This is a genomic window from Elstera cyanobacteriorum (assembly GCF_002251735.1).
GTDB classification, from domain to species: domain Bacteria; phylum Pseudomonadota; class Alphaproteobacteria; order Elsterales; family Elsteraceae; genus Elstera; species Elstera cyanobacteriorum.
On the sequence record NZ_NOXS01000031.1, the window covers coordinates 1 to 225106 of the forward strand.

At 61.9% G+C, this 225106-nt stretch carries 211 protein-coding genes, 1 tRNA gene, 10 pseudogenes and 2 riboswitches (1 of these 224 cut by a window edge); of the genes and pseudogenes, 107 read left to right on the forward strand and 115 right to left on the reverse strand.

Features of this window, described 5'->3' with window-relative positions; translation table 11 throughout:
- Positions 1 to 348: 348 nt before the first annotated feature.
- Both CHR90_RS19915 and CHR90_RS19920 read left to right on the forward strand, forming a co-directional pair.
- Positions 349 to 570, forward strand: a pseudogene (locus tag CHR90_RS19915) (transposase); the annotation flags it as partial.
- A gap of 6 nt (positions 571 to 576) precedes the next feature.
- Positions 577 to 852 (forward strand): annotated as a pseudogene (locus tag CHR90_RS19920) (integrase core domain-containing protein); the annotation flags it as partial.
- On the opposite strand, the pseudogene CHR90_RS07350 reads toward CHR90_RS19920, so the two are convergent.
- Positions 849 to 2069 (reverse strand): annotated as a pseudogene (locus tag CHR90_RS07350) (IS256 family transposase). The pseudogenes CHR90_RS19920 and CHR90_RS07350 sit on opposite strands and share 4 nt — an antisense overlap.
- Positions 2070 to 2122: 53 nt before the next feature.
- On the opposite strand from CHR90_RS07350, the pseudogene CHR90_RS07355 reads away from it, so the two are divergent.
- Together CHR90_RS07355 and CHR90_RS19870 are read left to right on the forward strand one after the other, a co-directional pair.
- A pseudogene (locus tag CHR90_RS07355) lies at positions 2123 to 2892 on the forward strand (IS481 family transposase); the annotation flags it as partial.
- A 103-nt stretch (positions 2893 to 2995) separates the two neighbouring features.
- A complete protein-coding gene (locus tag CHR90_RS19870) occupies positions 2996 to 3349 on the forward strand; it encodes a Y-family DNA polymerase (protein WP_308421770.1) in 354 nt (117 codons plus the stop codon).
- Positions 3350 to 3395: 46 nt separating this feature from the next.
- Here the strand turns inward: CHR90_RS19870 and CHR90_RS07365 are convergent, their stop codons facing one another.
- From CHR90_RS07365 to CHR90_RS19175, 5 genes are all read right to left on the reverse strand, one after another.
- Entirely contained in the window at positions 3396 to 5117 is a 1722-nt protein-coding gene (locus CHR90_RS07365; protein ID WP_094408357.1) for a bifunctional protein-serine/threonine kinase/phosphatase, read from the reverse strand.
- 76 nt (positions 5118 to 5193) lie between these two features.
- Positions 5194 to 6006, reverse strand: a complete 813-nt coding sequence (locus tag CHR90_RS07370; protein WP_094408358.1) for a formate/nitrite transporter family protein — start codon at positions 6004 to 6006, stop codon at positions 5194 to 5196.
- A 46-nt stretch (positions 6007 to 6052) separates the two neighbouring features.
- Positions 6053 to 6391: a nitrite reductase small subunit NirD gene (nirD, locus tag CHR90_RS07375; protein WP_094408359.1), complete on the reverse strand. Its 339-nt coding sequence runs from the start codon at positions 6389 to 6391 to the stop codon at positions 6053 to 6055.
- A gap of 4 nt (positions 6392 to 6395) precedes the next feature.
- Positions 6396 to 8876, reverse strand: coding sequence for a nitrite reductase large subunit NirB (nirB, locus tag CHR90_RS07380; RefSeq protein ID WP_094408360.1), 2481 nt, complete (start codon positions 8874 to 8876; stop codon positions 6396 to 6398).
- 117 nt (positions 8877 to 8993) lie between these two features.
- Complete coding sequence (locus CHR90_RS19175; RefSeq protein ID WP_141210902.1) at positions 8994 to 9230, reverse strand: hypothetical protein; 237 nt, start codon at positions 9228 to 9230, stop codon at positions 8994 to 8996.
- Positions 9231 to 9316: 86 nt separating this feature from the next.
- Here CHR90_RS19175 and CHR90_RS07385 point away from each other — a divergent pair, with 86 nt between their 5' ends.
- Together CHR90_RS07385 and CHR90_RS07390 are read left to right on the forward strand one after the other, a co-directional pair.
- Complete coding sequence (locus CHR90_RS07385) at positions 9317 to 11257, forward strand: ribonucleoside triphosphate reductase (RefSeq protein WP_094408361.1); 1941 nt, start codon at positions 9317 to 9319, stop codon at positions 11255 to 11257.
- 3 nt (positions 11258 to 11260) lie between these two features.
- A complete protein-coding gene (locus tag CHR90_RS07390) occupies positions 11261 to 11980 on the forward strand; it encodes an anaerobic ribonucleoside-triphosphate reductase activating protein (RefSeq protein ID WP_094408362.1) in 720 nt (239 codons plus the stop codon).
- Here the strand turns inward: CHR90_RS07390 and moaA are convergent.
- Both moaA and CHR90_RS07400 read right to left on the reverse strand, forming a co-directional pair.
- On the reverse strand, positions 11977 to 12963 hold the full coding sequence (gene moaA, locus CHR90_RS07395; RefSeq protein ID WP_212668641.1) for a GTP 3',8-cyclase MoaA: 987 nt from the start codon (positions 12961 to 12963) through the stop codon (positions 11977 to 11979). The genes CHR90_RS07390 and moaA overlap by 4 nt on opposite strands.
- Positions 12954 to 13077, reverse strand: a riboswitch (molybdenum cofactor riboswitch). It overlaps the preceding gene by 10 nt.
- A gap of 104 nt (positions 13078 to 13181) precedes the next feature.
- Positions 13182 to 13880 (reverse strand): cyclic nucleotide-binding domain-containing protein, encoded by a 699-nt coding sequence (locus CHR90_RS07400; protein WP_170941331.1) that lies wholly within the window; start codon positions 13878 to 13880, stop codon positions 13182 to 13184.
- Between the two features lie 241 nt (positions 13881 to 14121).
- Between CHR90_RS07400 and CHR90_RS07405 the strand changes: the two genes are divergently transcribed.
- The 15 genes from CHR90_RS07405 (at position 14122) to CHR90_RS07475 (ending at position 31378) form a co-directional block, all read left to right on the forward strand.
- On the forward strand, positions 14122 to 16860 hold the full coding sequence (locus tag CHR90_RS07405; protein WP_094408364.1) for a nitrate/nitrite transporter: 2739 nt from the start codon (positions 14122 to 14124) through the stop codon (positions 16858 to 16860).
- Between the two features lie 46 nt (positions 16861 to 16906).
- The gene (locus tag CHR90_RS07410) at positions 16907 to 20653 is read left to right on the forward strand and encodes a nitrate reductase subunit alpha (protein WP_094408365.1); all 3747 of its coding nucleotides are present in this window, start codon (positions 16907 to 16909) and stop codon (positions 20651 to 20653) included.
- A gap of 14 nt (positions 20654 to 20667) precedes the next feature.
- Positions 20668 to 22197, forward strand: coding sequence for a nitrate reductase subunit beta (narH, locus tag CHR90_RS07415; protein ID WP_094408366.1), 1530 nt, complete (start codon positions 20668 to 20670; stop codon positions 22195 to 22197).
- Complete coding sequence (gene narJ / locus CHR90_RS07420) at positions 22194 to 22907, forward strand: nitrate reductase molybdenum cofactor assembly chaperone (protein ID WP_094408367.1); 714 nt, start codon at positions 22194 to 22196, stop codon at positions 22905 to 22907. The genes narH and narJ overlap by 4 nt, the downstream gene beginning before the upstream one ends.
- Before the next feature lie 3 nt (positions 22908 to 22910).
- The gene (gene narI / locus CHR90_RS07425; protein ID WP_094408368.1) at positions 22911 to 23633 is read left to right on the forward strand and encodes a respiratory nitrate reductase subunit gamma; all 723 of its coding nucleotides are present in this window, start codon (positions 22911 to 22913) and stop codon (positions 23631 to 23633) included.
- Positions 23630 to 24481 carry a peptidylprolyl isomerase gene (locus CHR90_RS07430; RefSeq protein ID WP_094408369.1) on the forward strand — a complete coding sequence of 284 codons (852 nt, stop codon included), beginning with the start codon at positions 23630 to 23632 and terminating at the stop codon, positions 24479 to 24481. The genes narI and CHR90_RS07430 overlap by 4 nt, the downstream gene beginning before the upstream one ends.
- Positions 24482 to 24490: 9 nt before the next feature.
- Complete coding sequence (locus tag CHR90_RS07435) at positions 24491 to 24823, forward strand: hypothetical protein (protein WP_094408370.1); 333 nt, start codon at positions 24491 to 24493, stop codon at positions 24821 to 24823.
- On the forward strand, positions 24810 to 25376 hold the full coding sequence (locus CHR90_RS07440; protein WP_094408371.1) for a hemerythrin domain-containing protein: 567 nt from the start codon (positions 24810 to 24812) through the stop codon (positions 25374 to 25376). Before CHR90_RS07435 ends, CHR90_RS07440 begins: the two co-directional genes overlap by 14 nt.
- Positions 25373 to 26140 (forward strand): carbonic anhydrase, encoded by a 768-nt coding sequence (locus tag CHR90_RS07445; protein WP_094408372.1) that lies wholly within the window; start codon positions 25373 to 25375, stop codon positions 26138 to 26140. The genes CHR90_RS07440 and CHR90_RS07445 overlap by 4 nt, the downstream gene beginning before the upstream one ends.
- A 2-nt stretch (positions 26141 to 26142) precedes the next feature.
- A complete protein-coding gene (mog, locus tag CHR90_RS07450) occupies positions 26143 to 26673 on the forward strand; it encodes a molybdopterin adenylyltransferase (RefSeq protein WP_094408373.1) in 531 nt (176 codons plus the stop codon).
- A gap of 10 nt (positions 26674 to 26683) precedes the next feature.
- Positions 26684 to 27241 carry a DUF2478 domain-containing protein gene (locus CHR90_RS07455; protein ID WP_094408374.1) on the forward strand — a complete coding sequence of 186 codons (558 nt, stop codon included), beginning with the start codon at positions 26684 to 26686 and terminating at the stop codon, positions 27239 to 27241.
- A gap of 301 nt (positions 27242 to 27542) precedes the next feature.
- Complete coding sequence (locus CHR90_RS07460; RefSeq protein ID WP_229671537.1) at positions 27543 to 28547, forward strand: ABC transporter substrate-binding protein; 1005 nt, start codon at positions 27543 to 27545, stop codon at positions 28545 to 28547.
- Positions 28528 to 29364: an ABC transporter permease gene (locus CHR90_RS07465; protein ID WP_094408375.1), complete on the forward strand. Its 837-nt coding sequence runs from the start codon at positions 28528 to 28530 to the stop codon at positions 29362 to 29364. The genes CHR90_RS07460 and CHR90_RS07465 overlap by 20 nt, the downstream gene beginning before the upstream one ends.
- On the forward strand, positions 29361 to 30110 hold the full coding sequence (locus CHR90_RS07470; protein ID WP_094408376.1) for an ABC transporter ATP-binding protein: 750 nt from the start codon (positions 29361 to 29363) through the stop codon (positions 30108 to 30110). The genes CHR90_RS07465 and CHR90_RS07470 overlap by 4 nt, the downstream gene beginning before the upstream one ends.
- Positions 30107 to 31378: an NnrS family protein gene (locus CHR90_RS07475; protein ID WP_094408377.1), complete on the forward strand. Its 1272-nt coding sequence runs from the start codon at positions 30107 to 30109 to the stop codon at positions 31376 to 31378. Before CHR90_RS07470 ends, CHR90_RS07475 begins: the two co-directional genes overlap by 4 nt.
- On the opposite strand, the pseudogene CHR90_RS19630 reads toward CHR90_RS07475, so the two are convergent.
- Together CHR90_RS19630 and CHR90_RS07485 are read right to left on the reverse strand one after the other, a co-directional pair.
- A pseudogene (locus tag CHR90_RS19630) lies at positions 31336 to 31830 on the reverse strand (UbiX family flavin prenyltransferase); the annotation flags it as partial. The gene CHR90_RS07475 and the pseudogene CHR90_RS19630 overlap by 43 nt on opposite strands.
- Entirely contained in the window at positions 31827 to 33323 is a 1497-nt protein-coding gene (locus CHR90_RS07485) for a UbiD family decarboxylase (RefSeq protein WP_094408378.1), read from the reverse strand. The gene CHR90_RS07485 and the pseudogene CHR90_RS19630, both read right to left, overlap by 4 nt.
- Positions 33324 to 33461: 138 nt before the next feature.
- Here CHR90_RS07485 and ubiT point away from each other — a divergent pair, with 138 nt between their 5' ends.
- From ubiT to ubiV, 3 genes are read left to right on the forward strand one after another with little or no spacing between them, the layout of a single operon-like run.
- Positions 33462 to 34013, forward strand: coding sequence for a ubiquinone anaerobic biosynthesis accessory factor UbiT (ubiT, locus tag CHR90_RS07490; protein WP_094408379.1), 552 nt, complete (start codon positions 33462 to 33464; stop codon positions 34011 to 34013).
- On the forward strand, positions 34013 to 34990 hold the full coding sequence (gene ubiU, locus CHR90_RS07495) for a ubiquinone anaerobic biosynthesis protein UbiU (protein ID WP_094408380.1): 978 nt from the start codon (positions 34013 to 34015) through the stop codon (positions 34988 to 34990). Before ubiT ends, ubiU begins: the two co-directional genes overlap by 1 nt.
- Positions 34991 to 34992: 2 nt before the next feature.
- Positions 34993 to 35883: a ubiquinone anaerobic biosynthesis protein UbiV gene (gene ubiV / locus CHR90_RS07500; protein WP_094408381.1), complete on the forward strand. Its 891-nt coding sequence runs from the start codon at positions 34993 to 34995 to the stop codon at positions 35881 to 35883.
- Here ubiV and CHR90_RS07505 read toward each other — a convergent pair.
- The 3 genes from CHR90_RS07505 to CHR90_RS07515 all read right to left on the reverse strand — a co-directional run bounded on the left by CHR90_RS07505 (position 35842) and on the right by CHR90_RS07515 (position 38177).
- Positions 35842 to 36993, reverse strand: a complete 1152-nt coding sequence (locus tag CHR90_RS07505; protein WP_170941332.1) for an NnrS family protein — start codon at positions 36991 to 36993, stop codon at positions 35842 to 35844. The two genes, ubiV and CHR90_RS07505, sit on opposite strands and share 42 nt — an antisense overlap.
- Before the next feature lie 68 nt (positions 36994 to 37061).
- Positions 37062 to 37379 (reverse strand): DUF2249 domain-containing protein, encoded by a 318-nt coding sequence (locus CHR90_RS07510; protein ID WP_094408383.1) that lies wholly within the window; start codon positions 37377 to 37379, stop codon positions 37062 to 37064.
- Positions 37380 to 37472: 93 nt separating this feature from the next.
- Entirely contained in the window at positions 37473 to 38177 is a 705-nt protein-coding gene (locus tag CHR90_RS07515; protein WP_094408384.1) for a Crp/Fnr family transcriptional regulator, read from the reverse strand.
- A gap of 168 nt (positions 38178 to 38345) precedes the next feature.
- Between CHR90_RS07515 and CHR90_RS07520 the strand changes: the two genes are divergently transcribed.
- The 3 genes and pseudogenes from CHR90_RS07520 to CHR90_RS07530 all read left to right on the forward strand — a co-directional run bounded on the left by CHR90_RS07520 (position 38346) and on the right by CHR90_RS07530 (position 41397).
- Entirely contained in the window at positions 38346 to 39488 is a 1143-nt protein-coding gene (locus tag CHR90_RS07520) for an NnrS family protein (protein ID WP_094408385.1), read from the forward strand.
- A gap of 306 nt (positions 39489 to 39794) precedes the next feature.
- Positions 39795 to 40421, forward strand: a complete 627-nt coding sequence (gene mobA / locus CHR90_RS07525; RefSeq protein ID WP_094408386.1) for a molybdenum cofactor guanylyltransferase — start codon at positions 39795 to 39797, stop codon at positions 40419 to 40421.
- A gap of 218 nt (positions 40422 to 40639) precedes the next feature.
- Positions 40640 to 41397, forward strand: a pseudogene (locus tag CHR90_RS07530) (IS5 family transposase).
- A 70-nt stretch (positions 41398 to 41467) separates the two neighbouring features.
- Here CHR90_RS07530 and CHR90_RS07535 read toward each other — a convergent pair.
- A pseudogene (locus CHR90_RS07535) lies at positions 41468 to 41668 on the reverse strand (transposase domain-containing protein); the annotation flags it as partial.
- 170 nt (positions 41669 to 41838) lie between these two features.
- Between CHR90_RS07535 and CHR90_RS07540 the strand changes: the two are divergent.
- From CHR90_RS07540 to CHR90_RS07550, 3 genes are read left to right on the forward strand one after another with little or no spacing between them, the layout of a single operon-like run.
- Complete coding sequence (locus tag CHR90_RS07540) at positions 41839 to 43080, forward strand: tyrosine-type recombinase/integrase (protein WP_094408388.1); 1242 nt, start codon at positions 41839 to 41841, stop codon at positions 43078 to 43080.
- The gene (locus tag CHR90_RS07545; protein ID WP_212668642.1) at positions 43080 to 44036 is read left to right on the forward strand and encodes a tyrosine-type recombinase/integrase; all 957 of its coding nucleotides are present in this window, start codon (positions 43080 to 43082) and stop codon (positions 44034 to 44036) included. Before CHR90_RS07540 ends, CHR90_RS07545 begins: the two co-directional genes overlap by 1 nt.
- Positions 44029 to 45036 carry a site-specific integrase gene (locus tag CHR90_RS07550; RefSeq protein WP_094408389.1) on the forward strand — a complete coding sequence of 336 codons (1008 nt, stop codon included), beginning with the start codon at positions 44029 to 44031 and terminating at the stop codon, positions 45034 to 45036. Before CHR90_RS07545 ends, CHR90_RS07550 begins: the two co-directional genes overlap by 8 nt.
- Positions 45037 to 45112: 76 nt before the next feature.
- Here CHR90_RS07550 and tnpC read toward each other — a convergent pair.
- The 3 genes and pseudogenes from tnpC to tnpA form a co-directional block, all read right to left on the reverse strand.
- Positions 45113 to 46459: pseudogene (tnpC, locus tag CHR90_RS07555) on the reverse strand (IS66 family transposase); the annotation flags it as partial.
- Positions 46460 to 46523: 64 nt separating this feature from the next.
- Positions 46524 to 46877 carry an IS66 family insertion sequence element accessory protein TnpB gene (tnpB, locus tag CHR90_RS07560; protein ID WP_094408390.1) on the reverse strand — a complete coding sequence of 118 codons (354 nt, stop codon included), beginning with the start codon at positions 46875 to 46877 and terminating at the stop codon, positions 46524 to 46526.
- Positions 46874 to 47278 (reverse strand): IS66-like element accessory protein TnpA, encoded by a 405-nt coding sequence (gene tnpA, locus CHR90_RS07565; protein ID WP_094408391.1) that lies wholly within the window; start codon positions 47276 to 47278, stop codon positions 46874 to 46876. The genes tnpB and tnpA overlap by 4 nt, the downstream gene beginning before the upstream one ends.
- Before the next feature lie 38 nt (positions 47279 to 47316).
- On the opposite strand from tnpA, the gene CHR90_RS19180 reads away from it, so the two are divergent.
- The 4 genes from CHR90_RS19180 (at position 47317) to CHR90_RS07580 (ending at position 49084) form a co-directional block, all read left to right on the forward strand.
- On the forward strand, positions 47317 to 47523 hold the full coding sequence (locus CHR90_RS19180; RefSeq protein WP_141210903.1) for a hypothetical protein: 207 nt from the start codon (positions 47317 to 47319) through the stop codon (positions 47521 to 47523).
- 313 nt (positions 47524 to 47836) lie between these two features.
- On the forward strand, positions 47837 to 48010 hold the full coding sequence (locus tag CHR90_RS19420) for a hypothetical protein (RefSeq protein WP_170941333.1): 174 nt from the start codon (positions 47837 to 47839) through the stop codon (positions 48008 to 48010).
- Between the two features lie 302 nt (positions 48011 to 48312).
- On the forward strand, positions 48313 to 48753 hold the full coding sequence (locus CHR90_RS07575) for a nucleotidyltransferase substrate binding protein (RefSeq protein ID WP_094408393.1): 441 nt from the start codon (positions 48313 to 48315) through the stop codon (positions 48751 to 48753).
- Complete coding sequence (locus tag CHR90_RS07580; RefSeq protein WP_212668643.1) at positions 48746 to 49084, forward strand: nucleotidyltransferase domain-containing protein; 339 nt, start codon at positions 48746 to 48748, stop codon at positions 49082 to 49084. The genes CHR90_RS07575 and CHR90_RS07580 overlap by 8 nt, the downstream gene beginning before the upstream one ends.
- Before the next feature lie 48 nt (positions 49085 to 49132).
- On the opposite strand, the gene CHR90_RS07585 is transcribed toward CHR90_RS07580, so the two are convergent.
- The 7 genes from CHR90_RS07585 to CHR90_RS19185 all read right to left on the reverse strand — a co-directional run bounded on the left by CHR90_RS07585 (position 49133) and on the right by CHR90_RS19185 (position 57102).
- Positions 49133 to 49750, reverse strand: a complete 618-nt coding sequence (locus tag CHR90_RS07585) for a YagK/YfjJ domain-containing protein (protein WP_170941334.1) — start codon at positions 49748 to 49750, stop codon at positions 49133 to 49135.
- A gap of 267 nt (positions 49751 to 50017) precedes the next feature.
- On the reverse strand, positions 50018 to 50308 hold the full coding sequence (locus CHR90_RS07590) for a hypothetical protein (protein ID WP_094408395.1): 291 nt from the start codon (positions 50306 to 50308) through the stop codon (positions 50018 to 50020).
- Between the two features lies 1 nt (position 50309).
- Positions 50310 to 51797 (reverse strand): cobaltochelatase CobT-related protein, encoded by a 1488-nt coding sequence (locus tag CHR90_RS07595; RefSeq protein ID WP_094408396.1) that lies wholly within the window; start codon positions 51795 to 51797, stop codon positions 50310 to 50312.
- Between the two features lie 11 nt (positions 51798 to 51808).
- Complete coding sequence (locus CHR90_RS07600; RefSeq protein ID WP_094408397.1) at positions 51809 to 52774, reverse strand: DUF3150 domain-containing protein; 966 nt, start codon at positions 52772 to 52774, stop codon at positions 51809 to 51811.
- A gap of 213 nt (positions 52775 to 52987) precedes the next feature.
- Positions 52988 to 53974 carry an AAA family ATPase gene (locus CHR90_RS07605; RefSeq protein WP_094408398.1) on the reverse strand — a complete coding sequence of 329 codons (987 nt, stop codon included), beginning with the start codon at positions 53972 to 53974 and terminating at the stop codon, positions 52988 to 52990.
- A 190-nt stretch (positions 53975 to 54164) separates the two neighbouring features.
- Positions 54165 to 55850, reverse strand: a complete 1686-nt coding sequence (locus CHR90_RS07610; RefSeq protein WP_094408399.1) for a DUF3987 domain-containing protein — start codon at positions 55848 to 55850, stop codon at positions 54165 to 54167.
- A 73-nt stretch (positions 55851 to 55923) separates the two neighbouring features.
- A complete protein-coding gene (locus tag CHR90_RS19185; RefSeq protein WP_141210904.1) occupies positions 55924 to 57102 on the reverse strand; it encodes a hypothetical protein in 1179 nt (392 codons plus the stop codon).
- A 275-nt stretch (positions 57103 to 57377) separates the two neighbouring features.
- Between CHR90_RS19185 and CHR90_RS19525 the strand changes: the two genes are divergently transcribed.
- Both CHR90_RS19525 and CHR90_RS07615 read left to right on the forward strand, forming a co-directional pair.
- A complete protein-coding gene (locus CHR90_RS19525; protein WP_212668644.1) occupies positions 57378 to 57653 on the forward strand; it encodes a transposase in 276 nt (91 codons plus the stop codon).
- Complete coding sequence (locus tag CHR90_RS07615; protein ID WP_212668645.1) at positions 57647 to 58159, forward strand: IS5 family transposase; 513 nt, start codon at positions 57647 to 57649, stop codon at positions 58157 to 58159. Before CHR90_RS19525 ends, CHR90_RS07615 begins: the two co-directional genes overlap by 7 nt.
- Before the next feature lie 11 nt (positions 58160 to 58170).
- Here the strand turns inward: CHR90_RS07615 and CHR90_RS19635 are convergent.
- Positions 58171 to 58652 (reverse strand): annotated as a pseudogene (locus CHR90_RS19635) (IS5 family transposase); the annotation flags it as partial.
- Positions 58653 to 58711: 59 nt separating this feature from the next.
- Positions 58712 to 59872: pseudogene (locus CHR90_RS19875) on the reverse strand (tyrosine-type recombinase/integrase); the annotation flags it as partial.
- Positions 59873 to 60241: 369 nt separating this feature from the next.
- Here CHR90_RS19875 and CHR90_RS07630 point away from each other — a divergent pair.
- Positions 60242 to 61927 (forward strand): thiamine pyrophosphate-binding protein, encoded by a 1686-nt coding sequence (locus tag CHR90_RS07630; protein ID WP_094408658.1) that lies wholly within the window; start codon positions 60242 to 60244, stop codon positions 61925 to 61927.
- Positions 61928 to 62067: 140 nt separating this feature from the next.
- On the opposite strand, the gene CHR90_RS07635 is transcribed toward CHR90_RS07630, so the two are convergent.
- The 6 genes from CHR90_RS07635 to CHR90_RS07660 all read right to left on the reverse strand — a co-directional run bounded on the left by CHR90_RS07635 (position 62068) and on the right by CHR90_RS07660 (position 65748).
- Positions 62068 to 62577 (reverse strand): DUF4405 domain-containing protein, encoded by a 510-nt coding sequence (locus tag CHR90_RS07635; protein WP_170941336.1) that lies wholly within the window; start codon positions 62575 to 62577, stop codon positions 62068 to 62070.
- Positions 62578 to 62679: 102 nt separating this feature from the next.
- Positions 62680 to 63468 carry an SDR family oxidoreductase gene (locus CHR90_RS07640; RefSeq protein ID WP_094408403.1) on the reverse strand — a complete coding sequence of 263 codons (789 nt, stop codon included), beginning with the start codon at positions 63466 to 63468 and terminating at the stop codon, positions 62680 to 62682.
- Positions 63465 to 63875: a dihydroneopterin aldolase gene (locus tag CHR90_RS07645; RefSeq protein WP_094408404.1), complete on the reverse strand. Its 411-nt coding sequence runs from the start codon at positions 63873 to 63875 to the stop codon at positions 63465 to 63467. Before CHR90_RS07645 ends, CHR90_RS07640 begins: the two co-directional genes overlap by 4 nt.
- 38 nt (positions 63876 to 63913) lie before the next feature.
- Positions 63914 to 64594: an alpha/beta hydrolase gene (locus CHR90_RS07650; protein ID WP_170941337.1), complete on the reverse strand. Its 681-nt coding sequence runs from the start codon at positions 64592 to 64594 to the stop codon at positions 63914 to 63916.
- 61 nt (positions 64595 to 64655) lie between these two features.
- The gene (locus tag CHR90_RS07655) at positions 64656 to 65189 is read right to left on the reverse strand and encodes a hypothetical protein (RefSeq protein ID WP_141210905.1); all 534 of its coding nucleotides are present in this window, start codon (positions 65187 to 65189) and stop codon (positions 64656 to 64658) included.
- Between the two features lie 22 nt (positions 65190 to 65211).
- Positions 65212 to 65748 carry a hypothetical protein gene (locus CHR90_RS07660; RefSeq protein ID WP_094408406.1) on the reverse strand — a complete coding sequence of 179 codons (537 nt, stop codon included), beginning with the start codon at positions 65746 to 65748 and terminating at the stop codon, positions 65212 to 65214.
- 187 nt (positions 65749 to 65935) lie between these two features.
- On the opposite strand from CHR90_RS07660, the gene CHR90_RS07665 reads away from it, so the two are divergent.
- On the forward strand, positions 65936 to 67378 hold the full coding sequence (locus CHR90_RS07665; RefSeq protein WP_094408407.1) for a catalase: 1443 nt from the start codon (positions 65936 to 65938) through the stop codon (positions 67376 to 67378).
- Positions 67379 to 67404: 26 nt separating this feature from the next.
- Here the strand turns inward: CHR90_RS07665 and CHR90_RS07670 are convergent, their stop codons facing one another.
- From CHR90_RS07670 to CHR90_RS07680, 3 genes are all read right to left on the reverse strand, one after another.
- Entirely contained in the window at positions 67405 to 68526 is a 1122-nt protein-coding gene (locus CHR90_RS07670) for a glutathionylspermidine synthase family protein (protein ID WP_094408408.1), read from the reverse strand.
- On the reverse strand, positions 68526 to 69254 hold the full coding sequence (locus CHR90_RS07675; RefSeq protein ID WP_094408409.1) for a DUF1190 domain-containing protein: 729 nt from the start codon (positions 69252 to 69254) through the stop codon (positions 68526 to 68528). Before CHR90_RS07675 ends, CHR90_RS07670 begins: the two co-directional genes overlap by 1 nt.
- 67 nt (positions 69255 to 69321) lie before the next feature.
- Positions 69322 to 69984 (reverse strand): DNA-3-methyladenine glycosylase family protein, encoded by a 663-nt coding sequence (locus tag CHR90_RS07680; RefSeq protein ID WP_094408410.1) that lies wholly within the window; start codon positions 69982 to 69984, stop codon positions 69322 to 69324.
- Between the two features lie 163 nt (positions 69985 to 70147).
- On the opposite strand from CHR90_RS07680, the gene CHR90_RS07685 reads away from it, so the two are divergent.
- Complete coding sequence (locus CHR90_RS07685; protein ID WP_094408411.1) at positions 70148 to 70543, forward strand: DUF4170 domain-containing protein; 396 nt, start codon at positions 70148 to 70150, stop codon at positions 70541 to 70543.
- 184 nt (positions 70544 to 70727) lie between these two features.
- On the opposite strand, the gene CHR90_RS07690 is transcribed toward CHR90_RS07685, so the two are convergent.
- Together CHR90_RS07690 and CHR90_RS07695 are read right to left on the reverse strand one after the other, a co-directional pair.
- The gene (locus tag CHR90_RS07690; protein ID WP_094408412.1) at positions 70728 to 72530 is read right to left on the reverse strand and encodes a monovalent cation:proton antiporter-2 (CPA2) family protein; all 1803 of its coding nucleotides are present in this window, start codon (positions 72528 to 72530) and stop codon (positions 70728 to 70730) included.
- Positions 72530 to 73300, reverse strand: a complete 771-nt coding sequence (locus CHR90_RS07695; protein WP_094408413.1) for a class I SAM-dependent methyltransferase — start codon at positions 73298 to 73300, stop codon at positions 72530 to 72532. The genes CHR90_RS07690 and CHR90_RS07695 overlap by 1 nt, the downstream gene beginning before the upstream one ends.
- 214 nt (positions 73301 to 73514) lie before the next feature.
- Here CHR90_RS07695 and CHR90_RS07700 point away from each other — a divergent pair, with 214 nt between their 5' ends.
- Positions 73515 to 74072 (forward strand): HNH endonuclease, encoded by a 558-nt coding sequence (locus CHR90_RS07700; RefSeq protein ID WP_094408414.1) that lies wholly within the window; start codon positions 73515 to 73517, stop codon positions 74070 to 74072.
- Here CHR90_RS07700 and CHR90_RS07705 read toward each other — a convergent pair.
- The 7 genes from CHR90_RS07705 to CHR90_RS07735 form a co-directional block, all read right to left on the reverse strand.
- A complete protein-coding gene (locus CHR90_RS07705) occupies positions 74069 to 75082 on the reverse strand; it encodes a serine hydrolase domain-containing protein (RefSeq protein ID WP_212668646.1) in 1014 nt (337 codons plus the stop codon). The genes CHR90_RS07700 and CHR90_RS07705 overlap by 4 nt on opposite strands.
- A gap of 8 nt (positions 75083 to 75090) precedes the next feature.
- Positions 75091 to 76161, reverse strand: a complete 1071-nt coding sequence (locus CHR90_RS07710) for an anhydro-N-acetylmuramic acid kinase (protein ID WP_094408660.1) — start codon at positions 76159 to 76161, stop codon at positions 75091 to 75093.
- Positions 76162 to 76231: 70 nt separating this feature from the next.
- Positions 76232 to 77338 carry a branched-chain amino acid ABC transporter substrate-binding protein gene (locus CHR90_RS07715; RefSeq protein ID WP_308421773.1) on the reverse strand — a complete coding sequence of 369 codons (1107 nt, stop codon included), beginning with the start codon at positions 77336 to 77338 and terminating at the stop codon, positions 76232 to 76234.
- A 175-nt stretch (positions 77339 to 77513) separates the two neighbouring features.
- Positions 77514 to 77786, reverse strand: a complete 273-nt coding sequence (locus CHR90_RS07720) for a DUF2798 domain-containing protein (RefSeq protein ID WP_094408416.1) — start codon at positions 77784 to 77786, stop codon at positions 77514 to 77516.
- 36 nt (positions 77787 to 77822) lie between these two features.
- Positions 77823 to 79391, reverse strand: coding sequence for a DUF3369 domain-containing protein (locus CHR90_RS07725; protein ID WP_094408417.1), 1569 nt, complete (start codon positions 79389 to 79391; stop codon positions 77823 to 77825).
- A complete protein-coding gene (locus tag CHR90_RS07730) occupies positions 79391 to 80710 on the reverse strand; it encodes an ATP-binding protein (protein ID WP_094408418.1) in 1320 nt (439 codons plus the stop codon). The genes CHR90_RS07725 and CHR90_RS07730 overlap by 1 nt, the downstream gene beginning before the upstream one ends.
- 100 nt (positions 80711 to 80810) lie before the next feature.
- Positions 80811 to 81629 (reverse strand): universal stress protein, encoded by an 819-nt coding sequence (locus CHR90_RS07735; protein ID WP_094408419.1) that lies wholly within the window; start codon positions 81627 to 81629, stop codon positions 80811 to 80813.
- Positions 81630 to 81941: 312 nt separating this feature from the next.
- Here CHR90_RS07735 and CHR90_RS07740 point away from each other — a divergent pair, with 312 nt between their 5' ends.
- From CHR90_RS07740 to CHR90_RS07770, 7 genes are all read left to right on the forward strand, one after another.
- Positions 81942 to 82982, forward strand: coding sequence for a rod shape-determining protein (locus tag CHR90_RS07740; protein ID WP_094408420.1), 1041 nt, complete (start codon positions 81942 to 81944; stop codon positions 82980 to 82982).
- A gap of 127 nt (positions 82983 to 83109) precedes the next feature.
- Positions 83110 to 84000, forward strand: a complete 891-nt coding sequence (mreC, locus tag CHR90_RS07745) for a rod shape-determining protein MreC (protein WP_094408421.1) — start codon at positions 83110 to 83112, stop codon at positions 83998 to 84000.
- Between the two features lie 56 nt (positions 84001 to 84056).
- The gene (gene mreD / locus CHR90_RS07750) at positions 84057 to 84512 is read left to right on the forward strand and encodes a rod shape-determining protein MreD (RefSeq protein WP_170941338.1); all 456 of its coding nucleotides are present in this window, start codon (positions 84057 to 84059) and stop codon (positions 84510 to 84512) included.
- Position 84513: 1 nt separating this feature from the next.
- A complete protein-coding gene (gene mrdA / locus CHR90_RS07755) occupies positions 84514 to 86403 on the forward strand; it encodes a penicillin-binding protein 2 (protein ID WP_094408423.1) in 1890 nt (629 codons plus the stop codon).
- Positions 86400 to 87545, forward strand: coding sequence for a rod shape-determining protein RodA (gene rodA, locus CHR90_RS07760; RefSeq protein WP_094408424.1), 1146 nt, complete (start codon positions 86400 to 86402; stop codon positions 87543 to 87545). The genes mrdA and rodA overlap by 4 nt, the downstream gene beginning before the upstream one ends.
- 82 nt (positions 87546 to 87627) lie before the next feature.
- A tRNA-Lys gene (locus CHR90_RS07765) sits at positions 87628 to 87703 on the forward strand.
- Between the two features lie 65 nt (positions 87704 to 87768).
- On the forward strand, positions 87769 to 88113 hold the full coding sequence (locus CHR90_RS07770; protein WP_094408425.1) for a zinc ribbon domain-containing protein YjdM: 345 nt from the start codon (positions 87769 to 87771) through the stop codon (positions 88111 to 88113).
- Here CHR90_RS07770 and CHR90_RS07775 read toward each other — a convergent pair.
- On the reverse strand, positions 88110 to 88667 hold the full coding sequence (locus tag CHR90_RS07775) for a DUF2239 family protein (RefSeq protein ID WP_094408426.1): 558 nt from the start codon (positions 88665 to 88667) through the stop codon (positions 88110 to 88112). The two genes, CHR90_RS07770 and CHR90_RS07775, sit on opposite strands and share 4 nt — an antisense overlap.
- A gap of 89 nt (positions 88668 to 88756) precedes the next feature.
- On the opposite strand from CHR90_RS07775, the gene CHR90_RS07780 reads away from it, so the two are divergent.
- Positions 88757 to 89086, forward strand: a complete 330-nt coding sequence (locus tag CHR90_RS07780) for a GIY-YIG nuclease family protein (RefSeq protein WP_094408662.1) — start codon at positions 88757 to 88759, stop codon at positions 89084 to 89086.
- 4 nt (positions 89087 to 89090) lie between these two features.
- Here CHR90_RS07780 and CHR90_RS07785 read toward each other — a convergent pair whose 3' ends face one another.
- Together CHR90_RS07785 and CHR90_RS07790 are read right to left on the reverse strand one after the other, a co-directional pair.
- Complete coding sequence (locus CHR90_RS07785) at positions 89091 to 89624, reverse strand: thiamine phosphate synthase (protein WP_094408663.1); 534 nt, start codon at positions 89622 to 89624, stop codon at positions 89091 to 89093.
- Between the two features lie 101 nt (positions 89625 to 89725).
- A complete protein-coding gene (locus tag CHR90_RS07790) occupies positions 89726 to 90655 on the reverse strand; it encodes a class I fructose-bisphosphate aldolase (protein ID WP_094408427.1) in 930 nt (309 codons plus the stop codon).
- 215 nt (positions 90656 to 90870) lie between these two features.
- Between CHR90_RS07790 and CHR90_RS07795 the strand changes: the two genes are divergently transcribed.
- Positions 90871 to 92682: a transglycosylase domain-containing protein gene (locus CHR90_RS07795; protein ID WP_170941339.1), complete on the forward strand. Its 1812-nt coding sequence runs from the start codon at positions 90871 to 90873 to the stop codon at positions 92680 to 92682.
- Between the two features lie 31 nt (positions 92683 to 92713).
- Here the strand turns inward: CHR90_RS07795 and CHR90_RS07800 are convergent, their stop codons facing one another.
- The gene (locus CHR90_RS07800) at positions 92714 to 93997 is read right to left on the reverse strand and encodes a cystathionine gamma-synthase family protein (RefSeq protein WP_094408429.1); all 1284 of its coding nucleotides are present in this window, start codon (positions 93995 to 93997) and stop codon (positions 92714 to 92716) included.
- A gap of 132 nt (positions 93998 to 94129) precedes the next feature.
- Between CHR90_RS07800 and CHR90_RS07805 the strand changes: the two genes are divergently transcribed.
- Complete coding sequence (locus CHR90_RS07805; protein ID WP_094408430.1) at positions 94130 to 94594, forward strand: Lrp/AsnC family transcriptional regulator; 465 nt, start codon at positions 94130 to 94132, stop codon at positions 94592 to 94594.
- Here CHR90_RS07805 and CHR90_RS07810 read toward each other — a convergent pair.
- Genes CHR90_RS07810 through CHR90_RS07830 form a run of 5 tightly spaced genes read right to left on the reverse strand, consistent with a single transcriptional unit; the run spans position 94585 to position 97682 of the window.
- Positions 94585 to 95088 (reverse strand): GNAT family N-acetyltransferase, encoded by a 504-nt coding sequence (locus CHR90_RS07810; protein ID WP_094408431.1) that lies wholly within the window; start codon positions 95086 to 95088, stop codon positions 94585 to 94587. The two genes, CHR90_RS07805 and CHR90_RS07810, sit on opposite strands and share 10 nt — an antisense overlap.
- Positions 95085 to 96251, reverse strand: coding sequence for a CCA tRNA nucleotidyltransferase (locus CHR90_RS07815; RefSeq protein WP_094408432.1), 1167 nt, complete (start codon positions 96249 to 96251; stop codon positions 95085 to 95087). The genes CHR90_RS07810 and CHR90_RS07815 overlap by 4 nt, the downstream gene beginning before the upstream one ends.
- A complete protein-coding gene (locus CHR90_RS07820; protein ID WP_094408433.1) occupies positions 96248 to 96523 on the reverse strand; it encodes a DUF6111 family protein in 276 nt (91 codons plus the stop codon). Before CHR90_RS07820 ends, CHR90_RS07815 begins: the two co-directional genes overlap by 4 nt.
- A complete protein-coding gene (locus CHR90_RS07825; protein ID WP_094408664.1) occupies positions 96520 to 97137 on the reverse strand; it encodes a CoA pyrophosphatase in 618 nt (205 codons plus the stop codon). The genes CHR90_RS07820 and CHR90_RS07825 overlap by 4 nt, the downstream gene beginning before the upstream one ends.
- Entirely contained in the window at positions 97134 to 97682 is a 549-nt protein-coding gene (locus CHR90_RS07830; RefSeq protein ID WP_094408434.1) for a DUF1285 domain-containing protein, read from the reverse strand. Before CHR90_RS07830 ends, CHR90_RS07825 begins: the two co-directional genes overlap by 4 nt.
- An 85-nt stretch (positions 97683 to 97767) precedes the next feature.
- On the opposite strand from CHR90_RS07830, the gene CHR90_RS07835 reads away from it, so the two are divergent.
- From CHR90_RS07835 to CHR90_RS07850, 4 genes are read left to right on the forward strand one after another with little or no spacing between them, the layout of a single operon-like run.
- A complete protein-coding gene (locus CHR90_RS07835; protein ID WP_094408435.1) occupies positions 97768 to 98772 on the forward strand; it encodes an AAA family ATPase in 1005 nt (334 codons plus the stop codon).
- 8 nt (positions 98773 to 98780) lie between these two features.
- Complete coding sequence (locus CHR90_RS07840; protein WP_094408436.1) at positions 98781 to 99683, forward strand: DUF58 domain-containing protein; 903 nt, start codon at positions 98781 to 98783, stop codon at positions 99681 to 99683.
- Positions 99680 to 102478, forward strand: coding sequence for a DUF4159 domain-containing protein (locus CHR90_RS07845; protein WP_094408437.1), 2799 nt, complete (start codon positions 99680 to 99682; stop codon positions 102476 to 102478). The genes CHR90_RS07840 and CHR90_RS07845 overlap by 4 nt, the downstream gene beginning before the upstream one ends.
- Positions 102475 to 104559, forward strand: coding sequence for a hypothetical protein (locus CHR90_RS07850; protein ID WP_094408438.1), 2085 nt, complete (start codon positions 102475 to 102477; stop codon positions 104557 to 104559). The genes CHR90_RS07845 and CHR90_RS07850 overlap by 4 nt, the downstream gene beginning before the upstream one ends.
- Here the strand turns inward: CHR90_RS07850 and CHR90_RS07855 are convergent, their stop codons facing one another.
- Entirely contained in the window at positions 104560 to 105504 is a 945-nt protein-coding gene (locus tag CHR90_RS07855) for a LysR family transcriptional regulator (protein WP_094408439.1), read from the reverse strand. It lies immediately after the preceding gene.
- A 135-nt stretch (positions 105505 to 105639) separates the two neighbouring features.
- Here CHR90_RS07855 and wrbA point away from each other — a divergent pair, with 135 nt between their 5' ends.
- The 9 genes from wrbA to CHR90_RS07900 all read left to right on the forward strand — a co-directional run bounded on the left by wrbA (position 105640) and on the right by CHR90_RS07900 (position 111248).
- Complete coding sequence (gene wrbA / locus CHR90_RS07860; protein WP_094408440.1) at positions 105640 to 106239, forward strand: NAD(P)H:quinone oxidoreductase; 600 nt, start codon at positions 105640 to 105642, stop codon at positions 106237 to 106239.
- A gap of 135 nt (positions 106240 to 106374) precedes the next feature.
- Positions 106375 to 107073 (forward strand): pirin family protein, encoded by a 699-nt coding sequence (locus CHR90_RS07865; RefSeq protein ID WP_094408441.1) that lies wholly within the window; start codon positions 106375 to 106377, stop codon positions 107071 to 107073.
- A gap of 51 nt (positions 107074 to 107124) precedes the next feature.
- Positions 107125 to 108192, forward strand: coding sequence for a lysine-2,3-aminomutase-like protein (locus CHR90_RS07870; RefSeq protein ID WP_094408442.1), 1068 nt, complete (start codon positions 107125 to 107127; stop codon positions 108190 to 108192).
- Between the two features lie 44 nt (positions 108193 to 108236).
- Positions 108237 to 108515 carry a SemiSWEET family sugar transporter gene (locus CHR90_RS07875; protein ID WP_229671541.1) on the forward strand — a complete coding sequence of 93 codons (279 nt, stop codon included), beginning with the start codon at positions 108237 to 108239 and terminating at the stop codon, positions 108513 to 108515.
- Between the two features lie 19 nt (positions 108516 to 108534).
- Entirely contained in the window at positions 108535 to 109161 is a 627-nt protein-coding gene (locus tag CHR90_RS07880) for an exopolysaccharide biosynthesis protein (protein WP_094408443.1), read from the forward strand.
- Between the two features lie 30 nt (positions 109162 to 109191).
- The gene (locus CHR90_RS07885) at positions 109192 to 109863 is read left to right on the forward strand and encodes a TerC family protein (RefSeq protein ID WP_308421775.1); all 672 of its coding nucleotides are present in this window, start codon (positions 109192 to 109194) and stop codon (positions 109861 to 109863) included.
- Between the two features lie 22 nt (positions 109864 to 109885).
- Complete coding sequence (locus CHR90_RS07890; RefSeq protein WP_094408445.1) at positions 109886 to 110518, forward strand: MarC family protein; 633 nt, start codon at positions 109886 to 109888, stop codon at positions 110516 to 110518.
- Between the two features lie 99 nt (positions 110519 to 110617).
- Entirely contained in the window at positions 110618 to 110875 is a 258-nt protein-coding gene (locus tag CHR90_RS07895; RefSeq protein WP_094408446.1) for a twin-arginine translocase TatA/TatE family subunit, read from the forward strand.
- Positions 110876 to 110882: 7 nt separating this feature from the next.
- A complete protein-coding gene (locus tag CHR90_RS07900; RefSeq protein WP_094408447.1) occupies positions 110883 to 111248 on the forward strand; it encodes a DUF423 domain-containing protein in 366 nt (121 codons plus the stop codon).
- Here the strand turns inward: CHR90_RS07900 and CHR90_RS07905 are convergent.
- On the reverse strand, positions 111228 to 113105 hold the full coding sequence (locus CHR90_RS07905; RefSeq protein ID WP_094408448.1) for a putative bifunctional diguanylate cyclase/phosphodiesterase: 1878 nt from the start codon (positions 113103 to 113105) through the stop codon (positions 111228 to 111230). The genes CHR90_RS07900 and CHR90_RS07905 overlap by 21 nt on opposite strands.
- Positions 113106 to 113320: 215 nt before the next feature.
- On the opposite strand from CHR90_RS07905, the gene CHR90_RS07910 reads away from it, so the two are divergent.
- The 6 genes from CHR90_RS07910 (at position 113321) to CHR90_RS07935 (ending at position 118475) form a co-directional block, all read left to right on the forward strand.
- A complete protein-coding gene (locus CHR90_RS07910) occupies positions 113321 to 113584 on the forward strand; it encodes a sulfurtransferase TusA family protein (RefSeq protein ID WP_094408449.1) in 264 nt (87 codons plus the stop codon).
- 85 nt (positions 113585 to 113669) lie between these two features.
- On the forward strand, positions 113670 to 114626 hold the full coding sequence (locus tag CHR90_RS07915; protein WP_094408450.1) for a histone deacetylase family protein: 957 nt from the start codon (positions 113670 to 113672) through the stop codon (positions 114624 to 114626).
- 16 nt (positions 114627 to 114642) lie between these two features.
- On the forward strand, positions 114643 to 114879 hold the full coding sequence (locus CHR90_RS07920) for an exodeoxyribonuclease VII small subunit (RefSeq protein WP_094408451.1): 237 nt from the start codon (positions 114643 to 114645) through the stop codon (positions 114877 to 114879).
- Positions 114872 to 115792: a polyprenyl synthetase family protein gene (locus CHR90_RS07925; RefSeq protein WP_094408452.1), complete on the forward strand. Its 921-nt coding sequence runs from the start codon at positions 114872 to 114874 to the stop codon at positions 115790 to 115792. Before CHR90_RS07920 ends, CHR90_RS07925 begins: the two co-directional genes overlap by 8 nt.
- A 28-nt stretch (positions 115793 to 115820) precedes the next feature.
- Complete coding sequence (dxs, locus tag CHR90_RS07930; protein WP_094408453.1) at positions 115821 to 117731, forward strand: 1-deoxy-D-xylulose-5-phosphate synthase; 1911 nt, start codon at positions 115821 to 115823, stop codon at positions 117729 to 117731.
- A 6-nt stretch (positions 117732 to 117737) separates the two neighbouring features.
- Positions 117738 to 118475, forward strand: a complete 738-nt coding sequence (locus CHR90_RS07935) for a TlyA family RNA methyltransferase (protein ID WP_094408454.1) — start codon at positions 117738 to 117740, stop codon at positions 118473 to 118475.
- Between the two features lie 28 nt (positions 118476 to 118503).
- Here CHR90_RS07935 and CHR90_RS07940 read toward each other — a convergent pair whose 3' ends face one another.
- The 4 genes from CHR90_RS07940 to CHR90_RS07955 are packed head-to-tail and all read right to left on the reverse strand — an operon-like array spanning position 118504 to position 122519.
- Complete coding sequence (locus CHR90_RS07940) at positions 118504 to 119685, reverse strand: fumarylacetoacetate hydrolase family protein (RefSeq protein ID WP_094408455.1); 1182 nt, start codon at positions 119683 to 119685, stop codon at positions 118504 to 118506.
- Between the two features lie 10 nt (positions 119686 to 119695).
- Positions 119696 to 121228 carry a UxaA family hydrolase gene (locus tag CHR90_RS07945; protein ID WP_094408456.1) on the reverse strand — a complete coding sequence of 511 codons (1533 nt, stop codon included), beginning with the start codon at positions 121226 to 121228 and terminating at the stop codon, positions 119696 to 119698.
- A complete protein-coding gene (locus CHR90_RS07950; protein ID WP_094408457.1) occupies positions 121225 to 121680 on the reverse strand; it encodes an RbsD/FucU family protein in 456 nt (151 codons plus the stop codon). Before CHR90_RS07950 ends, CHR90_RS07945 begins: the two co-directional genes overlap by 4 nt.
- Before the next feature lie 2 nt (positions 121681 to 121682).
- Positions 121683 to 122519 (reverse strand): amidohydrolase family protein, encoded by an 837-nt coding sequence (locus CHR90_RS07955; protein WP_094408458.1) that lies wholly within the window; start codon positions 122517 to 122519, stop codon positions 121683 to 121685.
- Positions 122520 to 122923: 404 nt separating this feature from the next.
- On the opposite strand from CHR90_RS07955, the gene CHR90_RS07960 reads away from it, so the two are divergent.
- Positions 122924 to 123619, forward strand: coding sequence for a GntR family transcriptional regulator (locus CHR90_RS07960; RefSeq protein WP_170941340.1), 696 nt, complete (start codon positions 122924 to 122926; stop codon positions 123617 to 123619).
- 49 nt (positions 123620 to 123668) lie between these two features.
- On the forward strand, positions 123669 to 124439 hold the full coding sequence (locus CHR90_RS07965) for a sulfite exporter TauE/SafE family protein (RefSeq protein WP_094408459.1): 771 nt from the start codon (positions 123669 to 123671) through the stop codon (positions 124437 to 124439).
- Here the strand turns inward: CHR90_RS07965 and glpK are convergent.
- The 11 genes from glpK to CHR90_RS08020 all read right to left on the reverse strand — a co-directional run bounded on the left by glpK (position 124436) and on the right by CHR90_RS08020 (position 137910).
- Complete coding sequence (glpK, locus tag CHR90_RS07970) at positions 124436 to 125938, reverse strand: glycerol kinase GlpK (RefSeq protein ID WP_094408460.1); 1503 nt, start codon at positions 125936 to 125938, stop codon at positions 124436 to 124438. The two genes, CHR90_RS07965 and glpK, sit on opposite strands and share 4 nt — an antisense overlap.
- A gap of 53 nt (positions 125939 to 125991) precedes the next feature.
- On the reverse strand, positions 125992 to 127452 hold the full coding sequence (locus CHR90_RS07975; RefSeq protein WP_170941341.1) for an NAD-dependent succinate-semialdehyde dehydrogenase: 1461 nt from the start codon (positions 127450 to 127452) through the stop codon (positions 125992 to 125994).
- Entirely contained in the window at positions 127449 to 128222 is a 774-nt protein-coding gene (locus CHR90_RS07980) for a sulfite exporter TauE/SafE family protein (RefSeq protein ID WP_094408461.1), read from the reverse strand. Before CHR90_RS07980 ends, CHR90_RS07975 begins: the two co-directional genes overlap by 4 nt.
- Complete coding sequence (locus CHR90_RS07985) at positions 128219 to 130237, reverse strand: alpha-glucosidase (RefSeq protein WP_094408462.1); 2019 nt, start codon at positions 130235 to 130237, stop codon at positions 128219 to 128221. Before CHR90_RS07985 ends, CHR90_RS07980 begins: the two co-directional genes overlap by 4 nt.
- A 12-nt stretch (positions 130238 to 130249) precedes the next feature.
- Positions 130250 to 131008: an SDR family NAD(P)-dependent oxidoreductase gene (locus CHR90_RS07990; protein WP_094408463.1), complete on the reverse strand. Its 759-nt coding sequence runs from the start codon at positions 131006 to 131008 to the stop codon at positions 130250 to 130252.
- A gap of 9 nt (positions 131009 to 131017) precedes the next feature.
- The gene (locus tag CHR90_RS07995; protein WP_094408464.1) at positions 131018 to 131830 is read right to left on the reverse strand and encodes an HpcH/HpaI aldolase family protein; all 813 of its coding nucleotides are present in this window, start codon (positions 131828 to 131830) and stop codon (positions 131018 to 131020) included.
- 9 nt (positions 131831 to 131839) lie between these two features.
- Positions 131840 to 133573, reverse strand: a complete 1734-nt coding sequence (gene araD / locus CHR90_RS08000; RefSeq protein ID WP_094408465.1) for an L-arabinonate dehydratase — start codon at positions 133571 to 133573, stop codon at positions 131840 to 131842.
- A gap of 5 nt (positions 133574 to 133578) precedes the next feature.
- Positions 133579 to 134433, reverse strand: a complete 855-nt coding sequence (locus CHR90_RS08005) for a carbohydrate ABC transporter permease (RefSeq protein WP_094408466.1) — start codon at positions 134431 to 134433, stop codon at positions 133579 to 133581.
- Positions 134434 to 134450: 17 nt separating this feature from the next.
- Positions 134451 to 135368, reverse strand: coding sequence for a carbohydrate ABC transporter permease (locus tag CHR90_RS08010; protein WP_094408467.1), 918 nt, complete (start codon positions 135366 to 135368; stop codon positions 134451 to 134453).
- A 107-nt stretch (positions 135369 to 135475) separates the two neighbouring features.
- A complete protein-coding gene (locus CHR90_RS08015) occupies positions 135476 to 136747 on the reverse strand; it encodes an ABC transporter substrate-binding protein (RefSeq protein WP_094408468.1) in 1272 nt (423 codons plus the stop codon).
- A gap of 50 nt (positions 136748 to 136797) precedes the next feature.
- On the reverse strand, positions 136798 to 137910 hold the full coding sequence (locus CHR90_RS08020) for an ABC transporter ATP-binding protein (RefSeq protein WP_094408469.1): 1113 nt from the start codon (positions 137908 to 137910) through the stop codon (positions 136798 to 136800).
- Positions 137911 to 138123: 213 nt separating this feature from the next.
- On the opposite strand from CHR90_RS08020, the gene CHR90_RS08025 reads away from it, so the two are divergent.
- The gene (locus tag CHR90_RS08025) at positions 138124 to 139218 is read left to right on the forward strand and encodes a LacI family DNA-binding transcriptional regulator (protein ID WP_212668648.1); all 1095 of its coding nucleotides are present in this window, start codon (positions 138124 to 138126) and stop codon (positions 139216 to 139218) included.
- 99 nt (positions 139219 to 139317) lie between these two features.
- Here the strand turns inward: CHR90_RS08025 and CHR90_RS19925 are convergent, their stop codons facing one another.
- Both CHR90_RS19925 and CHR90_RS08035 read right to left on the reverse strand, forming a co-directional pair.
- On the reverse strand, positions 139318 to 139536 hold the full coding sequence (locus CHR90_RS19925; RefSeq protein ID WP_094408669.1) for a short-chain fatty acyl-CoA regulator family protein: 219 nt from the start codon (positions 139534 to 139536) through the stop codon (positions 139318 to 139320).
- Positions 139502 to 140914: a helix-turn-helix domain-containing protein gene (locus tag CHR90_RS08035; RefSeq protein ID WP_094408470.1), complete on the reverse strand. Its 1413-nt coding sequence runs from the start codon at positions 140912 to 140914 to the stop codon at positions 139502 to 139504. The genes CHR90_RS19925 and CHR90_RS08035 overlap by 35 nt, the downstream gene beginning before the upstream one ends.
- A 148-nt stretch (positions 140915 to 141062) precedes the next feature.
- On the opposite strand from CHR90_RS08035, the gene CHR90_RS08040 reads away from it, so the two are divergent.
- The 6 genes from CHR90_RS08040 to fumC all read left to right on the forward strand — a co-directional run bounded on the left by CHR90_RS08040 (position 141063) and on the right by fumC (position 150914).
- On the forward strand, positions 141063 to 142595 hold the full coding sequence (locus CHR90_RS08040; RefSeq protein ID WP_094408471.1) for an acyl-CoA carboxylase subunit beta: 1533 nt from the start codon (positions 141063 to 141065) through the stop codon (positions 142593 to 142595).
- Positions 142596 to 142726: 131 nt separating this feature from the next.
- Positions 142727 to 144733: an acetyl-CoA carboxylase biotin carboxylase subunit gene (locus CHR90_RS08045; RefSeq protein WP_094408472.1), complete on the forward strand. Its 2007-nt coding sequence runs from the start codon at positions 142727 to 142729 to the stop codon at positions 144731 to 144733.
- Between the two features lie 20 nt (positions 144734 to 144753).
- Positions 144754 to 146895 carry a methylmalonyl-CoA mutase gene (gene scpA / locus CHR90_RS08050; protein WP_094408473.1) on the forward strand — a complete coding sequence of 714 codons (2142 nt, stop codon included), beginning with the start codon at positions 144754 to 144756 and terminating at the stop codon, positions 146893 to 146895.
- A 138-nt stretch (positions 146896 to 147033) separates the two neighbouring features.
- Entirely contained in the window at positions 147034 to 149052 is a 2019-nt protein-coding gene (locus tag CHR90_RS08055; protein WP_094408474.1) for a methyl-accepting chemotaxis protein, read from the forward strand.
- 125 nt (positions 149053 to 149177) lie between these two features.
- Positions 149178 to 149378: a hypothetical protein gene (locus CHR90_RS08060; protein WP_094408475.1), complete on the forward strand. Its 201-nt coding sequence runs from the start codon at positions 149178 to 149180 to the stop codon at positions 149376 to 149378.
- A gap of 141 nt (positions 149379 to 149519) precedes the next feature.
- Complete coding sequence (gene fumC, locus CHR90_RS08065; RefSeq protein WP_094408476.1) at positions 149520 to 150914, forward strand: class II fumarate hydratase; 1395 nt, start codon at positions 149520 to 149522, stop codon at positions 150912 to 150914.
- On the opposite strand, the gene CHR90_RS08070 is transcribed toward fumC, so the two are convergent.
- On the reverse strand, positions 150911 to 151762 hold the full coding sequence (locus CHR90_RS08070; protein ID WP_094408477.1) for an EamA family transporter: 852 nt from the start codon (positions 151760 to 151762) through the stop codon (positions 150911 to 150913). The two genes, fumC and CHR90_RS08070, sit on opposite strands and share 4 nt — an antisense overlap.
- 78 nt (positions 151763 to 151840) lie before the next feature.
- Here CHR90_RS08070 and CHR90_RS08075 point away from each other — a divergent pair, with 78 nt between their 5' ends.
- On the forward strand, positions 151841 to 152332 hold the full coding sequence (locus CHR90_RS08075) for a MarR family winged helix-turn-helix transcriptional regulator (protein WP_094408478.1): 492 nt from the start codon (positions 151841 to 151843) through the stop codon (positions 152330 to 152332).
- Positions 152333 to 152378: 46 nt separating this feature from the next.
- Here the strand turns inward: CHR90_RS08075 and CHR90_RS08080 are convergent, their stop codons facing one another.
- From CHR90_RS08080 to CHR90_RS19645, 9 genes are all read right to left on the reverse strand, one after another.
- Complete coding sequence (locus tag CHR90_RS08080) at positions 152379 to 152807, reverse strand: hypothetical protein (protein ID WP_141210907.1); 429 nt, start codon at positions 152805 to 152807, stop codon at positions 152379 to 152381.
- Between the two features lie 72 nt (positions 152808 to 152879).
- Entirely contained in the window at positions 152880 to 154952 is a 2073-nt protein-coding gene (locus tag CHR90_RS08085; protein WP_094408480.1) for a protein kinase family protein, read from the reverse strand.
- A 220-nt stretch (positions 154953 to 155172) separates the two neighbouring features.
- Positions 155173 to 156465, reverse strand: coding sequence for an adenylosuccinate synthase (locus CHR90_RS08090; protein ID WP_094408481.1), 1293 nt, complete (start codon positions 156463 to 156465; stop codon positions 155173 to 155175).
- On the reverse strand, positions 156462 to 157649 hold the full coding sequence (locus CHR90_RS08095; protein ID WP_094408482.1) for an ATP phosphoribosyltransferase regulatory subunit: 1188 nt from the start codon (positions 157647 to 157649) through the stop codon (positions 156462 to 156464). The genes CHR90_RS08090 and CHR90_RS08095 overlap by 4 nt, the downstream gene beginning before the upstream one ends.
- 200 nt (positions 157650 to 157849) lie before the next feature.
- Entirely contained in the window at positions 157850 to 158218 is a 369-nt protein-coding gene (locus tag CHR90_RS08100) for a DUF1636 family protein (RefSeq protein ID WP_170941343.1), read from the reverse strand.
- Positions 158208 to 159008: an ABC transporter ATP-binding protein gene (locus CHR90_RS08105; protein WP_094408484.1), complete on the reverse strand. Its 801-nt coding sequence runs from the start codon at positions 159006 to 159008 to the stop codon at positions 158208 to 158210. The genes CHR90_RS08100 and CHR90_RS08105 overlap by 11 nt, the downstream gene beginning before the upstream one ends.
- Positions 159005 to 159976 carry a FecCD family ABC transporter permease gene (locus CHR90_RS08110; protein WP_094408485.1) on the reverse strand — a complete coding sequence of 324 codons (972 nt, stop codon included), beginning with the start codon at positions 159974 to 159976 and terminating at the stop codon, positions 159005 to 159007. Before CHR90_RS08110 ends, CHR90_RS08105 begins: the two co-directional genes overlap by 4 nt.
- A 46-nt stretch (positions 159977 to 160022) precedes the next feature.
- Positions 160023 to 161879: a TonB-dependent receptor plug domain-containing protein gene (locus CHR90_RS08115; protein WP_170941344.1), complete on the reverse strand. Its 1857-nt coding sequence runs from the start codon at positions 161877 to 161879 to the stop codon at positions 160023 to 160025.
- Positions 161880 to 161989: 110 nt separating this feature from the next.
- A riboswitch (cobalamin riboswitch) is annotated at positions 161990 to 162200 on the reverse strand.
- A 27-nt stretch (positions 162201 to 162227) separates the two neighbouring features.
- Complete coding sequence (locus CHR90_RS19645; RefSeq protein ID WP_233428423.1) at positions 162228 to 162521, reverse strand: hypothetical protein; 294 nt, start codon at positions 162519 to 162521, stop codon at positions 162228 to 162230.
- On the opposite strand from CHR90_RS19645, the gene CHR90_RS19190 reads away from it, so the two are divergent.
- Both CHR90_RS19190 and CHR90_RS08125 read left to right on the forward strand, forming a co-directional pair.
- Positions 162456 to 164597, forward strand: a complete 2142-nt coding sequence (locus CHR90_RS19190) for a CHASE2 domain-containing protein (protein ID WP_233428422.1) — start codon at positions 162456 to 162458, stop codon at positions 164595 to 164597. The genes CHR90_RS19645 and CHR90_RS19190 overlap by 66 nt on opposite strands.
- A 91-nt stretch (positions 164598 to 164688) precedes the next feature.
- On the forward strand, positions 164689 to 165153 hold the full coding sequence (locus tag CHR90_RS08125) for a RidA family protein (protein WP_094408487.1): 465 nt from the start codon (positions 164689 to 164691) through the stop codon (positions 165151 to 165153).
- Between the two features lie 28 nt (positions 165154 to 165181).
- Here the strand turns inward: CHR90_RS08125 and CHR90_RS08130 are convergent, their stop codons facing one another.
- On the reverse strand, positions 165182 to 165934 hold the full coding sequence (locus tag CHR90_RS08130) for a YoaK family protein (protein ID WP_094408488.1): 753 nt from the start codon (positions 165932 to 165934) through the stop codon (positions 165182 to 165184).
- A gap of 168 nt (positions 165935 to 166102) precedes the next feature.
- Here CHR90_RS08130 and aptA point away from each other — a divergent pair, with 168 nt between their 5' ends.
- The 4 genes from aptA to CHR90_RS08150 all read left to right on the forward strand — a co-directional run bounded on the left by aptA (position 166103) and on the right by CHR90_RS08150 (position 168753).
- A complete protein-coding gene (gene aptA, locus CHR90_RS08135) occupies positions 166103 to 167431 on the forward strand; it encodes an omega-aminotransferase AptA (protein ID WP_094408671.1) in 1329 nt (442 codons plus the stop codon).
- Between the two features lie 77 nt (positions 167432 to 167508).
- Positions 167509 to 167811, forward strand: a complete 303-nt coding sequence (locus CHR90_RS08140) for a hypothetical protein (protein ID WP_094408489.1) — start codon at positions 167509 to 167511, stop codon at positions 167809 to 167811.
- 8 nt (positions 167812 to 167819) lie between these two features.
- On the forward strand, positions 167820 to 168494 hold the full coding sequence (locus CHR90_RS08145; protein WP_094408490.1) for a helix-turn-helix transcriptional regulator: 675 nt from the start codon (positions 167820 to 167822) through the stop codon (positions 168492 to 168494).
- The gene (locus tag CHR90_RS08150; protein ID WP_094408491.1) at positions 168487 to 168753 is read left to right on the forward strand and encodes a TfoX/Sxy family DNA transformation protein; all 267 of its coding nucleotides are present in this window, start codon (positions 168487 to 168489) and stop codon (positions 168751 to 168753) included. Before CHR90_RS08145 ends, CHR90_RS08150 begins: the two co-directional genes overlap by 8 nt.
- Here the strand turns inward: CHR90_RS08150 and CHR90_RS19820 are convergent.
- A complete protein-coding gene (locus CHR90_RS19820) occupies positions 168746 to 170113 on the reverse strand; it encodes a globin-coupled sensor protein (protein ID WP_094408492.1) in 1368 nt (455 codons plus the stop codon). The genes CHR90_RS08150 and CHR90_RS19820 overlap by 8 nt on opposite strands.
- A gap of 197 nt (positions 170114 to 170310) precedes the next feature.
- On the opposite strand from CHR90_RS19820, the gene rlmN reads away from it, so the two are divergent.
- The 3 genes from rlmN to CHR90_RS08170 all read left to right on the forward strand — a co-directional run bounded on the left by rlmN (position 170311) and on the right by CHR90_RS08170 (position 172034).
- Complete coding sequence (rlmN, locus tag CHR90_RS08160; RefSeq protein WP_094408493.1) at positions 170311 to 171492, forward strand: dual-specificity RNA methyltransferase RlmN; 1182 nt, start codon at positions 170311 to 170313, stop codon at positions 171490 to 171492.
- Between the two features lie 66 nt (positions 171493 to 171558).
- Entirely contained in the window at positions 171559 to 171759 is a 201-nt protein-coding gene (locus CHR90_RS08165) for a hypothetical protein (RefSeq protein ID WP_094408494.1), read from the forward strand.
- Positions 171756 to 172034 carry a hypothetical protein gene (locus CHR90_RS08170; protein WP_212668660.1) on the forward strand — a complete coding sequence of 93 codons (279 nt, stop codon included), beginning with the start codon at positions 171756 to 171758 and terminating at the stop codon, positions 172032 to 172034. The genes CHR90_RS08165 and CHR90_RS08170 overlap by 4 nt, the downstream gene beginning before the upstream one ends.
- Here CHR90_RS08170 and CHR90_RS08175 read toward each other — a convergent pair.
- The 3 genes from CHR90_RS08175 to CHR90_RS08185 all read right to left on the reverse strand — a co-directional run bounded on the left by CHR90_RS08175 (position 171976) and on the right by CHR90_RS08185 (position 174289).
- Positions 171976 to 172578: a hypothetical protein gene (locus tag CHR90_RS08175; RefSeq protein ID WP_094408495.1), complete on the reverse strand. Its 603-nt coding sequence runs from the start codon at positions 172576 to 172578 to the stop codon at positions 171976 to 171978. The two genes, CHR90_RS08170 and CHR90_RS08175, sit on opposite strands and share 59 nt — an antisense overlap.
- Positions 172575 to 173330: a ribonuclease T2 family protein gene (locus tag CHR90_RS08180; protein WP_094408496.1), complete on the reverse strand. Its 756-nt coding sequence runs from the start codon at positions 173328 to 173330 to the stop codon at positions 172575 to 172577. Before CHR90_RS08180 ends, CHR90_RS08175 begins: the two co-directional genes overlap by 4 nt.
- A 95-nt stretch (positions 173331 to 173425) precedes the next feature.
- A complete protein-coding gene (locus CHR90_RS08185) occupies positions 173426 to 174289 on the reverse strand; it encodes a LytTR family DNA-binding domain-containing protein (RefSeq protein WP_094408497.1) in 864 nt (287 codons plus the stop codon).
- Here CHR90_RS08185 and CHR90_RS08190 point away from each other — a divergent pair.
- Complete coding sequence (locus CHR90_RS08190) at positions 174288 to 174773, forward strand: DUF2306 domain-containing protein (RefSeq protein ID WP_094408498.1); 486 nt, start codon at positions 174288 to 174290, stop codon at positions 174771 to 174773. The genes CHR90_RS08185 and CHR90_RS08190 overlap by 2 nt on opposite strands.
- Here the strand turns inward: CHR90_RS08190 and CHR90_RS08195 are convergent.
- The 10 genes from CHR90_RS08195 to CHR90_RS08240 form a co-directional block, all read right to left on the reverse strand.
- Positions 174770 to 175102 (reverse strand): hypothetical protein, encoded by a 333-nt coding sequence (locus tag CHR90_RS08195; RefSeq protein WP_094408499.1) that lies wholly within the window; start codon positions 175100 to 175102, stop codon positions 174770 to 174772. The genes CHR90_RS08190 and CHR90_RS08195 overlap by 4 nt on opposite strands.
- 27 nt (positions 175103 to 175129) lie before the next feature.
- Positions 175130 to 175750, reverse strand: coding sequence for a polyhydroxyalkanoate synthesis repressor PhaR (gene phaR, locus CHR90_RS08200; protein WP_094408500.1), 621 nt, complete (start codon positions 175748 to 175750; stop codon positions 175130 to 175132).
- Between the two features lie 95 nt (positions 175751 to 175845).
- Complete coding sequence (locus tag CHR90_RS08205) at positions 175846 to 176370, reverse strand: GNAT family N-acetyltransferase (RefSeq protein ID WP_094408501.1); 525 nt, start codon at positions 176368 to 176370, stop codon at positions 175846 to 175848.
- A complete protein-coding gene (locus tag CHR90_RS08210) occupies positions 176370 to 176927 on the reverse strand; it encodes a peptidylprolyl isomerase (protein WP_170941346.1) in 558 nt (185 codons plus the stop codon). Before CHR90_RS08210 ends, CHR90_RS08205 begins: the two co-directional genes overlap by 1 nt.
- Entirely contained in the window at positions 176914 to 177402 is a 489-nt protein-coding gene (locus tag CHR90_RS08215) for a peptidylprolyl isomerase (RefSeq protein ID WP_094408502.1), read from the reverse strand. The genes CHR90_RS08210 and CHR90_RS08215 overlap by 14 nt, the downstream gene beginning before the upstream one ends.
- 20 nt (positions 177403 to 177422) lie before the next feature.
- Positions 177423 to 180227 carry a DNA polymerase I gene (gene polA, locus CHR90_RS08220; RefSeq protein ID WP_212668649.1) on the reverse strand — a complete coding sequence of 935 codons (2805 nt, stop codon included), beginning with the start codon at positions 180225 to 180227 and terminating at the stop codon, positions 177423 to 177425.
- Positions 180228 to 180231: 4 nt separating this feature from the next.
- The gene (locus CHR90_RS08225) at positions 180232 to 180423 is read right to left on the reverse strand and encodes a zinc-finger domain-containing protein (RefSeq protein WP_094408504.1); all 192 of its coding nucleotides are present in this window, start codon (positions 180421 to 180423) and stop codon (positions 180232 to 180234) included.
- A gap of 114 nt (positions 180424 to 180537) precedes the next feature.
- Positions 180538 to 180915 carry a c-type cytochrome gene (locus tag CHR90_RS08230; protein ID WP_094408505.1) on the reverse strand — a complete coding sequence of 126 codons (378 nt, stop codon included), beginning with the start codon at positions 180913 to 180915 and terminating at the stop codon, positions 180538 to 180540.
- 75 nt (positions 180916 to 180990) lie between these two features.
- Positions 180991 to 182022 (reverse strand): hypothetical protein, encoded by a 1032-nt coding sequence (locus CHR90_RS08235; protein WP_094408506.1) that lies wholly within the window; start codon positions 182020 to 182022, stop codon positions 180991 to 180993.
- A gap of 4 nt (positions 182023 to 182026) precedes the next feature.
- On the reverse strand, positions 182027 to 182590 hold the full coding sequence (locus CHR90_RS08240) for a cysteine hydrolase family protein (RefSeq protein ID WP_094408507.1): 564 nt from the start codon (positions 182588 to 182590) through the stop codon (positions 182027 to 182029).
- Between the two features lie 219 nt (positions 182591 to 182809).
- Here CHR90_RS08240 and ilvD point away from each other — a divergent pair, with 219 nt between their 5' ends.
- On the forward strand, positions 182810 to 184642 hold the full coding sequence (gene ilvD, locus CHR90_RS08245) for a dihydroxy-acid dehydratase (RefSeq protein ID WP_094408508.1): 1833 nt from the start codon (positions 182810 to 182812) through the stop codon (positions 184640 to 184642).
- Positions 184643 to 184682: 40 nt separating this feature from the next.
- On the opposite strand, the gene CHR90_RS08250 is transcribed toward ilvD, so the two are convergent.
- Positions 184683 to 186080, reverse strand: coding sequence for an aminotransferase-like domain-containing protein (locus CHR90_RS08250; protein WP_195826167.1), 1398 nt, complete (start codon positions 186078 to 186080; stop codon positions 184683 to 184685).
- A 112-nt stretch (positions 186081 to 186192) separates the two neighbouring features.
- On the opposite strand from CHR90_RS08250, the gene CHR90_RS08255 reads away from it, so the two are divergent.
- The gene (locus CHR90_RS08255; protein ID WP_094408509.1) at positions 186193 to 187056 is read left to right on the forward strand and encodes a DMT family transporter; all 864 of its coding nucleotides are present in this window, start codon (positions 186193 to 186195) and stop codon (positions 187054 to 187056) included.
- Here the strand turns inward: CHR90_RS08255 and CHR90_RS08260 are convergent.
- Together CHR90_RS08260 and CHR90_RS08265 are read right to left on the reverse strand one after the other, a co-directional pair.
- A complete protein-coding gene (locus CHR90_RS08260) occupies positions 187053 to 189977 on the reverse strand; it encodes a leucine-rich repeat domain-containing protein (protein ID WP_094408510.1) in 2925 nt (974 codons plus the stop codon). The two genes, CHR90_RS08255 and CHR90_RS08260, sit on opposite strands and share 4 nt — an antisense overlap.
- 83 nt (positions 189978 to 190060) lie before the next feature.
- The gene (locus CHR90_RS08265; protein WP_094408511.1) at positions 190061 to 190897 is read right to left on the reverse strand and encodes an IclR family transcriptional regulator; all 837 of its coding nucleotides are present in this window, start codon (positions 190895 to 190897) and stop codon (positions 190061 to 190063) included.
- 152 nt (positions 190898 to 191049) lie between these two features.
- Between CHR90_RS08265 and CHR90_RS08270 the strand changes: the two genes are divergently transcribed.
- The 7 genes from CHR90_RS08270 to CHR90_RS08300 are packed head-to-tail and all read left to right on the forward strand — an operon-like array spanning position 191050 to position 197643.
- Positions 191050 to 192096, forward strand: a complete 1047-nt coding sequence (locus CHR90_RS08270) for an ABC transporter ATP-binding protein (RefSeq protein ID WP_094408512.1) — start codon at positions 191050 to 191052, stop codon at positions 192094 to 192096.
- Positions 192093 to 192944, forward strand: coding sequence for an ABC transporter permease (locus CHR90_RS08275; protein ID WP_094408513.1), 852 nt, complete (start codon positions 192093 to 192095; stop codon positions 192942 to 192944). The genes CHR90_RS08270 and CHR90_RS08275 overlap by 4 nt, the downstream gene beginning before the upstream one ends.
- A 5-nt stretch (positions 192945 to 192949) precedes the next feature.
- Positions 192950 to 193744, forward strand: coding sequence for an ABC transporter permease (locus CHR90_RS08280; protein ID WP_094408514.1), 795 nt, complete (start codon positions 192950 to 192952; stop codon positions 193742 to 193744).
- Positions 193745 to 193752: 8 nt separating this feature from the next.
- Positions 193753 to 194043, forward strand: coding sequence for a (2Fe-2S)-binding protein (locus tag CHR90_RS08285; protein ID WP_094408675.1), 291 nt, complete (start codon positions 193753 to 193755; stop codon positions 194041 to 194043).
- Positions 194040 to 195398, forward strand: coding sequence for an FAD/NAD(P)-dependent oxidoreductase (locus tag CHR90_RS08290; RefSeq protein WP_094408515.1), 1359 nt, complete (start codon positions 194040 to 194042; stop codon positions 195396 to 195398). Before CHR90_RS08285 ends, CHR90_RS08290 begins: the two co-directional genes overlap by 4 nt.
- On the forward strand, positions 195395 to 196597 hold the full coding sequence (locus CHR90_RS08295) for an NAD(P)/FAD-dependent oxidoreductase (RefSeq protein ID WP_094408516.1): 1203 nt from the start codon (positions 195395 to 195397) through the stop codon (positions 196595 to 196597). Before CHR90_RS08290 ends, CHR90_RS08295 begins: the two co-directional genes overlap by 4 nt.
- A complete protein-coding gene (locus CHR90_RS08300) occupies positions 196594 to 197643 on the forward strand; it encodes an ABC transporter substrate-binding protein (RefSeq protein ID WP_094408517.1) in 1050 nt (349 codons plus the stop codon). The genes CHR90_RS08295 and CHR90_RS08300 overlap by 4 nt, the downstream gene beginning before the upstream one ends.
- 43 nt (positions 197644 to 197686) lie before the next feature.
- Here the strand turns inward: CHR90_RS08300 and CHR90_RS08305 are convergent, their stop codons facing one another.
- The 13 genes from CHR90_RS08305 to rdgB all read right to left on the reverse strand — a co-directional run bounded on the left by CHR90_RS08305 (position 197687) and on the right by rdgB (position 210695).
- Entirely contained in the window at positions 197687 to 198625 is a 939-nt protein-coding gene (locus CHR90_RS08305) for a carbohydrate kinase family protein (RefSeq protein WP_094408518.1), read from the reverse strand.
- A gap of 1 nt (position 198626) precedes the next feature.
- On the reverse strand, positions 198627 to 200255 hold the full coding sequence (locus CHR90_RS08310) for an FGGY-family carbohydrate kinase (RefSeq protein ID WP_094408519.1): 1629 nt from the start codon (positions 200253 to 200255) through the stop codon (positions 198627 to 198629).
- A gap of 37 nt (positions 200256 to 200292) precedes the next feature.
- Complete coding sequence (locus CHR90_RS08315) at positions 200293 to 201066, reverse strand: SDR family NAD(P)-dependent oxidoreductase (RefSeq protein ID WP_094408520.1); 774 nt, start codon at positions 201064 to 201066, stop codon at positions 200293 to 200295.
- 46 nt (positions 201067 to 201112) lie between these two features.
- Positions 201113 to 201883: an L-iditol 2-dehydrogenase gene (locus tag CHR90_RS08320; RefSeq protein WP_094408521.1), complete on the reverse strand. Its 771-nt coding sequence runs from the start codon at positions 201881 to 201883 to the stop codon at positions 201113 to 201115.
- Between the two features lie 2 nt (positions 201884 to 201885).
- Positions 201886 to 202884, reverse strand: a complete 999-nt coding sequence (locus tag CHR90_RS08325) for an ABC transporter ATP-binding protein (protein ID WP_094408522.1) — start codon at positions 202882 to 202884, stop codon at positions 201886 to 201888.
- Positions 202885 to 202903: 19 nt separating this feature from the next.
- A complete protein-coding gene (locus CHR90_RS08330; RefSeq protein WP_094408523.1) occupies positions 202904 to 203734 on the reverse strand; it encodes a carbohydrate ABC transporter permease in 831 nt (276 codons plus the stop codon).
- 1 nt (position 203735) lies between these two features.
- On the reverse strand, positions 203736 to 204608 hold the full coding sequence (locus tag CHR90_RS08335) for a carbohydrate ABC transporter permease (RefSeq protein WP_094408524.1): 873 nt from the start codon (positions 204606 to 204608) through the stop codon (positions 203736 to 203738).
- Between the two features lie 75 nt (positions 204609 to 204683).
- Positions 204684 to 205988, reverse strand: coding sequence for an ABC transporter substrate-binding protein (locus CHR90_RS08340; RefSeq protein ID WP_170941347.1), 1305 nt, complete (start codon positions 205986 to 205988; stop codon positions 204684 to 204686).
- Positions 205989 to 206154: 166 nt separating this feature from the next.
- Positions 206155 to 207105 carry a sugar-binding transcriptional regulator gene (locus tag CHR90_RS08345; RefSeq protein WP_094408526.1) on the reverse strand — a complete coding sequence of 317 codons (951 nt, stop codon included), beginning with the start codon at positions 207103 to 207105 and terminating at the stop codon, positions 206155 to 206157.
- Positions 207068 to 207775 (reverse strand): HAD family hydrolase, encoded by a 708-nt coding sequence (locus CHR90_RS08350; RefSeq protein WP_094408527.1) that lies wholly within the window; start codon positions 207773 to 207775, stop codon positions 207068 to 207070. Before CHR90_RS08350 ends, CHR90_RS08345 begins: the two co-directional genes overlap by 38 nt.
- Before the next feature lie 69 nt (positions 207776 to 207844).
- Positions 207845 to 208897, reverse strand: coding sequence for a quinone-dependent dihydroorotate dehydrogenase (locus CHR90_RS08355; protein WP_094408528.1), 1053 nt, complete (start codon positions 208895 to 208897; stop codon positions 207845 to 207847).
- Positions 208894 to 210102: a radical SAM family heme chaperone HemW gene (gene hemW, locus CHR90_RS08360; RefSeq protein ID WP_229671542.1), complete on the reverse strand. Its 1209-nt coding sequence runs from the start codon at positions 210100 to 210102 to the stop codon at positions 208894 to 208896. The genes CHR90_RS08355 and hemW overlap by 4 nt, the downstream gene beginning before the upstream one ends.
- Positions 210099 to 210695: an RdgB/HAM1 family non-canonical purine NTP pyrophosphatase gene (rdgB, locus tag CHR90_RS08365; protein ID WP_094408529.1), complete on the reverse strand. Its 597-nt coding sequence runs from the start codon at positions 210693 to 210695 to the stop codon at positions 210099 to 210101. Before rdgB ends, hemW begins: the two co-directional genes overlap by 4 nt.
- Before the next feature lie 119 nt (positions 210696 to 210814).
- Between rdgB and CHR90_RS08370 the strand changes: the two genes are divergently transcribed.
- Positions 210815 to 211972 (forward strand): MFS transporter, encoded by a 1158-nt coding sequence (locus CHR90_RS08370; protein WP_170941348.1) that lies wholly within the window; start codon positions 210815 to 210817, stop codon positions 211970 to 211972.
- Here the strand turns inward: CHR90_RS08370 and CHR90_RS08375 are convergent.
- Positions 211957 to 212604 (reverse strand): extensin-like domain-containing protein, encoded by a 648-nt coding sequence (locus tag CHR90_RS08375; protein ID WP_170941349.1) that lies wholly within the window; start codon positions 212602 to 212604, stop codon positions 211957 to 211959. The genes CHR90_RS08370 and CHR90_RS08375 overlap by 16 nt on opposite strands.
- Before the next feature lie 326 nt (positions 212605 to 212930).
- On the opposite strand from CHR90_RS08375, the gene CHR90_RS08380 reads away from it, so the two are divergent.
- The 8 genes from CHR90_RS08380 (at position 212931) to CHR90_RS08415 (ending at position 224565) form a co-directional block, all read left to right on the forward strand.
- Positions 212931 to 214571, forward strand: coding sequence for a methyl-accepting chemotaxis protein (locus tag CHR90_RS08380; protein ID WP_094408532.1), 1641 nt, complete (start codon positions 212931 to 212933; stop codon positions 214569 to 214571).
- A 213-nt stretch (positions 214572 to 214784) separates the two neighbouring features.
- Complete coding sequence (locus CHR90_RS08385; RefSeq protein ID WP_094408533.1) at positions 214785 to 216662, forward strand: M23 family metallopeptidase; 1878 nt, start codon at positions 214785 to 214787, stop codon at positions 216660 to 216662.
- 310 nt (positions 216663 to 216972) lie between these two features.
- Positions 216973 to 217311: a P-II family nitrogen regulator gene (gene glnK / locus CHR90_RS08390; protein WP_094408534.1), complete on the forward strand. Its 339-nt coding sequence runs from the start codon at positions 216973 to 216975 to the stop codon at positions 217309 to 217311.
- Positions 217312 to 217358: 47 nt separating this feature from the next.
- Positions 217359 to 218678 carry an ammonium transporter gene (locus CHR90_RS08395; protein ID WP_094408535.1) on the forward strand — a complete coding sequence of 440 codons (1320 nt, stop codon included), beginning with the start codon at positions 217359 to 217361 and terminating at the stop codon, positions 218676 to 218678.
- Between the two features lie 374 nt (positions 218679 to 219052).
- Positions 219053 to 220264 carry an aminotransferase class I/II-fold pyridoxal phosphate-dependent enzyme gene (locus CHR90_RS08400; protein WP_094408536.1) on the forward strand — a complete coding sequence of 404 codons (1212 nt, stop codon included), beginning with the start codon at positions 219053 to 219055 and terminating at the stop codon, positions 220262 to 220264.
- Complete coding sequence (locus CHR90_RS08405; protein ID WP_094408537.1) at positions 220261 to 222792, forward strand: DNA translocase FtsK; 2532 nt, start codon at positions 220261 to 220263, stop codon at positions 222790 to 222792. The genes CHR90_RS08400 and CHR90_RS08405 overlap by 4 nt, the downstream gene beginning before the upstream one ends.
- A 121-nt stretch (positions 222793 to 222913) precedes the next feature.
- Entirely contained in the window at positions 222914 to 224332 is a 1419-nt protein-coding gene (gene pyk, locus CHR90_RS08410; protein WP_094408538.1) for a pyruvate kinase, read from the forward strand.
- Between the two features lie 35 nt (positions 224333 to 224367).
- On the forward strand, positions 224368 to 224565 hold the full coding sequence (locus CHR90_RS08415; RefSeq protein WP_094408539.1) for a hypothetical protein: 198 nt from the start codon (positions 224368 to 224370) through the stop codon (positions 224563 to 224565).
- A gap of 54 nt (positions 224566 to 224619) precedes the next feature.
- Here the strand turns inward: CHR90_RS08415 and argE are convergent, their stop codons facing one another.
- Positions 224620 to 225106, reverse strand: partial view of an acetylornithine deacetylase gene (gene argE / locus CHR90_RS08420; protein WP_212668650.1) — the final stretch only. Its footprint extends 707 nt past the window's final position; 487 of the gene's 1194 nt are visible here — the last part of the coding sequence; the start codon falls outside the window, past its right edge — the gene reads right to left on this strand; it ends in the stop codon at positions 224620 to 224622.

Consider the following 225106-nt stretch of genomic DNA (forward strand, 5'->3'; position numbering starts at 1 on the left):
GCTCATAACCTGAAGGCCGCAGGTTCAAATCCTGCCCCCGCAACCAACCTTTAAATCATTGATATAAAACAGATAATCTCAGTTTCTGCGCTGTAGAGCGAGACCTGACCAAAAGCCAAAAACAGTTAAACGGTCCATCCCCTATCCATCAAACAAAAAATCTCTGCGGCCAAACTCGCCTAGCCTTTCCCAGCCTTTCTGGTAATGACGTGATGTCGTGGACGGCCCCTTCAGCAGCTTAGGTGTGCAATGATGTGGCCGTTGAGCCACGTCTAGGAGTCGATTGATCTGCCTTGCGCAATTTCCTCCAATTTGAAGTAGAGTCCGGTCCCTTAAGAGGACGGGCTTATGAAGCGCAGCAGGTTCAGCGAAGAGCAGATTATCGGCATTCTGAAGGAACAGGAGGCCGGGGCGGTTACGGCGGATGTGTGCCGCCGTCATGGGATATCGAACGCGACTTTTTACAAATGGAAAGCCAAGTATGGCAGCCTTGAGGTTTCGGAGGCGCGTCGGCTGAAGGCGCTTGAGGACGAAAACGCCCGTCTGAAGAATCTTTTGGCGGAATCGATGCAGAATGGGTACAGCGAGAGTTTGGCTTACGCCGACCTGCGGCTCAACGGCCGAATGCGGGACGAGTTGCTCAATGAAACTCTGTTCACCAGCATACCTCAAGCGCGGGCCGTCATTGCCGCCTGGGTTGCTGATGATAACATCGTCCAACCACATTCGGCATTGGGATACCAGACACCAGCAGCGCACGCGGCCAAACTCAAAGCAATAGGGCCAGTCTCTCCGCCCCTTCCGGGACTGTCAGGAACTCCGTGTATGGGCGTGCGGTTTACCCTCGCTTAGGCCCCTGCGGCCTGGAAGCGATCCGCGAAGAGAATGGCGAACTGGCTTTTGGCCATTCCCCACTCCCGCGCGGGCATTTTCCACTCCTTTTCGGATCGGTTCAAGACCAGAAACAGCAACTTTAGCGCGGCCTCGTCCGTCGGGAAGTGGCCCCTGGCGCGAACCGCCCGGCGCAATTTGGAATTCAAAGTCTCAATGGCATTCGTCGTGTAGATGATCCGCCGGACATCCTTGGGGAAGGCAAAGAACGGAATGACCTCAGCCCAGGCGCGCCGCCAGATCTGACTGATCGCCGGGTATTTCCGGCCCCATGGGCTGGCCTCGAAGGCCGTCAGTGCCGCGTCGGCCGCCGTGTCGTCCAGCGCCGCATAGATCGCCTTCAACGCACGGGCGAGGTCCTTGCGGTCCTTCCAGGACGCAAAATCCAGCGAATTACGCATCAGATGGACGATGCAGGTTTGCACAAACGCCTCTGGAAAGACGGCGTTGATCGCGTCCGGAAAGCCCTTCAGGCCGTCGACAACGGCGATCAGGATATCCTCGACCCCGCGGTTCTTGAGGTCGTTCATGATGCGGAGCCAGAATTGGGCTCCCTCGTTGGTCTCGATCCAGAGCCCGAGGATTTCCTTGGTTCCGTCGCCACGGACCCCGAGCGCCACATGCACCACCTTGTTGCGGACATGGCCTTCATCGCGAATTTTGACGCGAAGAGCATCAAAGAAAACAAGAGGATAGACCGGCTCCAGCGGCCGTGCCTGCCATGCCGCGATCTCGTCCAGCACCGCATCCGTCATCGCCGAAATTAGGTCCGGCGATACATCGACGCCGTATGATTCCTGCACGTGGCCGACGATCTCGCGGGTGCTCATGCCCCGCGCGTACATCGAGATGATCTTGTCGTCGAAGCCGGGGAGCCGCCGCTGATATTTGGCCAGAAGCTGAGGATCGAAGCGCGATTCCCGGTCACGGGGAATGGCCAGTTCCATCGAGCCGCTGTCGGTCAACACCGTCTTCTTGCCTTAGCCATTGCGGCTGTTGCCAGCGCCGCCATCACCCGCCAGACGATGGTCCATCTCCGCGTTCAGCGCCCGCTCGGCCAGCGCTTTCTTCAACTGGTCAAGCAAGCCGTTGCTGTCAAACGCTGATTTCGCATCCGTGCCTGCAAGCAATTGATCCAAAACTGCGTCCGGGATAACCGGGTCTTTCCGTCGTGCCATGGGTGCTCTCCTTAATACCCACTATGCACGCCCGTACACGAAATTCCTGACAGTCCCCGTTGCTGAGCATCGAGGACGAGGCGATCATTGTTGCCTTCCGCCAGCACACCCTGCTGCCGCTCGACGACTTTCTCTACGCCCTACAGGCGACGATCCCCCACCTGACACGCTCGTCCCTGCATCGTTGCCTGCAACGGCATGGGATCAGCCGACTACCGGAGGTGGCTGGAGACAAGGAGCCGAAGCGCAAGTTCAAGACCTACCCGATTGGCTACTTTTTTATCGACATCGCCGAGGTGCAGACCGCCGAGGCAAGCTACGGCTGTTCGTGGCGATCGACCGAACCAGCAAGTTCGCTTTTGTCGAACTACACCTGAAGGCTGGCAAGATGATCGCCGCCCAGTTCCTGCGCAACCTGATCGCTGCCGTGCCTTATGCCATCCACACCGTGCTCACCGATAATGGCATCCGGTTCACCAACTTGGCGCACCACCAATACGCCTTCCACCATATCTTCGACCGGGTCTGCGATGAGCACGACATCGAACACCGGCTCACCAAGATTAAGCATCCCTAGACCAACAGTCAGGTCGAGCGCATGAACCACATGATCAAGGAGGCCATCGTTAAGCGCTTTCATTATTACAGCCATGCCCAGCTGACAGCGCACCTTCATACCTTCGTCGACGCCTATAATTATGGTCGCCGACTGAAGACCCTGCGCGGCCTAACGCCCTACGAGTACATCTGTAGAATCTGGGAAACTGAACCAGAACGGTTTAAACTCAATCCGCACCATCAAATGCCGGGACTAAACACCTAGTCTCTATCCGGTACGGGTCATCTGCAACGAGCTTCGGGCGCGCGGCATCTATCACGGCGACATTCTCATCGCCAATGCAGCTGATGAGCCGGTGCTTGGGAGGGTGTGCGTTGCCTTCTTGCAGGGCGAAGTCATTCTCGCCACGCTTATTCGAGACGACGAGACTTGGTGGCTGAAGCCCGCATCGCGCGCCGGTCCACGTCACCGACGACGTGGAAATCTGGGCCATGATCAACAGCTTGGTGCGGCTTTCGCCTTGATCGACGGCAATAGCTTTTATTGCTCCTGCGAGCGGGCGTTTGACCCGAGGCTGCGGACGGTCCCGGTTGTGGTCCTCTCGAACAGCAACGGTTGCGTTATTGCCCAAGAAATTCTTAAGCGTATTCTGGAGTGGATCGAAATAAATTCATTTTCGAGATTGTATTTTCTTTTAATAATTTCAGTATTTTTTCATTAATATTTGGAGATTCCTATTATAAGGTCGTTCTGAGAATAATATATAGTTATTTATAAAATAAAATTATTATAAATGCAATTGCTAAAATTAAACTTGTCATTTTCCAGAAAAACTCGGGATTTCTATTAAGGAGCGGATCAAAGCGAGTCTCTGACCAATCCGGGTTAGGAAAGCGCAGAGCATGAATAAACTCGGATATATCGTCAAACCGTTGAGCAGGGTTTATCGAAACGGCTTTTGCCAGGGTTGTATCGATCCAGGGTGGAAGACTGCTTCGGTCTTTCAGGAGAGACCGATACGCAAGACGCCTTTGCTGTCGGTGGTTTCGTGCACCGGAAACTTGAGTACCATAAGGTAAACGACCACAGAGCATTTGGTAGGTGATTACCCCTAAAGAGTAAATATCAGAGCGTTCTGTTCCGGCGTAACCCAAAAAATACTCGGGCGCAGCATATTGTAGCGTTCCTAATACTTGCTCCGTTGCGGTGGTAGAATATTCTTCTATGCCAAAAATATGTGCCGCGCCGAAATCAATAATCTTTGCTGTGCCGCTTGCATCGATAATGATATTTTCCGGCCTCAGATCTTGGTGAAGCATTTCTTTCCGGTGAAAAGCGCGCAGCCCTTTACCGATCTGTTCGACTAGTCCGCGTACGGTCTCAAGATCGGGCGCAGGATGGTCGATCATCCATTGCGCTAGCGTTTGACCGTCAATAAATTCGGTCACCGTATATAGAAAGGCTCGTGCGCGATTGGCGGGGTCGGCTTGCAGAACATGTGGGCTGTTAAGGCGGCGGGCGATCCATTCCTCCATCGCAAACCGCTGAAGATAGGCCGTATCGCCGCGCTGATCGATCGAGGGGATTTTCAGCGCTACCCGTGCCCCGCTCTCAATATCCGTCGCCAAATAAAGATGGCTACGGCTCGAGGCATAGATTTGTCGTTCGATCCGGTAGCCATCGAAAATTTGCCGCGCTTCCAGCAGAGGCGGTAAAGGGAGGTCGGTCGCTTTCAGGACCGCCTCCTCGCGCTGCGGGTCGGGCAAAGCGTCGATCCGCACAATCTGAAGCGTCAAATTATCCTGGCTGCCGTTCGCCAATGCAGTTGCGACGATTGAACGCGCGGCGGTATCGAGATCATCGGGGCTGGCATCCAGATGGACGGCGATCTCCTTGCCCGTCACATGCTCATAGACCCCATCGGTGGCGAGAAAAAAAAGATCGCCCACGGCCAGGGGCACGGCACGATAATCGATTTCGACATCCCGGCCCCCACCTAAGGCGCGCGCCAAGTAAGATTGGTCGGCGGACACCCGCAATCGATGATCTTCGGTCAATTGTTCGAGCGTCGATCCCGCGACCCGGTAGATGCGGCTATCGCCCACATGGAAAAGGTGGGCCGTTGTCGATTTGAGGATCATGGCCGAAAAGGTGCAGACATAGCCCTTGTCCCGATCAAACCGCGCGTCACTGCGCCGGGTTTCGGCGTAAAGCCAAGCATTCGTGGCGGCAATGACCTTTGAGGCGGAGGTTTTAACCGACCAAGTATCGGCGGTGCAGTAATAGTCGGTCAAAAAACTTTTTACGGCGGTTTCACTGGCAATCTGACTGACCGCGCTGGAACTGATCCCGTCGGCGATAGCTAATGCCGTTCCCTTGCGAAGGGTCGCTGGGTCGCCGGGGAGAATCGCCCCGTGGAAATCCTGATTGATCGGCTTTACCCCGGCCTCCGACCATTGCCCGATTGAGATGCGCAGTTTGCCTGTCATAGCTGGCTCGGCGATCGGCAGCCCCGTGCGAACACGGGGCCGTCTGGGTAGTGAACGAGATAGGGCGCGGAGGCGCTTACCCGATCCGGCGTTTCGGGGCGGTTTTCACATGGGTGGAATAGAGTGTTAGCCCGACAAAGGTTATCCCCCCGACCAAATTCCCAACGACTGTGGGGATTTCGTTCCAGATCATATAGTCGTAGAGCGAGAAATTCCCGCCCAGCATTAGGCCCGACGGGAACAGATACATGTTCACGATCGAATGCTCGAACCCCATATAGAAGAACAGCATGATCGGCATCCACATCGCCAAGATCTTGCCCGTGACGGAGGTGGACATGATTGCTGCTACCACGCCGGTCGAAACCATCCAGTTGCACAGAACACCCCGAATGAATAGGGTCAGCATCCCCTGCGCGCCATGATCGGCATAACCTACCGTGCGACCTTCGCCGATATGACCGATTGCCTTGCCGACCGCGTTCGGTTCGGTTGTGAAACCATACGTGAAGACAATCGCCATCATCGCGGCGACGGTAAGGGCACCGGCAAAATTGCCGAAAAAGACAATCGTCCAATTGCGCAGCATGCCGCCGACGGTGCAGCCGGCCCTTTTATCGATCACCGCCAGCGGCACCAAGGTGAAAACGCCGGTCAAGAGATCAAAGCCGAGTAGATACAAAAGGCAGAAGCCAACCGGAAACAGGATCGCCCCCGCTAAGGGCTGACCGGTTTGTACGTTGATCGTAACCGCAAAGCAGGCCGCCAGAGCCAGAATCGCTCCCGCCATATAGGCGCGGATGAACGTATCGCGGGTGGACATAAAGATTTTTGATTCGCCCGCGTCAACCATTTTGGTGACGAATTCGGACGGTGCGAGATATGCCATTGCTGCCTCAAGTCAGTCAGGGTTGGAAAGCGGGGGACGGCACCGGTCACGGGGCCGCCGCAACCCCCATGTCGATGAAAACGCGGTCGTTTTCGACCTTGATCGGAAAACTGCGCGCGCAGCCTTGGTCCGCGCCGGTGGCCGCACCGCTCTCAAGATCGATGATCCAATTGTGCAGCGGGCAGGCCACTTTTCGACCGTGCACGATCCCGTCCGACAAAGGCCCCCCCTTGTGCGGGCAGCGGTTTTCGAGTGCGAAAACCTCGTCGTTGGCGGTACGGAAAACGGCGATTTCACGGCGCGGCAGGCTAACGGTGCGCGCCCCGCGTTTGGGAATCGCCTGGATTGGCCCCAGGTCGAACCAATAATCGGTTTCGTGCGTCATGATCTTAATCCTGAAGGGCGGGCAGCGGGACGGCGTTTAACTTCAGCAGCGGGGTAAATTCGTGCAGTTCCTGCCCCGCCACACGCTCGGCCCAAGGGTCTTTACGCACGGCGCGTTGCGAGGTCAGGAAACGGTCGTAGAGGGCTCTACGCTCGCCGAGATCGTCCATGATGGTTTTGCGGACCGTCTCTAGCCCTACTGTCTCGACCCACTTATAAAGGCGATCAAGGTAGACGGCCTGTTCACGATAGGCTTGCAGAACGGCTGCACAGACCTCCAGCGCTTCTTCTTCGGTGTCGACATGCCCTAGCAAATCGGTTGCCCGCACATGGAGGCCGGCGGCCCCAGCGATGTGAATATCGTAACCAGAATCGACGCAGATCACGCCAATGTCCTTCACGGTTGCTTCCGCGCAGTTGCGAGGACAGCCAGACACCGCTAGTTTCACCTTCGCAGGCGTCCAAGACCCGCACATCAACCGCTCCAGCTTTACGCCCAGGCCAGTGCTATCCTGAGTGCCGAAACGACACCATTCCTTCCCGACGCAGGTTTTTACGGTGCGCAGTCCCTTGGCATAGGCTTGGCCCGACACCATTCCGGCGGCATTCAACTGCGCCCAAACGGCGGGCAGATCTTCCTTGCGCACTCCCAGCAGATCGATGCGCTGGCCCCCGGTTACTTTGACCACGGGGATTTTGAAGCGGTCAGCGACATCGGCGATGGCGCGCAATTCGTCTGGAGTGGTTAGCCCGCCCCACATGCGCGGCACGACGGAAAAAGTTCCGTCCTTCTGAATATTGGCGTGAACCCGTTCGTTAATGTAGCGCGATTGCGGATCGTCCCGATAGTCGCCCGGCCAGGCGGCCAACAGGTAGTAGTTTAAGGCGGGTCGGCAGGACGGACAGCCGCAGGAGGTTTTCCAGCCCAATTCCTGCATTACCGCCGGAACAGACTTGAGGCCCTTGGTCCCGATGAAACCCCGCACTTCGTCGTGCGTCAGGTCGGTGCATTTACACATCGGCTTACGACCGCCACCGGGGTAACCTGCCCCTAAGGTGGCCGCCAAAAGTGCTTCCACCTTGCCGGTACATTGTCCGCAGGAAGCCGAGGCCTTGGTCACGCTGCGCACCGAATCCAGCGTCGTCAACCCCTGCGCGGTAATAGCTTCGACAATCCGGCCTTTGCGGACGCCATTGCAGCCGCAAATTTCCGCATCATCGGACAAGGCGGCGACGGCGGCGACCGGATCAAGCGTAGCGCCGCCTTGAAACGCCTGACCGAAGATCAGCGTTTCGCGCATCTCAGCTACGTCGGCTTGGCTGCGGATCAGATCGAAGTACCAAGGCCCGTCGCCGGTATCGCCGTAAAGTACCGCCCCGACGATCTGGCCGCTCCGCAGAATAACACGTTTGTAAATGCCGCGCGCAGGGTCGCGCAGGACAACTTCATCATTCTCGTCACCTTCTGAAAAATCACCGGCGGAGAACAGGTCGACGCCGGTGACTTTCAGCTTGGTTGCCGTGACAGAGCCGCTGTAACCTAGCGTTGATTCATTAGCCAAGGTCGCTGCCAGAACTTTAGCCATTTCGTACAGCGGGGCGACTAACCCGTAACACTGACCGCGGTGTTCAACGCATTCGCCGACGGCATAAATGTCTGGATCGTCGGTGCGCAACATGTCGTCGACGATAACCCCGCGCTTCACAGCAAGCCCTGCAGAGCGTGCTAGGGTGGCATTGGGGCGGATCCCAACGGCCATGACGACCAGATCGGCGTCCAGCACCCGGCCATCGGCTAATTGCACCCCGGTGACGCCGGATTCGCCCAGAATTGCGCTGGTATTGGCGCTGGTTAAGACTTGGATGCCCCGGCGCTCGATGGCTTTTTGCAGTAGATAGGCGGCGTTTTGATCCAACTGCCGTTCCATCAAGATTGGCATCAGATGCACAACAGTGGTTTCCATCCCGCGCAAAGCGAGGCCAGCCGCTGCCTCCAGCCCCAGTAGACCACCACCGATGACCACGGCCTTGCCGCCGCGTTCTGCCGCTAAGAGCATTTTCTCGACATCATCAAGGTCACGGTAGGTGACAACGCCCGGCAGATCATTGCCTGGCACGGGAATGACGAAGGGGTCGGAGCCCGTGGCCAAGACCAGCGTGTCGTAAATTAGCTGCGCGCCAGAACTGGCGGTGACGGTTTTTGCGGTGCGGTCGATGGCGATAATCTTATCGCCCCGGCGCAGATCAATACGGTGGCGCATATACCATGCGTCGTCATGAATTATAATGTCGGTGTAGGCTTTTTCGCCGGATAGCACCGGCGACAGCATGATGCGGTCGTAATTGACACGCGGCTCTGCCCCAAAAATCGTGACGTCGAACCCATCCGGCACGCGCGCAAACAGCTCTTCCAGCATCCGCCCTGCCGCCATACCGTTACCGACGACGATCAGTTTGCGCCGGATTGGCGAATTACCCTGCGACATTCTTCCTCCCAAAGCCCGGTGTGGTGCCGGTAGCGTGGCGGAAGGCGTGCCCAATCAGGGGGATCGAAACGAAACCCGCACTACGCACCGCTGTCGCGGCGCATAAGAGCACTGCCTTCATCCCCAATCGTCGTTGATCGAGCTACTGGCAAACGGTCTTCGTTGACCCGAGCCGCCTAGCAGCAGTTTTCGTGCCAATGGTGAAGAGGAGCGCAAACCGCCTAATTCTGCGGCGGAGATGCCTGTTTCTGCGGCGACACTTTGTCTTTTGCCCTGATAATGAGCTTCAGCAGCAAAAAAAATAGCCATTTCCGTTTGGGAGCGGAAAAAGACTAATTCTTTGCGTTGGCGCAAAGGGAGCTCGATTTAGCTACATATAGTGTTTTTACGGAGAACATGGTCTACCCCTAGAAACGCCATTCCCCTCGGAGGAGGCTGTAATGCCTGATGGAACCCCGCCTTTGAATGGGCGCTTTGCGCCGCGGTCTTTATGGATTGATGCCCGGCAAACGGTCGAAGAATATATTCTGGGGCAGGATTGGCGTATCAACGCCAATGCCAATACCTGCTACAGCAATGCCGGGCTGATTAATAATGCGGCAGGCAAGATCATCGCGACCTATTGGCTCGAGACGGTCTATGCGCCGGAGGAAAGCCGCGCCCATCGACAGGCAGATTTCCATATCCATGATCTCGATTGCCTGACCGGCTATTGCGCGGGCTGGAGCTTGCGGGCGCTGCTGGACGAAGGGTTCAACGGTGTCCCCGGCAAGGTGGCCAGCCGCCCGCCCCGGCATTTCCGCGAAGCTCTGGGGCAGATGGCCAATTTCCTCGGTATCCTTCAGTCGGAATGGGCGGGGGCGCAGGCGTTCAGTTCTTTCGATACCTATCTGGCTCCTTATGTCTTCAAGGACCGATTGCCGGTTGCCGAGATCAAGAAGGCAATCCGCAGTTTCGTCTATAACCTCAACGTTCCGGCGCGCTGGGGGCAAAGCCCCTTTACGAACATTACGCTGGATCTAACCGTCCCGCCCGATTTGCGCGACAATTTTCCGACCGCTGCGGGCCGCCCATTGTTCGAGGGGGTGGTGGACGCCGGTCTATTGTGCGAAGCCCAGGCGCGCGGCGCGGCGAGCTTGGTCGACCTCACCTACCGGCATTTCGCCCCGGAAATGCAGCAGATTGCAATTGCTTATTACGAGGTGATGACTGAGGGCGATGCCCACGGCCAGCCCTTCACCTTTCCGATCCCAACGGTGAATATTTTGGAGGATTTCGACTGGGACAGCCCGGTGGCCGACGCGATTTTCAAGAATACCGCGAAAATAGGGTCCTCCTACTTCCAGAATTTCGTTGGCAGCCAGTATCTGAGCGGTGAAGACGGTGCGCGGGTGCGCAACCCCGATGCGTATGAACCCCATGCTGTGCGTAGCATGTGCTGCCGCTTGCAACTCGATTTGCGCGAACTCCTCAAGCGTGGCAACGGCTTGTTTGGCTCGGCAGAAATGACCGGCTCGATCGGTGTCGTCACGCTCAATATGGCCCGGCTGGGCTATCGCTTTCCCGGCGACGAAGCCGGGCTGACCGCCGAAATGCTGCGGTTGATGGATCTGGCCCGCGATACGCTGGAAAAGAAACGCGCCTTCGTGACCGAGATGTTCGGGCGCGGCCTCTATCCTTATACCAAGCGCTATCTGCGTGATTTTCGGAACCACTTCAGCACGATCGGCGTCAACGGCATGAACGAGATGGTGCGGAATTTCACTGCCGACGCTCATGATATTGCCGATCCGCGCGGTGTTGCGCTCTGTCTGCGGCTGCTGGACGCAATGCGCGAGCGGTTAAAACGCTATCAGACCGAAACCGGAAATCTCTACAATCTCGAAGCTACCCCGGCGGAAGGCACCACCTATCGTTTTGCCAAGGAAGACGCGAAATATTGTCCGGGCATTCTGCAAGCCGGGGAGGGGGAAAACATCTACTACACCAACTCCAGCCAACTGCCGGTTGGCTATACCGACGATCCCTTTGAAGCCCTGGCGCATCAGGATGATTTGCAGGGTAAATATACCGGCGGCACGGTGCTGCATCTTTATATGGATGAACGGCTGTCGTCTGGGGTGGCGTGTAAGCGGTTGGTACGCCGGGTGCTCGAAACTCACCGCTTGCCGTATATCACCGTCACGCCGGTTTTCTCGGTCTGTGAAACCCACGGGTACCTACGCGGCGAACAGCCCGAGTGCCCGCACTGTGGGGCGGAAACCTTGGTTTGGACGCGGGTGATGGGCTATCACCGTCCAGTGTCCAGTTTCAATCTGGGCAAAAAGGGTGAACACCGTGGCCGCCAGCATTTCCGCGAAGCGCGGGCGGTGCTGGTCTGACCGATGTTGCGCCTGCCGGTTGCAGCCTTACAGCCCTTTACCGCGCTCGATTTTCCGGGACGTCTGGCCTGCATTCTGTTTTTCGCGGGTTGCCCACTGCGTTGCGGCTATTGCCATAATCCCGATATCGTTACCGGGCGCGGGCGGCTGAGTGTTGCGGTGATCGAAGCCTTTCTGGAAAAACGCCGGGGATTGATCGATGGCCTAGTGTTGTCGGGTGGCGAGGCGGCGCTATGGCCGGAAGCAGAAACGCTGGCGGCTGCAGCCCAGGCGCGGGGTTATGCTGTGAAGCTCGATACGGCGGGCACTCGACCGGATAGGCTGGCGCGGCTGTTGGCCGACGGGCGTCTTCAAGCCCTCGCACTCGATGCCAAAGCGCCGGAGGTGCGGTTTGCGGCGGTAACGGGGCGGGCGGCCTGGGGACGGTTTTGCGACAGCCTCGCCCTGACCGTCGCGGCAGAATCCCTTGCCTATCGGGAGATCCGCACGACGATCCACCCGGCGCTATTGTCGGCAGGCGACCTTAAGGCCTTGCGCGATACCCTTGCCGCCGCCGGGTGGGGTGGGCCGTGGTACTTGCAGGAAGCGCGCACGGAGGGACCGATGTTGGTCCCGTTGCCCAGTTTTGTGGACTTCCCGGATTTGGATCGGGTCGCAGTCGGCGCACCGTTTCCGATTATCTTGCGCCAGCGCGACGGGCGGGAGCGGGCTTTAACAGGTTAACCGCCCGTTGCGGCCAGCGAGGGGAGCGTGCCGAAATCGCCCTCCGCCTGATAATGCCGGTCGCGCTTCAGGGTAAGCAGATTCGTTAGGGTGGTTTGCAGCGCACCGATTTGAGTATCGTCCTGCAAGAGCGGGCGCAGGTCATGCCCGCCGCTACCGAATAGACAGAGATGTAGAAGGCCGCGCGCCGAGACGCGCAACCGATTGCAGCTAGCGCAAAAATCTTTGGCATAGGGGGCGATGATGCCGATCCGGCCCCGGCTATCGGGATGCATGAATTCCTGCGCCGGTCCGGCCCCCTCCACCCGCGGCAGCGGATGCCAGCCCCGCGCCGTCAGCCGGTCGATCACCCGATGCGCCGGAAGATGCTGGTCGGCAAAATAATCGGCATTGTCACGGGTGCGCATCAGCTCGATGAAGCGTAACGACAGGTCCCTGTCGGCGACGAAATCGATAAAGTCATCCACCGCATCGCCGTTCAGGCCGCGCAGCAACACCGTATTGATCTTCACGGCGCTAAAGCCTAAGCGGCGGCAAGCTTCTACCCCTGCCAGCACCTCGACCAGCCGGTCATGGCCTGTGATGAGGCGGAACCGCGCCCGATCCAACGAATCGATACTGACATTGATCGCCTGTAACCCGGCGTCGAACCAGGATTCGGCGCGCTCCGCCAAACGATAGCCGTTGGTGGTCAGTGCAATGCGGCGAATACCCGGGACGGCGGCGGTTGTCCGGATAATTTCTGTCAGGTCACGGCGCACACTGGGCTCGCCACCCGTCAGGCGGATTTTCCAGGTGCCCAGCCCGGCGAAGGCGCGCACGAGGCGCAGGATTTCCGCCCCGGTCAAAAACCGTTCAGTTCCCGTGGGCTGCCACCCGTTCGGTAGGCAGTAGGAGCAGCGGAAATTACACACATCGGTTACGGATAAGCGCAGATAGGGGAAAGTTCGACCGAAACGGTCAGCCAGCGGCGGCAGGATCACAGGGGAAACTCCTTTCCAAGCGCGGGAGGCCAGGGCGTTTCCACCCCCGGCCCTGGCCGGAAGGCCCTAGGACATGGTCCCTTAGGCGGTTCCAGCTCGGAGCGATAGGGAAGCTACAATAAGGAGTGTCTAGAGGGTGTCTTTGATCGAGGTCAATTTATCCTGATCTTTGGATCAGGCCCTAAGCAGGCTGCTCAGCCCATGGTCGTAAGCCCTCCCTAAATCGTCGGATCGTCGATGGTGGACGTTGGTTTGGCCAAGGTGCGTAGGGCCGCAAGATCTCCGATCTCAATCTCCGGCCCCTTCACCCGCACCTGATAGGGCAGAAGCGCAGCAAAACTGCGCGACAGAATTTCTGGGGCCATACCAAGACGTGATGCCAGCACCTTCTTATCGAAAGGTAGGGTGATACGGGATGCCCCGCCGCTTTCTGCCTGATGAGCGATCAGCCAATTCGCTAGACGTTCAAGATTTGAGCGTAGCTTCTGATTTTTCAATTCGCGCACAACGCCGCGATAGGCCAAAGCTAGTTCGACGGCTAAGGAGCGGGCGAAGATAGCGTCTTCCGCGAAGTAACGTCGCACCAGTTCTGCCGGGATCATTAGAACGCGGGCGGCGGACAGGGCACGTGCCGATTTCAGATAAACCCTGTCTAGCAGCACGGCGGCAACGATGAAACTTTGCCCCGGCTCCAGCACTGCCACAGTGGTTTCCCGGTCACGATAGGCAGAAAACACCTCCACTTGACCCGAGACAACGACATGTAAAAAATCCGGGGGGTCACCTTCCCGCACAAGCTCCACATGGGCGGGAAAGCGCTGTAAAAACGATGCCCGTAGCATGATGTCTACATGCTCGTCGGGGACATTCTTGAACAGCGCCAGTAGGCGCATTTCATCGATCTCTTCAGCGCGCATCATTCCCTCCAATTGTCAAAAGATAGCTCCGTACTGCAATTTAATCCTTGATAGAAGTCAAATTATAAATTGCCTTTGTCGAGTGCGAAGCTGCAGTGCGCTTAGATGGAGTTGATCTTTATCGAAAATGGTCTTGAAAGCATAAGTTGAAACCCGGGATTGATTTAGCTCAAGGGAGGGTGAGGCGGAGAAGCAGATATCTGGGCTGTCTTTAGTACCACCTTTTTCAAAGGGGGCGAGTATGTCCGGTCCCGCTATCCGCCGATCCGACCAAAACCTAGCACTCTGGTTATCCACTTTTGCCTTTACCATTTGCTTCGCCGTCTGGACGATTTTTGCCATTATCGGCATTCAAATCAAAAAAGACCTTGGGCTGACCGAAACCCAGTTTGGGCTGTTGGTCGGCACGCCGATCCTGACCGGCTCGCTCATCCGCCTTATTCTCGGCATCTGGGCCGATCAATACGGCGGACGGATGGTGTTGACGATCACCATGCTAGCTGCGGCCGTCATGACGGCGCTGTTGTCGCAAGCTTATGATTATCCAACTTTTCTGCTAGCAGCGCTCGGTGTCGGGCTTGCAGGCGGATCGTTTTCCATCGGCGTTGCCTATGTGGCGAAATGGTTCCCGAAGGAAAAACAGGGCATGGCCCTGGGGATCTTCGGCGCGGGCAACGTCGGTTCCGCTGTTACCAAATTCTTAGCGCCGACGGTGATGCTGGCTTACGGCTGGCAGATGGTTGCTTATGTATGGGCTGCGGCGTTGGCGGCGGTGGCAGTGATCTTCTTCCTGCTGACCAAAGATGATCCCGATCTGGCCCAGCGCCGCACGACCGGGGCCAAACCGGAGCCGCTATCGGCGATGCTGGAGCCGTTGAAGAACGTTCAAGTCTGGCGCTTCTCGCTCTATTACTTCTTCGTTTTCGGCGCTTTCGTTGCCCTTGCTCTTTGGTTGCCACGTTATCTGATCGGCGTTTACGGTCTCGATATTCGGGCAGCGGGGATGATTGCGGCGGCCTACTCCATCCCGGCCTCGATCTTCCGGGCCTATGGTGGCCATTTGTCCGATAAGTTCGGCGCACGGACGGTGATGTACTTCACCTTCGGCGTTTCAGTGGTCTGCACTTTCATCCTGTCCTATCCGCCGACCCATTACATTGTCGAGGGGATTGGCGGGCGGCATGAATTTTCCATGCAGATGGGGCTGTACGGTTTTATTGCTATCGCCTTTGTATTGGGGTTTTTCATGAGCCTCGGCAAGGCCGCCGTCTATAAGCATATCCCTGTCTACTATCCCAGCCGCGTCGGTGCGGTGGGTGGGGTTGTCGGTCTTGTCGGTGGTCTTGGCGGTTTCGTTCTGCCCATCGTCTTCGGGATGCTGAACGAACTGACCGGCGTTTGGCAAAGCTGTTTCTGGCTGCTGTTCGCCATTGTTACTCTAGCCTTGGTTTGGATGCACGTCTCCGTGCGGCAGATGGAAAAGGCTGCCCTGCGCGCCGGGGTTCCAGCGGGTAAATTGCCGGAACTACCGGAAATGCAGCCGATCCACAGTGTGGCCCAGGAAGGAGCTCTGAGTGCCAAAGGGGCTATTGAAGATTGGCGTCCAGAGGATGCGATATTCTGGGCGGCGACGGGCCACAAGGTCGCGCAGCGTAACTTGTGGATTTCAATCCCCTGTCTACTGCTATCCTTTGCAGTCTGGATGGTCTGGTCGGTCGTTGTGGCCAAGTTACCGTCCGTTGGTTTTGCTTTCAGTAACGAACAACTATTCTGGCTCGCCTCCCTGCCGGGCCTATCGGGTGCCACTCTGCGCATCTTCTACAGCTTCATGCCGGCTATTTTTGGCGGGCGTCTCTGGACGACCCTAGCCACTTGGTCCTTGATGCTACCCGCTGCCGGAATGGGCTTTGCCGTACAAAATCCTGATACGCCCTACTGGATATTTCTGCTGCTAGCGCTGCTCTGTGGCTTTGGTGGCGGTAATTTCGCATCCTCTATGGCGAATATCTCTTTCTTCTTCCCAAAGGCAGAGAAGGGTAACGCCCTTGCCCTAAATGCGGGCCTCGGTAATCTCGGGGTGTCGGTGGTGCAATTCGTCGTGCCGTTAGTGATCACGGCGGGCGTCTTTGGCAGCGTTGGCGGAGCACCTCAGACGGCGACCGTGGCGGGTGTAACTTCCACTCTTTGGGTACAGAACGCTGGTTTCGTATTTGTGCCGTTCATTGCCTTATCGGCAATGTCTGCGTGGTTTGGCATGAACGATCTCGCGGCGATGAAAGCTAGTTTTGCCGATCAAGCGGTGATCTTCCGTCGGAGCCATAATTGGGTGATGTGCTGGCTTTACACGGGCACGTTTGGTTCCTTCATTGGCTTCTCGGCGGCTTTTCCACTTCTCTCGAGGATCCTGTTTCCCGATGTGAACGCTCTGAAATATGCCTTCCTGGGACCGCTGGTTGGCGCTGTGGCGCGCGCAGCGGCGGGCAAACCGTGTGACCGTATCGGCGGCGGGCGTATCACCTTCTGGGTCTTCGTCGCCATGAGTCTTGGGGTGATCGGGGTCCTCTACGCCATTGGGCTTAAGGGTACGTCTGATGGTTTCCCGATCTTCTTGGCGAGCTTCCTGTTTCTTTTTGCCGCCACTGGGGTAGGCAATGCTTCCACGTTCCAAATGATCCCGGCGATCATGCGCAAAGAGGTTGCCCGGTTGGAGCCTGGGCTCTCGGCCGCTGACCGGCTGCGCCAGGCGGAAAAGGAGGGTGCGGCGATCATCGGTTTCACCTCCGCGGTGGCTGCCTACGGTGCCTTCTTCATCCCTAAGAGCTTCGGCACCTCTATTGCTGCCACAGGCGGGGCAGAAGCCGCACTCTACGGCTTTTTGGGTTTCTACGTCAGTTGTCTGCTTATCACTTGGTGGTTCTACACCCGCCGCGGCGGCCTGTTGTTCGACGTTGAACACCGGCTGGCCGCTGCGGCTCGCTGATCCCATCACCTCTCTTCGTACCCAGGTTCTATCCGAGGGAAACGCCATGTCTCATTTTCTCGACCGCCTTACCTTTTTCCAAAAGGCTACGGAGCCTTTCGCCGAGGGTCACGGCATCACCACCGGCGAAGATCGTCGCTGGGAGGACGGCTACCGCAAGCGCTGGCAGCACGATAAAATTGTGCGATCAACTCATGGCGCTAATTGCACCGGCTCCTGTTCTTGGAAAATCTATGTCAAGGGCGGGATCGTTACCTGGGAAACCCAGCAGACCGATTACCCACGCACCCGGCCCGATCTGCCCAACCACGAGCCGCGTGGCTGTTCGCGTGGTGCGAGCTATAGCTGGTACCTTTATTCTGGTAACCGGGTGAAATACCCAATGATCCGTGCCCGGCTGTTGCGCCATTGGCGCGAGGCGCGCAAGACCCAGCTTCCTGTCGCAGCCTGGAAAAGCATTGTGGAGAATCCGCAGAAGCGCGCGGATTACACTCAGGTGCGCGGTCACGGCGGCTTCGTTAGGGTTCCGTGGGACGAGGCGACAGAAATCATCGCTGCCGCTAATGCCTATACTGCCAAAACCTATGGTCCAGACCGAGTGATCGGTTTTTCGCCGATCCCGGCGATGTCGATGGTTTCCTATGCCGCCGGATCACGCTATCTGTCGCTGCTGGGCGGCGTCTGCATGTCCTTCTATGATTGGTACTGCGATTTGCCGCCGTCCTCGCCGCAGGTTTGGGGCGAGCAGACCGACGTGCCCGAAAGTGCCGATTGGTACAATGCTGGTTTTATCATCCTTTGGGGATCGAACGTACCGCAGACGCGGACACCCGATGCCCATTTCTATACCGAAGTTCGCTATCGCGGGACCAAAAGCGCGGTGATTTGCCCTGATTATTCAGAGGCGTCAAAATTCGGCGATATCTGGCTGTCGGTAAAGCAGGGGACGGACGCGGCATTGGCCATGGCTATGGGCCACGTCATCCTTACCGAATATCACGTTAATCGGCAGGCAGCTTATTTCCGCGACTATGTGCGGCAGTATACCGATATGCCGATGCTAGTACGTCTCGTGCCGCAGAATGGTTCGCTTGTGCCAGACCGGTTTGTACGCGCTTCTGACTTCGCCGGGCATCTGGAGGAAATCAATAATCCCGACTGGAAGACGGTCGCTTACGATGATGCCAGCGGTGCGCTGACCGTACCCAACGGCTCCATTGGTTTTCGTTGGGGCGAAACTGGCAAGTGGAACATTGAGGAGAAGGATAGCCAGGGGCGCGCCACAACACTGCGTCTGTCGTTGAAAGGCGTCGAGGATGGGTATGCTGAAGTTGCCTTCCCCTATTTCGGTAATATCGAGCACGCCCATTTTACCCACTCCAACCACGCCAGTGTGCTGACACGGCGTATTCCAGTGAAAAAACTTGCCCTGGTGGAGGGCGAAGCGCTGGTTGCGACAGTCCATGACCTGTTTATTGCGAATTACGGTGTCGATCAGGGCTTCGGTGGCGGCAATGTCGCCGCGAGTTTTGACGAAGACGCGCCTTACACCCCGGCTTGGGCCGAGAAGATCACCGGCGTTTCCCGCGACAAGATTATCCAAGTGGCACGCGAGTTCGCCACTAATGCGGAAAAGACACATGGCCGCTCGATGGTTATTATCGGCGCTGCGATGAACCATTGGTTCCACTGCGATATGAACTATCGCGGCGTTATCAATATGCTGGTGATGTGCGGCTGTATTGGTCAATCGGGCGGCGGCTGGTCCCATTATGTTGGGCAAGAGAAGCTGCGCCCGCAGGCGGGCTGGGCCCCGCTTGCTTTTGCCCTCGATTGGGGACGTCCTTCCCGGCAGCAGAATTCCACGTCCTTCTTTTATCTGCACGCCGGACAATGGCGTTACGAAACGATGCAGACCCAAGATATTCTATCGCCGACAGCCCCATCCGGCCCGTGGGATGGCGCAATCATCGACTATAACATGCGGGCTATCCGGATGGGTTGGCTACCTGCCTATCCGACCTTGACTCAGAACCCGCTAGAGATTGCCGGAAAGGCCGCTGCCGCCGGGCTGGAAGTGAGAGATTATGTCGCGCAGGGGCTGAAGTCCGGTGCGCTGTCGTTTGCCTGGGAAGACCCAGATGCGGAGCCGAACTTTCCACGAAATATGTTTGTGTGGCGTTCCAATCTGCTCGGTTCCTCAGGCAAGGGGCACGAATATTTTTTGAAGTATCTCCTCGGCACATCGCACGGGGTTTTGGGGAAGGACCTTGGCGTAGAGGGCCGGGCGAAACCACAAGAGGTGGTTTGGCGCGACGCCCCGGAGCAGGGGAAGCTCGACCTGCTGGTGACACTGGATTTCCGCATGTCAACCACCTGCGTTTATTCGGACATCGTGCTTCCAACCGCCACTTGGTATGAAAAGAACGATCTCAATACTTCCGATATGCATCCGTTTATCCACCCGCTAACCAGTGCGGTGGACCCAGTTTGGGAAGCAAAATCCGACTGGGAGATCTATAAGGCCATTGCTAAGGCATTCTCGGCGGTGGCGGGGGAAGTGTTGGGCGTTGAGAAAGACGTCGTGCTGACCCCAATCCAGCATGATAGCCCCGGCGAACTGGGACAGGCGTTCGAGCCGAAGGATTGGAAGAAGGGCGAGTGCACGCCGGTCCCAGGCAAAACCATGCCTGCCGTGACCGTGGTAGAGCGGGATTATCCCAATCTCTACAAACGTTTCACAGCCCTCGGTCCACTGATGGACACAATAGGAAATGGTACTAAGGGTATCGCCTGGAAAACTGAGCACGAGGTTGAACATCTGCGTCACTTGAATGGCATTGTGACGGACGAGGGGCCGACAAAGGGAATGCCGCGCATCCTGACCGACATCGATGCCGCGGAGGTGCTACTGATGTTAGCCCCGGAAACCAATGGCGAAGTGGCCGTCAGGTCCTGGGCGTCGCTGTCCAAGACCACTGGGCGCGACCATACCCATCTAGCGCTTCCGAAGGAGGACGAGAAAATCCGCTTCCGCGATGTGGTGGCCCAACCGCGTAAGATCATCTCCGCCCCCACCTGGTCGGGACTGGAGAGTGAGAAGGTTTGCTACAATGCTGGCTACACGAACGTCCACGAGTTAATCCCCTGGCGCACCCTAACCGGGCGGCAGCAGCTGTATCAGGACCATCTGTGGATGCGCGCCTTTGGGGAAGGTTTCTGCGTCTATCGCCCACCGGTCGATTTGCGCGCGATCGCTCCGGTCAAGGGGATCAAGCCAAACGGCGAGAAGGAGGTAGTGCTAAACTTCATCACGCCCCACCAGAAATGGGGCATCCATTCGACCTATACCGATAATCTTCTAATGCTCACGCTGTCGCGCGGCGGGCCAATCGTTTGGATCAGTGAGAATGATGCACGTGCCGCAGGCATCGTCGATAACGATTGGATCGAAGCCTATAACGCCAATGGGGCGCTGGTAGCGCGTGCGGTCGTTTCCCAGCGGGTCAAGGACGGCATGGTGATGATGTATCATGCCCAGGAAAAAATCGTGAATGTGCCGGGATCGGAAATGACCGGCCAACGGGGCGGTATCCATAATTCGGTGACCCGCGTGGTGCTGAAGCCGACACATATGATCGGTGGTTATGCCCAACTCGCCTATGGGTTCAACTATTACGGAACCATCGGCACTAACCGCGACGAGTTCGTCGTGGTCCGCAAGCTCAAAACCGTCGATTGGCTGGAAGGTCCTTATGCCGGTCGCGGTTCGCCCGCTCAGGCCGCCGAATAGGAGGAGGCACCATCATGAAAATCCGTGCGCAAATAGCAATGGTGCTGAACCTCGATAAGTGTATCGGGTGCCACACCTGCTCTGTTACCTGCAAGAACGTTTGGACCAACCGCGAGGGGCTGGAGTATGCTTGGTTCAACAACGTCGAAACCAAACCGGGGATCGGTTATCCCAAAGATTGGGAAAACCAGACGCGCTGGAAGGGCGGCTGGAAGCGTAAATCCAACGGTAAGATCGAGCCGCGCATCGGCGGTAAATGGCGGGTTCTGGCGAATATCTTCGCTAATCCTGATCTGCCCGAGATCGACGATTACTATGAACCCTTCACCTTCGATTACGAACATTTGCAGAAGGCACCGGAAAGCCAAGCCTTTCCCACCGCTCGCCCGCGCTCGCTAATCACCGGTAATCGGATGGAGAAGATCGAGTGGGGGCCGAATTGGGAGGAAATCTTAGGTGGCGAATTCGCCAAACGCTCCCAAGATGTGAACTTCGAAGGGGTTCAGAAGGAAATCTACGGGCAGTTCGAAAATACCTTCATGATGTACCTGCCCCGCTTGTGTGAGCATTGCCTTAATCCGGCCTGCGCGGCGGCCTGCCCCTCCGGGGCGATCTATAAGCGTGAAGAAGACGGCATCGTTCTGATCGACCAGGACAAATGTCGGGGCTGGCGGATGTGCGTTTCCGGCTGCCCCTATAAGAAGATTTATTTCAACTGGTCGTCGGGTAAGTCGGAGAAATGTATCCTCTGCTATCCGCGTATCGAAGTGGGGCAGCCGACCGTCTGTTCGGAAACCTGTGTCGGGCGCATTCGCTACCTTGGCGTCGTGTTGTACGACGCCGATAAGATCGAAGCGGCTGCCAGCGTTTATGACGAAAAGGCCCTGTACGAAGCGCAACTGAGCGTCTTCCTTAATCCGAAAGACCCGTCGGTGATTGCCCAGGCGCGCGCCGATGGCGTGCCGGAAAACTGGATCGAGGCGGCGAAAGTTTCCCCCATCTGGAAAATGGCGATGGAGTGGAAGATCGCTTTCCCGCTGCATCCCGAATATCGCACCCTGCCGATGGTCTGGTACGTGCCGCCCCTATCGCCGATCACGGCGGCGGCGGAAGCCGGGAAGATGGGGACGGATGGGGCGATGCCCGACGTGCGCTCCCTCCGTATCCCTCTGCGCTACCTCGCCAATCTGCTCACCGCCGGGGACGAGGCCCCCGTCGCTTTGGGTCTCGAACGGATGCTGGCGATGCGCGCGTATATGCGGGCGAAGACGATCGACGGCGTGATCGATGAGGGGATCGCGGCCAAGGTCGGCCTGACCGGGGCGCAGATCGAAGACATGTACCGCATTATGGCGATTGCGAATTACGAAGACCGGTTTGTTATCCCGACCAGTCATCGCGAAGTGACGGAAGACGCCTATGAACTGCGGGGCAACTGCGGGTTTACCTTCGGGGATGGCTGTTTGCCCAGCGACCAACAGGTCAATCTGTTCGGTGGCGTTAAGCGCAAGAACGCAAAAAGCAAGGAAGGAGCTGGGGCATGAAAACCCTCAAAGTCCTATCGGCCCTGCTGACTTATCCGACCGAGGCCTTAACGGGAGCGGTGCCCGAAATTCGGCAGGTGCTTGCGGTGGAAGCCTTGGTGCCGCCTCGGCATCGGGTGGCGCTTGATGGGCTGTTGAACGATCTGGCGGTCAAGGACCTCTATGATTTGCAGGAACGCTATATTCTGTTGTTTGATCGCACCCGATCGTTGTCGCTGCATCTCTTCGAGCACGTCCATGGCGAAAGCCGCGACCGTGGCCAAGCGATGGTCGATCTGCTGAAACTCTACGAGGAGGGAGGTTACTCGCCGACCCCCTCAGAGCTGCCGGATTTCCTGCCGCTGTTCTTGGAATATGCCTCTACCCTACCACCTCAGGCAGCGCTCGATCTGATCGCCGAGCCTAGTCACGTCTTTGCCGCCCTGCGCGAACGGCTGGCCAAACGCCGCACGCCTTATGAGGCGGTGTTTGCCGTGCTGGTCGATCTTGCCGATGGGCAGTTGGATGCGGCGGCCCTAGCCGCCCTGCGCGCCGAACCCGACCCGGAGCCGGACGATCTCGATGCGCTCGACGCCGCTTGGGAGGAAGTGGAAGTCACCTTCGGCCCCGGCGCGGCCGATGCCTGCGGCAAGGACAGTCTGATCGCCAAAATCCGCCAGGCGCGGCGACCGGCCCCCGGTCTTGAAACCGCCGTCAGCGCAAGGAGCTAAATCATGCGCGATATGCTCTATCACATTCTTTTCGCCTGGTATCCCTACCTGTGCCTGACAGTGTTTCTAGTTGGTAGCCTGATCCGCTTTGACCGCGAGCAATACTCCTGGAAGGCTAGTTCCAGTCAGTTACTGCGCAAGCGCCAACTCCGTTGGGGGTCGAACTTGTTTCACTTTGGTATTCTGTTTCTGCTGATGGGCCACACGGTCGGGTTGTTAACGCCAACCTCGGTCTATACGCTGGTTATGACCGTACCGCAGAAGCAGATGATCGCTATCGTCGCTGGTGGGATCGCTGGAACGGCTTGTTTCATCGGCCTGACGATGCTGCTGCACCGACGCCTGGTTGATCCGCGCATTCGGCAAACCTCTACCCGCATGGATATTGTCATTCTGTCGATCCTCTGGGTGCAGTTAACCCTGGGGTTGATCACCATTCCTTTTTCGCTAGACCATAGCGACGGGTCGGTGATGTTGATCCTCTCCCATTGGGCGCAGGCGGTGCTGACGCTGCAGCCAGTGCATGTCGATGACATGCAGGCGCTGGCTTGGCCTTACGTGCTGCATCTCGTGCTGGGGATGACGATTTTCCTTCTCTTTCCGTTCTCGCGCCTTGTCCACATCTGGTCGGCCCCTGTCTGGTATCTCGGGCGGCGCGGCTATCAGGTGGTGCGAAGCCGCCGTTTAGCCGATGCGGTTCGCCCGTCGGCGGGGGGGCGGCGATGAGCGGCCTACAGCCTGCGGGCGATTGCGCCGCTAAGCCCGCTCTGGCGACGCAGCCCAAGACAATCAGCGTCAACGGGGTAGTCATCTCCCGTGCAGCTATCGCCCAGGAAACTCAGAACCATCCGGCAACCAAACCGCTTGATGCCATGCAGGCCGCCGCCAGAGCCCTGGTCGTACGCGAACTGCTGCTACAGGAAGCCCGTCGCTTGGGGTTAATCCCTGCCCCAATCGCTGATGACGCCGGGCGGCGGGAAACGGACGACGAAGCCTTGATCCGTCAGGCTATTGAGCAAGAGGTGGTTGTCCCGGTGGCGGATCGCGACGCCTGCCAGCGCTACTATGTTGCCAATCGCGCTCGGTTCCGCACCCCCGATCTTTATGAAGTTCGGCACATTCTGCTCGCGGCCGCACCAAATGAGAATTCAGGGCGCGCCCAAGCATCTGCGCGGGCTGAAGCCTTGCTGGAGGAACTGGCGCGTAATCCGGCTGCCTTTGCCGCCTTGGCTGAAACCGCTTCCGCCTGCCCGTCCGGCAAGACCGGCGGCAGTCTGGGGCAGATCGGGCCGGGCCAGACCGTGCCGGAGTTTGAAGCCGCGCTATCCGGCCTCCCAGTTGGGGCCATCGCCCCAACCCCGGTGGAAACCCGATACGGGCTACATATCGTTGCTGTGGACCGGCGGATTGACGGGCGCGACCTGCCCTTTGATATGGTCGCTGCGACCATCGCCGAGTTCCTGACCGACCGCGTACAGCGTACGGCGACCCGGCAGTATCTATCGATCTTGGCGGGTCGCGCTGACATTCGCGGCATCAGCCTCGACGCCACTCTGCAACCACTCGTGCAATAGGGGGAGGCGATGCATTTCGGCACCTTGATCACCAGTCTGGAAGGAGCCGCCGATGGCGCACTGGACCGGTTGGCCGATGCGGCCTTATTGGCCGAAACGGCGGTCGTGGCGGCGCGGTTCAACGAAAGCCCGCCGGATTATCTGCGTGGGGCGGCGCATCGCTTCGCTGCTCAGGCCAGTTCTGAAGAATGGATGGTGCTGATGACCGCCCTGGAGCGAGGGGAAGACACGGCCCGTGCCGCTGTAACGGCTATCCTGCATTGGAGTCTTGCCCGTGACCAGGCTGATCCATCCCTGACCAGCGGTTGTGGTTGCGGTGGAGGCTGCCATGGCGGCGGCTAGACTGCGCACCGGCGATCCCCCGCCTGCCGTTAGGCCGCTTGATCCGCCGTTGCCCGACGACTTCGGCGACCCTATTGCTGTTATTGCGAATGCGCACGCCCGACAGCGAGCATTGGGGGGGCGTTTGAAACAGGCGGCCGGTGTGGGGGAGATCGGGCGGGCGGACGCCGATCCGCTGATCGCGTGTCTTGGTTACGAACTGCCGCAGCATCACGATGATCTTGACTGCGATCTCTTTCCGCTGTTACGGCGTCGCATCCTACCGGAAGATGCCTTGGTACCAGTGCTCGCCCGACTGGCGGAAGATCACCGCCGCACCGAACGACAGGCGCAGGCGATTGTCGATCTTTTAGCCGCAGACCCGGCCTCCGATCCGATACGCTTGACCGACCCGGCGCGGGATCTCTTCCTAGCGCAGGCGGCCCTGACCAAGCGGCTGGTGTCACTTGAAAGCGGCATTGTTCTCGCAATTGCCCGGGTGCGGTTGACGCGCGCTGATCTTAAGGCTTTGGCCTGCTCTTTCCGGGCGCGGCGGGGAATGGAGGCGTCATGACCCAAACGTTGGACCATCTGCTCGACCGAAATATTGCCTGGGCGCACGGCAAAACCCGCAGTGACCCAGGGTTCTTTCGCCGCATGGCTGAACAGCAGGCACCGCGCTATCTATGGATCGGCTGTTCCGACAGCCGCGTAACGGCGAACGATGTCCTGGGTTTAGACCCCGGTGAGGTTTTCGTGCATCGCAATATCGCCAATTTTGTCCATACTAGCGACCTTAACCTCCTGTCGGTGCTGGAATATGCCGTCGATTATCTCGCTGTCGAGCATATCATCGTTTGCGGACATTACGGCTGCGGCGGGGTTGCGCGGGTGCTGGATACCGCGCGCGGAGCCTTGCTGGACCATTGGCTGCAACCGCTGTCGATGCTGCTGCACAAGCATCGGGCGGTCTTCGAGGCCCTTTCTGGGGCGCAGGCGCGGCTCAACCGGCTATGCGAGGTGAATGTCGAGATGCAGGTTCGGCGCGTGGCGGCCACGCCCATTGTCGAAAACGCCTGGCAACGCGGGCAGCCTGTGCATTTGCACGGCTGGATTTACGCCATTGAGGACGGTCTGTTGCGTGATCTTGGGCCACATCTGTCATCAAGCGCCGAGCGGGACGCGCTGCCGTCCATCGACCATCGCGTTACCCATCCGGCAATCCCGGTCAGCCGCCGTCAGCGCCACGCCGAAGAGGCTTTTCAGCCGCTGGCGTTGAGCGATATGGCTTCGCCGCCCTGCTGCCTGCCGACGATCAACGGCGATCAGGAGGTTTGAGTATGCAGCCGATTGCTATCGGTGTCCTTGTTAGTTCTGACCGCGCCGCAGCAGGGGTCTACCCGGATCGCGGCGGCCCGGCCATCGAAGCCTATCTAACCGAAGTGCTGACGAGCCCGTGGCACCCGGTACTAAGGCTGGTGCCGGACGAACAGGCGCTGATCGAAACTACCCTGATCGAGCTTGTCGATATGGTCGGCTGTCCTCTGATCCTAACCACCGGCGGCACCGGCCCGGCCCTGCGCGACGTGACGCCGGAAGCAACGGCAGCCATCTGCGGGCGGATGATGCCAGGGTTCGGCGAGGCGATGCGCACCGCCAGTCTCGCCGACGTGCCGACCGCGATTCTCTCCCGCCAAACGGCGGGGGTCCGTGGGAGCAGCCTGATTATTAATCTGCCCGGCAAACCGGCGGCGATCCGCACCTGTCTTACCGCAGTCTTTGCCGCCATTCCCTATTGCATTGATCTGATTGGCGGACCGCGCCTTGAGACCAACCCCGCCGTTTGCCGGGCCTTCCGCCCCGCTCTCTGAGGAAATCAACATGCCCCGTCTAACCGCCGACCATTCTTTGGTTGGTCTTGTATACTCCGATAGCGCCCGTGCCGAAGCGACGCTGGCCGCCCTCGCCGATTATCTGCAAGCGCATGATCTGGCGCTTGCCGGGCTTATTCAGCGTGCGCTGGATCGCCCGGCTTCGGCGCGTTGTGATATGGAGTTGGAGGATCTTGCCACCGGCGCACGCACGGCAATTGCCGACGACCGCGGGTCGGGCGCTGTGGGGTGTGCCCTAGATACCGATGCTCTGCTGGGGGCCTTAGTCCGGGCGCAGGCAACGCTGGAGGCGCCGACCGATCTGCTGCTGGTGAATAAATTCGGCAAGATGGAAGCGGAGGGTAGCGGTTTTCTTCCCCTGATCGTCGCAGCGCTGGAGCGAGGAATTCCCACCATCGTTGCCGTCCCTGCCCGCAATCTGGCGGCCTGGGAGGCGTTTGCCGCCGATTTGGCGATGACTGTGCCCCTTAACGATATGCCGCTGAGGCCGCCGGAGGTGCTGGAGCGGTTAGGTCTGCACCTTCAACAGTCCACTACGACCGTTTAGAGCAAATCCCGAGCGGGTGGAACACCCGCGACTAGCCTTTGCGTTAAGCAACAAAAATTAGAGCGTTTACAGTGAGCCAATGCAAACGAAAAGCGCTCTAAATCTTCTGCATTACATGCGAATAGGTCTTAATCGCAAAAAATGAAACGAACTTGCGGTAGCGCAAAATCTGACCTCCTAGCGCAGCTAGATTAGGCACAGGACCGCCGCCGCAGGCGGGTTGAACCGACCTGCCGCCGCCCGTCGCCGTCTCAATCCTCTCGGTCCGCGTCGGGACGGTCTATTGGATCAAGGGGATAGGATGACCATGATGACGAAGCGCATTTCCGCTGTGTCGCGGCGCGGCTTCATTGCCGGGGCGGCGGGCCTTCTAACGTTGCCCGGTCTTAGCCGGGCGGCAGCGGCCCGGTTAGATGAATTGGTTTTGTTTGGGCCACCAGCTGGCCCATCGATCGTTCTGGCCGCAGCGCTCGCCCAAGGGCACCTTGCCCCGCTTGCCCGGAGTGTCCGGCTGAAAATCTGGACCAATCCCGATGAGATGCGTGCGGGCCTCGTGTCCGGCACGATGCCTCTTGCTGTGATGCCGACCACGGCGGCGGCGGCGCTTTACAACCGGGGCTTTCCGATCCGTTTACTCAATACGATGACCGATGGGTTGCTTTATATCGTCAGCGCCGATCCAGCCCTGCAGGCTGTACCCGACCTCAAGGGCAAGGTGCTTGCCATTCCCTTCGGGAATGATTTGCCGAATTTCATCCTATCGCGGGTTCTGACGCATCACGGGCTGGATGAGGCGCGAGATCTGAGCATCATGATCACCGGAACACCGACCGAAGCCATTCAACTGCTCCTGACGGGGCACGTCGCCGCCGCCCTAGTACCCGACCCGTCAGCGGCTGCCGCAGAAATCAAAAGTAAGGCCCTTGGAAAGGTTGTCGAGCGGCGGATCGATCTTCAGGTCGAATGGGGCAAGATCACGGGCCTGGGGTCGTTCTTGCCGCAAGCCGGGGTTGGGGTGACGGAGGCGTTTTTAAGCCAGTATCCGGAAACCGTTGCCGCACTCTCGACGCTGCTGATCGCCGCGGCGGACGCGGTTCGGGCCGATCCGGCGACCGCGGCGGCTGCCGCCGCACCAACCCTGGATCTGCCGGTGCCGGTGCTGACGGCGGCGATTCCCCATTGCAATTTGGTTACCCGCCCCGCGCACAGCGCGCGTTCAGCCCTGGACGCAAGTTTCCGGGCCATCCTGGCGGTCAATCCTGGCGGGATTGGAGGAAAACTGCCCGATGATCGCTTCTATTTGTAAGCGCAGCGCAGCCGCTGGGCTCGACCGTCTGGGGCGCAGTTTGGGCTTTCTATGGGGTGGGTGGGCCGGTCTTGCAGCGGTCTTTTTGCTGGCAGCGGTTTGGCAGGCAGGACATGAGGCTTATGGGGCCTTCGTTCTGCCCCGCCCGGAAGAAACCTTGCGGGCGGCCTGGGCAATCCTCCAGCGGCCCGACTATCGCGCGATTGTCGCCCTTAGCCTTCTGCGGGCTTTGGAAGGGTTTGCGATGGCAAGTATTCTGGGGGTGCTCTTAGGATTGGCGTCGGGCTATTCGCCCGCCAGTCTAAGGCTGGCGCGACCGCTTCTGACCTTGATGCTCGGTGTTCCGCCGATTGCTTGGATTGTTTTGGCGATGATCTGGTTCGGGATTGGTCAAGGAACGATCCTAGCGACCATTGTGATTGCCGTTGCACCGGTTCTCTTTGTCGGCGCGGTCGAAGGGGTTGCCCAGCGTGATCGGGGGCTGGATATTCTCTGCCAAGCGTTTGGAGCTGGGCCGTTCCGGCGCTTTTGGGCCTCCGCCTGTCCTCAGGCGATGCAGCAGATTTTTCCGGCATTGGCCTTGGGGCTGGGAGTGGCGGTTAAAGTCGCTGTGATGGCCGAACTTCTAACCCATACGGTGGGAATCGGTCGTCTGCTGGCAACGGCCCGTGCCAATCTTGACATTACAGAAGCGCTGGCCTGGGTGCTCATCGCTGTTGGCGGACTAATTCTGCTGGAATATGGGGTGCTGCATCCGTTACGGGCGGAGGCGGAACGCTGGCGAGATGCCAGCCGGGCCTGGGGGGTTCGGCGGTGACCATATTGTCTCTCTCCGGCCTAAACCACGCGTATCTGGGACGCACGGTGATCGACCAAGTTTCATTATCGGTTGAGGCCGGAGAGATTATTGCCTTGGTTGGCCCATCCGGCTGCGGCAAAAGCACGTTGGTGCACCTTGCGGCTGGTTTGATCGAAGCGCGGGCTGGTCGGATCGAACGGGGCTACCAGCGGCATGGAATGGTCTTTCAAGACCCCCGGCTCATGCCCTGGCTGACGGCACGCGACAATATTGCCCTACCTTTGAAGTTGATAGGAATCAACCGCCGAACCCGGCACGAACGGGCGGAAGCACAGGCTTGCGCTGTAGCCTTCGATCCGGTTGATCTTGATAAATTTCCGGCCGAACTGTCGGGTGGAATGCGGCAGCGCGTGGCGATTGCCCGCGCCTTGATCGCTAGGCCGGATTTTATCTATTTCGACGAACCTTTCACTGCGCTTGACGTGGCGCTGAAGCGCCGGATGCAGGATCTGGTTATCACCGCCGCCCGCGACTGTCGGTTTGCGGGGTTATTCGTGACCCATGATCTGATGGAGGCAACGCGCATTGCCCATCGGATTCTCGTGCTGGATCGGCACGGTCGGGGCGTGCGCGGTGCCCGCTTTTTGGAGGGTAAACCCGGCGACCGGGACGATGCCGCTCTTTTCGCGCTGGTCCAGCATTTGACGCACGACGATCCGCTGTTTCAACAGATCAACGATTTTGACGAACGGAGGATCGCATGAGGCGCTTTTCGGCCCTGGCCGATACGTTGGGGGACGAGGGACTACGGCTATTTTTTCCGCTGGCGGCCCTTCATGCTGCCATTTGGCCAGCGCTGTGGGCGATAGGCCAGGGGTTTGATCTGGTTTTTACCCGAACCACCAGTCCCTTTGTATGGCATGGGTATGAATTGCTGATAGGAGCCTATGGGGCCGCCTTGATTGGCTTTATTACCACAGCTGTTCCAGAATGGACCGGCACGCCCCGGCCCCAGGGAGGGCTGCTCTTTGGGCTAGCGCTGTTGTGGGGGATTGGGCGTTTGGTTGGGCTGGGGGGCGCCGACCGTTTTGGGGTGGTTGCGGCGCTTGCCGACCTCGGATGGTTAGCGGCTCTGGTTGGCTTTGTTGCACTGGTGTCCCTCCGCCGACGGACCGACCGACTGCTGGGGTTTTTGCTCTGGCTATCGGCCCTCGCCGCCGCTGCCGCAATGGTACGCTGGGGGATGATCTGCGCCGATATGGCCCTTGCCGAGAGGGGGGTGTTGATGGTGGCGCTGGCATTTTTGGGGCTGCTGGGGTTGGCCCTGGCGCGGATCGGTCCGCCGATCCTCAATCAGATTTTGGACCCAACCGAGGCAAGCTTCCCGTTTCGGCCCCATCCAGGCCGCTTAAACCTTGCACCCGGCCTCGTGGCGGTCGCGGTGATCGGTCAAGGGGTGGGGGGGGCGGAGCCGGTTTTCGCCTATCTGCTGATGGCTGCCGGGGCGGCGTTCTTAGACCGAACCGGCGAGACTTTTGTCGGGCGAGAGTTTTTCCGGGCGGAAGTGTTGGCCCTGGCCGGATCATCGCTGCTGGCGGGGGCGGGGTTAATGGCCTGGGGCGCGAGCTTGCTTTGGGCAACGACCACCCCGCTCTTCGGGCTGCATCTCGCGGTGATGGGCGGGCTGGGGTTGGGGGTGCTCGCCGTTTTCAGCATTGCCGGGCTGTTGCATACGGGGCGTCCGCTGGGACTGCGGCGGAAGACCCGGTTTGCGCTTCTCTTGATCCTGCTTGCTCTTGGCGTGCGCGTTCTACCGGAATTTGGTTTGGGGGGCTTGAATGCTTACCGATGGGCCGCGTTGCTTTGGGCAGCCTCCTTCCTCTTGTGGTTCTGGGACTATTGGCCGTGGCTCAAAAGTGCCCCAGGGGGGCCGGACCACGCCTCGGCTTGTGGGGGCGTAAGTTTCAGCAGATCGACGGCGCGGGCCGCAATTTGCCCAACCAGAGCATCCACCGATATAGGGCGCAAGTAGAAGGCCGGCACTGGCGGCAACAGAATCCCGCCCATTTCGGTCACGGCGGTCATATTCCTTAGATGCGCCAGAGTCAGCGGCGCTTCCCGCGCCAGCAGCACCAGCGGGCGGCGTTCCTTGAGGTGGACGCTGGCACAGCGGGTTAACAACGTATCGTCCAACCCATGGGCGATGGCGGCAAGGCTGCGCATTGAGCAAGGGGCGACAATCATTCCGGCGCTGGGATAGGAGCCCGAGGCGGGTGGCGCGGCAAAATCGCCGATAGCAAAGCGGGTTCGGGCTAGCGCCAATAGCGCCGTTAGCGTATCCGGGGCTTCAAGGGCGAAGGTCTTTTCCGCCCCTTGGCTGACGACCAGATCGAACGGCAGCCCACGCCGCGCCAATTCTTGCCCGCAAGCACCGGCTAGAACGGCACCCGACGCTCCAGAAACCCCGAGAATAACCGAGATCATGCGAATCCCTCCCGCGCTAAAATTGCCATTGCCGCCGCTTCGGCGGTGGGGGAATGGCGCATCACCGTGCCGAAGGGGCGTTTAGTTTCCGCCCCAATCTTTGTGGTTGCATCTAGCCCGATCTTACCCGCGAGACCTTCGAGCGGGCTGGCGAAATCGAGATAATCCATCGGTGTCCGGTCCAGAATTACACTATCCCGTGCCGGATCGAAGCGGGTGGCCAGGGCCCAGGCCACATCGTTCCAATCACGGGGGTTAATATCATCGTCCACCACAAGGATCATCTTCGTGTAGGTGAATTGTGGCAGCATTCCCCACAGGGCCAGCATCGCCCGTCGGGCCTGGCCTGGGTAACGTTTTTCGATGCTAACGATGGCAATGCGGTAGGAACAGGCTGCAGGCGGGAGCCAAAGATCGCGCACTTCCGGGATCTGCTGACGGATGACCGGCAGGGCGAGATCGTTGAACACTGCGCCGATGACTGACGGTTCGTCGGGCGGGCGTCCCGTATAGGTCGAAAGATACAGCGGGTCGCGTCGATGGGTAATAGCGCTGATCCGCATGACGGGGAAAGGTTCGACCGCATTGTAATAGCCGGTATGGTCGCCGAAAGGCCCTTCCGGCGCGGTTTCGTTCGGGGCGATCCAGCCCTCGAGGATGATTTCAGCATCGGCGGGGACGTGCAGGGGAACGGTTCGGGCGGCGGTTAAACGGGTGCGGCTGCCACGCAATACGCCGGAAAAGCCAAGCTCGGAGACCGTTTCGGGCAAGGGTAGAGCTGCCGCCAGCAACAAAGCAGGATCGGCCCCCAGTATAATGGCCACCGGCATCCTTGCACCGGCCTGCGCCCAGCTTCGATGATGCGCCGCCCCGCCGCGATGGGCGAGCCAACGTAGAATCAGCCGGTCCGGGCCGAGAGGCTGGGCGCGATAGACCCCGGCGTTATATTGCCCGCTGTCGGCAGGGTCTGAACCTGCGGGACGGGTGAGCACTACCGGCCACGTTATCAGCGGACCGGCATCCCCTGGCCAACAGACCGGCACCGGAAGGCGGGTCAGATCGGGCGGAGTGTGCATGCATTCCTGAACCGGGGCGCGGTCGAGCCGCCGGTCGCGGCTGGCGAGCAGCGCTTTAAGCTGCGGTAACCGTCGAACCGCATCGCGGACGCCATCGGGGGGCGCAGGGGTGCGCAGCGCTGCCAAGAAGGCCCCTAGCGCCGGAATTTCCGCCCGTGTGACGCCCAAACCGGCGGCCACCCGATCCTCGGTCCCGAACAGGTTCGTTATTACGGACATTTCAGCGGCTTGCCCGTCGGGCCGGATAGGCTGATCGAAGCGCAGGACCGGCCCACCGCGGGCCAGAACCCCGGCGTGAACGGCGGTCATCTCCTCCTGAAGTGCGACCGGAGCGGCAATCCCATGCAGGGTTCCCGCCTTCTTGCACCAGTCCAAAAACGCCCGCAGATCGGGAAAAGGGGGCAGTGTCCGCCGCATCACCTATTATCCTTTCAGCTAGGGGGGGCGGCAGGGGCATATCAGGCAGCGGCGGGACATGATTTGAGATACCTCAATAAATTGGTTCGACGAACCTTCTATGGTGCGGGCGCTCTCCTCCTTTTCAGCCGGTGCCCAATGTTTGCCGCCAACGTCTCTCTACCCAACCGTCAGGCAATCCCGCTCGTTCCACCGATTTTAGCCGCAGGCCTTCGCAGTGTGCCGCCGAGTTTGGTTTCCGCGACGGTGACCCGCTTCACCCGCTGCTTGCTGAAACGGCATCCGGCTGTATTGGATCGTTTGGGCGAATTTCGGCGCTGCTGTTTTGCGGTTGTCGCAACCGACATCCCACTCTGTTTTCTAATTGATCTGCGCGGGGGCGGGCGGGTCGCGCTCGCGCCCGCCGACACCCCCGCAGATGCGCGGATTTCCGGGCCATTGGCCGCTTTGATCGGCATGGTGCAGGGCGTTTGGGACGGCGATGCGCTGTTTTTTTCACGAGATCTAACCGTGGAGGGTGACACGGCGGCGGTTCTGGCGTTGCGCAATGCGATTGATGCAACCGAGGTGGACTTTGGGGCCGAAGTCGCAGCCCTGTGCGGGCCATTGAACCCGCTGGCGGTCGTAGCCCTTCGGCAGGCTGCGCGGCTGACCGGCGTGCCGTTCTTCCGTCCACGGGAGGGCCGGTGATGGAACTCGTCTGCCCAGCCGGAACCCCTGCCGCGTTGCGTGCTGCCGTTGATGCCGGTGCCGATGCGGTCTATTGCGGCTTTGCCGACGAAACCAATGCCCGCAATTTCCCTGGACTGAATTTCTCGCGCCCGGAGTTGGCCGAAGCGGTGCGATACGCCCATCGCAAAGGGACCAAGCTGCTCGTGGCGATCAATACTTTCCCCCGCGCGGGCGATGAGGCGATTTGGCATCGGGCCGTTGTGGACGCGGCGCAAGCCGGGGCTGATGCCGTCATTTTGGCCGATTTGGGGCTGATAGCCTATACCGCCGACCATCACCCGGACCTGCGCCGTCACCTGTCAGTTCAGGCGGCGGCGGCCAATCCTGATGTGATTAACTTCTATGCCGAAACCTTCGGTATTCGGCGCGTGGTGCTGCCGCGCGTTTTGAGTGTCGAGGAAATCGCCGCGATCAATACCGCCGTTGACGTTGAAACCGAAGCCTTTGTATTCGGCGGCCTCTGCGTTATGGCGGAGGGGCGCTGCGCACTCTCGTCTTACATCACGGGCCAGTCGCCGAATATGAACGGCGTCTGTTCACCCGCAAGCCATGTCAGTTATGCCCAGGAGGACGGGGTGCTGGCGGCGCGTTTAGGAGGCTATACCATCCACCGCGCGCCAGCGACGCAGGCCGCCCCCTATCCGACATTGTGCAAAGGCTGTTTCAAAGTGGGGGCGCGCGAAGGCTATGTGTTCGAGGAACCGGCCAGTCTCGATGCCTCGATGATTTTGCCCGCCTTGGCACGCGCCGGGGTCTCGGCTTTCAAAATCGAGGGGCGTCAGCGCTCGCGCGCTTATGTTACTGCGGTGGTGCGCAGTTTTCGGGGGGTTCTCGCGGCGATGGCAGAAGGGCAAGCGATTCCCGCCGGGGCGCTGGCATCCTTGGCGGAAGGGCAGAGCGCCACCGTTGGAGCCTATCGAAAAATCTGGAGATAAGCATGGAGTTTACCGTCGGCCCCATTCAGGGTTTCTGGTCCGCCGATGCCTGGCACGACTTTTACGTCCGTCTCGCCGATACCCCCGGTGTTGACCGAGTGGTCATGGGGGAATTGATCTGCTCGAAGCGTCTGCCCTTTTATCAAGACCGGCTGCCCGATGCGATCGAACGTCTCCAGGCGTCCGGCAAGCAGGTGGCGATAACGAGCCTCGCCCTGGTTACCCTGCCGCGTGAACAGCGGATGACCGCCGACCTGTGGAGCCTTGGGGTGGAGGTTGAGATCAATGACCTCACGGCCTTAAACTCCCTCGTCGACGGGGCCCCTTTCTCGGTTGGGCCACTGGTGAACGTTTATAACGAAAGCAGCCTGCGCTGGTTGGCGCGGCGGGGGGCGCAGCGGGTCTCTCTGCCGCCCGAACTACCCCTCACTGCGGTGGCCGCGCTAACGGCAGCAAGTCCGGTGCCGGTAGAGGTTTGGGGGTGGGGACGCCTACCCTTAGCTTTGTCGGGCCGCTGTTATCATGCCCGCTACCATGACCGTCCGAAGGATCAATGCCTATTCGCATGCGCCGACGATCCCGATGGTCTGGCGGTGACAACGCTCGACGATCAAGCCTTTCTGGCGATCAATGGTATTCAGACGCTATCGACCGCCTGCGCTAATCTGGCGGCACATCTGCCCGGCCTGCGCGCGGCCGGGGTGGCGAGCCTGCGCTTATCGCCGCAGACAATTGGTTTTTTTGAGATTGTCGGGCTGTTTCGGGCGTTACGTGCGGGGGAAATCGACGCGGCGACGCTGGCGGACCGGGCTTTGCCCTTAGCACTCGGTGGCGCTTTCTGCGATGGGTTTCTAAAGGGGCCGAGCGGTATCGCTTGGTCGGGGGCGGGATAACCAGCCCTGGGCCAAGGCGCGCGCACTGCAGGCCCATCCCAGGCTCCAGGCGATTGCGGCAAACCATAGCAGCGGTGAGGGCGTCGGTCCGGCAGTGAGGCGCAGGGGCGTCGCCAGCAGAATTAGGGCTAGGGCAGAGCGACACCAGCGGAGATCGGCACGCGGCAGGGGCCCTAGGGTGGTGGCGAGGCGTACCATCACCGCCAAGCTCATCGTGCCTAAGGCGCCAACCGCCGCAGCGTGGCGTGCGGTATCGCCGGAGGTCCAGCCGCACGCTGCCACGGCCGCCAGTAGAACCGATAGGCTCGCCCAGGCATAGCCAAAATGCAGGGCGCGCACCTTCAATGGCAACGGTAACCACCCCCGCCAGCGGGCCAAGCGCGCCAAATGCAGCCCGCCTACCACGGCCAGGACCAGCGCTACGGCAGGAGACTGTAAATCGGCCACGATGAGGCCCAGCGCGGGCAAAGTGACTGCCATGATCCATCGGTCGAAGCCGTTTGGGGCGGCAATGGCCATCCGGCACTTCCGGTCGAGGCAGGCGCTTCGGGTTAGACTCGGTGTCAGCCGCCCGCCAACGAGGAAAATCAACCACAACGCCAAGGTCAAGGCCGCCCGCAGTGTCCCAGGCCAAAGCTGCCAGAACTGGGGGTAGGTTTCGAGCAAGAAGAGCGCTCGGCTGGCCCCACATCCGACAGTCAGTACCGCGACTGCACCGATTTCCGGCCAATGGGGCCAGGGTCCGGGGAAGCGAGCCTCACGCAGTAGAGCACCCAGGACAGCCGCTGGGAAGGCGGCATCTATGATGACCAATATTCCCGGCGTCATGAGCGGGGCAGGGAGGGGCAGGCGGGCTAAGAGCCAGAGGAAAACCAGCCCCGCCAGCGGCACGCCATGGCGCGGCAGGCGGCGGGATCGGTTCGGCATGACGGAGAGAAGATAGCCCGCGACCACGGCAGGCAAGAAACCAAACAGCATTTCTCGCGTATGCCAGAGGCGCGGTGGCAGGCCCGCCAGGTCAGACACCCCCATCGCCTGGGCCGCAAGCCACAGGGGAACGCTTAGGCTTGCCAGCAGCGCCGCCCCCAAAAACAAGGGGCGGTGCGGCACGGCGAACCCCCAGCGACCCCTTGCGACCAGACGGTCCCTTAGGGAAGACGGTTCGGGGTGGCGCTGGATCAGCCGCATCCCCCGGCACCGTTCGAGCCGCACCCGCACTGGGCCTTGGCGGCGGGGGCCTCGGTATGAACAGCGGTCTTACCGACGACGACGCGCCAATCCTGCGGCCCGCTCTCACTATACGCCCAGGTGAAATAGCCGGGCACATGTTGATCGAACTGGTGGCGCAGCCCCAGCGGGTCATGATCGTTAATAAGTTCGACGGCCTCGCCGGGTTGCAGAGCGGCGAACTGCACGAAAACCAACCGATGCCGTTCGGGGTGGGGCAGTGTGCGGAGGTCGAGGGTAGCGACGGTTTGAGGAAGGGCAGCCAACATGGGGTTTCTCGCAAGGATCGATGAGTGAGGACCGCGAGCCTGCCCGTTTCTGGCTACCCCCGTCTTTGCGGTGCAGCAAACCGGCCGGTGATTTTACTCCGCCACGCGCTCTGCAATTGCCGTTAGGGCGAATGTATCCCGCACCAATAGATTTTTCCGTTTGGAATCGATTAGACCCTGGGTATCCCAAGCGGCCATGATGCGGCTCGCGGTATGCAGCGTCGTGCCGGTCATTTCGGCGATATCTTGGCGGGTAATCGGAAAATCTAACAGCACCCCACCCTCGGCAGGTCGCCCAGATCGTTCGGCGAGATGCAAGACGGCGTGGGCAATGCGGCGCTCAACTTCTTCTGTAGTTAGCTCTTGGATGCGGGTATGCGCTTCCTGCAAGCGCTGCCCAACGGCATGCAAGGCATTCTGGGCAAAGGCGGGGCTGAGGGAGAGGAAGGACGACCAGAGCGCTGCGTTCCAAAACAACATTCGGCTATCGGTCAAGGCGATGGCCGTTGCCGGATAATCCGGGCGGGCCAGCGCTTGAGCAATGCCGAATAGATCGCCAGGGTTCACATGTCGTACGATAACCTGATGTCCATCGCGTGTTGTCTGCACTACCTTCAGGCGCCCAAATAGCAGGACGTAGAAACTATCCGCCATCGCCCCTTGCGTGAATACACTGCTGCCGGGGGAAACCTGCCGGGGACTGGCGTGGTTCAGCATCGTGCCGAGATCCGCTGCCGGAGTATTCTGAAAAATGGGGAAACTGCGGACCAGCGCCTGATCCAATTTCTCTGTGACCATACCCGCCTCGTGCCAAGTCAGTGTTACGGCGCACGCATTTCAGACTCGCCGAAACCGTGCCAAACTAGCGTCAAGCTTGCTCTGGCACAAGGCTACCGCAAGTGCGAGGCGGTATCAGTTCCCCGCCTGGCTGACTTTAGGGCAGGCCTGTTTCGAGCGAGACCGCCCATGCGCACACCTTTTTGGCTTTCTTCCGGCTTTCGACCATTTTTCCCGCTGGGGGCGCTCTGTATCGCTGTGTCGATCCTGATATGGGTGCCGCTCTATCTGGGGCTGGTTGTTCTGCCAACGGCCTTTTCCCCGCGCGACTGGCATATTCATATGCTGCTCTTCGGTGGGATTGGGGCCATTATTGCCGGCTTTCTGCTGACGGCCGTCGCCAATTGGACGAGCCGCCCGTCCATCGGGGGTTGGCGGTTGGCCGCGGTAGTGGTGGTTTGGGCGGCAGGACGCGCGGCAATCAGTGTTTCGGCGGGTCTCAATCCTTGGATGGTCGCTGCAATCGACCTGGCTTTCTATGCGCTTCTCGCCGCCTTAATCTTGGCTGAATTATTGGCCGCAAAGAATAACCGCAATATAAAGATTGTTGCGATTTTGATTCTGCTGTTGCTGGCCGATGCGGCGTTTCATGTGGAGATCGCCTATCACGGTAGTGCGCAGGTAGCTTGGCGGGCGGGGCTCGGGTTAGTCATTTTGCTCAATCTTATAATTGGCGGACGGATCATTCCGACCTTTACCCGCAACTGGCTGACCGCACGGTGGGACACTCGATTGCCGGCGCTGTTCAATCGGCTTGATGCGGCGGTATTGGTGCTCAGCGCGGTTGCCCTGATCGCCTGGGCTGCTGCGCCGGATGCGTCCTTAACAGCTGTGCCCTTGGCGCTGGCTGGCGGGGGTAATTTTCTTCGCATGGCCCGCTGGCGTGGACTGGCCACTTGGTCAGAGCCACTGCTGCTTGTTCTGCACTTGGCCTGGGGTGCCTTTGCTGCTGGGTTCTGGATGACCGCCGCGGCCAGTCTGGGTTGGGTCGATCTGGCGGCATCACCGCACCTATGGACCGCAGGAGCTATTGGTCTGATGACCATAGCCGTGATGATTCGCGCTACAAAAGGCCATTCTGGCCTGCCCCTAAAGGCCGATTGGGGTGATATCGCAATTTGCACCCTGATTACTATCGGAACGCTCGCGCGATTGCTGATGCCGATATTGCCGGAGAGGATAGCAACAGTGATGGGGTTCGCGGCACTGTCTTGGGCGGGTGGTTATATTATTTATTTTTTTAAGTATAATCGTCTTTTGCTTAGAAAGTAATAAATATTTTGATAATAAAAAATAGAGGCTGGCCTAAATAAGGTTTGATGTTTATGCTTTGGCCCATTGTCTGAGGGTTTTCAACAGGTTGCTAGGCTCTGTTGACAAAGGTGATTCCCAAATTTGGCCGGGCGTGATTCAACACTGGTCTTTGGGGAGACCGGTGGCATGCGTGGCGGTCTGACGGACGAGGAATGGGGGATCATCGGGGCGTGACTGTGTTCCGAAAATGCGTCCAGTCGACAGGAGAGTTCGGGCGCTTCTGACCGTGTCCCGAAAGCCCCGAATAGTAACAGGAGTTCTAATATGTCGAGTTTTATGTCTGTAATGACCCCGCAATCTAGGTGGGGAGTTGCCATTTTGGCAGGCGGGCAGGGGGTGCGTATGGGAGGCCGAAAGCCCGAGTGCATAGATGCCGGTCAACGCTTGATTGACAGGGCGCTCGGTCAAGCTCACCGCTGGGCTCCAAATATCTGCTTGTCGTTGCGATCACCAGATCAGATTCCAGAACTGCCCGGTGATATTACTGTAGTACTCGATCCGCCCGGAGACGTAGGACCGGCAGCTGGTCTGATTGCGGCACTGACTTGGGCTCAGTCTCAGAACCTCGCCGGTTTACTAACGATTCCCTGTGATATGCCGGATCTGCATTATGGAATTTGGGAGCGGCTGCTTACCGAAGTGGAGATTGCGTCTATTTCCGGAAATACAGCTCTATGCTTCATGCCGGTGGATACGAGGGGCTTCTGTCCTATCCTCACGCTCTGGCGAACCGAAGCTTTGCCCGGTATCAGGGAAGCTGTCGCGGGCGGGCGTCACGCCCTAAAGCATGTGATTTCCGAGCTTGGCGGACGTCGGGTGTCCGTTCCTGACGGATGGTTCGGGCGCAATATCAACACACCGGATGATTTACGCTCTAGCCTAGCGATTTAGATAGCTACCGTAAAAACGGTACTCTGAAGTCGTGTCTGATTGTGAAGCGCCGGAAGTCTGTGAGGCGGCCTTTAGAGGGCTGATCACAGCCCGAGCGAAAAATGAGCGCTTGCGGGTCGACGTTGGAACCACAGACCACAGCCTTAGGTTCCGGACCCATAAACTCTCTTTTCAAGCCAATGTAGTTATGATTCAAAGCCTCGTGCTGGAGGCTTTGAATGAGCGACGCACCTTTCTGGCTGAGCGACGAGCAGTTTTCACGGCTTGAACCGCATCTTCCGCAGGATACGCGCGGGAAGGCGCGGGTGGACGACCGGCGGGTTATCAGCGGCATCATTCATGTGCTGAAATCGGGGTGCCGTTGGGTGGATGCGCCCTCGATCTACGGGCCGCGCAAGACGCTCTATAATCGCTTCGTCCGCTGGGGCGACAAAGGCATCTGGCAGGGGATTTTCAAGGCGCTTGCCGCTGCAGGCGGGCCTCCAGCAGAGGTGTTGATCGACAGTTCCGCTGTGAAAGCGCACCGCTGTGCTGCGGGCGGAAAAGGGGGGAACGGGCGCAGGCGATTGGTCGCTCGCGGGGTGGTCGGACAACGAAAATCCATGCGCTGACCGATGCCTTTTGCCGCCCCATCGCGTTTCTGCTGACCGGCGGACAGGTGGCGGATTGCAAAGCCGCCGATGCACTGCTCGACGCGCTGCCGAAAACCGCACTTCTGCATGGCGACAAGGGCTATGACAGCAATGCCGTCCGCCGAAAAATCGAGAGCAAAGGGACCGCCCCCAACATCCCGCCAAAGGCTAACCGCCGATGGAAAAACTGTTTCTCACCAGCCCTTTACCGCAAGCGAAACGCCATTGAGCGCATGTTTTGCCGCCTCAAAGACTTCCGCCGTATCGCAACTCGATACGACCGAAGGGCAACTGTCTTTATGGCCGCCATCTGCATCGCCGCGACCGTCAGCTATTGGTTATGAGTCTGGAGCCTAGTGAACATGGTGTGGATTACAGTACGTATTCGCCGTAGAATCGTAAGCGGTGTTCCGCTCACACGTTGGAGTGGTAGTTCCACGGGAGCAGGTCGTCGATCTGGCTCTGCTTATGGCCTTTGACGATGGCGGTGAGGGTTGCAGTCAACCAAGCCTGTGGGTCGATACCGTTCATTTTGCAGGTCTCGATCAACGAGGCGATGACGGCCCAGTTTTCGGCTCCGGTGTCATGGCCTGCGAAGAGGGCGTTTTTTCGGTTATGCATAGATTTCCATAACCGAAATTATGCGGAGCGCCGGATTATGCGCAGGTGCGTGTTTTCAGATGGGGCCAACACGCGGTCTTTTGCTCTCTGCCGCACGGCGTGACTGATTTCATCTACACATAATACCGTTCCTCTCCACCCAACGAATTGGAGAGGAAGTTTTCATGAAGGCAGATCTTTTGCAGCCCGATCCACGCCAGTGGATATCGAGCAGCGTCATCGCATCAGTCGAAGATGAGTATGTCGCCCAGCTTCGAGCAGGCGGATATCATTCCAACACCGTGCGCGTGTATTTGGCCTGTGTCGCCCACTTCGCGAAGTGGGTTACCGAAGCGGGCTTGGGCCTCATGCTGATCAATGAAGCTGCGCAGCAGCAGTTTCTCGACCAGCATTTGCCGTCTTGCACGTGCCGCCCGCCAGTTCGCAAACTGCGTCACGAGTTGCGCGTCGCCATTCGTCATCTCTTGGGTGTACTTCGCGCTCAGGGCCAGATTCCGCTTGCGGAGCAGAAGGATCACGTCAGCTGTGAGCTGGCATATTTCGATCGGCACATGCGCGATGTCGGCGGTCTGGCGGACACGACACGGCAGCAGCGGATCCAGATCGTTCGCCGATTGCTTATTGAGCAGTTTGGCGACGGCGAGATTGTCCCTGAGAAGCTCGATCCCGACCACATTCGACACTTTGTCCTGGGCCAAGGCCGCGGTTGGAGCGCCGGGGCTGTGCGCGTCGCTGGTGGAACCGTTGGCTGCTATTTGAAGTTCCGCAATATGTTGGGTGACGATGTCGGCAAGCTCCTGCGGGCAATCCCGCGCGCGGCGCATTGGCGCTTGGCTGCTTTACCTGATGTTTTATCATCGGCTCAGATTGACGCCGTTCTCGCCTCATTCGACGATCGGCTGCCGTCCCGACGACGCGCTTACGCCATGGTGAGGTGCGTCGCGGATCTTGGGCTCAGGTGCTCTGAAGTCGTCAAACTGCGGATCGAGGATATCGACTGGCGGAACGGGATCATTCGCATTGCCAGAACCAAGACGCATTTCACCGATAGTCTTCCATTGCCGACCGCCACCGGCACCGCGATTGCAGATTATCTGCGTCACGAACGGCCCCAGACCAAGAGTCGCGCGATCTTCGTGCGCCATGTCGCGCCGTACGACGTTCCCATCAAGGAAGGAGTTGCGAAGCATGCGGTGATCGCCGCCTTTGCTCGATGTGGGTGGCATCGAACCGATCCGCACGTGCTTCGCCACAGCGTCGCAAGTCGGCTGCTCCGCGATGGTACCCCCATGAAGCATATTGCCGATATCCTGCGGCACCGCAGCCTCGATACGTCGAAGATCTACACCAAGATCGATCTCCGTCGGCTGTCTGCCGTGGCGATGCCCTGGCCAGGGAGGGCGTGATGACAGGCGCGATCATGGTAGCACACGTCGAGGCGTTCCTTGTTGAACGTCAGGCCTTGGGATTTCGCACGAATGGGCCGAACGCGAGCCAATTGCGGTCCTTTGCCCGATTCTATGACGGCTCTGGTCATACCGGTTCCCTGACAACGAACCTCGTGATCGAGTGGGCCAAAGGACACGCTCGTACCGATGGACCACGCGCATGGGCGCGGCGGCTCGATAGCCTTCGGCCGTTCGCCACCTATCTGTTGCGTGAAGATCCAGCCACGGAGTTCCCGCAGAACCAGATTTTCGGCAAATCTCACCGCCGGGTCACACCACATATCTACACCGAGGAAGAGGTGGTGACGTTGCTGGCAGCGGCACGGCATCTCGAACCCATGGGCGGCCTGCGACCCGCCGCATACGAGGCCTTCTACGGTTTGATCGCCGCGACCGGCTTGCGCGTTTCCGAGGCGATCAAATTGCGCTGCGCCGATGTAGACCTTGGTAGCCGATGTTTGACGGTTCGGATGACCAAGTTCCGAAAGTCGAGGCACGTGCCGTTTCATTCGACCGTCGCCAGCGCTCTCACCGACTATCTGGCCGTTCGGGACCGCTTCCTCCCGCGCGCAGCCGACGAACCATTCTTCGTTTCGACACCTGGGCGATCGCTAAAATCACGTGCCGTGCATTGGACCTTTCAGAGGCTTCGCAGCAAAGCCGGAATCGTCGCGCGCGGTGCTCATCCTGAAGTCCGCATCCACGATTTCCGCCACACATTTATCTGTCGACGTATCCAGAGGTGGCAGGCCGATGGCGCCGATATCGATAATGCAATCGCCGCGCTCTCCACCTACGTCGGCCATGCGAAGATATCGGATACCTATTGGTATTTGACCGGCATTCCGGACCTGATGGCTATCGCCGGGAATCGTTTCGAAGAATTTGTATGCAGGGAAATCGGCAATGGCTGAACCCGCTCCTCCCACCTTCCCAACGCTCGTGCAACGCTTCTTCATGGATCATCTCCGGGAGCAACGCGCGGTCAGTAGCCAGACCATCGCGGCCTATCGGGATACCTTGCGCCTGCTTCTCACCTATGTTGCTGCAGCACTGCGCCGAACGCCCGGCGCAATCACATTGCCTGATCTCGACGCGCCAATGCTGCTGGCCTTCCTTGACCACCTGGAGAAGGAGCGTGGCAACAGCGTGCGCAGTCGCAACGCACGCTTGGCCGCGATCAGGACGTTCCTGAAGTTTGCGTCGCACCATGACCTTTCCGCCCTGGCCACGATTGAACGGGCGTTGGCGATTCCGCTCAAGCGGTTCGATCGGCCAATGGTCGGCTTTCTGTCTCGTCTCGAGATCGGCGCCATCATCGAAGCCCCTGATCAGACCAGTTGGGCCGGACAACGCGACCGGGCATTTTTCAGCATGATGTATAATACCGGCGCCCGGGTTTCCGAGATGACTGGCATCCGGTGTCGAGATGTTGTGCTTGAAGGCCAACCCGCCGTTCATCTAAGCGGCAAGGGTCGCAAAGAACGAAGTGTGCCGCTCTGGCGAGCGACCGCCGCACTCATCAAGTCCTGGCGCCGCCGGATCGGAGATCCGACAGGCGATGCCATTCTTTTCCCAAATCGCAGTGGTGGACGAATGTCCCGCTCCAACGTCACGCAGCGGCTAGACCTTGCGGTAGCCATTGCTGGCCTCAAAAACCCGGGCCTCCTTGAGCGCCCGATCACCCCCCATACCGTGCGGCACACGACAGCCATGCACCTGTTGCAATCAGGCGTCGACATTACCGTGATTGCCCTGTGGCTCGGGCACGAGGACACCGCAACGACGCATATGTACGTGGAAGCCGATATCGCGATGAAGGAGCAGGCACTGATGAAGCTCCAACCAAGCACCGCCGCGCCCGGAAGGTTTAGGGCCTCCGACACCTTGCTGAGCTTCTTGCAGTCCCTGTGATTATGTGGAGTGCTTGGTGGCGGCCCCGGCGCAATTTCGGGGACCGCCGCCAGCACCTGCGCATAATCCGGCGCTCCGCATAATTTCGGTTGAGGGCGATGGGGCGGATGCTGCGTTCGACGGCGTTATTGTCGATCTCGACGCGGCCATCGGTTAGGAAGCGACCGAGGCCGTCGCGGTATTTGGCGATATAGGCCAGTGCCTCCCCCAGGGGTGCTTTTGCCGAGGCGCGGGGGCGATGGTGCTGCAGCCACGCGTCGAGGCGGGCGAGGATCGGGGCGGCGCGCTCCTGCCGGGCTGCCAGCCGGGCGGCGGGGTCGCAGCCGCGGATGTCGGCTTCGATGGCATAAAGGGCGCGGATGAGGACGAGGCCTTCCTCGGCAATCGGCGCGGGGCCGGTGCGGGTGATCTCGATCAGCTTGCGGCGGGCATGGGCCCAGCAATAGACCAGTTGGATGCCAGGACCTGTGCGGTCGGGCGCGATCAGGCGGTTATATCCGGCATAGCCGTCCACCTGCAGAATGCCGCCGAAGCCGGACAGGATGCGGTCGGCGTGCTGCCCGCCCCGTCCCGGAGCATAGGTGAAGGCGACGCCCGGCGGCTCTGTGCCGCCCCAGGCGCGGTCATCGCGGGCCAAGGCCCAGAAGTATCCGGTTTTGGTTTTCCTTGCCCCTGGATCAAGGACCGGGGCGCGGGTCTCGTCCATGAATAGTTTGGTGGAACGCTTCAGAGTGACCAGCAGGGCCGCATGGAGAGGGCGGAGTTCAAGGGCCGCCCGGCCCACCCAATCGGCCAAGGTCGAGCGGTCGAGATCGACCCCCTGGCGGCTGTAAATCTGGGCTTGGCGATAGAGCGGCAGGTGGTCGGCATATTTGCTGACCAGTACCTGCGCCACCATCGCTTCGGTCGGGATGCCGCCGGGGATCAGCCGCGCTGGGGCAGGCGCCTGGGTGACACCGTCGGTGCAGGCGCGGCAGGCGTATTTGGGGCGGCGGGTCACGCGGACGCGAAGCTGGGCCGGGACGATATCGAGACGTTCCGAGACGTCTTCCCCGATGCACTGCAAGCCGCCGCCACAGGCGCAGACCAGGCTTGCGGGCTCGAGAACCTCTTCGAGACGCGGTAGATGTTTCGGTAATGATCCGCGATTGGTGGCCCGTGCTTTGCCGGCCTGTGCTTTAAGGGGGCGCTTCGCCGCCCGATCTTCGGCATCCTCTTCGGCGTGGAGGGTGGCGATGCCGCTCTCGATATCCTCTAGCGCGAGGTCGAACTGGTCTGGGTCCAGCCGCTCGGACTTCCGCCCGAAGAGCGCCTGTTTGAAAGCGGCAACCAAGGCTTCAAGACGCAAGTTCCGGGCTTCGACGGAAAGGATCCGCGCCTTCAAGACATCGATATCGTCGGGCAGATCGGCAGCGGTTATCATAGGAAAATAATAGCAAAAACAGCCGATTAGCTCACGCTAAATCCTGCCTGCAGCCCCCAGAAAATCACGCAATCGCCTGCGGGGGACGCACGCTCACGGCGCGGACTTTCTGCCAGTCGAGCCCGGCAAATAGGGCTTCGAACTGGGCCGGGTTCAGCGCCAACGTGCCGCTCTGCAGCTTGGGCCAAACAAAGCGTTGCGCCTCCAACCGCTTATAGGTCAGCACCAAACCACTGCCGTCCCAATAGAGCAGCTTCAGCCGGTCGGCGCGGCGCGACCGGAAGACGAAAACCGTGCCGGTATAGGGATCGCGCTGCAATTCGCTTTTTACCAGGGCGGTTAGCCCATCCAGCCCCTTGCGGAAATCGACCGGCTTTGCCGCAATCAAAATCCGCACCCGGTTCGATGGGAAGATCATGCACGCCGCCTTAGGGCCGCGACCAGCGCGGCAACCCGTTCCACGGATGCCGTGTTCTCGACCCGAACCGTGACGTCGCCCACGACAATCTCAATCGATGCTCCGCTTGCAGCGGGTTCCGGCACCTCCGGCGGCGGGGTCATCACCACCGGTACAAAAGCAGCCCCGCTCAACTCCGGCACCGCCAGCAAACCCCGCCGAGCCCGCGCCCGCCATTCCGAAATATGGTTCGGCTTCAGCCCATACCGCGCCGCCACCTCCCGCACCAAAACCCCCGGAACCAGCGTCTCCGCAACAATCCGCCCCTTCACATCATCCGGCCAACGCCGATGACCCGACCCACGTCTTAAAACCTCACCCAGCAAAGCTGACTCGGTTCGGACCTCCAAAGGGACTCCCATACCAACCTCCCATCAAACTCAGAGGCAGCGTCCCTCGCATGAAACGAGAAAGCGGGATAGGTGGGGACAGGACAGCGCTTACGGAGAATCGTGAAACGGTATTTCGGGTCGTTAAATTCGCGCAGCTCATTAAGGCGATGATTGATACGCCTATTTTCAATAAGGATGGTGATTTGGTGCTTTCGACAGAAAAACGGGTGCGCGATTTAGAGGATGCGGCCAAAGGCATCCCTCTCCCTGCGTGATGCACCTGATTTTCCCGGGTGCAGTCGCTTTTTGAGCGAACTTCATATGAAAATATGGGATTGGCAAACCAGCCTAACGTTCGGGCCGCGTCAATTGGATATCGATGAGCATCTGATTGCAAAAAGGGGGAGATGCTGGCCATCAACCCCCTGCGCGGTGGTCCATATCCCGTACTATACCCTCCATGAAAGTATAGAACCGAGAGTGAAGCTCGTCCGTTTGAACGAAGAAGCCTCTTGGCCCCAATATATGTCAAAATCTGGAGGGAGGGGACCTTACTCTATGAGGGTAGCACCTTCACGGAGAAAAACCATGTATCGCGCAATCGGCTTTCTGGTGGTGGCAGGCTTTGCCTTGTTCGGGGCTTCCAAGTTTATCGAGGATCACGTCGTCCTTGAGAAGGCAGACCCGGACGACCTGGAGGGTGAGGCAGACGAGAGGGATATCAACCCTTCGCGTGTTGGCACCGACCCACAACTCGCTTGATATCAACTCAGGGACCCGGCGGTGACGCCGGGCCCCATGCCACCACGAAGGCCCGGCGGATCGCTGCCTCGCCACTGCCTGCGGCCAATTCTCCCCGGCGGGCTTGCTCAAGACCTATGGTCAATCGATAGCGCAGGTGCTGGAGGCTGGCATCGTCACGATCAACGAGCGCCGCTTGGTTTTTGGTCGGGATAGGGTTTCGGATAACCATCTTTGTCTCCAGAACGGTCCTTGGTCCGATAGGTTCGCGCGGCGAGGGGTGCTATACTCCTGCTTGTGCCTTTTCCTCTATCGAGCGTGCGATGACAACCCCGGAAAAACCCCGTTGGCTTTACCGTCTTGAGAACTTTGGGCGGGCTTTCAGCTTGTTGCGGGAAGCTATGGAGATCATGGACAGTCGCCCGCTCACCCAACTCGAAAAAGAAGGCGTGATCCAGCGGTTCGAGTTCACCTGGGAACTGGCTTGGAAGCTGCTGAAAGATTACCTCGAAGCCAGCGGCGTCGCGCTCGAGACGATTACCCCGGCGGCCGTTATCCGGGCCGGGTTCGCAGCGAAGATCATTCAGGAAGGCGATATCTGGATGCAGGCGCTCGATGCGCGTAACAAAATGTCCCATACCTATAATTTTAAAATCTTCGAGAAAATCATTGAGGATATCCGCGCGCAGTATTTTGCGCGGCTGGAAGAGCTTTATACGGTCATGATCGAACGGGCCGTAACGGAGGGAGGCCAGTATGATTAATCACGGTTTGACCCCATCCCATATCACGATCATTGCCGACGTCCTGGCTCCTTTCGCGCTCCAGATTGAAAGGGTCGGGCTGTTCGGTTCCCGCGCGACCGGCACGCAAAAGCCGGGATCGGATATCGATCTGGTGCTTTATGGTCCGCTGACCGAAGCAATGGTTGATCGGCTATGGACGCGCTTTACCGAAAGCCTGCTACCGGTCTCGGTCGATGTCGTTGCCTATGCGTTGATCCAATGGCCAGCGCTGCAGCGGCATATCGATAGCACCATGCTGCCGTTACTTTCTCAGCAAGATTTGATCCGTTTGGGTCAAAAGGCCGCTTAAGGGCCGGACTGGGGAAGCGCACAAGAAGCGCCCTTCCCCCTCCCTTGATCAGACAGCGGTTTGCGCCCCTGGATAAAGTGTCGGGATCACCATAGGCACGGGGGTTTCCACCCGCAAAAGCGAGGTTCCAAAATCCCGAACGCGGTAGGGGGCCAAATCCTTACTATAGGTCTTGGCGAGATAGGCGAGGCGTTCGAAGACGGCTTGAACCTGAAATCCAAACGCAGCCTGTTCGGCACCCTTGGACTGGGCCGAGGGGCGGCACAGCATAATCCAGGCCCGACCGCCATCGAGATCGCAGTAATGGACCAGACCTTGTGGCCAGGGGTAGTTCAGAATCACCGACCAAGCCTGTGATGCCGACTGAAGCAAACCGGTTCCCGTCTGGCAGCGGTTTCCGTTGATCAGGAAGGCCACGTGATAATGCGGCGTCTCGCTGAGGTTCTGCTCCCGAACCCACAGGTAATGGGCTTCAATGCTGTTCAGGGAGAACCAGTCTTTCAGATGTTTCATCAGCGCGGAGATGGCGTCGTTCCGCTGGGGAAGCGGGGCATTCTCCGGAAAGCGGACATCAAAGCGAACCACCAGCACTTTTGAGTGGTGCTGGATCATATGAATTAGCCGCTCCTGGATCTTGGCCAGGATATCGGTGCGATACTCGTACATGATGAAGTCCTCGGTAAGTTTCACCATACTATGAAGGTTGATTGAAGTGTTCTGAGTATATATTACCATATACCGATTTATAGAAACTGCGCCCTGTCGAGATTATTCAGGAACATATTGCCGCTATTTCGGTGTTATAATTTTCAGATCAGTCTGAAAGTTAAGTTTGATTTAAAAAAGAAAGCCCGGTTTCCCGGGCTCCCTGATGAGAGAGTTGGTCTTTTGACAAAGGCTCGTCGCGAGTGTTTCTACCCGCGCGGAATTTTATTAGTCCTCAAAATGGCAACCGCAATTGTGGCATTGGTATTTGCGCAACGGGGCGGCGTCATCCTCTGTGTCGTCAGTTGCCCAGGCGGCAACGCCCAGGAGGAAGCCGACGATGGAAAGAGGGAGAAGCGGCCCCTGCAGAACAACGCGGGCAAGCGTTAAGGCGGCAGCGCCTGCCGCCCCTGCGGCCAGCATGTCGCCAAGCTCGCTGACCATTTCCGGTTCGGTATGATAGGAGCCGCAGGCCGGGCAACGGGGATTGGGGGATAGCAGAACGATATCGTTGGGCATGTCATTTTCTCCGGATGAGCGCCCGCTGAAGCATCTGGAACAAGGCTTCCGGCAGGGCGTCGAGGGTGTCGATGTTCTGGGAGGTGATCGGCAGTAGGCTGGTGATGCTGGGGGCCTTGATGCCGAGGGCATAAACCTCGATCCCCAGGCGCGCGGCGGTGGTGAGGACGTCTTTGGCGGTTTCCGGATCGTCCGGTTCGCCGTCGGTGAGCAGCAGCAGGATCTGGCGCGGCTCGGGGCGGCGGCTGATCTGTTGCAGCACGGCCCAGAGCACCTGGGTTAGGGGTGTATCGCCGCTCGCGTCGGGCAGGAAGCGGGCGTGCGGTCGGTCGCCATAGTCCAGTAGCGGCACATAGGTGGCGGTGCCGAGCTGGGGGCGGCCGGGGAAGGCGGTAACGGCGAGCGGCAGGCCGACGCCGTACAGGGCCTCGGCGACGGCATGGGCGAGATGCCCGGCCAAGCTGATCCGCTCCCGCATCGAACCCGAGGTATCGAGCAGCAGATGCACCGCCGTGTTCAGCCCCGGCTTCGGCTGCCCCTGTCGGAAGATGCGGGGCGAGCCGGTAGCGAGGCTGGCGAGCAGCTTGGGGTCGAGCTTTCCCCGGCGGCTGCGTGCCACCCGCTTCAGAATGCTCGCCTGCAGCAGCCCTGTTAGCCGGGCTTTTAAACCGCTGGTTAGGCGGCGGCTGTCGGCAAGCTGCTGGTCGGTGAGCGATTGCACCGGTTTGTCGCCCATCACCGCCACACTGGTCCGGCTTTTGATCGGCTCTTTCGAGGAGGCCCGCAAGCAGCGGCGCAGGATGGCGGCGATATCCTCGGGCAGATCCGCCTCATCGCTGCCGCGTAAGGGCTGGGGGTCGGCGTTAGGATCGTCGGGCGGGGTGTTCATCCACAGGGCGATGATCTCCCGCGCATAGGCTAGACAGGCGGCACTGTCGGGGCAGTGCTGGCGCATCCGCTCCAAGATCGGGGTAACGCGATCAAGAAGGCCGGGGATCACCCGTTCGACCTCCCCGGCCCGCCGCCGGACGCGCCCGGCCAGGGCCGGAAGGCGCCACGATCGGACTGTGAGCAACAGCCAGTCGAGGAACCATTGGGTTTTCGGCAGCTTCGGGCGCGGCGCGTCCAGGAAGAGTTCCTGGATCAAGGCCCGGAAGTTCTCGCCGCAGCCCGGATAGAGTTTGGCGAGCCGATCCTCGATCCGCCAATCTTCGAGGATATTCCAGACGTATTTTTCCAGCACGTCCGGCTGTTCTCGGCGGAGGAGGTCGAAGTCGGTGAAGCGGATATGGGCGGCCTCATGGTCGATATAACCGCGCACCAGCCCGAGGAAGCGCGGGTCGCCCGAGGTTGGTAAATCCGGCAGGCGGATCACCCGCCCATCGGTATAGGCGCGCGGCCCGCCGATCTCGACTGTCACGCCGTGGCGATGGCCGAGGCTGGCGGCGAGTAGGGGCAGGCAGGAGAGAAGAGCCGGGGAGGGAACCATCGCAACCTCCCTCACCACAGGCCGAGACTGTCGAGCGCTTGCCCGCCCGCATCCGGGCTTTCCGGCGTGTCCGGTGTCTCCTCCGGCAGCAGCAGCGGCTGCACCGGCGGCGGGGGCAAAGCGACCAGCGCCTGCAAGGCCGCGTCCAGCCCCATGCCGTCGAGGATCTTCTGTCCGTGCTCGCGCATCGCCGCCGGATCGCGCAGCAGGCAGACGAGGCCTTGCAGTCCCAGCAGGCTACCGCCGGTTAACGGACCTTTCTCCGGCAAAGCGGCAAGCCCGGTATCGATCAGATCGACCAGCGGCGTCACCCTTGGCTCCAGACACGACAGTCCCGCAAGCTTCTGCCGCAGGCCTTTCAATGGCCAGGCTGCCTTCAGCGAGACCTCGGTTTTACCGAGAAAACTCTTCTGCCACGCCTCTTCGGCGACTTTCGCCACTTCACCGAACAGGGTGCCGCCCAACTCTTCGACCGCCTCGGTCAGCGGCTTACTCGCCTCCCGCCCCTTCGGCGGCTGCAGTCGGAACATCTGCCACGCAAACCCCAACCGCGACCGCACCACATCGGCGCTGACAGCCGCATTGGCCAGCAGCGCCTCCCAGCCTGGATTATCGCGAATCCAATCCGCCACGGCCGCATCATAGCGGGCGAGAAACTCCGCCTTCGCCTGCACAAACTCGGCCCCGATGGCGTCGAGCCCAGCATTCACCGGATCAATCGCCCGCTCCGGCAGGGCCCAGCCACCGAGAAATCGCACGCCATGCCGGTCGAGCAAAGCCACCGCCCGACTCTTTAACGCCCCGAACACCCGCAGGTCTTCGGGATTACAAACCTTCTTACTGCCGAGCGACGCCACCGTCTCCGGCGGTAAATTCGGCGCACAGAGATCGGCGGCGGTCAGCTTGCGCCGCGCCGACCAGATCGTGACCTCCAGCCGCAGGGCCGTGAGGTGTTTGAGAACGGTAATGTCCGTCATTCGTCGTCTCCTATGGAATTGCGCTGCGCGCAGAAGGGGGCGCTGCCCCCAAACCCCCGGCCAAGGGCCGACGGGCCCTTGGCAATCCCGGGGATGGAAAAAGCAGTTCATCCGACCAAAGCCGGAGCGCGTCAGATCAGGAAAAAGGGGATTATCAAGGGCCCAAGGCCCTTGATCGGAGCCCGAGGCAGCGCCTCGGATCGCGTCAGCGCCTTAGGCCGAAACGGCAAACAGCCGCTGCGCCAACTCCTGCAACAAAGCCCGCGTCGGCGGCGTGGCGCGATAGCCGAGGGCGCGGTCGAGGGCGTAGGTGACGGGCTGGATGCCGGTTCGGGCGAGGGGTTGGAAGCGCTGGGTGAGGTCGGCCCAGCGCAGCAGGGTGCGGGTGGAGAAGGTGACTTCGATGCGTTCGGCGAGGCTGCCTGCCGTGGGATCGCCGAGGAAGAGGCGGCGGACTTGGTGGGCGTAATCGACCATGGTGCTGCGCAGACTTTCGGGCAGGGCAGGGGCTCGGCGGTCGAGCAGGCTGCGCTCGGTCTCGGGTGAGGGGTAGCCGATCTCGCAGAGGGTAAAGCGGTCCATAAAGGCGAGGTTCTGGCGCAAGGTACCCTGGTAGAGGCCGGTCTCGTCGGCGGCGCCATTGGTATTGGCGGTGGCGACGAAGCGGAACAGCGGGTGCGGCGCGATGATCTCGCCGCCGTTTTCCGGCAGGCAGAGCGGCGCGCCGTCGAGGACGCCGTTGAGGCCGACGGCGACAGCCGGATCGAGCAGGTCGATCTCGTTGAGGAGAAACAGGCCGCCATAGCGCATGGCCAGCGCCAGCGGCCCGTGCTGGAAGCGCATGCTGCCCTGATCGAGGCTGAGGTGCCCGGCGAGATCGGCGAACTCCAGGCGGCCGTGGGCGGTGATCTCGAAGACCGGATAGTTCAGCTTGGCGGCCACCTGGCGGATCAGACTGCTCTTGCCGCTGCCGGTCGGCCCGAAGACATAGAGCGGATCGGCGGGGGCCATTAGCCAGACCACGAGTTCGCGCATGGCTTCGGGGAAGACGTAGAAGGGATCGGGGCTTGGGGTATAGGCGCAGGGGGCGGTAAAGCCCCGGATCAGGCGGCCGGAGGCTTGGCCGCTGAAGATCAGGCCTGCATCTAGATCGGCGGGGGCAAGCCCGGCTAGGATTGTCTCGGCATCAGTCTCGGACATGGAACTCTCCTCTGAAGACAAACAAAAACCCCCGCGCCAGGACGGCGCGGGGGAGGGTCACAGAGGTGATGTATGTCTGAGTTGGGATGAACGACATGGTCGTATCGCTGAAAATTATATTGACAACGTTGACAGTCAACGTTGTCAACGCTCATTTTGGAGTGAAAAATCGTTATGAGCAAGTTTCAATTTATGAATAATCGATGCCCGACGATCCGATGTTAGGGTTTGGAGAAATAAGATTTGTTTGCGTGATTAAATTTGGGTTCACGACAAATTTTAGGTTTTTCAAGTGTAACCGTCCTAAGTATAGATTTGTTTCTAAAATATCTATACCTGATCTTATCTCTTCGATTGTGCAGCGACCAACTCCTCTCTGGGCGTCTCTTTCTTCAAATGAGCTTTTTTTATGCCTGTATATCCAATTTAATATCTTATTAGCTACGTTTAGAGATTTTTGATATTGATTGTCAAATGCCGATTGCGCGTAAACATCAAAAAATTTTAAGAGTATATCCGCAGATTTTATTGTCTTTGCTGATATTTCGTTGTCGATAAATTGATCGTTTTCAAGAATGTGTAATATACCTGCCAATCTAATCAAATGGCTTGGCTTTCTATTTTTAAAGGCTCTATGAGCATAGTTTTTTCCACTAACGAAAGCTTCGACATCATTTCTCCCTCTGAAATAGGAGAAATACTCTTTAGCTTCGGTGGATAAAATTATTTCATTGAATATTTTTTCGCTATTATCCGATCTGGGCCTCTCGACTGACATGATGGATCGTATTTTCTTTTGGAGCCATTCCTGTATTTCTTCCGAAATATCTTCGGATAAATTCTTTTCTATAAAGCTTTGTCCAAGAAATATAGGTAGGAATCTGGATGATATGTCGCTCCTCATAATGTTCTCATCTTGATAGAAATCTTGATATATTTCCGGGTTTGTGAGTAAGCACATTGATGTGATTGGTGAATTAAGATCTACATTCAATTTTATATCGGAACCACCTAAATACGATTCTGCATCGTATGATTTAATTATTATATTTTGGATATTTTCATGCTTGATTTTTTCCAAAAATCTTCCTTCTACGTCAAATATGCATATAAATTCATCTTGAGTATTCAGTGCTCGAATAAGAGACGTTGCAGTAGGTGTATCAATAATAAGTTTAATTTGATGTGCGCAAGAGGATGTTTTTTCAATTAATTCTATTGCGTTCTTTTGTTTCAGTATTTCTGCGACAATATCGCAATCTTGAGATATATTTTTCTCTATTTCATTTTCTATCATTTTTTTTCTTTTACTTGACATGCGTTTTATAATTTCACGAAAAGTATTTGAGTTAAGAATCTTTTTATCAGGAACCATGCTTTCATGTGCTTTTAGAAGTGTATTTCGAAAGAAATGTGCAGTATTATCTTTCCTGCTGTCCGATGGTGCTGATATCAAAAAATATTCTGTTAATACTTCTTTATGAAGTGACGATAATCTGACTGAAACCCGACCTCTGGTTGCAGTGCAGACTGTAGAAAGCATGCAAACAGTAGCTATTTCGATGGGGACAGCTAAGGTAGTAGATAAGTTTTTTAGAAAATCACTAGTATTTTTTGAAAAAATATCATCTATTAATAAAGGTGAGCGTGGGTAGTCAATACTCGGAATATACTGTGTTGGAATTGATCTTAAGTAATTTTGAATTGATAATTCATCATGTAATGATTTTATTTCCTCTTGGTGTTTGATATATCGTTTCTGAGCATCGAAAAAATTGTTATGAATATTAATGGATTGAGTTTTATTTTTAATGTCATTTTCATGGGTTGAATAGTGGTTTGGTTGATTTGAAGAGGGAAAAGGATAAGAAACCATATCAGTCTCCTGGGGGCTGGTGAATGCTCAAGTAAGTATTTTTATTTACCGTTAAAAATAGAAACGGATACCGCTATGGTTTTCTCCAGCTTCTATACCAGTCAATAAAATCACTTTTTTTATAATGAACTCTACCACTCAAGATGGTTTTTGGTGGACCGTTGCCTGTCATGTCTAGTTTTTCTAACGTACTTTTTCCGATTAGAGATGTTCCAAAGGATTCTTGAAAAATTTTAGGTAACTTGGCGCGCGGCAATAGATCGGGCAATTTTTCGGCCATTAAACAGTATATATCTCCGGGATTTTCCTTCAAATCCTGTTTCCGAAGATGATTCACATTCTCCTCATGATAACTTGGGGCAATCTCTTCTGAAGATGGAGGCGAAATAGTCCCAATATCATTTATGGTCATCGGGGTTGCGAGATTCTCAAGATTATCAATAATTTTAGTAACATCAGATTTTTTCCAAACGGCTGCAGAAAGGCGCATTGTGAAAATCTGCTGTATTTCCCGTGATAAAGCAGAAATTCTACTCCCTGCTTCAAACACGTTGGAAACCGAATCCGGGGAGCCTTTTATAAATAGGCTCGAGAAAAAAGAAGCCAAGCTATGTTTCCAGACCAAACCCTCATCGCCAAAAATCTGCGAAGAGACGAGAGAACCGGCACGGACGGTTGCTTCCACCAGATCCCAAATGTCGCGGGAATAGCCATGTTGCTTACGGCCTTGGCATTCAGTGGATACGATTAGACCAAAACGTCGATTGTGTTCAATCGTAATAAGAAGCGGGAAATGGCTTTCTTCGCCAGTAGCCTCATTTTTTAACATAAGCGGTATGATTAAAATGACAGGTCGACCGGGAATAATACGGCGAAGAGCCGGAAGGTTGGAGGCTTGGAGTTGAAAAGACCAGTGCCCTGTGGGGGCAATTGTAAGCCAACCATAGTAGGTTAATCGCGCAGGGGCCTTTTCTAAGAGTAGACGAGCCCCCATTTCCGCTCCAATCACGTGACCGCTAACGAAGTCCCAAGAAATTTTGGGGGAGTAAGGCGATCGAGGCAGTAAGATAGGAAGCGTGGTTGAGGCATCAAAAGCCTGTATTTTACCTCGAACCCATTCTTGCAGCAGCCATATGATTTGATCCTCACTATGTAGATCTACCAACTGCGGTAATGTTATTGATTCTTCATAGCTAGGAAACCCACGCGATTGGCGAACTTGTTGGAGCATTTCCTCGAATGGCGAAGGCAATTGACGCTCCCAAAAAATGCAGTATCAATCGATATTAATCTTAGCCTATTTGGTTACCGAGTGAAGATAAAAATTGGGTTAACCCCCTCCCCCCGCCTCTTGGACAGATTTCCTTCTGATTTAAGCTACTCCCTGTGCCTACCGATCAGTCTCGATGCTGTTCTAAAAGATCACGGCGGGCGGCTATCCACCATGTTCAGCTAGGCCCTGTTGACAAAATTAATTCCCAAAGGCGCTGATCTGTGATTCAACACTGCTCTTTGCGGAGAGCGGCGATGGCACGTGGTGATGTGACGGACGAGGAATGGGGCGTTATCGAGGTGCTTTTGCCCTCGGAGCGGGGGCGTAAGTCCCGACCTGCTCATGATAATCGGCGCTTTCTCAACGGCATGCTTCATGTGCTGCGGGTTGGGTGCCCCTGGCGGGATATGCATGAGCGGTACGGGAAGTGGAACTCGGTCTATGTCCGGTTTCGCCGCTGGGCTGAGCAAGGTGTCTGGGATGCGATCCTAGCCACGCTGGTCGAGTTCGGCCTAACCGACGATTGGTAGCACATGATCGACAGCACCACGGTTCGCGGCCATGTCTCGGCAGCGGGCGCAAAAGGGGGACGTATAAGGAAGCTTTTGGTCGATCACGCGGCGGCTTTACGTGCAAGGTCCACGCCCGGTGCGACAATCAAGGACGCCCTCTTGGCTTCATCCTGACTGGCGGCGAGGCTTCGGATTATGCGGCGGTCGATGACCTCATGGCCTTGCCGGTCGCTAAGCCGAAGGCCCTGTTGGCTGACAAGGGCTATGATGGGGATACCGTGCGGGCCAACCTGCTGATGCGCGGCATTTTGCCAATTATTCCGCCCAAGGCCAATCGGCGCGACCCCATCGCCTGCGACTTCAAACGCTACCGCGACCGAAACCGTATCGAGCGCATGTTAGGTCATCTCAAGCATCAGCGGCGTATCGCTACGCGATACGATAAAACCGCACTCTCCTTCGAAAGCTTCCTCAATCTCGCCGCCATCCGCAGATGGTTACCTTACTTTGTCAACAGGACCTAGATCGTAGCTCATTACAGAGTGCACAAGATTCGCAGAGCAACGAGTTTGACAACTGCGAGGAGGTTTTGCGGATCTTTGTTGTGCCAGGTGGCTATGCCCCGGAAGTCTTTGATCTTACCGAAGAAGCGCTCGACCAGATTGCGTTGGCGATAAACCCAGATGGAGAAGGGGAATGTGCCCTTCCGGTTGGGCTTGGGTGGGATGTTTGCCCAAGTATCGTGATTCTCGATCAAGACACGGATAGCGTTACTATCATAGCCCTTATCAGTCAGCAGGGTTGCGCGGCCGCTCAAAGCTCCGTCCGAGCAAGACCATGGCCTCTATGCTGTCGTGGAACTGTCCTGCGGTCAGACGCAGGGGGTGGAGCGGCCTTCCGCATTGGCGAGTGCGTGGATTTTACGGGTGAATCCCTCATGGGAACGTCTCATGCCGCTATCGTCTTTAGCCCCCTTTTTCCCCTAGCCCCGTGCTGGTGAACGCGGACACAGGTGCTGCAGCAATCGTCTGCTCAAACTCCCGCATAGCAGCCCGTAGCCCCTCTGGAGCTAGATGAGAGTAGCGTTCCGTCATGGTCAGGCTGGCATGTCCCATCAGTTTTGCCACGGTGTAAAGGGGCGTTCCTTGTTGGACGTGCCAACTTGCGAACGTATGGCGCAACGTGTGGAAGACGACCTTCAAACGCGGATCGGCTTGTCCTTGATTCCAACCGAGTTCCTCGACGATCCGCTCGAAGGTGCGGCTGACCTCGCGCAAAGGGCTTCCATCGGCCTGCTGAAAGAGGGGGGGAGAACTGGCTTCGTCTTTGCGATGGATGAGCATCGTGCGGGTGGCTTGGGTGAGGTAAGCATAGCGATTTTTGCCGCTTTTAGGATCTCGAACAAGCAGGGTGCCGGTCTCAAAATTCACATCTTCCCAGCGCAGTTTGAAAATCTCTCCGGCTCGCAACCCTGTATGTAGACTGAGCAAACAAATATCATGTAGTTGCGGGCTTCGACGTGCTGTAAGAGCGAGGAGCTCCCGGGCTTCCTGGTGCGAAAGATGGCGCTGGCGGCGATTATCCTGGCGCGGCAGTGTCATCTGAGTAACTGGGTTCACCTCAATAAGCCCGTGCCGAGCGGCGAGATTGAAGACCTGTCGGCAGGTCGCCAGCACTGCATGTTGGGTCTTTGCGGCCCGTTTTTTTTCAATGAGATGCTTATTAATCCGCTCCAACGCAAAGGTCGTGACCGAGCGGAGAGGCGTTTCGCCGATCACTGGTGCAATCCAGTTGGTGAAATGGCCTTGCTCATTGTGCCATGTCTGGGATTTCTTCGAGGCAGAAGCAGAGGGGGCATAAAACTCGACCCAGAACTGCGCAAAACTGATATTGGCCAGGGCTTCGCGCTGACGGCGAGCGGCCTCTTCCTGCCGTTGAAGCGCCGCGAGTTCGGCTTGTTCCCGCAAAGTTTGGGGCCGTTTTCCTGTGCGCTGATTTTCTTTGAGCTCGGCCAGAAGGGCGTTCACCTTCCCTTCGGTCCACCCTGCGCTTTCCCAACCAACGCCTTCCTCAATTCGCTTTCCATCAAGCCGATAGTAGATCGCAAAATAGCGATCCCTGCGGGTCCCAATGCTGCGACTTTCATGCAGTCGGTAGCGTATGCCGGGATATTTAGAAGCACTCCAAGGACGGGCCATCGTGTCGCTCTCAGAAATTGTCCATTGCTGGTCCATCATTTTGGGGGAAAGAGGCTGAGTGTCAAGGAAAGGTCAGGAGAGGATAGGTTTCAAGAAATCAGGCGATTTCAATCGTCTCACGCCGCTCGGGAAAAACGCAGAGACGTGGGGCAAGATTTGGAAATAGTCTCATAACCTGAAGGCCGCAGGTTCAAATCCTGCCCCCGCAACCAATCCTGAGAAACGCCCCTAGATCAAAACAGCTAGGGGCTTCTTGGTTTTCTAGGTCTGATTTACCTCAAAGACCACACCCGCCTATACGCTATCCTCCCGACAGGAACCGATGATCGAATCGGGACCCAACCAGTGGCGCAAAAACCAACTTTCTTGGAAGATGCGTGGATCGGGACGAAGAAGGCGAAAAAAATCATGGGGGAAACGCGCAATACCCGGACTGGCGGCCAAATTCTGGTCGATGCGCTTCGGGTTCATGGGGTTGACCGGGCCTTCTGCGTTCCGGGCGAAAGCTATCTTGCCGTGTTGGATGCGTTGCACGACGCGGCGGATGCCATCGAGCTGATTGTCTGCCGTCAGGAGGGGGGAGCGGCCTATATGGCCGAGGCCTATGGCAAGCTAACCGGCACGCCGGGTATCTGTTTCGTCACCCGCGGCCCTGGGGCGACGAATGCGTCGATTGGCGTGCATACCGCCTTTCAGGATTCGACGCCGATGATCCTGTTCGTCGGCCAAGTGGCGCGCGATCAGGTCGAGCGGGAGGCGTTTCAAGAGATCGACTATCGCCGCATGTTCGGCCCCATGGCGAAATGGGTCGTGGAAATCGACGATGCCGCCCGCCTGCCGGAGTTGATCAGCCAGGCGTTTCACCGCGCGGTCAACGGTCGCCCCGGACCGGTTGTCGTCGCGCTGCCCGAGGATATGTTGACCGACCGCGTGGCCGTGGCCGATGCGCCAGCCTATGTGCGGGCCGACGCCTATGCCGGGGCGCCGCAGCTCGCGGCCCTGCAAGCCTTACTGGCCGACGCCCGGCGCCCGATGGTCATTGCGGGTGGCGGCGGCTGGTCGGCGGCGACGGTGGCGGCGCTGCAGACCTTTTCCGAAGCCTTCTGCCTGCCGGTCGCAGCTTCCTTCCGCTGTCAGGATCTCTTCGACAATACTCATCCCCATTATGCTGGGGATTTTGGCCCTGCGGCCTCGCCCAAGCTGATCCAGCGGGTGAAAGATAGTGATCTCCTGATCACCATTGGCGCCCGCCTGGGGGAGATGACCACCGGCGCCTATACGATGATCGATATTCCGGTGCCGCGGCAAAAGCTGGTGCATATCTACCCGAGCGGCGAGGAGTTGGGCCGCGTCTATCATCCGACGCTTCCGATCCAGGCCACCGTTCGCGGCTTCCTGACCCCGGCGGCGGCGCTGACACCCCTGGGAGGGATTGCTTGGCGGGCATGGACGGCGGCGGCCCATGCCGATTACCGCGATCATCTTCAGCATCCGCTGATCCCTGGAGCGGTGCAGATGGGCGAGATTATGGCTTGGCTGCGCGACCACCTGCCCCCCGACGCGATTTTGACCAATGGGGCAGGGAATTATACCGCTTGGCCGCAACGGTTTTATCAGTATCGCCGGTTTCGTACCCAGTTAGGGCCGACGAATGGCTCGATGGGCTATGGCGTTCCGGCGGCGATTTCGGCAAAGCTCGCCCATCGCGACCGGACGGTGGTGGCGTTTGCGGGTGATGGCTGTTTTCTGATGACCGGGCAGGAACTGGCGACGGCGGCGCAGTATGACGCGCGGGTGATCGTGCTGGTCGTGAATAACGGCATGTATGGCACGATCCGCATGCATCAGGAACGCACCTATCCCGCCCGTGTTTCGGGCACTGGGCTTACCAACCCGGATTTCGCCGCACTGGCCCGTGCTTATGGGCTGCACGGCGAAACCGTTACGGAAACGGCGGCCTTTGCCGCCGCGTTCGAGCGCTGCGAGCGGGCGGGAACGGCGGCGCTGATCGAGTTGCGCATCGATCCCGAAGCCCTAACGCCAAAGCTCAGCCTGTCCCAGATCCGCGCGCAGGCGCAGGCGCGCGGAGCGTAAGCTTGGCGGGCTAGGGCGCTTTCCGTTCGCTTTGGCTCACGACAAGCGCTCTAGCCTCTTATTTTAGAAGCAAATGCGTCGTCGCGGGTGCCTGTGCGTTTGACGCGCACAGCGCATCGGGCACCCGCTCGGGATTTGCGCTAGGGTGTAGGGGCGGTCAGCTTCGCCATGACCGTCATCGGCGAGACCTTATGCTGGGCGGCAATCCCGGCAATTGTTTCGGTCCCGCGAGCGGCGGTAAACCCGGCCTGCTGCAAGCGCGTTACCGCGCCGCTTTCATCGAGGCCGAGGATGGGGGCGAGTTGGTGAAGCGGGGCTTTCTGGGCCGCGCCCATCAGGGCTATTGCGGGGTTACCGCCGTTCGGCTTGCTCCATCCGCCATAGGCATAGGCGCCCGCCGCGATCAGGGAGAGGCCGAGGCTGATCGGCATGGCTGCCCGGCGGAAGTAATTTTTAAAGCCCGGCCAGTTGCGCCATAGATGAAGAATGACGGGAACCAGCAGGACCAGCGATAGAATCTCGTGCATCTCGCGGAACAGGTTGGTGCCGAGATGAAAGAACAGTGCCACGCCCGAGACGGTGGAGACGAGAAACAGGCCCACGGTCAGCGGTGTACCATAGCGGAAGAGGGCGGCTTTTAAGCGCTTCACGAAAAATCCCCTTGTTAGATCACCAGAGTGTCTAACGGGGATAGGCCGCGCCCCCTGGGATCATCCCCGGGGGCGGGGTGCGGCAGACTGTCCCTACGAGAATTAGCGCTGGTCTTCGGGGAGATCGGCCAGCCGCCCGCCGAGATCGAAGAACACGTCGCGCGCCCGGCCCATCAGGCTTTCGCCGCCGTCAACGGTAATGGTCTGACCGGTGAAACTCTCGGTCTCCAGAATGAAGCGGCAGGCGCGGGCGAGGTCTGCGACCGTGCTGCCGCGCCCCAGCGGCGTCGCTTGATGGGCGGTCGCAAAACTATCTTCCGTCTGCCGCCCGGAAATCAGCGTCAAGCCGGGGGAGACGGCGCCGACGCGGATGCGCGGGGCAAGCTGCATCGCCAGCATGCGCATCAGCCCCTTCAACCCAACTTTGCCTAAAGTATAGCTGAGAAAATCCGGGTTAAGATTATCGACCTTCTGGTCGAGGATCGCGATGATCACGCCGCTGTCGATATCTGGCTGGCGGGCGAAATCGCGCGATAGAAACGCCGGGGCGGCCAGGTTGACGGTCAGATGCGCGTCGAATAGCGGCCAATCCAGCGAATTCAGATGGTCGAATTCAAAGAGGGAGGCGTTATGGATCAACCCATCGACCGGCCCCGCTAAGGCACGGGCGCGCGGCAGCAGGGCTTCGATCCCGTCCCGCGTCGCAAGGTCGGCTTGCACGGCCCAAGCGGTGCCGCCCGCCGCGTCAATCTCCGCCACCACCCCAGCGGCTTCGGTTGCCGAGGCATTATAATGCACCAGGATACGATGCCCGGCGGCGGCTAAATCCTTCGCCAATCCAGCGCCGACGCGCTTAGCCGCGCCGGTGATGAGGATCGTCCGCGCCGTCATGCTAAAGGCTCTGGGCGGCGGCGGTAGAGTTCGACGCCGACCGCGTCGATCTCGTTAAAAATCGCGGTTTTCTGAACCGAAACCCGGCAGGCTTCGACGCGCGGCAGGCTGAAACAGAGGGCGACCAATTCTTCGGCCAGGGTTTCCAGCAGGTCGGTATGCGGGCGGGTCGGCCAGGCTTTTAGGGCGGCGCGCAGCGGGTCATAATCCATAAACACCGCGTCGGTCTCCGGGCGCGGCGAATGGGCGAACAGCTCGATCCGCACCCGCAGGGGATTAGGATGCTCGGCGAATTTTTCCCACGGGTGCAGACCGACGCGGGCTTCCGTGCGGATATTATCCAGCAGGATGCGCACGTAATCGCGGCTGGCGTCCCATAGCCCGGTGGGGGAGGATGCTTCTGTCATGGGGGAGAGCCTAGGCCGTCACGCGCGCCTGTCCAGCCCTAGGACGAGAGGCAGTGCTGAAGAAAGCGCTGGCCAGCTTCCAACCCGGCATCGTCGATGGAATGGCCGAGGCGCGGGCAGGTTAGGGTTTCCACCGGCACCCCGGCGGCGGCGAGCGTGGTTTCCGCCTTGGCGAGGCTGGCGTAGGGCACCACCGGGTCAGCGTCGCCATGCACCAGCAGCACCGGCGGCTTAGCGGTCAGGTCGGTCGCGAGGCTGGGCGGGTCGATCAGCATGCCGGAAAACCCAAGCACGCCCGCCAGCGGCACCGGGCGGCGCAGGGCGACGTGCAGGGCCATCATCGTGCCTTGGGAGAAGCCGACCAGGGCCAGTTTGTTGGCTGGCAGATCGAAGCGCGCCAGAATATCGTCGATCAGCTCGTTCAACACGGGGGCCACGGCATCAGCCCCGGTGCGGCGCAGCCCATCGGCCAGGGGCGCACCCGCCATAATCTCGCGTAGGGAGAACCATTGATAGCCCAGCGGCGACATTTCGCAGACGAAGGGCGCATCCGGCCCGATGAAGGCGGCGTGCGGCAGCGCTTCGGCCCAATAGGGCGCAAGCCCCAGCAGATCGGCCCCGTTCGACCCATAGCCGTGCAATAGCAGAACCGCTTGCTCCGGTTGGCCCCCGGCTTTCGGGCCGATCATCTGGATATTGGTAAAACGCCCGTCGGTCATGGCTGCGGTCCTTTGCACAGAATGCGGCGACGATACCGGCGGGCGCCGCCTAGGCCAAGGGTTAAGAGGCGGGGGTGCGCAGGGGCTTCAGGCCATCGATCAACCCGCTTGCCAAGCGTTCGCTGGCTGTTTTGAGGGCAATTTTTGTATCAAACCCGTTGGCGATTAAATGAAGCACTTCAGCCGCCTCAGCAGAATATAAAGTTTTTCCGGCACTGTTCGAGACAGTGGCCTTTAGAACCGTCGATCCGCCTGTAAGGGGATTCCATTTACGAACGGTAACATCAATGCGTGCTTTAAGAGGTGCGTCAGCGTTTTCGGCAACAACTTCAAGTTTTTCTTGTGAAAGCTTCCCGTTCAGTGCAGTTATGGCAATATTTTGATAAGCTTCAAGGTCAGCGGCAGGCGTTTTTGCGGTCACATCCTCAAAAGTTTCGATGACCTCAATTTTTAGGCTCGTTGCAAACTTGGAGGCGCCAGTCGGCACATCTGCGGCCGTCACCCCTTCCGGACGTGAGACGGAAGCGCAAGCAGCCAAAGCTAAAATGCCAACACTGATTACACCGAACTGTAGTGTTTTTGCGAAAGATCGCATCCCGATTTTCCTTCTTAGGGTGTTAAGAGGATTTACTAGCTCTAAGCTGGGCTAAAATCGCATCCGCGACCTGCTCGCTGCTTTTGCGCAGGGCGATGGTGGTGTTTCGGGTGGTCTTTGCCATGTAAAGCTCATCCGAGCCTTTGGCCGTCAGCAGCACGTCACCGGCGAGATTCAGAAGCTTTGCTTCTGCCGAGGCGCTAAGGCCGCCGACAATGGGGTCGTTTATCCGAACCTGAAGACGCAGACGCATCCGCAACGAGGCTTCAGCCGGCGCTGAGATGAGGTCCAGCTTTTCCGTCGCCAGTTTCTCTACCAGAGGGGCCATGGCGGCATTTACGTAACCGTCCAGTTCTTCTCGGTTGGTTTGCTGAGTAACGTCCTTCAGCGTGTGGATCATCTCAATCGTAATCTCCACAACCACGCGCGACGCGCCGGGCGGTAGAACCACCGGGGCGGCGACCGGACGGGGCGCGGCGGTCGTTGTGCAGCCCGCCAGGATCAGCCCTCCGAAAGCAAGAAGACCGCGTCGCGTCATACCAGTTGAATACGTCTGCATGGAGAGAGGTTCCTACAGCCGAAAGCTGTGGCATGCTTAACGGAGCAAGCGTCAAATCGCAAACATTTTAACAAAGTGTTAGTGATTGAGATTTGCTCAAAATCATAATTATAATAATTCTAATTGACTGAATGGACTGTCTCCGGCAGGCTGATCGGCAAGCAACCCACCCGTGGAGGAAGGCCCTATGTCCGATAAACCCGTGATGACCACCAGCGCCGGGGCGCCGGTATCCGATAATCAGAACAGCCTGACGGCGGGGCCGCGCGGCCCGGTGCTGATGCAGGATTATCAGTTGATCGAAAAACTTGCCCATCAGAACCGCGAACGCATCCCGGAACGGGTCGTTCATGCCAAGGGCTGGGGGGCGTTCGGCACCTTTACCGTCACGCAGGATATCACCCGCTATAGCCGGGCCAAGATTTTCGGCGCGGTCGGCAAGCAAACGCCAATGCTGGCGCGCTTTTCCACCGTTGCGGGCGAACAGGGCGCCGCGGATGCCGAGCGCGACGTGCGCGGCTTCGCCCTGAAATTCTATACGGAGGAGGGGAATTGGGATCTGGTCGGCAATAACACGCCGGTCTTCTTTATCCGCGACCCGCTGAAGTTCCCCGATTTCATCCATACCCAGAAGCGGCATCCGCGCACCAATCTACGCTCCAATACCGCCGCCTGGGATTTCTGGTCCTTAAGCCCGGAAAGCCTGCATCAGGTAACGATCCTGATGTCGGATCGCGGCCTGCCGGTCAGCCCGCGCTTCATGAATGGCTATGGCAGCCATACCTATAGTTTCTGGAACACGGACGGTGAACGGTTCTGGGTGAAGTTCCACTTCAAGACCCAGCAGGGCCATAAGACCCTGACCAATGCCGAAGCGGAGGCCGTGGTCGGCAAGAGCCGCGAAACCTATCAAGAAGACCTCTTCGGCAGTATCGAAGCGGGGGATTTCCCGCGCTGGACGGTCTATGTGCAGGTGATGCCGGAGTTGGAGGCGGAGAAAACCCCCTATAATCCCTTCGATCTTACGAAAGTTTGGCCGCATGGCGATTATCCACTGATCGAAGTGGGGGTGATCGAGCTGAACCGCAACGCCGATAATTACTTCGCCGACATCGAGCAGGCGGCCTTCTCCCCGTCCAATATCGTGCCCGGCATCGGCTTCTCGCCCGATAAAATGCTGCAAGCGCGCATCTTCGCCTATGCCGACGCGCATCGCTATCGCCTGGGCACCCATTACGAAGCGTTGCCGGTGAATGCGCCAAAATGCCCCGTGCATCACTATTATAAGGACGGGTCGATGCGCTTTTTCCGCAACGATGCGGGCAATCCCGATCTTTACTACGAGCCGAACTCCTTCGGCGGGCCGACGCAAGACCCGTCGGTGGCCGAACCGCCGCTGCGCATCTCCGGCGACGCTGCGCGCTATAACCACCGCGACGGCAACGACGATTACACGCAAGCGGGCAACCTCTTCCGCCTGTTGCCGGAGGGTGAAAAAGCCCGGCTGTTCCAGAATATTGCCGGGTCGATGCAGGGCGTTCCCCAAGCGATCATCGACCGGCAATTGGCCCATTTCGACAAGGCCGACCCGGCCTATGGCGCCGGGGTACGGGCGGCGTTGGGGCGGTAAACCGGCGGGGGAGCTTTTTGCTCCCCCTATCCCTCCATATAATGCGGCACAAACCGGCTGCTATTGCCAGTGATCGGCATCACATCCTCGCGGATGCCAAGGCCGCAGGCCTCGCTATCGACCATCCAGACGCCGAGAACCGGATAAGTGCCGTCAAAGCACGGCAGGCTGCTGCGGCTCTGCCAGACCATCGGGCCGTTTTCGAAGGGACCGCCAAGGGCGAGGTCCGCCGCGCCCGGACGGTCGAGGCGGACATTAGCCCCCTCGCGCCCCCAGATCGGCTTGCGCACGCGCGGGCTGGGTACAGCGTCCGGGTTAAACCCCGCCGGCAGCAGATTGGGATGCCCCGGGGCAAGTTCCCAGAGGGCGACCAGCAAGCCCTTACCCGTTAGCAGCAGCTTCCAAGCGGGTTCGATCCAGTGGGTTCCTGCATTGGCGATGTGGGCGGCGAAAGGTTCCGCCACAAGCCATTCCCACGGGTAGAGTTTGAACAGCGTCTCAATCGGTCGGTTTGCGGTATCGAGGAAGCGGTGGCCGTCCCAGCCGATTTGCTGGATGGGCAGGAAGTCGGCCTGCCGCCCGGCTTGCAGGGCGGTTTCCATCAGATAGGCTAGGGTCGTGCGGTCTTCTTCATCCTGAACGCTGGTGAAAACCGTCCGCCCGTTCGGGGCCGGTTGAGTGCCCCAGGCCTCGATGAGTGCTTCATGAATCCAGTTGAACTGGTCGTAGGCCGGGTGGACCGTCTCTTTCCAATCCCATTGGATAACGGCGGCTTCGAGCAGGCTGGTTGGCGTATCGGCGTTGTATTCCAGCAGTTTCGGCGGGCCGGACCCATCGAAATGAAAATCGAACCGGCCGTAGAGATCGCGCGCATCAGCCTCCCAACTGGCTTCGATCAGCGGAACTGCCGCCTCGGGGATCCCAAAACGGTCGTAATCGCCGCGCGTTACGATTCCGTCGGCAGCGGCGAGGGCGAGCGCGTGTAGTTCATTGGCCGCGCGTTCTAGGGTTTCGATCTCGGTGCCGGTGAAGGCATAGGCGACGCTTTCATCCCAATAGGGGATCCCGCCGATGCTATGGAACGTCAGGCCGAGGGCTTCGACAAGCCCAGGCCAGCCGGGGCGCGGGGTTTGCGGGACGCGGCGCATTAGCTTTTCGAACTAAGGGCAAATTGGCCCGCCGATTGCCCGAAGCCGCCGCGCTTCACATAGGCCACGGTTTTGGGCGCGAGCGCCTTGGCACCGGTCAGCCGTTGGGCGCTGGGAATATTACCGCTGGGGCGGTCGTATCGGATGACGTCGGCGATCGTGTCGATCATCACGCGGGCCGCATCGCTGCCGCAAAGCCCCAGGAACCCAGCGGGTGTTCCGTCAGTGCAGCGCAATCCGCCGCCATTGGGTGTCACCGAGCCGGGATAACTGGCGAAACGGGCGGTGCCGACATAAAAATTGCCCGCCCGGTCGAACCAGACCGGTAGACTGCGGGTGCCCGATCCCCGGGTCAGCAGCAGCACGCCATTCATGATCGGCGTGAAGGCTACAGGGGTTCGCGGCGGGTCGGTTTCGATGCAATTCGCGGCATCGGTTTCGCAGGCAGCCTGACCGGCGAAGGTCGGGGCGATGGTTTCATGCAGGGCGCGCGTATCGGCCAATAGGTCATCGCAGGTCGACAGGTCGAACCCCGCCACCGTGCAGGTGAACCGATTGTGGATCGGCAAATACTCCACCTGAAGATCACTGCCGCCGCTGGGGATCACCTGAAGAATGGCATAGGCCAGCGAGGCCATGAACACCGGACCCAGAATTGCGATCTGGACGATTCGCTTTTCGCGGGCGGCAAGATCGGCGGCGGGCGGAGTAAGGGACGGTTCGGTCACGGAAGTATGGGTGTTAGGAAAACTTTAACGAGTATAGCGGCCTACCGCGCGTCTTGAAAGGTGAGACTTAGCCCGCCTGTTCCTCGATCACCACCGCATCCCGATCCGTGCGATTGCGGTAGAGATGCCAGAGGAAATGCGCCGCCGCGCCGCGCATCGGGGCCAGCGGTTCGCCTGCCACACGGCGGGCTTTGCCAGTTGGGCGTTCCGGCAGGCCGCGCAGGTGACGGAAGGCTTCCATGACGGCAATATCGTCGGCGGGCCACAGGTCGGGGCGGCCGTGGGCGAACAGCAGATAGACCTCCGCCGTCCAGGCGCCGATGCCTTTGACGGCGGTGAGATGGGCGAGGGCGGCGTCATCGTCCATCCCATCGAGATCGTCCAGGCGCACGCGGCCTTCCGCAATCTCGGTGGCGAGGATCTTCGCATAGCGGATTTTTGCCGCCGAGAGGCCGCAGGCCCTTAGGGCGTCATCGTCGGTCGCTAGAACCTTGTCCGGTACCATCTCCCCCACCAGTGTCTTCATGCGGTCGCGGATCGTGCGGGCGGCGGTGACGGAAAGCTGCTGGCCGAGGATAATATCGAGCAGCGTCTCAAACCCCGGCTGCCAGCGCCGCAGGGTTGGCGCGCCGATGCGGGCATATTCGCGGGCTATATCGGCATCGCGCCCGGCGAGATAGTCGAGCGCGGCGACAAGATCGGCATCGGTTTTCAAACGGTCGGGCAGCATCGGGCGTTTCCTTCTTGTTCTTGTTTTTAGCAGAAGAAACGCCCGCTGTCCCCCCGTTTCTTGCGGCCATGCGCGGGCTGCGACCCTGGCGGCCTTGCCCCGGGCAGGCGGCGTGATTAGGGTAGCGCCAGTTTTCGCCGCATTGCACCAGGGAGCAGCACCTATGCCCAGCCGCTATTGGGTTGTCGGGGGTCAGTATACCGATACCGCCTTCACTGCCGTTGTCGCCGGAACCGAAGAAGAGCATATCGGCCCCTTTGCCTCCTACGATGAAGCCAAAGCCGCCTGGCAGGCGCGCGCTTGGGCGACGGTGGATAACTGCAATTTCCGCTTCCGCATTATCGAAGAGCCGGGCCCGAAGCGCGCCAAGCGCTATTGGGTGATCGGCGGCGATTATGTCGATACCGGCTTCCGCCAGTTGGTCGATGGTGCGCAGGAAGAACGCATCGGCCCGTTCGATACCTATGAAGGGGCGCATGCCGCATGGCAGAAGGCCGCTTGGTCCACCGTCGATAGCTGCACCAAGCGCTACCGGGTTGTCGAGGAAACGGTCGTTTAAACCTTCATCCTCATTGGCGTTGATCGTGACCGATCAACGCGGCCCTCAGGCGGCGGGCGGATTGCTCCGCAACCCTTGCCTTCCGCAGCACCCGGCACGTTTGACGTGCCAAGCACGTCAGGAGCTGCGCGGCGCAGTCGCGCCGATCCAAGGTACAATGAGTCAAGCTCATTGCACCTTGGTATTACCCCCGCCGGGACCGGCGTTCCGGCGGGGCATCGTTTTCGAACAGGTCCATCAGCTCGCGTGCGGCGTTTTTCGAGGTGCGGATCAACTCCGCCTCGTCCTGGAAAACGGCGAATTGGCGCAGGATCATCGCTTCGTCATGGTCGCGGAAGGTGCGGGCGGTGCGTTCGGCCTCCGCCGGTGTCATGCCGAGGGTGGTTAAAATCCGTTCGCCCATGACCAGCGAGGAATAGAGCGCCTCGCGCAGAACATTCTCCGGCGGCAACCCGGCTTCCATCAGCAGATAAACGTGACGGCGGTTGCGGGCGCGGGCATAGAGCGTGACATGGGGGAAATGCTGCTGCACCTCCGTCACCAGTTTCACGGCGGCGGCAATATCATCGAAGGCGATGACGACGACGCGCGCCTCCTCGATCCCCGCAACGCGCAACAGTTCCATCCGCGTCGGATCGCCGTAATAGACGTAATTGCCGTATTGGCGGATGAAATCCACCTGCTTGGCATTGGTTTCGAGGGCGGTATAGGGGATGCGCCGCGCGCTGAGCAGGCGGCCGACGACTTGGCCGAAGCGCCCAAAGCCGCAGATGATCACTTCCGGCGTTTCATCCGGCATCGCATCGAACTCGCGCGCCGCATCGGCTTCGACAAGGCGCGGCGCCACCCAGCGTTCATGGGCGGCAAACAGCAGCGGCGTTAGCATCATCGAACAGGTGACGATCAGCGACAGTTCCGCCGCATCCGCCGCCCCCATCACCTTATCGGCGACGGCCTGCTGAAACAGCACGAAGCCAAATTCGCCGCCCTGCGCCAGGGCAAGGCCGGTCTGGCGGGCGCTGGCGTCCTTTCGGCCCGTTCCGCGCAGGAGGGCATAGATCACCAGTGCCTTGACCGCCATCAGCCCCAGGATCATTAGCAGCAGGCGCACGGGCGATTGCGCCAGCAGATCGAGCCGCAGGCCCATGCCAATGGCGATGAAGAACAGCCCGAGCAACAGGCCCTTGAAGGGTTCGATATCGACCTGCAACTCGTGCCGATATTCGCTATCGGCCAGCAGCACGCCCGCAATGAAGGCGCCGAGCGACATTGATAGGCCCGCAGCATGCACCAGCGTGGCGGTGCCAACGACGACGAGCAGGGCGGTGGCGATAAAGATTTCGTGCGTCTTGGAGGCCGCGACCATGCGGAAGATCGGCCGGATCAGAAAGCGCCCGCCGAAGAAGACCAGCAGCAGCGCCAGCACGGCTTCCCCCACCGCGCGCCAGGGGTCGGCATCGGCGGTAGCGCCGCCGTCCGGCGCCAGCAGTGGCAGCAGGGCAACCAGCGGAATAATCGCGAGATCTTGGAAGAGCAGCAGGGCAAACCCGTCGCGCCCTGTCTGGGTCGGCAGCAGGTCGCGTTCGGCCAGCATCGGCAGCACGAACGCGGTGGAGGAGAGGGCGAGGCCGAAGCCGCCGATCACCGCAATCGGTAGGCTGAAGCCGATCAGCCCATAGCCGATCGCGGTCAGCGCCGTCGCCGTCACAAGCACCTGGGCGCCGCCGATGCCGAAAACGGCGTGGCGCATGACCCAGAGGCGCGACGGTTTCAACTCCAGCCCGATCAGGAACAGCAGCATGACCACGCCGAATTCAGAGATGTGCAACATCTCATCCACATCGGTCACGATTCCCAGCGCCGCCGGGCCGATGATAATGCCCGCCGCCAAATACCCCAGCACGGACCCCAGCCCAATTTTCTTAGCGACCGGCACGGCCAAAACCGCCGCGCTGAGCAAAATAACGATCGTAAACAGATCGCCCATCAGAGTTTCCAGCCGCTATGGATGGCGGCAATCCCCCCCGATAGATTGCGAATCTCAACCCGCTCGAACCCAACGGCCCGCATCCGTTCCGCCAATTCCTCCTGGGGTGGAAAGCGGCGGATGCTCTCGACGAGATATTGATACGACTCGCGGTCCTTGGCGATCAGCGCGCCCAGTTCCGGCAGCAGCTTGAAGGAGTAAAGATCGTAGATCTTATCGAGACCCGGCAGAATGACGTGACTGAATTCCAGACAGAAAAACCGCCCGCCGGGGCGCAGCACGCGGAAAGCATCGGCCAAAGCCTGATCGATATGGGTGACGTTGCGCAGGCCGAAGGCGATCGTATAGGTATCCACACTGCTATCGGGCACCGGCAGGCTTTGCGCGTCGGCAACGAGGTAGGAGAGATCGCCCTTGATCCCTTTGTCTAAGGCCCGATCCCGCCCGACCGAAACCATGCTTTCGTTAATATCGGCGATGGTCACCCGCGCCCCCGGCGCCCGGCCCAGAATGCGGAAGGCAATATCGCCGGTGCCGCCCGCCACATCCAGATAGCGGCGCCCATCGCGCGGGGCGACCCAATCGATGAGCGCGGCTTTCCACAGCCGATGGACGCCGAGGCTCATGGCGTCGTTCATCACATCGTAGCTGCTGGCGACGCTATCGAAGACCTGGCGGACCATGCCGGCCTTTTGCGCAGGATCGACGGGGCGGAAGCCGAACCAGCCGGCTTCGCGGCTGCTGGCGGGGGAGGGGGCGGTATCAGTCATGATCGCAGTCTAATGGGGTTTTGCCCGGCTGGGAACCGGCAGAAAGGTTAACCTTTCCGCTTGCGAAACGGCGCCCGCAGTTTGTGAATTTTTCGTGCCAACGTCGTTAAAGTCGGGCGGCGGGGTTGCCAGCGCCATACGGATGGGATACCTAAAAGATCACCAGGAATGACCGTTCCAGCGCCCGATCCGGGCCGTTTGGGAGACGTCGCGAATGTCGCATGTGCAGTGCCCCGCCTTGGTGTTGAACGCCGATTTTAGGCCGCTCAGTTATTTTCCCCTGTCGCTTTGGTCTTGGCAGGATGCGGTCAAAGCGGTGTTTTTGGATCGGGTCAATATTCTGTCGGAATATGACACAACGATCCGAAGTCCCAGTTTCGAAATGCGCCTGCCGTCGGTCATTGCCCTAAAAGATTATGTTCAGACGGCACGAAGGCCTGCATTTACCCGCTTTAATGTGTTCCTACGCGATGCCTTTAGCTGCCAATACTGCGGCGATCAATTTCCCACCCATGAATTGACTTTCGATCACGTCATTCCGCGTTCGCGCGGCGGGCGAACCTCCTGGGATAATGTCGTCACCGCCTGCTCGGCCTGTAATCTTAAGAAAGCCAGCCATCTGCCCCGGGAAATCCGCATGTTTCCGCTGGAACCGGCGCAAGAACCCTCCACCCATTTCCTTCAGGAACGCGGCCGCAAATTCCCGCCGAACTTCCTGCATGAAAGCTGGCGGGATTATCTCTATTGGGATACCGAGTTGGAAACGACCTAATTCGCAAAAATCCCCTGGACCAGATTGCCGATGCGTTGGCGGAACTGGTGGTGCGCCCGCACATCCGTGTGGCGGGTTGGGTGAACGCGGTTCCCCAGCAGCGCCCAGGTGATTCCCCGTTCCGTGTCTGCCCAAACGCCGGTTCCGGTAAAACCCGTATGGCCGACACTACGGGCGGAACTAAGGCCGCCGCCGGACCAGTTGAGGTGCCGAATCTGCCAGCCGAGGGCGCGGTCGTCGGTCTGTTTTTCCAGCATGGCGGCACGCGCCGCTGGCGGCAGCGCCGCCCCGAACACCAGCGCGTCGGCGCGGTTCAGCACTGCATCGAGCGTGCCGAACAGCCCGGCGTGCCCGGCAATCCCGCCGAGGGCGAAGGCGTTTTCATCGTGCACCTCGCCCTTGACCATCCGCCCGCGCCAGGAACAGGCTTCGGTTGCCACCGCTAGGCTGGGGCCGGGGGTAACGGCAAACCCAGCCTCCTCCGCCAGGGCTGCGAGGCTCTGGCCGGTCAGGCGCTCGATAACAATGCCCAGCAGAATGAAGTTGATGTCCGAATAGACAGACTCGCCAAAAGCCCAATCTTTTTGCAGCACTAACGCTTCCAGCCGCGCTTTGCCCTCGCCCCAGGTATAGATCGGTTCCACGGCGGGCAGGCCACTGGTATGGGTCAGGCATTGGCGCAGGGTGACCCGGCGCACCGGATGGTTGGGATCATATTGGTATACATCGGGCAGATGGGTCGCCAGCGGATCGTCGAGATCAAGCTTTCCGGCGGCGGCAAGCGCCAGGACTGCCGGGGTGGTCAGCAGTACCTTCGTTAGACTGGCGAGATCGAAGCGATGCTTGGGGGTCAGCCCCTCCGGCGTTGGTACCCGTTGGGCGAGGCCCAGGCAGGTCTGAAACCGCTCGCCGCCTTGTGTCCGCACCCCAAGCGCAAAACCGGACCCCAGTCCGCGCGAAAGCGCCTCTTCCAGCGCGAGGTTGAGGGGGGCGAAGCGGGGATCATTCATCGGGCGGCTCATGGGTTCGGGCGGTGCAACTCGCCGCCGCTCACAGGATAGCGGCAGCCGGTAGTGCCGGGAAGGCTGAGGATTTTACCCTGCACCGAGCGGATGGCGAGAAAGCCGAAGGCCTGCGCCTCCAGCGCATCGCCGTCCCAGCCTAAGGTTTCGACCGGCACCGCAGGCGCCCCAACGGCAGCCGCGATCCGTGCCATCAGGTGCCGATTATGCCGCCCGCCGCCGGTCACCAGCCAGCGGGTCGGCCATGTCGGCAGATGCGGCAGGGCGGCGGCGAGGCTTTGGGCGGTGAACTCGGTCAGCGTCGCCGCGCCGTCTTCGGGGGATAGTCCGGCAACGGCATCAATTGCCCAGCCGTTACGGTCCAGGGATTTCGGCGGTGGCGCGGCGAAATAGGGATGGTCGAGCAGCCGGGCGAGGGCAGTGGGATCGACCGCACCGCGCGCGGCGATGCGCCCCTCCGCGTCCCAGGTTTGATTGGTATGGCGGCTGATCCAATCGTCGATCAGCGCATTGCCGGGGCCGGTATCGAAGGCGAGCACCCGGTCGCCGTTAAGATAGGTGAGGTTACCGACCCCGCCGAGATTGAGCACGACGAGCGGCTGCGGCAGATCCTTGGCCAAAGCAGCATGGAAGATCGGCACCAGCGGCGCCCCTTGCCCGCCCGCCGCCAGATCGGCATGGCGGAAGCGGTTCACCACCGGCAGGCCGAGGCTGCGGGCTAGCCGGACGCCATCGCCCAACTGCCGGGTAAAGCCGCGTGCCGGGCGGTGCAGAACCGTCTGCCCGTGAAACCCGACAAGATCGGGGCGACGGCCGATCTTGGCCATGAGTTCGGTAACAGCGGCGGCGTTGCAGTCGGTTAGCCGGGCTTCTAGCGCCTCCAGTCCATCCTGCTCGGCCCGGTCCGGGTCATGAACCAGCGCCCGCAGGTCTTCGCGCAGATCGGCGGGATAAGGTTGGGTTAGGGCCGGGCCAAAGCCGGAAACCCGCTCCCCATCGCTGTCGATCCAGGCGGCATCCACCCCATCCAGGGCGGTACCACTCATCAAGCCAATCGCGCTGATCATCATCTTCCCAAAGAAAAACCCGGCAGCGTTGCCACTGCCGGGTCCATTCCAAAAAGTAACCCGCGTGGGATTACATTTCCGAATATTCGCCGTTCTTCCAAACGTACCAGACGTACTTGGAAACGGTCAGATCGCCCTTGGCATCGAAGGCCAGTTCGCCGATGACGGTCTGGAACTTGTTGCCCTTCATGGCCTTGGCCACATCGTCCTTCTTCAGCGACTTGGCGAGGTTAGCGGCCTGCGCCCACACTTCGACGCCCGAGTAGGACAGCAGCGTGTAGCCTTCAGGATCGTAACCGGTCGCCTTGAACTGCTCGACAACCTTAGCGGCGGTCGGGAACTTGCGGGGATCCGGATCGAAGGTCATCAGCACGCCTTCACCGGCGGCACCGGTGATCGACCAGAATTCCTTCGAGACGATACCATCGCCCGACAGGAAGGCGGCCTTCAGGCCCTGATCGCGCGACTGACGAACCAGCAGGCCCGCTTCGTTATGCAGACCACCGAAGTAGATGGCATCGATACCAGCCGACTTCATCTTCGACACGAGGGCCGAGAAGTCCTTATCACCGGTGGTCACGCCTTCGTACATGGCTTCCTTGAGGCCGGCGGCATTCATCGCCTTCACGGTTTCATCGGCCAGACCCTTACCGTAGGAGGTCTTGTCATGAATGACGGCGACCTTCTTACCGGCAAAATTCTTGGACAGATACTGGCCGGCAACCGTGCCCTGCTGGTCATCGCGACCGCAGACGCGGAAGACGTTACCGAACTTCGCCTTATCGGTCAGCGCCGGGTTGGTCGAAGCCGGGGTGATCTGGATGATCCCTTCTTCACCATAGACGTCCGACGCCGGGATCGAGACCGAGGAGTTGAAGTGGCCGAGAACGAACGGCACCTTCTTGGTCGCGAATTGGTTGGCAACGGCCACGCCTTGCTTCGGATCCGACGCATCATCGCCGAATTCGATCTTCACCTGACGGCCCAGCACGCCACCGGCGGCATTAATGTTCTTCACGGCCATTTCGGCGCCCTTCTTCAGCTGTTCGCCGAAGCTGGCATTCGGGCCAGTGAAGGGACCGGCAACGCCGATCGTAATGTCCTGCGCCAAGGCGCCCGTGGCGAGGGTCGCCGCAAAGGCCGCCGCAGCGACGTTCAAACCGAACTTCTTCATCATCCGAGTAAGTCCCCCTGTTTGGGTTAATACGCCCGGCTTGGTCTCTATCGGACCTTCGGCTCGGGCGACTGAGCGCAATCCTGCCCCAGCTTTTCGCGAAAGGCAATTTCGTAAAATTGCTCAATCACGAATAAATGCAGGTTATGGCCGGGGAATTGAACGGCACGCCAGAGGATTACGCCGCGCCGTATAACCGGGCAACAATCTTGCGGACCAGTGGCGCCACGACCAGCACGATGGGGAAGGCGATCGACCAGGAAACGGCCCAGGCCCCCAACCAGGTGACCACGGCCTCGCCCGGCGCGGCGGCGGCGACCGTAAAGCCGAGCGCCCGCAGCGTAGCGATGCCGGAGACGATGAAGGACATCATCCCCGAGAGCAGCAGGCCGAAGGTTATATGGATCAGACGGGCGCGGGTGGCGGGGGAGGCAGAGGCGGCGAGCGGCATGAACGATCCTAATTTAAGCCGTATTTGATATATAGCTTAACCTTCGACGACGCCCAGAAAAGCTGTGACGACATCCGGGTCGAAGTCGATATCGACGCGCGCCTTGATCCAATCGATGGCATCCTGCCGGTCCCAGGCTTCCTTATATGGGCGCTTGGAAGTGAGCGCGTCAAAGACATCGGCAACGGCGACGATGCGGGCGGAAAGCGGAATATCCTTGCCCTTGAGACCGCGCGGGTAGCCGGTGCCATTCCATTTTTCATGGTGGCCCAGGGCGATTTCTGCCCCGATGGAGAGGAAGGTCCGCCCGCGCAGGCGGCGGCTGGCCGTTTGCAGAATTTCGGCGCCTAAGGAGGCATGGCGGCGCATGGTCAGCCATTCGGTTTCGTTCAACCCGCCCGCTTTGCACAGAATATTATCGGGCACGCCGACCTTGCCGACATCGTGCAGGATCGAGGCGAGGCCGATCTTCTTGACCAGCACGTCATCGAGTTCGCCCAATGCCAAACCCCGCCGCTGCATTTCCAGCGCGATCTTATTGGTCATCAGTTCGACCCGGTGCAAATGATCGCCGGTGGTCGGATCTTTGAACTCTGCCAGCCGGGCGAGGGCGAAGACGGTGGCTTCCTGCGCCAGCCCGAGATGTTCCTGTAACAGAACATTGTCGTAAGCGATGGAGGCTTTGGCGCAGAAGAGATCGACCAGCCGATGATCAAGCGGGGAGAGCGGGCGGGTGGCTTCGATAAAGGCAACCGAGCGCACTTCGCCGCTGGCTTTGAAGAAGACAGCGCAATGATCGTCGAGATATTGGTTCGATCCGCGCGCAAAGGCCGAGACGATTTCATGCACGATGGTCGGGTGCGGAATTTCCGCCAGCCGTTTACCGGCCAGATCGGCGAAGCGCCCGGCTGCGGCGCGCACCACGGCTGTCGGGTCCGATCCTGGCAACTCGTCGCCCGCCGTGCAGAGGATCGAGCCGCCTTCCGCATCAAGCAAGGCATTGATCTGATCGAGAATTCCTGCGAGGAACGCATCGGTCGAGCGCAACTCGAACAGGCTGGTTGAAGCCTCTAAAACCTTCTCGAGCCCCTTGCGGCCTTGCTCGATGGCAACAAGGTCGCGGTAGCTGCGCAGGGCGGCGACGATGGTGGTGAACAGCTTTTGGGCGGTCAGTTCCGCCTTCGATTTATAGTCGTTGATATCATATTCGACGATGACGGTTTGTTCTGGCGCCATGCCGGGTTGGCCGGTGCGCAACACGATGCGAACATTCTCGTTCCGCAAATCCTGACGGATCTGCCGCACCAGCGTCAACCCGGCGTCGTCGGTCTCCATCACCACGTCTAGCAGAATGACGGCGATATCGTTGCTTTGGCTTAGCAGCAGCCGGGCTTCGGCGCCGGAATAGGCCGACAGAATTTCAAGCGGCCGACCTTCGAAGCTGAAATCCGATAGCACCATGCGGGTAACGCGATGCACATCCGGCTCGTCATCCACCACCAGCATTCGCCAGGGTTGAACCAACCGAGGGCGCTTGCGCCCGGGTTCGGGGGTATCGTCGGCGAACAGCAGTTCATCGTCTGGATTTAAATCAGCGGGTGCCATCAGTCGTCCCCCTCCCCAACGTCACGCCCCGCATCGCTTCCCAAGGCTTCAAACTCGGCGGAAGCGTCCTTCGGTCGGTCGGTCTGGGCCCGGTCTGGGGCGGTCAGCGGCAGGATCAGCGTGAAGGCCGTTCCTACATCCACCGCGCTCGTGCAGCCAATCCGCCCACCCAAGGTCTGCGTGACAATATTATACACCAAATGTAGCCCTAATCCCGTGCCGCCTTTGCCGCGTTTGGTGGTAAAAAACGGGTCAAAAATACGCGGCAGATGCGAAGGGGGAATCCCGCAGCCATCATCCTTGATACCGATAATGACGTTGCCGCCTTTGCTTTCGACCGCGATTTCGACCATTCCGTCGCGGCGGGTCTCGTCATAGGCGTGGGTCAGGGCGTTGAGGATAAGGTTGGTGATCACCTGCCCCAGCGGGCCGGGAAAACTATCCATCTCGGCATCGCGGAGGCAGGTAAACTGCACCTTCTGAGCGGCTTTGCGCAGGCGGGGACTAAGGCTTGAAATCAGGTCTTCGATCAATTGCCCGACGCTAAAGCTGCGGCGCACGGCGCTGGTTTGATCGGCGGCGACCTGTTTGAAACTATGCACGAGTTCCGCCGCCCGCCCGAGGTTGGCGGTAATGATCTCCGCCCCTTCGGCGACCGTCTGCAGAAAACTACTCAGGTCCGAGCGCTTTAGCCCGCCGCCATCGACTAACCCCTGAAACCCGCGCGCGCGTTCGGTCAGATGGGTCGCAGCCGTGAGGCCGATGCCGAGTGGCGTATTGATTTCATGGGCGATGCCCGCAACCAATTGGCCAAGGGAGGCGAATTTTTCTGCCTGCACCAAATCGCCTTGGGCGGCGCGCAAGAAACTAAGCGTGGATTCGAACTGCTCCAGCGTGCCGCGCAGCAGATCAATCCCAGGCACGAAACCGGAGTAGTGCCCCGTCGCCGGATCGGTGGTGATGACGCCATAGGTCAGCGCGCGCGGGTACCGTTCCGCCACCATGCGGCTGACGGTTTCAAGCGGCATATCATGCGGCAAGATCAGCGGGCGCGGGTCCATCGCTGTGCCGACCATTTCCTGAAGATTAGCGCGGGCAGCCGAGCGGGAGAGCAGACCGATAGGCTTTCGGGCTAGAAGGACCGGCAGCGCCCAAACATCCGGCAGTCCATCGAACTTCAACAGGGCGGCGGTGCAGGGCAGTTTGGCCGAAAGCCCCTCCAGCGACCGCGATACCCGGTCGAGACACCAGGTATCGGCCATCGGCGGCGGCGCCGTTCCAGAATCGGACGGCGGGGGTAAGGAGGTTGCGACGCTCATACCCGCACCCTAAAGCGGATTTCGTGAAGAATTCGTGATGATCGCGACACGAAACCCGCCTTTCCCCAGAAGGTTAAGACATTTTTACCCCCATCCCGACTTAATGGGCGAAGAAGACCGGGATTTTGGCGTGGTTCAGGATATGCACCGTCGCCCCGCCGAAAATCATCTGGCGCAGGCGGCTTTGGGTATAGGCGCCCTTGATCATCAAATCGCAGCCTAGGCGTTCGGCCTCTTCCAGCCAAACGGCGCCCGCGTTGCGCTCCCCGACCTGCATATGGGCATAGGTTGCCCGCAGATCATGCTTTTCCAGATAAGCGGCGACATCGCGCGCCGACGGTCCAGGCACCATGCCGCTATCGACGGAGATAATGTGAATTTCTTCGGCTTTGCGCAGCAGCGGCAACGAAAAGGCGAGGGTGCGCGCCGTTTCCGACGATCCGTTCCAGGCGATCAGCACGCGCTGGCCATCGGTTTCCGGGAGGGTCGGCGGTGCCATCAGGATCGGGCGACCGGTTTCGAACAGCGCCGCTTCCAGCATGATTTCCGGCTCGGCCGACCCACCAACATCGGGCCGGGCGACCACGGCGATATCGAAGAGACGCCCGGTCGCGGCAATCGCATCGGCGGAGGGGCCTTGGGCTTCGATCCAATCGGCTGTGAGTTTTTCGGCCCCGATATGCGCCTCGAACAAGCTCTTCAATTTCGTCAACCGTGCCGTGCCATCCTGTTGCAGCCGGTCGAGATATTCTTGACTCAAGGCGAGGCCGAAGTCGCCCGACGGGACGAAACTTTCAAAGGCGGGGCGGATGGCAAGACCGGTCACACGCCCGTCAAACCGGCGGGCGAGGCGGGTTGCCTGGGTCAGCACCGGTCCGGCGGTCTGTTCCGTCCATAAAATTGCCAGAATTGCACGCATATCCTATCTCCTTTTGCCCGGTGAGGCCCCGGAGCACCGCCGAATTGCATCGGGGGGCGTTTGCGGGGACCGGCCGTATCGAAAATGATCCTGCCCGAAATCGCGGGCGGTAAAAAGGCATTGCCGCAACCGCAGCAATCGGCGTAAACCAAAGGGCGCTGGCGGGGGGTGTTCCGCCCGCTGTCATGGTGACATCTCTGCTTGGATGGGTTTTAGCCGTGTCGGTGCCAAAAGCATCGCTGCGGATAGCCTTTCCGTTACGGTAGGGCGGAACCGGCAAGGTCTGAACCGGCAAGGTCTGACAAGGGTCATATGTTTAATCGAATCCTCGGCTGGATGTCCGCCGACATGGCGGTGGACTTAGGGACCGCAAATACCCTGGTCTATGTGAAGAATCGCGGAATCGTGCTGAACGAGCCGTCGGTGGTGGCCATCGCCAATGTGCGGGGCAAACGCCAGGTGCTCGCGGTCGGCGACGAAGCAAAGCTGATGCTGGGCCGCACGCCGGGGAATATCCAGGCGATCCGCCCCCTGCGCGACGGCGTTATCGCTGATTTCGAGGTGGCGGAGGAAATGATCAAACATTTCATCCGTAAAGTGCATCGCGGTAGCCGCTTTGCCAGCCCGAAGATCATCATCTGCGTGCCTTCCGGCTCCACGGCTGTCGAGCGCCGCGCAATCCAGGAAAGCGCCGAAAGCGCGGGCGCCCGCCAGGTGTTTCTGATCGAAGAACCGATGGCGGCGGCCATCGGCGCGGGGTTGCCTGTCACCGAACCCACCGGCTCGATGGTCGTCGATATCGGCGGGGGCACCACGGAAGTGGCGGTCCTGTCGCTCGGCGGTATCGTCTACGCCCGTTCGGTTCGCGTTGGCGGCGATAAGATGGACGAAGCCATTATCGCCTATATCCGCCGCATGCATAATCTTCTCGTCGGCGAAGGTTCGGCGGAGCGGATTAAGAAAGAAATCGGCTCGGCCTGCCCGCCGGAAGACGGCGAAGGCCGTTTGATGGAAATCAAGGGCCGCGACCTGATGAATGGCGTGCCGAAGGAATTGATTATCTCTGAACGCCAGATCGCCGAAAGCTTGGCCGAACCGGTAAGCCAGATCGTCGAAGCCGTTAAGGTCGCGCTCGAACATACGGCGCCGGAACTGGCGGCGGACATCGTCGATAAGGGGATCGTGCTGACCGGCGGCGGGGCGCTGCTGTCGAACCTCGATCTTGTGTTGCGCCATGCGACCGGCCTGCCGGTGTCCATCGCCGACGATGCCCTTTCCTGCGTGGCCCTGGGAACGGGTCGTTGCTTGGAAGAAATGGGTACGCTCAGAAATGTGCTGAGCACCGCCTATTAATCGTGTAGTCTTGCCGTTAAGGCTTCGTTAGCAAAGAGGATCGGGACGGAATGTCGGCTCGGCCTAAGGGGAAGAATAACCAGAACCGCTCTGTTGGCCAGAGCGGCGCCCGCTGGACTCTCCCCCAATGAAGCCCCGGGTTGGGTCTGTTTCGCGGCTTGCCGCGCCGGTCCGGGCTGCGCTGCACCGTTTCGCCTTCGCATCGTTGGTTGGTGCCAGTTTTTTGCTGCTGGTCATTCAGCGGGCCGAAGTGCCGGTTCTTGAAAAGCTGCGGGTTGCAACGGTCGATTTCTTTGCCCCGGCGGTCGATTTCATCGCCTCCCCCGTGACGACGGTGACAGAGGTTGCCGATGATTTCCGGTCGATCCTGAACCTGCGGGCCGAAAATGCCCGGCTGCGGGAAGAAGTCGAGCGGCTGCGGCAGTGGCGCGATGTAGCGCAGCGGCTGGATGTCGAAAACCAATCCCTAAGGTCCGTTGTCAATTATGCCCCGCCGCCGGGCGGGAGGCAGATTACGGGCCGGGTGGTTGCCGATGCGGGCGGCGCTTATGTTCGCAATTTGCTGATCGCGGTCGGCGCGTCGCAAGGTGTGGTGCGCGGGCTCGCCGCCGTCTCGGGCGAAGGGTTTATCGGCCGGGTGACCGATGTCGGCGAGCGGACGACGCGCGTGTTGCTGATCACCGACTTGAACAGCAAAATCCCGGTTTCCGTCGGTACGCGAGGCGAGCGTGCCGTGCTGGCGGGTGATAATAGCGCCCTGCCGCGCCTTTTGTATCTGACCCAGGAAAATACCGTGGCGCCAGGGGATCTGGTCGTTACCTCCGGGCACGGCGGTTTGCTGCCCCCCGGTTTGCCCATTGGGGCGGTTGAGACCGTGTCCGACCGTGGCGTAACCGTGCGCCCATTAGCCGATTGGCAACGGCTGGAACATGTGCGCTTGCTCGATTACGGTTTGGCGCAGACCAGCGATATTCCGGCCCCGGCCCCGCCCGCGCGTACCGTTACGACACCGCGATGATCCCGTCCGGGCTTCTCCGTACCTGGGCGGCCATAAGTAAGGTCACGCCGGGGGCGATGACCTTTCTATTTGCGCTGCTCTCGGTCGTGCCGGTACGCATGCCGGAAGGCTTGACGGTCACCCCGTCTTTGTCCTTGATGGCCGTGTATTACTGGACCCTCTATCGCCCGGACCTGATGCCGCCCGCGCTCATTTTCCTGATCGGTCTTGTGCAGGATGTGGTGAGCGGGGCCTACTTGGGGATGACGCCGCTGCTGCTGCTAGGAACCTATTCCTTCGCCGTTTCGCAGCGCCGCCTGTTTCTAGGGAAGCCCTTTGCCCTGGCCTGGGGTGGTTTTCTACTGGTGCTGTTGGGGACGACGAGCATGTCGTGGATCATCGTATCGCTGATTACCCGAACCCCCGTACCGCTGTTGCAGCCAGCGCTGCAATTCGGCACGACGCTGCTTTTGTTCCCGCTGGTCGTTTGGCTGTTCGTCCGTACCCATCGTCGTCTGTTGCCGGGGCAATAGGATGGGACGGCGGCAGCGGGATCAGGAGCGCGAACGGCTATTTACCCGGCGGTCGCTGCTGCTCGGGCTGGGGCAGGCCTCGCTGTTCGGCGCGCTCGGGGCACGGCTCTATTATCTTCAGGTCGTCGAGGCCGATAAATACGTAACGCTGGCCGAAGATAACCGCATGAACATGCGGCTGTTGGTGCCGCCGCGCGGGCGCATTCTCGACCGGTTTGGCGAGGTACTGGCGACCAGCCGCCTGAATTACCGGGTCGTGTTGGTGCGCGAACAGGCCCCGAATGTCGAAGCGACGCTGGATGCCATTGCGCGTCTGATCACCGTCAGCGAGGCCGACCGCCGCCGCGTGCTGCGCGATGTGCGCCGCAAGCGCGCCTTTGTTCCCGTCATGGTCCGCGAGGATCTGAGCTGGGAAGAGGTGGCGCGGATGGAAGTGAACGCCCCCGATTTGCCGGGCGTCTCCATCGACGTTGGCCAAAGCCGCCTTTACCCGCATACAGAGGCGGTGGGGCATATTCTTGGGTATGTCGGCGCTGTCTCGGAGGTTGATCTAAAGTCGGGCAATGGCGATCCGTTGTTGGAACTGCCGGACTTCCGCATCGGCAAGAATGGGATTGAAAAGACCCATGATCAGGCCTTGCGCGGCGTTGCGGGCGCCAGTCAGGTCGAGGTCAATTCGGTCGGCCGGGTCATCCGCGAACTCAATCGCGACGATGGCCGCCCAGGGCGTGACGTGGAACTGACCATCGACATCGCCTTGCAGGAATTCGTACGCGAGCGGGTGGGGGAGGAAAGCACCGCCGCCGTTGTCATCGATTGCCGCAATGGCGAGATTCTCTCGCTGGTTTCCGCGCCGGCCTTCGATCCAAATCTCTTTTCAACGGGCCTTAAGGCAACTGATTGGGAGGAGTTGCAGTCCCACCCCAAAACACCGCTGACCAATAAGGCGGTGGCCGGCCAATATTCCCCGGGTTCGACGTTTAAGATGATCACCGCGCTGGCGGCGCTGGAAGCGGGTGTGATCACGCCGACACAAACGGTGAATTGCCCCGGCCATTTCGAGTTGGGCGAGCGGCGCTTTCACTGCTGGAAGTATAAGGGCGGGCATGGGGCGTTGAATTTGGCAGAAGCCTTAATGCAATCCTGCGACGTTTACTTTTACGAAATCGCCCGGCGTATGGGCATCGACAAGATCGCCGATATGGCCTTACGGCTCGGGCTGGGGGGGGTGCAGGGGATCGAGCTGCCGGGGGAACGTCCGGGGCTGATCCCGACGCGCGCGTGGTACCAGCGTCGACGGGGTACGAGTTGGCCGCAGGGCGAAACCATCAATGCCTCCATCGGCCAGGGGATGATTCTGGCGACGCCGTTGCAATTGGCGACAATGACGGCGCGCGTCGCCTCCGGCCTCGCCATTACCCCGCATCTTACCCGGAAAATCGGCGGGCGCGCCCCGCAGGACCGGGCGCATGCCGATCCGGCCTCCCTCGGTCTTAATCCGCAGCACTTGGCCCTCGTGCAAAAAGGCATGGGGATGGTCACCAACGATCAGCGCGGCACGGGCTATAAGGCGCGCATCACTGAACCTGGTTTGGAAATGGCGGGCAAAAGCGGCACCGCCCAGGTCCGCATCATCAGCAAGGCCGAACGCGACGCCGGGGTGAAGAAGAACGAAGATCTGCCCTGGCGCTTCCGCGATCATGCGCTATTCGTCGGGTTTGCACCGGTCAATAACCCGCGGTTCGCGTGTGCGGTTGTGGTTGAACACGGGGGCGGCGGCAGTTCGGTCGCCGGGCCGATGGTGCGCGATATTTTGCTGGAAACCCAGAAGCGCGATTTGGAAAAACGCTTGGCGGGCTGCCCGACCTGCGGTGGGGAGCATCGGGGATGAGCTTCGGGCTGAACCGGCAGGAGTTAACCCTCAGCCAAAAACTATGGCAGGTGAACTGGGGCATCGTCCTGCTGCTTACCGCGCTCGCTTGCGTCGGCTTCGCCATGCTCTATTCGGCGGCGGGCGGGTCGCTTGAACCCTGGGCGCAGCGCCAAATGGTGCGCTTTGCTATGGGTTTCGTGCTGATGATCGCCGTTGCCCTCGTCGATATCCGCTTCTGGATGCGCTGGGCCTATGTGCTCTACGCCGCGACGATGGTGATGCTGGTGGCGGTGGAACTGCAGGGCCGCGTTGGCATGGGGGCGCAACGCTGGCTGGATTTCGGCTTCGTCCAGTTGCAACCGTCGGAGCTGATGAAGATCATGCTCGTACTGGCGTTGGCAAAACATTTCCATTCGATCCCGCTGGAGCGGATGGGCCGGATTTCCGCCTGGGGACCGGCTGCGGTGCTGCTGGCGCTGCCGGTCGCCTTGGTCGTCAAGCAGCCTGACCTCGGCACCTCCTTGATGCTGATCATGGGATCAGCGGCGGTCGGCTTCATCGCCGGTATGCGCTGGTGGAAGTTCGCCCTCGCTATCGCAACAGGCGCTGCTGCCGCGCCCATCGGTTGGAATTTTTTGCGCGATTATCAAAAAGAGCGGATTCTGACCTTCCTAGACCCCAGCCGCGACCCGTTGGGCGCCGGGTATCATATCACCCAATCGAAGATCGCCTTGGGGTCGGGCGGGGTCGTGGGCAAGGGGTTCATGCTCGGCACCCAAAGCCACCTTAATTTCCTGCCCGAAAAACAAACCGACTTTATCTATACGATGCTGGCGGAAGAGTTCGGGATGATCGGTGCGGTGACCCTGCTGGGCCTCTACACGCTGCTCATTCTCTACGGCTATGCTATCGCCTTTCGCTCCACCACGCAGTTCGGGCGCTTGGTCGCGGTGGGGATCGTCACGCACCTGTTCCTGTCAGTTTTCATCAACTGCGCGATGGTCATGGGTATGATCCCGGCGAAGGGCGTACCGCTGCCGATGGTCTCCTATGGCGGCTCGTCGATGCTGGTGACCATGCTGGGTTTCGGGCTGCTGATGATGGTCTGGGTGCACCGCGACACGCAGCTAAACCGCGGCGGTCTGGCCGATAGCGATTAGCTTTTATGACAACTCGGGGGAATCCAGCGGTTTTTACCCCTTGTCGATGGCCGGTTGGGTCGGTATACAGACGACCTCGGTTGGGTACATAGCTCAGTTGGTAGAGCAGCTGACTCTTAATCAGCGGGTCCAAGGTTCGAGTCCTTGTGTACCCACCAATCGAATTCAGGGGCTTGATCTGGAAACAGATCAAGCCCTTTCGTTTTTAGCCGGAGAGGCGAGTATGAGCGATCCCGTTTGCCCGCAGTGCGGTTCCGAAAACGCCTACCCCGATGGCAGCCAATGGATGTGCCCGGAGTGCGGCCACGAATGGACCCCCGGCGAGGAAGCCACGCCAGAAGCGGCGGAGGGCGCCGTCAAGGATGCCAACGGCAATCTGCTGGCCGATGGCGATAGCGTGACGGTGATTAAGGATCTCAAGGTCAAAGGCTCCTCCCTGGTCGTCAAGGGCGGCACCAAGGTGAAGAATATCCGCCTGACCGATGGCGCCGATGGGCATAACATCGCTTGCAAGATCGATGGGATCGGCGCCATGAACCTAAAGTCGGAATTCGTCAAAAAGGCTTAAAGCGCCTCATTCGGCCACGCCAAACGGGCGGCATAGGCCTGAATATCGGGCGGCCACGCGGCGGTCTGCCCTTCGAACGCTGCCCGGTCGCCCGCAAAGAGCGCGCGGGTGGCTTCCTCATAGCTCGGCAAATCCCCAGCGAGGGCCGTGAGTACCCGATAGCAGCGCTCCTGCCGCTGGCGGGCGGTTGTCACCCCGCCGTCGGCTTGGCGGGCGGCATCGATCAAGCGGCGTAGGGCGTGCGAGGCACCGCCCCGCTGCGCGGCCAGCCACTCCCAATGGCGGGGAAGCAAGGTTACTTCCCGTGCGATCACGCCCAGCTTCGGACGGCCCCGACCCCGCGCTTCGTCGGGCGGGGCGTAGCGGGCGGCTGCCGCTTCTGGCCCACCGCGCAGGTCGAGATCGGTCTCCTTGCCGGTGGCATCGTCGAAAATCAGGATTGGGGAACCCTCGCCTTGGGCGTCGGCGGCGGCGCGCGCTACGTCGGGCAGCGGGCCGGACGCCAGTAAGCGGGAACCCAGGAAAGCGGAATAGAGGGGGATAATGTCAGTCATGGGGTATTTATATCCGGATAAAACTCTTGTGTCAATATTACCCGGGTGATATTACCGCTCTCCGAGACTCAACGGAGGTAGGAATGTTGATGGACGCGCGGAAGGCGGCGGTCGACGCTTATAAGGAACAGAAGACCCTAGCCGGTATTTATGCGGTGCGCTGCCCGGCAATAGGGGCGTGCTGGGTGGGGCGGGCACCGAATGTGATGACGATCCAGAACCAGCTTTGGTTCGCGTTGAAGCTCGGCAGCAGCCCGTTCCGTGCCCTGCAAGCGGCTTGGACCGCGCAAGGGCCGGAGGGGCTGTACTTCGAGGTTCTGGAAAAGATCGCGGCGGAGGAGCTTCAGCCGTTCCGCGACCAGGCGCTCAAAGCGCGGCAGCAGGTCTGGTGCGAACGGTTGGGGGCGGTTGCCCTCTAGGGCCTTACACCCGGCGGGCGACGAACTCCACCCCGGCGGCAGAAACGGCCTCAACCGCGTCGGCGGGCGTATCCCAGGAAACGCAGGGCACGAGCATGGTTTCTGCCCAGACCTGGATCGTTTCCACATCGGGGGTGAAGGCGACGTAATCGGCCCCGGCCTCGGCGGCCTCCATCGCCTCATGGCGGCTATCGGCGCAGAATAGGCCAATGATCCGATCCTTGCCCAGTGCCTTGCGCACGCTGGCATAGGCGGCAGGGTCCGATAGATGCAGCCCATCGGCGTCGAGCTTGCTAACCAACGGCTGCACCAGCGCAAGCCCGGCGCCATCGGTCAGCAGAAAAGCGACATCCTGGGCCTGTAGCGGTGGCATCAGGCGTTGAACGGCCCTTTCTATGGCGGCAGCGTCGAGACCGACCGTATCGAGGGCGGCGCAGGCAACCTCGGCCCCGGCTAAAGCGGCGGCAATCGCGGCCTCCGAGCTATCGGGGCGCAGGATCAGATAATGGCGGGGGGCGTCGAGCGGATCGTTCGTCATGGGCGGCATCCAGCCATAGGGCAGCGCGTCGGCACAAGCCCAAAATAGAAACCCCGCCTTGCCAGATGGCGAGGCGGGGTTCCCTCCCTAAACCGGGCAGCTTATGCTTTGCCCTGATAAATTTTGACGATCTGATCCAGCATCGCCAGCGCTTCCGCCTTCGGGCGCTGGAACGTATTGCGGCCGATGATCGACCCGTTCCCGCCGCCGTCGCGGATGGCCCGGCATTCGTTGTAGATGCCGTCCAGATCCTTCGCTTCGCCGCCGGAGAAGACAACGATGCGGCGACCCGCGAAGCAGCTTTGTACCACATGGCGCACACGATCTGCCATGCTGTCGCCCGGAATCTTTTCCTTTTCGTACACTTTTTTCGCGGCATCGAGTTCCAGCGGCGCCTGCGGCGGCTTGACCTTGATGATATGGGCGCCGAGCAGCGCGGCCATATGGGCGGCATAGGCGCAGATATCGTAAGCGGTTTCGCCGGTCTTGCTCAGCGTGCCGCCGCGCGGGTAGGACCAAACGACGACGGCAAGGCCGACCGATTTGGCTTCTTCGGCCATCTCGCGCAGCTCTTCGATCATGCCGAACGCATTGTCCGACCCCGGATAGATCGTGAAACCGATCGCCGAGCAGCCGAGGCGCAACGCATCGCCGACCGACGCGGTGACGGCCTGATCGGCGTCTTCCTTCAGGCGCGACAGGCTGTTGGAACTATTGACCTTCAGGATCGTCGGGATTGCCCCGGCAAAACTATCGGCCCCGGCTTCCAGCATGCCCAGCGGCGCGGCATAGGCAGACAGACCGGCTTCGATCGCCAGTTCAAAATGGTAATGCGGGTCGTAAGCGACGGGGTTGGGCGCAAAGCTGCGCGCCGGGCCATGTTCGAACCCTTGATCGACCGGCAGGATCACCAGCTTGCCGGTGCCGCCCAAGCGGCCCTGCATCAGAATGCGGGCCAGATTGGCCTTGGTGCCGGGATTATCGGATTCGTAGGCATTCAGGATTTTTTTGACGCGCTGAGTAACCCGCATGATGTGGTTTCGTCCCTTTCAGGCGTTATGTCTCTGGCGCGGGTGTGTAACGAAGCTGGGGGGCAAAAGCAATCGAATGAACGCTGTTATGCGGCGAATCGGGGCTGCCATGCAGCAAAAGGCCGCAATCATCGTGTAGCCATAATTTTGCGATTACAGCTTGCCGGATGGTTGGGCTTGTCCTGTCGCCCCGCCCGTGCTTGCATCGCGCCGCCATGACCCGTACCCCCGTTTCCGCTCCGAAGTCCGCCCGTTCCACCCCGCCGTTGCCGCCACCGCGCCGATCCTGGGGGCGGCGCCTGCTGGTCTGGCTGGCGGCGGCCTGCATTTGGGGCGGTGTTGCGGTCGGCGGCGTCATCGCGTTCTATGCCCTGCAACTGCCGCCCATCGGCGAATTGATGGATCAGACGCGGCGGCCCGGCGTTACGATCTTGGCGAACGATGGCAGCCTGCTGGCAACCTCCGGCGAGTTCTACGGGGCGCCGCGCCGGGTGCAGGATCTGCCGCCGCCGGTTTGGCAGGCGATTGTTGCTATCGAAGATCGCCGCTTTTTCGATCATTTCGGGGTCGATCTTATCGGTCTCGCGCGGGCCTTAGTGGTGAATGTGACCGAGGGCCGCTCGGCCCAAGGCGGTAGCACCCTGACCCAGCAGGTGGCGAAGAATGTTTTTCTGACCAACGAAAAATCGCTGAAGCGCAAAGTGCAGGAAGCTTTGCTGGCCCTGTGGCTGGAGCGCAATTACAGCAAGGACCAGATTCTGACGATCTACCTCAATCGCGTCTACCTCGGGGGCGGGGCTTGGGGCGTCGATGCGGCAGCGCAACGGTATTTCGGCAAACCGGCGACGGAGCTGACGCTGTATGAAGCTGCCGCCATCGCGGGGCTACTGCGGGCGCCAACGCGCCTGACGCCGCTGCGCGACCCTGCTGCCACGGCGGGGCGGGCACAAGTGGTGCTGGACGCGATGGTGCGCGCTGGGTTCATCACCTCCGCCCAAGCCCAGCAGGCGGCGGCCAGCGGGGCGCCGATGCTCGGCCAGATCGCCGCGCCGCGCGGCGGGCGGCATTTCGCCGATTGGGTGATGGAAGAACTGTCGGATGTGGTGCCGATCGACCGCGATCTGGTGGTGCAAACGACGCTCGACCCTGAATTGCAGCGGCGCACTGAAGAAAAAGTGGCGGCGATGCTGGCCCAGGAGGGCGGGGACCGTAAGATCGGCGAGGGGGCAGCCGTGATCCTCGACCGCGACGGCGCCATCCGCACGATGGTCGGCGGGCGGGATTATCGCCGCTCGCAGTTCAACCGAGCTCTCGCGCCGCGCCAACCGGGATCGAGCTTCAAGCCTTTCGTCTATCTTGCTGCGCTGGAAGCCGGGTGGTTGCCCGAAAGCCAGATCGACGATGCGCCGTTGCGCATCGGCACCTGGACGCCGGAAAACTACGACCGGCGCTATCACGGGCGCGTCAGCCTCGCGCAGGCCTTGGCCGAATCGCTGAATGTGCCAACCGTGAAGTTGGCGCAGGATGTGGGGATTAAGAAAGTCATTGCGCTTGCGCATCGGCTTGGCATCCGCGCCAAACTGCCCGCCAATCTGGCCGTTTCGCTTGGGGCGGGGGAGGTCAATTTGCTCGATCTGACCGGCGCCTACGCCAGCCTCGCCAACGGTGGGCGCGCCGCGTGGCCTTACGGTATTCTCCGCGTCAGCGACCGCAGCGGCGCGATCTTGTGGGAAGGCGGGGCTATTGGTGATCAACTCGTCGCCCCGGACCTCGCGGAAGCAATGCGCGCGATGCTGCGCGGCGTCGTCACCTCCGGTACCGGCAAGGCGGCGGGGGTGGTCGGCGAGGGGGCGGTGGGGAAATCCGGCACCACGTCCGACTATCGTGACGCCTGGTTCGTCGGCTGGGATAGTGCGCAGGGCCGGGTTGCCGGGGTCTGGCTCGGCAATGACGATAATACGCCGATGGCCCGCGTGACCGGCGGCGACGTTCCCGCGAAACTCTGGGCGTGGCTGATGCTGGATTAGGGGGAGCATTGCTCCCCCGTCCAAACGGTGCTTACACCGCTTCCAGGGCTTGGGCGAGGTCGGCGATCAGGTCTTCGATATTCTCAATGCCGACCGAAATGCGGATTAGCGCATCGGTTAGGCCGATTTCCTCGCGCAATTCGCGGGCAACACCGGAATGGGTCATTGCCGCCGGGTGCGACACCAAGGTCTCCGTGCCGCCGAGGCTGACCGCCAGCTTCATGATCTGAAGATTATCGAGCAGGGCGAAAGCTTCCTTCTCGCCGCCCTTCACATCGAAGGCGAAGGTCGATCCCGCTGCCTCGCACTGGCGTTCGAACACCGTCTTGCGCGGATCGTCGCTTGAAAGATTACCGAGGTAATGCAGCCGGGCGATCTTCGGGTGATTGGCGAGATACTCAGCCACGCGCTGGGCGTTTTCATTGGCGCGATGCATGCGGATATCGAGGGTTTCCAGCGAGCGCATCAGCATCCAGCAGGAATTTGGGTCAAGCTGCGTCCCCAGCGAGCCGCGCCAGCTTTTCACCTGCTTCACCAGGGCGGCGGACCCGCTGATCGACCCGCCGACGAGATCGCTGTGCCCGCCGACATATTTGGTCAAGGACAGCAGGGTCAGATCGGCGCCATGCTTTAGCGGCTTCTGATATTTCGGGCCGAGCAGCGTGTTATCGACGACGACCGGCGGGCGGTAGCCTTGGGTGCGTTCCAACTCGTCAGCGATCAGCTTGCAAGCGGCAAGATCGACCAGCCCGTTGGTGGGGTTCGCCGGGGTTTCGACCAGGATCATGCCAACGCGTCCGGCGGCTGCGGCAGCGTTCGCCGTTACGCGCATGCTGGCGATGTCCAGCCCATCGGTAAAGCCGAAGGCTTTGATGCCGAAGGCACCCATCTGGTTCTTCAGCAGGGTTTCCGTTCCACCATAGAGCGGGCGCGAATGAATAATCGTATCGCCCGGCCGCAGAAAGGCGAAGCAGGTGGTGGCAATCGCCGCCATGCCGGAGGCGAAGACGGCGCAGCGTTCGGCCTCGTCCCAAATCGCCAGCCGGTCTTCGAGAATTTCCATATTCGGGTGATTGAAGCGGGAATAGACAAGGCCGGATTTCTCGCCGGGCTTCAACTCCCGCCGCCCGGCGGTGAGATCGAAGAAGTCTTTCCCCTGCTGGGCATTTTCGAACACGAAGGTCGAGGTTAGGAACACCGGCGGCTTCAGCGACCCTTCCGACATGGCGGGCGAATAGCCGTAGCCCATCATCAGCGTCTCTGGGTGAAGACGGCGGTTGGCGATACGGCTCTTGTGATAGGTATCCTCGGTCATCGGCGTGTCTCCCAGCTCGGATGCGGTCCTGAAGGATACGGCCAAACGCCTGCAATGTTTTGGTCGATTATAGATAGTCCGACCCTATAGTATGCAGTTTTCTGCCTTCAAAAGACATTTAGGGAGCATAGAATGCTCGATGCAGTGGATCGGCGGATGTTGGCGGTGTTGCAGGCTGAAGGGCGCATCACCAATCAGGACTTAGCAGAACGGGTTGGCCTGTCGCCGACCCCGTGCCTACGCCGCCTGAAGCGGCTGGAGGACAGCGGCGTGATCACCGGCTATGCGGCGCAGGTCGATCCCAAGGCCTATGGGCTGCCGTTTAGCGTCTTCGTATCGGTGCGGTTGCTTCAGCAGATGCGCGACCAAATCACCGAGTTCGAACGGGCGGTGGAAAGCTGGGAGGAGGTGACGGAATGTTACCTGATGACCGGCTCGCAAGATTATCTGCTGCGGGTGCAGACCGATGGTATCGAGGGCTACGAGCGGTTCTTGAAACAGAAGGTGACGCAGCTTCGGTGCATTCAATCCGTTCAGTCTAATTTCGCTTTAGCAACAATCAAGCGCCGCACGGCCTTGCCGCCGGTTTACTCCTGATCCAGGGGCCGGACCATGAATTGGGCGGTGGGGCCGTAGCTGGCCAGTTTGGCATCGATCTCGGGTGTCCGATAGGGCGTAAAGCCGAAGCGCGACCAATAGCGCGGCGTCTCGTAGACGGCAGTCAGGGCCAGGCGCGGCGCTCCAATCTGTGCGGCGAGGGCGAGGAGATCGGCAACCAGCGCTTCGCCCATGCCTGCGCCGCGCGTTTCCGGCAGCAGGGCGACATCGTGGAGATAGAGGCAGTCCGGCGCGCTGGGTAATCGTTTCAGGAGCGAATCGAGCGGCGGCGGCAAAAGGCCCCAGGGATGGGCGACGGCATAACCCAGCGGCCCTTGTGGCCCCTCGGCAACGCGGCAGCCTGCGGGAAACAGCGCCAGCCGTTCGGTGAAAACCTGCGGGTCTTCGGGGTAAGCCTCATGCACGCGGTCGGCGACGGCGTTGACGGCGGGGAGGTCATCGGGGCGCATCGGGCGCCAGAAGGGGCGGGTCATGGGGCGGGCAGCAAGCTCTTGAGGTAGGCCAGGGTTTCAGCCCGGTCAGCGCGGCAATGGCCCGCGTCCCACCAGGCTTCCGCCGCGCGCAGCAGCCTACCCATCGCCGGGCCGGGCGCAACCCCTAAGGTCTGCACATCGGCCCCGCCGAGCGGAAAGGGCGGCAGCGGGGCAGCGAGCCAGCCGCGCCAGACCTCTCGGTCCTCCTGCCCCCGCGCGCGGCGCACTGTCAGGCCGCTGAAAATAGGATCGACTCCGAAACGACGGGCTATAGAATAGGGGGTTTCAAGGTTATCTTCAGCAATTCGTTGGCAAACCGAAATAAACTCTAACTCCGCCGTGCTCCAGCGTAGCCGCGTGGCCAATCCTGGCAGATCGGCCCCGACCGGCAGCAGGGCGAGCAGGCGCGCCGCCCAATCAGCCCCGTCTGGAAGCTCCCCGAAGATCGCGGGACCGTCGGGCCGGGCGGGCAGCAGCCGGGGAAGAATGCCGACCTGATACATCAGGCGCAGGCTATCGATGGGCGTCGGCCCAGCCAGCAGGCGTTTGAGTTCCGACCAGACCCGTTCTGGCGACAGGCGGTCGAGGCCCGGCGCGGTTTCCGCCAGCACCGCCAGCAGGGCGGCGTCGGGCGGCAGGCGGGCATAGCGGGCGAAGAAGCGGAAGTAGCGCAGCAGCCGCAGGTAATCTTCTTCAATCCGCAGGCGGGCGTCGCCGATGAAGCGCAACCGCCCCGCGGCCAGATCCGGCAAACCGCCGACGGGGTCGGAGACCTGTCCGTCGGCATCGGCATAGAGCGCGTTGAAGGTGAAATCCCGCCGCGCCGCATCCTCGTGCCATTGATCGGTGAAGGCGACCGTGGCGTGGCGCCCATCGGTCGCCACATCGCGGCGCAGGGTGGTGACTTCGAAGGGGCGCCCGGCGCTGACCAGGGTGATCGTGCCGTGGTCGATCCCGGTCGGGATGGCTTTCAGCCCGGCGGCTTGGGCGCGCGCCATGACGGTTTCGGGCAGAAGCGGCGTTGCCAGGTCAACATCCCGGACCGGCAGGCCTTGCAGCGCATCGCGCACCGCGCCGCCGACGAAGCGCGCCTGCCCGTCGAGGGCGGCGAGCACCGCCTGGGCGGCGTCGCCCTGCCACCAATCGCCGGGCGGCAGCCTCATTGCATCGTGCCGGGGATAATCCGCCCGCCTTCAACGCGCGGCGGCTGGTAATGGCCGACAGTGCCCTGGCCCTGTTGCAGGCTTAGCCCGCCGAGCACCAGCAGCACGAGCATAATGCCCGTCAGCCCGAGCCAGACGATCGGCGGGCCTTTCAGGTCGGGCGGCGGTAGCCCCTGGGCGGCGGCTTGGCGGCGTTTCAGTATCCCCCAAATTCCGTACAGCACGAAGGGGACGAGCAAGGGCAGCACGAACGTGAGCAGCAGGCGGATCATGATCCCGTCAGCACCCGGCTAAAATTCACCAGCATGCCGGCGGTGGCGCCCCAGATATAGCGGCCTTGGTACGGTAGCACGTAGAAATACCGCCGCCCGATGGGGGTTTCGCGGAAATGCCGCTGGTGGTTGCGCCGGTCTAAAATAAAGTCCAGCGGTACTTCGAAAATATCCGCAACCTCGAACGGGTCGGGGGTGAAGTGCGCGTCTGGGGCTACGAGGCCGACAATTGGCGTTACAGAATAGCCCGTGATGGTGCGGTACTGATCGAGCCGTCCGAGCAAATCGACGGCGGTGGGGTCTAGGCCCACTTCCTCCCGCGCTTCGCGCAGGGCGGCGGCTTCCGGGCTGGCATCGTCCGGGTCGATCCGCCCGCCGGGGAAGCTGATCTGCCCAGCGTGATCGTGCAGATGATCGGTACGGCGGGTCAGTAGGATTGTCGGGCCGGATGGGCGCGGCAGCACGGGCACCAGAACGGCCGCCGGGCGGGGCGGTTTCTGCGGATCGGGTAGGCTGATGGCGGGCAGGCCGGTCAAGGCGTGATCGCCCTGTTCCCCCGGCTGGCCCCAGGCCGCAAGCCGTGCCCGTATCTCTGTTTCCGTCAGACTGCTCATTCCGTCCCGCACGTCGCCGCCCCTGTTGTTTCTTGTTCAAGGGGGAAGAAGCGCCGATGGCTCCACACCCCCAGGCGACCAGTCTCGTCGGTCACGGCCAGATCGACCAAGTGATAAAAGACGGATCGCGCCAACCGGGCTTCAAGCCCCGGCTTTACCAAGATATAGGGACGCGGCTCCCCGCTGTCAGGGGTCTCGATCACCCAAAGCGGGTGATCGGCATCCAGCGCCACGGTTTCGTCAAGATTGGTGCGGAACGTTAGGGTCTGATCCACCCCGCTGCCCGCTGCCGTCAGTTCGACGGCGATGAAGGGAACGTCTTCAACCGCAATCCGCCCGCGTTCCACCGGGGTGACCAGCCAATATTCATCCCCCACCCGGCGCAGGACCGAGGCGAAGAGCTTCACCAAGGGCAGCCGCCCGATGGGGGAGCCTTGATAGGTCCAGGTGCCGTCGCGTTTGATGGCAATCCCGAAATCCCCGCAGATCGGATCGAGGGCGGGGAACGCGGTTTGGGGCTGGAGGGAGGCGGGTTTTTCGGTCATGCTTCCTGCCAAGGGACGTGTGGCTTGACGGGGTTAAGACCCGTCCTAGACTTTGTTGCGGCCCTGATGCTGAAGGAGGTTTGGCGTGAGCGCACTCTCCCCCCCCCATGACGCGGCGCGTTTGGCCGATGATATTGCCGAAGCGGGGCAGCGCCTCGCAAGGGTTCGCGCAGCCTTGGGCCGGGTTATCTTCGGTCAGGATCAGGTGATCGACGAAACCTTGGTCACACTGCTGGCGGGTGGTCATGGGCTTTTGGTCGGTATGCCGGGGCTGGCGAAAACCAAGCTGGTTTCGGCGCTGGCGACGGTTCTCGGCCTCACAGACCGGCGCGTGCAGTTTACCCCCGATCTGATGCCCGCCGATATTCTCGGCTCCGAAGTGCTGGAAGAGGGGGCGGACGGGCGCCGGGCCTTTCGGTTCCTGGAAGGGCCGATCTTCTGCCAACTGCTGATGGCCGATGAAATCAACCGCGCCAGCCCGCGCACCCAATCGGCACTGTTGCAGGCGATGCAGGAGCGCAGTGTTTCGGTCGCGGGGCATCTACGCCCGCTGCCCGCGCCCTTCCATGTGTTTGCCACGCAAAACCCGGTGGAGCAGGAGGGTACTTACCCGCTGCCGGAAGCGCAGCTCGACCGGTTTTTGCTGAATATCGCCGTGGAGTATCCCGATTGGTCGGCAGAACGGGCGATGCTGCTGGCCACGACCGGCGTGGCGGAGGCCCCGGCGGAAGCGGTGCTGGCAGATGGCGAGCTGCTGCGCCTGCAAGCCCTGGTGCGCCTCTTGCCGGTTGGCGATTCAGTCGTCGATGGCGTGCTGCGTCTCGTCCGCGCCGGGCGGCCCGATAGCAGCGAGATCGAATTGGTTCGCACCGCCGTTGCTTGGGGGCCGGGGCCGCGCGCCAGTCAGGCGCTGCTGCTGGCGGCACGGGCGCGGGCGCTATTGCAGGGGCGCTTGTCGCCCTCGCTCGATGATGTGGCGGCGCTGGCCCCGCCGGTGCTGCGCCATCGGTTGGCGCTGAGCTTCGCCGCGCGCGCCGATGGGGTGACGGTTGCCGACCTGATTGCCCGCCTGACGGAAGAACTGGGCTAGGGCCGTTGATGGCGACCGGCGCGCCCCTTCCTCTCGAACGGCAGCACGCGGCGGTCGATGCTGCGCGGGGCCTGCCGCCGCTGCTGGTGGCGGCGCTGCGGGTGGCATCCACAGTGGCGCCGGGGGTTCATGGACGGCGCCGGGTGGGTACGGGCGATAGTTTCTGGCAGTTCCGCCCCTATGGCGCAGGCGACTCGATGGCGCGGATCGATTGGCGCCAGTCGGGCAAATCCGATGCGTTGTTCATCCGCGATCAGGAGTGGGAGGCGGCGCAAAGCCTATGGCTGTGGCGCGACCTATCGCCGTCGATGGACTATCGCTCCGGCCCCGCCCTGCCAAGCAAGCGGGAACGGGCGGAGGTTCTGGCCCTCGCCCTCGCCAGCCTGTTGATCCGTGCGGGGGAGCGGGTGGCGCTACTGGGCGGGGCCGACCGCCCGAGTGCCAGCCGCACGACCCTGCCGCGTCTTGCGCTAAGGCTGGCAGAGGAGGCGCTGGGCGATGGGTTGCCGCCGGCGGTTCCCGTGCCGCGCTATGGCCGGGTGCTGCTGTTCGGCGATTTCTTTACGGACCCGGAAGCGCTTGGCGCCCGGCTGCGTGGTCTGGCGGATCGTGGCGTGCAGGGACATTTGGTCCAAGTGCTCGATCCGGCCGAGGTAGCTTTGCCCTTCAAAGGCCGCATTCGCTTTCTTGATAGCGAAAGCCGCGATGAAATGCTGGCCCGGCGGGTAGAAGATATCCGCCCCGCCTATCGCGCCCGGCTGGATGCCCATACCGCCGCGCTGGCCGATCTTGCGCGCCGCCTGGGCTGGGGCTTCGTTCGCCATACCACCGATCAGGCGCCGACCGTGGCGCTGGTGACGCTCTATCAGCAGCTCAGCGACGGCGGCGGGCGGGAACGGGGGGCGCGATGATCAGTCTCGGTCCTCTGGCCTTTGCCGCCCCGTGGATTCTGACCGCGCTGATCGCTTTGCCCGCGCTGTGGCTGCTGCTGCGCGTCATTCCGCCAACGCCGCTCAGTGTTAAATTCCCGGCGCTACGTTTTCTCCTTGGGCTCGAAAGCCGCGAGGAAACCGCCGCGCGCACCCCTTGGTGGCTATTGCTGTTGCGCCTGACCGTGGCGGCGCTGCTGATCCTGGCCCTCGCCCGGCCGCTGCTCCATCCGGCGCCGCCGTTGACGGGCACGGGGCCGCTGCTGATCGTGCTCGATACCGGCTGGGGTGCTGCGGCGGATTGGGATAAGCGGATCGCGGTCGCGTCCGCCGCGCTCGATCAAGCCGAACGCCAGGGCCGCCCCGCAGCCTTGCTGGCAACGGCCCGTACGGCGGAAGATGCGGCGCCTGCATTGTTCGGCCCACGCCGGGCGGTGGAGGTGCAGACCCGTCTTGCCTCCCTACGCCCCCAGCCCTGGCCGACCGACCGCGCCGGGGCGCTGGCGGCGCTGCAAGGGTTTGAGCCGGGAGCGATCCTCTCGGTGCTGTATCTCAATGATGGGCAGAGCGATGGGGCGCTGGCGCCGCTGCTCGCCCGCTTGGCGCAATTGGGAACGCTTGACCTGCGCGCGCCAGAAACGCTGCCAAAACTGCTGGTGCCGCCGCCGCGCGCCACCTCCGTCGCGGCGGCCAATACGATTGATCTTCAGGTGCGGCGGGCAGAGGCGGGACCAGCGGAAAGCGTCAGCCTGCGCCTGCTGACCGACGCGGGGCAGGTCATCGCCCAACCGACCCTCAAGTTTGCCGATGGCGAGACACTGGCCCGCTTGCCGCTGACCATTCCGCCCGACCGGCGCAATGATGTGGCGCGGCTCGATCTGGTGCCGGAGGCCGATGCGCGCCCGACGGCGGCGGGGACGGTGCTGCTCGATCAAGGGTGGCAGCGCCGCTCGGTTGGTCTCATCAGCAGCGGCGCGCTCGACCGCTCACAGTCGTTGCTCGACGATCCCTATTATCTCGACCGCGCGTTGGCGCCGCTCGCCAATCTGACCCGCGCCGCGCTGGACGATCTGTTGAAGCGCCCGCCCTCCGTCATCCTGTGGCCGGATACCGAGGCGGCGACGCTGGAGCAACGCAGCCGCTTGCGCGCTTATGCGGAGGGGGGCGGCGTGCTGCTGCGCTTTGCGGGGGCGCGCCTTGCCGGAATGGATGCGGAGGAGGGGCCCGCTCTGCTGCCCGTCCGCCTACGCCCCGGCGACCGGGCGCTGGGAACGGCGCTGCAATGGACCGAACCGATGCCGCTGGCGCCCTTCGCCGCAACCTCGCCCTTCGCCGGATTGGTTGCGCCGAAAGATGTAACCGTGAAGCGGCAGGTGCTGGCCGAACCGGGGCCGGAGTTGGCGGGGCGGACCTGGGCGCAGCTTTCCGACGGCACGCCTCTGGTCACAGCGGCCCCGGCCGGGGAAGGTTGGTTGATCCTGATGCATGTTCCGGCGCGGGCCGATTGGTCCAGCCTGCCGGTCAGCGGGGTATTCATCGAAATGTTGGAACGGATCATCGGCCTGTCGCACGCGGTCGCGGGCGGGGCGGAAGCGGCGGTGCAAGCCGGGGTGCCCCTGCCGCCGCAGCAGACGCTGGATGGATTCGCCCAGCTTGGCCCGGCAGCATCAGGGGCGGAAGCCGTGCCGCGTGCCGGGGCAGTGACGGTCGGCCCGCGCCATCCGCCCGGCCTCTATGGCGCGACCGGTGCCGAAGCGCAGCGGGCCGTCAACCTAACGGCGGCGACGGTGACCGAGATTACGGCCCTGCGTGCGACCCCCAAAGCGTTGCCCGCCGATGTCCGTATTGCACCGCTAGGCGGGTCGGCGGAGGTTGATTTACGGCCCTGGGGTTTCACGGCGGCGCTGCTGCTGTTCCTGCTCGACCTGCTGATTGCCTATGGATTACGCGGGTTGCTGACGGCGCGCGGGCGCTTCCATCGCGCCGGAGTGGCGGGGGTGGTGGTAGCCCTGCTGCTGCTACCGGAAAACGGCAAGGCCCAGGCCCCCATTCAGATGGACCCGCACGCCCAGGAGTTCGCCCTGAAGGCGACCTTGGATTTCCGCCTCGCCTATATCGTGACTGGCGATACGTTGGTCGACGCCACCAGCAAGGCTGGGCTGGAAGGCCTGTCCTATATTCTGCAACGGCGCACGGCGGTCGATGCGGCGGAACCGATGGCAGTGAACATAGACCAGGACGATCTGGCCTTTTTCCCGCTGCTCTATTGGCCGATGGCCGACAGCCAGCGCCCGCCGACTCCAGAAGCCCTGGAGCGGATCAACCGCTATCTGCGCACGGGCGGCACCATTCTGTTCGATACGCGCGACGGGCCGTATGGCGAGGGCGGCCTTGGCACCCGCCGCTTGCGGGCGCTGGTACGCGGCCTCGATATTCCGCCGCTCGCCCCCGCCGGGCCGGACCATGTGCTGACCAAAGCCTTTTATTTATTGCAGGAGTTTCCGGGGCGCGAAGCGGCCTCCCCCCTTTGGGTGCAGGCGAACCCGACGCCGGGCGGTGACGAGGTTTCCAGCATTCTGATGACCGAATCCGATCTTGCTGGGGCCTGGGCGATGGATAAGGCGGGAACGCCGCTCTACCCCGTCTCGCCGGGCGGCGAGGTTCAGCGCGAAATGGCCTATCGCACCGGGGTCAATATCGTCATGTACGCGCTGACCGGCAACTACAAGGCCGATCAGGTGCATGTGAACACCATCCTTGAAAGGCTGGGACAATGACCGGCCTGTTGGGCGACGGGCTGCAAATCGCCACCGATCCGCTGCTGCCCTATTGGGCGATTGCGCTGCTGGCGGCGGTGGGGCTTGCCCTTGTCGGCTTTGGCCTGTGGCAGCGGGCGCGCGGCAGCGCGTGGCGCGGGGTAGCGCTGATCCTCGGCCTGTTGGCCCTACTCGACCCGGCTTTGGTGAGCGAAACCCGGCGCTATGCCAAAGATATCGCCCTGCTGGTCGTCGACGATAGCGCCAGCCAGGGGCTTGCGGGCCGCCCGCGCCAGTCGGAGGACGCCCAGGCGGCGCTGCGGGCGGCGGGGGAAAAATTCCCCGACCTCGACCTGCGCCTCATCCGCACCGGGCGCGGTACGGACGGTACGCCGCTAATCGGGACGTTGGAAAAAGCCTTGGAGGACGTGCCGCGCCAGCGTTTCGCTGGGGCTCTGCTGCTGACCGACGGGCAGGCGCATGATGTTCCGCCCGATGTGTCGGCTTTGCCGGGACCACTGCACGTGCTGCTGACCGGCGCGCCGGGGGAGGGGGATCGGCGGCTCGTCATTCTCTCCAGCCCTAGCTTCGCCCTGGTCGATAAGCCCGCGCTGTTCAGTTTCCGGGTGGAAGAACCGGCGGGCGGGGCCGCGACAGTGCCGGTTACCATCCGCCTTGATGGAGCGGAAACGCGGGCGCTGAACGTCCCCGCTAATCAGGATGTGGCGGTGGAAATCGCCCCGCGCCACGGCGGTGCTTCGGTGGTCGAAATCGCAACGCCGCCCGGCCCGCAGGAACTGACGCTGCAAAACAACCGTGCCGCGCTGACCGTCAACGGCATCCGCGACCGGCTGCGCGTGCTGCTGATTTCCGGCGAGCCGCACCCGGGGGAGCGGACGTGGCGCAATCTGCTGAAGGCCGACCCCTCGGTCGATCTCGTGCATTTCACCATCCTGCGCCCCGCCGACCGGGTGATGGATCTCACGCCGGTCAACGAACTATCGTTGATCGCTTTTCCGATCCGCGAATTGTTCGAAGTGAAGTTGAATGAGTTTGATCTAATCATCTTCGACCGCTATCGGCGGCGGAATAGCCTCATTCCGGCGACTTACCTTCAGGCCGTGGCCAATTATGTGGAGCGCGGCGGCGCGGTGCTGGAAGTGGCGGCCCCGGCCTTTGCCACCAACCAGGGGCTATTCGCCTCGCCCATCGGCGCGATTCTGCCCGGCCAGCCGACCGGCAAGCTGCTGGAAGGCCCGTTCCGCCCGCAGGTCACCAGTCTCGGCTGGCGTCATCCCGTCACAAAGGGCCTCGACGGCGCGGGCTATCCGCAGACCGGGGCGCCGCCGTCCTGGGGGCGCTGGTTCCGTGCGGTGGACGTGACGGCGGACCGGGGGCAGGTGGTGATGACCGGGCCGGATAATGGGCCGCTGGTGATTCTGGACCGGGTGGGCGAAGGGCGGGTTGCGCAGATTCTCAGCGATCAACTCTGGCTGTGGTCGCGCGGCTATGACGGCGGCGGCCCCCAGGCGGAACTGCTGCGCCGCCTCGCCCATTGGCTGATGAAGGAACCGACGCTGGAGGAAGAAGATTTGGTTGCCAGCGTGCGCGGCGAACAACTCCTCATCACCCGGCGCAGCCTGACCCCTGCCCCGATTGGCGAGCGTCGCACGATCACCCTGACCGACCCGGACGGCAGCACCCGCAATATCACCCTGACCGAGCGCGACGGTATCGCCACCGGCAGCGCGCCGCTGAATGGCCCAGGCGTCTATCGGCTGGCAGAGGGCTCGCTTCAGCGCGTGATCGCGGTTGGCGACGTCAACCCGAAGGAAATGAGTGACGTGCGCGCCACCGATACCGTCTTGCGCCCAATAACAGACGCAACCGGCGGCTCGATCACTTGGTTGCGCGACGGGCTACCCGACTTGCGCCGAACGGAGCCGGGCCGCAGCGCCAGCGGGCGCGGCTGGATCGGCCTGCCCGAACGCCGCGACTATGACGTGACCGGCCTCACCCGCGTTGCCCTGCTGCCCGCTTGGCTAATGCTGCTGCTGGCAGGCGGGGCGCTGGGGATGGCGTGGTGGCGCGAGGGGCGCTAACTACGCCTCGACCTTGCCGCCCACATGATCGAGCAGACCAATTTCCCACGGCGCCGGGTCGCGGAAAGTGGCGGCGAGGGTTTCGATGAGCAGCCGGACCTTCGCGGGCACGTGGCGGGCGTGCGGGAAGACCACTTGCAGTGCGAGGCTGAGCGGTTCGCCATCGGCAAGGCAGACGGGGACCAGCTTGCCGGTCTGGATTGCCGCAGCGGACAGGAAGAGCGGCGTCGAGAGCAGGCCCAGACCGGCGCAGGCGGCTTCGACCATCGCCTTGCCATTGTTCGAACGGAAGGCCCAATCGAGGGCAATATTCTCCCGCCGCCCGCTCGTCATCTGCATTTGAACTTCGGTGCCGTGGCGGGCGAGGGCGTAGCAGATGCCGCGATGCTGGGGCAGGTCCGTCGTGCGGGTTGGCGTGCCGTATCGCTCGAGATAGCTCGGCGCCGCGACGAAGGGGCGGCGGACGGTGGCGAGGCGCTTGGTGATCAGCGACGAATCGGCAAGATCGCCGACGCGCAAGGCAAGATCGAAACCTTCTTCGATCAGGTCAACGTATCGGTCGGACAGGTCGAGATCGACGCGCAGATCGGGCCAGCGCGCAGCGAATTGCGCAATCACCGGCGCCAGATAGGTTTCCCCCAGCGAGGCCGGGGCGGAAATGCGGAGGGGACCGCGCGGCTCGGTCTGCAAGCGCCCCACATCGGCGACGGCCTCTTCAGCTTCCATCAAAATGCGCTGGCAGCGTTCGTAGAAATTTTGCCCGGCGTCGGTCAGCGATAGGCGGCGCGTGGTGCGGTTCAGCAGCCGGGCGCCCAAGCGTTCTTCCAGCAGCGAAACCTGCTTGCTGACGGCGGCTTTCGATAGGTTCAGCCGCTTGGCGGCGGCGGTAAAGCCTTCGCACTCCACCACGGCGGCAAACACCGCAAGGCCCGATAGCCGGTCCATCCGACCTCCCCCGCTATTGTTCGTTTAGAGAAACAGTATGATCGTTTTAACCCGGATTATCATCTGGTCGAAGCGGCGGCATCTTTCTTTGCGAACGGGCAATCCGACGCCCGCACATGCGATCAGGAGATGACAATGGCGAAGATCCTCGTTCTCTATCATTCGAGCTGGGGCCATATCGAAACGATGGCCAATGAAATCGCGACCGGCGCGCGGGAAGTGCCCGGCGTCGATGTCACCATCAAGCGCGTGCCGGAACTGGTGCCGGAAGACGTGGCCAAGCAGTACCACATGAAGCTGGATCAGGCCGCGCCGATCGCCACCCCCGGCGAATTGGGCGATTATGATGCGATCATCTTCGGCGCGCCGACCCGCTTCGGCACGGTCTCGTCGCAGATGCGCAATTTTATCGATCAGACCGGCGGCCTGTGGGCCAAGGGTGCGCTGGTCGGTAAGGTCGGCAGCGTCTTCACCTCCACCGGCACGGGCGGCGGCAATGAATCGACCATCGCCGGTTTCCTGCCGACGCTGCTCCATCACGGCATGATCTACATCGGCCTGCCCTATGCCGCGCCGGAACTCGCCGATATTTCGGAAGTGCGCGGTGGTAGCCCCTATGGTGCCGCCACCATCGCCGGGGGCGATGGCAGCCGCCAGCCGAGCGAAAAGGAAAAGTCGCTGGCCCGCTTCCAGGGTAAGCATGTCGCCACGATCACGGCGAAGTTGTTCGGCTAATCCTACCCCCTGCCGCTGGGGAGCTTCCCCGGCGGCAGGGTTAAATTCTTCTTCTTATCAAGATTTTAGCCTGTGTCATCTGGGCGGGCGGTTCACTGTGCCGCGAGATGAGGGGCACGGCCGGGGAGACGCAGCATGCTCGATTATCGACCCTTCAGCAGCTTGGGGCGGATGGATATCGATTGGCTGTCCGCCCGCTATCATTTCAGCTTTGCCAATTATTTCGATCCGGCGCGCATGGGCTGGGGGCCGTTGCGCGTGTGGAATGACGATAAAATCCGCGCGAAATCTGGCTTCGATCCCCACCCGCACCGGGATATGGAAATTATCACCTATGTCCGTACCGGGGCGATCAGCCATGCCGATAGTCTTGGTAACCGGGGCCGTACGGAGGCCGGGCAGATTCAGGTGATGTCGGCCGGCACCGGTATTCAACACGCCGAATATAATCTGGAAGATGCCGACACGACGCTGTTTCAAATCTGGATCACCCCCGCCGCGCCGGGCCTCAAGCCGCGCTGGGAAACCCGGACCCTGCCCGGCGTTGACGATAAAAACCGCCTGATCCCGCTGGCATCGGGCCAAGGCCTGCCCGAGACGATGGGGATTTATCAGGACGCGACCCTCTATGTGGCGCATCTGGAAGCGGGGGGCGAAATCGCCCATCAGCTCGCGCCGGGGCGGAAGGCCTATGTGGTCGGTTTCTTAGGACAGGCGGAGGTCAACGGCCAGCTACTGAACGCCCGCGATGGGCTGGCGGTCGCCGATGTCGATCGGCTGACGCTGACGGCGCAGGGCAGCGGCAGCCTGTTGCTCGCGGATTTGCCGGGTTGATCTGCACGCAACGCCGTGGCGGGGGGCGCGGGCTTCGGTTATAGACGCCGGATGACCGCCCTTCCGCGTTTATCGCCGACCCTGCGGTCCGTCGCGGCACTGGCCGAGGCGGGCTTGATCTCCCCTGAGACTGCCGATGCGCTGGCCCCGGTTGGGCAGCGCTATGCCGTCGCCGTGACGCCGGAAATCGCTGCCGCCTTGCACGCCGGGGCAGGGGATGGGGTGGCGCGGCAGTTTCTACCCGATGCGCGCGAACTCGTGACGTTGCCGGAAGAATTGCCCGATCCGATTGGCGATGCGCCCCATAGCCCCGTGCCGGGGATCGTGCATCGCTATGCCGACCGGCTGCTGCTGAAGCTGGTCTCGACCTGCGCCGTCTACTGCCGTTTCTGTTTCCGCCGCGAAATGGTGGGGCCGGGCAAGGAGATGCTGTCGGCCGAGGAGACAGAGGCGGCACTCGCCTATATCGCCGACCATCCGGCGATCTGGGAAGTCATCCTGACCGGCGGCGATCCGCTGGTGCTCTCAGCCCGGCGGCTGCGGGAGATCAAGGCGCGGCTGGATGCCATTCCCCACGTCGGCGCGCTGCGCATCCATACCCGCGTGCCGGTGGTGGCGCCAGAGAGGATTACCGGCGAGCTGGTCGAGGCCCTGGGTGGGCGCTTGCCGGTGCATATTCTGATCCACGCCAATCATGCCGATGAGTTTACCCCGGCGGCGCGGGCGGCGGTGGCGCGGCTGGTCGATGCGGGTATCCCGTTGTTCGGCCAATCGGTGCTGCTGCGCGGTGTCAACGATAGCGTTCCGGCGCTAACGGACCTGTTCCGCACGATGGTGAGTTTGCGGATAAAGCCCCATTACCTGCACCACGGCGATCTCGCCCCTGGCACCGCGCATTTTCGTCTGCCGTTGGCCGAGGGGATGGCGCTGATGCGCGCCTTGCGTGGGCCGCTCTCCGGTCTCGCGTTGCCGACCTATATGCTCGATATTCCCGGCGGTTACGGCAAAGTGCCGGTCACGGCGGATTATCTGACGCCCGATGGGCAGGGCGGCTGGTGGGTCACCGATCCGCAGGGGCGCCGCCACGCCTACCGCGATACTGGGGAAAGCCACAATTGATCACATTTTCGGCAACCCCGTATTTTCCCCAGGGAGCGTCATAGATGGCCGGGTTTTTCGGGACGATGCCGGATATCATCGAGATTATCGGGCTGGTTGCGAGTTTTTTGACCACGGCGGCCTTTTTTCCGCAGGCCATCAGAACGATCTATCGGCGGGACACCAGCGGCCTGTCGCTGGTGACATATCTGCTGATGACCGTGGGGGTCGCAACGTGGTTGATTTATGGGCTTCTGATTGGCAACCGCCCGGTAACGGTGGCGAATGCCATTACTCTAGTCCCGATGGCTTTGATTTTGATCATGAAAGTGCGCCTGGGTTAATCCCGGGGCGGGCGGTTCGATGAGCACTGAACCGCCGGTCGAAGCCGCGTCGGCGCTGCTGCGCCGTCTGATTGCTGAACATCCTTACGAGCGGATCTCGCTCGATGATCTGCTGCATGGCGTGGGCCATCGCGCCTTTGGGCTGCTGCTCCTGTTATTGGCGCTGCCCAACTCCATTCCGTTGCCCAGCCCGCCTGGCCTGTCCACCATCTTCGGGTTGCCGATGGCGATCTTCGCCGCGCAACTGATGCTGGGGCAGAAAGAACCCTGGCTGCCCGCCTTCTTGCGGAAGAAAACACTGCCGCGCGACGAGATTCTGAAGTTTCTCGACCGGGCGCAGCCCTATCTGACCAAAGTTGAGAGGCGATTGAAGCCAAGAGCCAGTAGCTTCGTCGGCCCTGCGGCGGAACGGGTGGCGGGATTAATCATCCTGGGTTTGGCCATCGTTCTATCAATGCCGATCATTTTCGGCAATTTCCTGCCCGCTTTTGCCGTGCTGCTGATGGCACTGGCCATTCTTGCCCGCGATGGGGCGATGATGGTTGCCGGTTGGGTTGTCAGCGTGATTGCGGTCGCCGTCGTCGGGCTTGTCATCTATGTCGGGATTGAGGCTGTCAAGCTGGCTCTTTTTTCGCTATTTTCCTGACACCCTACCAAGAAAAGGAATCCCCCAACGGTGTTTCAAGAGTTCCTAGAACCCGGCGCGATGACCGCGCTGCTGCAAGTTTTGATGGTCGATCTGGTGCTGGCCGGGGATAATGCCATCGTCGTGGGGATGGCGGTGGCCGGTCTGCCTGCGGCCATTCGCACGCGCGCCATTTTCCTTGGCATCGCGGCGGCAGCGGTGCTGCGCATCATTTTCTCGCTGATGACCGTTCAGCTTCTGTCGATCACCGGCCTTGTGCTGGCAGGCGGCGTGCTGCTGCTGTGGGTCTGCTGGAAGATGTACCGCGAAATCATGGAACAGCGCGCCGAACGCAAGGCGGCTGAAGCCATTGAGGAAGCGACCGACGATCTTTTAAGCGAAAATGGCCATAAGCCCGCCGAAACCGAGGTGCCGACCAAGACCCTGCGCCAAGCGCTAATCCAGATCATCTTGGCCGACGTGTCGATGTCGCTGGATAATGTGCTGGCCGTTGCTGGCGCCGCGCGGCATCACGAAATGATCATGGTGATCGGCCTTGCCGTCTCGGTGATCCTCATGGCCGTCGCGTCCACCTTCATTGCCCGCCTGCTGTCGCGCTTCCATTGGATCGCCTATATCGGCCTGGCAATGATCGGCTATATTGCGCTGAAGATGATCTACGACGGCTCCTTCGAGGTGCTGCCGCTGATCGGCGTGAAATAATCGGGTAGGAGCAACCGGGACTGTGGGCGAATTTTCGGATTACGTGCGGTTTTTGGTATCGCTGTTTGCGATCCTGACGCCTTTTGCCGCTTTGCCCACCTTCCTGACGCTGACCCAAGGGCAAACGCCGGAGCAGCAGCGCTTGACCGCACTAACGGCGGCGCGGACGGTGGGCGGCGTGTTGATCGCCGCCTCGCTCTCCGGCGATGTTGTGCTCAGCTTGCTCGGCGCCTCCATCCACTCCTTCCGCGTCGGCGGCGGCCTTGTGCTGCTGCTGATGTCGCTGTCGATGCTGTCGGCGAAAGTCTCGTCGGTGCAGCAATCGGCAGAAGAAGCGGTGGCGATGGAGGATCGCACGTCGAGCGGGGTGGTGCCGCTCGGCATTCCACTGTTGGCCGGGCCGGGGGCGATTTCCTCCGTCATCGTCGAAGGGCACCGCAATCCCAGCCTGTGGCATCATGGCAGCGTCATCGTCTGTATCGTGTTGGTGGCGGCGGCGCTCTATTGGTCGCTGCGGTTGGCCGTTCCCATCGGCGAAAAACTGGGGCGCTTCGGCCTGAATATCATCAACCGCCTGTTCGGGCTGCTGCTGGCGGCCATCGGCGTCGAAATGATGGCGGGCGGGTTGCGCGCCTTGTTTTCGGGACTTAATTAACCTTCATAAGCTGGCTGTCATCTGATAGCCATAATGGGCCGTTAGGGTGCGATCCGCGATTGCCGGTGCGGCTATCTGGGGTAAGGAAAGGAAACGGGTATGGGTAGCTTCAGCATTTGGCATTGGCTGTTGGTCGCGGTCGTCATCATTCTGCTGTTCGGCGCAAAGAAAGTGCCGTCGGCAATGGGCGATCTTGCCAAGGGCATCAAGGCCTTCAAGCGCGGTCTGAACGATGATAGCGATGCGCCCGCCGCTGCCGCCCCGGCCCCCGCGCCGACGCCGGTGACCCAGGCCCAAACCGCAGCGCCGACCCAGCCCGCCGCTCAGCCGAGCGCTGCTGACCCGAAGGCTTCGTAAACCGTTTATGGCCCGGTTTGGGCTTCGGTCGGGGCTGCTGGCGCTTGCCGGTGGTCTCGGCGCGACGGCGGTGATGGCCGCCGCTGCGGCGGCGCATGGGCCGCTCGCTTCTGATCTGGCGGCGACCGCCAGTCACTTCCAGCTTTTTCATGCCCTCGCTTTGGCCCTTGCGGCGCTCGCGCCGCTGCCAGCCTGGGGGCATAAAGCGGCAGCCTGCCTCTTTCCCATCGGAACGGTTTGTTTTGCTGGGGGACTCTATAGCCTAGCGTGGCTCGAGGTCAGTTGGGGGCTAATCGTGCCGCTTGGCGGCGCGTTGCTCATCCTTGCTTGGCTGGCCTTTGCCGCTGCGGGATTATTGAGCCGCTTTTCCTAAAGGTTCCGGCTCTGGCAGCGCCAATTCCAGGCGCTGCATTGCGGCTTCGGCCGAAAGCGGCCGGTCGAACAAATAGCCTTGCCCGCCCCAACAGCCGTGCGCCGTCAGATAATTGGCGACCTCGGGCGTTTCGATCCCTTCGGCGACCAAATTAAGTTCCAGCGACCGCGCCAGCGTGATCATCGCATCGACGATGGCGGTCGAGCGCCGGTCTTGGCCGATTTGCGCGACGAAGCGCCGGTCGATTTTCAGCCCGTCGATGGGGAATTGCAGCAGGTGGCTAAAGCTGGAATAGCCGGTGCCGAAATCATCGATCACCACGGCCAGCCCCCGCTCGCGGATCGCGTGGATTTGGTTAAGCACCAGATCGGCATGGGCGAGGATGGAGGTTTCGGTCACCTCTAGCTTCAAGGCTTTGCCGGGAACCTTATGGGACGCCATCGCCGAATCGATCAGACGGATCAAGGCCGGATCGGCGAATTGGCGGGCGGAAAGATTGACGCTGATCGTTGGGGCACCGTCGCCCAACAGCCGCCGCCAGCGCGCGGCTTGCGCGCAGGCCTGATTGAATAGATGCGCGCCAATATCGAGGATAAGACTCGATTCTTCCGCCTGCTCGATAAACTGCGACGGCGGGATAACGCCTTCTTTAGGATGTATCCAGCGCACCAGCCCTTCGAACCCCATCAGACGGCGTTCGCCCAGCGCCATGATCGGCTGATAAAAAAGCTGAAGCTCGTCGCGGCGCAGGGCCGTGACCAAATCGGCTTCTAGCCGCAGCCGCGCCACGGCCTGATGGCGCATCGTCGGGTCGAAATGCGCAAACGTGCCGCCGCCCTGTTCCTTGGCCCGGCGCATGGCGGTGGCGGCATTGCGGATCACCTCGTCGGCATCGTCTTCCAGCCGCTCGGGTAGCGCGATGCCAAGGCTGATTGATTGGGTGAGCGTATGTCCGGCGATATTGACCGGGGTGCGCACCTCGGTCAGCAGCACTTCGGCAATCGCTTCGAGATCGCCCGGGGTGTGGACACCCGGCACCAGCAGGGCGAATTCATCGGAGCGCAACCGCGCGAGCATACCGAAGCGGTTGGCCTTTTGCTCCAAGCGCTGCGCCAGTACCGATAGCGCGGTATCGCCCGCCGCATGGCCGAGGCTATCGTTGACCTTGGCGAGATCGTCGCAATCGATGCAGATGATCGCATAACCGGACCGATTGGCAGCCAGCTCTTCCAAGCGCAGGCGCAGCGCGTCGCGGTTCGGCAGGCGGGTGAGGGGATCGACCGTAACCGCCGCCGTCTGCTTTTCTTGGCTGGAGAGCAGAGAGCGCAACCGGCCTTCCGCTTGGCCCAAGCGTTCTTCCGCCTGGGCGCGCTGCAAATTAGTAATGGCGATGGCGACGCAATCGGCGAGATTGGCGACGAAGCTCTGCTCCTCCACCAGCCACTGGCGGGGGCCGCCGCGATGTTCGCAGCACAGGACCCCCCAGCTTTGTCCGCCGATGACCACGGGGGCATCCAGCATGGCGCCAATCCAGGCTTCGGCCAGATAAGGGCGCAGGGACGCGAGCCGATCATCGGTCTGGGTATTGTCGCTGATGAACAGGCGGTTGGTCCGCAGCTCAGAAAAATAACCGGGATGGGATGCCGCGTTGATGCTAACCCCGACGATATTCGGCACCCCCGGATCATCGACATAGGCCATACATTCGATCCCCGACCCGTCCGGGGCGAATTGCCACAGGCTGCATCGGGAGATTTGCAGCATCTCGCTGGCCGTGAGAAGAACATCGTTCAAACAGGCGTCGAGATCAGCCTGCGAGCGCACGGGCCGTGCCCCGATATCGGCGAGCACCGCCATCTGACGCCGGATTCGGCGCTCATAAGGCTGGGTCGGAAGGGAGATGCTCTTTTGCACGGGTAGTCTGGCGGTCCCAAATGTATGCGCCTGCAAGACGCCCCACAAACCTATCTCTTTATTCCCCCGCACGCCAATGAGATTCTGAAAAACCCAGAACCTTGGGCAAGAGTGGCATCGCAGTCCTAACGGCAACTTAAAGGAGATGGTCTGGCATCATGAACAGCTTTTCAGATCAGCCCCTGATTGTGGATTGTACTGGGATGCGTTGCCCTTTGCCGATTCTCCATTTTCGCAAAGCAGCACGGGCAGCAGAATTTGGAAAATCCCTGCTTTTGTTGTCGGACGACCCAAATACTCATCGAGATTTTGCCGCCTTTTGTCACGCCGCCGGACATGTTCTTGTGGCTGTCGAAGAACAGGCCGGACGGTGGCAGTTTTTGGTGCAACCGGGTTGCGCTGCCGAAACGGGCGGGGAATAGTTCCCGGGCTTTCGGGGGGAAAGCCGGATCGGGCAAACCACGGCCCGGCCCATCGGGCGACAAGAAGAAAGGGGTCCAACCCATCATGGCGACGCTTCTGTTTACGCATTCAGCCTGTCTTGCCCACGAGCCAGGGCCGCATCACCCGGAAAGCCCGGCGCGGTTGCAGGCGATCCTAACCCGTTTGGAGGCGCCGGAGTTCGCCCCGCTCGTTCGGCGCGACGCGCCCTTGGCAACCGTCGACCAACTCGCGTTGGCCCATCCGCGCGATTATGTCGACGGTATGTTGGCCGCGATGCCCGATCCGGTGGACGGTCAGCCGCCCCGCACCTTGCCGATTGATACCGATACGATTGCCTCCCCCGGCACCAAGCAGGCGGCGCTGCGGGCGGCGGGGGCCGTCTGCGCGGCGGTCGATGCGGTGATGGCGGGGGAGGGGGCGAATGCTTTCTGCGCCATTCGCCCGCCGGGGCATCACGCCGAACCGCGCCAGCCGATGGGGTTTTGCTTTTTCAATAATGTCGCCGTCGGCGCCGCTTACGCGCGGGCGCAGTATGGGCTGCGCCGGGTGGCCGTGATTGATTTCGATGTGCATCACGGCAATGGTACGCAGGCGATTTTCGACGCTGATCCGGCGGTTTTCTTCGGCTCCACCCATCAATTCCCGCTCTATCCGGGGACGGGGGCGCGCAATGAGCGGGGCGTTGGGAATATCGTCAATGCGCCGCTGGCGCCGGGGGCGGGGTCGAGCGATTTCCGCCATGCGTTTTCCGAGCATATTTTGCCCGCCCTGTCCGAATTTTCGCCCGATTTCATCTTTATCTCGGCGGGGTTCGACGCCCACGCCCATGATCCGATGGCTTCCCTGGGGCTGTTCGAGCCGGATTATCAGTGGGTCACCCGTGAAATTCTGCGGATTGCGGCCTATGTGTGTGACGGGCGGGTTGTTTCGACCCTTGAGGGCGGGTATGACCTTGAGTCCCTGGCCGAAAGCACCGCCGTTCATGTGGCGGCACTGATGGCGGCGGGCGAGGTTAGTTGAGAGGGTGTAAGGCGGAATGAGCGACGATATTGCAGGCTTGAGCTTCGAAGACGCGATGGCGCAACTGGAAGCCATCGTGCGCGATCTCGAATCGGGCAAGGGAAAGCTCGATGATGCCGTCGGTGCCTATGATCGCGGCGTGCGCCTGCGCCGCCACTGCGAAGCCAAGCTGGCCGAAGCCCAGGCCAAGATCGATAAAATCGTTGCCGGGCCCGAGGGGGCTGTGGGGACGGAGCCGTTCGAGAATGCCTAATCTCGACGGGCGCTCGCTTGAGCTGCAAACCGCGATGGCGGATGTCGCGACCGAGGTTCATGCCGTCCTCGACCGGCTGGTACCGGATGGCGGCGGCGAAACGGGGGAAGCCCGGCTGGCGGCGGCCATGCGCTATGCGGTGTTGGGCGGCGGCAAGCGGCTACGCCCGTTCCTAGTCGTCGAATCGGCGAGCCTGTTCAAAGTCGCCCCCATGGCGGCGCTGCGGGTCGCGGCGGCGATCGAGATGCTGCACACCTATTCGCTGATCCACGACGATCTTCCAGCGATGGACGACGCCGAACTGCGTCGGGGCCGCCCGACCGTTCATCGCATGTACGATGAAGCAACGGCGATCCTGGCCGGGGATGCCCTGCTCACCCGCGCGTTCGAAGTGCTGGCCGATCCGGCCGTGCACGGCGATCCCGGTGTGCGGATCGAGCTCGTGAAGGAACTTGCCCAGGCGGCGGGTATCGCAGGCATGTGCGGCGGCCAGATGATGGATTTGCAGGCCGAAACGGAAAGCCTGCCGCTCGAAATCGGCGCGATCACCCGGCTGCAACGGCTTAAGACCGGCGCGATCATCGCCTTTTCCTGCGAAGCCGGGGCGATTTTAGGCAAGGCCGCGCCGCAGTTGCGCCACGCGCTGAACGCCTATGCCCATGATCTCGGCCTGGCGTTTCAGATCGCCGACGATCTGCTCGATATCGAAGGCAGCGCCGCCGAAACCGGGAAGGATACCGGTAAGGATAGCGCCGCCAATAAGGCAACCTTCGTGTCGATCCTGGGGGTGGAGCGCGCCCGCGCCCAAGCCCTGTTGCTGGCTGATCAAGCCTGCCAGCATCTCGATCCGTTCGGCGCGGCGGCGGACCGTCTGCGCGACGTTGCCCGCTTCGTGATCGAGCGTAAGTCCTAAAGCCCCTAGCCCCGACCGGGACGCCATCATGCCTTCGACCCCGCTTCTCGATTCCCTCGCCCTGCCCGACGGTCTGCGCACGCTGGATGCCGACGCGCTACGGGAGGTAGCGGCGGAGGTTCGGGAAGAAATGATCGATGCCGTCAGCCAAACTGGCGGCCATCTGGGCGCGGGGCTGGGTGTGGTCGAACTCACGGTGGCGCTGCATGCGGTCTTTCAGACGCCGCACGACCGCTTGATCTGGGACGTGGGGCATCAGGCCTACCCGCATAAGATCCTGACCGGACGGCGCGACCGTATCCGCACGCTGCGCCAGGGCGGCGGCCTGTCGGGCTTTACCCGCCGGTCGGAAAGCGTGTTCGATCCGTTTGGCACGGCCCATAGCTCCACCTCCATTTCCGCTGGTCTCGGCATGGCCGTAGCCCGCGATTTGAAGGAAGAGCAGCGCAATGTCATCGCCGTGATCGGTGACGGCGCGATGAGTGCGGGCATGGCCTATGAGGCGATGAATAACGCCGGGGCGATGCGCTCCCGCCTCGTCGTCATTCTTAATGATAATGATATGTCGATCGCCCGCCCGGTCGGGGCGATGAGCGCGTATCTATCGAAGCTGATTTCCTCCAAACCCTATCGCTCGCTGCGCCATCTCGCCAAGGATGTCGCCCAGGCTTTAGGGCCGACAGTGACGCGGGCAGCGCGCAAGGCCGAAGAATATGCGCGCGGCATGGTCGCGGGCGGCACCCTGTTCGAAGAATTGGGCTTCTATTACATCGGCCCGATCGACGGCCATAACCTCGATCATCTGCTGCCGGTCTTGCGCAACGTCCGCGATACGCCCAACGAAGGGCCGGTGCTGATCCACTGTGTGACGCAAAAAGGCCGGGGCTATAAGCCCGCCGAAGAGGCCGCCGATAAGTATCACGGCGTCAGCAAGTTCGACGTGCTGACGGGGGCGCAGGCCAAGCCCGCCAGCAATGTGCCGACCTATACCGAAGTTTTCTCGCGCGGGCTGATCGCCGAAGCGCAGGCCGATAGTCGCATCGTCGCGATCACGGCAGCGATGCCGTCCGGCACCGGTCTGTCGGGCTTTGCCAAACTGTTCCCCAAGCGCACGTTTGACGTGGGGATTGCCGAACAGCACGCGGTAACCTTTGCCGCCGGGCTGGCCTGCGAGGGGTTGAAGCCCTTCTGCGCCATCTATTCCACCTTCCTGCAACGGGCCTATGATCAGGTCGTGCATGATGTGGCGATCCAGAACCTGCCGGTGCGCTTTGCCATTGACCGCGCCGGGCTGGTGGGGGCCGATGGCGCCACCCACGCGGGCAGTTTCGATACGGCTTTCCTGGGCGCGGTCCCCAATATGGTGCTGATGGCCGCCGCCGACGAAGTGGAACTGCTGCATATGGTGGCGACCGCCGCCGCCTATGACGACGGCCCCATCGCCTTCCGCTACCCGCGCGGCGAGGGGGTTGGACTTGATCTGCCGGAGCGCGGCTCGGTGCTGCCGATTGGCAAGGGCCGGGTGCTGCGGGAAGGGGGGCGCGCGGCGATTCTCTCTTACGGCACGCGGTTGGCCGAAGTGCTGGTCGCTGCCGATCTGCTGGCACAGCGCGGCCTGTCGGTGACCATTGCCGATGCGCGCTTCGCCAAACCGCTGGATACCGCGCTTGTGGACCGGTTGGCCCGCGAACATGAGGTGCTGGTGACGGTGGAAGAAGGCTCGGTCGGCGGGTTCGGCAGCCTCGTCCTGCATCATCTCGCCGTCAGCGGCGGGCTGGACCGCGGTTTGCGGGTGCGCCCGATGGTGCTGCCCGATAGTTTCATCGACCATGAAAGCCCCGCGAAACAATATGAGGAAGCAGGGCTTTCCGCCCGTCAAATCGCGGTGACGGTCGAACAGGCGCTGAGCGGCAGCGCGGCCCCGGCGTTACGAGCCTAGGATTTCATGCGGCTGGATCAGGCCCTGGTGTCGGCGGGGCATGCCGCCTCGCGCGAACGGGCGCGGCAGATGATCCTGGCCGGGCAGGTCGAACTGGCGGGGAAGGTCGTGACCAAGCCCGGCGCGAGCGTTGCCGATCCTGCCGCCCTGCGCATACTGGTTCCCGATCATCCCTGGGTGTCGCGCGGCGCGCTGAAACTGCTGGGGGCGCTGGACGCTTTCGGCCTTAATCCCAGCGGCGCGCGGGCGCTCGATATCGGTGCTTCGACCGGCGGGTTTACCGAGGTTCTGTTAGCACGCGGGGCCGACGCCGTGCTGGCGCTCGACGTTGGGCAGGATCAGCTTGCGGCGAAACTGCGGGCCGATCCGCGCGTGGAAGCGCTGGAGCAAACCAACGCCCGCGATCTAACGGGTAATCACCTCGCCCGCCTAGGGGCGCCGGATTGGATCGTCTGCGATGCCAGTTTTATCTCCCTAACCCTTGCCCTGCCGCCTGCGCTAGCCTTGGCCGCGCCGGGGGCGGTGCTGGTGGCGCTGATCAAGCCGCAGTTTGAAGCCGGGCGCGAGAAGGTTGGGAAGGGCGGTATCGTCCGCGATCCGGCGGTGCAGGAGGCGGTCTGTGCGAAAATTCGAGCTTGGTTGGCCGACGATCAAGGCTGGGCGATCCTCGGCCTTGCCCCCAGTCCGATCGACGGGCCGGATGGTAATAAGGAGTTTCTGATCGCGGCGCGGAAGCCCGGGTAAAGGTTAGCGCGCCGGGCGTCCGAGGGGATTACCCCCTCAGCAGCCCACGCCCGGCAAGATTGCGCATCAGCGCGCCAATGCCAAAGGTCCAGGGCGCACAGGCGTCGCTGGTCTGCATGCGGTTGATCAGCCGCCCCAGCTTCGGTGCGGCGATGGTAACGAGGTCGCCGCTTTTATGGGTAAAGCCCTTACCGGGATCGTCTCGGTCCTGGGTCGGCGCGAACATCGTTCCCATGAACAGGGCGAAGCCATCCGGGTATTGATGGTTCGCATTGACCGTCTGGGCCACCAGATCGGTCGGATCGCGGCTGATCTTGCTGATGGACGAACTGCCGTCGAGCCGGAACTGGTCCTGCCCTTCCACCGTCAGGGTTACATCGGTCGCCCGCACATCATCGAGGCTGAAGCTTGCATCGAAGAAGCGGATGAAGGGGCCGATGGCGCAGGAGGCGTTATTGTCCTTGGCTTTCGAGAGCAGCAGCGCCGACCGGCCTTCGAAATCGCGCAGGTTTACGTCATTGCCCAGGGTCGCGCCGGTGATGCGGCCATCGGCGGCAACGATCAGCACCACTTCCGGTTCCGGGTTGTTCCAGGTCGATTTGGGGTGCAGCCCGGCATCCGACAGCGTGCCGACGGCGGAGAGCGTCGGGGCTTTGGTGAAAACCTCCGCATCCGGGCCGATGCCGACTTCAAGGTATTGGCTCCACGCCCCTTGGGCGATCAGCACGTCTTTCAGAGTCATGGCGGCGTCGGAGCCGGGCTTCAGCTTCCCAAGATCGTCGCCAACAAGACGGGTCACTTCGGCGCGGATAGCGGCGGCGGCATCGGGGTTGCCGCGCGCCCGTTCCTCGATCACCCGTTCCAGCATCGAAACGGCGAAGGTCACGCCCGCCGCCTTCAGCACCTGCAAATCGGTGGGGGCGAGCAGCCAGGGCTTGGTGAGATCGCGCGCATCCTCCGGCGTATTGGCGAGGATCGCCTCAAGATCGCCGATCACCTCGCCCGCAACGGCGGCAAGCGCTTTGGCTGGATCGTCCTGCCCGGCAAGGTCGCTCATCGTTGGGAAGGCGGCGGTCACGTCGAACACGCCGTTCGCGCGCACTGCCACGACGGACGGGCCGATACCCGGCCGCCAAACGCGTCCGGCAAGGCTGCCCGCATAGCCATCGGCGGGCAAGGTGGCGGCGGGATCCAAGGGAAACTGAAGCATCGCGCGGTTCCTACATAATTGCGCCGAGTTGCCAGGGCACGAATTCGGCATCGCCGTAGCCCAGGGCCTCGGATTTGGTTTTTTCGCCAGACGCGGTTTTCAGGATGAAGTCGAAAATCTCGCGGCCTTTTTCCTCGACGGTCACGCCGTCGAGAATATCGCCGCAGTTGATGTCCATATCCTCGCTCATGCGGCGGAACATATCGCTGTTCGTCGCCAGCTTGATCGACGGGGTGGGCTTGCAGCCATAGGCGGAGCCGCGCCCGGTGGTGAAACACAGAACATTGGCGCCGCCCGCCACTTGGCCGGTGGCCGCGACCGGATCGTAACCCGGCGTATCCATGAACACGAAGCCCTTGGCCGTCACCGGTTCGGCGTAACGATAAACGCCGCGTAGGGTGCCCGTGCCACCCTTAGCGGCGGCACCCAGGGATTTTTCCAGAATCGTGGTCAGCCCGCCCGCCTTATTGCCGGGGGAGGGATTGTTGTTCATCTCGCCGCCGTGGCGGGCCGAATATTCTTCCCACCAATGGATGAGATCGACCAGCTTTTCGCCAATGGCACGGTCCGCCGCCCGGTAGGTCAACAGATGTTCGGCCCCATAGATTTCCGGGGTTTCGGATAGGATTGCCGTGCCGCCGTGGCGCACCAGCAGATCGACCGCCGCGCCCAGCGCCGGATTGGCGGTAATGCCGGAATAACCATCCGACCCGCCGCATTGCAGGGCGAGCATGAGTTCGGATGCCGGGGCGGTTTCGCGCGTGTAGCCATTGGCGAGCGGCAGCATAGCGCGCACCGCTTCAACCCCCGCATCAATCGTGCGGCGGGTGCCGCCCATATCCTGGATGACGAGGGAGCGGAAAGCGTCGCTTTCGACGATGCCGTAAGCCTCTTTCCATTTCCCGATCTGAAAGGCTTCGCACCCCAGGCCGACCATCAGCACTGCCGCCATATTGGGGTTGGCGGCATAGCCCCATTGGGTGCGTTTCAGCACCTCATAGCCTTCGCCCTTGGTATCCATCGCGCAGCCGGTGCCGTGGACCAGCGGGATGACCCCGTCGATATTCGGGTAATCGTCGAGAATGCCGGAGCGCTCGACCTCCTTGGCGATGAAGCGCGCGGCGGTGGCCGAACAATTTACGCTGGTCAGGATGGCGATATAGTTGCGCGTGCCAAACTTGCCGTTAGCGCGGCGGAAGCCCTGAAAGCTGGCGCGCTGGTTTTCGGGCAGCAGATTATCGTCGGCTTTCGCGCCTTCGGCGAAGCGGTAGTCGCGGTCGAATTCCTGCACCGCCACATTATGTTCGTGCACCCAATCGCCCGGTTCGATGGGCTGCGTGGCAAAGCCGATAATCTGACCGAATTTCAGCACCGGCGCGCCCAGGGAAATCGGGGCGAGGGCGATCTTATGGCCTTTGTGAATACGCGCCTTGGCCACAACGCCGCGTACCAATGCGCCGGGGGCGATGCTATCGACCGCGACGGCAGTATTGTCGGTGCTGTGCAGCAGGATGGAGCGGGGGTCTTGCAGCGCCGCGCTCATGCGACGTCTCCGGCGATCACGCCCTTGCGGAACAGGAAGCAGCCGTAGGGGCGCGGGTCGCTGACCTGCACGACGGCGAAGGCCTGTTTCGCGGCATCGTAGAAAGCGAAGCGTTCGATGCCCAGCAAGACGGTGGCGGTCTCCGCTGCCCGGTCGATTTCTGCCTGTACCGCCTGCTGCACCGGCGGGACGGTAACGGCATCCCCGACGACTTCCATGCGCCGCGCCGGATCGGGGACATATTGGTCGAGCGGTAGCAGGCTTAAGATCGCCCGTGCCGCCCGTTCGATGGGAATGCCTGACAGAAGAATGGGGCGTCCGAACACGGTGTTTTTGGCAATCGCTTGCGCCGGGTGATTGCCATCGACCAGGGCGAGATCGTCGCCATGCCCCATCGCGGCCAGCGCCCACAGAAGATCGGGCGATAGGATCGGATCAAGCCCCTTCAGCATTTTTAAGCGTTCCCTTCCTTAAGATAGACCCGCTCAGCAGTGCCGCCTTGAATGGCGGCTTTTTCGGTTGAGGTCAGCGGCGCCAGCAAGTCTTCCGTCGCCTCCGCCCAGGCGGCATAGCCGCCCGCGAGATCGGCAACCGGCCAGTCACTGCCCCAGATCAGCCGGTCGGGGCCGAACAGGTCCAGCGCGGTTTCGACATAGGGGCGGAGGTCGTCCACCCGCCAGCCCGCGCGCGCTTCGGTGATCATGCCCGAAAGTTTGCAATGAACATTAGGATGGGTGGCGAGGCGCCGCATATCCGCCCGCCACGGCTCCATCTGCCCATCGGCGATGAAGGGCTTCGCCAGATGGTCGATCACCACGGTCAGATCGGGGTGTCGTTCAACCACCGTCAGAAGGCGCGGCAGATGGCGCGGCAGCACCAGGGCGTCATACACGAGGCCGTGGTCGATGACCGCGTTAAAGGCCGGGATCAGATCGGCGCGCAACAGCCAATCGTCGTCGGCGATGTCCTGCACCATCGGGCGCAGGCCGACGAGCTTCGGATGGGCCGCCAGCGCCGCAATGCGTGCGGGCGCGTCGGGCGCGGAAAATTCGGTCCAGCCGACAACCCCGGCAACGCGGGGGTCGGCGTCCGCCACGTTCAGCAGATAGTGGGTTTCGGCCTCGGTTGGCGCGGCTTGGACCAGAATGACCTTCACGATCCCAAAGTGGGTGAGAAAGGGCGTGACCTCCGCCATGCCGAAGTCGCGATAAAGCGGGGTCAGGTCCGGCGTCAGCCAGCCATAATCGCCGCGCGCGAGTTGCCAGATATGGTGATGGGCGTCGATCTTCATGCGGGCACTCTTTCCGACGGAACGGGCGCGGTTTCGGCCAAGAGCGCCTTGGCCTTCCAGGGGCAGGGGCGGATAGGGATCGCAGCGCTTTAAAATTGTCGCCCGTTTCCCCCTTGTTTTGACGGCAGCCCCCCTGTCAGCCGGACCCTCATCATGATGGGGGCGATTGATTCTTGCGAATAGCCATAAGGCGAACGCAGATTTCTTGCAAATGAAAAACATCTAGCTAACATGTTACAAAGGGTGCCACTGAGAAGGCCCGGGCTGTGTCAGCCCCTGCTGCAAGGACGGGCCATGCGGCGTAGTTGACGGTACGGGCGCCTTTGCGGCCTATACCGGCGGCGGACGCGGCGCAGCTTGGCCGGGTCTATGCTCGAGTTTTTGCAGTCAAGGTAGCCTAACGCATGATGAGTTCCGCCAAAAAGGATCGGGAGCCGGCCAACCTGCGGGGACGGGCGTACGAGAGTTTTACCCGGCATCTTTTGGCGGATGAAATCCGGCCCGGGCAGTTCATCTCGCAGCGGGAACTGGTGGATATCACTCAGCTCCCGCTCGGGGCGATCCGTGAGTTGATCCCGCGTTTGGAGGCCGAAGGGCTGATCAAGACCGTACCGCAGCGCGGGATGCAGGTGGCGCACGTCGATCTGAACCTGATCCGCGACGCGTTTCAGTTCCGGCTGTTTTTAGAGCGCGAGGCGGTGGCTATCTTCGCCCGCGAAGCGCCGGACACCACGATCAAAGGGCTTCTCGATAGTCACGAAAACATGATCGCGGCCTGCGAGGTAGCGGAGGGCGCGGGGGGGATTGGCGACGATCTGGTGGCCGAAGCGCAGGAAATCGACTGGGCCTTGCATATCGCCATCATCGATGGGTTGCGCAACGCCATCATCGCCGACGCCTATCGCGTCAATCTGATCAAGATCCGCCTTATCAAGCAATCGACGACGCGGATGAAACCTACCGTGGTGATCCCGACGATGATGGAGCATATGGGCGTTCTGCGCGCTCTGGTAGCCCGCGATCCCGAGGCGGCGAAGGCGGCGATGGAAGCCCATATCCTGCGCGCCCGCGACCGGGCTTTCGGCCTACAGGTAAAATAGGCAGGAAATCTGCTGGTCGGACCGGATCGGCCCGATTAGTCTGACAAGTATGATCACTGATCCGCTCTTTTATGCGCTCGCCGCGCCCGCCATCCTGCTCACCGGCATTAGTAAAGGCGGCCTGTCGGGGCTGGGGGCGCTGACCGTGCCCGTGCTGGCGATGGTGCTGCCGCCGGGGCAGGCGGTCGGGCTGATGCTGCCAATCCTGTGCTTAATGGACCTTTTCGGCCTGTGGGCCTATCGGCGGAGTTGGAGCCGCGATCAATTGGGTGTGCTGCTGCTGGGCGCCTTGGTCGGCATCGGTTTCGGTATTCTCGCCTTCGATCATCTCGACGATAACGCCGTACGCATCGCTATTGGCGCCAACGCCCTGGTCTTCACCCTGCTGAACTGGTTGAAGCCGTTCGTAACCAAAGGCAAGCCCGATGACCCCGCTGCCCCGTCCAACCCCAAAGGGTTTTTCTGGTCGGGCGTATCGGGCTTCGCCAGCTATATCGCCCACGCAGGCGGGCCGCCGCTGTTGATGTACCTGCTGCCCCAGCGCATCGATAAAATGCTGCTGGCGGGTACGACGGTGGTCTATTTCGCCATCGTCAACTTCATCAAGCTCGGCCCCTACATTTGGTTCGGCCAGATCGACGGAGCGAATTTTACCCAGGCCCTCGTCCTCGCCCCGCTGGCGCCAATTGGCATTTGGATTGGCTATTGGCTGACCAAACGGATCGACAGCAAGACCTTCTACCAGCTCAGCCATATTCTGCTGCTGGTGGCGGGGCTGAAGCTGGTCTATGACGGGCTGAAGGGCTTTGGGCTGGTTTAGGCCGACAGGGTCCGCCGCACGCAGTCTTTCCACCCGGCGTATTTACGGGCGCGCACGGCTTCCGGCATGGCGGGGGTGAAGCGGCGGTCGCGCGCCCAGGCGCTGGCGAACCCATCAAGGTCAGGATAGATCCCCGCCTGCCGCCCGGCCAAATAGGCAGCGCCGAGAGCGGTAGTTTCCAGAATGACGGGCCGGTCGACCGGTGCAGCCAAAAGATCGGCGAGGAATTGCAGCGTCCAATCGCTGGCCACCATGCCGCCATCAACGCGCAGAACGGTCTCGCCGCTCTGTGCGCTCGGCCAATCGGCCTGCATGGCTTCCAGCAGGTCGCGGGTTTGATAGGCCACGGCTTCTAGCGCCGCGCGGGCCAGTTCCGCCCGCCCGGTTTTGCGGGTCAGGCCGTAAAGCGCGCCGCGCGCCGCGCTATCCCAATAGGGCGCACCAAGGCCGGTAAAGGCCGGGACGAGGTAAACATCTTCCTCATCCGCCGCCGCTTCGGCCAGCGGGCCGGTGTCGCTAGCGGAGGTGATGATCTGCAAGCCGTCGCGCAGCCACTGCACGGCGGCCCCGGCGATGAAGATCGAGCCTTCGAGCGCGTAGGTGCGCTTGCCGTCGAGCTGATAGCCGATGGTGGTCAGCAGTCGGTTGCGCGAAATGACGGCCTGCCCGCCGGTATTCAGCAACGCAAAACAGCCGGTGCCATAGGTGGACTTCATCATGCCCGGCGTAAAGCAGGCTTGGCCGACGAGCGCCGCCTGTTGATCCCCGGCGATCCCCAGCACGGGCACGGCGGCGCCCAGCAGGCTGGGGTCGGTGATGCCAAAGGCTGCGGCGGAATCCTTCACCTCCGGCAGACCGGCGCGCGGTACTTTGAACAGGGTCAGCAGATCATCCGACCAGTCGCCGGTGTGAATATCCAAAAGATTGGTGCGTGAGGCGTTGGTGGCATCGGTCGCATGGACTTTGCCACCGGTCAGCCGCCATAACAGGAAACTATCGACGGTGCCGAAGGCGAGTTTGCCCGCTTCGGCCTCGGCCCGCGCGCCGGGAACGTGATCGAGAATCCAGGCGATCTTGGTGGCGGAAAAATAAGAGTCGATCAGCAGCCCCGTCCGTGCCTGGACTTCCACTGTATGCCCGTCGCGGGTTAAGGCGGCGCAGAGGTCGGCGGTGCGGCGGTCCTGCCAAACGATGGCGTTATAGATTGCCTTGCCGCTGGCGCGGTCCCACACGACCGTGGTTTCGCGCTGATTGGTGATACCGATCCCGGCCAGCGCCGCCGCTTCCACCCCCGCTTTGGCAAGGCAGGCTTTGATCGTGGCGAGCGTGCTCCTCCAGATCGCTTCCGGGTCATGTTCGACCCAGCCGGAAGCCGGGAAAATCTGCGGAAATTCCTGCTGGGCCGAGGCGACGCTGGCGCCCCTGGCGTCGAACAGAATGGCGCGGCTGGACGTGGTGCCCTGATCGATCGCCAGAATATATCCCTGTGCCGCTGCCATTCTATCCTCCCGTCGTTGCGCCCCTTACCGGGGCATCTTTCGTGCGGGTTTCGTTATAGCCCGCCTAAACAGACATATTTCATTTCAAGATAGCCTTCTATCCCATATTTCGACCCCTCGCGCCCCAGGCCCGACTGTTTCATGCCGCCAAACGGCGCCGCCTCATTGGCGATAAGGCCTGAGTTAACGCCGATAATGCCGCTTTCCAGTGCATCGGAAACCCGCATGACCCGCGCCAGATCCTTGGCGTAAAAATAGGCGGCGAGGCCGAACTCGCTATCGTTCGCCATGGCGATTGCTTCGCTTTCCGTTGAAAACCGAAAGATCGGCGCTAAAGGGGCGAAGGTTTCTTCCTTCGCGACGCGCATCTCCTGGGTCACGCCGGTCATGATCGTCGGTTCGAAGAAGCTGCCGCCGAGGGATGCCCGCTTACCGCCCGCCACCAGCTTGGCCCCCTTGGCGGCGGCATCGGCGATATGATCTTCAATCTTTTCCACCGCGCGCTGATCGATCAACGGCCCTTGGGTGACGCCCGGTTCGGTGCCGCGCCCGAGCTTTAGCCCGGCGACCTTGGCGGCGAGCTTCTCGACGAAAGCATCATAGACCGCATCCTGAACGTAAATGCGGTTGGCGCAGACGCAGGTTTGCCCGGAATTGCGGAACTTCGAGATCATCGCGCCGTCGACGGCGGCATCGAGATCGGCATCGTCAAAGACGATGAAAGGGGCATTCCCGCCAAGCTCCAGCGACAGGCGTTTGATACCGTCGGCTGCTTCGCGCATCAGCCAGCGCCCAACACCGGTAGAGCCAGTGAAGGTGATCTTGGCGACTTTGGGGTTATGGCAAAACTCCAGCCCAATCGGCTCGGCAGACCCGGTAACGACCGAAAACACCCCCTTCGGCACGCCCGCCCGTTCCGCCAGAACGGCCAACGCATAGGCGGAGAGCGGCGTTTGCGCCGCAGGCTTCAAGATCATCGTACACCCCGCCGCCAGCGCCGGACCAGCCTTGCGGGTGATCATGCCGTTGGGGAAATTCCACGGCGTGATCGCGGCACAAACGCCGACCGGTTGCTTTGACACCAGAATGCGCTGATCGCCGCGCGGGGGCGGAATCAGGTCGCCATAAACCCGCTTCGCTTCCTCGGCGAACCATTCGAGGTAGCCCGCGTTGAAAACAATCTCCCCCTTGGCTTCGGCCAGCGGCTTGCCCTGTTCGGCGGTCAAGATTTGGGCGAGATCGTCGGCATTCTCCAGGATCAACTCGTACCAGCGGCGCAGGATCGCGGCGCGCTCTTTCGCCGGGCGGGCGGCCCAGGCCGGGAAGGCGGCGTGGGCGGCGTCGATGGCTTTCGCGATGCTGGCGCGGTCGAGGCTGGGAACGGTTCCGACGGTCGAACCATCGGCGGGATTGTTCACGGCAATCACCTTGCCGTCGGGCGCATCGATCCACATGCCATCGACAAAGGCGCGGGATACCAGCAGCGACGGGTCTTTCAAGGACAGGGCGGTCATCGGGTTACTCCCAGGATCGAAAAAAGGGCAGGGCCGCCCAGCGAGGCGCCGGACAGTAGCAGCAGCAAGAAAATCCCCTGACGAAACAGGGATGGCGACACGGGCGGCGGAAACTTGCGGGCGACGGCGGTGGCGGCCATGACGGCGGGAATCGCCAGCAGGCAGGGCCAATAGGCGGGGTCAGGGATATTGCCGCTGGCAGCGACCAGAACGAGACGCACCAGGGCATTGAGGCCAAAGACCGCGACCAAAGTTTCGCGGACCACCGCTACCGGCAGGGGTTGGCGATAGAAATGATGCACCAGCGGCGGCCCAGCGGTAGAGAATAAACCGCCCATCAGACCGGAGAGCGCCCCGACCAACGCCGTCTTCATCGGCCCGGCTACAGGAACCGTGCCTTTCGGGGGAAAGGCCAGTTGCAGGCTGGCGAGTATCGTGACCGCCCCCAGCAGTAGTTTCAGCGCTTGGACCCGCGTATCGGCCAGCCACTCCAGCAGAAAATAACCGAGTGCGAGCGCGGGCAACGACGCAATCACGACGATGATCCAGGGGCGCTTTGCGACCTGTTGCCAACCCCCGGTGCTCAGCATTTGGCTAGCGTTGGTGAAGGTCAGCAGCCCGACGAAGACGGCGGCTTCGGGCAGGGGCAGCAGACCAAAGAGCGCAACCCCGGCCATGGTCACGAGACCGAAGGCAAAGCCGGTGACGGTTTGCAGATAGGCGGCAACCGCCGTGACGGCCAAAAATGCCGCGCTGGCCCCGAGGGTCATACTGCGCCCGTCTTCGCCGCCGCCATCCCGTCGAACAGCGCCTGATGGACGCTCCCCGCGCGGTAGAAGACGGCGGGTTCGCCCAGGGGGGCCGGGACGCTGATGTCCTGCCCGCCCGTATGCCGCGCGCCGCTCCAGACATGGACCCATTCGGCCCCTTGCGGCAGATGCACGCTGCGATGGGTTTCGCCCGCCTGCCAGACCGGCGCGACCAGCAGGTCAGGGCCGTAGAGATAGGCATCCTGCACCGCGTATCCGGCGGGATCGTCTTCGAAATGCAAGAACAGCGGGCGCTGCACCGGCAGGCCGGTTGCACTGGCTTCGGCCACCAGGGCTTTGAGATAGGGGGCGAGGTGGACCCAGAGTTTCACCATCGCGGCGAAATGCGCCAGCACCTGCGGGTCTTCATCCAGTTGCAAATTCTCGCGCGGCCGGTTGCCCTCGTGGGTGCGCATCACCGGGGTGAAGGCGGCCATTTCCGCCCAGCGCATGAAGAGTTCCGGCGTGCGGACGTTGCCGAACAGGCTTGTGTAACCGCCGATATCGCTATGGTGATAGGCATTCCCGAGCAGGCCGGACGAGAGCGCGCCGCTGATCACCGTCACCAAACCATCGTGGCGAGAGAAATCGACCGACTGGTCCCCGGCCCAGAGCAGCGGGCAATGGGCCTGCACCCCCGTAAACCCGGCGCGCATGAAGAACAGCGCTTCCCCCGTTTGGCCGCGCTTGGCGACGGCGCGGGCATTCACCTCCGCCCACAGGGTCGGCCAAGCGTTATGCATCAGGGTCGCGGAAACGCCATTGGCGAGATGCACGTCGATGGGCAAATATTCGCCGAAATCCGCCATCCAGCCCGAGAGGCCGAAATCGAGCATATTTTGCCCGATGATCTTTTCCTCGAACCAAGCGCAGGCGGCGGGATTGGTAAAATCGACGACGCCGCAGTCAAACTCGCCGAAATCGACCAGCGCGGTTTTGCCGTTGCCATCCGTGGCGAAATAGCCCGCCGCTTCGGCTTCTTCGAACAGGATGCCGTCGTTACAGAGATAGGGGTTCACATACCCCATAAAGCGGATGCCGTCCGCCCGCAGCGCGGCAATTTTGGCTTTCAGGCCAGGATAATGTTGCTCGTTCGCTCGCCAATCCCAGAACAGCCGCTTGCCGAAGCTGGTTTCGCGCAAGCCCACCCAATCCTCGCACCAGAGGGCCGAGACCGGCACCCCGGCGGCGCGGATTTTTTCGAGGCGCTCGAAGGAATTGCCACCGTCCTTAAGGCCGATGATCGCGCCGTTATACACCCACTCCGGCAAGGGCGGCTGCCGCCCGAAGCGGTCGGATAGCTGCGTGACGAGGCCGGTGAAACTCTCGGCGGCGAAGAGTTCGATCTGCTCCGGCACGGCCCAGGCCTCAAGCTCATGGAACCCATCTTGTCGGAAATCGAAGGCGGCATAGGCGGTGGTTTCAAGGTGCAGGGCGTATTTGCGCGACGACAGGTAGGTCGGCTGCGGGTAATTGGTATTCCAATAATCGCCGCCCGCCTTACCGGTCACATCGGCTTTGAACGTAATCTCGCTTGTCTTATCCCGCCCGACGCCCGGTTCCGATGTCCAGAGCGGAAAGCGCCGCCCTTTGAGGTCGAAATAGGACATTTGCTCGCCGCCGCCCCACACATGCTCTCCCGCTTCGGCGGCGATGCGCAGCCAGAAGCGGTTGACGTTTGGTGCGGTCACGGTCGGGCGGAGGATATTGCCGATCACCTGAAGTTCGGCGATTGGGGCTATTCCGTCCGCCACAGTAAAACTGATACGCCAGCCGATGCCATCGACCATCACGCGCGCGACGGATAGCGGCAGGCGGGCGGTCAGCCGGTCTTCGATGTCGAAATTGCCCCGATACATATCCATGCGCGCATCGCCCCGGCCCAGGAACAGGCAGGGCGCGGCGGCGGTGTGGCGCAGGATCAGGCGACCGCCGAAGGTAAGATCGAAGCCATCGGGCGTAACGTCAACGCGCATTCTGGGAAGCCTCTAGTTCTGGGTCAGACCGGCATCGACAATGAAATTCGCCCCGGTGCAGCCGCTGCTTTCGTCCGACGCCAGGAACAGCGCCATACGGGCGATGTGGGAGGCATCGAGCCGGAATTTCAGCGCCTGTTGGTCGATGAAGCGTTGGTTGCTCTCTGGCGTCAGCCATAGGGCTTTCTGCCGTTCGGTCAGGATCGCGCCCGGTACGATGCAGTTGACGCGGATGCCATCTGGCCCCAATTCGCGCGCCAGTGTGCGGTTGAGGCCGTTGATCGCGGCTTTCGACGTCGTATAGCTGACCATGCCCGGCATGCCGCGCATCCAGGAGACGGAGCCAAGCAGGATCACGGCGCCCTTGCCCCGCGCCTTCATGCCGGGGGCGACGGCCTGCGTCGCAAAGAATTGGTGATCGAGGTTAAAGGCCAGCATGCGCCGCCAGCTTTCCGGCTCTACCTCGGCCATCACCTGCCGGTCGTCTTTCCCGGCGTTATTGATCAGCGCATCAATCCCGCCGAATTCCGCTTCAATCGTCGCGACCGTCGCGCGTAGGGCGGCAATATCGGTTAGGTCGCAGGCAAAGAAGCGCGCGCCGGTTTCGGCGGCCAGCGCCGCCCCGGCTTCGGCATTGATATCGAGGAAGACGGTCCGGGCCTTTTGGGCCGTGAACGCGCGGACCATTTCCTCGCCGATACCCGAGGCGCCGCCGGTGATGACCACGCATTTTCCGTCGAGCGAGCGGTAGGAGACGCTGTCGTAGCTCATGATCATTCCTCAATAAACCGAAGCGATGGGGCCGCTGGCGGCAGGGGCGGCGGAGCCGCGCAAGGTGCCTAGCCAATCACGCGCCCGCCCGGTCATCATGCCAAGGTCGGAGGCGACGGCGGCGTAGTTATAGCCATAGCCGATAAAGCGCTGGACCATCTCCGGCGTTGGGCCGACGATGCCGATGGGCTTGCCCGCTGCCTTTGCCGCTTTGGCGGCGCTGGCGATCAGCGCCTGCACATCGTCATGCCCGATATTGCCGATAAAGCCCATCGCCGCCGACAGATCGCCGGGGCCGACGAACAGCGCGTCCACCCCCGGCACGGCGGCGATTTCCGGTAGGCGCAAGATGGCTTCGGGGGTTTCGAGCTGGACGATGACGGCGGTGGCCGCATTGGCCTGTTTCAGATAATCCGGCGTCTGACCATAGGCCGAGCCGCGATGCACCGCCGCGACGCCGCGCACCCCATCGGGCGGGTAGCGGGTATAGGCGACGGCGGCGCGCGCTTCGTCAGCCGTTTGGATGAAGGGGAACATCAGCGTGCGCCCGCCCGCATCCATCACGCGCTTGACCAGCACCTGATCGTTCCAGGCGAGGCGGATCACCGGCTCGGCGGCGGTGCAATTGACCGCGCGCAGTAGATGGGTGAGGTCCGACACCTCAATCGGCACATGTTCCATATCGACGACCAGGAAATCGAACCCCACATGCCCCAGCGCTTCGGCAGTGGCCGGGGCCGCCGCCATCAACCACGTGCCCAGCGGCGGGATGGCGGGCGGGGTGGTCAGCCAGGATTTGAAGCGGTTTTCCAGCGTCGGCATAGCGGCTTCCTAATAGATCACGGGATCGGGGACCGGGGCGGTGCCGGTCAGAAAATCGAAATCGCAGCCTTCGTGCGCTTGGCTAACGTGCTGCTGATAGAGGGCGGTGAACGACCGTTCGTAGCGGTAGGCTGTGGGCTTCCAAGCCGCGCGGCGGCGGGCGATTTCGGCGTCGTCCACCAGCATATCCAGCGTTCCGGCTGCCACATCCAGGCGCACGAGATCGCCGGTTTGCAGCAAGGCGAGCGGCCCGCCGACGGCGGCTTCCGGCGAAATATGCAGAATGCACGACCCGTAATGGGTGCCGCTCATCCGCCCATCGCAGAGGCGCACCATATCGCGCACGCCCTGCTTCAGCAGCTTCTTCGGGATCGGCAGATTACCCCATTCCGGCATCCCTGGCGCGCCGACTGGCCCGGCGTTGCGCAGCACGATGACATGATCTTCGGTCACATCGAGGCCTGGATCATCCAGCACCCGGTTCATCGTGCCGGGATCATCGAAGACCAGGGCGGGGCCGGTGTGTCTCAGGAACTTCGGATTGGCGGCGGAGGATTTCATCACCGCTCCATTGGGGGCGAGATTGCCTTTCAGCAGGGCGAGCGTGCGGCCTTTTTCGAGCGGCACCACGGGGTTTGCCACATCGCGGATCACATCATCATTCCAGCAGGGCGCATCGGCGAGACTGTCGCCCAAGGTGCCGCCGGTGACCGTGCGGCAGGAGAGATCGAGCAGAGGACGCACCTTGTTCAGCAGCGCCGACAGGCCGCCCGCGAAATAGAAATCCTCCATCAAATAGCTGCCGGAGGGGAACAGGTTCGCCAGTACCGGCACGCGGCCTGCCATGTCGGCTAAATCTTCCAGCGTCAGATCGACCCCGGCGCGGCGGGCCATGGCGATCAGATGCACGGCGGCATTGGTCGATCCGCCCATCGCCATATAGGCGGCGACGCCGTTGAGGAAGCTCGCGCGGGTGATGAAGGTAGAAGGTTTCAAATCCTCCCACACCATCTCAACAATCCGGCTGCCGCAGGTCGAAGCCATGCGCGGATGGCCGCTGTCGCAGGCGGGGAGGGAGGAGGCACCGGGCAGCGTCAGCCCCATCGCATCGACGATGGACGTCATGGTGGAAGCGGTGCCCATCGTATTGCACGTCCCGGCGGAACGGGTCATCCGGCTTTCAAGATCGACCCAATCCGCTTGGGTGATGCCGCCCGCCCGTAGCTCGTCCCAATATTTTTTGGTATGGGTGCCCGCGCCGGTTTTCTGGCCGCGCCATTGGCCGTTGGACATCGGCCCCGCTGGGCAGTAGATCACCGGCAGATCGACCGAAAAGGCGCCCATCAGCAGTCCCGGCGTGGATTTATCGCAACCGCCGAGCAGCACCGCCCCGTCGATGGGGTGGGAGCGCAATAGCTCTTCCGCCTCCATCGCTAGGAAATTGCGGTAAAGCATCGTCGTCGGCTTCACCATGACTTCGCCGACCGAGAGGGCAGGCAGTTCGACCGGATAGCCGCCCGCCTGCCACACGCCGCGCTTCACCGCTTCGGCACGGTCGCGCAAATGGGCGTGGCAGGGGCTCATCTCCGACCAGGTGTTGAGAATGCCGATGACGGGCTTGCCCAGAAACTCCTCCCGCCGCATCCCCATCTGCTGGGTGCGCTGACGGTGGGCAAAACCGCGCATATCATTGGAGGCGAACCAGCGCTGGCTACGCAAGCTTTCGAGGGCGCGACGGGTCATGCTGATTACCCCTTGATCCCGCCGGAGGTGAGACCGCTCACCACCCGCTCTTGGAAAATCACGATCAGAACGGCGACCGGCACGATGCCGACGATCAGGGCGGCGGAAATCACCGGCCAGGGGAAGGCAAACTCGCCCTGATAGAGGGTGATGCCGACCGGCAGGGTGCGCAGCGCCGGGTTGGAGTTGAAGGAGAGGGCCAGCAGAAACTCGTCCCAGGCGTTGACGAAGGCGAGGATACCCGCCGTAAACACCCCTGGCGCTGACAGCGGCACGACGACCTTGAACAGCGCGCCCAAGCGGGTGCAGCCATCGACCATTGCCGCATTCTCAAGATCGCGCGGAATGCCCTCAAAGAAGGACACGAGGATCAAGGTGCAAACCGGCAAGCTGAGGACGATGTAGGGCAGGATCAGCGCGGCCCAGGTGTTCAGTAGCCCCAGCGCCCGCATGATCTCGAACAAGGGCACCAGCAGCGTCACCAGCGGGAAGGTGGAGACGGCGATGATCGCCGAGAGAATGAGGTCGCGGAACCGCAGGTTTAGCCGCGCCAGCGCATAGGCCGCCAGGGTCGAGACGAACAGGGTGGCGATGGTCGAGAGCAGCGCCACCATGAAGCTATTGAACAGAAACAGCAGCAGCGGCTGATCGGTGAAGGCGCGGAGATAATTTTCCAGCGTCGGGGCCTGCGGCAGCCAAGTGATCGGCTTGCGCAGCAACTCCGGCTCGCCTTTCAGCGATGTAAAGAGGATCCACAGGGCGGGAAACAGCCCGTTCAGGATCAAAATCCCCCCGACCGCGAGGCGCAGCGGGCGCCCCGTCAGAAAACTCGTGCCGGAGGTGGTGGAAACGGCGGTCATGGCGGCGTCTCCCAGGGTTAGCGCTTGGCGCGAATGAGGCGGAGGTAAACGAAGGTCACCGCCATCGACAGTAGGAACATCACCACCGCGAGGGCCGAGCCATAGCCGAGATCGAGGAAATCGACCGTATTTTGGTGGATATACATGGCCAGCGTGGCGGTAGAACTGCCCGGCCCGCCGCGCGTCATCGTGTAGGGAATATCGAAGGTCTGCAGCGCGGTAATCGTGCGGAAAATCAGCGCAACGATGATGGAGGGTTTCAGCAGCGGCAGGGTGATTTCGAAGAACTGCCGCACCCGGCCCGCGCCATCCACATCGGCGGCCTCATACAGCGAGCGGGGGATGGTTTGCAGGCCTGCCAGGATGATCAGCGCCATGAAGGAGGAGGTTTTCCAAATGATCGTCAGGCAGATCGCCGCCATCGCCCAGGCTTCGGAGTTGAACCAGATCACCCCAGAGATCCCAAGGCGGCGCAGCACGTCGTTCACCACGCCGTAATCGGAATGGAAAAACCAGGCGAAGATCAGCCCGGCGAAGGATAGCGGCAGCGCCCAGGGGATCAGTAGCGACAGGCGCACGGGCCATTTGCGTTCGAAGGGCAGGTTCGCCAGCAGGGCGAGGGCGAGACCGACAAAGAGCGCGCCGGGCACGGTAACGACGGTGATCAGCAGCGTATTCCGGGTGGTTTCCCAAAAAATCGGATCGCGCAGCAGCAACCCGTAATTCTCCAGCCCGGCAAAACTCGCGGGCAGGCCGGAGGTCAGCGACAGGTTGAAAAAGCTGGTCCAGATCAGCCGACCGACCGGATAAACGATAATCAGCGCCAGCAGTAGCGCGGCGGGGGCCAGCAGCAGCACGGCAAGGCCGGTTTCGCTGAGGTCGAGCAGGCGCACGAGGGGAGAGGTGCGCCCTTCGGATCGGTTGGGGGCGGTCATGGGCGGCTCGCGATGTCGGCGGGAAAAAGCCCCCGCGCCGAAGAGAAGGGGAGGGATGGCGCGGGGGCAGTCAGGAGGAAACCGGGGATGAACCGGTTTCCCGGGGATCAGCGCAGCACGCGCTGAAGACGGGCTTCCATCTGCTCAACGCCCTTATCCGGCGTCATCGTCCCCGCCAGCACGGCGTTGACGGTGGTGCGGATAATTTCGCTGACTTCATTGTAGCGCGGCGTGACCGGACGGGCCTTGGCGGAGGTCACGACATCCTGGGCCTGGCCGAACCAGGGCACGGCCTTAACGACGTCTTCGTCCTTATAAAGTTCCGGGAAGACTGGCAGCAGGGCGGCATTGACCGCCATGAATTCCGAAATCTTCGGGCTGGAGAGATATTTCACCAGCGTCTGTGCGTCGCCCTGGTTCTTGGAGTAGGACGAAACGCCCCATTCCCAACCGCCAAGGCAGCTTGCAGGCTTACCACCGTCCATCGCGGGCAGAACGGCCACGCCGACCTTATCCTTCACGGCGGATTGATCGCCTTGGAACTGGCCCCAGGCATAGGACCAATTGACCGCGAACAGCACATCCCCCGCCTGGAATTCCTTGCGCGTATCGTCGGTCGCAACTTCGGCGATGTTTGGCTTGGCAACGCCGCTATCGACAAAGCCTTTCCACAGCGCCAGCGACTTGGTGGCGGCGTCCTTGTCGAAGGTCAGCTTGCCGTTGGTGACCAGGTCTTTCCCCTGGCTCCAATAGGGCAACAGGAAGGTGCAGACCGCGCCTTCGATAGCTCTCCCCTGGAAGGACAGGCCTTGCAGCACGCTAGAGCGGCTTGACCCGCTACCGTTTTCCGCATCGGTAATCTTCTTGGCGGCGGCGCTGAGTTCGCTCCAGGTTTTGGGAACGGCGATATTGTGCTTTTCCAGCAGGTCTTTGCGGTAATAGAGGAACATGGCGTCGGCGAAAGCGGGCAGCGCCACGACCTTCCCGTCGATGGTATTGGCCCCGGCGTAGGCGGGCAGGTACTTCGCCATGAAGCCCTTGGTGTCGCCAATCGTGTAATTGAACGGCACCGTCCAGCCCGCAGCGGCGAATTGCGCCGGGCGGATCACGTCGAGGATCATCACGTCCAGAGACGAATCTTTCGCCGACATGACGGTATTGAGATACTGCGCCTGCAGTTCCGAGGTATTGCCGCCGGTTTCAATCTTAACTTTTACGCCCGGATGTTCGGTTTCGAACATATCGAAGGCCTTGCGCCAGACGTCCGGCCGGTGCTGGCTGGAGACGAAAACGCGCAGATCGGCGCTAAGGGCCGAGGTGGCGGTGAAGGCAAGCGCGCTGCCCGCGAGCAGCAAGGACAAGGACTGACGGAACCGCATGTTTTTCCTCCGGGAATAACCAGCCTCTTGCTGGGCTGGATGAATGGGCCTCAGGCGGCGGCCTGGGCGGACGAGGGGGTGGGCAGGCGCAGGCTGCGCTCGCTGGTTGGGTCGAAGAGGTGCAGGCGACCCGGCTGCACGGCAACCACCATATCGGCGCCGACAGCGGGGTGGGCGTCGGGCGGCATGCGCACGACCAGCACCGATTGCCCGACCGCGAGATGCACGAGCGTATCGGACCCCAAGGGTTCGACCACCTGCACCCGGCCCGTCAGGGTTCCGGCGGCCCCGGCGCTATCGGCGCTGAAATGTTCGGGGCGAATACCGACCGTAACCGCGCGGCCTTGGTAGGGGATGGCTTGCGCCGCGAGATCGCCCGTCAGTGGCAGCAGATCGCCGGAGGCAAAGCGCAGCCCGTCGCGCTCGACGGTTGCGGACAGGAAATTCATTGCCGGGGCGCCGACGAACCCGCCGACGAAAACCGAGTTCGGCGTGTTATAGACCTCATCCGGCGTGCCGACCTGCTCGATATCGCCGCCCTTCAGAATGACGATGCGATCCGCCAGGGTCATCGCCTCTACCTGATCGTGGGTGACGTAGAGAATGGTCGTGCCGATGGCCTGATGCAGCTTCTTGATTTCCGCCCGCACTTGACCACGCAGCTTGGCGTCGAGGTTCGACAGCGGTTCATCGAAGAGAAATACCTTCGGTCGCCGAACGATTGCGCGCCCCATAGCCACCCGCTGCCGTTGCCCGCCGGAAAGTTGGCCCGGTTTACGCTCCAGCAGATGGGCGATGCCCAGCATTTCGGCGGCTTCCTGCACGCGCGGCGGAATTTCCGCCGCTGGGATGCCGCGCACCTTCAGGCTGAAGGCCATATTTTCGAACACGGTCTTGTGCGGATAGAGCGCATAATCCTGGAACACCATCGCGATATCGCGCTCGCGCGGCGGCAGGGCGTTCACAACCGTATCGCCGATGCGGATCTCGCCGCCGGAAATGCTCTCAAGCCCCGCCAGCATCCGCAGAGTGGTCGATTTTCCGCAGCCCGAGGGGCCGACGAGGACGACAAACTCCCGGTCGCGGATTTCAAGATCGATACCCTTAACGATCCGAAGCGAACCATATGTTTTTTCGAGCTTGCGAAAACTGACTGACGCCATGACCTCCCCCGTGGTCGCCGGACGATGCCGGATCGTTTATTCGGGTAATCATAGCGCTACGATTTTTGAAGCGCAAGAGGGTTCTGGGGGATGGGGTTTCTCCCTTCTCTTAGGGATGGAATGGGTTAAAATATCTATTCTTTTAAAGGATGTTAGGGCAAATTTGCGGCAGTGCTTGACGGCGCCGGAAACTTGCGCGAGGATTTCGTCGTTATGAATCGTAGCGCTATTAAATCTCGTCTCACGGTGCCGCTGCCTACGGGGGAGGAACCGCCGCCCTTGCGCCGCCCGCGCCGCAAGATGCAGCGCGTGACGATGATGGATGTTGCCCGCACCGCGGGCGTGTCCCCGTCTACCGTCTCGCTGTATCTGCGGCGGCCCGAGGCGGTATCGCCCGCTGCGGGGCAGGAAATTGCCCAAGCGATTGAGGCGCTCGGCTATGTGCCGAACCTCGTTGCGGGCGGGCTTGCGGCGGCGGGCAGTCGGGTGGTCAGCGTGATCGTGCCGTCGATCCGCAACGCCTTTTTTGCCGAAACGGTGGCGGCGATGCAGACGGAGCTGGCGCGCGATGGGCTTCAGGTCATGCTCGGCCACTCCGAATATTCCGACACGGACGAAGAGGCGCTGATCCGCACGGCGCTCGCCTGGGCGCCCGCCGCCATCGTTTTGACGGGGCTGGAGCATAGTAAGGGCGCGCGCAAGCTGCTGGCAGCAGGCGGCACGCCCGTTGTCGAGATGTGGGAACTTGGCGAGCAAGCCCCCATCGATATGGCGGTCGGCTTTTCCCACACGGCGGTCGGGGCGACGGCGGCCCGGCATTTCGCCCAGCAGGGAAAGCGGCATTTCGCCTTCCTCGGGGCGCGGCTTGCTCAGGATCGCCGGGCGGCGGCGCGCGCCGAAGGGTTTGTGGCGGAAGCCCGCCGGTTAGGCCTGCCCGAACCGCCCGTTCTCAATCATCCCGCCCCGGCAACGGCCGAGGCGGGGGCGCAGCTTCTAGGGCGCGTGCAGGCGAGCTTACCGGGGCTGGAGGCAGTCGCCTGCTCCAACGATCTCATCGCCCTCGGCGTTCTCTTCGAATGCCAGCGGCGCGGCATTGCGGTTCCGGCTGACTTAGCCGTGATCGGGTTTGGCGACCTCAGTTTCAGTTCCACCAGTAATCCGCCGCTTACCACCATCCGCCCCTCTGGCGATCTGATCGGGCGGGAAGTGGCGCGGCTTATCCATGCCTGCGTCCACGGCACCCGCCCGCCGCCGGGCGCGTGCATCGTCGATACGGGGCATCTGCTGGTCGAACGGAAGAGCGGCTAGGGCAAATCCCGAGCGGGTGGAATCACCCGCGACGACGTATTTGCATATAAAATAATAGGTTAGAGCGCTTGTCGTGAGCCAAAGCGAACGGAAAGCGCTCTAAGTGAGCCGATAGGGCAGGGCGCCGCGCTGATCGTGGGTGACGGTCAGCTTGCGCTTCAGCGGCGGCATGGCGCGGCTCGGGCATTTGGTGCGCTCGCAGATGCGGCAGGAAATGCCAATCGGTTCGAAGGCAGAGCGGTTGCCGAGGTCGAGANGTGAGCCAAAGCGAACGGAAAGCGCTCTAAGTGAGCCGATAGGGCAGGGCGCCGCGCTGATCGTGGGTGACGGTCAGCTTGCGCTTCAGCGGCGGCATGGCGCGGCTCGGGCATTTGGTGCGCTCGCAGATGCGGCAGGAAATGCCAATCGGTTCGAAGGCAGAGCGGTTGCCGAGGTCGAGATCGTCGGCATAAACGAAACTATCCGCATAGGAAATCTCGCACCCTAAGGCCAAAGCATAGCGCGGCTGCACCGCGCGGAAGCCGCCGCGCCCTTTGGTGATCTGCGTCGCGAGCGACAGATAGCGCGCGCCATCGGGGGTTTCCGCCAATTGCCGGATGATCTGGCCGGGCGTTTCGAAGGCTTGATGCACGTTCCACAGCGGGCAGGCGGCGCCGAAGCGGGCGAATTGCAGCTTCGTCGCGCTATGGCGCTTGGTGATATTCCCGGCGCGGTCGATGCGGGCGAAGAACATCGGGATGCCCTTCAGGCCCGGGCGCTGCAAGGTCGAGAGCCGATGGCATACTTGCTCCAGCGACGCGCCACAGCGCACGGCCAACAGGTCGAGATCGTGGCGCAACTCCCGCGCTTCGATCAGAAAGGCGCGGTAGGGCAGCAGCAGCGCCCCGGCAAAGTAATTGTGTAGGCCGATACGGCAAATCTCATAGGCTTCCTCGGTGCGAAACCCGGCATTGCCCGCGATCCCATCCACCGCCTGTGCGGCGTAAAGCTGCGCGATTTGTAGGGCGATCTGAAAATCGCGCGTCGGCGGCGGCGCATAGGGGTTCAGGGTCAGCAGCCGGGCGCGCGCGTCGAACTGGCGTAGGCTTTCATCCCCCGCCGCGCCGCGCACCACCCGCACGCCAAAATCATTATCGAGAAAACCCGTCAGAATGGCGTAATTGTCGCCCGCACCGAGGCCCAGCCGTTCCGCGAGTTTTTCCGCCATCACATCGAGATCGTGGATGTAATTATCCACGAAATGGAAAAAGTCGCGCACTTCCTCGTAAGGCGTGGTTTCCGCAAGACTGCCGGTGCCGCCCAGGGTTTCATCGACCCCGGCCAATTGTTCACTGCTGCGCCGATAGGCCTGATGGCAGGTGATCAGCGCATGGGCAAGGCCGGGGGCATTCTGCACCACCAGCTTCAGTTCTTGCACGCTGGGGCTGTAGGTCTCGAATAACGGATCGGACAGGGCTTCCGACAGGGCGGACAGCAGCCGGTCGCCTTCGCCGGTGGAGAGTTCGGCAATATCGATCTGAAACTTTTCCGCCAGCGCCAGCAGCACGGCGGCCGAAACCGGGCGCTGGTTATTCTCGATCTGATTGAGATAGCTCGTAGAAATGCCGATACGCTCGGCAAACTGGCTTTGCGTCGCCCTTGCCGCGTCGCGGATTTCGCGCACTTTGCGCCCGATGTAGAGTTTGCCGACGGCCATTTTCGCAAATTCGCAATTTACTGTTTGCGTATTTATACGGTTTACAGCCGCACCCATCAATCCTTTCCCCTGCGGCCCATTGCCCCTATGCCTGTGCGCGGCGGTTGTGGATACTGCCGCTGTCCGAGTTTGGGGAGGAAACCAACACATGCGCGCGGTTCTCGAACAATTAGAAGCTCGGCGGGCGGAAGCCCGGGCAGGCGGCGGCGAACGCCGCGTCGAAGCCCAACACGCCAAAGGCAAGCTAACCGCGCGCGAACGGCTCGAAGTCTTGCTCGATGAGGGCAGTTTCGAAGAATACGATATGTACGTCACCCACCGCGCCACCGATTTCGGCATGGCGTCGCAGAAGGTGGCGGGCGATGGGGTGGTGACCGGCTGGGGCACGATTAACGGGCGGCAGGTTTACGTGTTCAGCCAGGATTTCACCGTCCTCGGCGGCTCGCTGTCCGAAACTCACGCCGAGAAAATCTGCAAGATCACCGATATGGCGATGCGCAACGGCGCGCCGATCATTGGGCTGAACGATTCCGGCGGCGCGCGCATTCAGGAAGGCGTCGCCTCCCTCGCGGGCTATGCCGAAGTGTTCCGCCGCAATGTCGATGCGTCTGGCATCGTGCCGCAGATTTCCGTGATCATGGGGCCGTGCGCAGGCGGGGCGGTTTATTCCCCGGCAATGACCGACTTCATCTTCATGGTGCGCGACAGTTCCTACATGTTCGTCACCGGGCCGGATGTGGTGAAGACGGTCACCAATGAAATCGTGACGGCGGAAGAATTGGGCGGGGCGTCGACCCATACCCGGAAATCGTCGGTCGCCGATGGCGCCTATGAAAACGATGTGATCGCGCTCGAGGAAGTGCGGCGGCTGTTTGATTTTCTGCCGCTCAACAATACCCAGAAGCCGCCGGTGCGACCGTTCCACGATGATCCCAATCGGCTGGAAGCGCGGCTGGATACGCTGATCCCCGATAGTTCGACCAAGCCCTACGATATGAAGGAACTGATCCTCGCGCTGGCCGACGAGGGCGATTTCTTCGAAATCCAGGCGGAGTTTGCCAAGAATATCATCACCGGCTTTGTCCGTATCGAAGGCTCGACGGTCGGCGTCGTCGCCAATCAGCCGATGGTGCTGGCGGGGTGCCTCGATATCGACTCCTCGCGGAAAGCCGCCCGCTTTGTGCGCTTCTGCGACGCTTATTCGATCCCCATTCTAACGCTGGTGGACGTGCCGGGCTTCCTGCCGGGCACCGCTCAGGAATATGGCGGGGTGATCAAGCACGGGGCGAAGCTGCTGTTCGCTTATTCGGAAGCGACCGTGCCGATGGTGACGCTGATCACCCGTAAGGCCTATGGCGGCGCTTACGACGTGATGGCCTCCAAACACATTGGCGCCGATATCAATTACGCTTGGCCGACCGCCGAAATTGCCGTGATGGGCGCCAAGGGCGCGACGGAAATTCTCTACCGCTCCGAACTGGGCGACCCGGAAAAGATCGCCGCGCGCACCAAGGAATATGAAGAGCGGTTCGCCAATCCTTTCGTGGCGGCGGAACGCGGCTTTATCGACGAGGTGATTATGCCCCATTCGTCGCGCCGCCGCATCGCCCGCGCCTTCGCCTCCTTACGGAATAAGAGCGCGGAGCGCCGCTGGCGCAAGCACGACACCATTCCTCTGTAACCCAGAGGATCGAGCCGAGGGGGAGGCCCCGGCCGCTGCCGCCCCAGCCGCGCCACTTAAGAGCGCAGCGGGGCGGCAGGTCCGGCGGGGGCTTCGAGCCAAGACGATTAATCAGCCGGGAGCGGCGCACGATGTTCAAAAAAATTCTGATTGCCAACCGGGGCGAAATCGCCTGCCGCGTCATCCGCACGGCGAAGAAGCTCGGTATTCCCACCGTGGCGGTCTATTCCGACGCCGACCGCGATGCGATGCACGTGCGCGAGGCGGATGAGGCGGTGCATATCGGCCCGGCGCCGTCCAGCCAGTCCTATATCGTCATCGATAAGATCCTAGAGGCGATCCGCCAAACGGGGGCCGATGCCGTCCATCCGGGTTATGGCTTTCTCTCGGAAAATGCCGCTTTCGCCGAAGCCTTGGAAAAGGCAGGCGTGACCTTCATCGGCCCGCCGGTGCGCGCGGTGCAGGCGATGGGCGATAAGATCACCTCGAAAAAACTGGCGGCGGAAGCCGGGGTGTCCACCGTGCCGGGCCATATGGGCCTGATCGCCGATGCTGAAGAAGCGGTGACAATCGCCAACAGCATCGGCTATCCGGTGATGATCAAAGCCTCTGCTGGGGGCGGCGGTAAGGGTATGCGCATCGCCTGGAATGCCGAAGAAGCGCGCGAAGGCTTCCAATCGTCGAAGAATGAGGCGAAGGCATCGTTCGGCGACGACCGCATCTTCATCGAAAAATTCGTGACGGAGCCGCGCCACATCGAAATCCAGGTGCTCGGCGATAAGCACGGCAATATCTTGTACCTGGGCGAGCGCGAATGCTCCATCCAGCGCCGCAATCAGAAGGTGATTGAAGAAGCGCCGTCGCCGTTCTTGGACGAGGCCACCCGCAAGGCGATGGGCGAGCAGGCGGTGGCCCTGTCGCGCGCCGTCGGTTACTTCTCCGCCGGGACGGTGGAGTTCATCGTCGATGGCCAGCGGAACTTCTACTTCCTGGAAATGAACACCCGCTTGCAGGTTGAACATCCGGTAACGGAGTTGATCACCGGCATCGACCTGGTGGAACAGATGATCCGCGTCGCGGCGGGCGAAAAGCTCAGCTTCGGTCAAGGCGACGTGAAACTGACCGGCTGGGCGATGGAAAGCCGCCTTTATGCCGAAGACCCGTACCGCAACTTCCTGCCGTCCATTGGGCGCCTCACGCGCTACCGCCCGCCGGTGGAAGGTCATCAGCCCGATGGCACCATCGTCCGCAACGACACCGGCGTGTTCGAAGGCGGCGAGATTTCGATGTATTACGATCCGATGATCGCCAAGCTCTGCACCTGGGGCAAAGACCGGCTAACGGCGATTGATGCCATGTCGGTGGCGTTGGACGATTTCGAGGTGGAAGGCATCGGCCATAATCTGCCGTTCCTATCGGCGGTGATGCGGCACGAACGTTTCCGCGCCGGGCGGTTGACCACGGCCTTCATCGCGGAAGAGTTCAGAGAAGGCTTCAAGGGCGTTGACCCCAGCGCCGACGAGGCCAAGGCCCTGGCGGCGATTGCCACCGTCCTGCATCAAACCACGCAAGAACGCGCCGCCGATATTTCCGGCGCGCTGTCCAACCATCGCCGGGTGATTGGCCGGTCGTGGCGGGTCACCCTGGGCGCGGCCAGTATCGCTGCCAGCATCGAACCGCGCCAGGATGGGGCCTTGGTCACGCTCGACGGCGGCACAACCCTGTCGGTGACGAGCGACTGGACGCCGGGCCGCACCCATGCGCGCTTTACGGTCGATGGTATTTCCTACGGCGTGAAGGTCGATCCGGTTCCCGGCAGCGGGTATCGCTTGCGCCTGCGCGGGATCGATCTTGTGGCGCGCGTGCGCAGCCATCGGGTTGCCGAGCTTGCGACGCTCATGCCGGTCAAACTGCCGCCCGATACCTCCAAAATGCTGCTCTGCCCCATGCCGGGGGTGATTACCGCCATCCATGTGCAGGAAGGCGAGACGGTGGAAGCGGGTCAAGCGCTGGCGGCGGTGGAGGCGATGAAGATGGAAAACATCCTGCGCTCCGAACGCCAAGGGGTTGTCAAGCGCGTCGCGGTCAAGGCGGGGGCCAGCTTGGCCGTCGATGAACTGATCCTGGAATTCGAATAAGCCGCGCGGGGGATAAGGCCATGACCGAGAAAAAGACCGTCCAGGATTGGGAAGCGCTGGCGGAAAAAGAACTGAAGGTTTCGCCCAAAACCTTGATTTGGGAGACGCCGGAGGGGATTGCCGTCAAACCGCTTTATACCAAGGACGATCTTGACGGCATCGGCCATCTCGACGCGCTGCCGGGGTTCGATCCCTTCATCCGCGGGCCGCGCGCCACCATGTACGCGGGCCGCCCCTGGACCGTGCGCCAATACGCGGGCTTTTCGACGGCGGAGGAAAGCAACGCTTTCTACCGTAAGAACCTGGCGGCGGGGCAGAAGGGCCTGTCGGTCGCCTTCGATCTCGCGACCCATCGCGGCTATGATTCCGATCATCCGCGCGTCGTGGGGGACGTGGGGAAGGCGGGTGTCGCCATCGATTCGGTCGAGGATATGAAAATCCTCTTCGACGGCATTCCCTTGCAGGATATGTCGGTCTCCATGACCATGAACGGCGCGGTTATTCCAATCCTCGCCAATTTCATCGTCGCCGGGGAAGAGCAGGGCGTATCGCGGGCCGACCTGTCGGGGACTATTCAGAATGATATTCTGAAGGAGTTCATGGTTCGTAATACCTATATCTACCCGCCCGAACCGTCGATGCGGATCATCGCGGATATTATCGAATATACCGCGAAAGAAATGCCGCGTTTTAACTCTATCTCGATTTCCGGCTACCATATGCAGGAAGCCGGGGCGACGCTGGTGCAGGAACTTGCCTTTACGCTCGCGGACGGGCGGGAATATGTGCGCGCGGCGCTGGCCAAGGGCCTGAACGTCGATGAGTTTGCCGGGCGGCTATCCTTCTTCTTCGCCATCGGTATGAATTTCTTTATGGAGGCCGCGAAGCTGCGCGCCGCCCGCCTGCTGTGGGCGCGAATCATGAAGGAATTTGCGCCGAAAAAAGCATCCTCCCTGATGCTGCGCACCCATTGCCAGACCTCCGGCGTGTCGTTGCAGGAGCAAGACCCCTACAATAATATCGTCCGTACCGCCTATGAGGCGCTGGCGGCGGCCTTGGGCGGCACCCAGTCGCTGCACACCAATTCCTTTGATGAGGCGATTGCCCTGCCGACGGAATTTTCCGCCCGCATCGCCCGCAATACGCAGTTGATCCTTCAGCACGAAACCGGGATCACCAAAGTCGTCGATCCGCTGGCGGGGTCTTACTACGTCGAGTCCCTGACCAACGAACTGGCCGAAAAGGCCTGGGCGCTGATCGAGGAAGTGGAGACGATGGGCGGCATGACCCAGGCGGTCAACAAAGGCCTGCCGAAGCGCCTGATCGAAGAAGCCGCGACGCGCCGTCAGGCGGCGGTCGATAAGGGCGACGAGGTGATCGTCGGCGTCAATAAGTACCGGCTGGAAAACGAGCAGCCGATCGACATTCTGGAGATCGACAATACTGCCGTTCGCCTCGCCCAGATAAAGCGGCTGGAAGAAACCAAGCGCCGCCGCTCCGCCGAAAAAGTCGCTGAAACCCTGAAGGCGCTCGAAGACATTGCCCGCAGCGGTACGGGTAATCTGCTGGCCGCTGCCGTCGAGGCTGCCCGCGCCCGCGCGACGGTCGGGGAAATTTCCGACGCCATGCGCGCCGTCTTCGGTAATCACGCCGCAACCCCGGAAGTCGTGACCAATATTTACGGCAAAGCCTATGAGGGCGAGCCGGAAATGGCCGTGCTGCAGGAGCGCCTCAACACCTATGCCGCAGAACTGAAGCGCAAACCAAAGCTCATGGTGGCCAAGCTGGGGCAGGATGGGCACGACCGGGGGGCGAAGGTCATCGCCTCCGGCTTCTCAGACATCGGTTTTGAGGTTGTTGCCGGGCCGTTGTTCCAAACGCCGGAGGAAGCGGCCGACATGGCACTGGCCGCGAACGTCCACGCCATCGGCGTTTCCTCGCTGGCTGCTGGGCATAAGACGCTGCTGCCGCAACTAATCGAGGCCCTGAAGGACAAGGGCGGCGGCGATATCGTCGTTATCTGCGGCGGCGTGATTCCGCGCCAGGATTATCAGTTCCTGCTCGATGCCGGGGTGTCGGCGGTCTTCGGACCGGGGACCAATGTTCTGGATGCCGCCCAGGTGGTGCTGGACCTAATCGCCAAAAAACCGCGCAATATCTGATTTTTAGGTTATATCTCAACCTCTATCTGCAAACCCTGGGTGGTTTTACCGCCTGGGGTTCTTTCTTGTTTCTGGCGTATCACACAAAACTGTCATAAATTCGAACCAACAAAAATTAACGCCAGGAGGGGCAACGGAATGCGGCAATCGGGAGCGTTGGGGGTTCGGGGACGGCTATGGCTTGCCTTCGGGGTCATTTCTTTCTTGCCGATTCTCGCCACGGCGGCGGCCTGGGTTGCGTTCCAGACGGTGATGGTGCGGATGGATACGGTCGTGAACGACCGGCTGCCGCAGATCGAAGTTGCTTTGCAGCTTCAGGCCCAGGGCGAAAAACTGGTCGGCCTTGGGGCCGCCGTGGTGGCGGCCCCCACGGCGGACGCACGGAATGCCGTGCGCGCCCAGATCGAGCCGGACAAGGCCGAAGCCCTGCGCCTGATCGCCGCCTTGCAAGCGGGGGGCATTTCCCCCACGGCGGTCAGTAATCTGAAGAATTACATCGACGATTTGCTGCGCAATCTGGCTGCGATTGATAAATCAAATAGCTCGGCGGTCGAAGCCGACATCCAGCTTAAGAAGGCTTTGGGTGATTTTGATGGGGCGGTCGGCGACATTGGGGTGACGGCGGCGCGGGTGCTGCGTGGCACCGACGAAGGATCAACCATCGTTCAGTTCGCCGGACGACTCTCTAGTCAAGTGCGGAACCTCTTGACGGTGCAGAGCGATAGCGAAATCGATGGGCTGAAAGCGCAGGCGGAGCATCAATGGAACCGCCTATCCCGGTTGATTGGGGCTTTGGATCAAGAGGATCAAACCCAGTTCCTCGCGTCGGTTGAGCGGGTCAAGGCCGCGATGGCGGCCAACCTGTTCGAAGCGCAGCGCAACCGTTTCTTCGATATGCAGGACCGCGACTATATGCTGACCTCCAACCTCAGCGTCGTCGAATCGGTCCGCAAGGAAATTGCCGGGTTTGTTAGCCAGGCCCGGACGGGGGTCAATCAGGCAACGGCGGAGGTAGACGCGGCGGTAAAATCGGGCATGAGCACGATGATCGTTGTTGCGGCGGGGGCGCTGGTATTGGCGCTCGCTATCGGGTCCTTCTACGTCAACCGCCAGATCATCGCGCGCCTGCTGGCCACGACGAAGGTGATGCGGGCGCTGGCCGATGGTGACCGGGCGGTTGCTGTCCCGCCGGTGTCCAGCGATGAAATCGGTTCGATGGCGGCGGCCTTGCACGTCTTCAAGGATAACGCCCTGCGCGCCGATGCCTTGGCGGCGGCAGAAGAAGCGGCTTTGACGGCGCGGGCGGCGCGGGCCGAGGCGCTGGAGCAGTTGACCGGCAGTTTCGACCGGGCGATTTCCGGCGTTCTATCGTCGGTCACGGTCGCCTCGCAGGAAATGGAAGTGACGGCGCAAACCATGTCCGCCAATGCCGAACAGACCAATCGGCAGGCGCAGGTCGTGGCAACGGCCACCGAGCATGCGTCGGAGAATGTCCATACGGTGGCAGTGGCCGCCGACGAACTCTCCTCCTCCATCCGCGAAATCGGGCGGCAGGTGGCGCAATCCAGCGAAATTTCCGCCCAAGCCGCCCAAGAAGCGGAAGCGACGACGGCGACCGTGCAGGGGTTGCTGGAGAGCGCCGAGCGCATCGGTACTGTCGTGCGGTTGATCGACGAAATTGCGGCGCAGACCAATCTCCTCGCGCTCAATGCCACCATCGAAGCTGCCCGGGCTGGGGAGGCCGGGAAGGGCTTTGCTGTCGTCGCCAATGAGGTGAAGAGTCTCGCCAATCAAACGGCGCAGGCGACGGAGGAGATCAACCGCCAGATTTCGGCAACCCAGTCGGTCACGCAAGATGCGGTGACGGCGATCAACGGCATTCTCGGGCGGATTTCCGAAATCAACGAGATTGCGACGGCGGTGGCCGCTGCCGTCGAGCAGCAAGCCGCCGCGACCGCCGAAATCGCCCGCAACGTCCAGCAGGCTGCGGAAGGCACGCAGGAGATTTCCGAGACGATTGGCGGGGTGACCGATGTGGCCGGCCAGACGGGGGTTACCGCGGGGCGGGTGCTGGCCGCGGCGCAGGGCCTGTCGCAGCAGGCATCCGAACTGCGGTCTGTCGTCGATGGCTTCCTGCGCGGGGTCAAGGCCGCCTAAGCGTCGGGGCAGCTATGCCCCGGCGGCCCTTCTGTCGCAGTGATTTTGCAGCGCACCTTTGTTACAACGCTCAAAATCGCTTGAATTCAGCGGTTATTGACGAGTTTTGGACGGAGTTGGTTGCGATGCACCTTGAAGACGCCCCGCGCAAGCCCGACGGGATCGATAATGCCACCCTGTTCGTGATCAATCTGCTGCTGGCCCTGATCCTCAGCGCGCTGATCTTCGGCCCGAAGGTGATCTTCTTCACCGCGCTGATCCTGGTGCCTTGCGCGATCACGATGATGGTGGCGCTCACGCGCGGCTACGGTCAGCCGCCGCTTTAATCACAGCGTGTCGGGGGCTGCGGCCCCCTTTTTTTGAGCGATTTTTGCGACTTAGTCTTATTTTTCCTTGTTCTCCCCCATCGGCGCGCCAATCTGAGCGATAGTCCGGGCCGCCCCTTGGCCCTTTAGAACAGGTGAGATATGGCGACGCGCATTGAAACGGATACGTTCGGCCCCATCGAGGTCGATGCCTCGGTCTATTGGGGGGCGCAGTCGCAGCGCTCCATCGGGAATTTTAAGATCGGCTGGGAAAAACAGCCGGTGCCGGTCGTTCGGGCCTTGGGTGTGATCAAGCGGGCCGCCGCCGAAACTAATCATGCGCTGGGCAAGCTCGAGACGGGGCTGAAAGACGCTATCGTTGCGGCGGCCCAGGAAGTGATCGACGGTCACCTCGACGCGCATTTTCCGCTGGTGGTCTGGCAGACCGGCTCTGGCACCCAGACCAATATGAATGCCAACGAAGTGATCTCCAACCGCGCGATCGAGCTCTTGGGTGGGGAAAAAGGCTCAAAAAAGCCTGTGCATCCCAATGACCATGTGAATATGAGCCAATCGTCCAACGATACCTATCCGACGGCGATGCATGTTGCCGCGGCGGTGCAGGTGGTCCACCACCTCATCCCGGCGCTGAAGCATCTGCACGCGGCGCTGGCGGCGAAGGCGGCGGCCTGGGGCCATATCATCAAGATCGGCCGCACCCATACCCAGGATGCGACGCCGCTGACCCTGGGGCAGGAGTTCTCGGGCTATGCCCAGCAGGTGGAAAATGGCATCCACCGGATCGAACAGACCCTGCCGCTGCTGATGCAATTGGCCCAGGGCGGTACGGCGGTCGGCACCGGGCTGAACGCCCCGCACGGGTTCGCCGAAGGGGTGGCGGCGCGGATCGCCGCGCTGACCGGCCTGCCGTTTACCAGCGCACCGAATAAGTTCGAAGCCCTGGCCGCCCATGACGCGATGGTGATGACCCACGGGGCGATCAATACGGTGGCCGCCAGCCTGTTCAAAATCGCGAATGATATTCGCTTCCTCGGCTCCGGCCCGCGCTCCGGCTTGGGCGAATTGGCGCTGCCGGAGAATGAGCCGGGATCGTCGATCATGCCCGGCAAGGTTAACCCGACCCAATGCGAAGCGCTGACGATGGTCTGCTGCCAGGTCTTCGGCAATCACGCCGCGCTAACCTTCGCGGGCAGCCAGGGGCATTTCGAGCTGAACGTCTTTAACCCGGTGATGGCCTATAACTTCTTGCAATCGGTGCAGTTGCTGGGGGATGCCGCGCGGTCGTTCACCGACCATTGCGTGACCGGCATCGTGCCGCGCGAAGACAATATCCAGGCGGCGCTGAACCGCTCGCTGATGCTGGTGACAGCCCTGGCGCCGAAGGTTGGCTATGACGCCGCCGCCAAGATTGCCAAAACCGCCCATAAGAATGGCACCACACTGCGCGAGGAAGCCGTGGGCGGCGGCTATGTGACCGATGCCGAGTTCGATGCGCTGGTGCGCCCGGAGAAGATGATCGCCCCCGATCCGGCCTAGGCTTTCTGGGCGGCCCGCTGATTAAGCCAGACGCTGCCAAGCACGATGGCGACGCCGCCGAGCTGCGCGGGGGTCAGGCTTTGCCCAAGAACGCCCCAGCCCAGCAGCACGGCCATCAGCGGGCTCAGAAAACCGAGTGGCGCGACCAAACTGGGGCGCAGGGTACCGATCCCCCGGAACCACAGGATATAGGTCAGCGCCGCGCCGATCAGGCCAAGATAGGCAAAGCCTGCAAGGTTCTTCAGGCTGGGCATCGGTAGGCTTGGCTCCAGCAGTAGGGCGACGGGCAGCAGCAGCAGGCCACCCGCCGTCAACTGCCAGGCGGTGACGGTCAGGGCCGAAACGGGCGGGCGCCAGTAGCGCGTGAGCACGGTTCCGCAGGCCATTGAGACCGCGCCGCCCAGCCCGGCGGCTACCCCGATGGGATCGAGGCCCGCTTTCGGCGTCAATACCAGCAGCGCGACCCCCGCAATCCCCGCCAGACCGACGATGACCGAGACCCGGCGGATCGGTGCATTGAAGAACAGCCGTTCCAACCCAACTACGATCAGCGGCTGCACCGCCCCGACGGTCGCGGCTACCCCGCCCGGCAGCCGGTAGGCGGCGACGAACAACAACGCCCAGAAAATCGAGAAATTCAGCGCCCCGAGCAGGAAGACGCGGTTCCACCACAGGCCGGTCGGCAGTTGGCGCACGAGGAGAAGCAGCAGCAGCCCAGCGGGGAGGGCGCGCAGGAGCGATAGCGTTAGCGGATAGCCCGGCGGCGGCAGTTCCGTCGTTACCAGATAGGTGCTGCCCCAGATCGCCGGGGCGAGGGCGGTTAGGGCAAGATCGGCACGCTCGGCCATCGCAGTCTCCTTATATCTTGAGATCAAGATAAACTGATCTGTCTTGACGTCAAGATAAATTACCGTTTCTGTAGAGCGATGGATGCCGTCGATCAGATTTTGGCGCAGTGGTGCCGAGAACGCCCCGACCTCAATGTCACGCCGATGGGCCTTTTGGGGCGGATGGCCCGTTTGCAGGTGCATTTGCGTCGAGAGATCGAAGGCAATTTGGCCCAGCATGGGCTGTCGGCGCCAAACTTCGATATTCTCGCGACGCTTCGGCGGGCGGGGCCGCCCTTTGCCCTCTCGCCGGGGGAGTTGCTGGCCACGGCGATGATCACTTCCGGCACGATGACGACGCGGGTTGATCAGTTAGCACGGCTGGGGCTGGTGTCCCGGCAGCCTAACCCAGACGATGGGCGCAGTGTCATCGTGACGCTGACCCCGGCCGGACGCGAGTTGGTTGATGCGGCGGTTACAAGCCATGTGGCGACCCAAGCGGCCATCACCGCGCCGCTCAGCGCCGAGGATTTCGACCAGCTTGATGATTTGCTGCGGCGGTATCTCGCCTATTTCGAACCCCCCAAATAACAACGCCGCCCGGTGGGGGCGGCGTTTTGTGGGAAACCGAGGGGGCTTAAAACTCTTCGGCGCGCGGCGGGATAATGTCCGGGCCCCATTCTTCGACTAGGGTTTCCTGGCGCTTTTGCAGCGAGGCGATTTCCTGGCGGTCTCGGAATGCCGTCATCCGCAGTACCAGTTCCGGCGTCCAGGAGAAGACCAGCCAGCCGATAGCGGCAGCCCCATAGATCACCAACCAAGAGAAAGGATTGGTCATAATATGCTGCAAGGCAACGCTGCTCTGGCCATCGACGAAGAGTTTCACCACCCAAGGCACGAGACCGCAGAGGTTGAACCCGCCGACGCAATAGGCCGCATATTTTTCCGGGCGGCGGTCGATGATCAGCGCGACCAGCGTGGGTAGCATGCCAAGCACGACGAGAACGGCGACTTTCCAGGCGACGACGATCAGCAGCGGCACAACAATCCAGGCCCAAAAGGCCATCGGGCTGGAGCGCTTTTTTTGACCCCGGGACGGGCCCGGTCGGCGGAGCATATCGGCCATAACGCGCTTTCCTTACATCATCGTCGCGAAGATCGTGACGGCCGTCACGACGCTAACCAACAGCCCGCCGATGGCGGCGGCCAATTGTTCGCCGAAATGGCGGGAGTCTTCATCGCGGCGCGGTTTTTCGGTTTCGAACTGCTTGAGCTGATATTCAATGGCACGATATTCCGACGCAGCTTCGTTAAAGCCGCGCGTATCGGCGGCGCGTTCGGACTCATCATCCACCACCGACAGCAGTTCGGACATTTGCCCGTCCATCGCGGCCCGGCGTACGCGCTCGCCGATTTTTTCCCGGCGCTTGCGGTGGTGGTAGGAGCCGACGACCCCGCCCAGCATTCCCGCCATCCATTGCGCCAAAGCCGGGGCGGGGCCGCTGTTCGTCTGGTCTTGCACGGAGGCCAGCAGGCGCAGGGTCGCAAGCGCGCGCGTTGCCGTATCCGGGTTCTGGAGGGATTTAACCACCTCATCGTTCATCCGGCGCGCGCGGGCGGCGACGAAGGCAACGATATGACGATCGAGCGGCGTTTCCGGTCGATTGTTGCGCCGGGCAACCCGTTCCAGGGCCGGAACGATATGCGACAGATCGGCGACATAATCCCGCTCGAAGATCGGGCTATGGCAATGTTCGCCGACGTTCAGCTCGTACAGTGCGCGTTCGACCCCATAGCCAATGGCCGGATTGTCGATCATCGCCGGCAGCCGGTCGAGTAATTGAACCGCCCGCAGATCTTCCGGGCGCGGCTTGGCTTGGGCCGAAACCCAATGCACCGGCAGGCGCGAGGAAATCACCTCGGCAATCATCTGGCGGCGTTCGCGGTTATTCAGCGCGGCGGCCAGGGCCGGACCAATCCCATCGACACTAAGACCGAATCCCCGGTACCGGATCGGCGCGGACGGATCGAGCGGCACGCAGGCGCGGGCGACCAGCCGGTCTTCCGACCCGCGCCCAGCGCTGATGTGATTGGCCGTCGAGGAAACCGCCTGCTGCATTGCTTCGGCACGGGCTTCGTCGTTCAGGCTGCGGCGCAGCCACGCATCGAGTTGCTTCGAGCGCACGACGGTGACGGCGTTGATGTAATCCTTGGCCAAGGCATTCGCGAGGCTGCGGGTATTGAAATACTCGACCTCGTTGAACACGAATGGGCGGGAGGCGCGTTGCGGTAGCTTCGGCTGCTTTGGCGACTGGCGGCGGCCCGCCAGCCACATATCGAGATCCTGCAACGTCCAGCGTTCGCGCGGGTCGTCGGTCAAGAGACCGCGCAGCGGTTCCATCAACGACAGCGGAATGCGCGCTTGCCCCACGAGGGTGGCGTAGGAGCCGAACTCGATCTTATTCGCCAAGATCCGGTCGTCATCCAAATCAGCCACCGGGTTGCGGCCAAGGATGAGGAACAGCATCGTCACGCCCAAGGCGTAGAGATCGTTCGTGTTATTGCCGTTCCCGCGTGCGGTCGGGTGGCACATCGCGCTTTCGATCGTCTCGAAAACGGCAGGCTGACCATAGGCCGGCGGCGACGAGACACATTCGCCCAGCACCATCGAGCGGCGACCCGCGTCGGCGTAGAAAAGATTGTCCGGGCGAATGGCGCGATGCGACAGCATACGCCCGGTGAATTCCCGTACCATCGGCATCAGCGAGGTCAGGAAGCCGGAGATCAAATCCTCTTCCTGGGTTGGCGCTTGCGGCACAGTCAGATCGGGGAAAACGCGCACACCGCCGGGCCGTTCCAGAACGATCACGAAGCGATGGCGCTTTTCCGGTGGCCAATAAATCTTACCCCATTCCGCCAGTTTCAGCATGCCGGGCACGCTGAGATTACGGATGGTATCCAGCATATCCGTCCGGGCCGGAACATCATCCGGCGGCAGCAGGGCGTAGAAAGGCCGCGCCGTATCGGCTTTCAACTGCGCGTGGTAGGCAATCGCTTCGCCGCTATTTAACTGCGGCAGCGCCTGATCGGAATAGACCAAGAACCGCTGTTTCAGTTCGATAACAGCGTCTGATCGCGTTTCCTGTTCTTCATCGCGGTCATCCGCGGGGGCAGGGTCTGCCGCCTCTTGCGGTTGATCGTGATCAAGCATGTCCGACTCAGCCAAGTCCATCGTGTGCCACTCATTCTGAGAGGCGGCCGACGGTGGATACCGCCCGCGTGCCACATTCTGCCATTACGATATGGGCGGCCCCCGAAAGATCGAGTCCCGCCCACACCAATGCGATCCTATTCTGTGTGGAATCGCCGTAGGTTCCAACAAGTTTTTCGGGTCAAAGCGTATTACTTAAGAGTCGACCCGAAACAAAGGCTTACGGATGGAACGGATCGCGCACTAAAATCGTGTCGTCCCGCTCCGGGCTGGTCGAGAGTAGGGCGACTGGGCATTCTACCAGTTCTTCCAGGCGGCGAATGTATTTGATCGCGGTCGCAGGCAGATCGGCCCAGGAGCGGGCACCCTGTGTGCTTTCCGACCAACCTTCGAGGGTTTCGTAGATCGGCTCCACCTTCGCCTGCGCGCTGGCGAGGGCGGGGAGATAGTCGAGTTCCTGCCCATCGAGGCGATAGCCGACGCAGATTTTCAGCTCGTCGAACCCATCCAGCACGTCGAGCTTGGTCAGGGCGATGCCGGTGATGCCGCCGGTCTTGATGGCTTGCCGCACCATGACCGCATCGAACCAGCCGCAGCGGCGCTTACGGCCAGTGACGACGCCGAATTCCTTGCCCTTGGCGCCGATGGTTTCGCCGATTTCATCGGTGAGTTCGGTCGGGAAGGGGCCGGACCCGACGCGAGTGGTATAGGCTTTGGTGATGCCCAGCACATAGGACAGCGCCGACGGCCCCAGGCCCGACCCGGCGGCGGCTTGGCCCGAGACGGTGTTGGACGAGGTAACGAACGGATAGGTGCCGTGGTCGACGTCCAGCATCGCCCCTTGCGCGCCTTCGAACAGGATGCGCTTGTCGGTCTTATGGGCCTCGTCCAGCAGGCGCCAGACCGGCCCGGCGAAGGGCAGCAGGCGCGGGGCGAGGTCGGTCAACTGCTGAAGGATTTCGGCCTTATCGATCTCCGTCGCCCCAAGGCCGCGCAACAGCGCGTTATGATGGGCGAGCAGCCGGTCGAGCTTCGCTTCGAGTTCAGCCGGATCGGCCAGATCGCAGACGCGGATAGCGCGGCGGCCGACCTTATCTTCGTAGGCCGGGCCGATGCCGCGCCCGGTGGTGCCGATCTTGGCGGCGCCGCTGGCCTCTTCGCGCGCGCGGTCGATGGCGGCGTGCAGCGGCAGGATCAGGGCGGCATTATCGGCGACGCGCAGGTTCTCCGGCGTCAGCGTTACGCCTTGTGCGGCGATCCGGTCGATTTCGGCCAGCAACGCCCAGGGATCGACGACGACGCCATTGCCGATCACCGACAGCTTGCCCTTGCGAACCACGCCCGAGGGCAGCAGCGACAGCTTATAGACGGTGCCGTCGATCACCAGCGTATGCCCGGCGTTATGACCGCCTTGGAAGCGCACCACCACATCGGCGCGTTCCGACAGCCAATCGACGATCTTGCCCTTCCCCTCGTCCCCCCATTGGGAGCCGACTACGACAACGTGGCTCATGCGCGTTCCTTAAGTTCCACAATCTGGCCATCGCGATAAATCGCCTGGCAGTTCAAGCGTTTGGCGGAGGTTTCCGCCGCTTCCTTCGGGTCAAGCCCGGCAATTGTCACCCAGCCGTCGGCCCGGGCGCTGCGGCCCACGTCCACCGGCGTTCCGGCTGGCAGAAACAGCCGCTGGCGCGGCGCGGGGACCGGAACGGCGGGCAGAATAGCGTCCATAAACAGCGTCACGCCGGTCGAGGCTTCAACGGGATCGACCCCGGCCTGATAGCGCCCGCCGCGCCCGAGTTCGCCGCGTACTTGCCGGGCGAACAGGGTGAAGCCGACGCCAGTGTGATATTCAAAGCCGCGCCCTTCAATGGGATCGACGGTCAGCCCCACTTGCGGCACCTGATGCAGTAGCGCTTCGGCAACCTCCGTCAGATCGCGGCGCAGCGGCTGCACGGCGTCGGGCAGATCGAGCGAGGTTAGCAGCATCAGCGCGGCGCGCGCCGGGCCGGTGGCGGCCAGCAGCCCAGTCAGAAGATCGGCCAGTGGCCCCGCCTGTTCGGCCGCAGCGGCGCCATCTTTGCGGTCCAGCGCATCGCGCACTGTCGCACGCTGGGCGGTGGGCAGGCCATAGAGGTCGAAGAGTTGCGGCACCAGGGCGGCAACGGTCAGATCAACCGTCAACCCGGCAACCCCCAAGCGGCTCAACCCATCGAGCGCGCAGCGGATCACTTCCACATCGGCGGCGACGGAGGCCGCGCCAATCAACTCGACCCCGACCTGGGTAAACTGGCGTTGCGGCTGCAACTGGTTGCCCTTTACGCGCAGCACGTCCCCAGCATAAGCGAGGCGCAGCGGGCGCGGCCGATGGGCAAGGCGGCTGGTGGCGATGCGCGCGACCTGGATAGTGATGTCGGGCCGCACGCCCATCATGCGCTGCGATACCGGGTCCATCAGCCGGAAGGTCTGACGGGCGACACTGGTATCGGCATCGGCCAGCAGCGAGTCTTCGAACTCCACCAAGGGCGGTTCGACGCGCTCATAGCCTTCGGCGGCAAAGCCGCGCAACAGATCGGCGACGCAGGCGGCCTGATGTTCGGCTTCGGGGGGTAGGGCGTCGCGCAGCCCGGTCGGCAGCAGCGTCGGGGTGGCGGGCGCCGAAACGGCAGGCGCAAAAGATACCGAGGCGTTCGTCACGGCAAGCCAGTCATGGTTACGGAAATGGCGGGCGCGTCAGATAAGCCGAAGCATGCCCCCTCTGCCAAGCAAATTCGCCTGGCGAGAGCACATTGCAGGTGCTCTCGCTTTTTGTTTGCCCTCGCCGGGCGGCTGCTCCGCAGCCTTGGCCGCCGCCGCAATGACGGCTTTAGAGCGGTATGCGAGAGGCGCATACCGCTCTATTTCGACATAGGAGGCAGGCGAGCGTTGAAATGCGCCCGTATGCCCTGGGGCCAGCGCGCAAAGGGAACGACGCCATCCTCGCTTTCCGCATAGAGCCGGGCAAAGGCGGTCAGCAGGGCGGCGCCCTCGGCGGTCGGCGGCAGCCCGGCGAAAGCGTAGCTCCATTTCCCCGGCGCGGTCAGCCCGGCGGAACAGGCGAGGGTGCATTGCAGCAGGCAACCGATGCGCCGCACGGCAATGGCGCTTTCCTCGCCAACCTCAGTTTCAACCAAGGCGGCGAAGGGTTTGCCGTCGGTCTTCTCGGCATCATAGGGGCCGGAGCGGTCAAGACGGCAGGAGGTGCAGACCGAAAGCTCAACCGGCATCGGGATTTTCTTTCGCATAGGGGAGCGCATGGGTGGGCACCAGCACGGGAACCGGGCCGGTGAAGTCGCGGTGAAAGCCGGTACCGAAAGCCGCTTCCAGCAGCGGGGCGGTCAGAACTGCCGCTGTTGGACCAGCGGCGGCGAGAGTGCCGTCGGTCAGCAGCGCCAGCCGGTCGCAGAAGCGCGCGGCAAGCGAAAGATCGTGAAGCACCAGCACAACGCAGCCGCCGCGCGTTGCCTCCGCCCGCAGGCTGGTCAGGATTTTCACCTGATGGGCCGGGTCGAGCGCGGCCACCGGTTCGTCGGCCAGTAGGATCGGCGCTTCGGTCGCCAGGGCGCGGGCCAAGAGGGCGCGAGCTTTTTCACCGCCCGAGAGGTCGGGGAAGGGCCGGTCGGCGAGGGACGTGCAAGCGGCGCGGTCGAGCGCGCGGGCGATGGCAGTGCGATCCTCCGCCGTGGGCCGGTCGAGCGGGGCGGGGCTGAGCGGCAACCGCCCGAGGGCCGCCACCTCCCGCACCCGCAGCGGCCACGCGACGGTGCCGTTCTGCGGCAGGTAGGCGAGACGCCGCGCGCGCGCGGAGGGGGAGAGCGTAGAAAGCAGTGTCTCCTCAAGGAACACCTGCCCGGCGCTTGGGGGCTGGACGCCCGCCAGCACGCGCAGCAGCGTGGTCTTGCCCGATCCGTTGGGGCCGATGATTCCCGTCACCTGCCCGGCTTCTGCATCGAAATCGACCCCGCGCAGCGGTTGTCGTGCGCCGAGGGCGACGCTGATGCCTACCGCCCGGATCATGCCTGCCCCCGATAGCGCCAGAGCAGGGTGATAAAGGCCGGGGCGCCGATCAGCGCCGTTACCACGCCCAATTGCAACTCGCCGCTGCTAGGGAGCAGCCGCACGGCGAGATCGGCCAGGGTCAGCAAGGCCGCGCCACCCAGCAGCGACGGCAGCAAGGCCGCCCCCGGCGCCGGGCCGCTGATCCAGCGCACCAGATGCGGGACCACCAAGCCGATGAACCCGATGCTGCCCGCCACGGCGACGGACGCCCCAACCGATAGGCATACCCCGGCGATCAGCCGCAGCTTCAGCCAGCGCAGGCGCACGCCCAGGCTCACCGCCGCCTCGTCCCCCAAGGTGAGGGCGTTCAAATCCCGCGCGCAGGATAGGAGCATCGCCCAGCCTGCCAGCACGAAGGGCAAGACCAACGTGAGATCGTCCAAGGACCGATCGCGCACCGACCCGAGCAGCCACAGGATCATTTCCGACAGCGCATAGGGGTTCGGCGCCATGTTCAATGCCAGCGCCGTCAAAGCTCCGCCGAAGGAGGAGAGGGCGATCCCCGCCAGGATCATCGGCCCGGTCCGCGCGTCGCGTTGCGCCAGCGCCAGCAGCGCCCCAGCAGGAACCGCCGCGCCAGCCAAAGCCGCCAAAGGCAGCGCGAAGGGCCACGCCACGGATAGGCCGAAATAGAGCGCCAGCACGGCGCCCAACCCGGCCCAGGCCGAGACGCCCAGCAGGCCGGGTTCCGCCAACGGATTCCGCAGCAACCCCTGCAAGGCCGCGCCGGACAGGCCGAGGCTGCCACCGATCAACAGGGTCAGCCCGGCGCGCGGCAGGCGGATTTCCCGCACGATCAAGACGGCGTCCCCCTGGCCCAGCAGCCCACGCACGACCGTCTCCGGCCGCAACGGCAATGCGCCCCAAAACAGGCTAATCAGCCCCGCGACCCCGGCGAGGGCGGCGAGCAAAAGCCGCGCGTGCATCAGCCGCCTGCCGGGGGGCGCGCCCCTAACGGGTTCGTCCGGTTGATCAAAACTCCGCCTTCACCCCAGCGAAGACCGACCGGCCCGGCGCGCGGTAGCGGGCGGATTCGCGGCCATCGGCATCGAAGAGATTATCGGCGCGCAGGTAGATTTGCGCCCAGGGCATCACCTGATAGGCCGTGCGCGCATCGAAAATCAGCCCCGGCGGGATTTTATCGCTGGAGAAGCTATTGTCGTTCTGCTCGGTCACGAAGCGCATGGCCCCGCCGACCTGCCATTTTTCGGTGACGGCGTAATCGGCGGTCAGGTTCACCGTATGCTTCGGGCGGCGCGGTAGGCGCTGGTCAGTGCTAGCGTCTTCGGCTTCGAGATAGGTGTAATTGGCGGCGAGGCTGAGATCGCTCAGCGGCTTCCACGTCACGCCAAATTCAGCCCCGCGCATGGTGGCGCGGCCGATGTTGGTATAGCCAAGGCCCTGATACTGAATAAGGTTGCGGTAGCGGGTATGGAAGACCCCGGCTGAGACGGTCAGCGTCTTGCCGATCTCTTGCTCGATCCCGGCATCGAAACCCTTGTTGGTTTCAAGGTCGAGGGCGCGGTTGCCGTAGAGCGGATCGAAGCGCTGGAACAGCGTCGGCGCCTTGGCGCCCGTGCCATAGCTCGCGCGCAGCGTGGTTCCGGTGCTGGCGATGCGATAGGCACCGGTCAGCCGGTAGGTGCCTTTGCCGCCGAAACTTTCCACATCGTCGTAGCGCCCACCGAGGGTGACGGTGAAGGCTTCCGTCGCCTTCCACTTATATTGCCCGAAGACGCTGTTGGTATCCTGGCTGAAGCGCGGCCCGGCCTTGCCGTTGGTCGTCGTGCGCGCTTTGTCGGTGCGGGTGGATAGGCCGCCGGTCAGAACATCCTGGCCGAACAGCGTCAGATTGCCCTGATACTCGGCGCCATAGGTCTGCCCCTCGTAGCGCGAGGTGCGATAGAAGCCCAAGGGTTCGTCGTAATCCCGGTCGGTATCGCTGGCGGTCAACGATAGGATATTCTCGAACCGGCCATCGAGCAGCGTGGCCGTACCGTCGACCCGCCCGAAGAGCTTCTTCGAGGTGGCGACCGCCGGACCGTCGCGGGTGGCGCTGGGGTCGAAGTCCGATTCAAGGTGCTGATAGCCGCCCGAAACGCCCAGGCGGAAGGTCTCGTTGAAGCGATAACCCCCGCGCCCGGTGATGCTGGCCTGCTCCGCCCCATCTTTTTCTGGCCCGGCATAAATGCGGGAAAAGCCCTTGGTTTGGCTATGAGCGGCGGTCAGGGCGTAATCGAACCCATCCTGCGCGCCGGAAATCCCGGCCTGCTGGCGGAACGTTTGATAGCTGCCTGCTTCGGTCATTGCCGTAATCTTGGCGGGACCGCGCCCTTTTTTGGTGATGATATTGACGACGCCGCCCATCGCATCATTGCCATACAGCGCCGACTGCGGGCCGCGCAGCACTTCGATCCGCTCTACACTATCGGCGGTCAGCCCGGCGAAATCATAGGCGGCGCTGGCGTCGGCGGCATCGTTGACGCGCACGCCGTCGATCAGCACCAGCACTTGCCCAACGTCGGAACCGCGAATGCGCAGATTGGACGTGGCGCCGAACCCGCCGTTGCGGGCTACCGACACGCCGGGGGCGCGCTTCAGCAGGTCCAGCACCTCCACCGATCCGCGCTTTTCCATCTCGCTTGGGGTGATGACGGTCACCGCGCTGCCGGTTTCGGCGCTGCGGCTGGGCAGGCGCTGGGCGGTCACATTCACCGGCTCCAGAACCGTGACGCTGTCGGCGGGTGGCGTGCCGATCCCCTGGCCCCAGGCGGGCAGGGTCAGAGCAGCGAGGGCGGTGGTGATTAGGGCGCGATAGGTCGGTCGCATCGGGTATCCTCGGTCCAAAGCAATTGAACCCCGCACCCGGAAGGGGCGCGAGGGGCGCAATCGCATAACGGGGAAACCGTCCCTGCCGTACACCCCGACGACCGGTCGCGACACGCACGCAAGGTTCGGCAGGTCTCCTGGCTGACACGTCATCGCCGCGCCCCCTCTTCCCAGCGTTGCGGCCAGTGAGGTTTCCCGAAAAACGGGCGGGGGCGGCTCGGTGCCTACAGTTGCGGGGGCAGCCCGGCTTCGGCCCTTATGGGCCTGTCCCGGTTCCCTTTTCACGCCCGGTTAGGGGCGACCGATCCCGGGCGCAACGCTAGTCAGGCCGGGCGGGGGCGTCAAGCCTCACAAAACTGCGGCAAATTCGCGGCGATTCCCGTACAAGAAAGAACAACCGAAACCAAAGGGCGGCGGGCGATGCAGCAGCAGGCGGCGAATACCATCGAAAAGGAAGCGCCCGATGGCGGCGCCAACGATAATCGCCCAACCGTGCGCCGCCGGGCGGCCAAGGCGCTGAAAGCCGTTTTCGGCAAAGGCCGCTGGCTGGCGCTGGTGGCGTTGGTTGGGCTGGTGGTGTTGCGGGGATTTGATCCCGCACCGGTAGAAATCTTGCGGCTTAAGGGGTTCGATGCCTACCAAGTGCTGAAGCCCCGCCAGTCAGATGAGCAGTTGGTAACGGTTGTTGATCTCGATGAGGACAGCCTCGCTGAAATCGGCCAATGGCCTTGGTCGCGCGGGGTTATCGCCGATATGGTCCTAAAGCTCCAAGCGGCAGGCGCCGCTGCAATTGGGTTCGATATTGTCTTTGCCGAAGCAGATCGTTTATCACCAAAGCAGATGGCCGAGGCGTTGCCTAAGGGCATGGGCAGTCTGGTAGCGCAGTTGCGGGAACTGCCAGATACGGATGCTGTTTTGGCAGAGGCCCTTGGTGAAACAAATTCTGTTCTTGGGCAAACGACATCCTCTGATGCCCGCGGGCTTGATCGTGTAGCGCCTGCACAAGTGGCCATCATACAGGCTAGCCCTCTTCCATTTTTGGACAATTTTCCAGGGCTAATTCCTAATATTCCTGTGCTAGAGCAGCGCGCGCAGGGGCGGGGTTTATTTACATATACGGCCGATGGGGATAATGTTGTTCGGCGTATACCGGCGTTTATCAATGTTGGCGGTAAACCATTTCCTACGCTATCAATGGAAATGATCCGGGTTGCCGCCGGTCTAAATACCTATGCTGTTCGAACTAATGCGGTTTTAGGTATTGAGCAGATCGGGATTCAGGTTCCGGGGCAACCGACACTCGTTGTACCTACGGATGCTCGCGCTAACCTTTGGCCTCACTACGCTATCAAGACTGACGCCCGCTATCTTTCCGCGCGTGAAGTTGTTAAAGGAACTTTTGATCCCAAGCGCGTCGATGGCAAACTTGTGATCTTCGGGGCGTCCGCATCTGGGCTCCGAGATCTGCGAACAACGCCCGTAGATAAAGATATTCCAGGGGTTGAAGTGCATGCACAGCTTCTTGAGAGCATGCTTACGGATTCGCTGCTAACGCGCCCCGTCAATGCGATTGATCAGGAAATTCTGCTGCTTATTCTAAGTGGCCTCTTGGTCATTTTTGGTATGCCGCTCGTCGGTGCGCGCTGGACGCTGCTGCTGGTCGCAACCATCGTCGGCGGGGTGCTGTGGTACGGTTGGTACCAGTTCTCCGCGAACCGCATTCTGATGGATACGACGGCCCCGGCCTTATCGGCGCTCATCGTTTTCATGGTCGGCACCTACGCGTCTTACGCGGCGGAAGCGGCGCAGCGGCGGCAGATTCGCAATACGTTTGCCTTCTATCTCTCGCCCGCGATGGTGGACCGGCTGGCCTCCAACCCCGACCAACTGCGCTTGGGCGGCGAGACGCGCGAGATGACGCTCTTGTTCTCCGACGTGCGCGGCTTCACCACCATCTCGGAAATGTTCGACGCGCAAGGCCTGACCGCCTTCATGAACCGCTATCTGACGCCGATGACCGATATCGCCCTGGCCAAGGGCGCCTATATCGATAAATACATCGGCGATGCGATTATGGCCTTCTGGAACGCGCCGCTCGACGATGCCGACCATGTGCGCCACGCCTGCGAAACCGTGCTGGATATGCGCACGGCGCTGATCGACCTCAACGCTGAACTGAAGGCCGAGGCGGAGGCTAAGGGCACCCGTTTTATCCCGATCAATATCGGGATTGGTCTCAATACCGGCCCCTGCGTGGTCGGGAACATGGGGTCCAATCAGAAGTTCAACTATTCGACCCTGGGCGATACGGTGAACCTCGCGTCCCGCCTCGAAGGCCAGTCGAAGCCGTACCATGTCGATAATATTATTGGGGAGGCGACGGCGGCCCAGGCGGCGGAATTCGCTTACCTTGAGGTCGATCTGTTGCAGGTGAAGGGCAAAACCGTTCCTGTGCGCATCTATACCCTGGTCGGCGATGCGCAGCTCAAAGGCACCGCAGCCTTCCAAAAGCTCGCCGCTGCCCACGAACGCTTGCTGGCGGCCTATCGTGGTCAAGAATGGGACGCGGCGGAGGCGCTGATTGCCGAGTGTCGTGATCTGTCGAAAGACCTATCGTGCTATAGCCTCTATCAAACCTATGAGGAGCGGATTGCCGAATTCCGGGACAGCCCCCTGCCTGCCGATTGGGATGGGGTCTATATCGCAACCAGCAAATAACGAGAAAACGCGCGTAACATTTCAGCCGCTCTTCCGTTTCGGCGCAATCCGCTTTATCGTCCGCGCGCCTGTGATCTAAGGAGAGATAAGAATGGCCGGTAAGGTTGAAACGCGCTTGCAAGAGCTTGGGGTTGTGGTTCCGGCGATGGTGCCGCCTGCGGCCAATTACGTGCCGGGTGTCATTTCGGGCAATCTTCTGTTCACGGCAGGGCAACTGCCGATGCGCGATGGCAAGCTGGTAACGGCGGGCAAGGTCGGCGGCGATGTTTCGGTGGAAGCGGCGGCGGAAGCGGCCCAGCTTTGCGCCCTGAACGTGCTGGCGGTCGCTAAGGCAACCCTTGGCAGCCTCGAGCGGATTAAGCGCCTGGTGAAGGTCGTCGGCTTCATCAACGGCGTACCGGAGTTTGCCGATCACGCCAAAGTAATGAATGGCGCGTCGGATTTCTTCGTGTCGGTGCTGGGCGAAGAGGGTAAGCACGCCCGCTCGTCGGTCGGCATGGGATCGCTACCCTTCAATGCCGCCGTTGAAGTCGAAGCGATTTTCGAGATCGAGTAAGTAAGGCAGGCTGGCGGCGGTAGCCTTGCTACTGCCGCCGCTTCAAATCATAGAGGCCGACGGCCAGCACCGCGCCCGCCGTCAGCAGTAAAAATCCCGGCCCCTGCCAGCGGTAACCGATCACGCCGATGACACCGCCGACAATGAAGGCGCTGACCGTCATAAGGTGTAGCATTAGCGGGGTGCGGGCAAAACCGCTCGGAATGTGCCAGTCCGGGTGCAGGCGATGGGCGAGGCGCTGGCCCAAGCCGACGCCGATATCGGTGATCATGCCCGTCACATGGGTGGTGCGAATGCGGGCGTGGGAAATCTGCGTTACGATGGCGTTCTGAAACCCCATCAGGAAACTTAGCCCGCCGACGAGCAGCAGCAGGCGCGCCGAAAGGCCCGGCAACCACTCCGGCCCCGGGGCGATGAAGCGGTCGACCGCCGCCACCCCCACAAGCAAAAAAGCCTCGACGATCAGGCAGCGGGCATAGCGCCCGGGGCGGTGGGTTTCGCGCAGGCGGGTCATCATCAGCGCGGTCACCATTGCGCCGAGGATGAAGGCGACGATCACCCAGACCGCCAGCAGCGCCAAGCTCCATTGCGCCCCGGCCACCTCGTCGGAAAACACCGCGACCGTGCCGGAGAGGTGGGAGGAGAAATGACCGATGGCGTGAAACCCCGCCGCATTGATCAAGCCCGCCAGCCCGGCCAGCCCCATCACCAGATTGCGCGAGGGGGCTTCGCTGAGGGTGCGGGCGGCGCGGCGCGCCTGGGTGGGGTGGCTGGCTTTCATGCCCTAAGGCTAGGCCCCCGGCACCGTTCGGCACAAGCGTCTCAGGTGAAAATTTCAATCGGTGCTTTTTGCCGCGCGTTGCGGGTAAAATCGGGGCTTCCGCCCGCAAAAAATTCGATCTAGCGTTCTTGACCGGTTGGTCAACCCGTGCAGCCAAAGGAAGCCATCATGCCCGACGATACCCGTTCGACCGTCAATAACCTGCGGCCCTTCTGGATGCCGTTTACCGCCAACCGGCAGTTTAAGGCCGCGCCGCGTATCCTGGTCAGCGCCGAGGGCATGTATTACACGACGGACGATGGGCGCCAGGTGCTGGATGCCGCCGCCGGGCTGTGGTGTGTGAATGCCGGTCATAGCCGCAAGCCGATTGTCGAAGCGGTGCAGAAGCAGGTCGCGAAGCTCGATTATGCCCCGGCGTTCCAGATGGGCCATCCGGGCGCGTTCGAGCTGGCTTCGCGTCTTGCGCAATTGGCACCCGCCGACCTTAATTCGGTGTTCTTCTGCAACTCCGGCTCGGAGGCGGTCGATACGGCGCTGAAGATCGCCATCGCCTACCATCGCGCGCGCGGCGACGGCACCCGTACCCGCATCATCGGGCGCGAGCGCGGGTATCATGGCGTCGGCTTTGGCGGCATTTCGGTCGGCGGCATCGTCACGAACCGCAAATGGTTCGGGTCGCTGCTGACCGGCGTCGATCATCTGCCGCATACCCATGATATTGCCAAGAACGCCTTCTCCAAGGGCCAGCCGGAGCATGGCGCCAATCTGGCCGACGAGCTGGAGCGCATCGTTACTCTGCACGATGCCTCCAACATCGCCGCCGTGATCGTGGAGCCTATGGCCGGGTCGACCGGCGTGCTGATTCCGCCGAAGGGTTATCTGGAGAAGATCCGCGCGATCTGCGACAAGCACGGCATTCTGTTGATTTTCGACGAAGTCATCACCGGTTTCGGGCGCCTCGGGTCGGCCTTCGCGGCGGAAAAATTCGGCGTCATCCCGGATATGATGACGACGGCGAAGGGCATTACCAACGGCGTTATTCCGATGGCCGCCGTTTTCGCCCGCGACGGTATCTACGATACCTTCATGAATGGGCCGGATAACGCCATTGAGCTGTTCCACGGCTATACCTATTCGGGCCACCCGATTGCCTGCGCCGCCGGTTTGGCGACCCTGGATGTCTACCGCGACGAAGGCCTGTTCCAGCGCGCCGCCGATCTGGCACCCTATTTCGAAGCCGCGCTGCACAGCCTCAAGGGCGTGAAGCATGTGATCGACATTCGCAACCTTGGCCTTGTTGGCGGGATTGAGCTGGAGCCGCGCGCCGGCAAGCCGACCGCCCGCGCGTTCGAGACTTTCCTGAAGGCCTATGAAGCCGGGCTGATGATCCGCACCACCGGCGACATTATCGCCCTGTCGCCGCCGCTGATTATCGAAAAGAGCGAAATCGACCGGATCGTCGAAACCCTGGCGAAGATTCTGCCGACCGTCGAGTAAGGGAAAAGCCTGCTGACAGAAGGCTGTCAGCAGGCCCCTGATAGGCTGTTTCCCGTTAACCCAGTAGGAGAAACGGGATGAGCGTTTTTGAAATCGTCGAATTCACCCTGAAGCCGGGCCTTGATGCGGAAGCGTTTTTGGCTCTGGTGCCGCCGACCGAGGCTTTTTGCCGGGCGGCACCGGGCTTTCGCCAGCGTTGGTTGACCCAGGGCGATGCGGGCCGTTGGCTCGATATCGTCGAATGGGCGGATATGGCGTCGGCCCATGCCGCTGCCGAAGCGTTTATGCGCGCGCCGGGGGTGCCGGACTTCGTTGCCGCCATTGATGGGCCGAGCGTGACGATGAAGCATGTGACCGCTCAGGTCCATATGGCGGCCTGACGGGTGCGATGCGCCGCGCGGATCGCCTTTTCGAGATTGTTCAGCATCTGCGCGGCGGGCGCTTGCGGTCGGCCCGGGCTTTGGCCGAGGCCTTAGAGGTTTCGACCCGCACGATCTACCGCGATGTCGCCGATTTGATTGCGTCCGGCGTACCCATCGACGGTGCGGCGGGGGTTGGATATATCCTGCGCCCCGGCTTCTTTCTGCCGCCGCTGGCGCTGACCCCGGCGGAGCATCAGGCGTTGCTCGTCGGGGCGCGGCTGGTTTCGGCCTGGGCCGATAGCGATCTCGCCGCCGCAGCCCAGGAAGCGCTGATTAAGTTGGAGGCGGTTGGCAGCGCTGCCCCGCCAACGCCCATCCATAGCTACGGTGGGCGGCTTCCGGCCCCGGTTCGGCGCCATTTGCGTCACGTTCGGCAGGCGCTCGCCGAGAGGCGAAAGCTGTACCTGACCTATGCCAAGCCGGGGGCGGTGGCGGAAACCCGCTGTATCCGCCCGCTGTCGCTCGAATTTTGGGGCATGGTCTGGACGCTCACAGCGTGGTGCGAGCGTCGCCAGGATTTTCGCGTCTTCCGCCTCGACCGGATCGAACAGCTTGCGATGACCGACGCGCGCTTTAGCCCGGAACCCGGCAAGACCTTGGCCGATTACCTGAAAACCCTGGAGACGGCGCCGCATGGATGATCTTGCCCAAGCCCTAAACCTCGGCCCGCGCACGGCGGCCCGGCTGCGCGAGGTTGGGATCGAAACCTTCGATCAATTGGCCGAGGTTGGGGCGGTCGACGCCTGGCACCGGCTGCGCTTTCGCTTCGGACCCGCAGTCACGCGCACGGCGCTCTACGCCCTGGCGGGGGCGTTGGGCGGGTATCCTTGGCAACACCTGCCCGACGCGCTGAAGGCCGATCTGGATGCCGTCGCCCAGAAGGGCCGGGACGCTAGCTAACCCGCTTGCTGCTGCGGATGTCGGCCAGAAACCCTTGCACGGCACCGTCCAACGTCGTGGTTTCACCGCCGATGGTTTTGGCCGTTTCCAGCACCGATTTTGCCGCGTTGGCCGTGGTCTTCGCCGCCATCATGACCCCTTCGATATTGCTACTGACCACGCCGGAACTGCCGGCCGCCTGCTGGACGTTGCGGGCGATTTCGCTGGTGGCGGCGCCTTGTTCTTCCACCGCTGCCGCGATGGTGGAGGTGATTTCGTTGATTTCGCCGATGGTCCGCCCGACGCCGTGGATCACCTCCACCGTCTCGTCGGTCGCGGCCTGGATCGCGGCGATCTGCTGGGTGATTTCCTCCGTCGCGCGGGCGGTCTGGCTGGCGAGGTTCTTGACCTCTGACGCGACGACGGCAAAGCCTTTTCCGGCCTCCCCGGCGCGGGCGGCCTCGATAGTCGCATTCAGCGCCAGCAGGTTGGTTTGTCCGGCGATATCGTTGATCAGTCGGACGACTTCGCCAATGCGTTGGGCGGCATCGGCGAGGCCCTGCACTTTCACATCGGTCTGCTTGGCCTCCTCCGCCCCTTGCGAGGCGATGCGGGCGGAGTGGGAGACTTGCCGCGCGATCTCGTGAATGGCGGCGGTCAATTGCCCGGCAGCGGCGGCGACCGCTTCGACATTGCTGAAGGCTTGTTCGCTGGCCACTGTGACATTGGCAGTCTGGGTGATGGTCTGATCGGCGGCGGCGCTCATTTGCGCGGCAGTTTTTTCCATCCGGTCCACCGATGTTTGCAATTCGCCGATGACCCCCTTCACCCGGTTTTCCAGGGCGGCGGCAACCTGCACGCGCACGTCATGGCTCTGGTCTTCCAGCCGTTCGATGTAGACGGAGACGGCAAGGTCCATATCGAGAAAAATTGCCCGATGCAGTACTTGCAGATAGCGCGCCAGCTTTTCGCGGTTCCAGCGGATGGCTTTGACCAAAACCTCATCAAGATGGGCTTGGACCAAGCAATAGCCGCCGAGATACCAGCGCGGCTCCAGCCCGATCTTGGCGTGGGCGAGGCCGATGCGCGTAACGCGGGTAAAGAATTCGTCGTCGTAGCGGCCGGAGAGTAGGGCGGTCCAATGCTCGATCTGCGTCTTTTTCAGCCGCTCGGTCCCGCCGCCTCGGGCGATCATCTCGCTTAATTTAGAAAATTTAGCTAAATGCCCGTAAAATGCATCCACGATTCTCGGAAGCTCTGGGGTGACAATTCCGCGAATTTCGGTTAAAATTTCGGCATCAGCGGCTGAAATATTCAAGAAACGCAGCCGCTCCTCCCGAGTTTGGGCGGCGTTGCTTACCATCTGTGCCATCTTGTTCATTTGTTATACCAATCATTGTTTGCTTTTGATTGGCGTTAATTATTAACGATTTCCCTAGCTTTGTCCCTGCTATTTTTTGATGCAAACGAAATCAAATCGCTTGCATAGCGATATGTGAAATCCCTCACTGGGAAAGCAGGATATCCCCTGCTATACAGAAGGATTACGACAGCGGCCTTATAGTTAGGAGAGCAGGCGTGACGCAGGCGGTTGGCACGGATCAGGCGGTTGAAACGGCAGTGGAAACCCCGCGCAAAAAGAATCTGATCGGCCTGACGCGCGACGAGTTGAAGGCGGAAATGCAGGGGCTGGGCGAAGCCCCCTTCCGCGCTAAGCAGCTTTGGCACTGGCTTTATCATCGCGGCGAAACCGACTTCGACAAGATGACGACGCTGCATAAGGATTTCCGCCGTCGCTTGGCCGAGACATTCGAGGTGCGCCGCCCGGAAAATAAGGTGGACCGTCTGTCGGTGGACGGCACGCGCAAATGGCTGCTGCGCATGGATGACGGTAACGAGATCGAGACCGTCTATATCCCCGAAGAAGATCGCGGCACCCTTTGCGTCTCCAGCCAAGTCGGCTGCACACTCACATGCCGCTTTTGCCATACCGGCACGATGAAACTTGTCCGCAATCTCGATGCAGGGGAGATCGTCGGTCAGGTGATGCTGGCGCGCGACTGTATCGGCGAATGGCCGAGCCCGCAGGATGGGCGGATGCTGTCAAACATCGTGCTGATGGGCATGGGCGAGCCGCTGTATAATTTCGACAATGTTAAAAAAGCGATGCAGATCGTGATGGACCACGAAGGCATCGCCTTATCGCGCCGCCGCATCACGCTCTCCACCTCCGGCGTCGTGCCGATGATCAAGCGGACGGGCGAGGAAATCGGCGTGGCGCTGGCCATTTCGCTGCACGCGGTGCGCGACGATGTGCGCGATATTCTCGTGCCGCTGAATAAGAAATATCCGATTGCCGAGTTGCTGGAAGCCTGCCGCACCTATCCGGGGGCCAGCAACGCCCGCCGCATCACCTTTGAATATACGATGCTGCGCGACGTGAACGATAGCGTGGCCGACGCGAAGGAATTGGTGCGCTTAATGGCGGGCATTCACGCCAAGATCAACGTGATCCCGTTCAACCCTTGGCCGGGCGCGCCCTATGAGTGTTCGACCGATGCCCAGATCGATAAATTCGTGACGGTGCTGAACAATGCGGGCTATGCCTCCCCCGTGCGCACGCCGCGCGGGCGCGACATCGGCGCGGCCTGCGGTCAGTTGAAGTCGGAAAGCCAGCGGCAGCGCCGCACCCAGACCGGCTATGCCCCGGCCCCGGCGGCCCCGCCGCCCGGCGCCAGCTTTCCCAGCGCGGCGGAATAACCGGCTGCCCGCCTTGCGGTGGGGGCCGGGCGCCCCCATCTCACCGGAAAGCGTTGAGGAGCATCTATGGACCCGCTGACCTTACTCGGGCTGTTGATCGTCGTGCCCGTCTGGCGTGCCTATGATAAGGCGGGCCTATCGCCCTTCCTGTCTCTTATCGTGCTCATTCCCTTGGCCGGTCCCGTGCTGGCGGCGGCGATTTTGGCGTTTGCCGCCTGGCCGAAGCTCGAGGGCGACACGCGGCTTCAGTATCGGCGGCTCAAATGATCGAAGGTTTTTTTGCGCTGATTTTCGGCCTACTGAGTGCCGTCTGGGGCATCGTGATGCTGGCCTCGACCGCGCTGCTGCTCGGGCTGTTTATTCCGATGGCCTTGCTGTGGGTGTGGATCCTCGCGCGGATTTTACAGCGGGCCGGTTATTCCGGCTGGTGGGCCTTGATCGGCCTCACCCCGTTGCTACCGCTGGCGGTCTGGGTCTTTGCCTTCAGTTCTTGGCCGGCGGCGCAGCGGACGGTCGTGTTGATGCCGCCGGAGCGAGGCTAAGCGCCTTTGCGACCTTATCGGCCGGCTGGGCAATCGCGGCGGCATAGGTTTCGATCATTCGCGCCATAAGCTGCTGACTTTGGGCGCGGCGGGCTTTGTCGGCGTCTAAGATTGCGGCTTTTTCTTCCTTGGTCAGCGGCAGGCCGCGCTCCTTCTCGAGTTTCGGCAGCAGCGGCATACTGTCGAAGGCGCCGATCTGCTCGACCGGCGGCAGCAGTTCCAGCACCCGCCCGCGATAGAGGCCGGTGACGGCGGCCAGCCGGTCGGCATAGGCATTCTGGGCAATGCGCGCTTCCCCCAGGGCCGTCTTCCAACCGCCCGCGACGGCGGCGAGCTGCGGTTTCTCGAGGAATTTCCCCAGCAGCGCTTCCAGCCGCAGCCGCACTTCGGCCGCCGCAGGCAAAAACATCCCGGTGGGAATTGGCGCGGGCGCCCCGGGCTTTGGCGCCTGAACCGCGGCAGGCGGCAGATTGCCGGTGCCGGACGGGGCTTGTGCCAGCGCCATTGGCGCCGCCAACATCAGCAGAAAGGTGAGGCGCTTCATGATGGTGCCATCGCGCGGATTAGCACCCGGCGCCCCCGGTCGCGGGGATCGGCGGGGTCGAAGCCGCTGACGGTCTGCCCGCAGGCTTGGAATTGATTGAGGCGCTTTTCGTAGCAAATCCGCACGTCCTCCAGCTTTCCGTCGCGGGTTAGATCGATGCGCAGATGCGCCGCCGCCAGGGTTTTGCCGCTATTGGCCTTGATAAAGGCGTCGGCAATCTCGCCCACGGTTTGGCTGCCGCCCTTGCCGAAATCGGGCAGGACCAGCGTGCTCATTAGCCGCTGGATCTTATCGATATAGGCATCGGGCGTCGGCTGATCGGAACAAGTGCCGTGCTTGGCCCATTCGCATTGCACCAGCTTTTCACTGGGCATCAGGCAGAGGGCGCGGCGGAGGGTCGATTCGGGGACCGGGGCGGTCGGGGTGCAGAACTGCGGCCAGCCGCTGGCTTTTCCCGGCCCATACTGGGGCCAGAGACCATGCACGACAAAACCGAAGCGGTTGCGGCGGCACTGCAGATCCACCCCGGCGCGGTCGCGCGCTTGCTCGCAGAAGGCCGGGGACCAGGATAGGGCGAGGACGTAGAAATCAAAATCGCCCGGCGTGCCGCGCGCGGCGGCGTCCTGCCCGTCGCGGCTGCGGCTATCACAGGCGGCAACGCTCAGCCGTTCCGGCAGATGGCATTGCGTCTGCTGGGCGGCGGCGGGTAGGGCGAGGCAGGTCAGCAGAAAGAGTAGGATCAGGCGGATCATGGCGGCAGTTTAGGGCAAACCCGTTAAGCCTTGGTAGCGTGCAGTGCGGATGCCAGCCCTTCGCGATGCTGTCGTTGACGAAGCGCCAACGGTTTTTACGACGCCGGACGGGTGGTTTCCGAAGCGGCGCTTGGGGTTTTCGGCGGTTCTGCTACGCCGGGGGCATGCGAATTTTCCTCCACCGTCCGCCCTTGGGGCAACCAGCCGTCTGCTGCCAAAGCCGCGCGGAAGCTGCGGCCCACGGGCACGCGCCGCCCATCGGTCAGCACCAGCTCCCAGCCGCTTTTCCCGCGCTCGGCCCCGGTCACGGCGGCCCGGGCGACCCACCAGCTTTTATGCACCTGGGCGCCGGGGACGCTGCGCAATTCGGCCACGGCATCGCGCAGGCGCAGCAGGATCAGACTATTGCCGAGGGTGGTGTGGACGCGCAGGTAATGATCCTCCATCTCAAGGCACAGAAGATCGCGCCCCAGGGCGGGCGGCAGCCGATCGAAGAAGGGCGCGGCGACCGGGGGCAGTGGCGGCAGCGGGCTTATCGGGGCGGCGCTTTCTGGCGCCTGCGGGCGCGGGAACCGAACGAACAGGATGGACGCCGCCGTCCCCACGGCCATCAGCAGCATCGCCTGCGGCAGACTATCCCAGAAGCTGAAGCGGGCGACCAGATCGGGCGGGGCGATCAGCGGCAGCAACAGGCGCACGCCGAGGGTCTGCACCGGGCTGAGCACCAGCGTTGCCCCAAGCACATAGAGCGGCAGCGACGCTTGCCGCCAGCGCGCGGGCAGCAGCAGCGCCGCCAGAACCGACAGGCCGGTTCCCAGCAACACGGTCGCCACCCAAAAAATCAGCCGGTCAAGCAGGGGCGCAGCGTAGCTGCCGAACGGCCCCAGCACCGCCAGGAACAGTCCAACCCCAAGCGCGCCGCCGAAGAGGCCGCGCAATTTACCCGGAGTAAGATCCATGCCGCTTGATCCCTTGAGCCTTCATATCGCCGCCAGTCTGCTCGCCCTAATCTGTGGCGGCATCCTTTATCTGATCCCAGGGAAAGGCAATGCTTGGCATCGCCGCTTCGGCATTCTGGCGGCTGCGGGGCTGCTGGGCACGGGGATTTCCGGCTTTTTCCTGCGCGGGCTGACCGGCGGGTGGAGCTTTCTGCATATCCTCTCCGCCGTCACGGTGATGTCGGTGATCGGGGGGCTGGCGTGCCTTGTTGCATGGCGGCGGACGCGCAACGGCGTCTGGTTGCTGCGGCACTATCGCGCTATGTCCGGCGCCTATAGCGGCTTACTGGTCGCGCTCGGGCTTCGGGTTCTGCCGATGATCCTGGGCGGCGATACCCGGACGTGGCTGATCCCTGGATTGATCGTGTTGCTTATTGTCACCCAAACCAGCGTTAGTTTGGCCGAACGCTTCTATTGGCGGCCCCGGCTGACCCGGCGGGGTTAAGTACGCGACCAGCGCTCGTAGGCTTGGGTCGCATCGCGCCAGGGTTCGTAATACAGCCCGCTCCCCAGGTGCTCTTGGGCGTACTGTTGGGCCTGAAACGTCACTTGGGCCGAAACCAGCGCCAAACCACGGGAACGGCGGCGACGGTCGGGATCGGCAAAATCCTCGGGGCCGTCATCGTCGAGATCGAAGCGGGGGCGGGCCGTTCGCGTGCCAGAGGAAACCTCCTCGGCACGCTTTTCCTCGGCCTGTTCCTCGGTTTCAGGGCGGCGGCGGCGGATCGGCCGGGCAGGGGAGACCGGCTGATAGGTGATCGGGGCGATCGCCATCGCGGGTTCCCTGCCCGGCCGTAAGAGCTAACTGTCGGACTTGGGCGCCAGCCGTTCGATTTGCGCCTGGAGCGCATCGAGCTGGCGCTTAAGGTCAGAGACTTGCACCGGCTGCTGCACCGGGGCGTCGGGCTTTACCGCCTCGCCCGCAGCGCCCTGATTGCCGAACGGCGTGAACATGCGCATCGCCCGTTCGATCATGGCGATATTCTGCTTGCTCATCTGATCGAAGGAGCCGAAGGGAAACAGGCTGCCAAACGATTCTTGAAAATACTGGCGCATTTCCCCCTGATTGCGCGCAAAACTTTGCATCGCGGTTTCAAGGTAGCTCGGCACCAGCCATTGCATATTGTCGCCATAGAGACCGATCAACTGCCGCAGGAAGCTAATCGGCAGCATGTTCTGCCCTTTGGCTTCTTCTTCGACGATGATCTGGGTTAGCACTTGCCGGGTGATGTCTTCACTGGTTTTGGCGTCATAAACGACAAAATCCACATCATCCTTCACCATTTGGCACAGCGTATCGAGCGTCACATAGCTCGACGTCGCCGTATTGTAGAGGCGGCGGTTGGCGTATTTTTTGATCGTGATTTGCCGCTTGGCCGCATCGCCGCTGTCGTGGGTCGATGCCGATTGCGGTTGGCTCATCGCGTACCCTTCCCTCTGACCGTCTCTCATTTTTGATTAGGCGAAGTGTAGCACAGATTCCGCAGGCGCACAGTGCCGCAATGCACAAAGTGCACTCAGGCCGGGGGATGTTCCCAGGCAATGCAGCGAAACGTGCCGTAGAGCGTCAGCGCTTCCTTTGGCTGGCAGCCCAGTTTTTCCGCAACGCGCTGCGACGGGATATTCTGCGGATCGATGCAGCTAATCAGCCGTTGCCCCGCCGGGCGATGGGCGCGGACGGCCAAGGCCGCTTCTGGCGCATAGCCCTTGCCCCAATAGGGCGACAGCAGGCCCCAGCCGAGTTCGAGGCACGGCCAGGTGTCGGGGTAGAGAAAGCCGATCCGCCCGACCCAATCGCCGGTGCTTTTTTCGATGACGCTATAAAAGCCAAAGCCGCGCAGGGTCCAATGTCCCAGCGCGCCGACCAGCCCGCGCCAGCCGCCTTTCTCGGGCAGCATCGTGCCGCCGAGAAAGCGCATGGCCGCCTCATCCGCCCCGAAACGGCCAAAGGCGGCCATATCGGCCTCCTCGGGCACCCGCAGGATCAACCGGTCGGTTTCGATCCGCAAGGGAACAGTTAGCGGGGCGGTGGGAAGGTTCATTACTTCTTATCAGCCTGGATATAGGCGGACACGATCTTATCCGGGTTGGTGACCACGCCATTGCGGCTGGGGTCGCCCTTGCGGAGCTTATCGACCGCGTCCATGCCCGACGAGACCCGGCCCCAAACGGTATACTGCCCGTCGAGGTTCGGCGCGTCGGAGAAGCAGATGAAGAATTGGCTGTCGGCGGAATTCGGGCTTTGCGCCCGCGCCATCGACACGGTGCCGCGCCGATGCTTTTCGCTGCTAAACTCCTGGTTCAGCTTCACGCCCGACCCGCCCATGCCGGTGCCAGTCGGATCGCCGCCCTGCGCCATAAAGCCATCGATGACGCGGTGGAAAACGACGCCATTGTAAAAGCCCTGGCGCACCAGTTCCTTAATGCGGGCCACATGCTTCGGCGCAAGATCCGGGCGCATGTCGATGACGACTTTGCCGGTGGACAATTCCAGCACCAGCGTATCGTCCGGCGCGGCAGCCAGCGTCGGCAAGGACAGCAGCGGTAGGCTGGCGGCCAGCGCCAGCGCCGCGCGGCGGGTCAGCTTACTCAGCGACATCGGCGGCCACCTTCAGCGACACGATTTGATCCGGGTCTTTCACCGCGCCCGATCCGGGGGCACCGCGCTTAATCGCGTCCACATGCTCGAACCCGTCGATCACCTGGCCCCAAACGGTATATTGGCCGTTGAGGTGCGGCGTCGTGCCGAAGCAGATGAAGAATTGGCTGTCGGCGCTATCCGGGCTCATGGCGCGGGCCATCGAGCAGGTGCCCTTCACATGCTTGCGGTCGTTGAATTCGGCCTTCAGCTTCTTGCCCGAGCCACCCGAACCGGTGCCGGTGGGATCGCCGGTCTGGGCCATGAAGCCGTCGATGACGCGGTGGAAGACGATGCCGTCGTAAAAGCCTTCGCGCGCCAGCTCCTTAATGCGGGCGACATGGTTCGGCGCGCTGTCCGGGTACAATTCGATGGTGACGCGGCCGTCCTTCAGGTCCAGAAACAGCGCGTTTTCGCGATCGGCAATCTCAACCATTTTCTTACCTTTTCAGAGAGTTAGTGTGCCAAAGCCCAGGTCTGGCCGACCCCGGCTTCGCAAATCAGCGGAACGGATAGCACAGACCCGGCGGCCTGTTCCATCACCGGGCGCAGGGTGGCGATGGCGTCGTCCACATGGGCGTCGGGGACTTCGAAGACCAGTTCGTCGTGTACCGTCAGCAGCGGTTTGGCGGGCAGCTTGGTTTCCGCCAGAACTTTGCTGACCTGGATCATCGCCCGCTTCATAATGTCGGCGGCCGTGCCTTGCAGGGGGGCGTTGATCGCTTGGCGTTCGGCGAAAGCCCGGCGGGCGGCGTTCTTATCCAGGATCGTCGGCACCCAGCAGCGCCGCCCGAAGAGGGTGGTGACGAACTGCTGTTCCTTCGCCAGCGCCTTCATCCGGTCCATATAGGCGCGGATGCCGGGGTAGCGTTCGAAATAGGCGCGGATGAAGGCCTGCGCCTGACCTTGCGACACACCGATGTTTTGGGCGAGGCCGAAGGCGCTCATCCCATAAATGATCCCGAAGTTGATGGCCTTCGCCTTGCGGCGGGTTTCCTTATCCATCGTCTCCAGCGGTACCTCGAAGACCTGCGAGGCGGTGAGCGCGTGAATATCGACCCCGGCGGCAAAAGCATCCTTCAGCGCGTCGATCCCCGCCACTTCGGCCAGCAGGCGCAATTCGATTTGGCTATAATCGATCGAGATCAGCTTGCTGCCCGCAGGCGCAACAAAGGCTTCGCGGATCTTGCGGCCTTCTTCGGTGCGGATGGGGATATTCTGCAAATTCGGATCGGAGGAGGAGAGGCGCCCGGTGGTGGTGGTCGCCAGCGCGTAGGACGTATGGACGCGGCCCGTACGCGGGTTGATCTGCTCCAGCAGCGCATCGGCATAGGTCGATTTCAGCTTGGCGAGCTGGCGATAATCCAGCACCAGCCCCGGTACTGGGTGGGCCGCGCGCAGCCCTTCCAGCACGTCCGACGCGGTGGAGAAATTCTCGGTCTTGCTGGTCTTGCCCTGATCGGTCAGGCCGAGTTTGCCAAAGAGAATATCGCCCAATTGCTTGGGGGAGGCGATGTTGAACACTTCGCCCGCCGCCGCGTGAATCTGGCTTTCCAGCACCGCCATCCGCGCGCCGAAATCCGCCGAAAGTTCCTTCAGCCGGTTGCGGTCAAGCATCGCGCCTTCCTGCTCCATCGCCGAAATCACGGTGGGCAGCGGGCGTTCGATGGTTTCATAAAGATGCACCTGCCGTTCGATCAGCAGGCGGGCCTTCAGCAGATGATAGAGCCGCAGCGTCACATCGGCGTCTTCGGCGGCATAGGCGAGGGCTTTATCCAGCGGCACTTCGGCAAAGCTTATTTGCTTTTTGCCCTTCCCGCAGACCTCCTCATAGGAAATCGTCGTGATGCCGAGATGACGGTCGGCCAACTCGTCCATGCCGTGCCCATGCTTGCCGCCGTCCAGCACATAGGACAGCAGCATCGTATCGTCATAGGGCGCGATGGTCAGGCCATGCTGGGCCAGCACGATCATATCGTACTTTAGGTTCTGGCCGATTTTCAGCACGGTGGGATCGGCGAGCAGCGGTTTCAGCGCGGCAATCGCCTCGGCCAGCGGAATTTGCTCAGGGCGCGCATTGCCAAGATCAAGCTCCCCTTTGGCGGCGCCGTGGCCGAGCGGAATATAGCAGGCCTCCCCCGGCGTCACCGCTAAGGACACGCCGACCAAATCGGCGGCATTGGCCGATAGGCTGGTGGTTTCGGTATCGACGGCGACCAGCCCGACCGCATGGGCGCGGGCGATCCAATGGTGCAGCCGGTCGAGGCTTTGCACCAGCCCGTAATTCCGGGGCGCATCGGCGGGTTTGGGCACGTCTGCCGTTCCCGGCGCGGCGGGAACCGTCGGCGCGGGCGTCGCGGCGGCGCGGGCGGTGGCGAGCTTTACCCCCTCCGGCCCGACCAGCTTTGACAGCAGGGAGCGGAAGTTCTGCGTTGCCAGAAAATCCTTCAACACCTCCGCATCGGGGGCGCGTTTGTCGAGGTCCGGCAGGGCAACGGGCAGGGGGGCGTCTTCGCGCAGGCGCACGAGTTCGCGGGAAACCCGGGCCAGTTCGGCATTGTCGATCAGCGCTTGGCGGCGCTTGGGCTGTTTGATTTCTTCCGCCCGCGCCAGCAGCGTATCGAGATCACCATAGGTATTGATCAGTTCGGCGGCGGTCTTTTGGCCGATGCCGGGAACGCCCGGCACATTATCCGTGCTGTCGCCCATCAGCGCCTGCACGTCCACGACCTTTTCCGGCGGAACGCCGAATTTTTCCACCACTTCCGCCGGGCCGATGGTTTTATTCTTCATCGGATCGAGCAGCGACACACCGGGGCGGATAAGCTGCATGAGGTCTTTGTCGGAGGAGACGATCACCACATCGCCGCCCTCGGCCACTTCGGCGGCGGCATAGGCGGCGATCAGATCGTCGGCCTCGAACCCCTCAAGCTCAATCGCGGGCACGTTGAAGGCGCGCGTTGCCTCCCGCACCAGGGCGAACTGCGGGATCAGGTCTTCCGGCGCGGGCGGGCGATGGGCCTTATAGGCGGGGTAGAGTTCGGTGCGGAAGGAATGGCGCGATACGTCGAAAATAACCGCGACCCGTTCCGCCCCTGCATCCCCCAAAAGCCGCGCCAGCATATTGGTAAAGCCATAGACGGCATTCACCTGCACCCCATCAGGGCGCGTCATCGGTGGCAGCGCGTGATAGGCCCGGAAGATAAACGCCGAGCCATCGACGAGGTAAAGCGTCTTACCGGTCTTGCTATCCTGGGGCACGGGCTTAATGGCCGCCGTGGCTCTTGGCGCCTTCCTTCAGCACATATTCGCGGCCGCAATAGGGGCATTCCACCCGGCCACCGGCTTCGATATTGAGGAAAACGCGCGGATGCCCCAGGGCTGCCCCGTCGCCATCGCAGGCAACCGTGGTGGTATCGACCAGAATGGTTTCGACCGGCTTATGCGCAGCAGTCATCGTCGCTTCCTTATGCGGGGACCAGTGTCGCGCGGATCATAGCGGAGCGGAGCCAGCGATCAAGCCCGCAAAACCGAGAGAGCCCTTGGGCTTTCCCGGTGCCTGCCAGCAGGTCTACTTCGTCGCGTCCTTCAGGTAGGCGATCAGATTTTCCAGTTCTGCCGGGTTTTTGATGCCGACGAAGGCCATTTTGTTGCCTGCAACCATATTTTTGGGATCGGTCACATAGGCTTTGATCGTATCGGTATCCCAGGTGACGCCAGCAGACTTCATCGCGGGGGAATAGGCAAAGCCTTCCTTACTGCCCGCCTTCCGTCCAAAGACGCCGTTGAGACCCGGGCCGACGCCGTTTTTGCCGCTGGCATCGACCGTATGGCAAACCTTGCATTTGGTGGTGAAAACCTTCTGCCCGGCGGCGGCATCGCCATCGGCCAGGGCGGGAAGCGTCAGCAGCAGCGGGGCGGCGGCGAGAAGGGCGGACAGACGGCGCATTGATGGTTCCTTCGCTAATAAAGCCAACGCCCACCCTAGCGGGGGGCGCTTTGGCTCAACCTGATCCATATCAAGTTAGCGTGAAATTCCATCGGCTGTGGGATGGGGTAGGGCGCGGCGGATTGCCTCTGGCAGAAGTCTCAGCAACAGCCCCCGCAGGGCCTGCCATCCGGCGCTGAGCAACAAAATCAGCGCGCCAAGCAGCAGGAGCGCGAAGGTGACCGACAGGTCTTCGGTCGATAGCCCGTTGCGACCGAGGTAGCTGATCGCCACCCCGGCATAGACCAGCCCTGAAACAAGGATCGCCCGCCGGTCTGCCGCCAGCGCCACCAGGGCGAGGGCCGCGAAGAGCGCCAGGGTTACTTCCGGGCGGCTGTTATTCTCCAGCGCATCGGCCCAATGCATCACCGGATGCACGATCAGCGGCGCCGCCAGCAGATGCAGCCAAAAGGCCATGTCGGTGCGTCGCGTCTCCCGGTTCGGGTCGCTGTAATCGAGCCGCAGGGCGAGCAGGAAGAAGATCACCCCGCTCAGCACCATCAGATACGGCAGCAGCAGTTCGGCGGTCTTTGGGGTGGCGGCGAACAGCAGGGCGATCAGCAGCACCATCAGCGCGGCGCCCCCTGCGGCGGGCGCGATGGGCAGGCGGAAGCGGCGGTAGTGCAGATAGGCCGCCCCGGCGGCAAATATGGCAGGTACGATAAAACTGCCCGCCGCCAGAATTTCGAATATCGCGCCATCATGCTTGCCCGGCATCAGGCCGAGCACGGCGAAGAAGGTGGCGCCGACGAAAGCCCCAAGCAACAGAATGCTCGGCAGCGCCATCCGCCGCTTGCGGGTGAAAAATTCGGCAAGCCCCCAGGACACCAGCGCCAGCGCGCCCCCCGTTCCGGCCATGCCCAGCCCGCCGAGGAAAATCCCCAGCGCCGTCAGAAAAAGCACGATCCCGATCGCCACGAAAATATCGCCGAAACCGGTGATAAAGCGCAGCTTTTCAGGATCGTCCGCCGGGGCTTCTGCCCCTGCCAGCGCGCGGAGTTGATCGGCCTGGAGCGCGGTTATAATGCCGCGTGTGACGGCTTGGGTAAGGGTCGCGTTAGAGATCATGGCGTTAGCGTTCCGTTACCGCTTCGGCCGTCGTGATCACCGTGCAATATTCCCCGTCGAGATTGGCCAGCGACATTGCGTGCACATCGTCGGCGGGGTGATATTTGCCGGTCCAATCTTTGCGGCCGAAGGTAAAGCAGCCATCTTCAACCAGATAAGTATTGAACCCCAGGTTGCCCGCCATGCGCACGGTGGCTTCCACCGAGTTATTGGTAATGACCCCGGCGATCACCAGCGCGCGAAACCCGGCGGCCAGCAGCAGCGCATCAAGATCGGTGCCGATGAAGGCGCTATTGGTTTGCTTCGCGATAATCGGTTCGCCCGGCAGCGGTTCGGCTTCCGGCTTAAAAGCATGCAGCGGCTGGCCGGCGCGATAGGTCGAGTGCGGCGAGACCGAATCGTGCCGCACGTGCCAGACCGGCCAGCTTTGCGCCCGCCAATGGGCTAGCAGGTGCGCGATATTGGCTTCGGCGGCGGGATTATTACGCTCCCCCCACGACGGATCGTCGATCGCCTTTTGCAGGTCGATCAGCAGCAGCACGGCGCCGGGCGGTGGTAACGTTTTCATAGAAGAGAGGGTCCGTCAGGGCTGCGCGAAACGCAAGGCCGATCTGCGACGGACGCGCCAGATCGTCGGGAGGGCAGAGCATCCTTGCAATGATCGCTCACAAAACCATCTGTTTAGGCGCTAAAAAGAACATACTGCTGCCTTGGCGGCAGAGGAAAAGCCGCCGTATGGTGGGCGGCACAAAAACGAATGGGTTCCTGGGCGAGGAGTAAAGGTCACATGCCGGCGTATCGTTCCAAAACATCGACCAGCGGCCGCAATATGGCAGGCGCGCGCGCCCTGTGGCGGGCCACCGGGATGCGCGACGGCGATTTCGGTAAGCCGATTATCGCCATTGCCAATTCCTTCACCCAATTCGTGCCGGGCCATGTGCATCTGAAAGACCTGGGGCAGTTGGTGGCCGGGGCGGTGGAGCGCGCGGGCGGTGTTGCCAAGGAATTCAACACCATCGCCGTCGATGACGGGATCGCGATGGGCCATGACGGCATGCTTTATTCGCTGCCGTCGCGCGACCTGATCGCCGACTCGGTTGAATATATGGTCAACGCCCATTGCGCCGATGCCATCGTTTGCATCTCCAACTGCGATAAGATCACCCCGGGCATGCTGATGGCCGCGATGCGCCTCAATGTGCCGGTGATCTTCGTATCGGGCGGCCCGATGGAAGCCGGGAAGGTCGTGCTGCAAAGCGGCCAGAAGCGGGCGCTCGATCTCGTCGATGCGATGGTGGCGGCGGCGGATTCGGAAGTCAGCGATAGCGATGTGAATGCCATCGAGCGTTCGGCCTGCCCAACCTGCGGGTCGTGTTCGGGCATGTTTACCGCCAATTCGATGAACTGCCTGACCGAAGCCCTGGGCCTGTCGCTGCCCGGCAATGGGTCGGTGCTGGCAACCCACGCCGACCGCGAACGGCTGTTCCTGGAAGCGGGCAGCCGCATCGTCGAGCTGGCCAAACGCTATTACGAGCAGAACGACGCTTCCGTCCTGCCGCGCAATATCGCCACCTTCAAGGCGTTCGAAAACGCCATGACGCTGGATATTGCGATGGGCGGTTCGACCAATACGGTCCTGCATCTGCTCGCCGCGGCCTTCGAGGCGGAAGTGCCGTTTACCATGAAGGATATCGACCGCCTGTCGCGCCGCGTGCCGGTGCTGTCGAAGGTCGCGCCCGCGAAGTCCGACGTGCATATGGAAGACGTGCATCGGGCGGGCGGCATTATGGCCATCCTCGGCGAGTTGGATCGCGCCGGGTTGCTGACCACCGATGTGCCGACCGTGCATTCGGCCACCCTGGCCGACGCGCTGAATACTTGGGACGTGAAGCGCAATCCGTCAGAGGACGTGCAGACCTTCTACCGCGCCGCGCCGGGCGGTATCCCGACCCAGAAGGCTTTCTCCCAAGCCGCCCGCTACGACAGTCTCGATACCGACCGCCAGGGCGGCGTCATCCGGTCGGCGGAGCATGCTTTCTCGAAAGACGGCGGCCTCGCCGTGCTCTACGGCAATATTGCCGAACAAGGCTGCATCGTGAAGACCGCCGGGGTGAAGGACGGTATGCTTTCCTTCACCGGCACCGCCCGCGTTTTCGAAAGCCAGGACGACGCTGTGACCGGCATTCTCAATGATACGGTCAAGCCGGGCGATGTGGTGATCGTGCGCTACGAAGGGCCGAAGGGCGGGCCGGGCATGCAGGAAATGCTCTATCCGACCAGCTACCTGAAGTCGAAGAAGCTCGATCACCTGTGCGCCCTGGTCACCGATGGCCGTTTCTCCGGCGGGTCGTCGGGCCTGTCCATCGGTCACGTCTCGCCGGAAGCGGCGGATGGCGGGCTGATCGGGCTGGTGCAGGATGGCGACCGCATCGAGATCGATATTCCCACCCGCCGCATTCATCTGGCGGTTGACGAGGCGACTCTTGCCGCCCGCCGCGCCGCCCAGGATGCCGCCGGGTGGACGCCGGCCCAGCCGCGCCCGCGCAAAGTATCGGCGGCGCTGCGGGCCTATGCGGCGCTGACCACCAGCGCGTCCACTGGCGCCGTGCGGAAGATTTAAGGGACTGCGGACGGTCGGGGGCGCCACCCCCGACCGTTTCTTAGCGCTGGCCCAGGTGGTGCCCCAAGACCGTAAACAGGCGCGGGTCCAGCGATTGGGCGACGTTGAAGCGTAGAAAGCCGCTGGCCGATTGGGCGGCACTGAACACATTACCAGGGGCGAGGATTACCTTATCCGCCAGCGCCCGGCGCGACAGATCGGCGGCATCCAGCCCATCCGGTAGTTTGGCCCATAAGAACATACCGCCGCGCGGCTCCAACCACGGGGTGATCCCCAGCGGTTTTAGTTTGCGGATGGTTTGCGACATGGCGCGGGCCAAGCGGGCGCGCACGCTATCCATATGCTTCCGATAGCTACCGTCTTTCAGCACGGCCAGCACCAGTTCCGCCCCCAAGCGCCCGCCGCCGAAGGAGGTGGCGATTTTGAGATCGACCAGCCCATCGATCCAATCGGGCCGGGCGGCGATATAGCCGCAGCGCGCGGCGGCGGACAGGGATTTCGAGAAACTGCCGATGCGCACCACCCGGTTCAGCCCGTCGAAGGCGGCGAGGCGCGGCGCCGGTTCGGTCTCGAAATCGGCGAAAATATCATCCTCCGCAATGATCAGATTATGGGCTTCCGCCAGTTTCAGCAGCCGGAAGGCGATCAGCGGCGATAGGGTGGCGCCGGTTGGATTATGCAGGGCGGCGTTGGTGATATAAAGGCGCGGGCGGTGTTCCGCCAAGGCGGCGGCGAAAGCCTCGAGATCCGGCCCCTGCGGCGTATAGGGCACGCCGATGATCGTGGCGCGATGGGCGCGCAGCAGGGCGTGGAAGTTGAAGTAGCAAGGATCATCGACCAGCACACAATCGCCCGGTTGCAACAGCAGACGGCAGAGAAGGTCGATGGCCTGTGTGCCGGATTCGGTGAGCATGATCTGATCCGGTACAGTTTCGATACCCTGATCGGCCATCCGCCGCGCCAGCAGTAAGCGCAGGGCGGGCAGCCCGAGGGGGGAGCCATAGTCGGTAAACGGCGCCATGTCCGGCGCGCGGGCGAAGCCGCGCAAGGCCCGGCGTAAACTACCGTCCGGCAACCAGTCTGACGGCAACCAACCGCAGCCGGGCTTCAGCATATGCTCCCCAGCGTCCAGCGAGTAGCGCGAGACCCAGAAGGGATCGATTTCCCGATCCAGGCGCGGGCCGATATCGGCGAGGCTGAGCGGCGGCAAGGCGCCCGCAACATAAAAGCCCGACCCAGCCCGGGCGCGGATGATCCCTTCGGCGCTCAGGCGGTCATAGGCCTCCACCACCGTCGATTTCGAGACGGTGAGACTTTCCGCCAGCGCCCGGATGGACGGTAGTTTCGCCCCCGGCACCAGCGCACGGGCGGCGATGCGGCCCCGGATGATTTGCATAACCTGATCGACCAGCGTGCTGGAGGCTGCAAGGACCGTCATCACCGTCTCCCTAAATTGATCAGTACAGTTTTCTTGAATTGTCCTGAACTGTCTCTGGCACTCGAAGCGGCTTCTGTCAAGCTATCGGCGTGATGGTTTGGAGGATGGTGGGATGGATAAGAGTCTTGATGGGTGGATCAGCGGCTTTCTGGGCGTTTTGATTTTCAGCGGTTCGCTGCCCGCAACGCGGCTGGCGGTGGCCGATTTCGACCCGTTTTTCCTAACGCTGGCCCGCGCGGCGATCGCCGGTTTGCTGGCCGGGGGGGTGCTGCTGATCTTCCGCCAAGCCCGCCCCAGTCGCCGCGACCTGCCATCGTTGCTGATTGTCTCGCTGGGCGTCATTGTTGGGTTTCCGCTGTTGACCGGCCTTGCGCTACAGCATGTCACCTCGGCGCATTCGGTCGTCTTCGTTGGGCTGCTGCCGCTGTCCACGGCGATTTTTGGCGTGATCCGGGGCGGCGAGCGTCCGCGCCCGCTGTTTTGGCTCTTCTCCGGCATCGGCAGTGCCTGCGTGGCCGGGTTTGCGCTGTTCCAGAGCGGCGGCGGCACGCTGGTCGGCGATGCCTTCATGCTGGCGGCGATTATCGTCTGCGGTCTTGGTTATGCCGAAGGCGCGGCCCTCTCGCGCCGCTTGGGCGGCTGGCAGGTGATCTCCTGGGCGCTCGTCCTCTCCTTGCCGTTCATGGCTGCCGCCGCGCTGCTGACCCAGCCCGCCGATTGGTCGCACGTCGGCACCCCGGCGCTCTGGAGCCTTGGCTATGTATCGCTGTTTTCCATGCTGATCGGCTTCGTCTTCTGGTACCGCGGCCTCGCCCTCGGCGGCATCGCGGGCGTTGGGCAGCTTCAGCTTTTGCAGCCGTTCTTCGGCCTGACCCTGGCCGCGACCCTGGTCGGCGAAAGCGTCGCCTGGCCGATGGTCGCGGTTACGGGCGCGGTGGTGCTGTGCGTCGCCGGGGCGAAGAAGTTTGCGCGTTAGGGGGACGGGGTGAGGTCATCCAGGGCGTATTGGATGAACTCATCCCACTCTACCGGCCTAAGATGGCTGTTGATGGTAGAGAGGATGGTGGCGATGGACTGGTAAAACTGGGTGATAAGGCCAAAATTTTCCCGCAATTCCGGCGCTGGATCCGCCGCGCTAATGCGGTCAAAGGCTTGTTTTTGTTCGGCGTGTTCAGATTCCCAGTATTCGGCATAGGGGGCAATATCCTGTGGTTTAGTTATTTTTAAGCCGCCGAGTAGGTAAATGCGGACACGTTCGATAAAATCTATTTTACATTGTTCGCTAAACTTCCAGATATGATAAAGCTCATACATGCAGTACGGCGACCGTAAATAAGAATCGCTCATAAAAATGAAGATGCGCTGGCCCTGGCTCAAGGATTTCATATAGTTTTTGAGTTTTTCGCCGAATTTTATCGCATCTTTATCCCTTAGAACGGGAATATTTTTTCCTCTCGCTGTCTCCATAAAGGTCTCGACAGCGGCTTTTTCGTCTTTTGGAACCGCCTGCAAATCCTTCCAGCAATAAGAAACATAGAGCTTGTAATCGCTCATCGGTTCTTCGGTGAAGGTCGGCTTGAAGGTTTCCGCCTCGTCTGGCCGGGGCGGTGGGGTATCGCGGGGGGTGGGGTTTTTCACGCCGAAGTCGTGGTTAATGTCCTCGATCCACCCGCGCAGCAGATCAAATAAACGCTTTTCGCGATCGCCCTTGACCTCAAGGGTCAGGCTACCCGCCCAGGGGGCTGCGGTGGCGTGACCATCGCGCGGGCCGAAGATTTGCCGAATATAAGCCCGGCTGCGGGTTGTTGCCTCGTAAACATACAGCCCGTCGCGCCAATAGCGCCCGCGCATTTGGGCTTCCTGGCCGATCCGGCAGATCAAGGCGCGCATGATGCCCCGATGCAGCAAGCTATAGTCATAGGTCATGGTGGCGGGCTGGCCGGGGAAACTATGCCACGCCTCGTCAAGTTCGAGGGCGAAGGCCGATTGTTCCGGCAACAGATCGGGGGCGAGGTAGATCGTTTCCGCCCCGGTGCCCTGATACGCAAAACAAATCCCGCAGGTTTCCATGAAGGAAAGGAATAGTGCTTGTTCGTCCGGGCTAAAGCCTTCCGCATCCCATACTAGGGCGCTGAGGTCGGCGAGGGTAAAGCGCCCGTGCTTCTCCCGAAGGTGGGAATAAACTTTGTCCCGGCTAAACAGGGCATAGATTGCGCCAATGGCCCAAGTTTGATCGAGAATGATTTGGTCGCCGAACAGGCCGGGCTGGTAGAAAATCACCCCACAGCGGTGCAAATAGGTGCGCAAGGTTGCGGGCGCGCTTTTAACGCCATGCTGTGCGCAGAGATCGGCAAACCACGCTTGATCCCGCCGCTGATTCTCCGGTCGATAGGTGCCATCGGCCTCGCGCAGGTTTTCAATCGCGTGCTGCACGGCCTGCCATGCTTGGCCGATTACCCGCACGTCCTCGTTCTCGCGCAGATGGTCCACCGCGTCCTGCAGGGCGGCGCGCAGATCGCGGGCACGATAGGGTTTCTGCGCGCCGAACTGCAACCGGCGCAGAAACGCGAAGGCAGCCCCTTCGGTGGGCGGTGCGGGCTGTTCGTCGGCCCGGGTGTCGCATTTGCTTTGCACCAGCAAAACCGGGCTGTCCGCGCCTGCATGGTCGGCGATATGGTCCAGCCAATATTGGCGGGGATAGGTGCGCGACATAAAGTTGCGCGGATCGACATTCAGGGTGCTGGCATCCGCCGGTTCCCGATCCGCCGACCACAGCAGGGCAAAGACGGCGCGGCTGCGCAAAAACAGCGTATGGGTGCTGTGGTATAGCTCCTGCCCGCCAAAATCCCACAGGTGCAGGCGTGTTTCGCCCTGCTGATCGTCGCCCGGTAGTGTAGCGGTGGTAACCTGAATGCCGTGGGTGCTATCCCAATCGGGGCTGAAGGCCTCTCCGCGCAAATGCCGCGCCATCTGGGTTTTGCCGGTGCCGCCATTGCCCAGCAGGAACAGTTTTACATCGCGGACGGGAGTGGGGTTTTGCTCTCGGTCGGCTAAATAGTCGCGCAGGCGCGGGAGGCAGTTGTCATCGTAACCGTTCGATAGGATTTCCGGGGGGAAGCCTGACAGCGTGGTGATGATTACGGATTCCAGCGCTGGGCGTGCCAAAAACTCCGGTGGATAGGTTTTTAGGGGAGTGTCGAAGCAGTAGAGGCTTTGCAGGGCGGTACAGTTTTGCAGCGCGTCGAGGTTGGTGATCTGGGTGTAGGAGCAGTTGAGGATTTGTAGGGCGGTACAGTTTTGCAGCGCATCTAGGCTGGTGATCTGGGTTTCGGCGCAGTAGAGGCTTTGCAGTTCGGTACAGTTCTGCAGCCCGTCGAGGCCGGTGATCTCGGTGAAGGAGCAGCTGAGCCTTTGCAGTTCGGTGCAGTTCTGCAGCCCGTCGAGGCTGGTTATCTGGGTGCCGAAGCAGTAGAGCCTTTGTAGGGCGGTACAGTTCTGCAGCCCATCAAGGCTGGTTATCTGGGTGTTGAAGCAGTCGAGGCTTTGCAGGACGGCGCAGTTTTGCAGCCCCTCGAGGTTGGTGATCTGGGTGTTGAAGCAGTCGAGGCTTTGCAGGACGGCGCAGTTCTGCAGCGCGTCGAGGTTGGTGATCTGGGTGTTGGAGCAGTCGAGGCTTTGCAGGGCGGTGCAGTTCTGCAGCCCGTCGAGGCTGCTGATCGCGTTCCACGAACAATCCAATTCCCGCAAATGCGGCACGTCCCGCAGAGCCTCCGGCAATGCGGATAGCCCCAAATCAGAAAGATCCAAGCCCCCCGTCTTCGCCTCTGCCTCCTGCGCAATCCGGGCGAGGGCCACGGCCATCCCATTAGTGCCATCAAACTCGGGAATAATCGTCATGCGGCACGGCCCCCAGAGAAAACCTTCTTTCCGAGATTAACCTTTTCCCTCTGCAGCGCAAAGGGGTGGGACGCCGTTCCGCATCACCCCAGGCTACTCAAACTCCGCGACGGGTAGCGCACCGAGGGGTCGAAGGGGTTCAGCGCCGCGCCCAAGGCAGTGGCTTCGGTTTGTAGGATTTTCAGCACGGTCGGCAGCCGTTCCGGTCCCAGCCGTTCGGCGAGGGTGCCGACCGATAGGGCGGCGACGGGGGTGCCGCTGGCGTCCAGCACGGGCACGGCGACGCCCGCCATGCCGGGGATCAGGCCGGTATTGAGGCTGACCCAGCCCTGCGCGCGGGCTTTCGCGAGTTCCAGCCGCAGGCCTGCTTCGTCCAGGAAGCCGCGATCCAGCAGGCGGGGCATATTGAAGCGGATGACTTCTTCGGCTTCGGCTTCCGGCAGATGGGCGAGGATGGCGAGGCTGCCTTGGCCGATGCCCAAGGGAATGCGCCCGCCAATGTCGCCGGTGAAGGAGCGGATGGGGAAGGGGCCCTCCACCCGGTCGAGGCACACGACATCGTAGCGGTGGCGTACCAGCAGAAAAATCGTATCGGTCAGGGTCGCGGAGAGGCGCAGCAGGCGCGGGCGGGCAAGGTCGCGCAGCCCCGTCGCTTGCCCGGCGCGCGCGGCCAGCACGAAAAAATCCAGCCCCAGCCGATAGCGTTTGCCGCCCGAAACCTGCTCCACAAACCCTTCCGCCTGCAAATCCTGCAAAGCGCGGTGGGCGGTCGGCTGGCTGCACCCGGCGGCGGCGGCAATATCCTTTAGTCGCATACCGCCGCCGTCATCCGCGCCCAGCAGGCGCAGCAGCCCCAGGGCGCGGCGCAGGCTGGAGAGGGGGGCGTCGGGCGAAGAAGGTGTTAATTCGTCAGCAGTCATTCTTTATTAAATTCCGAATAACGGAATTATGTCAAAATAAATTTACAGGAGCGGATTTTCGCGTTGACCCTAACCCCCCCTGTGGCGCCAGAGTTTTACAGCGGCGTGACGCGCTTCCCCCAGAAAGTTTCCAGGTTCCCGGCGAGGTGGTGATGAGTTTTCTGACGCTGGATCGCTTGAGCAAGCATTACGCCGATCTGGCGGCGGTGCAGGACGTGAGCCTGTCGGTCGAGAAGGGCGAGTTTATCTCGCTGCTCGGCCCCTCCGGCTGCGGCAAGACCACGACTTTGCAGATGATCGCCGGGCTAACGGAACCGTCGGGCGGGCGCATTACCTTGAATGGGCGCGATATTACCCACGAAAAGCCGAATAAGCGCGGCTTGGGCATCGTGTTTCAGTCCTACGCGCTGTTTCCGCATATGACCGTCGCGCAAAACATCGCCTTCGGTTTGGAAATGCGCAAGATCGGGCGGGCAGAGCGCGAAAAGCGGGTGACGGATGTACTGGCGCTGGTGCAGCTTTCGGCGATGGCCGACCGGTTTCCGCGCCAGCTTTCCGGCGGCCAGCGTCAGCGCGTGGCGATTGCCCGGGCGCTGGTGATCGAACCGCCGCTGCTGCTGCTCGACGAACCTTTGTCGAACCTCGACGCCAAACTGCGCGAGGAAATGCAGTTCGAAATCCGCCGCATTCAGCGCCGCACCGGCACCACGACGATCATGGTCACCCATGATCAAGCCGAAGCCCTGTCGATCAGCGACCGGGTGGTGGTGATGGAAAAGGGCCGGATGACCCAGGTCGATACGCCCTATACTCTCTATGAACATCCGGCGACGGAGTTTATTGCGGGCTTCGTCGGGCGCATGAACCGGCTTAAGGGCCTTTGGCGCCCAGCAGCGGGCGGGGTCGAGGTTGGCGGCGTGCTGCTGCCCGCATCCTTGGCCGATGGACAGGATGGCACCGCCGTTACCGCCAGCCTGCGCCCGGAAAAGATTCTGCTGCGGCCCCAGGGTAGCGGCGCCGTGCAAGGGGTGATCGCCAGCCGCTTCTTTATCGGCACCTCCTGGCTGTTCACCGTCGAAACGGCGCTTGGCACGCTGGCGGTGTCCGCCCCGAACCAGGGGGAGGAGCCGCCCGCCGAAGGGGATCGCGTCGGTCTCGATTGGTTGCCCGGTAGCTTGCGCCTGGAGCCGCAGGCATGACGGCGCCGCGCCTAACCCCCACGCTGCTGGTCGGCCCCGGCGCGCTGCTGTTCCTGGCGCTGGTGGTCCTACCGCTGGTGCTGACCTTCATTCTGTCCTTCCACGCCTTCGACCATACGGCGGGCGTGAAGAATGAGTTCACCCTCGGTCATTACTGGGCCGTCATCAGCGACGATTACTATCTGAATATCTTCTGGCGCACCCTGCGGTTGGCGCTGCTGACGACGGTGATCTGTGCGCTGATCGGCGCGCCGGAAGCTTATATTCTGTCGCGGATGCGCGACCCCTGGCGGTCGATCTTCCTGCTGGTCGTACTCGGGCCGCTGCTGGTCTCGGTCGTGGTACGCGCCTTTGGCTGGAGCATGCTGCTGGGCGGCAATGGTCTTGTTAACCAAGCCATTCAGGCGCTCGGTTTCGGGCCGGTGAAAATCCTCTACACCGAAACCGCCATCGTCATCGCCCTTGTGCATGTGATGCTGCCCTTCATGGTCATCCCGGTCTGGACGGCCTTGCAGAAGCTCGATCCGACCGTGGAAGCGGCGGCCTGGACGCTGGGCGCCTCGCGCTTTACCACGCTGCGCCGGGTGGTGCTGCCGCAGGTCACGATGGGGGTGCTGTCGGGCAGTTTGATCGTTTTCGGTCTGTCGGCCAGTTCTTTCGCCATTCCCGGCTTGCTCGGCGGGCGGCGGCTGAAGATGGCCGCGACCCTTGTGTACGACGAATATATGCACGAGCTGAACTGGCCGCTGGGCGCCGCCATCGCCATCATCGTGCTGCTCGCCAACCTGCTGATCATGCTCAGCTATAACCGGGTGGTGGAAGCGCGCGCCCGGCGGACCCTGGGGTAAGCGCCATGCAGAAAAACGGCCTGATCGCCCTGCTGTTCCACACGCTCGTCATTATGTTCATGCTCGCGCCGATGGTGATCATCTGCCTCGTCGCCTTCACGCCGGAAAATACGCTGACGATCCCGACCACTAGTTTTTCCTTACGCTGGTTCCACGCGATCTTCGAGCACCCGGACTTCGTCGATTCGTTCAAGAACAGCCTGTGGCTGGCGCTGCTGTCGGCGACGATTGCGACGGCGCTGGCGGTTCCGGCGGGGCTTGCGCTCGACCGCTATGAATTTCCAGGCCGGGGGGCGTTGAACGGCCTCTTCATGTCGCCGCTGATCATTCCGCATCTGGTGCTGGGCGTCGCCTTTCTGCGGCTATTTGCGCTGATTGGGGCGACCGGCAGCTTTACGTGGCTGGTGGCCAGCCATGTCGTCGTCATCCTGCCCTATGTCTTGCGCCTCGTGCTGGCGGCGCTGGCGGGGATGGACCGGTCGGCGGAACAGGCGGCGCTGACGCTCGGGGCTTCGTCCTGGACCAGTTTTCGCCGTGTCACCGCGCCGATGATCCTGCCCGGCATTACCGGCGGCTGGCTGCTGGCCTTCATCAATAGTTTCGACGAGTTGACCATGTCGATTTTTATCACCTCGCCGCAGACCGTCACCCTGCCGGTGCGGATGTATATGTATGCGACCGAATCCATCGACCCGATGATGGCGGCGGTTTCCGCCCTGATGGTCGCGCTGACGGCGGCGGCGATGCTGGTGCTCGACCGCGCCTTCGGCCTCGATAAAATCCTGATCGGGCAGAAATGAGCGCCGCCATGCCCCTGCTGCACCGCCTCACCCGCACCGATACGACCCCCTTGCCGTTCACGCTCGACGGTATCCCGCGCGAAGGGCGGGCGGGCGATACGCTGCTGACCGCGATTTTAACCCAGGCAGAAGCCCTGCGCCGCAACGAGTTTTCCGGCGCCCCGCGCGCGGGGTTTTGCCAGATGGGCGCCTGCCAGGATTGTTGGGTGGAGCTTGAGAGCGGTGAGCGGCTCCGGGCCTGCACCACGCCGTTGGTCGCGGGCATGCGGATTGTGACGAAGACCGGAGGCAGCCGATGACCGCGCCCTTGATCGTCGGCGTAGGCCCCGCCGGTATCCGCGCCGCGCAAACCTTGGTTGCCGCTGGGCTGCGGCCCCAGGTGGTCGATGAAGCCCCGGCGAGCGGCGGGCAGATTTATCGTCAGCCTTTGCAGCCCGATGGCCGCAGCGCCCAGGCGCTTTACGGCTCGGAAGCTGGGAAGGCGGTCGATCTGCACCGGACCTTCGACGGGGTGCTGGGGAAGATCGACTATTATCCGAATGCGCTGCTGTGGAACCTGCGCGACGGGCAGGCCGATCTTGCCATTGCCGGGCGGGCAAAACGCATCGCCTACGATGGGCTGATCCTGGCGACGGGCGCGACCGATCGCATTCTGCCCGTTCCGGGCTGGACCTTGCCGGGTGTCTATACCCTCGGCGGATCGCAGGTCGCCCTGAAGGCGCAGGGCTGCGCGATTGGGCGGAAAGTGGTTTTTTGCGGCACTGGGCCGCTCTTATACCTCGTCGCTTGGCAATATTGGAAAGCGGGGGTGACGGTCGCGGCGGTGCTGGATACCGCACCCGCATCGGCCAAGCTGGCGTTGGTGCGTGGGCTGACACTGGCCCCGGCCATTGTTTTGCGCGGCCTCAAATTCGGCTTCGATCTTAAGCGCGCAGGCGTGCCAATCTATTCGGGCGTCGAGGCGTTGCGCTTTGGCGGCACCGCGCGGGTGGAGGGGATTTCTTGGCGCGCGGGCGGGCGGGAGCATCATCTGCTCTGCGACGGGATCGGTTACGGCCTTTCCCTTAGACCCGAAACCCAAGTGGCCGATCTCGCCGGTTGCGCGTTTCGTTTTTCGGCGCGCGACCGCGCGTTCGTGCCGCAGAAGGATGCCGCAGGCCGCAGTTCGGTTGCGGGCGTTTATCTTGCGGGCGATGGCGCCGGGATCGCCGGGGCCGATGCGGCGGAACGGGCCGGGGAACGGGCGGCGCTGGCCCTGCTACAAGACCGGGCTTTCCCCGTCGATACGGCGCGCTGTGCGGCGCTCGAGTCTGACCTCGCCAAGATCGAGAAAATCCGCGACATGCTGGAAGCCGCGTTCCCATTCCCGGCCCATTGGGCGGCAACCTTGCCAGATGATCTAACCCTCTGCCGCTGCGAAGATGTGTCGGTCGGCAGCGTTCGGCAGGCGGTGCAAGCGTTTGGGCTGACCGAGATGAACCGGCTGAAGGCTGTCACCCGCACCGGTATGGGCCGCTGTCAGGGCCGCATGTGCGGCGCGGCGGTGGCGGAAGTGCTGGCGGGCGCCTGCGGGCGCGAGGTTGCGGCCGTGGGGCGGCTGCGCGGACAGGCGCCGGTCAAGCCCGTGCCGCTGACCCTGGAGGCGGCGGAATGAGCGGGCGGCTATCGGTCGATGTCGCCATCATTGGCGGCGGTCTTGCGGGCAGTTCGGCGGCGCTCGCCCTGCGGGGCATGGGCATTTCCGTTGCGCTGTTTGATAAAGGTTTCTGTGGCGCGCAGGCGAGCGGGGTCAATTACGGCGGGGTTCGCCGTCAGGGCCGCCCGCCCGAACAATTGCCGCTGGCGGCGCGCGCGGCGGGCGTTTGGACGCGGTTGCGTGGGCTGATCGGGATTGACGGGGAATATGAACGCTCCGGTCATCTCAAGCTGGCCCAGACTGAAGCCGATATGGCGGCGCTGGAAGCCTATGCCGAGACGGTGTCGGGCTATGGTCTTGATCTGCAACTGATGGGCGGCGCCGCCCTGCGAAAGCGCTTTCCCTGGATCGGCGACGGGATGGTCGGCGGCTCCTACTGCCCGTCCGACGGGCACGCCAATCCGCGCCTTGTGGCGACAGCCTTTCCGGCAGCAGCCCGGCGGGCGGGGGCGCAGGTCTTCGAACAAACCGCTGTGGTCGGCGTGACCCGTCAGGCCGACGGCTTTTGGCTTGAAACCGCGACGAACCTGCGGGTGCGGGCGGGGATTGTCCTCAATACCGCAGGTGCCTGGGCCGCGCCGTTTGCCGAGAGTTTCGGCGAACCTTTGCCGCTTAGCCGCATTTACCCGTCGATGATCGTGACGGAACCCCTGCCGCCGCTGATGGATGTGAATATCGGCATGGAAGGCGGGGCGATCTATGCCCGCCAGGTGGCGCGCGGCAATTGCGTTATTGGCGGCGAGCGCGGGCTCGTGTTGGCCGATCCCGATTTCTCCCGCCCCAGCAGCGACGGGGCGCGGGCGATCATGAACCGCGCCGCCCGCTTCTTCCCGGCCTTGCAACACGCCCACGCCATCCGCTTTTGGACGGGAACGGAGGGGGCGACCCCCGACAAGAACCCGATCATTGGCTTTAGCACGACAACGCCCGGGCTGATCCACGCCTTTGGCTTCACCGGCGCCGGTTTCCAGATTACCCCCGGCGTTGGCGAGGTCTTGGCCGAGCTTGTGCGCGACGGTCATAGCCCGACGCCGATTACCGCTTTTTCCCCGGCGCGCTTTCGGCCCGCCCGGTCCCCCGCTTCGCCCGGCCTAACCGGGGCGCAAGACCAAAACAACCAGCAAAAATCTGAACAGAGAGAGGGTTTTCCGTCATGACTAAGACCCGTTGCCTTATTACCGTTTCCGCTGCCGCCTTGGCACTCGCCGCCGGGTCCGCCGCCGCCCAGAGCAAGACGCTCTACGTCGGCATGAACGGCGGTAACTTCGAAAAAGCTTTTACCTCTGCCGTTTTCCCGGATTTCGAGAAGGCGAACGATGTGAAAGTCGTCGTCGTCCCCGGTGGCTCGGCGGATATTCTGGCGAAGGCCACCGCCGCCAAAGATAAGCCGCAGATGCACGTCATGTTCCTGGATGACGGCGTGATGGTGCGCGCGATCGGCGCGGGCCTGTGCGAACCGTTGAAGCCCTCGGCCAATCTCAATGCCGTGCTGCCCGGCAGCCGCATGAAGAACGATATGGCGGTTGGGATCGACCTTGGCATGACCGGCCTCGCCTACAATAAGAAGATGTTCGACGAAAAGGGCTGGGCCGCCCCGACGTCGTGGATGGACCTTGCCGACCCGAAGTATAAGGGCAAGGTTGTCTTCCAATCGGCCTCCGCCTCCTCCTTCGGGTTGCACGCTTTCCTGATGTTCAACCGCATCCAGGGCGGCTCCGAAACCAATGTCGAGCCGGGCTTTAACAAGTTCACCAGCTTGATCGGCGGCAATGTGCTGGAATTTATCCCCAGCTCCGCCAAAATTTCCGAAATGGTACAGACTGGCGAAGCCGCGATCTTCCCGCTGACCCCGACCGCTGTATCGAACCTGAAGGACAAGGGCATTCCGGTGGAATATGCCCAGCCCAAGGAAGGGTCGGTCGTGCTGATGGTGGCGCAGTGCGTCATCGCCAAGAATTCCGAACCGGAACTGGCGCAGAAGCTGGCTGAATATTTGCTGTCGCCAGAAGCGCAAAGCAAGGCGCTGGCCGCCGGGAATATCGTACCCTCGAACCCCGCCGCCAAAGCGACGACGCCGGAGGCGGAAAAGAAACTGGAAGTCTTCCACACCTATATGAAGACCGCCGTTAACCTGGATTGGGATGCAATCAACGAAAAGCGGCCCGACTGGAACAGCCGCTGGAATAAGATGATCGAACGCTAGGCTTTATGCGGGGGCATCCGGTGATCGGATGCCCCTGTTGGTTTTAGGCGACCTCATCCCGCCACGGTGGATTGGCCCCGGGACGGGAGCAGGTGATGGCTGCTGCTTGGACCGCAAACCGCAGGCAATCACCAAGAATGCTGGGAAGCAGGGCATCGAGACTGCGCAGCCAGCCCCGGTCTTGCAGGGTCACCAGCAGGGCCGCCAAGAAGGTATCCCCAGCGCCAATCGTATCGGCGATCCTAATCTCGGGGGCGGGAATATGGACCCCTCCGGCGGCTTTGTTCCAGGCGGTGGCCCCGTGGCGCCCGCGCGTCAGCACAACCAGTTCGACCCCCTGTGCCAAAAATCCTTCGGCAATCGTATCCGTGTTCGCGGTCCCATAGAGAAACTCGAAATCCTCGTCGGACATGCGGATCACGGTGGCTTCCCGGGCAAAGGTGGCGATCCGGGCGCGGAAATCGTTGCGATCCTTCACCAAAATCGGGCGGCAGTTGGGGTCGAGCGAGACCAGCACCCCGGCGGCTTTTGCGGCGCGTGCAAGGGCCAGGGTTTCCGAGCTGCTGGGATCGTCGATCAGCGTTGTGGAGCCAACGTGCAGGGCTGCAATCTCCGCCCACGGAAACCGTTCCGGCTGGAAGCGCCAAGCGCGTGCGGCGCTGCCTTCGTCATAAAAGGCGTAGCTTGCGGAATTATCGGGGTTCAATTGAATGAAGGCCAGGGTGTTCTGGTTCGGCAGCCGGTCGCAGAAGCGTAAATCGACGCCCGAAGCTTCGGCATGTTGGGCAATCATATCGCCGAACATATCGGTCGATAACGCCCCGACAAAGCCGGTCGGCGCCCCCAACCGGGCCATCGCCACAGCGATATTGAGGCAGGAGCCACCGACGATGGGCTCCATCACCCGCGTGCCGTCTTTACTCTCGGTCGGCATGAAATCGATCAGCGCGTCGCCGCAGCTCAAAAGCCATCCTCTGGTCATGTTACTCCGCCATCATCGACCGCGCTTCGCGGTCCAGGGTCTGCATAAGGGTAAAGATCTGCCGCTTTTGGGTATGGAACGCCGCGAGGCCCCCCGCCGCAGGCTGGGTTAAGCTACCGATGCGCGACATTGCTGCCATCGCTTGCGGCAGATTGGCAAAGCGTCCTGCGGCGAGCGCGCCCAGCATCGCGGCCCCCAATAGCACGGGTTCCGCCGTTGTCGGATAGGCCACTGTGCAGCCGGTGGTATCGGCCATGATTTGCCGAACCAGCGGGGACCGGCTGGCGCCGCCGCTCATCACCAGGGTCGTGCAGGCTTGGCCCGCCGTGCGAAAGGCGTCGATCACCTGGGCGGTGCTGTAGCCGAGGCCGCAGAGCGCCGCGAGATAGAGCCGGATTAGCCCGTCGATCCCCGGTTCCATATCCAGCCCTAAGATCACCCCACGCGCGTCGGGATCGGCGAAGGGGGAGCGGTTACCGAGCAGGTCGGGGACGATATGGAGATTTTGCGTCGCCAGCACCGCGTCCGACGCCGGGCCGCGCGCCAGAATGGCCTTTTCGAGCCACTCCAGCGGTGCGAGAGCATCGGCCTTAGCGCGGGTTTCGAGGTCCGGGAACGCGGGGTGTAGGCGCAGAAGATAATCGATAGCCGCGCCCGCTGCCGATTGGCCGCCTTCATTGAGCCAGAGGCCGGGGATCATCGCCGACTGGTACGGCCCCCAGATGCCTTTGACGAACAAAGGGCTTTCCGTGCTCGCCATGATGCAGGCGGAGGTTCCCATGATATAGGCCACCCGCGCCAGCGGGTCCGGCGCTTCACCGTTTGGCCCAATTGCCCCCACAGTACCGACGCCGCCCGCATGGGCATCAATCAGTGCCGCGCCGACGGCGATGCCGGGGACCAAGCCCAAATCGGCAGCGGCCTCGGCGGTCAACCCCCTGCCCAGTGGCGTGCCGGGGTCGAGAATATCGGTGCCGATACGGGTATAGTCTTCTGCCGGAAACTCCGGCAGGCCGATGGCGCGGAAGAAATCGCCGTCCCAACGCTTTTCATGGGCCAGATAGGTCCATTTGCAGGTGACGGTGCAGGTAGACCGCGCCAGCGACCCTGTGGCCCGCGCGGTCAGATAGTCTGAGAGATCGAAGAAATGCGCGGCCTTGGCAAAACTTTCCGGCAGATGGCGTTTCAGCCAGAGCAGCTTCGGCGATTGCATTTCAGGGGAAATGGAGCCGCCAACATAGTCTAGCACCCGCGCGCCAGACTGGTTGATTTCCTTGGCTTCCGCCGTGGCGCGATGGTCCATCCAAACGATGATATTGCGCGTGGCCTCGCCCGAGGCGCTGACTGTCACCGGCTGAAAACGATCATCGAGCACAACCAGCGAGCAGGTAGCATCGATCCCGATCCCGGTGATTTGCTGCGCGGGCAGGCCTGATGCCGCCAGCGCCTGCCGGGTCGCGGTGCAGACGGCCATCCAAATATCGTCCGACGATTGCTCCGCCACGCCGCCCGCGTCTTGCCACAGGCGGATGGGATGTTTGGCGCTCGCCAGCAGACGCCCCTCGGGATCGAAAATCCCGGCGCGGGCGCTGCCAGTGCCGATGTCGATGCCGATGAACGCCTTTTCCATTCCCATCCCCTGCGGTCTTTTTATCGTTGGCCTAGCTTTACCAGCAGGTGTACCCGCCATCCACCACCACGACGCTGCCGGTCATCAGACTTGCGGCATCGGAAGCGAGGAACAGCACGACAGAGGCGATTTCGTCGATCTCGCCCAGGCGGGCCATCGGGGTGCCGTCCAGCCATGCTTTATACATCTCCGGCTTCGACTTCACGAATTCATTCAGCGGCGTCGCGATATAGGTCGGGGCGACGGCATTCACCCGCACGCCGCGCGCGCCCCATTCGGCGGCGAGCGATTTGGTCAGGTGATGCACGGCGGCTTTCGAGGCGTTGTAATAGCTCTGCTCCTGCGGTTTATTGACGATAAAGCCGGACATGGAGCCGATGTTGACGATGGTGCCGCTTTTAGCGGCCAGCATATGCTTCCCGAAAGCGCGGCAGCACCAGAAGGTGCCGTTGAGATTGACGTCGAGGACGTTCAACCAATGCTCGTCGGCTACGGTTTCGGCGGGGGTTTCGCTGCGGGCGATCCCGGCATTATTCACCAGAATATCGATCTTGCCGTATTTGGCGACGGTTTCGTCGGCAACGCGGCTGACTTGGGCGCTGTCGGTCACGTCCATAATCACGGTATCGACGTCATAGCCCTTGGCCTTCATCTGGGCCTGGCCGTCGGCGGCAACGGCCGCATCGAAATCGGCAATGATGACCTTCGCGCCCGCTTCGGCCAGCGCTTCGACTGACCCGAGGCCGATGGCGCGCCCGCCGCCGGTAACCAGGGCGACGCGGTTGGTGAGCTTGAATTTATTCAGGTACATGGCAGTTTCCACGGCAGGCTAGGGACTGAAAAGAACGGCGGCGAGATCAGCTCATCCAATTGCCGCCGTCGACGTTGAGGGTTTGGGCGACGACATAATCGGCGTCGGCGGAGGCTAAGAAGACGGCGGCGCCGGTGTGATCCTCCGGGCTGCCCATGCGGCCATAGGGGACGGCTTCCCCGACCAGGCGCTTCTTTTCGCCCAGGGGCCGGTTTTCATAGCGGGCGAAGAGAGCATCAACCTCGTCCCACATGGGGGTATCGACAACGCCCGGCGCGATGCCGTTCACATTGATGCGGTGCTTGATCAGATCGAGCCCGGCGGATTGGGTGAGGCTGATGACGGCGGCCTTGGTGGCACAATAGATCGAGACCAACGCCTCGCCGCGCCGCCCGGCTTGGGAGGCCATATTGATGATCTTGCCGCCGCGCCCCTGCGCCACCATCTGCCGCGCCACGGCTTGCAGGCAAAGGAACAGGCCCTTCACGTTGACGGCGAAGAGAAAGTCGATGCTTTTCTCCGTCACCTCCAGCACCGGCCCCATGTCGAAGACGGCGGCGTTGTTCACCAGAATATCAATGCCGCCCACCTGCGTGATCACGGCCTTGACCATCGCCTCGATGGAGGCCGCATCGGTCACGTCAAGGGCGATGCCCTGAGCCTGCGGGCCGAGGGCGGCGGCGGCTTTTACGGCCTCCTCCACATCCCGATCCGCCAGAAAAACGGTGGCGCCTTCCGCCACATAGCGCGCGCCGATGGCAAGGCCGATGCCGCGCGCGCCGCCGGTAATGACGGCGACCTTCCCTTGAAGTTTCATGGTCAGATCGCCTTTCCGGCGGCGTTGAAACGATGCAGGCGGGCGGGGTCCGGGGCCAGGGCGACGCTATCGCCGACCTTAAGGCCAACTTCGCCCTGGACCCGCGCCGTCATCGCGCCGATGCCGGGGACGTCGGTATAGAGGAAGGTATCGCTGCCCAGATGCTCTGCTGCGACCACGGTGCCGCGCCAGCCCGCCCCGTCACGGGTGGGGTTGAGATGTTCGGGCCGGATGCCGAGGGTGGCCGCCCCTTCGCGTTCCGCTTCTGCCCCGGTGATGAAATTCATCTTGGGGGAGGCGATAAACCCGGCGACGAAGAGGTTTGCCGGGTGGTCGTAGAGGTCGAGCGGCGAGCCGGTCTGCTCCACCCGTCCGGCATTCAGCACTACGATCTTATCGGCCATTGTCATGGCCTCCACCTGATCGTGGGTGACATAAATGGCGGTGGTGGCGAGCTGCCGTTGCAGCCGGGTAATTTCCTGCCGCATCTGCACGCGCAAAGCGGCGTCGAGGTTCGACAAAGGCTCGTCGAACAGAAAGGCTTTCGGCTGGCGCACAATCGCGCGACCGATGGCCACCCGTTGCCGCTGCCCGCCCGACAGCGCGCCGGGTTTGCGGTCGAGATAGGGGGTGAGGTTCAAGATCGCGGCGGCGGCATCGACCTTCTTGTCGATCTCTGCCTTCGGCATCCCGGCCATCTTCAGCCCGAACGCGATATTATTGCGCACGCTCATGTGCGGATAGAGCGCGTAGGACTGGAAGACCATCGACAGGCCGCGCTTGGCGGGCGGCAGCGGGGCAACATCCTGTCCATCAATCAGAATGGCACCGCCGCTGACATCCTCCAGCCCGGCAATCAGCCGCAGCAGGGTGGATTTACCGCAGCCAGAGGGGCCGACAAAGACGACGAACTCGCCATCGTTGATCGAGAGATCGACGCCGGGGATGACATCAACGGCCCCGAAAGATTTTTTGACACCTTTAAGCTGGATCGCGCCCATGAGGTCGCTCCTTCTTTTCTTATTTCACCGCGCCGAAGGTCAAACCGCGCACAAGCTGGCGCTGGCTGAACCAGCCGACGATGAGAATGGGGGCGATGGCGAGGGTGGAGGCGGCGGAGAGCTTCGCCCAGAACAACCCTTCCGGGCTGGAATAGGCCGCGATGAACATGGTCAGCGGCGCGGCGGATTTGGTCGTTAAGTTCAGCGTCCAAAACGCTTCGTTCCACGCCAGGATGACGTTCAGCAGCACGGTGGAGGCGATGCCCGGCACGGCCATCGGCAACAGTACGAACAGGATTTCCTGGCCCAAATTGGTGCCATCCATCCGCGCCGCTTCCAGGATGTCCTTGGGGATTTCTTTGAAGTAGGTGTAGAGCATCCACACCACGATCGGTAGATTGCCCATACCGAGGACGACCAGCAGCCCCCAGCGGTTATCCAGCAAGCCGGTATCGCGGAAGATCAGATAGATCGGCACCAGCGCGCCGACGGCGGGCATCATTTTGGTGGAGAGCATCCACAGCAGCAGGTCTTTGGTGCGCTTGTTCGGCGCGAAGGCCATCGCCCAGGCGGCGGGGATCGCCAGCAGCAAGCCGAAGATGGTGGCGCCGAAGCTGAGGAAAATCGAATTCCAGGCGTGGTGCAGATAGTCGCTGCGCTCCTGCACGGTCAGGTAATTTTCCAGCGTCCAATCAAAGAAAAGGAAGCTCGGCGGCATGGCGAAGGCTTCAAGCTCGGTCTTGAAGCTGGTTAGCACCATCCACAGCACGGGCAGGAACATCAGCAGCCCAACGGCCCAGGCGGCGGCGGTATTGATCAGGCGGCGGGGCAGGGGGGTGGCACGGGCCATATCACGCCTCCAAATTCTTGCCGACGAGGCGGACGAGGAAGAAGGCGACGATATTCGCGAGGATGACGGCGATGATCGCGCCCGAGGAGGCGCCGCCGACATCGAATTGAATAAGCGCCTGGGCATAGACCAGAAAGGCGATATTGGTCGTCGCCACACCGGGGCCGCCGCCGGTTGTCACGAAAATTTCCGCGAAGACTGACAGCAGGAAAATCGTCTCGATCATGATCACCACGGTGATCGGCCGGGCGAGATGCGGCAGGACGATATAAAAGAAATAGGAAAACGGCCCGGCCCCGTCCATTTCGGCCGCTTCCTTCTGTTCCCCATCCAGGGATTGCAAAGCAGTCAGCAGGATCAGCGCGGCAAAGGGCAACCACTGCCAAGCGACGATCAGAATGACCGAAAACAGCGGCATCTGGCCGAACCAATCGATCGGCTGAAGGCCGAACAGGCCCGCGACCCAGGCAAATAGGCCGGAAACCGGGTGCATCAGCAGGTTTTTCCACACCAGCGCGCTGACTGTCGGCATCACGAAAAACGGCGTGATGACCATGATGCGCACGAGGCCCTGGCCGAACATCGGCTGATCGATCAACAAGGCAATGCCGATACCGAAGACGATGGAAATCGCCAAGACCCCGCCAACCAGCACCAGGGTATTCTTAAGTGCGGTCAGAAAATCGGGATCGGTCAGGAAATAGGCGTAATTTTCAAAGCCGATGAAGCCTTCGGTGCCCGGCGATAGAAGATTATAGCGCAGGGTGGAGAAATACAGCGTTAGCCCCAGCGGCACGATCATCCACAAAAACAGCAGGACGACCGAGGGCGACAGGGCGAGCCGGGCGGCGATGCTATTATGGCGGGTGGCCATGCCGGTGCTCCCAAAACTGAAGAAAAAGGGGGGATAGCGCGACGGATCACGCTATCCCCAGTCCGGGAGGGGATCTTACTTAATGTAACCGGCCCGCTTCATGTCGCGTTCGGTCAGCGATTGCGCCGACTTCAGCGCATCGTCTACCGACGTTGCGCCCGCGATGACGCCGGAGAAAGCCTGACCGACGCGGGTGGCGATGCCCTGGAATTCCGGGATCGCGGCGAACTGCACGCCCACATAGGGCTTCGGCTTCACCGTGCTCTTGATCGGATCGGCGGCGTTGATCGCCGATAGGGTCAGTTCGGCGAAGGGCGCGGCCTTCTGATAGTCGGGATTGGCATAGAGCGACTTGCGCGTGCCCGGCGGTACATTCGCCCAACCTTCCTTGGCGGCTACGAGCTTCGTATAGTCCTTGCTGGTCGCCCAGGCGATGAACTTCTGCGCGGCGTCGGTCTTCTTGGAACCGGCGGGAACCGCCAGATTCCACGCCCACAGCCAGCCAGCGTTCTTACCCAGGCCCGCATTCGGGGCGATGGCGAAGCCAACCTTATCGGCGACCGTGCTTTCCTTCGGATTGGTCACGAAGGAGGCGGCGACGGTGGCATCGATCCACATGCCGCATTTCCCGGCATTGAAGAGGGCGAGGTTTTCGTTAAAGCCGTTGGAGGAGGCACCGGGCGGGCCGGACTCCTTCATGATCTGGGCATAGGTGGACAGGGTCTTCTTCCACTCCGGCCCGTCGAATTCCGGCTTCCATTTTTCATCGAACCAGCGCGCGCCCATCGAATTGGCCATCGCGGTCAGGAAGGCCATATTCTCGCCCCAGCCTGCTTTGCCGCGCAGGCAGATGCCATAGGTTTGGCTGGCGGGATCGCTGACCTTCTTCGCGGCCTCGGCGATGAAATCCCAGGTCGGTTCCTTCGGCATGGTCAGGCCCGCCTTCTGGAACAGATCCGTGCGGTACATAACGAAGGAGCTTTCGCCGTAGAAAGGCGCCGCGTAGAGCTTGCCGCCTTCGGAAATCCCCGACCGGATGGCGGGCAACAGATCATCGACGTCATAGTCGGCGCCGAGCTTATCGAGCGGCACCAGCCAGCCTTGCTTGGCCCAAATCGGCACTTCGTAGGTGCCGATGGTGAGAATATCGAACTGGCCGCCTTTGGTCGAAATGTCGGTGGTCACGCGCTGGCGCAGCACGTTTTCTTCCAAGGTCACCCACTCAACGGTGATACCGGGGTTCTTGGCGGTGAAATCGGCCGTCATGCCCTGCATGCGGATCATGTCGCCGTTGTTCACGGTGGCGATGGTCAGCTTGGTTTGGGCGGCGGCAGGCAGCGCGAGCAGAGAGACGGCGCCCAACAGAGCACCGAGGGTCATACGCATTGGTATCCTCCCTAAAGGATGAGCATATGTTCTTGTAGTGAGCGTATGTTCAATTTTCGAGGCCGCCCTGTCAATCGCAAAACGCGCGCTTTCGCCGCAGGCAGGCGCCTGCGCCGGGGATTATTGCGCTGCAAAAAGAAAGGTTTGGCCGGGGGAGGATTTACCCCAGAAGCGCTTGGGCCGTGGCTTCGTTGGTGATCAGGCCGCTTAGAATCCGCCCCTTGAGGGCGGCGCGAATCGCCTCAATTTTTGCACTGCCCTGCGCGACGCCGACGATCAGCCGTTGCGCGGGCACTTGGTGCGGCACGCTCATCAGCGTGCGGTTGGTGCCGCCGTCGAGAATCTGACCGTCCGCATTGAAGGCCCAACCGGCCACCTCGCCGACCGCGCCCATGCGGATCATATCCATCAATTCTTCGCGGGTGATGAAGCCATCCACATGCAATTGTGCCTGCCCATCGATCTGGCCGACGCCGACCAGGGTGACATCGGCGCGGTTGGCGAGGCTGCGCACTTTCTTGACCGCATCCAGGCCGAGCAGCAACTCCCGCTCCTCCGGCGAGGTGGCGAAGATCGGCAATGGCATTGGGTAGTGCCGGGCTTGGGTGAGATCGGCGAGGCGGCTCAGCACATCATAAAAACTGGCGGTGCCGTCGCGGGAGATATTGCCGATCAGCGAAACGACATCGTGCAGCGGGCAGGTGAGGCGCGGCAATTGTTCAACGGCGGCGCGCAGGGCGCGGCCGGTACCGACCGCCAGAATGATCGGCTTTTCCGACCGTAGCTTCTGTTCGATGAAGGCGGCGGTCGATTGGGCGATGCCGAGGGTGCTGCTGGTCGAGTCCGGGTCCGTCGGCACCACGTCGCAATAGAGTAGCCCATAGCGCGCCGTCAGCCGCGCCGCCAACTCGAGGCAGGCTGCGATGGGATGGTCGAGCCGGAAGGTGATCAGCCGTTCGGAGACGGCCAAGGAGACGAGCCGCTGCGCCGTGGGGCGCGAGACGTTTAGCTTTTTTGCAATCTCGTCCTGAGTATTGCCCGCGATGAAATAGAGCCAGCCCGCGCGGGCGGCGTCATCGAGGCGCGACTTGTCGGTGTCGCTGCTGGCCATGATTGCGGGTAAACTCCGGCACGTCGAACTCTTGCATCCTATTGAATAGGCGATCCGCCCCGGCCTTTACCAGTGTTTCCGCCGACCCGGCGCGTTGATGGCTGCCGCCGGTAAAGCCCCAGACGGTCATTCCGGCGGCTTTTCCGGCCAGAACCCCGGCGGGGCTATCCTCGATCACTAGGCAGCGGGCGGGATCGGCCCCCAGGGTTTCGGCGGCGTGCAGAAAGAGATCGGGCGCCGGTTTGCCGCGCGCCACCATCGCCGCATTGAAAATCCGTGCATCGAAGAAGTCGATTAGGCCGGTGAGCGTGAGCGCAAGGTCGAGCCGGGGCCGCTCGGAGGAGGAGGCGACGCAAAACGGCAGGCCGAGGGTGCGCAACCCCTCCAGAACCCCTTGAATATCGGGGATCGGTAGAAGCTCGCGTCGCATGCGCTCGGCGACATCGAGTCGAAAGCGCGGCAGAAACTCCTCCGGTAACTCGCTCCCGGTGCGGGCGCGGAAATCCTCGGCAATCGCGGCGGTACTGCGCCCGAGGAAGCGGGCCATCACCTCCTCGTGGCTGGTGGGTAGACCGGCGGCGGTCAGTTGATCGGCCAAGCTGGCGCAGCTAATCACTTCGCTATCGACCAAGACCCCGTCGCAGTCGAAAATCACCAGATCGAACGCCACTCCGGCCTCCCTGAATTTTTGTTCACGCTAGAGTCAATTATTCAATTGATCAAGCGCGAACGGTAGGCCTTAGGCTTCGATCCCCACGGCGTCGGTCAGGCGGGTATGCCCGTCGCGGGCAAGTAAGGCGTCCAACTCTATGAGGATGCGGCGGACGGCCCAGGGGCCGTCGTAGACGAGGGCGCTATAGAGCTGCAGTGCGCTGGCCCCGGCCTTGATCTTGGCATAGGCGTCGGCGCCGCTGGCGATCCCGCCGACGCCGATCAGCGGCAGGCTGCCGCGCGTGCGCCGGAAGACTTTCGCCAAAATCTCCGTCGAAAGTCCGAACAGCGGCAGACCAGATAGGCCGCCGCGTTCATCTTTCTGCGGGCTTTTTAGACCGTCGGGCCGGGCAAGGGTCGTATTGCTGAGGGTCAGCGCGTCGATGCCTTTTTCCAGTAGCACCGCCAGCACGGCATCCAGCCCCGCATCATCGATATCCGGCGCGATCTTGGCGACCAGCGGCGGGCGGCGCACCCCGCTGGCGAACAGCGCGGCCAACCGGTCCAATAGATCGCGCAGAGGGCCGGGGCTGAGGAACATTTTGCCATTGGCCGTATTCGGGCAGGAAATATCCAAGGTCAGGAAATCGGCCTTATCGGCGAAGCGGCGCGCCAGCCGCACGAAATCATCCGCCGGATCGGCGCTATCGGCATTCGACGCCAGATTGACGCCCACCACCTGATCCGGGCGTTTCTTGGCGGCAAAGCGGGCGCCAACCGCGTCCATCCCATCATTGTTAAAGCCCATGCGGTTGATAACGGCGCGATCTTCCGTTAGCCGAAACAGGCGCGGGCGCGGATTGCCGATCTGCGGCAGCGGGGTCACGCCCCCGATTTCACCGAAACTGACCCCCAGGGTCGGGAAGTTGAAAAAGGCGCGTGCGTTTTTATCGAACCCCGCCGATAGCCCCAGCGGGTGTGGCAAGTCCCGCCCGACGATATGGGTGGCGAGGCGCGGCAGCGGCGGCACCGGCACGGGCGGCACCAGACCGGCGCCCAGCAGCTTCAGCGTCAGCCCGTGGGCATCTTCCGGGTCCATGCGGTGCAAAAAGGGGCGGGCGAGGGGGAAAAGGTCGATCATGCCGCATCCTCCGGCAAAATTTGCGTCAGCAAGGCGTTTAGCCGCTGCCGCCCGGCCAGGGTGGCGGCGATGCGGGTATCGGTGAGGGTTAGGAAACCGCCGTCGATCATGCGCGATAGCCCGGTCGGGTCCAAAGTGCTTTCCGGCGGTTGGCCGATTTCGCGCCAGAAGCGGGCGACAGGAATGCCTTCGGTCAGGCGTAGGCCCATCATGGTGAGTTCGATTAGCCGGTCGGACAGGGCGACGGATTCGGTCTCCGTCAATCCGTCCTCACCACGCTCCAGGGCCGCAAGCCAGGTCTCCGGGGCCTTGTGCGCACGGGTGGCGCGCTTTAGGCCGAGCGGGGAGCCGTCGTCGAGCGTCAGCCGCCCGTGGGCGCCGGGACCGGTGCCCAGGTAATCCCCATAGCGCCAATAGAGAAGATTGTGACGACTTTCCTGCCCCGGGCGGGCGTGGTTGGAAATCTCGTAAGCGGGTAGCCCGGCGGCGGAGAGCAGCGCCTGGGTCGCCTCATAAAGATCGCCCGCCAGCGCGTCATCCGGCAGGGCAAAATCGCCGCGCGCATGGGCGCCGTAGAAGGCGGTGCCGGGTTCGATGGTCAGTTGATAAAGCGATAGATGCCCGACCGCGAGGTCCAGCGCCTGTTTCAATTCGGCTTCCCAAGCGGCAGTGCTTTGGTTCGGGCGGGCGTAGATCAGATCGAAGCTAAAACGCGGGAAATGTTTTGCCGCCAAGCCGATGGCGCGGCGGGCTTCCTCGGGATCATGGGTGCGCCCGAGAAAGCCCAGTGCGTCCTTTTCCAGCGCCTGCACGCCGATGGACAGGCGGTTGACCCCGGCGGCAGCATAGCCCGCGAAATTCTCGGCCTCGGCGGAGGTTGGGTTCGCCTCCAGGGTGATTTCGCAGTCGGCGGTCAATGGCCAAAGGTGGGCGATAGTCTCGATCACCGCCGCAACCGTGCGCGGCGCCATCAGCGACGGGGTACCGCCGCCGAAGAAGATGGACGAAACCGCCCGCGTGCCCAGCCCCGCAGCCTCGAACCGGGCCTTCTGGCGCTTAAGATCGGCGAGCAATCCAGCTTCCCAGGCGTCGGCTGCTATTTTTTCGCGCACATGGCTATTAAAGTCGCAGTACGGGCATTTCGACCGGCAGAACGGCCAATGCACGTAAATGCCAAAAGGGCGCGGGTCGGGCGGCAGGGTCACGCGAAAACGGCTTTCACCAACTGTTCGAAGGCGCGGGCGCGGTGGCTGATCGCGTGTTTGGCGGCAGGGTCCATTTCGCCAAAGGTGATGCTGTGACCGTTCGGCACGAAAATCGGATCATAGCCGAAGCCATGCGGCCCGCGCGCCGGGAAGGTTAGTGTGCCCTCGATGATGCCTTCAAAGGTCACGATCTGACCATCGGGCCACGCGAGCGATAGGGCGCAGTGGAAGGCGGCGGCGCGGTTGGGATTGTCCCCCAGTTCCGTGCGTACCCGCTCCATCGCGACGGCAAAATCCTTGCCCGGCCCGGCCCAGCGGGCGGAATAAATCCCCGGCGCCCCATCAAGACCCGCGACCGACAGGCCCGAATCATCGGCCAAAGCAGGTTTGCCCGAGCCTTCGGCGGCGGCGCGCGCCTTCAGTTCGGCGTTGGCGATAAAGGTCAGGCCGGTTTCCTCGGGCTCCGGCAGGCCCAGCGCCCCGGCGGCAACCACTGGAACAGCGAAGGGCCGCAGTAAATCTTCGATTTCCCGCACTTTACCGGGATTATGGGTGGCCAGAACCAGGGTTTCGCCGGGCGTCCAACGGGGCATCGCGCTCACTCCTTCTCAGATGCGGCGTCTATAGCAAGCTTGCGCTACGGGGCATAGGCATAGGTTCCATGCCGCCACGGTATCTCGACGCGCGGCGGGCAGCCGGGCAAGGATATCGTATGAGTAGTTATCTGCGCTTCAGCCTGTTTTTCGCGGCCTTTTATAGCTCGATGGGGGTATCGACCCCCTTTCTGGCGGTCTGGTTCGATTATCGCGGGTTAAGCGCGGCGCAGATCGGTCTTGTTTTCGCGGCGGGGATGACGATGAAGGTCGTTTTCACCCTGCTGGCGGGGCAATTGGCCGATCAGGTTACCCGCAAGCGCGATTTGATTACGGCGATTCTGGCGCTGGTCGCGCTATTGATGGCCGGGCAGCATTTCGCCCCCTCCTTCGTGCCGATCCTGGTGCTGTCGGCCCTGGCAACCGCCTTGCAGGCAGCGGTCGTCGCCATTACCGACGCGACGACGCTAGCCACAGCCCGGTCGGGCGCCTTCGCCTACAGTCAGGTGCGGGCCTGGGGGTCGGCGGCGTTTTTGGTCGTGGCGCTGGCGCTTGGGCCGATTTTGCAGGCGAGCGGACCGGAGCCGATTGTGTTGATCATGGCCGCGCTTGTCGCCGCCGCCGTTCTTGCCAGCCGAGGGCTGATCGATGCCCCGACGGCGGCCCGTCCGGCAACAAGGCCCGATCTTGGCGAAATGTTGCGCGGCTTCATCGGTCTTTTGCGTATCCCGGCGCTGCGACGGCTTTATCTAACGGCGGCGCTGCTGCAAAACGCCCATATCTTCTACTACGCCTTTTCCTCGCTGCACTGGCAGAAGATGGGGCTGAGTAAAGAACAGATTGGCGTCTTGTGGGCCGAAGGCGTGGTGTTCGAGATCATTCTATTTGCTGTCGTGCCGCGCATTGGCTTTCTGCGCCGCCCCGTTGCCCTGCTGATGATTGCGGGCGCGGCGGGGCTGCTGCGTTGGTCGGTGCTGGGCACCACGGCGGAGTTCAATAGCCTGTTGCTCGTGCAGGCTTTGCACGCCCTGACGTTCGGCGCGGTGCATCTTGGGTCGATGCAGTTACTGAGCGAATGCAGCCCGCCGGGCACCTCCGCCCGGGCGCAGGGGCTTTATGCCGCCCTGCCGTTGGGGATCGGCTCGGGCATCGCCTATATGCTGGTCGGCCCGCTGTATGCGGCGGTGGGCGGCGCGGGCTTTTATGCGATGGCCGCCCTATCGGTGGCGGGGGCCGTCATGGCTTACGGGCTGCGCCATCGTCAGGCCCCGCAATAGCGCTGCGGGCCGACATCGAGATGCAGATGGTCGCGGTGATCGCGGTCGGCGTTCGGCCCCAGCACGACGCTGAACAGCGAACAGGCGGTTTTTGCCGCCCGGCGCAGGAATTGGCCCTTCGGCCCTTTATCGGCCCAATCGGCTTCGACGCGGATCTTCGTACCATCGGTTAATTCAACGCCGATAATATCGATCGCGCGGCCCTTGGCGTGTTCCGATAGGCGGGCGCGGTTATTGCGGATGCCCCGGCAATTATACGACCCCACATGGTCGATGCGCTTCACTTCTTTTTTAAACAGCTCTTCGGCTAGCGGCTGCAACACTTCGAACTCGAAGCGGGCGATGGCATAGGCGAGGGTACAGGTCACGACGGTCGGGCGGCTGAGCACCATCGTCGAGCGCTGCAGCTTAACGGCTTCACTAACACCGCAGCCGTCCGGCGTGCTGAAGTCGGCGATTGGTTCGAAATCCCATCCGACTTCCGATAGGTTGGCCTGGCAGGCGAGATAGGCTTCCGATCCGCTTTCTACCCGGGGGGGCGCCGAGGCGTCTCGGGGCGGGGCGGCGGGGCGTTGGGCGCAGCCGACGAGTAAAAGCGCGAGGCAGAGAATACTGCCGAATCGGGGGAGCATTAGTAATTTTTTTACCATTTCTTTCCGCATTTGCTTAAAATCTTTCTTTTGTAACCGACGGCGATTGGTCACATACTATTTCAGTTTCATTTCTGTCACAGGTCAGGTATCGAGACTCCGAATGGCAGGGATGCCGCTCCTAAAGGCCCGCCGCCGCGCCCCAGTATAACCGGAAAATCCGGGATGGCGCAGAAGAGATGGGCCGGGAACGGCACGGTTTGTGCGTGTTAATTTAATGCGTTTCGGGCGTGTTTCGGTCGCTGTGGAGGACGGTCACCGTGGGGGAGACCGTTGTCGCCGCCGCTTTGGGCACGGGGGGACATGGGATGACGTCTTTTTGGACTTTGACCCGCAAGGTCGCGGTCATGCTGACCCTGGCCGTTTTGGTCAGTTTTTCGGTTTTGATTGCCTTACAGGTGCGTGCCACGCGGGACAATCTGTTGGAAACCCTGCGGCAGGAAGCAACGATTAAATCGGAAATGCTGGCGGTCGCTGTGCGCACGGCGGTGGCCGGGGGCGATGGCGCCGGGGTGGAAGCGGAATATATGCCGCTGGCCAAACGGCCCGATTCAACCCTTGCGAGCGTAGCGGCCTTCGATATCGATGGCAAGGTCATCATTCAATATGATGACGAAAGCAAGCGCCTGCCGCCCTATCCCGTCGATAAGACGTTCGCCGAGGCTTTGCCGACGCTGAAAGAGTTCCGCAGTGCGGTTTTGGTGACGGCGGACCATATGGTCATCGTCTCCCCCGTGACCAGTCGGCGTGGCGATGCCGTGCGCGGCGCGATTGCGATTGCCTGGAGCCTTGACGCCCAGAACCGCATGATCCAAAGCTCGGTGACCAACAGCAGCCTTGCGGCGCTGGTGATCATGGTGCTGCTGGTCGTGGTCCTGGTCGCGGTGATCGGCTGGATGATCTCGAAGCCCCTGCGCCGCATTTCTGGCACGATGCAAGAGCTGGCCAATGGCGCGCGCAATCTGGTGATTCCCAGCCTGGGACGCCAAGACGAAATTGGCGCGATGGCGCGGTCGGTTCAGGTCTTCAAGGATAACGCTGAACGGATGGATGCGCTGCAGGCCGAACAGGCGCAGCTTGAGGAGGCGGCGCGCGCCTCCAAGCGCCAGGCGATGCAGGAGGTTAGCCGCAATTTCGAAGCCTCGGTCGCGGCCCTCGTGAGTTCGGTCGCTGGGGCAGCGGGGCAAATGATCAGCCAATCGCAGAATATGGCCTCGCTGGCCGATGCGTCGATCAGCCACACTAGCGCGATGACGGCGGCGGCGGATGATACCACGCGCAATGTGCAATCGGTGGCGACGGCGGCGGATCAACTGAGCCAGTCGGTGAAGGCGATCTCCCATCAGGTCCAGCGCTCGGTGCAAATGGCGGGCGATGCGGTGGTCAGCGTCGATACGACGACGGGGCAAGTGCGCGGCTTGGCCGATGCTGCCCATCGCATCGGCGAAATCGTTCAGCTCATCAATGCGATCGCCAGCCAGACCAACCTGCTGGCGCTGAATGCGACCATCGAAGCGGCGCGCGCCGGGGAAGCGGGCAAGGGGTTTGCCGTGGTGGCGAGCGAGGTCAAGAACCTCGCGACCCAGACGGCGAAAGCGACCGAGGATATTCAGGCCCAGGTTGGCGCGATCCAAACCGCGACCGGTAGCACGGTCGATGCGATCGAAAAGATCGGCGCGATCATTCGGTCAATGAATGAAGGCGCGATGACGATCAACGCCGCCGTATCGCAGCAGGGGCAGGCGACGATGGCGATTGCGCAGAACGTGCGGCAGGCGGCGGTTGGCGCATCCGGCCTGACCGAGCAAGCCCAGGTCGTAACGACCGAAGCGAAATCAACCGGGAATGCAGCGCAGCAAGTGTTGCAGGCGGCGACCTCGATCAATGGTCAGATCGCCAACATGCGCGAGCATGTCGATCAATTTTTGTCTCAAATCCAAACCGCCTAAGAATCGCCAAAATTTTCAGAAACTTTAGCAGGAGTTTTATTGGGGAGTGTTTGCAAGATTAACCAATATTACCCAAAAATATCGACTGGATATTTTGAGCGACACCTTCAATCTTGCTATAAGCGAAGCGCACCTGCGGGAGGGGTATTACCTGGACAAGCGGAAAAACCTCCTGTAGTGACTCTCCCATCTGTTTAAAGGCGGGAGGGACGTATGACGAAGGGAGTTCAGCGGGCACCTGTGCTTACTGCACTATTTTTGTCCTTGATCGCTGTCCCTTGCGTCGCCACCGCAAAGACCACCACCCCCGCCGACGCTAAACCCGGCAAGGAAGTGACGGAAAAGCGTCCGGCAACCAAGCCTACCGTCGCGACTGGGAAACCGGCTCCGGCGAAGTCGGCGCCAAAGACCGCGTCGGTTGCCGCTCAAAAGCCGGACGCGCCGAAAGCCCCGACGCCGAAGTCTGCTGTGGCGAAGACCGGCCAGAAAACCGCACCGACCAAATCCGCGCCGACCAAACCCGTCACCGTCAAAGCCCCGGTCCCGAAATCGGCCCCGAAGGCCGTGCCGGTCAAAGCGCCGTCCCCCCCCGCGCCCGAGGTTATCCCCGCGAGCGCGGCGCCGTTGCCGCCGGGCTGCGTGCCGAACTTGGTTGATGCCGATTTTCAGACCCTGCCGGTGACGGCGCTTGAAGGCATCAACCGCCGCCTTGAAGGGTTGGGGCTGACCCGCGCGGAAGCCGATAGCTCGCTGCGCACCCTTACCGAACGGGCAGGGGGCAGTTTGACCGGTGGGTCGGTCATCGTTGCGCGGTACGTCGATAGCTGCGACCCGCGCCGGGTGCAGGTGATTTCCGTTTCCTTGGCCCTAGACGGCCCGGTCTCCTACACGTGGCTGCGCGGCACCAATGCCCCGGCGACGTTGGTGGCTGATCCGGCGCCGGTTGCGCCCCTGTCCGCGCCCGTCACCGCCGCAGCGCCGGCAGTAGAGGCACCAGTCGCGGCAGTTCCGGTGCCCGATCAGACGCTCCCGGCGCCTGCTGCTGAGGTGGCTGTGGTTAGCGAACCGCCCGCCGCCCCGCCGGGGGAAGTTAGTCGGGAAACCGCCCGTCTCGAGGCTTTTTCCGTTGGTCCCTTTACGCCCACCCCGAAGCCGGAGGGGGCGCGCCGTGTGTTCACCGATGCGCCGCCTGAACAGGCGCCGCTCGGGTTCCATCTGCGCGTTGCCGGGCAAGTGCAGGAAGGCGACCTCGGCCCCGCGCTGGCCGCCGCCGGTTTGCCAACCTCGGTCGTGCAGCAGGTGCTCGATAGTTTCGCCGCCGATGGCAAGATGCCGCTGGCCTCGACCGACGATCTTTCCTTCGATGTCTTATACCGTGCCTCGTCCGATCAAACCGCCGAACCGGTGTTGACGTCGGCGGAACTGAGCCACGCTGGGCAGAGCCGCCGTTTGTACTATTACGTTCCGGAAGAAGGCACGGCCCATCTGATCGACCAGGAAGGCAAGGTGCGGTTGGCGCAGGGGCCGGATTTTATCCACCCGCTGCCGGGCCAGCGCATGACGTCCGGTTTCGGTTGGCGCATGCATCCGGTGCTGCGGGCGCGTAAGTTCCACAAGGGCGTCGATTGGTCGGCGCCACGCGGCACCCCGGTGGTGGCGGCGGGCGATGGGATCGTCGAAACCGTCAAGTTTCATCGTGGCTACGGCAAATATATCCGTATTGTTCATGATGACCGGACGGAAACGATCTATGCCCACCTCGATCAATTCGCCAAGGGGCTGCGCGAAGGCGCGCCGGTGCGGCAAGGTCAGGTGATCGGCACGGTCGGGCGCACGGGGATCGCTTCCGGCAATCATCTGTACTTCGAGTTGATCGTCGACGGGCGCCATATCGACCCGCTGCGCAATGTGCCCGCCCTGGTGCAGGATATGCTGGCGGAAGGCAAGGATAAGGAAGACCAGCAGCGCTTCATTTCCTTCGCCGATACGCTGCTGCAACAGCTTCCCGCCAATGCAACGGTGGCGGAAGCCGCAGCGACCACCTCGAAGCGTGGGGTGCGCAGCGAACCCGCCCCGGGCGATATTCCCTAACCGCCCTCCCGACCGGGTGGCGCGAAAACAGGCAGAATTCGGTCGGTTTTCCACTCCCGCCCGATTTTACGGCAAGCTTTCTAAATTTTTTCTAAACAAAACAGGCCGTTACCCGAAAATGGTAACGGCTTATTTGTTTTTAACCCCAATTCATTGATTAAAAAACAGTCATTGCCTATTATTTGAGCGCCCAAAGCGAGACTTAGGCGAAAATATGGCTGATTCATCCCGGTTTCGCATTGCGGCACGCTTTTTGAATTTGCTGCAACCGATGCCGTTCACTGCGGCGTGACAAGGGAGAAACCGGGCTATGAAACTGATCACTGCGATCATAAAGCCGTTCAAGCTAGAGGATGTACGCGAAGCGCTGACGGCGCTTGGCATCCAAGGGCTGACGGCGTCGGAAGTGAAGGGGTTTGGCCGCCAAAAGGGCCAGACCGAAATCTACCGTGGTGCAGAATATGCCGTTAGCTTTCTGCCGAAGGTAAAGATCGAAGTGGCGGTTGCCGACGAACTGGAAGACCAAGTTGTCGAAGCCATCCAAAAGGCCGCCCATACGGGCCGCATCGGCGATGGCAAGATCTTCGTCCTCGATCTGACCCGTGCCGTGCGCATCCGCACCGGCGAAACCGACGGCAACGCGCTCTAATGTCCGGTTTCACGACCCCCGACGTTCGACAAGAAGGAACCTTCCCTATGCAGGAAAGCGTGAAAAAGGTCGGCCGTGGTTTGGCGGCCCTGGCAGCGGTTGCGCTGGCCGCCGCCCCGGCCTTGGCCGAAGAAGCGGCTAAGCCGAAAATCGATACGGGCGATACCGCCTGGATGCTGGTCTCCACTCTGCTTGTGCTGATGATGACCATTCCAGGCGTGGCGCTGTTCTACGGCGGTATGGTCCGCAAGATGAACGTGCTGTCCACCGTGATGCAGTCGTTCGCGATCACCTGCATCGTCACCATCCTGTGGGTGTTGGTCGGCTACAGCCTGGCTTTCTCCGAAGGCAGCGACTTTATCGGCGGTCTGTCGAACGTGCTGTTGGCGGGGGTCACGCTGGATAGCGTGAACAGCCTAGCCGCGACGATCCCGGAAACGGTTTTCGTCACCTACCAGATGACCTTCGCGATCATCACCGTCGCGTTGATCACTGGCGCCATCGCCGACCGCATGAAGTTTTCGGCCCTGGTATTGTTCACGATCTTCTGGCTGCTGCTGTGCTATGTGCCGGTGGCCAAGTGGGTCTGGGGCGGTGGGTTCCTCGGGTCGGCGGGCGTGCTCGATTTCGCGGGCGGGACGGTCGTTCACATCAATGCCGGTGTCGCCGGTCTGGTCGCGGCTATCGTGATCGGCAAGCGTCGCGGCTATGGCACCGAAATGTTCCTGCCGCACAACCTCGTGCTGTCGGTTATTGGCGCCTCGCTGCTGTGGGTGGGCTGGTTCGGCTTCAACGCCGGTTCGGCCGTCACGGCGGGCGTTGGTGCCGGTATGGCCATGCTGGCGACCCAGGTTGCCGCCGCCGCCGCCGCTCTCGCTTGGATGTTCGCCGAATGGGCCATGCGCGGTAAGCCCTCGATCCTCGGGATCATCTCGGGTGCGGTTGCTGGTCTCGTCGCTATCACCCCTGCCGCCGGTTTCGTCGGGCCGGGTGCGGCGATCATCATCGGTCTGATCTCGGGCGTGATCTGCTTCTGGTCGGCCACCAGCCTGAAGAACGCCCTCGGCTACGACGACAGCCTGGACGCCTGGGGCGTGCACGGGGTTGGCGGTATCGTCGGTGCGATCCTGACCGGCGTTTTCGCCAGCCAGGCCATCACCGGCGTTCCCGAAAAGTCGGGCCTGCTGGAAGGCAATAGCGGTCAGGTGCTGCTGCAGCTCTATGGTATCGGCGTGACCCTAGTTTACACCGCCATCGTTACCTTCATCATCCTCAAGGTTGTCGATCTGATCGTCGGCCTGCGGGTTGATGTGGATGCGGAGCGCGAAGGTCTCGACCTGCGCCTGCACGGCGAATCGGTTCACTAAGCCGATCCCATCCGTTTGCACGGGGAAGGGGGCTGCTGCGGCGGCCCCCTTTTTCGTTTGGGCGGCATTTGAGCCAAGTCGGCGCGGTGTGTGATTTTCTGCTCATGGGCTGGTCGGGGGCTGGTCAGGGGGCCGCTGCCGCGTCATACAAGGGAATGCGCCGGTTTGGCGGGGCCATAGGTTTCCTCATGATAGGAGACCCGCCGAAAGGTTGACGCCGGTTAACGTCTTACGCATCATACCGGCAATCCTCGAATTAACACATTGCTTTAAGTTAAGAGATTTTTGTGTTGTAAGACAAAGCGCTGAATGGCATCTTTAGCCCTGCGTCATAAATCGTAGGACGCTTAATGCGGCGGATTTCGGGCTAAACCATGCTTAATAATCGACTCGATAAATTGGGAGATTATCCGTTCCGGCGCCTAGCAGCGCTGCTGGCGGACGTCACCCCGCCGGTCGATCCCGCGCCGCTGCTGCTGTCCATCGGCGAACCACAACTACCGACGCCGCCGCTGGCGATGACGGCCCTGACGGGGGCCGCTGCCAGCTTCAACAAATATCCACCCGCCGCCGGGGCACCCGATTGGAAGGCCGCCGCAGCGGGCTGGCTGACCCGCCGCTATGGGCTGGCTGACGGGTTTATCGACCCCGATAAGACGATCGTTCCTGCGCCGGGCACGCGCGAGGCGCTGTTCCTGCTCGGGCTGGCGGCGATTCCGACCGCGAAGAACGGGCAGGTGCCCGCCGTCGTCATGCCGAACCCCTTTTATCAGGTCTATGCCGGGGCATCGGTGCTGGGCGGGGCAGAGCCGGTGTTCGTCGATGCAACCGCGGAAAACGGCTTTCTGCCCGATCTCGACGCGCTGACACCGGAGCTTTTGGCCCGCACGGCGATCTTCTATCTCTGCACCCCGGCGAACCCGCAAGGCACCGTGGCGCCGAAGCCCTATCTGGCCCGGCTGCTGGCGCTCGCCCGTCAGTATGATTTCGTGCTGGCGCTCGACGAATGCTACGCCGAGATTTATGCGGAAACGCCGCCGCCCGGCGGGCTGGAGGTCGCCCAGGCCAGCGGGGCGCTGGATAATCTCGTCGTTTTCCACTCGCTGTCCAAACGCTCCAGCGCGCCGGGGCTGCGCTCCGGGTTCGTGGCCGGCGATGCCACCATTATCGGCGCGCTGACGCGGGTGATGGAATATGGCGGGGCAGGGATGCCGCTGCCGATCCAGGCCGCAGCGGCGGCCTTATGGCGTGACGACAGCCATGTCGAAGAGATCCGCGCCATCTACCGCGCCAATTTTGCCGCCGCTGCCGAGATCATCGGCGACCGCTGGGGCCGTTTCACGCCGCCGGGCGGCTTCTTCCTGTGGCTGAACGTCGGAAATGGTGAAGCCGCGACCCGTGCCTTGTGGCGCGACGCGGGGCTGAAAGTCCTGCCGGGCCGCTATCTCGCCCGCGATCAGGCCGATGGCTCCAACCCCGGTGCCGCCTATATTCGCGTTGCCCTGGTGCATCCGCCGGAGGTGATCCGCGCGGCTTTGACCCGTCTCGCCGACTGCCTCCAAACCCTTGAGGAGCCTGCCCGATGACCGATTTCGCCAGTGGGAAGGGCCGCGCCGCGCTGCTCCCCGTCGGAGCCGATAAGTTCATCATCCGGCGGGTGGAGGAGACGGCGGGCCTCGTGCTGCTGCTGCTGTCGGCGGCGCTGTTCCTCGCCTATCTCAGCTATTATCCCGCCGATCCGTCGCCGCTGAAGGCAACGGGAGGGCCGGTGCGCAATCTGCTGGGCGCTTTCGGCGCGACGGTCAGCGATGTGGGTTTACAGACGCTGGGCCTCGCCCATCTCGCCCTGATCGGTATTCTTGCCGCCTGGGGCTGGCGTTTGTTCGCCAATCACGGGCTGACGCGCCTGTGGCTGCGCGTTTCGCTGCTGCCGCCGACCCTAATCTGCGCGGCTTTGGCAGCGGGCGCCTTGCCGCATGGGATCGCCTATGGTTTGCCCGCTGGGCCGGGCGGGGTGATCGGCGAATTGGCCTTTAAGCCGATTAGCGCCTTGGGGCCGATGATCGGCGGCGCCAGCCGGTCCACCATTGGGCTGATCGCGGCGGGCTGCACGGGTTTCCTGGCGATTTGGGCGCTGGGCTTTGGCGGGCGCGAGTGGCGCGAACTGCGGAAGCAGATGGGGCAGTTGCGTGCCCGCGCGCAAGGGCTGCCGATGCCGTCGCGCCCCAGCATCGATGTGCCGTCGCTGGCGGTGAAAATGCCGCCGATTGCCTCCGGCCTCGGGGGGCTGCTGAACCGCAAGGGCGGGGCCAAGCCGGTCAATCCGTTTATGGCGAAGACGGCGGGCGGGGAAAGCCGGGCCGAACCGCGCTTCGGACGCCCGGTCACGGCGGCGGATGCGCCGCGCCCGTCTGCCCCCGATGCCGCAGCCGATCTCGATGCCCCGGCCTTCGTTGCCGCCGCGCGGCAGGAGACGGCGACCGCCCCGAGCGCCGCGCCGTCCGTGGTTGGCCCGAAACCGTCCCATGAAACCGTGACGCACAAGCGGGTCGTCGCGAAGGCCGAAACCAAGGCCGGGGCATTTCAGCCGACCGCTTACCCTGGCCTGCCCGAACCCTCGGGCGAGCATAGCCTGCCGCCGGTAACCATGCTGCTGGAGCCGCCCGCCGAAACGGCGCTGCCGTCCACCGCCGCTCTTGAACAGAATGCCCGGCTGCTGGAATCGGTGCTGGAAGATTTCGGCGTGCGGGGGGAAATCGTCAATTCGCGTCCTGGCCCCGTCGTGACCATGTACGAGCTTGACCCGGCCCCCGGCACCAAATCGGCCCGCGTCATCGGCCTGTCGGAAGATATCGCCCGTTCGATGGCGGCGCTGGCCGTGCGCATCGCGACCGTACCGGGCCGGACCGTTATGGGGATCGAAGTGCCGAACGCCCGGCGCGAGACGGTGCTTTTCCGTGACGTGCTAACCCATCCCGATTTCGCCGATCCCGCCCGCCGCCTGCCGCTGGTGCTGGGGAAGGATATCGGCGGAACCACCGTGGTGGCCGATCTTGCCAAGATGCCGCATCTGCTGATCGCCGGGACCACCGGCTCGGGCAAATCGGTTGGCATCAATGCGATGATCCTGTCGATCCTGTACCGGCTGACCCCGGAACAGTGCCGCCTGATCATGATTGATCCGAAGATGCTGGAACTATCGGTCTATGACGGTATTCCGCATCTGCTGACGCCGGTCGTCACCAACCCCAAGAAGGCGGTCGTTGCGCTAAAATGGGCCGTGCGCGAGATGGAAAACCGCTATCGCGCGATGGCGAAAATCGGCGTGCGCAATATCGAGAGCTATAACACCCGCTGCGCCGAACTGACCGATAGCGGCGCGTCGCGCACCCGCCGGGTGCAGGTGGGCTTCGATGAAGTGACCGGCACGCCTTTGTTTGAAGATCAGCCGCTGAACCTCGATCCGCTGCCCTACATTGTCATCGTCGTCGATGAAATGGCCGATCTGATGCTGGTGGCGGGGAAGGAGATTGAAGCGACGATCCAACGCCTCGCCCAAATGGCGCGGGCGGCGGGCATTCATTTGATCATGGCGACGCAGCGACCCTCGGTCGATGTTATTACCGGCACGATCAAAGCGAATTTCCCCACCCGGATCAGCTTCCAGGTGACCAGCAAGATCGATAGCCGCACCATTCTGGGCGAATCGGGGGCGGAACAACTGCTGGGGCAGGGCGATATGCTCTATATGGCGGGCGGCGGGCGGATTACCCGCGTCCACGGCCCCTTCGTTTCCGATGCAGAAGTCGAACAAATCGCGCAATTCCTGCGCCAACAGGGCGAACCCGCCTATGTCGATGCCGTGTTGGAAGAGGATGACGAGGCAACCGCTGCCGCGGGCGGCGGCGATACCGACAGCGACGGCGATGCGCTCTATGATCAAGCGGTCGCCCTGGTCGCGCGCGAACGCAAGGCTTCGACCAGCTTTATCCAACGTCACCTGCAGATTGGCTACAACCGGGCGGCCCGGTTGGTCGAAAAGATGGAGGCGGAAGGCGTGGTCAGTGCGGCCAATCACGTGGGCAAGCGCGAAGTTTTGGTGCCAAAACGCTGATCTTGCGGATGCGAACATGTAGTGAGCAACTCGCTCACTACACTCTAACAAATTGATTTCACTTGATAATTTCTGTGGTTCCTCCGACAGTGGCGGCATAATCAGCTCTGGGGAGGATAAGATGCGTCGTGAAGGCTGTACCCGAATTGTCGCTACCCTGGGTCCGGCCAGTTCCAGCCCGGAAAGGATCGCCGCGCTGATTAAGGCCGGGGCGGATGTGTTCCGCCTGAACTTCAGCCACGGCAGCCACGAGGATCACGCCGCCCGCTACCATACCGTTCGCCGCGTTGCGGCAGAGGTTGGGCGCCCGATTGGTATTCTGGCCGATCTGCAAGGCCCGAAGCTGCGCATCGCGACCTTTGCCGAGGGCAAGGTGGAGCTAACGGCGGGGCAGCGCTTTCGCCTCGATCTCGACCTCACGCCAGGCACGGCCACGCGCGTTGGCATGCCGCACCCCGAAATTTTTGCCGCTATTGCCCCAGGCCAGGATCTTTTGCTGGATGATGGCAAGGTTCGCCTGCGGATTGTCGAAAACGGCACCGACTTTGCCGAGACGGAGGTCATTACCGGCGGGCCGCTGTCGAACCGCAAGGGCGTGAATGTGCCCCATGCGATCATCGATCTGGCCGCCCTGACCGAAAAAGACCGCACCGATCTGGCCTTTGCCTTGGAATTGGGGGTGGATTGGGTCGCCCTGTCCTTCGTGCAGCGCCCGCAGGATGTGGCGGAAGCACGCAAGCTGGTCGGGGGCCGCGCGGGGGTTCTGTCAAAGATCGAAAAACCGTCGGCCATCGATCATCTCGACGATATTATCACCCTCTCTGATGCGCTGATGGTGGCGCGTGGCGACCTTGGGGTGGAAATGCCGCCGGAAGATGTGCCGGCCTTGCAGCGTCGCATCGTCCGCGCCGCCCGCCGCGCCGGGAAACCGGTGGTCGTGGCAACCCAGATGCTCGAATCGATGATCACCGCCCCGACGCCGACGCGCGCCGAAGCCTCGGACGTGGCGACTGCCGTTTATGACGGGGCGGATGCGGTGATGCTCTCTGCCGAGACGGCGGCGGGGCAATATCCGATCGAAGCGGTCAGCATTATGGAACGCATCATCTGCCGGACGGAGCGCGACAGCCTTTATCGGTCGCTGATGATGGCTGAAGTGCCGACCCATGACGAAACCGCGTCCGATGCCGTGGCCGCCGCGTCGGCCCAAGTGGCGGAAACCATTAAGGCCGCCGCGATTGTGACCTTCACCTCCTCGGGCCTTACAGCGCTGCGGGTGGCGCGTGAACGGCCCAGCACGCGCATTCTGGCGCTGACCGCCCGCCCGGAAACAGCGCAGCGCTTGGCGCTGGTGTGGGGGCTGCACCCCGTGGTCTGCGACGATTGCCGCGAGTTCGACGATATGGTGGCTATTGCCTGCCGGGTCGCGCGGGAAACCGAGATGGCCCATGCGATGCAGAAGCTCGTGGTGACGGCGGGTGTTCCCTTTGGTACGCCGGGGGCTACGAATATTTTGCGTATCGTGCGGGTAGAGGGGTAAACTGCGCGCCAGAGTTTACCGAGCGAGGTTTCATCATGGCCAAACCCCCGATGCCCGTTCCTGGCGCCGAGCGCGATCCGCTGGCCGAGGAAATCGAGATGAAACTGCGCGGGGTCGATGGCGGCGTGCGGGTTTCTCTCGTTAAGCAGATCAATAAGCTCGTCGAAAAGAACCCGGAAGTCTTCGTCAGCAATATGCGCAATTGGATGAACCAGGGGCGCCACGACGATTAAGGCGGGTATGACACCGACCAATGGAAAAAGGGGGCCACGCAGGCCCCCTTTTGTTTATGTGGTCAAAGCCCCAGTGCGGAGCTTATCGAACAGCCGATTGAGGAAATCGGCGCAGAGGTCGAGCTGCACTGGATCGATAAACTCATCGGGCTGATGGGCCTGATCGATCGACCCGGGGCCGCAGATCACCGTATCCATGCCGTCCTGTTGGAAGAGCCCGGCTTCCGTCGCGTAAGAGACCGCAATCGCGCGGTTATGGCCGGTCAGCGTCAAGGCCAAGCGCTCCAGCGCCGAGTCGGGATCGGGGCGCAACGGCGGCACGGTGGCAAGGGCGCGGATCTCGATATCGGCGTCCGGGTGCTGGGCCTTCAGGGCGGGGCGGATGTCTTCTTCCACCTTGGCGCGGATGCGCCCAAGAATCTCCTCCGCCCGATCCCAGGGGGCAAGCCGCAGATCCCAGGCGACGCGGCAGCGGCCCGGAATGATGTTCGTAGCCGTGCCGCCGTCGATCATCGTGACGGTGACGGAGGAGCGGGGCGGG

Coding starts and splice junctions, on each gene's coding strand:
- CHR90_RS07365 (WP_094408357.1), bottom strand. CDS start 5,117: ATGACAGGCAAACTGCGCATCTCAATCGGGCAATGGTCGGAGGCCGGG.
- CHR90_RS07370 (WP_094408358.1), bottom strand. CDS start 6,006: ATGGCATATCTCGCACCGTCCGAATTCGTCACCAAAATGGTTGACGCG.
- nirD (WP_094408359.1), bottom strand. CDS start 6,391: ATGACGCACGAAACCGATTATTGGTTCGACCTGGGGCCAATCCAGGCG.
- nirB (WP_094408360.1), bottom strand. CDS start 8,876: ATGTCGCAGGGTAATTCGCCAATCCGGCGCAAACTGATCGTCGTCGGT.
- CHR90_RS07385 (WP_094408361.1), top strand. CDS start 9,317: ATGCCTGATGGAACCCCGCCTTTGAATGGGCGCTTTGCGCCGCGGTCT.
- CHR90_RS07390 (WP_094408362.1), top strand. CDS start 11,261: ATGTTGCGCCTGCCGGTTGCAGCCTTACAGCCCTTTACCGCGCTCGAT.
- CHR90_RS07400 (WP_170941331.1), bottom strand. CDS start 13,880: ATGCGCGCTGAAGAGATCGATGAAATGCGCCTACTGGCGCTGTTCAAG.
- CHR90_RS07405 (WP_094408364.1), top strand. CDS start 14,122: ATGTCCGGTCCCGCTATCCGCCGATCCGACCAAAACCTAGCACTCTGG.
- CHR90_RS07410 (WP_094408365.1), top strand. CDS start 16,907: ATGTCTCATTTTCTCGACCGCCTTACCTTTTTCCAAAAGGCTACGGAG.
- narH (WP_094408366.1), top strand. CDS start 20,668: ATGAAAATCCGTGCGCAAATAGCAATGGTGCTGAACCTCGATAAGTGT.
- narJ (WP_094408367.1), top strand. CDS start 22,194: ATGAAAACCCTCAAAGTCCTATCGGCCCTGCTGACTTATCCGACCGAG.
- narI (WP_094408368.1), top strand. CDS start 22,911: ATGCGCGATATGCTCTATCACATTCTTTTCGCCTGGTATCCCTACCTG.
- CHR90_RS07430 (WP_094408369.1), top strand. CDS start 23,630: ATGAGCGGCCTACAGCCTGCGGGCGATTGCGCCGCTAAGCCCGCTCTG.
- CHR90_RS07435 (WP_094408370.1), top strand. CDS start 24,491: ATGCATTTCGGCACCTTGATCACCAGTCTGGAAGGAGCCGCCGATGGC.
- CHR90_RS07440 (WP_094408371.1), top strand. CDS start 24,810: ATGGCGGCGGCTAGACTGCGCACCGGCGATCCCCCGCCTGCCGTTAGG.
- CHR90_RS07445 (WP_094408372.1), top strand. CDS start 25,373: ATGACCCAAACGTTGGACCATCTGCTCGACCGAAATATTGCCTGGGCG.
- mog (WP_094408373.1), top strand. CDS start 26,143: ATGCAGCCGATTGCTATCGGTGTCCTTGTTAGTTCTGACCGCGCCGCA.
- CHR90_RS07455 (WP_094408374.1), top strand. CDS start 26,684: ATGCCCCGTCTAACCGCCGACCATTCTTTGGTTGGTCTTGTATACTCC.
- CHR90_RS07460 (WP_229671537.1), top strand. CDS start 27,543: ATGACCATGATGACGAAGCGCATTTCCGCTGTGTCGCGGCGCGGCTTC.
- CHR90_RS07465 (WP_094408375.1), top strand. CDS start 28,528: ATGATCGCTTCTATTTGTAAGCGCAGCGCAGCCGCTGGGCTCGACCGT.
- CHR90_RS07475 (WP_094408377.1), top strand. CDS start 30,107: ATGAGGCGCTTTTCGGCCCTGGCCGATACGTTGGGGGACGAGGGACTA.
- CHR90_RS07485 (WP_094408378.1), bottom strand. CDS start 33,323: ATGCGGCGGACACTGCCCCCTTTTCCCGATCTGCGGGCGTTTTTGGAC.
- ubiT (WP_094408379.1), top strand. CDS start 33,462: ATGTTTGCCGCCAACGTCTCTCTACCCAACCGTCAGGCAATCCCGCTC.
- ubiU (WP_094408380.1), top strand. CDS start 34,013: ATGGAACTCGTCTGCCCAGCCGGAACCCCTGCCGCGTTGCGTGCTGCC.
- ubiV (WP_094408381.1), top strand. CDS start 34,993: ATGGAGTTTACCGTCGGCCCCATTCAGGGTTTCTGGTCCGCCGATGCC.
- CHR90_RS07510 (WP_094408383.1), bottom strand. CDS start 37,379: ATGTTGGCTGCCCTTCCTCAAACCGTCGCTACCCTCGACCTCCGCACA.
- CHR90_RS07515 (WP_094408384.1), bottom strand. CDS start 38,177: ATGGTCACAGAGAAATTGGATCAGGCGCTGGTCCGCAGTTTCCCCATT.
- CHR90_RS07520 (WP_094408385.1), top strand. CDS start 38,346: ATGCGCACACCTTTTTGGCTTTCTTCCGGCTTTCGACCATTTTTCCCG.
- mobA (WP_094408386.1), top strand. CDS start 39,795: ATGTCGAGTTTTATGTCTGTAATGACCCCGCAATCTAGGTGGGGAGTT.
- CHR90_RS07540 (WP_094408388.1), top strand. CDS start 41,839: ATGAAGGCAGATCTTTTGCAGCCCGATCCACGCCAGTGGATATCGAGC.
- CHR90_RS07545 (WP_212668642.1), top strand. CDS start 43,080: ATGACAGGCGCGATCATGGTAGCACACGTCGAGGCGTTCCTTGTTGAA.
- CHR90_RS07550 (WP_094408389.1), top strand. CDS start 44,029: ATGGCTGAACCCGCTCCTCCCACCTTCCCAACGCTCGTGCAACGCTTC.
- tnpB (WP_094408390.1), bottom strand. CDS start 46,877: ATGATCTTCCCATCGAACCGGGTGCGGATTTTGATTGCGGCAAAGCCG.
- tnpA (WP_094408391.1), bottom strand. CDS start 47,278: ATGGGAGTCCCTTTGGAGGTCCGAACCGAGTCAGCTTTGCTGGGTGAG.
- CHR90_RS19180 (WP_141210903.1), top strand. CDS start 47,317: ATGAAACGAGAAAGCGGGATAGGTGGGGACAGGACAGCGCTTACGGAG.
- CHR90_RS19420 (WP_170941333.1), top strand. CDS start 47,837: ATGTATCGCGCAATCGGCTTTCTGGTGGTGGCAGGCTTTGCCTTGTTC.
- CHR90_RS07575 (WP_094408393.1), top strand. CDS start 48,313: ATGACAACCCCGGAAAAACCCCGTTGGCTTTACCGTCTTGAGAACTTT.
- CHR90_RS07580 (WP_212668643.1), top strand. CDS start 48,746: ATGATTAATCACGGTTTGACCCCATCCCATATCACGATCATTGCCGAC.
- CHR90_RS07585 (WP_170941334.1), bottom strand. CDS start 49,750: ATGTACGAGTATCGCACCGATATCCTGGCCAAGATCCAGGAGCGGCTA.
- CHR90_RS07590 (WP_094408395.1), bottom strand. CDS start 50,308: ATGCCCAACGATATCGTTCTGCTATCCCCCAATCCCCGTTGCCCGGCC.
- CHR90_RS07595 (WP_094408396.1), bottom strand. CDS start 51,797: ATGGTTCCCTCCCCGGCTCTTCTCTCCTGCCTGCCCCTACTCGCCGCC.
- CHR90_RS07600 (WP_094408397.1), bottom strand. CDS start 52,774: ATGACGGACATTACCGTTCTCAAACACCTCACGGCCCTGCGGCTGGAG.
- CHR90_RS07605 (WP_094408398.1), bottom strand. CDS start 53,974: ATGTCCGAGACTGATGCCGAGACAATCCTAGCCGGGCTTGCCCCCGCC.
- CHR90_RS07610 (WP_094408399.1), bottom strand. CDS start 55,850: ATGGTTTCTTATCCTTTTCCCTCTTCAAATCAACCAAACCACTATTCA.
- CHR90_RS19525 (WP_212668644.1), top strand. CDS start 57,378: ATGGCACGTGGTGATGTGACGGACGAGGAATGGGGCGTTATCGAGGTG.
- CHR90_RS07630 (WP_094408658.1), top strand. CDS start 60,242: ATGGGGGAAACGCGCAATACCCGGACTGGCGGCCAAATTCTGGTCGAT.
- CHR90_RS07640 (WP_094408403.1), bottom strand. CDS start 63,468: ATGACGGCGCGGACGATCCTCATCACCGGCGCGGCTAAGCGCGTCGGC.
- CHR90_RS07645 (WP_094408404.1), bottom strand. CDS start 63,875: ATGACAGAAGCATCCTCCCCCACCGGGCTATGGGACGCCAGCCGCGAT.
- CHR90_RS07650 (WP_170941337.1), bottom strand. CDS start 64,594: ATGACCGACGGGCGTTTTACCAATATCCAGATGATCGGCCCGAAAGCC.
- CHR90_RS07655 (WP_141210905.1), bottom strand. CDS start 65,189: ATGCGATCTTTCGCAAAAACACTACAGTTCGGTGTAATCAGTGTTGGC.
- CHR90_RS07660 (WP_094408406.1), bottom strand. CDS start 65,748: ATGCAGACGTATTCAACTGGTATGACGCGACGCGGTCTTCTTGCTTTC.
- CHR90_RS07665 (WP_094408407.1), top strand. CDS start 65,936: ATGTCCGATAAACCCGTGATGACCACCAGCGCCGGGGCGCCGGTATCC.
- CHR90_RS07670 (WP_094408408.1), bottom strand. CDS start 68,526: ATGCGCCGCGTCCCGCAAACCCCGCGCCCCGGCTGGCCTGGGCTTGTC.
- CHR90_RS07680 (WP_094408410.1), bottom strand. CDS start 69,984: ATGCTGCCCGACCGTTTGAAAACCGATGCCGATCTTGTCGCCGCGCTC.
- CHR90_RS07685 (WP_094408411.1), top strand. CDS start 70,148: ATGCCCAGCCGCTATTGGGTTGTCGGGGGTCAGTATACCGATACCGCC.
- CHR90_RS07690 (WP_094408412.1), bottom strand. CDS start 72,530: ATGGGCGATCTGTTTACGATCGTTATTTTGCTCAGCGCGGCGGTTTTG.
- CHR90_RS07695 (WP_094408413.1), bottom strand. CDS start 73,300: ATGACTGATACCGCCCCCTCCCCCGCCAGCAGCCGCGAAGCCGGCTGG.
- CHR90_RS07700 (WP_094408414.1), top strand. CDS start 73,515: ATGTCGCATGTGCAGTGCCCCGCCTTGGTGTTGAACGCCGATTTTAGG.
- CHR90_RS07705 (WP_212668646.1), bottom strand. CDS start 75,082: ATGAATGATCCCCGCTTCGCCCCCCTCAACCTCGCGCTGGAAGAGGCG.
- CHR90_RS07710 (WP_094408660.1), bottom strand. CDS start 76,161: ATGATCAGCGCGATTGGCTTGATGAGTGGTACCGCCCTGGATGGGGTG.
- CHR90_RS07715 (WP_308421773.1), bottom strand. CDS start 77,338: ATGATGAAGAAGTTCGGTTTGAACGTCGCTGCGGCGGCCTTTGCGGCG.
- CHR90_RS07720 (WP_094408416.1), bottom strand. CDS start 77,786: ATGCCGCTCGCCGCCTCTGCCTCCCCCGCCACCCGCGCCCGTCTGATC.
- CHR90_RS07725 (WP_094408417.1), bottom strand. CDS start 79,391: ATGGCACCCGCTGATTTAAATCCAGACGATGAACTGCTGTTCGCCGAC.
- CHR90_RS07730 (WP_094408418.1), bottom strand. CDS start 80,710: ATGAGCGTCGCAACCTCCTTACCCCCGCCGTCCGATTCTGGAACGGCG.
- CHR90_RS07735 (WP_094408419.1), bottom strand. CDS start 81,629: ATGCGTGCAATTCTGGCAATTTTATGGACGGAACAGACCGCCGGACCG.
- CHR90_RS07740 (WP_094408420.1), top strand. CDS start 81,942: ATGTTTAATCGAATCCTCGGCTGGATGTCCGCCGACATGGCGGTGGAC.
- mreC (WP_094408421.1), top strand. CDS start 83,110: ATGAAGCCCCGGGTTGGGTCTGTTTCGCGGCTTGCCGCGCCGGTCCGG.
- mreD (WP_170941338.1), top strand. CDS start 84,057: ATGACCTTTCTATTTGCGCTGCTCTCGGTCGTGCCGGTACGCATGCCG.
- mrdA (WP_094408423.1), top strand. CDS start 84,514: ATGGGACGGCGGCAGCGGGATCAGGAGCGCGAACGGCTATTTACCCGG.
- rodA (WP_094408424.1), top strand. CDS start 86,400: ATGAGCTTCGGGCTGAACCGGCAGGAGTTAACCCTCAGCCAAAAACTA.
- CHR90_RS07770 (WP_094408425.1), top strand. CDS start 87,769: ATGAGCGATCCCGTTTGCCCGCAGTGCGGTTCCGAAAACGCCTACCCC.
- CHR90_RS07775 (WP_094408426.1), bottom strand. CDS start 88,667: ATGACTGACATTATCCCCCTCTATTCCGCTTTCCTGGGTTCCCGCTTA.
- CHR90_RS07780 (WP_094408662.1), top strand. CDS start 88,757: ATGGACGCGCGGAAGGCGGCGGTCGACGCTTATAAGGAACAGAAGACC.
- CHR90_RS07785 (WP_094408663.1), bottom strand. CDS start 89,624: ATGACGAACGATCCGCTCGACGCCCCCCGCCATTATCTGATCCTGCGC.
- CHR90_RS07790 (WP_094408427.1), bottom strand. CDS start 90,655: ATGCGGGTTACTCAGCGCGTCAAAAAAATCCTGAATGCCTACGAATCC.
- CHR90_RS07795 (WP_170941339.1), top strand. CDS start 90,871: ATGACCCGTACCCCCGTTTCCGCTCCGAAGTCCGCCCGTTCCACCCCG.
- CHR90_RS07800 (WP_094408429.1), bottom strand. CDS start 93,997: ATGACCGAGGATACCTATCACAAGAGCCGTATCGCCAACCGCCGTCTT.
- CHR90_RS07805 (WP_094408430.1), top strand. CDS start 94,130: ATGCTCGATGCAGTGGATCGGCGGATGTTGGCGGTGTTGCAGGCTGAA.
- CHR90_RS07810 (WP_094408431.1), bottom strand. CDS start 95,088: ATGACCCGCCCCTTCTGGCGCCCGATGCGCCCCGATGACCTCCCCGCC.
- CHR90_RS07815 (WP_094408432.1), bottom strand. CDS start 96,251: ATGAGGCTGCCGCCCGGCGATTGGTGGCAGGGCGACGCCGCCCAGGCG.
- CHR90_RS07820 (WP_094408433.1), bottom strand. CDS start 96,523: ATGATCCGCCTGCTGCTCACGTTCGTGCTGCCCTTGCTCGTCCCCTTC.
- CHR90_RS07825 (WP_094408664.1), bottom strand. CDS start 97,137: ATGAGCAGTCTGACGGAAACAGAGATACGGGCACGGCTTGCGGCCTGG.
- CHR90_RS07830 (WP_094408434.1), bottom strand. CDS start 97,682: ATGACCGAAAAACCCGCCTCCCTCCAGCCCCAAACCGCGTTCCCCGCC.
- CHR90_RS07840 (WP_094408436.1), top strand. CDS start 98,781: ATGGCGACCGGCGCGCCCCTTCCTCTCGAACGGCAGCACGCGGCGGTC.
- CHR90_RS07845 (WP_094408437.1), top strand. CDS start 99,680: ATGATCAGTCTCGGTCCTCTGGCCTTTGCCGCCCCGTGGATTCTGACC.
- CHR90_RS07850 (WP_094408438.1), top strand. CDS start 102,475: ATGACCGGCCTGTTGGGCGACGGGCTGCAAATCGCCACCGATCCGCTG.
- CHR90_RS07855 (WP_094408439.1), bottom strand. CDS start 105,504: ATGGACCGGCTATCGGGCCTTGCGGTGTTTGCCGCCGTGGTGGAGTGC.
- wrbA (WP_094408440.1), top strand. CDS start 105,640: ATGGCGAAGATCCTCGTTCTCTATCATTCGAGCTGGGGCCATATCGAA.
- CHR90_RS07865 (WP_094408441.1), top strand. CDS start 106,375: ATGCTCGATTATCGACCCTTCAGCAGCTTGGGGCGGATGGATATCGAT.
- CHR90_RS07870 (WP_094408442.1), top strand. CDS start 107,125: ATGACCGCCCTTCCGCGTTTATCGCCGACCCTGCGGTCCGTCGCGGCA.
- CHR90_RS07875 (WP_229671541.1), top strand. CDS start 108,237: ATGGCCGGGTTTTTCGGGACGATGCCGGATATCATCGAGATTATCGGG.
- CHR90_RS07880 (WP_094408443.1), top strand. CDS start 108,535: ATGAGCACTGAACCGCCGGTCGAAGCCGCGTCGGCGCTGCTGCGCCGT.
- CHR90_RS07895 (WP_094408446.1), top strand. CDS start 110,618: ATGGGTAGCTTCAGCATTTGGCATTGGCTGTTGGTCGCGGTCGTCATC.
- CHR90_RS07900 (WP_094408447.1), top strand. CDS start 110,883: ATGGCCCGGTTTGGGCTTCGGTCGGGGCTGCTGGCGCTTGCCGGTGGT.
- CHR90_RS07905 (WP_094408448.1), bottom strand. CDS start 113,105: ATGGCGGTGCTCGCCGATATCGGGGCACGGCCCGTGCGCTCGCAGGCT.
- CHR90_RS07910 (WP_094408449.1), top strand. CDS start 113,321: ATGAACAGCTTTTCAGATCAGCCCCTGATTGTGGATTGTACTGGGATG.
- CHR90_RS07915 (WP_094408450.1), top strand. CDS start 113,670: ATGGCGACGCTTCTGTTTACGCATTCAGCCTGTCTTGCCCACGAGCCA.
- CHR90_RS07920 (WP_094408451.1), top strand. CDS start 114,643: ATGAGCGACGATATTGCAGGCTTGAGCTTCGAAGACGCGATGGCGCAA.
- CHR90_RS07925 (WP_094408452.1), top strand. CDS start 114,872: ATGCCTAATCTCGACGGGCGCTCGCTTGAGCTGCAAACCGCGATGGCG.
- dxs (WP_094408453.1), top strand. CDS start 115,821: ATGCCTTCGACCCCGCTTCTCGATTCCCTCGCCCTGCCCGACGGTCTG.
- CHR90_RS07935 (WP_094408454.1), top strand. CDS start 117,738: ATGCGGCTGGATCAGGCCCTGGTGTCGGCGGGGCATGCCGCCTCGCGC.
- CHR90_RS07940 (WP_094408455.1), bottom strand. CDS start 119,685: ATGCTTCAGTTTCCCTTGGATCCCGCCGCCACCTTGCCCGCCGATGGC.
- CHR90_RS07945 (WP_094408456.1), bottom strand. CDS start 121,228: ATGAGCGCGGCGCTGCAAGACCCCCGCTCCATCCTGCTGCACAGCACC.
- CHR90_RS07950 (WP_094408457.1), bottom strand. CDS start 121,680: ATGCTGAAGGGGCTTGATCCGATCCTATCGCCCGATCTTCTGTGGGCG.
- CHR90_RS07955 (WP_094408458.1), bottom strand. CDS start 122,519: ATGAAGATCGACGCCCATCACCATATCTGGCAACTCGCGCGCGGCGAT.
- CHR90_RS07960 (WP_170941340.1), top strand. CDS start 122,924: ATGATGAGTTCCGCCAAAAAGGATCGGGAGCCGGCCAACCTGCGGGGA.
- CHR90_RS07965 (WP_094408459.1), top strand. CDS start 123,669: ATGATCACTGATCCGCTCTTTTATGCGCTCGCCGCGCCCGCCATCCTG.
- glpK (WP_094408460.1), bottom strand. CDS start 125,938: ATGGCAGCGGCACAGGGATATATTCTGGCGATCGATCAGGGCACCACG.
- CHR90_RS07975 (WP_170941341.1), bottom strand. CDS start 127,452: ATGACCGCCCTGTCCTTGAAAGACCCGTCGCTGCTGGTATCCCGCGCC.
- CHR90_RS07980 (WP_094408461.1), bottom strand. CDS start 128,222: ATGACCCTCGGGGCCAGCGCGGCATTTTTGGCCGTCACGGCGGTTGCC.
- CHR90_RS07985 (WP_094408462.1), bottom strand. CDS start 130,237: ATGCGCGTTGACGTTACGCCCGATGGCTTCGATCTTACCTTCGGCGGT.
- CHR90_RS07990 (WP_094408463.1), bottom strand. CDS start 131,008: ATGAGCTACGACAGCGTCTCCTACCGCTCGCTCGACGGAAAATGCGTG.
- CHR90_RS07995 (WP_094408464.1), bottom strand. CDS start 131,830: ATGCCGACGCTGGAAAACCGCTTCAAATCCTGGCTGACCACCCCGCCC.
- araD (WP_094408465.1), bottom strand. CDS start 133,573: ATGACCCGTCGCGCCCTCGAAAGCTTGCGTAGCCAGCGCTGGTTCGCC.
- CHR90_RS08005 (WP_094408466.1), bottom strand. CDS start 134,433: ATGACCGCCGTTTCCACCACCTCCGGCACGAGTTTTCTGACGGGGCGC.
- CHR90_RS08010 (WP_094408467.1), bottom strand. CDS start 135,368: ATGACCGCCCCCAACCGATCCGAAGGGCGCACCTCTCCCCTCGTGCGC.
- CHR90_RS08015 (WP_094408468.1), bottom strand. CDS start 136,747: ATGCGGTTCCGTCAGTCCTTGTCCTTGCTGCTCGCGGGCAGCGCGCTT.
- CHR90_RS08020 (WP_094408469.1), bottom strand. CDS start 137,910: ATGGCGTCAGTCAGTTTTCGCAAGCTCGAAAAAACATATGGTTCGCTT.
- CHR90_RS08025 (WP_212668648.1), top strand. CDS start 138,124: ATGAATCGTAGCGCTATTAAATCTCGTCTCACGGTGCCGCTGCCTACG.
- CHR90_RS08035 (WP_094408470.1), bottom strand. CDS start 140,914: ATGGCCGTCGGCAAACTCTACATCGGGCGCAAAGTGCGCGAAATCCGC.
- CHR90_RS08040 (WP_094408471.1), top strand. CDS start 141,063: ATGCGCGCGGTTCTCGAACAATTAGAAGCTCGGCGGGCGGAAGCCCGG.
- CHR90_RS08045 (WP_094408472.1), top strand. CDS start 142,727: ATGTTCAAAAAAATTCTGATTGCCAACCGGGGCGAAATCGCCTGCCGC.
- scpA (WP_094408473.1), top strand. CDS start 144,754: ATGACCGAGAAAAAGACCGTCCAGGATTGGGAAGCGCTGGCGGAAAAA.
- CHR90_RS08055 (WP_094408474.1), top strand. CDS start 147,034: ATGCGGCAATCGGGAGCGTTGGGGGTTCGGGGACGGCTATGGCTTGCC.
- CHR90_RS08060 (WP_094408475.1), top strand. CDS start 149,178: ATGCACCTTGAAGACGCCCCGCGCAAGCCCGACGGGATCGATAATGCC.
- fumC (WP_094408476.1), top strand. CDS start 149,520: ATGGCGACGCGCATTGAAACGGATACGTTCGGCCCCATCGAGGTCGAT.
- CHR90_RS08070 (WP_094408477.1), bottom strand. CDS start 151,762: ATGGCCGAGCGTGCCGATCTTGCCCTAACCGCCCTCGCCCCGGCGATC.
- CHR90_RS08075 (WP_094408478.1), top strand. CDS start 151,841: ATGGATGCCGTCGATCAGATTTTGGCGCAGTGGTGCCGAGAACGCCCC.
- CHR90_RS08080 (WP_141210907.1), bottom strand. CDS start 152,807: ATGGCCTTTTGGGCCTGGATTGTTGTGCCGCTGCTGATCGTCGTCGCC.
- CHR90_RS08085 (WP_094408480.1), bottom strand. CDS start 154,952: ATGCTTGATCACGATCAACCGCAAGAGGCGGCAGACCCTGCCCCCGCG.
- CHR90_RS08090 (WP_094408481.1), bottom strand. CDS start 156,465: ATGAGCCACGTTGTCGTAGTCGGCTCCCAATGGGGGGACGAGGGGAAG.
- CHR90_RS08100 (WP_170941343.1), bottom strand. CDS start 158,218: ATGCCGGTTGAGCTTTCGGTCTGCACCTCCTGCCGTCTTGACCGCTCC.
- CHR90_RS08105 (WP_094408484.1), bottom strand. CDS start 159,008: ATGATCCGGGCGGTAGGCATCAGCGTCGCCCTCGGCGCACGACAACCG.
- CHR90_RS08110 (WP_094408485.1), bottom strand. CDS start 159,976: ATGCACGCGCGGCTTTTGCTCGCCGCCCTCGCCGGGGTCGCGGGGCTG.
- CHR90_RS08115 (WP_170941344.1), bottom strand. CDS start 161,879: ATGCGACCGACCTATCGCGCCCTAATCACCACCGCCCTCGCTGCTCTG.
- CHR90_RS08125 (WP_094408487.1), top strand. CDS start 164,689: ATGGCCGGTAAGGTTGAAACGCGCTTGCAAGAGCTTGGGGTTGTGGTT.
- CHR90_RS08130 (WP_094408488.1), bottom strand. CDS start 165,934: ATGAAAGCCAGCCACCCCACCCAGGCGCGCCGCGCCGCCCGCACCCTC.
- aptA (WP_094408671.1), top strand. CDS start 166,103: ATGCCCGACGATACCCGTTCGACCGTCAATAACCTGCGGCCCTTCTGG.
- CHR90_RS08140 (WP_094408489.1), top strand. CDS start 167,509: ATGAGCGTTTTTGAAATCGTCGAATTCACCCTGAAGCCGGGCCTTGAT.
- CHR90_RS08145 (WP_094408490.1), top strand. CDS start 167,820: ATGCGCCGCGCGGATCGCCTTTTCGAGATTGTTCAGCATCTGCGCGGC.
- CHR90_RS08150 (WP_094408491.1), top strand. CDS start 168,487: ATGGATGATCTTGCCCAAGCCCTAAACCTCGGCCCGCGCACGGCGGCC.
- CHR90_RS19820 (WP_094408492.1), bottom strand. CDS start 170,113: ATGAACAAGATGGCACAGATGGTAAGCAACGCCGCCCAAACTCGGGAG.
- CHR90_RS08165 (WP_094408494.1), top strand. CDS start 171,559: ATGGACCCGCTGACCTTACTCGGGCTGTTGATCGTCGTGCCCGTCTGG.
- CHR90_RS08170 (WP_212668660.1), top strand. CDS start 171,756: ATGATCGAAGGTTTTTTTGCGCTGATTTTCGGCCTACTGAGTGCCGTC.
- CHR90_RS08175 (WP_094408495.1), bottom strand. CDS start 172,578: ATGAAGCGCCTCACCTTTCTGCTGATGTTGGCGGCGCCAATGGCGCTG.
- CHR90_RS08180 (WP_094408496.1), bottom strand. CDS start 173,330: ATGATCCGCCTGATCCTACTCTTTCTGCTGACCTGCCTCGCCCTACCC.
- CHR90_RS08190 (WP_094408498.1), top strand. CDS start 174,288: ATGCCGCTTGATCCCTTGAGCCTTCATATCGCCGCCAGTCTGCTCGCC.
- CHR90_RS08185 (WP_094408497.1), bottom strand. CDS start 174,289: ATGGATCTTACTCCGGGTAAATTGCGCGGCCTCTTCGGCGGCGCGCTT.
- CHR90_RS08195 (WP_094408499.1), bottom strand. CDS start 175,102: ATGGCGATCGCCCCGATCACCTATCAGCCGGTCTCCCCTGCCCGGCCG.
- phaR (WP_094408500.1), bottom strand. CDS start 175,750: ATGAGCCAACCGCAATCGGCATCGACCCACGACAGCGGCGATGCGGCC.
- CHR90_RS08205 (WP_094408501.1), bottom strand. CDS start 176,370: ATGAACCTTCCCACCGCCCCGCTAACTGTTCCCTTGCGGATCGAAACC.
- CHR90_RS08210 (WP_170941346.1), bottom strand. CDS start 176,927: ATGTCGCTGAGTAAGCTGACCCGCCGCGCGGCGCTGGCGCTGGCCGCC.
- CHR90_RS08215 (WP_094408502.1), bottom strand. CDS start 177,402: ATGGTTGAGATTGCCGATCGCGAAAACGCGCTGTTTCTGGACCTGAAG.
- CHR90_RS08225 (WP_094408504.1), bottom strand. CDS start 180,423: ATGACTGCTGCGCATAAGCCGGTCGAAACCATTCTGGTCGATACCACC.
- CHR90_RS08230 (WP_094408505.1), bottom strand. CDS start 180,915: ATGCGCCGTCTGTCCGCCCTTCTCGCCGCCGCCCCGCTGCTGCTGACG.
- CHR90_RS08235 (WP_094408506.1), bottom strand. CDS start 182,022: ATGATCTCTAACGCGACCCTTACCCAAGCCGTCACACGCGGCATTATA.
- CHR90_RS08240 (WP_094408507.1), bottom strand. CDS start 182,590: ATGAAAACGTTACCACCGCCCGGCGCCGTGCTGCTGCTGATCGACCTG.
- ilvD (WP_094408508.1), top strand. CDS start 182,810: ATGCCGGCGTATCGTTCCAAAACATCGACCAGCGGCCGCAATATGGCA.
- CHR90_RS08250 (WP_195826167.1), bottom strand. CDS start 186,080: ATGACGGTCCTTGCAGCCTCCAGCACGCTGGTCGATCAGGTTATGCAA.
- CHR90_RS08255 (WP_094408509.1), top strand. CDS start 186,193: ATGGATAAGAGTCTTGATGGGTGGATCAGCGGCTTTCTGGGCGTTTTG.
- CHR90_RS08260 (WP_094408510.1), bottom strand. CDS start 189,977: ATGACGATTATTCCCGAGTTTGATGGCACTAATGGGATGGCCGTGGCC.
- CHR90_RS08265 (WP_094408511.1), bottom strand. CDS start 190,897: ATGACTGCTGACGAATTAACACCTTCTTCGCCCGACGCCCCCCTCTCC.
- CHR90_RS08270 (WP_094408512.1), top strand. CDS start 191,050: ATGAGTTTTCTGACGCTGGATCGCTTGAGCAAGCATTACGCCGATCTG.
- CHR90_RS08275 (WP_094408513.1), top strand. CDS start 192,093: ATGACGGCGCCGCGCCTAACCCCCACGCTGCTGGTCGGCCCCGGCGCG.
- CHR90_RS08280 (WP_094408514.1), top strand. CDS start 192,950: ATGCAGAAAAACGGCCTGATCGCCCTGCTGTTCCACACGCTCGTCATT.
- CHR90_RS08285 (WP_094408675.1), top strand. CDS start 193,753: ATGCCCCTGCTGCACCGCCTCACCCGCACCGATACGACCCCCTTGCCG.
- CHR90_RS08290 (WP_094408515.1), top strand. CDS start 194,040: ATGACCGCGCCCTTGATCGTCGGCGTAGGCCCCGCCGGTATCCGCGCC.
- CHR90_RS08295 (WP_094408516.1), top strand. CDS start 195,395: ATGAGCGGGCGGCTATCGGTCGATGTCGCCATCATTGGCGGCGGTCTT.
- CHR90_RS08300 (WP_094408517.1), top strand. CDS start 196,594: ATGACTAAGACCCGTTGCCTTATTACCGTTTCCGCTGCCGCCTTGGCA.
- CHR90_RS08305 (WP_094408518.1), bottom strand. CDS start 198,625: ATGACCAGAGGATGGCTTTTGAGCTGCGGCGACGCGCTGATCGATTTC.
- CHR90_RS08310 (WP_094408519.1), bottom strand. CDS start 200,255: ATGGAAAAGGCGTTCATCGGCATCGACATCGGCACTGGCAGCGCCCGC.
- CHR90_RS08315 (WP_094408520.1), bottom strand. CDS start 201,066: ATGTACCTGAATAAATTCAAGCTCACCAACCGCGTCGCCCTGGTTACC.
- CHR90_RS08320 (WP_094408521.1), bottom strand. CDS start 201,883: ATGAAACTTCAAGGGAAGGTCGCCGTCATTACCGGCGGCGCGCGCGGC.
- CHR90_RS08325 (WP_094408522.1), bottom strand. CDS start 202,884: ATGGGCGCGATCCAGCTTAAAGGTGTCAAAAAATCTTTCGGGGCCGTT.
- CHR90_RS08330 (WP_094408523.1), bottom strand. CDS start 203,734: ATGGCCCGTGCCACCCCCCTGCCCCGCCGCCTGATCAATACCGCCGCC.
- CHR90_RS08335 (WP_094408524.1), bottom strand. CDS start 204,608: ATGGCCACCCGCCATAATAGCATCGCCGCCCGGCTCGCCCTGTCGCCC.
- CHR90_RS08340 (WP_170941347.1), bottom strand. CDS start 205,988: ATGACCCTCGGTGCTCTGTTGGGCGCCGTCTCTCTGCTCGCGCTGCCT.
- CHR90_RS08345 (WP_094408526.1), bottom strand. CDS start 207,105: ATGGCCAGCAGCGACACCGACAAGTCGCGCCTCGATGACGCCGCCCGC.
- CHR90_RS08355 (WP_094408528.1), bottom strand. CDS start 208,897: ATGATCGACCTTTTCCCCCTCGCCCGCCCCTTTTTGCACCGCATGGAC.
- rdgB (WP_094408529.1), bottom strand. CDS start 210,695: ATGCCCCGTTGGACGCCCGGCGAAACCCTGGTTCTGGCCACCCATAAT.
- CHR90_RS08370 (WP_170941348.1), top strand. CDS start 210,815: ATGAGTAGTTATCTGCGCTTCAGCCTGTTTTTCGCGGCCTTTTATAGC.
- CHR90_RS08375 (WP_170941349.1), bottom strand. CDS start 212,604: ATGCTCCCCCGATTCGGCAGTATTCTCTGCCTCGCGCTTTTACTCGTC.
- CHR90_RS08380 (WP_094408532.1), top strand. CDS start 212,931: ATGACGTCTTTTTGGACTTTGACCCGCAAGGTCGCGGTCATGCTGACC.
- CHR90_RS08385 (WP_094408533.1), top strand. CDS start 214,785: ATGACGAAGGGAGTTCAGCGGGCACCTGTGCTTACTGCACTATTTTTG.
- glnK (WP_094408534.1), top strand. CDS start 216,973: ATGAAACTGATCACTGCGATCATAAAGCCGTTCAAGCTAGAGGATGTA.
- CHR90_RS08395 (WP_094408535.1), top strand. CDS start 217,359: ATGCAGGAAAGCGTGAAAAAGGTCGGCCGTGGTTTGGCGGCCCTGGCA.
- CHR90_RS08400 (WP_094408536.1), top strand. CDS start 219,053: ATGCTTAATAATCGACTCGATAAATTGGGAGATTATCCGTTCCGGCGC.
- CHR90_RS08405 (WP_094408537.1), top strand. CDS start 220,261: ATGACCGATTTCGCCAGTGGGAAGGGCCGCGCCGCGCTGCTCCCCGTC.
- pyk (WP_094408538.1), top strand. CDS start 222,914: ATGCGTCGTGAAGGCTGTACCCGAATTGTCGCTACCCTGGGTCCGGCC.
- CHR90_RS08415 (WP_094408539.1), top strand. CDS start 224,368: ATGGCCAAACCCCCGATGCCCGTTCCTGGCGCCGAGCGCGATCCGCTG.